The following is a 230,686-nucleotide window of genomic DNA, read 5'->3' as shown; positions in this document are numbered from 1 at the left end:
CGGCGTAAATCCAAATAACGGTATTTTAAGCGTTGTTCTTCCGTATTGTTTTGGTTGAAGTCTAACGGCAACACATCGGAAGCGTTGTAAATTTTCAAGGCTTTTGCCAATACTTCCACTTCACCGGTCGCCATGTTTTTATTGATTTGGTTGTCCGGGCGAGCAATCACTTCACCTTTGATTTGAATACAAAATTCGTTACGCAAACCGGCAGCCGCGGTCAAGGCGTCTTGGTATTTGGGGTCGAAACACACTTGCACGATGCCATCACGATCGCGCATATCAATAAAGATCAACCCACCTAAATCGCGGCGGCGATGAACCCAACCGCTTAATGTCACTTCCTGACCGATATTTGCGCGGTTTAACGCACCGCAATAATGTGAACGCATCATTTTTTATTCCTTATTATATTCTGAATCATTAAAGAGAAATTAACCGTGCGATTATACGGAAATTGCCTGGGCTTTTGAATTGGAAAGCGAAATTTATTTGCGCCATTAAAAACTTTCTCTAAAATAACCGCACTTTTTATTTCAAATTATTGCATCGCAAAAAACATGAAAGATACCCTATTCTCCGCACCCATTGAAAAATTGGGCGATTTTACGTTTGACGAAAGCGTCGCGGAAGTGTTTCCCGACATGATCCAACGCTCTGTGCCGGGTTATTCAAATATCATTACTGCCATTGGTATGCTTGCCGAACGTTTTGTGACGGCAAACAGCCATGTCTATGATTTAGGCTGTTCTCGTGGCGCGGCAACCCTTTCCGCTCGTCGTCATATCAACCAACCCAATGTAAAAATTATCGGGGTGGACAATTCCCAACCGATGGTAGAACGTTGTCGTCAACACATCGCTGCCTACCATAGTGACATTCCGGTCGAGATTCTCTGTGACGATATTCGCCACATTGAGATCAAAAATGCATCCATGGTGATTTTGAATTTCACCCTGCAATTTCTACCGCCACAAGATCGCGTGGCGTTGTTAGAAAAAATTCATCAAGGATTAAATCCAAACGGCGTATTGGTGCTGTCAGAAAAATTTCGCTTTGAAGATGAGCAAACCAACGACTTACTGATTGATCTCCACCATCAATTTAAACGCGCCAACGGTTACAGCGAATTAGAAGTGAGCCAAAAACGTACCGCACTTGAAAATGTGATGCGCACAGACAGCATTGAAACCCACAAAGCGCGATTAAAAAATGTCGGCTTTTCTCATGTGGAGCTTTGGTTCCAATGCTTTAACTTCGGTTCCATGATTGCGATGAAATAAGCGCAAGCTCAAAATAAAGAAGTGCGGTGGATTTTTAAAGCGTTTTGAAATCCACCGCACTTTTCTTTATCCTCGCAAGCGAAATATCGAAAAATTAATACACGCCTTGTGCCAACATGGCATCAGCCACTTTAACGAAACCGGCGACGTTCGCACCCACCACATAGTTGATGTTACCTTGCGCATCACTGCCGTATTTTTTACAGTTCGCATGAATGTCTAACATAATGCGGTGCAATTTGGCATCGACTTCTTCTCTTGTCCAACTTAAGCGTTGTGCGTTTTGCGACATTTCTAAACCGGAAGTGGCGACGCCGCCTGCATTTGCTGCTTTGCCTGGTCCGAAGAGTACGCCGGCGTCAATAAAGGCATTGGTGGCGTCAATGGTCGTTGGCATATTGGCACCTTCCGCCACCACTTGCACGCCATTGGCAATCAAGGCTTGTGCGTCGCTTAATGCCAATTCGTTTTGGGTGGCACATGGGAGTGCAATATCCACTTTTAAATGCCATGGGCGCGCGCCGGCAACATATTTCAAACCAAAGAGAGCGGCATAATCTTTTACACGACCCCGTTTGACGTTTTTGATGTCCATTAACGCGGCTAATTTTTCTTGAGTGAAACCTTCTTCATCCACAACGGTGCCGGATGAGTCGGAACAGCTAATGACTTTTGCGCCTAGTTGCAGGGCTTTTTCAATCACATATTGTGCCACGTTGCCGGAGCCGGAAACCGCAACGGTTTTGCCTTTCAGATCTTGCCCTTTTTCTGCCAACATCGCTTGGACGAAATAGACCAAACCATAACCGGTGGCTTCCGGACGAATTAAACTACCGCCGAAACTCAAGCCTTTGCCGGTAAAAACACAGCCGGTTTGATTGGAGAGTTTTTTCATCATGCCGGTTAAATAACCTACTTCACGGGCGCCGACACCAATATCCCCAGCAGGCACATCGGTATCCGGGCCGATGTGGCGATAAAGTTCAGTCATTAAGGCTTGGCAGAAGCGCATGACTTCCGCATCACTTTTGCCTTTTGGATCAAAGTCGGAACCGCCTTTGGCGCCACCCATTGGCAATGTGGTTAAAGCATTTTTGAAAATTTGCTCAAAGCCTAAGAATTTTAAAATGGATTGGTTGACGGACGGGTGAAAACGCATGCCACCTTTGAAAGGGCCGATAGCGCTGTTGAATTGAATGCGGAAAGCGCGGTTGACTTGTACTTGGCCTTTGTCATCTGTCCATGCGACCCGAAATTGGATGGCTCGTTCAGGCTCAACTAAACGTTCCAACAACGCTTCAGCACGGTATTTTGGGTTTTTCTCAAGGAATGGCCAAATAGACGTAAAGACTTCACGTACCGCTTGTAAAAATTCCGGTTGGTTTCCGTCACGTTGTTCGACTTTGGCTAAAAATGCTTCTAAAGAAGCGACTGCGTTAGACATGGGAAAATCTCCTGTTGATGATGTTTGCATATATTGTTTTTATTAATCGGAATCACTATGCAACAACTCTTCTTATTTTTCCAAAACAACCATTAAAAATAGGAAAAATTTAGAATAAAAGATAGAATAATATAGATAATATCTAATTATTTAATAATTTTGTTAATTTTTATCTAAATAAAGCATTCATTTAGACAAAAAATAAGCCCTGCAAAATACAGGGCTTATTGTGTTTAAACTGATCATAGAAAGCATGATGCTCAAGTGCGGTCAGTTTTGAGATAGTTTTCTCTCTATTATAGATTAACCACCGAAGAATTGTAGCGTGCAACTTGTTGCACGAAATCGTGAATGCCCGAAAGCGTTAAATAACGTTCCCTGTGTAATTTGGTCGTGCATCAAGATGCACGCTACGAGGAGTAAATAATCAGCCTATATGCTGAATTTTGATTGTCATCCTTGTTCATTATATAGCGAAGATTTTTTTCTATTCATCGCTTAAGCTATTTAGCTCCACACGCATAGCGTATGGTTTTTATAGCCAGACTTTGGCTAGCTATAATAAAAATTAAATAAAGCATTCGTTTAGACAAAAAATAAGCCCTGTAAAATACAGGGCTTATTGTGTTTAAACTGATCATGGAAAGCATGATGCTCAAGTGCGGTCAGTTTTGAGATAGTTTTCTCTCTATTATAGATTAACCACCGAAGTCATCTAATAAGATGTTTTCATCTTCAACACCGAGGTCTTTCAACATTTTGATTACCGCTGCATTCATCACCGGAGGTCCGCACATGTAGTATTCACAATCTTCAGGTGCTTCATGATTTTTCAAATAGTTTTCATAAAGCACATTGTGAATAAAGCCGGTGTAGCCCGTCCAGTTATCTTCCGGTAACGGATCTGATAATGCTACGTGCCATGTAAAGTTCGGGTTTTCTGCTTGAAGCTGATCAAAATCTTCTACATAGAACATTTCACGTTTAGAACGCGCACCATACCAGAAAGACATTTTACGTTTAGAGTGCAAACGTTTTAATTGGTCAAAGATATGGGAACGCATTGGCGCCATACCTGCACCACCACCAATAAAGACCATTTCGTTGTCGGTTTCTTTCGCGAAGAATTCACCAAACGGACCGGAAATCGTCACTTTATCACCTGGTTTTAATGACCAAATGTAAGAAGACATTTGTCCCGGAGGCGCATCCGGTTGACGTGGCGGAGGCGTCGCAATACGCACATTCAGCATAATAATGCCTTTTTCTTCCGGATAAGATGCCATGGAGTAAGCACGGATAATATGCTCATCGACTTTGGACACATAACGCCACAGGTCATATTTATCCCAGTCCTCATGGTATTCTTTCGGAATATCGAAATCTTTATAGTAAACCGTATGTGGATCGGCTTCGATTTGGATATAACCACCGGCACGGAATGGTACTTCTTCACCCTCAGGAATCGCTAATTTCAGCTCTTTGATAAAGGTGGCTTTGTTATCATTAGAAATAACGGTACATTCCCATTTTTTCACACCAAAGATTTCTTCCGGCAATTCAATGTCCATATTGCCTTTCACGTTCACTTGGCAAGAAAGACGATAGCCTTCTTTCGCTTCACGTTTGGTGATGTGAGATAACTCTGTCGGTAAAATTTCACCGCCACCGCTTTTCACTTTTACCACACATTGACCACAGGAACCGCCACCGCCACAAGCTGATGACACAAAGATCCCTTTGCTGGCAAGCGCACCAAGCAATTTGCCACCGGCCGGTAACGTAATGGCTTTATTGGGATCATTATTAATTTGAATGGTAATGTCGCCGGAATCGACCAATTTAGATTTGGCAAATAGAATAATGGCGACAAGCACTAAAACGATAGCGGTAAAGGCTGCAACACCGAGTACAAGAATTGTTGTTTCGCTCATTTACGCCCTCCTTATAACTGAATACCGGAAAATGACATAAAACCAAGCGCCATTAAGCCCGCTGAGATAAAGGTAATCCCTAAACCTTTCAAACCGGCCGGCACATCCGCATATTTCATTTTCTCAGTTAAACCGGCTAACGCAACGATTGCCAACATCCACCCCAAGCCTGCACCAATACCGTACACAGCAGATTCTGCGAAGGTATATTCACGTTGAATCGCAAAGGATACGCCACCGAAGATCGCACAGTTTACAGCAATAAGCGGAAGGAAAATCCCCAATGCGTTATAAAGTGCCGGGAAGAATTTATCGAGCGTCATTTCAAGAATTTGAACGATACCCGCGATAATCCCGATAAACGTAATAAAGCTTAAGAAGGATAAATCTACGCCTTCAACTAAAGCACCATCTTTTAGCACGTGTTCAAACACAAATTGGTTCGCCGGTACAGAAATGCCAAGCACAACTGTTACTGCAACCCCTAAGCCGAATGCCGTTGACACTTTTTTCGATACGGCAAGGAAAGTACACATTCCTAAGAAGAAAGAAAGCGCCATATTTTCAATGAAGATCGCCTTCACAAATAGGCTAATATAATGTTCCATTGATTATTTCTCCTGTTGCTCAGGTTTCCACGTTCTTAAGCCCCAAATGATGAAGCCGATAATAAAGAACGCACTTGGTGCAAGAAGGAACAAGCCGTTCGGTTGATACCAACCACCGTCTTGAATGGTTTGGAATACAGGGAAACCAAGTAAACGACCAGAACCAATTAACTCGCGTAACGTTGCAACAATTAATAAAATTGCACCGTAACCTAAACCGTTACCGATACCGTCAACAAAGCTCTCAAGCGGACGAGATTTCATCGCAAAAGCTTCTGCACGACCCATCACGATACAGTTGGTAATAATCAATCCCACGAATACCGAGAGCTGTTTCGATAAACCATAAGCAAAAGCTTTCAATACTTGGTCAACCAAAATTACCAAAGACGCGATAATTGCCAGTTGTACAATGATACGAATACTATTTGGAATGTACTGGCGAATCATTGAAATAAACATACTGGAAAAACCAGTTACTAAACTTACCGCGATTGCCATAACGATTGCGGTTTGTAATTGAGTTGTTACCGCTAATGCAGAACAAATACCCAAAATTTGCAGCGCAATCGGGTTATTTTTTACGATCGGATTAAGCAAAAGTGCTTTTAAATTGCTTTTTGCATCAGCCATTATCTTGCCCCCGCTTTAAATTTTGCTAAGAATGGACCAAAACCATTTTGACTAAACCAATAATCAAAAGAACCTTGCACACCATTTGAGGTTAAGGTTGCACCTGATAAGGCATCAACGCCGTGTTCTTTGTTAGAAGACGCATTTTTAGCAACACGAATAGCCACACGTTGATTATCATCAAACAGTTTCTTATCTACGAAAAGTGCTTGCCAACGCGGATTGGCGATTTCACCACCAAGACCGGCGGTTTCACCTTGATCATAGTAAGTAATGCCTTTGATGGTATTGGCATCTGGGGCAACCGCAACGAAACCGTACATTGTTGACCATAAACCGCGACCGTACATAGGCAATATGACTTGATTGACCCGACCTTGTTCATCTTTTACAAGGTAAACACGCGCTTGATTCGCTCGCACTTTAATCCCGGCTTTGTCTTGCTCCGCAGGAATGGCTTGACTAAGTGCGGTCGATTTTACCGCTGTTTTTGGATCAAATTTTTCCACATCCTCTTTTGAGGCTTGAACAAAATCACCACTTTGCAAATCCACTAAACGAGGTTCAATAAACTTGTTATAAGTGTCTTTAATGACAGAAGCATTATCTTCTTTCATTAGGCCGGCAACCGTTAAAATATTACGTTGAACGTCAAGTGCTTTTTGTTCATCTTGTTTTGATTTCAATGCAACTGCGGCACCGGAAACCACGATAGAACACACCAAACTTAGCAATACAACAACGGTAACTGTACCGCCAACGCTATCTTTATTAAATTTAGCCATTTGTTCTTGCTCTCCGACGTTTGATATTTGCTTGAACCACGATGTAGTCGAAAATTGGTGCAAACAAGTTTGCAAATAAAATCGCTAACATCATCCCTTCTGGGTAAGCCGGGTTCACTGTACGAATTAATACTGCCATCACACCAATTAACGCGCCGTACCACCATTTACCGGTATTGGTAAATGACGCAGATACAGGGTCAGTTGCCATGAAGATCATCCCCAGCGCAAAACCACCTAATACGAAGTGCCAATGCCAAGGCATGGAGAACATTGGGTTAGTATCGGAGCCAATTAAGTTAAATAAGGTTGCTGTACCAATCATACCGATCATCACACCCGCCATAATGCGCCAAGAGGCGATGCGGGTGAACACGATCACTGCACCACCGATTAACAATGCGAGCGTTGAAACCTCACCCATTGAACCGGGAATATTACCAATGAACGCATCCATCCAAGTAATTGGTTCGCCGGTTACCGTATGTTGCAATGCGGCTTGACCACCTTGTGACCATTGTGAAAGTGCGGTTGCGCCTGAGAAACCATCTGCAGCAGTCCATACTAAGTCACCGGAAATTTGTGCCGGATAAGCGAAGAATAAGAATGCACGACCAGCAAGCGCAGGGTTCATAAAGTTACGACCGACACCACCGAAGATTTCTTTTGCTACTACGATACCAAAGGTGATACCAAGTGCGGCTTGCCATAATGGCAATGTTGGCGGAACGATTAAGGCAAACAGAATTGTAGAAACGAACATCCCTTCATTCACTTCGTGGCCACGCACAACGGAGAACAATAATTCCCACATCGTACATACGGTAAACACCACTAAGTAAATTGGTAAGAAGAAAATCGCCCCTAATGCCATTTTGGAGCCCCAAGTTGCATTCGTGGTTAAATCTAAACCTAATGAACTTGCAAGGGCATAGTGCCAATCACTCGCAATTAATTGTTCTAAATTGCCTAATTGATTTAAGGCAGGGATCGCTTGGTTACCCACATTGTACATACCGTAGAAAATCGCCGGAAACAATGCGAGGAAAACCGTAATCATCATACGTTTTGAGTCTAACGCATCGCGAACGTGTGTGTTTTTGTGCGTTACCGTACCCGGTGTATAAAGCAAGGTATAAATCGATTCAAAGATCGGATAAAGCTTGCTGTATTTACCGCCTGGTAAAAACGCGGGTTCCATTTTTTCAAAAAGATTTTTCAAACCCATTTTTAACCTTCCTTCTCAATCTTATCTAATACTTGACGCAAGATTGAACCGTATTCATATTTGCCCGGGCAAACGAAAGAACACAACGCTAAGTCTTCTTCATCTAATTCAAGACAACCTAACGCTTGTGCGCCATCAGTATCGCCCACGATTAAATCACGTAATAATAATGTCGGTAAAATATCCAACGGCATCACGCGCTCATAGCTACCGATTGGTACCATTGCACGTTCACCACCATTTTCTGCGGTAGTGAAGTTAAATAATTTCTTGCCAAAGTGACCAAGCACTGTACGGGTAATCGAATATTTATTCGGTTGTGGTGTAATCCAACCGAAAAATTCTTTCTCGTTACCTTCTTCGATCACAGAAACTTGTAATGCATAACGACCTAAATAATCATGCACACCTTTTGCCGTTTGACCGCAAAGCACTGAACCGGAAATCACGCGATTATTACCGTCTTTTAATTCACCTGCGGTTAATTGAGAGAGGTTAGCACCGATGACTGTACGCACTAAACGTGGCGATTTGACTTGTGGCCCCGCAAGAGAAACCACACGTTCGACATTGAGCTCACCAGTGGTAAATAATTTACCGATAGCAATCACATCTTGATAGTTGATATACCAAACGATTTTATTGATGCCCACCGGATCAATAAAATCGATATGTGTGCCACTTAATCCTGCCGGATGCGGCCCGGCAAATTCATCCACGATCACATTACTCGCGTGTGATGCCGGAATTTTATTATCAGGCGCTTTACATAAGTGAATGTTGCCGTCATGTAAACGACTTAACACGGTTAAGCCATTGACGAAATCATTTTCGGACGCTGCAATAATAACCGCAGGATCTGCAGCGAGGGGATTGGTGTCCATCGCATTAACGAAAATGGATGAAGGCACGCCATCAATCGCAGGCACTTTGCTGAATGGACGGGTACGAAACGCTGTCCATAAACCGGATTCCTGTAAATTTTTACGCACTTGCTCTGCACTTAACGTGTTCAGTTCAGCTGCCTCGTATTTATCGAAAGAAAGCGCTTCATTGCCTTCCACTTTAATTACCACAGACTGTAATACACGTTTCTCGCCACGATGAATAGCGGTGATCGTGCCACTCGCCGGTGCGGTGAAAATCACACCAGGGTTCTTTTTGTCTTCAAAAAGCACCTGACCTTTTTTCACTACATCACCTTCGCGAACCTTCATCGAAGGGCGCATTCCCACATACTCTTCACCCAGCAAAGCAACTTCAGTAACGGTATTCCCGTTATGGATTACCTGCTCCGGTTTTCCTGCAATAGGAAGATCCAAGCCTTTTTTAATCGTAATCATATTGTTTGCACTACTTTTGTTAGATTAAAAATACAGCAATAACCCTGAGGTTATTACCTCGTCTTGAGTGATGGTTGTTGAAATGATTAAAGAAGAAACAACAAGATACCTCTACACCAAATAATCACTCTTCAACCGGTAAAAATAAAACTCAAATTCTGCTATTCATTTGTCAAAGGCACGCAACACCCATGACAAAACGTTAAAATATTGCTAAAAATAAATGCCTTATTTTAACCAAATAATAACGTTCATGCCACTTTGAAACGTGGCTCTTTCTCGATTTTCCAAGAAAAACTGCACATAACTTGCAAAAAATCAATTTTTTATTTTATTGCGTAATAACAAAGAGGTAAGGAACTATAGCCCAACACCGGCACAACGAGGGGATTTCGGGAACTGCTGCCCTAATTCATCCCACTCTTGCTGAGTATAAAGATGCAATGCCAAGGCATGGATGCCATTTTGTAAATCTTGTGAAAGGAATTGATAGATTTTACGATGGCGTGCGACTTTACTCTGCCCTTCAAAGGCGTCACTGACTAATACAATTTTAAAATGCGAATCCGCACCACGCCCGGAGCTGTGCATATGACTTTCGTTTTCAACCGTAATAAAGTGCGGTTGAAATTTCTGACATAATCGTTGTTCTAATGCTTGTTGTTTTGACATACTTCTTCCTTAAGGGATTTATTAAATGAGGAGACTATACAATTACTTGTAACTTTGTAAGAATAGCGCAAATTAATCAAACTGATGAGGATATTATGAAATTTAATCTGAAAACCGTTATTCTCGGCTCTGTTCTGCTTTCCAGTGCGGTATTAACCGGTTGCCAAAGCGAACCCAGCACCTTGAGCTTTACACCGCCATCACCACAAGCCACCATGAATGTGAATCAATCTACGGTTGTTTACGTTACCACTCGCGATATGCGCCAAGCGCCTGAAATTTCCAGTTATGTTGCCGATGGTAAACTCGTCAAATTATCCGCAACGCCAAGTGTTACCGAATTATTCCAACAAGTGGCACAACAAGATCTGGTTAGCAAAGGTTTTCGTATCGGCATGGCGAATAATTCTAATGCTGCTGTCACTGTAGATGTGCAAGAGTTCTTTGCGAAAGTCAACCAAGGCAATCTACGTTACGATATTGATAGCAAAATTCAACTCGCTATCCATGTTCAAGGCATGAAGGGTCAATTCAGCAAAAATATTAATGCGACTCGCAACTACTCCGGTGCTTTCTCGGCAAGAAATGCAGAAATCCAGAAAGTACTAGGCGAAACGCTTAACGAAGTGGTTCAATCTATTTACAAAGATCAAGAAATCACTCAAGCGATTACCCAATACGCAAACTAAAAACGCCGCAAAAAATGACCGCACTTTCTTGCTTATGTCTGAAAAGTGCGGTGAAAATCCCAAGTGTTTTTTAGGGCACAATCCCAAGGATAAAATTAACGCATAAATTTAATTTCAATTTATGCGTTAATTTTTGCTTTGCGGAATACAAAATCAGAATCGTAGCGTGCAACTTGTTGCACGAAATCATGAATGCCCGAAAGCGTTAAATAACGTTCCGTGCGTAATTTAGTCGTGCATCAAGATGCACGCTACGCATGAAATCGTGAATTACACATCGAGGTTAATTATTCGTGCAACAAGTTGCACGCTACGAGGGGTTAAATAATCGTCCTATATGTTGAATTTTGGTTGCCAGCCTTGTTCATTATATAGCGAGGATTTTTTCTATTCATCGCTTAAGCTATTTAGCTCCATACGCATAACGTATGGTTTTTATAGCCAGACTTTGGCTGGCTATAATAAAATTAACGCATAAATTTGGAATCGTAGCGTGCAACTTGTTGCACGAAATCATGAATGCCCGAAAGCGTTAAATAACGTTCCGTGCATAATTTGGTCGTGCATCAAGATGCACGCTACGCATGAAATCGTGAATTACACATAGAGGTTAATTATTCGTGCAACAAGTTGCTCGCTACGAGGGGTTAAATAATCGTCCTATATGTTGAGTTTTGGTTGTTAGCCTTGTTCATTATATAGTGAGGATTTTTTTCTGTTCATCCCTTAAGCTATTTAGCTTCATGCGCATAGCGTATGGTTTTTATAGCCGGACTTTGGCTAGCTATAATAAAATTAACGCATAAATTTGATTTCAATTTATGCGTTAATTTTTGCTTTACGAAATAAAAAAGTTGAAAAAAAAGAAAAGCCGCTAATTACTTAGCGACTTTCTAGAATTTGGCTCCTCCTGCGGGACTCGAACCTGCGACATATGGATTAACAGTCCACCGTTCTACCGACTGAACTAAGGAGGAATAGTGGTGCCTCGAGGCGGAATCGAACCACCGACACGGGGATTTTCAATCCCCTGCTCTACCGACTGAGCTATCGAGGCAACTCATCAGTGGTGCGTATTAAACGTTTTTTTCGATTTCAAGTCAACACCTATTTTAAAAAAACATGAAATAATTCACTCGTTTGCACGTTTAACAAACAAAATGTATATAAATTATACACTTATGTATTTTTTATGACCATAAAAATGCCCACAGTGCATTTATTCTGTGGGCATTAACATTTTATACTCTTGAAAATTCTTTAACGTCTAACACGATAACTTTTTTGCGCTTTATCGACTTTCAATAAATAATTACGCGCCTGCGCAGAGGGGTGACTTGTCGTCAATATGCGATAAACCTGCTCCGGATACAGCTGGTTAATTTGCATAATCGCAGCATCTTTATCATCATTGAATACACGCAATACCGCACCGGCACCGCTGTTATAGGCTGAAATCATGGCAAAGCGTTTTGATGTCGGGTTTGTAATGCCATCTAAATATTTATTTTGTAGCAACCACAAATAAGCCGCGCCGGCATCAATATTCTTCTCAGGATCAAACAAATAGTTTTTACTTGGTTGACCACTCATGCCTTTCATTTGGAACACATCGCGCCCTGCGGTATGCGGTACGACTTGCATTAAGCCCATGGCGTTCGCATAACTAATCGCATATGGGTTAAAACTGGATTCTGTTTGCATAATCCCAAGGATCAAGCTCTCATCCAATCCATAACGACGTGCCACTTTACGTACAATCGGAATATATTTCTGCGCACGCACTTCCACGTGGTTGGCAATCATTGGAATAACAACCAACTGTACTTGGTTACCATTCGCTAAACGGCGGGTTTGTAACTTATTTTGAATCAAATACGTCGCAAAGTTACTCGCCGTTAGCTGATCGGCAATTGGACCACCAAGGTGGTCAATCACCTGCCCCATCAAAAAGGGACGAGAACTGATCGGCACATCACCGGAAGCAAATAAATCAATACCATTCGCATCCGATCCCATCAATAATGTATGCACAATCGCATTATGCAAACGGTTTAAATCCGCCTGCGTTTCAATGGTAATCAAGCCCTCATCAAAGCTTACATGGCTACGCGTGTAGTATCGGTCGGTATATTTCACATAGTCTTTACGACTGGCAACCAACAGCTCATTCACCCCCCAAATGCGGTCGATATTATTGGCAAATTGTCCGGTTAAAATATCTAAACCACGGGTATCCTTTGCAAAGGCCTCATCAAAATTCAATCCGCGATGATGTGAACCTCCGCCGCCACACGCATACAAAAAGGGAATTAATGCCAGAATTAAATACTTCTTCATTTTACTTCGCTTCAGGTGGGGTATAACCTTCAATGTGTACGTCTTTACCTTCAAACAGGAAATTCACCATTTCCTGCTCCAATAACTTACGATGTTCCGCATTCATCATGTTTAATTTTTTCTCATTCACTAACATAGTTTGTTTTTTCATCCACTCGCCCCACGCTTGTTTGCTAATGGAATCAAAAATACGTTTACCCAATTCTCCCGGATATAATTGAAAATCCAAGCCTTCCGCTTCTTGTTTTAAACGTTCACAAAATACCATTCTTGCCATAACGATTCCTTACATACTGAGTTAATAAATTTTTCACCGGCGTCGCAAGGCCGATGGATCCGAGATTTTGCGGATCATACCAATATTTGACCGCACTTAATAGCGCAGATTCATTTGGATTTTTCTTTTCCGCGACTTTTATCCACGAGGAACGATTTGCCTCAGATGACGCAGAGATGTCATCAACTCGTGCATAAATGGGATAAATCTCCAAATGAAAATGGCTGAATGTATGACGAAATGCCGGCCATGGCTGATAGTGCCGAATACCATTTGCGGCCAAATACGCCAGCAATTCTTCTTTATCGGCAAATTGCGGAAAACAATATAATCCGCCCCACAAACCGCTATTTTCCCGTTGCTCTAATGCAACTTTACCGTCTTTTTCCAACAACAAAAAATAACTTTCCCGTACCGGCAATACTTTCTTCGGCTTTTTCCCCGGATACGCCTGCCAATTTTGTTCAGCATTTGCTCGACAATCCTTTTTCAGCGGACAAAGATCGCATTTGGGTTTAGAACGGGTGCATACCAGTGCACCAAGATCCATCATTGCCTGATTAAAATCCGCCACCTGATCATTTGGCGTTACTTCACCCGTCAGCTGCCACAAACGATCTTCCATTTTTTTCTCACCCGGCCAACCGTCCACGGCAAAATAACGGGATAACACCCGCTTCACGTTACCGTCCAAAATGGGATAAGGCGCATTTAAACAAGAGGACAAAATCGCTCCTGCCGTACTTCGCCCTACGCCGGGCAACGCCAACACCTGTTCAAATTCTGTGGGAAATTTGCCTCCATGGTGATCACGCATCACTTGTGCTGCTTTATGTAAATTGCGCGCCCGTGCGTAATAACCTAACCCCGTCCACAAATGCAGCACCTCATCTAACGGCGCATCGGCAAGTGCGGTCAAATTCGGGAACGTTTTAACAAAACGCTCAAAATACGGAATGACCGTCGCCACCTGCGTTTGCTGCAGCATCACTTCTGACAACCAAACGCCGTACAAAGTTTTATTTTGTTGCCACGGCAAATTTTTCCGCCCGAACTTGGCATACCATGTTAATACAGACTGCGCAAAAGGCGCATGGGGAGTGAATTGAGCCAGCATAACGTCCTAATTATTCAATACCGAATTATGTAATATATGTAATAAAAGTGCGGTGGATTTTATGCGTTTTTTCCAAATTACACCAAATGAAAATCACCCAAGTTTAACATAAAGCCAAGGGCTTGTTGATTCCCGGTGCCGAAATTGCCAAGGGTAAGGAAACCGCCTATAATCAGCAACGACTTTTTAGGACATTCTATTTTCGTTATCCCATAAATCACAAAATTTCATGTTAGACACACAATCTCAAGAACAACTTCCAACGACTTTTGCTGATCAAAAACGCAAAACCGTTGAATCCGCCGAATTTACCTCCGATGGTCGTTACAAAAGAAAAGTACGCAGTTTTGTGCTACGCACAGGTCGCTTAAGCGATTATCAAAAAAACGCCATGAACCAAAACTGGGCGGCATTCGGTTTGGATTATCAACCACAGCCATTTGATTTTAAACGTATTTATGGAAATGAGAATCCTGTTATTTTGGAAATCGGCTTTGGTATGGGCAGTTCCCTTGTGGAGATGGCAGCACAAAATCCCGACAAAAACTACCTCGGTATTGAAGTGCATACGCCGGGCGTTGGCGCTTGCATTGCCTATGCGGTGGAAAAAGGCGTAACGAACCTACGCGTCATTTGTCACGATGCCACCGAAATTCTACGTGACAGCATTGCTGACCAAAGCCTTGGCGGTTTGCAATTGTTCTTTCCGGATCCGTGGCACAAAGCGAGACATCACAAACGCCGTATCGTACAACCGCACTTTATTGACCACTTATTAACTAAATTGCAAGCCGGCGCATTCATTCACATGGCAACTGACTGGCAAGATTATGCTGAACAGATGTTGGCGGTGTTGCAGCAATATCCGCAGTTGCGTAACACCTCTGTCAGCAACGACTATATTCCACGTCCTGATTTTCGTCCGTTGACCAAGTTTGAACAACGCGGTCAACGCCTAGGACATGGCGTGTGGGATTTATATTTCATCAAACCGTAACAAAAGGAAACACATCATGGCGATCAAACGTAACCAAAGACAACGCAAAAAAATGCACCTTGCCGAATTCCAAGAATTAGGCTTTTTAGTGAAGTGGCAATTTGCCGAAGGCACCTCTGTAGAACAAATCGACAGCACCGTTGACCGCTTCATCGCTGAAGTTATTCAACCGAATGGATTGGCCTATGAAGGCAGTGGCTATTTACACTGGGAAGGCTTGGTTTGCTTAGAAAAAATCGGTAAATGTGATGCCAAGCATCAAGAATTAGTGAAAAATTGGTTAAGCCAAAATGGTTTACAACAAATTGAAATCAGCGAACTATTCGATATTTGGTGGGATTACCCAACAAACGCATAACTCATCTTAACTCATCTAAAGCGCCCCCGTCCCTCAATGGGGGCGTTTGTTATGCGGAAATGACCATATAGGCAAACACGGAGAAAAGCATGGAAAAACCGGTCATACAAGTTGCTGCCGGCATTATTCGTAACGAATTCGGACAAATTTATCTCACCCGACGATTAGAAGGTCAAGACTTTGCGCAATCGCTGGAGTTTCCCGGCGGAAAAGTCGCACCCAATGAAACGCCGGAACAAGCGTTAAAACGAGAATTAGAGGAAGAAGTCGGTATTTTGGTTTCTCATGCCGTATTGTTTGAACGTTTTACCTTTGAATATCCCACAAAAATTCTGAATTTTTATTTCTACTTAGTGGATGAATGGCTAGGCGAACCTTTTGGCCGTGAAGGACAAGAAGGTTTTTGGCTGGAACAAGAGGAATTGGATATGGAACAATTTCCGCCGGCAAATACAAAACTCATCCAACGCTTGCTCGCTGAATATAAAAATTCGGCATCACACGGCTAATTGCAACAACACCAACACTTCATAATGCGCGGTATGTGGAAACATATCGAACAGTTGGATTTTTTCCAGTTGATAATGGGTCAAAGATCGCAAGTCTTTGCCCAGGGTTTCCGCGTTACAGCTGGAGTACAAAATAAAGTGCGGTCGCATTTCATTGAGAAATTCAGCAAGCGATTGACCAATGCCGCGACGAGGAGGATTGACGATAACCAAATCCGGTTTGTCTGCTTGAGCCAAGGCAAAATTTGCCGCATCTAACGACTGAAAATGAACTTGCTTGTCCAATCCGAGTTGTTGTGCTGATAGTTTCGCAGCAGCAATGGCAGAAGCGGAAATTTCAATGCCGGTGAGGTGAATTTGTTGTTCCGGGTTCTGCATTTGCAACGCTTTCAAGCTATGTAGCCCAAAACCACCCACACCACAGAACAAATCCCAAAGTTGACGAATGGGCAGGTCTTTTATCCATTGTTGCGCCGTGCCGTATAACCCTTCAGCAACCTGCGGGTTAGTTTGAAAGAACCCTTGTGGACGAATAAAAAGCGGAATCTGATTAAACCTTTCGGGTAAGGTGTGTTGTTCCGTCAGGAAAATCTCTTTTTCACCTTCTAAAATCGCGGCATTTTGCGGCTGGATATTCACGCTAATGACGGCAAGTTGCGGCAATTTTTGGCACAATTCGGGCAATTCCCGTTGAATCAACGGCAATTTGGCTTCCGAACGTAACACAAAGCGCAACATGAGTTGGTGACTGTGTTGGCTTTCTGTCAATAAAAGATGTTTCAATTCGCCTTTTTGCTTTGCCACGTTGTAGGGCACAAGCCCGGCGCGCGCTATGAAATCTTTGAGAATGGGAAAGATAGCTTGGAAACGTTGTGGATAAAGTGGGCAATCACATAAATCCACCGCACTTTGTGGCGCCAACGGATTCGGCAAGATGCCGAGGATTGGGCGTTCGACTGCACCACTGACGACCATTTTAGCTTTATTGCGAAACCCTTCTTGGGCAGATTGAAAAGGGGCAAACCAAATCAAGTGAGACGTTTCTAAACCCTGCAACTGCTGTTGCAAATGTACCATTTTCTGTTCCAGTTGAACGGCATAGGGCAATTCCAACCATTGACAAGAACGACAATCACCTCGTTGATAATGTTCACATTGCATCATATTAATTTTTCGCTGCCAGCCATTGCTGTTGAAGTGCGGTCAGTTTTTGACGATTTTCCAACCAACGTGGGGCACATTCCAGTTCCGACCAAGTCAGATTTTTGCGTTTGAATAAGCTTTGTAGGCGCTGTTGGCGTAACAAAAAGTACGATTGTTTTTCCGAGAGTTTTAAATTGTCTAAAACTTGGATCACACCGCCCCGCTCATTACAAAGTAACAACAAATCACAGCCGGCACTCAGCGCTTGTTCGCTACGCGCCACAAAATCGCCCATAAATCCCGCCCCTTTCATGCCGAGATCGTCAGAGAAAATGGCTCCGCTGAAATTCAGCTGAGCACGCAAGATGTCTTGTAACCAAAATTTAGAGCCACTTGCGGGTTGGCTGTCACATTGGGAATAAATCACATGTGCCGGCATGATGGCTTGCAGCAGATTTTGTTCGATAAGTTGTTGGAATGGCTGAATGTCCTGATTGAAAATGTCTTCTTGACTGCGCTCATCATAAGGGGTTTCCAAATGAGAATCGGCAATCACATGACCATGCCCAGGAAAATGTTTTCCCGTTGCAGCCATTCCGGCTTGATGCATACCGCGAATAAAATTAGCCGCCAAATCCACCGCACTTTTTATCTCGCAACCAAAACTGCGATCGCCGATGGCTTTACATTGATGTCCAAGATCCAACACGGGCGCAAAGCTCAAATCGATATCAAGTGCGGTCATTTCTGCCGCCATTTGCCAACCGGCTTCAAACGCCATTCTTTGTTGTTCAATAGGATCATTAATCAACGCAGAAAACGCCTGCATTGCGGGAAGTTGAGTGAAACCGTCACGGAAACGCTGTACCCGACCGCCTTCTTGATCCACCGTAATCAACAAGGGCTTTTTCACCTTTTGTCGCACAGATTGAATCAAGGCTTGTAATTGCGCACGGTCGTGAAAATTACGCGTAAAGAGAATCAACCCAGCCACGAGCGGGTGTTCCAACAATTCAATTTCTTCTTGTTCCAGCTCGTAACCGGCTAAGTCAATGAGTAGTGTAGACATTTTAGTTTAAGCGAAGATATAAGCGGTAATTGGCGCTATTAGCAGTTGGCCGAGCCAATGTGAGCAGTTGTTTTTGTCGAGGTTGTAACGCCAATCTATGCCAAACAACAGGCTCTTCAGCAGTCACTGTCACGCCATGTTTGTCATACCAAAACAGGCGGTAAGCCAAGTTGACCGGCTGTTCAGTTTTATTTTTGACCCAAGCACTGTCACGCTCAACACCGGCTTCCACCCTTTCTGCTGCTGGAGCTTCAATATTTAAAATCGGGCTTTGCGTGTTTAATAAGGTCGGCACCTTTGCGCTACATCCCGCTAAAAGTGCGGTCACAAAAAAAAGAGAAATAGACTTTTTCATTATTTATCCAGCATTTTACCTAAAGATTCACCACCGACAAGATGCATATGTAAATGGAACACTTCTTGTCCGCCATGTCTGTTGCAGTTGACAATTAAACGATAACCGTCTTGCGCAATGCCTTCCTGTGCCGCCAGTTTCGCCGCCACCGTAAACAGACGACCTAAGGTTACTTCATCTTGTTCGGTTACATCGTTGACGGTTGGAATAAGCTTGTTCGGGATAATCAAAATATGGGTTTTCGCTTGCGGTGCAATATCGCGAAAGGCGGTAACAAGGTCATCTTGATAGACGATGTTGGCGGGAATTTCTTTGCGAATAATTTTGCTGAAAATGGTTTCTGCTACCATGGTTTTCTCCTTAATAAATATTGCGTTTTATGACCGCACTTTTTAACAGAAAACAACCCAAATAGCAATTTGGGCGAACCGCGTTGCTGTCATCAAGAAAGGCGTTTTACTACACCGATCTAATTATTGACAAAGAACAAGATTCTCGCATTAAAAGGGAGAAATATTTTTACTTTGCAGGGGAAAGAAAATATAATTAACAAAAATGATAAAAATTCAATTTTTTTTAAGTTTTTTAGGCCTTTCCTTGTAATACCACGCTGTCGTGGACGTATTTACAAGCCAAATAAATTAACAGGGAATTCTGTAATGAATACCGAAACGTCCAAAACAACTTGTATGGCCTCTCCGGCAGAAATAAGCCAAATTGGCGAGGATGCCGGCGTCTATAAGGCATCTAAAAAACAAATTCTCTCTTTTTTCTCTGCCATTCCGGCAGGTGCTTTTATTGCGTTAGCGTTCGTTTTTTATACCACAACACAAACAGGCAATCTCGGGACTTCGTGGGGCTTAACTAAGCTGGTTGGCGGTGTGGTATTTTCTCTTGGTGTGATTATGGTCGTGGTCTGCGGCTCTGAATTATTCACCTCATCAACCATGACAACTATTGCCCGAGCCAGCGGGCGAATTAGTCGTTTTCAGATGCTACGAAATTGGATTGTGGTTTATTTCGGCAATTTCGTTGGCGCGCTTTTCATCGTTTTTCTCATTTGGTTTGCCGGTCAAACAATGTCCGCTAATGGGCAGTGGGGATTCACCATTTTAACGACCGCTCAACATAAGATTCACCATACTTGGTTTGAGGCTTTTTGTTTGGGCATTTTGTGTAACGTAATGGTGTGTCTTGCCATTTGGATGAGCTACGCAGGAAAAACCTTGACAGATAAAGCATTCATTATGATTTTACCCATTGCGTTGTTTGTTGCGTCAGGATTCGAACACAGTGTAGCAAACATGTTTATGATCCCAATGGGGATCCTCACGGCACACTTTAGCGCACCAGAATTTTGGCAAGTCATTAATATGGATTCTCAGCAGTTCGCAGATTTAAATCTTTATCATTTTATCGTGAAAAATTTGATTCCGGTGACATTAGGAAACATTGTCGGCGGTGGTTTTTGTGTTGGATTGGCCTTGTGGTCAATCAACCGGCCGCATTAATCGGTGCATAAAAGGAAGGGAACTTGCAGCGTTTATTTCCTTCCTAGACAGGTTTATTTTTATCAATAATCTAAAAGAGGAATGTTATGACTCAATTAACAGAAGCTCAACAAAAGGCTTGGGAAGGTTTTGTCGGTGGTGATTGGCAACATGAAGTCAACGTGCGTGACTTTATCCAAAAAAACTATACCCCGTATGAAGGTGATGAATCTTTCTTAGCGGATGCAACCCCTGCAACCACGGCGTTGTGGGATAAAGTCATGGAAGGCATCAAAATCGAAAATAAAACGCATGAGCCGTTAGATTTTGATACGGATAACCCGTCAACCATCACCTCTCACAAACCGGGTTACATCAACAAAGAATTGGAAAAAATCGTAGGTCTTCAAACTGATGCACCATTAAAACGCGCCATTATGCCATTCGGTGGTATCAAAATGGTTAAAGGTTCTTGTGAAGTTTACGGTCGTCAATTAGATCCTGAAGTCGAACATATTTTCACTGAATATCGTAAAACCCATAACCAAGGCGTATTTGATGTATATACACCGGATATTCTTCGTTGCCGTAAATCCGGTGTGTTAACCGGTTTGCCGGATGCTTATGGTCGTGGTCGAATTATCGGTGATTATCGTCGTTTAGCCGTTTATGGTATCGACTACTTAATGGCAGATAAGAAAAAACAATTCGACTCACTTCAACCTAAACTAGAACGTGGTGAAGACATTCAAGCCACCATTCAATTACGTGAAGAGATTGCCGAACAACATCGTGCCTTAGGCAAAATTAAAGAAATGGCTGCCTCTTATGGCTATGACGTTTCCAACCCGGCAACTAATGCACACGAAGCCGTTCAATGGACTTACTTCGCTTATTTAGCCGCCGTGAAATCACAAAACGGTGCGGCAATGTCTTTCGGTCGTATTTCTTCCTTCTTAGACATTTATATCGAACGTGATTTGAAAAACGGCAAAATTACCGAACAAGAAGCACAAGAATTAATCGACCACTTAGTGATGAAACTTCGTATGGTGCGTTTCTTACGTACTCCTGAATACGATCAATTGTTCTCCGGTGACCCAATGTGGGCAACCGAAACCCTTGGTGGTATGGGCTTAGACGGTCGTACATTAGTGACCAAAAACAGCTTCCGTATTTTACACACCCTTTACACTATGGGCCCATCTCCGGAACCTAACTTAACTATCCTTTGGTCTGAAAAATTACCTGAAGCATTCAAACGTTACTGTGCCAAAGTGTCTATTGATACTTCCTCCGTACAGTATGAAAACGATGACTTAATGCGTCCGGATTTCAACAGCGATGACTATGCAATTGCTTGCTGTGTATCCCCAATGGTAGTGGGTAAACAAATGCAATTCTTCGGTGCCCGTGCGAACTTGGCAAAAACCTTGCTATACGCAATCAACGGCGGTATCGATGAGAAAAACGGTATGCAAGTTGGTCCGAAAACCGAGCCAATCAAAGATGACGTGCTTGATTTCGACACTGTCATGACCCGCATGGACAGCTTCATGGATTGGTTAGCAACACAATACGTGACTGCATTAAACATCATCCACTTCATGCATGATAAATATGCTTATGAAGCCGCATTAATGGCATTCCATGATCGTGATGTTTACCGCACTATGGCTTGCGGTATCGCAGGACTTTCTGTTGCTGCCGACTCTTTAGCCGCAATCAAATATGCGAAAGTCAAACCAATTCGTGGCGATATCAAAGATAAAGAGGGCAAGGTTGTGGCATCTAATGTCGCTATCGACTTTGAAATCGAAGGCGAATATCCGCAATTTGGTAATAACGATCCGCGTGTAGATGACATTGCTTGTGATCTTGTTGAACGTTTCATGAAGAAAATTCAAACGCACAAAACATATCGCAATGCAACGCCAACACAGTCTGTACTTACTATCACGTCTAACGTGGTCTATGGTAAGAAAACCGGTAACACCCCTGATGGTCGTCGTGCCGGTGCACCATTTGGACCAGGTGCGAACCCAATGCACGGTCGTGACCAAAAAGGTGCGGTAGCCTCCTTAACGTCTGTGGCTAAATTACCATTTGCTTACGCAAAAGACGGTATTTCTTATACCTTCTCTATCGTGCCAAATGCGTTAGGTAAAGAATACGAAGCGCAAAAACGTAACTTGGCAGGTTTGATGGATGGTTACTTCCATCACGAGGCAACAGTTGAAGGCGGTCAACACTTGAACGTCAATGTGTTGAACCGTGAGATGTTATTAGACGCCATGGAAAATCCGGAAAAATATCCGCAATTAACCATTCGCGTTTCCGGTTATGCTGTACGTTTTAACTCATTAACCAAAGAACAACAACAAGACGTAGTAACTCGTACATTTACTGAGTCTTTCTAAATAAATAGAATTATGCTTTAATACAAACCACTCATAGACTAATTTTGTGAGTGGTTTATTTTTATATATAGGAGAGCAAATTATGCTAACAGTTATTGCCCAATTTTCAGTAAAAGCGGACAAAATTAATGATTTTCTAACTCAATGCCAAGAGTTAATTAAGAATACTCGTCAAGAAACAGGATGCGTATCTTATGAATTACAACAAAATAGCGAGCAGGCTAATCATTATGTTTTTATTGAGCAATGGAAAAGCAAAGCCGACTTAGAACAACATTTTGCAACGCCACACTTTACCTCAATTGTACCTGTATTGGTCGAGTATTGTGAACAAGCGCCAGTGGTGCAAACTTTTCAAAAAGTCAGCGAATAATGACCGCACTTTGATAAATATATTTTAATTATGAGCCTGATTTAAATCAGGCTCATTTTTTATAGACTAAATATTTGGTAAAATTTAGCTATATCTAATTTTAGGAAATTTATGTATGTCAGTTCTTGGACGAATTCACTCTTATGAATCCTGTGGTACCGTTGACGGCCCGGGCATTCGTTTTATTCTGTTTTTACAAGGCTGCTTAATGCGCTGTAAGTATTGCCACAACCGCGATACTTGGGATGTCCATGGTGGCAAAGAAATTACGGTGGAAGAACTGATGAAAGAAGTGGTCAGCTATCGTCATTTTATGAATGCGTCAGGCGGCGGTGTCACAGCTTCCGGCGGTGAAGCGATTTTGCAAGCAGAGTTCGTGCGTGATTGGTTTCGCGCCTGCAAACAAGAAGGCATTAGCACCTGCTTGGATACCAACGGTTTTGTGCGTCATTACGATCATGTGATTGATGAACTCATTGATGTAACCGATCTCGTTTTGCTTGATTTAAAAGAACTCAACGATCAAGTGCATCAAAATCTTATTGGCGTACCGAACAAACGCACGCTTGAATTTGCCAAATATTTGCAAAAACGCAACCAACCGGTTTGGATTCGCTACGTGGTCGTGCCGGGCTATACAGATTCTGACCATGACGTACATTTACTCGGTCAATTTATCGAAGGTATGACAAACATTGAAAAAGTAGAACTCCTGCCTTATCACCGCCTTGGCGCACATAAATGGGCAGCAATGGGCGAAAAATATGAATTGGAAGACGTAAAACCCCCAACAAAAGAATCGCTTGAACACATAAAAGCCATTCTTGAAGGCTACGGTCATGTCGTCAAATACTAATGCCCTCTAGGCAGAATCGCTTAAAAATACGCAAAAAACAAACCGCACTTTGAAGAGACTCTCAAGTGCGGTTCATTTTTACCGCGTTTTTAACTCGCTCGCCGAATTAAACGCGGATACACACTGGAAATTAATGTGGTCGCAATAACCGCCAAAATCCCCAACCAAGACAGTGGGCTAATATGCTCGCCTAACAGTAATACCGCCAACAAAATCGCAAATACCGGTTCGAGTGAAACCAAAATGCCTGCTAAATTAGAATCGACGCTATTAATTCCCTTATTCCATAAATAATACGCCAGCCAGCTACAACCAACGCCAATATAAAGTAACCCTGCGATGCCTTGCCAATTCCAATGAATTTGCCAGCTTTCCGTCAGCCAAAGGGTGAAAGGAAGGCAAGTTATCGTGCCAAACACAATGCTACTGGTGGTGTAAACTTGCGCCGTGAGCTGTACGATGACTTTTTGCGTCCAACGCAAACACGAAGCAAAAACAACCCCGGCAATCAGCACCAAGCTACAACCAAACAAGCTGATATTGCCCGTTTCTTCACCGCCATAAATTAACAAGGCGACCCCAAGAAACGCCACTAAACCAAAGATCCAGTGATGGGTTTGGGCTTTGTCGCCAAAGAAAAAATGCCCGATCAGCACCACCAAGAAGGGCTCTAACCCTAACATCGTTGAAGCACTGGATGCCGAAGTGTGGCTTAAACCAATAAATTGCAATAGAAAGATCACCGGATAATTTAATAATCCCAACCACCACACTTGCGGACGTAAACCTTTAGGAATGCGCTTCCAAACACGCATAAACATCGGCAGCACAATGATGGTGGCAATCAACAAACGCAATTGCACCATCAACACCGGATCCAACATGGTGTAGGTGTATTTACCGGCGACAAAAGAACTGCTCCATAAAAATAATGCGATGAGAATGTAACGCATGAGATTCCTTAAAAAAGAAGGGAGATTAAACGATTATTGTAGTGCGCTTTTCACGCAGCGTAAACGAAAGGAGACAGGTTTATTTTTAGGAAGCCTTTACAACACTATTTACCCTCTCTTCATCTTGCATTAGAATGCGACGTTTTTACTCACCTCATTTCATTAGGAAGTCTATTATGGAAGAATCTCAATCCTTAGAAAAATTACCTAAAGTTGTTACCGGTATCCTAAAAATCGTGCTCAGCAGTGCATTAATTGCCTTAGCTGTGGTGTTGATCATCGCGCTAGCCAAAATCACGTATTCACTGGCGATGATGGTGTTAAACACCTCCAGCGTAGTACCTTACGACGTTGCGGAACAAGCGGTTATGTTTTTCCTGTATTTCGGATTTATCGGCTTAATCGTGCAATATTTTAAAAGCGGCTATCATTTCCCACTGCGCTATTTTATTTACGCCGGGATAACAGCAATGTTACGCTTGATTATCGTCAACCATGAAAGCTCAGTGGACACCATCCTATTTGCCGGCGCCATTTTGATTATGGTGATTGCGCTTTGCCTCGTACTCTATTCTAATAAATTGCGGAATCTTTAATGAAAGTGCGGTCATTTTTGACCGTATTTCCTCGATAACAAAAGACCGATAGCGTAAAAACTCTCGGTCTTTGTTTATTAATTGAGCCGTAGCGTGCAACTTGTTGCACGAAATCATGAATTATGCATCGAGGTTAATTATTCTACGAGAATAACACTCTTGACGGTTGATAATACGTTGGTTGAAAAAATACCTTTAAAAATCACCGCACTTTATTTCGTTCTGTGCGTGGCTTGGTCGTGCATCAAGATGCACGCTACCAGAAAATCATAAATCGTAGCGTGCAACTTGTTGCACGAAATGAACAACACTCTTGACGGTTGGTAATACATTGTTTGAAAAAATACAAGCCAAAATCACCGCACTTTATTTCGTTCCGTGCGTGGCTTAGAATCGTAGCGTGCAACTTGTTGCACGAAATCGTGAGTGCCCGAAAGAGGTAAATAATGTTCTGTGCGTAATTTGGTCGTGCATCAAGATGCACGCTACCAGAAAATCATAAATCGTAGCGTGCAACTTGTTGCACGAAATGAACAACATTCTTGACGGTTGATAATACATTGTTTAAAAAAACACACGCAAAAATCACCGCACTTTATTTCGTTCTGTGCATGGCTTGGTCGTGCATCAAGATGCACGCTACACGAAATTGTGAATTACGCATCGAGGTTAATTATTCGTGCAACAAGTTGCACGCTACGAGGTAAATAAAAGACCGATAGCGTGAAAACTATCGGTCTTTGTTTATTGCCAAACTTTCGTTTTGTTGATTAGTTAGCAATGCGTTTTGGTTTGAAGAAAACCATGGTGAAAATTTGCCAGAAGAAAGCAAGCGCACCAAAGATGAATACAACGTCACCCACTAAACGAACCCAACGTAAGGTGTCGAATAACGGTTGTTGCATGAAGTCTTCGCTACGAGCATACCATAAGCCTTCAGAGATACTTGCGTAACCTTGGATGATACCGATTGGCAATAGGCTGGAGACGATCATTAAGATCAAACCGCCGTTAAGCAACCAGAAGCCCCATTTCATCAATTTGTCGTTGAATGGTGTATTTGGACGCAAGTAACGTGCGATTAAGAATACGAAACCTAATGCCAAGAAACCATATACCCCGAACAATGCCGCGTGGGCGTGTACTGCGGTGGTGTTTAACCCTTGGATATAGTAGAGAGAAATTGGTGGATTGATTAAGAAACCGAATACACCTGCACCCAACATATTCCAGAAGGCAACGGCAACGAAGCAGTAGATAGGCCATTTTAAGCGTTCCATCCACGGCGCTTTTTGTTTCATTGCCCAGTGTTCCCACGCTTCGTGGCCAAGTAACACTAATGGTACAACTTCAAGTGCGGAGAAGGAGGCACCTACAGCGATAATTGGCGTTGTCGCACCGGCGAAGTATAAGTGGTGGAAGGTTCCCGGAATACCGCCGATTAAGAACAATGCCGCTTCGGTGATGGTTGCTACAGTCGCTGTTCGGCGAGAAACCAAACCTAAACTTACGAAGATGAAAGAGAGTGCCGCCACGGAGAATACTTCAAAGAAGCCTTCTACCCAAAGGTGAACTACCCACCAACGCCAGTATTCCATCACGGATAAGTGTGTGTGTTCGCCGTAGAATAATGCCGGACCATAGAATAAGCCGATCGCGATAACAGAGGCGAAGAACAAGGCAAGTAGGTTTTTGTCGCCAGGTTGTTTGAACGCATTCACGGTGCCGCGTAGCATTAACACTAACCAGAACAAGATACCGCCAAATTTTACGGCTTGCCAGAAACGACCTAAGTCGATGAATTCATAACCTTGGTGACCGAACAAGAAGCTCCATTCTTCAGGGATGATGTGCGCGATGGCTAAATAGCTACCGGTGAAGGAGCCAACAACCAAGACGACTAATGCCCAGAAGAGAATATCTACGCCAAGTTTTTGGTATTTCGGATCTTTACCACCGTTGATAATCGGTGCAAGGAATAAACCACCGGCCAAGAATGCCATGGCGATCCAGAATAATGCTGCTTGAATGTGCCAAGTACGCACCAAGGAGTATGGAAGATATTGGGAAATATCTAAACCATAGAATTCCTGACCTTCAACCGTGTAGTGCGCCACAATCGCCCCTAAATTCACTTGCACGAAGAAAAGCGCAAGTACGGTAAATAAGTATTTACCTAAGGCTTTTTGTGATGGCGTTAATTGCAATTTAGTTAATGGGTCAACTTCCGGTACAACAGGATCTTTTTCATCTTCACGACGTTTAAATGACCAAATCCACACCACAAAACCGATACCGGCAATGAGGAAAACAACGCTAGCGATAGACCAAATGACGTTTTCCGGTGTTGGCACGTTATTGATTAACGGCTCATGCGGCCAGTTGTTGGTGTAAGTGGCATGGGTATTCGGACGTTCTGCAGAGGCAGTCCATGCTGTCCAGAAGAAGAATTTCGCTAAATCTTTACGCGCTTCCAAGCCTGGCAACGTATTGTCTTTCATGGCGAAGTGTTCACGCGTTACTTTGCTCGCAGGATCATCACCATATAAAGAAATATAGTATTGCGCCGTTTTATCCATGGCGGCTAAACGATTAGCGGAAAGCACAACGGTGCCGTTTTCGTCAACTTTACTGCCGCGATATTCTTTAGTTAAACGGCTTTTTAAGAGGGTTTGTTGGTCATCATTTAAGCCGGCAAAGTTTTTACCATACTCTTGATTTGCAACAATATCTAACCAGTTGGTTAACTCGCGATGTAACCAGTCAGCAGTCCAGTCCGGTGCTTGGTAGGCACCATGGCCCCAAACAGAACCCAATTGCATACCACCGGTTGTTTGCCATGCGGTTTGCCCGTGTAAAATATCGTCATGTGTAATCACCGGTTCGCCTTTTTCCGTCACATATTGTTTTGGAATCGGTGGCGCTTCACGGTAGATTTCAAATCCGTAGTAACCGAGAATAGAGAATGCCCCTATTAATACGGCGACTAACAGGTACCAGAACTTTTTGTACTGTCCCATTTGATCACTCCTTGAGAAAATAAAATATTGATAACTTAATAATTTGTGTCAGACACATTGAGATTTTACGATTTAAGTAAAATACCTGACTAATTATATCGGATTTAAAAAGGCGATATATTACCTAATAGTAGGTAAATGTGAGATATTCAAAGTGATGAAGTAAACACAAGGAGAGAAAGAAACTGACACACTACTCTATTTTAGATTTAAAAATGACCGCACTTTGATCTGAATTTCAAAATTTGGACAGATCGCTTTTATCACCCATTCACTTAATCAAGATAGCCTTTGACTTTATGTAGTGCTGTAAAATAGGTAGAAACAAAAAACTCCCGATAGTGGGAGTTTTTTATTAAGGATGAGACATTATAAGTTGAACACGGCAAATAGCACGATGACGCTATAAAGTGTCGCTAAGCCGTAGAAAATAAATCCGCCGGCCGGTACATGGACTTTGATGTCGTGCATACCGTGGTGGACACGGTGTAAGCCTGCCCACATTGGGAAAATGGTTAGGGCTAAAATAATTAATTTACCCAACCAATGATGTGCAAAGGCGATGATGTTATCGGGGCTGACTAAGCCGAAAGGCAATAGCAAGCCGAGAATAAGAATGAGCACAGGGAAAGCAAGTCCGCTTATCATGCCACCCGCACTGAACATTAACCAGACAGGTGGTTCGTTTGAACGTTTTGGATTTTGATTAACCATAACTACCCCCTAGATAAAGACTAACACTAAAGCCAATACGGTGACGGCGACAAACGCGCCACGTAAAGCATTTTTAATGAATTTTGCCGGCAAACCGGTGGTGCCTGACATCACTTCACCTGTCATATCAAATAAGGTGACGGCATGGAGCAATAAAGCCGCTAATGAAATGATGTTAAGAATCACGACAATTGGATTTTGTAGGAACGGAATGAAATTCATGACAAATCCATCTGCCTTGCCTAAACAAATCACGCCATAAAGCAATACTAAGCTGAACCAAACCGTTGGCACCGCTGTGGCTTCACGTAGCATATAGAATTTGTAGAAATCCCAACTTTTCCACCAAGTCGGCGTAATTTCACGAACGTATTTTTTACGTTTACTTACTGTTGTAGTCATAATCTTTCCCCTTACGCCTTCGGTTTAAGCATAGAAATGAGGTAATCTTTGGCGCTTTCTAATTTGCCTTGGTTAATGGCGGTGGCTGGGCCCACGTGTTTTGGACACACTTCGGAACACGCACCTACAAAGGTACAAGACCAAACGCCATTTTCGCCGTTCATGATTTTCATCCGTTCTGCTTTGCCGTGGTCGCGGTTATCTAAGTTATAACGATGACCTAAAGTTAATACGGCCGGGCCAACAAATTCTGGGTTTAAACCGAATTGTGGGCAGGCGGCATAGCATAAGCCACAGTTGATACACATCGAGAATTGGCGGTATTTTTCCAATTGTGCTGGCGTTTGTTTGGTACGGCTTTTCGCTAATTCTTTAGACGGATGCGGCTTGCCGTCTAACTCAGGCGCTTGGTTGCCGATCACATAAGGTTTGATGGCTTCTAAACTTTCGATGAAATGGCTTAAGTCCACGATCAAGTCACGTTCAATCGGGAAATTAGCTAGGGCTTCAATACGCATGTGGCCACTGTAGTCACGCAAGAAAGTTTTGCACGCCAATTTTGGAATGTTGTTTACCATCATGCCGCAAGAACCGCAGATTGCCATACGGCATGACCAACGATAAGAAAGTTCCGGCTCCAACTTGTCTTTAATGTAACCTAACGCATCGAGTAAAGAGGTTTGGCTGTCATAAGGCACTTGATAAGTTTTCAAGTGTGGCTCTTTGTCAACTTCCGGATTGTAACGTAGAATTTCAACGTTCATGATTGATTGTTCGGCCATATAATTACTCCTTACCCGCTTGTTCTTTTGCCTTCGCGGCGGCTTCTGCTGCTTCGGCTTCTGCACCGTAAACACGTTTTGCCGGTTGTGATTTAGTGATTTTCACTGGGCTGTATTCAATGCGTGGCGCACCGTTTTCGTTATAGAACGCCAAGGTATGTTTCAAGTAGTTCACATCATCACGTTCGGTGTAATCCAAACGTTGGTGCGCGCCACGAGACTCTTTACGTTCAATCGCAGAGTTCGCAATAGACTGTGCCACATCCAAAATGTAACCCAACTCAACGGTGTATAATAAGTTGGTATTAAACACGCTGGAACGGTCAGAAACATGAATGCGTTTATAACGTTCTTTGAGTTCAGCAATTTTATCAACGGCTTGTTGCATACTTTCTTGCGTACGATAGATACCGCAGCCTTCTTCCATGGCTTGACCCATTTCATCACGAATTTCAGACCAAGATTCCGTACCTTCTTGAGCGAATAAGTCATTTAAGCGTTTAACGACATCTTGCGCTTGTGCATCAATCGCATTTTGGTTGCCTGATTTGGCTTCGACGGCACGTTGCGCCGCATATTCACCGGCAACGCGACCTAACACCACTAATTCGGCTAAGGAGTTAGAACCTAAACGGTTCGCACCATGTAAACCGGAAGAAGCACATTCACCTACGGCAAATAAGCCTTTAATTCGGGTTTCGCTGTTGAAATCCACTTCGATACCGCCCATGGTGTAGTGTACGACCGGACGCACAGGAATTGGCGCTTTCACCGGATCCACACCTTCATAGGCTTTCGCGAGTTCGCAAATGAATGGTAAACGTTCATGTAAATATTGTTCACCGAGATGACGTAAGTCCAGGTGCACCACATCCACACCTTTGGCAGTTTTTAAGGTATTGCCTTTGCGCCATTCTTGCCAGAACGCTTGGGATACTTTATCGCGCGGGCCTAATTCCATGTATTTGTTTTGTGGTTTACCGATTGGCGTTTCCGGTCCCAAACCGTAGTCTTGTAAATAGCGATAGCCGTCTTTATTGACTAAAATACCACCCTCACCACGACAACCTTCGGTCATTAAAATACCGGTATTCGGCAAGCCGGTTGGGTGATATTGCACGAATTCCATGTCGCGCAATGGCACACCATGGCGATACGCCATTGATAAACCGTCTCCGGTTACAATGCCACCATTCGTATTGAAACGGAAAGCGCGGCAACCACCACCTGTAGCGATTACAACAGCATTAGCATTAATTTGAACTAAAGAACCTTCCATCATGTTCATGGCAACCATACCGCGAGCATGACCATCATCTACTAAAATATCAAGAACGAAGTGTTCATCGAAACGTACAATTTGCGGGTATTGAATAGAAGTTTGGAAGAGCGTATGCAATAAGTGGAAACCGGTTTTATCGGCAGCGAACCAAGTACGTTCGATTTTCATGCCACCGAAACGGCGTACGTTTACGTCACCATCAGCCTTACGACTCCAAGGACATCCCCAACGTTCAAGCTGGGTCATTTCTACCGGTGAGTGTTCCACGAAATATTCGACAACGTCTTGTTCACAAAGCCAGTCACCACCTGCGACGGTGTCCTGAAAGTGTTTGTCATAAGAGTCTTCCTCTTTAATGACCGCCGCTGCCCCCCCTTCTGCCGCAACCGTGTGGCTACGCATTGGATAAACTTTTGAGACTAACGCAATTTTAAGGTTGGGATTAGCTTGCGCTGCAGCAATCGCCGCCCGTAAACCACCGCCACCGGCGCCAACAATGGCGATATCAACATTCACAGTTTGCACGATATTCCTCCAAGTAAAGAAATGACAATAATAAAAACACCAAATAGCTCTTTGGCGCTGTTAGGGTAAGGTCATTTTGCCATTATTTTTTATGATGAAAATCTTTTTTCTCAACTTTGTTACAATTTTGTGATCTACCTCAAAAAAGTTAACGCACGACGCGAATTGTTCATCTTTTGTCTTTAAAATAACAAGTAATTAACAAAGATTTAACTAAAGACCAATAAAAGTGCGGTGAAAAAAGGATTCGTTTATGCATTTTGATTCACTTGCTTTAAAATGCGCAATCACGCTTTCGCAATTATCTTTAATAAAGGGATACCGATGTTTGAACAAACTCAATGGCAACCTAGCGCCTCCATTAAAAATTTGCTAACTCGCGCAAAATTAATTGAAGAAATTCGCCGATTTTTTACCGATCGTGGTTTATTGGAAGTGGAAACGCCGGTGTTGAGCGAATTTGGGGTGACCGATGTGCATCTCGCCACCTTCAGTACAGAATTTATTTCACCGTTTGGTGAGCAGTCGAAAACTCTGTGGCTTTCTACCAGCCCGGAATATCACATGAAACGCTTGCTGGCGGCAGGCAGCGGTCCGATATTTCAAATCGGCAAAGTGTTCCGCAATGAAGAAGCGGGCAATCGACACAACCCTGAATTTACCATGCTGGAATGGTATCGACCGCACTTTGATATGTATCGCTTAATTAACGAGGTAGATGATTTGCTACAACAAATTTTGGAATGTCCGCCGGCAGAAAGCATGAGTTATCAATTTGCGTTCCAACAATATGTTGGCTTGGATCCGTTGTCAGCTGATCTCGCCGAATTGGTGGAAAAAGCCAAAAAACACCAGTTAATGGGTGCAGAAAATGAAAGTCGCGACACCTTACTGCAATTTTTATTTAGTGCGGTCGTCGAGCCGCAAATTGGGCAGGAAGCGCCTGTCGTGGTGTATCATTTTCCGGCAAGTCAGGCGGCTTTAGCGCAAATCAGTTCGGAAGATTTGCGCGTGGCAGAACGCTTTGAGTTTTACTATAAAGGATTGGAACTCGCTAACGGTTTCCACGAATTGTCTGATGCACGCGAGCAATTAAGACGCTTTCAGCAAGATAATCTGCAACGGGAAAAAATGGGGTTACCTGTGCGCGCCATTGATACGCGCTTATTATCCGCCTTGCAGGCAGGCATTCCGAATTGTTCCGGTGTCGCATTAGGTGTGGATCGCTTATTGATGATTGCCATGAGTGCGGAACACATTAAAGAGGTGATCTCTTTTGCCATTGATAACGCCTAGCTTGATCACGCGTAAAAGTGCGGTCATTTTCTGATCGTTTGTATGGCGCATACAAAATCGCTAGATTAATCAAATCGAAATCAGTACAATCGCACCCTTATTTTTCTATTGTTTAAAATATCACCAAAAATTTCGGTATCCGCCGTAATGTGTAATAACGAGGCTCCATGTCAGAACAAACAGTATCAGTGCAAGCTGTTGCCGAACCGGCAAAAAAAGTCAATTTAATGAATTTAACCCGTGCGCAGATGCGTGAGTTTTTTGCCGAATTGGGCGAAAAACCGTTCCGCGCCGATCAGTTGGTGAAATGGATTTACCATTTTGGTGAAGACAATTTCGACAATATGACCAATTTAAATAAAAAGTTACGGGAAAAATTAAAGTCCGTGGCAGAAATTAAAGCACCGGAAGTGGCGGTGGAACAGCGTTCTGCCGATGGCACGATTAAATGGGCGATGCAGGTCGGTGATCAACAAGTGGAAACCGTGTACATTCCGGAAGCGGATCGCGCCACGTTATGTGTTTCTTCACAGGTTGGCTGCGCATTAGCTTGTACTTTTTGTTCGACCGCGCAACAAGGCTTCAACCGCAATTTAACGGTGTCAGAAATTATTGGGCAAGTATGGCGCGCATCGAAAATCATTGGCAATTTTGGGGTAACAGGCGTGCGTCCGATTACCAATGTGGTGATGATGGGTATGGGCGAGCCGTTGTTGAATGTGGCGAATGTGGTACCGGCGATGGAAATTATGTTGGACGATTTCGCTTATGGTTTATCTAAACGCCGTGTGACATTATCCACATCCGGTGTTGTGCCGGCGCTTGATAATTTAAGCAAAATGATCGATGTAGCATTGGCGATTTCCTTGCATGCACCAAACGATGAATTGCGTGATGAAATCGTGCCACTAAACAAAAAATACAATATCAAAACCTTAATTGATTCGGTGAATCGCTATTTAAGCGTTTCTAACGCCAACCATGGCAAAGTGACCATCGAATATGTCATGTTGGATCATGTGAATGATCATGTGGAACACGCCCATCAATTAGCGGAAGTGTTAAAAAATACGCCATGTAAAATCAATTTGATTCCATGGAACCCGTTCCCGGAAGCGCCTTACGCGAAAAGCTCTAATACGCGTATTGACCGTTTCCAAAAAACCTTGATGGAATACGGTTTAACGGTGATTGTGCGTAAAACCCGTGGCGATGACATTGATGCGGCCTGCGGACAATTAGCCGGCGATGTGATTGACCGGACCAAACGTACTGCACAGAAAAAACGTTTTGGCGAGGCGATTGCCGTTCAAGTTCAATGAGTTGATAAGTAAGAGAGGAAAAATTATGCGCCCTATTCAGTTTATCTTTTACCGTTTTGCGATCTTTATTTTTCCTTTTTTACTTTCTGCCTGCGTCAGCCATTCCGACACATCAGATTTTGATAAACAGGCGGCGGCAAAAGCCCGTGTAGAACTGGCATTAGGTTATTTACAACAACAAAACGGTAGCCAAGCGAAATTAAATTTAGATAAAGCCCTTTCTTATGCCCCAAAATACTATTTGGTACACGCTGCGTTAGCCTATTTTTATCAACAACAAGGGGATATGGAACACGCTAAACAAGCGTATTTAACGGCCATTAAATTGGATGATACACAAGGGGATGTCTTGAATAATTTCGGTGCGTTTTTGTGTGCGCAAGGAGAATATCAGGCGGCCTATAAACAATTCACACAGGCATTAAATAGCCCGCAGTATTATCACCAAGCCGACACTTATGAAAACCTGGCACTCTGCGCCTTATCCGCGAAAGATCAGAAAATTTACCAAGAAAATCTGACCGCACTTGAGAAGATCGCACCAGAACGTGCAAAGAGATTCGCTCAATTCACAAAATAGCCTGATAAATTACCGAAAAAGTGCGGTGAATTTTTCCCCTGTTTTTGTTGCTTGTTCATTCGCTTCTTTTCAAGCGTATTTTCCGCCTTTATTTTTTCGCCCAAAATGCTTAACAAATTCTCTCGTGGCACAGAATCACGCTATATAACAGTTGCAAAAGACGCCTGACAACCTTAAACTTTACCTGTTAAATTTTAGTAAAAAAACTTTCGTTTATGAACACACAAGAATGCCAAACCGATTCACCAGAAATAACGCTCGGTGATAAATTTCGTATTGCGCGAGAAGCGTTACACCTTTCTTTGGAAGAGGTCGCTGAAGCTATCGCATTACGCCCATCAATCTTAAAAACTCTTGAAGAAAATCAATTTGTGAATGCAGCCGTTCCGGCGACATTCATGCGAGGTTATGTGCGAAACTATGCTAAATTTTTACGCATTCCGGAATCTGAATGGACAAATTTAGTACATTTTGGTCATGACCAAGAAAATGATTTAGGCAAAAATGCGAGAGCGACACATGCTGTCAATCAATACACATCACATCATCGTTGGATCGGTTATTTAACTGCGCTGGTAGTGCTTATCGTGATCGGTATGACAGGAATGTGGTGGTGGGAAAATCATCAGCATACCAATGAAGAGCGCGATAATTTAGTCAACGCCTACACCCAAACCATGGCAACCACCTCAACACCTGCTGCAGTATCCAATGACAAACCGCAAGATGCTACCGGTGTTATTACCGCAACAGGTTCTACTACGGGCAGCTCAGTAACAAGCGCCCCGACAACGCCATCGGCGAATGAGTCTAGTACACCGGCACCAACTAATGCATTACAAGCGGAAATGGATAAAATCACCGGTATGAAATCGGCATCAACTGCGGAGGCAACCACAGCGCAACAGCCGCAACAACAAAGTGCGGTGGAAAATGCAAGTGTTTCTGCAGCTGCGACAAAAGAGGCTTTATACATTGAAGTTATCGGTAATTGCTGGATCAGTGTGAAAGACAAGAACCGAAAAGTGTTAGCGCAAAAAGAATATAAGCAAGGCGATGTCCTCAATTTCAGCGAAGGTGAACCTTATTCTTTGATTATCGGTGCGCCGGCAAATGTGAAAATTACATATAAAGGCGAAGCTTTCCCGTTAACGGTAGATGGGCGTGTCGCAAAATTTAAATTACCTCAATAATGGGCGAACAATGTTAGAAAAGCCAAAAATTCAGCGTAGAGAATCCACGAAAATTTATGTAGGAAATGTACCCATCGGGGGTGATGCACCGATTGCGGTGCAGTCGATGACCAACACAAGAACGACCGATGTTGAAGCCACGGTCGCGCAAATCAAATCGTTAGAGCGCGTTGGTGCCGATATTGTACGGGTGTCCGTGCCAACCATGGAAGCGGCGGAAGCGTTCAAATTAATTAAACAGCAAGTGAACGTACCGTTAGTCGCTGATATTCATTTTGATTATCGCATTGCGCTGAAAGTCGCTGAATACGGTGTGGACTGCTTGCGTATCAATCCGGGTAATATCGGACGTGAAGATCGTATTCGCGCCGTAGTGGATTGCGCTAAAGATAAAAATATTCCCATTCGTATTGGGGTGAATGCCGGCTCACTGGAAAAAGATATTCAGGAAAAATACGGTGAACCGACGCCACAGGCATTGTTGGAATCGGCATTGCGCCATGTTGAAATTTTAGATCGTTTGAACTTCGATCAATTTAAAGTGAGCGTTAAAGCCTCCGATGTGTATTTGGCAGTGGAATCTTATCGCTTACTCGCCAAGGCGATTAAACAGCCGTTGCATTTGGGTATTACCGAAGCCGGTGGTGCGCGTGCCGGTGCAGTGAAATCTGCCATCGGATTAGGTATGTTATTGGCTGAAGGGATCGGTGACACCCTGCGAGTGTCTTTAGCCGCCGATCCGGTGGAAGAAATCAAAGTGGGCTTTGATATTTTAAAATCACTGCGTATTCGTTCTCGTGGCATTAACTTTATTGCTTGCCCGACCTGTTCTCGTCAGGAATTTGATGTGATTGGCACCGTAAATGCGCTCGAACAACGTTTAGAAGATATTATTACGCCGATGGATGTGTCAATTATCGGCTGTGTCGTCAATGGCCCGGGGGAAGCGTTAGTGTCTGATTTAGGCGTCACCGGCGGCAATAAGAAAAGCGGCTATTATCTTGACGGCGAACGTCAGAAAGAACGTTTTGATAACGATGATTTAATTAATCAATTAGAAGCAAAAATTCGCGCCCGTGTTGCGCAACAAGATCCTAAAAATCGTATTCTTTAATTTTTTATAAACACAGGAAGTTATTGTGGCAAAAACTATTCAGGCAATTCGTGGTATGAACGATTGCTTACCAACAGAAACCCCGCTATGGCAATGGATTGAGAATAAAGTGCGGTCGGTTTTAAGTGCGTATGGTTACGCGGAAATCCGTATGCCAATTGTGGAAAGCACGCCGTTATTCGCCCGCGCTATCGGTGAAGTCACCGATGTGGTGGAAAAAGAAATGTTTACGTTCGATGACCGTGATGAGGAAAGTTTGACTTTGCGTCCGGAAGGCACGGCAGGTTGTGTTCGCGCCGGTATCGAGCACGGTTTGTTGTACAACCAAGAACAACGTTTATGGTATATGGGGCCGATGTTCCGTTATGAACGTCCGCAAAAAGGTCGTTATCGTCAGTTTCATCAAGTGGGCGTAGAGATTTTTGGTATTCCTAATCCGGAAATTGATGCGGAACTTATCGCCTTAACCGCCCGTTTATGGAAGGATTTAGGCATTTTTGACCATGTTACGCTTCAACTTAACTCCATCGGTTCACTAGAGGCGCGCAAAAATTATCGTCAAGCCTTGGTCGATTTTTTACAAAATCACATTGATATTTTAGATGAAGACAGCAAGCGTCGTTTAACCACCAATCCGTTACGGATTTTGGACAGTAAAGATCAACGTGTTCAAGAAGTGCTAAATGATGCACCGAAATTACACGATTATCTTGATGACGATTCCCGCGAACATTTTGCGCAATTATGCGCCTTGCTGGATAGTTTAGGCATTCAGTACGAAATCAATCAAAAATTGGTGCGCGGCTTAGATTATTACAACAAAACCGTATTTGAATGGGTAACTTCCGCTTTAGGCGCACAAGGTACCGTCTGCGGTGGTGGTCGTTACGATGGGTTGGTTGAACAGCTAGGCGGTCATGCCACAAGTGGTGTTGGCTTTGCTATGGGCTTGGAGCGTTTGGTCCTGTTAGTACAGGAAGTGAATACACAGATTACCTTGCCAAGTGCGGTAGATATTTATATCGTTTATCAAGGCGAAGGCACTACCGTGGCCGCCTTTAATTTGGCAGAAAAACTTCGTTCAGAATTACCGCACTTACGTACCCTTTTACACTGCAGCGGCGGGAATTTCAAAAAGCAATTTAAACGAGCCGATAAAAGTGGTGCGAAGTTAGCCTTAGTTATCGGCGAGGATGAAGTGAAAAATCAACAAGTGGTGGTAAAAAACTTGTTGCAACATAGCGAACAAGCCGTTGTGGCATTCAGCGACATCATCAATCATATTCAAAACACATTCAAATAAGGAAACAACATGGCGTATACCATTGAAGAAGAACAAGAACTCAGTGCGATTAAAGCGTGGTGGCAAGAAAACTATAAGTTTATTATTGCTTGTTTTGTGATTGCCTGTGTTGGCGTATTCGGCTGGAACTATTGGCAATCTTATCAGCTACAAAAAATCCACAATGTTTCTGCTGAATACGAGCAAGTGTTGTTTAACTATAAAAAAGATCCACAAGCACAAGAAGCGCAATTTGCTCAATTCATTAAAAATAATGAGAAAACTGCCTACGCGGTGTTAGCCTTGTTAGATAAAGCCAAAATTGCTGTTGAAAAACAAGATTTTACGCAGGCTGAAGAAGCGTTAAAACAGGCTGTGGCGCAATCAACGGATGACATTTTATCTTCTGTAACGGCGTTGCGTTTGGCGGCGGTACAATTCCAGCTTGGACAATTTGATCCGGCGTTAGACAGTTTGAAATTAGTGAAAGATGAGGCTTGGAATGGGGCTAAAAATATCTTAGTTGGCGATATTCAGTTGGCGAAAGGAGATAAGGAGGCTGCGAAAAGCGCTTATCAACAAGCCCAGCAAAATGCCACTCCGTTAGAGCAACAACTCATTCAAGTGCGGTTAAATAATTTATAGTTTTTAAGGCTTGGGAAAACCAAGCCTTTCTTTTAACAATGAGGAATATCATGGCGAATAATCAACGCAAAATCCCTATTCCACCCCCATTAATTTTTGTCTTCTGTGCTTTGCTAATGAAAATCCTCCCACCTGTTTGGCAATTTCCATCTCCATTGTGGTTGGTGATTGTACTTGGCGGAATGGGTTGCGTGATCGGCATGGCGAGCGTCTTACAATTTTTATTCGCTAAAACCACGATTGATCCACTAAAAATCGAAAAAACCTCACAATTAGTGACGAATGGAATTTATCAATACAGTCGTAATCCAATGTATCTAGGCTTAGCCTTTGTTTTATTGGCGTGGAATGCTTACCTTGGCTCGTTGTCAGCTATATTAGGTGTGATACTATTTGTGTGGTATATCACCGAATTTCAAATTAAGCGGGAAGAGGAAAATTTACGAAATATTTTTGGTGATGCATTTACGGCGTACTGCCAACGTACTCGCAGATGGTTGTAACATCCGCTGTTATAACGCCAAAATTTCTTTAACGAAGGGAATCGTTAGTTTACGTTGCGCCTGCAATGAGGCTTGATCGAGTTTTTCTAACGCATTAAACAAGGTTTTCATATCCCGTTCTAAACGTTTGAAGAGAAAATTAGCCGTTTCGTCAGGCAATTCAATGCCGCGCTGATGTGCTGCCAGTTGTAAGACCGTGATTTTTTGTTGATCATTTAACGGCATTAATTGATACACCTCGCCCCATGTGAGACGAGACGCCAAATCCGGTAAATGGACCGATAAATTGGTCGGCGATTGATCCGCGCCGATCACTAAAAGCGTTTTTCCGGTCTCTCTGATTCGATTGATTAAATCGAAAATAGCCACTTCCCAGTCCGGATTACCAATCACTTCTTGTAAATCATCCAAACACACTAATTCTTGTTGCTCTAGATTTTCCAGTACTGCCGGAGAGAAATATTGTGCTTTGTTCAAAGGCACGTATAAGGCAGGGCGCTGATGCGTTAAGTAATGATGACAAATGGCTTTTAATAGATGGCTTTTTCCACAACCACGCTGCCCCCAAAGATAGAAAAAAGGTTGGCTGAGATGGGAAAAGTTTTTTTGCAAGGAGCTGAGCAGAAGCTGATTGTTTTCCGCGTAAAAATTTTCCAGCGTGTCATTATCAAATTGATGAATGGGGAGAGGAAGTTGGAAATGTGGCTCGCTCAAATCAAATACCGAAAATGCTGAAATAAAGTGCGGTAAGAATAAACGAAATTTTTAAAATTAGAAAGTCATTAGCGGATATTTTTCCTTCCTGCTAATGACTGTTACATATGCGTTTTATGCGGCTTCGTTTTTCGCTTTAGGTAATACCAAGTTCAAAATGATGGCAACCACCGCGCAAAGGCTGATTCCTTTTAAGGACACGCCACCAACATCAACGAACATGTTACCGATACCAAATGTCATGACCACAGCAATGATGCAAAGGTTACGTGCCTCGGTGACATCGACTTTGGCGCGGATCAAGGTGCTCATACCGACAACGGCAATGGAACCGAATACCAGCATCATGATACCGCCCATCACGATAGTTGGTATAGTGGATAAAAAGGCACCGACTTTTCCACAGAAGGAAATAGCAATTGCCCAGACGGCCGCCCAAGTCATGATATTTGGATTGAAATTACGGGTGAGCATGACCGCACCGGTCACTTCTGCATAGGTCGTATTTGGTGGACCGCCTAATAAGGAAGCGGCACTGGTTGCAATACCATCACCTAACAAAGTGCGGTGTAACCCCGGTTTTTTGATGAAGTCTTTGCCGGTCACGGAACTAATCGCCATAATGCCACCAACGTGTTCCACAGCGGGCGCAATGGCAATTGGCAGTAAATATAAAATGGCTTCTAATTTAAATTCCGGCGTGGTGATGTTTGGCAAACTAAACCAAGGCGCATCTAAAACGGGTTGGAAATTAATGAGTCCCATGAAAAGGCAGAGAACATAACCGACGGTGATACCGAACATAATTGGGATAAGTTTCATTAAACCTTTGGAGAAGACGGCTACGCACAAGGTTGTGATGAGGGTTACCATAGACACTAAAACAGCATCATTGTATTGGTAAGCGCTATTTTTACCGAGTGCCATATCGACGGCGACCGGCGCTAAGCCCATACCGATGATAATAATCACGGGACCAACGACCACAGGAGGGAAAATGCGTTCTAATGCCGCGGCACCACGCAATTTGACTAATGTACTCAGCGCTAAATAAACCAAACCGGCACAGGCTAAACCGCCCATTGTGGCAGGAATTCCCCAAGTGGCGACACCATATTGAATCGGGGCAATAAAGGCAAAAGAAGAGGCCAAGAAAATCGGCACTTGTTTGCCGGTACAAAGTTGGAATAATAAAGTACCGATACCTGCGGTGAGCAAGGCGGTATTGGCATCTAATCCGGTAATTAACGGTACTAAAACCAATGCACCAAAGGCAACGAATAGCATTTGTAAACCCACAAATGCTTGTTTAACGGAACTCTGTTGCTCCGTAATTGGAGCTTGTGTTGTATGTGTCATGTAAGTTTCAACTCGCTGTCTGAATTAACTTAAAAAGTGCGGTCATTTTTCGAAATGTTTTTGTTTCTTCTTGCCGCAAAAAGGCGGATAAAAATCCGCCTAACGTGTTAATAAAATTTCCGGTTTCAGGATTATTTCGTACCGAAAATTTTATCTCCTGCATCACCTAAACCCGGAATGATATACCCGTTTTCGTTTAAGTGATCATCAATTGCCGCGGTGTATAATTCAATGTCCGGATGCGCTTTTTCTAATGCAGCAAGGCCTTCCGGGGCGGCAACTAATACTAAAACTTTAATGTGTTTGCACCCTTTTTGTTTTAACAAATCGATGGTTGCAATCATAGAACCACCGGTCGCTAACATCGGGTCAACAACGATAGCTAAACGTTCATCTAAATCGCTGGCTAATTTTTGGAAATAAGGTACCGGCTCAAGGGTTTCTTCATTACGGTACATTCCGACAACACTGATACGCGCACTTGGAACATGCTCTAACACCCCATCCATCATGCCCAGACCGGCACGCAAAATCGGTACGACAGTGACTTTTTTACCTTTGATTTGGTCAATCTCAACCGGACCGCACCAACCGTCAATAATGACTTTTTCTGTTTCTAAATCGGATGTCGCTTCATAAGTTAATAGGCTGCCGACTTCGGTGGCTAATTCACGGAATTTTTTCGTGTTAATTTCTGCAGCACGCATTAAACCCAATTTGTGTTTCACCAATGGATGTTTGACTTCGACTAATTTCATTTTTTATCTCCTTCATGTTAAACGGTTCACCACGAAAAGAATCGGGATGAGTACATTAAAGCATACGGTTTCTTAAATTTAGCTCAAAAATAATGCCTATGACATCATAGGCATTACGCTTGATTATTGCTCTTGGTTAATAAATGCGTCGTTTATCTCAATTTTCGCTTTGGCACGTAGCGCATTTAATAAGCTATTTTGCAAACTGATGCGGTCGGTTTGTTCTAATTGTGCTGCAAATTGTTTTTTCTCTGAGGCAGTTAACTTACCGTCCTCGACACTATCCAACGCCACAATCACTACGCCACCTTCTGCGTTTTTAGCGGCCTTATAAGTCACGCTGCCATCAGCCGGTTTTTTCATTGAGAAAATAACGTCTCCAAGGACAGGATCTTTCGTTTCGGCAAAAACCCATGTTTGTGCTTCACCAAAATTTAATCCATCTACGGCTTTCCCAGCCGTCAAATCTTGTACAAACTTATCCGCCTGTGCTAACACAATGTCTTCAGCTTTTTGGTGTTTTAATGTTGCTGCGATTTCGCCCTTCATATCCTCCAAGGATCGGGTGGACTGAGGTTTATGATCAAGCACTCTAACCACTAAAGAATGTTGCTCGCCTACACTCATCGGCTCAGAATTGCTACCGCCTTGAGAAAGATCAGAATCAAAAATTGCCGACGTGACATTCGGATAATTTAATTCTGACGGCACATCCTTACGAGAAAAATAGCCGGTTTCCTGAACTTTTACGCCAGCCTCATCTGCAGCAGCTTTTAATGAAGACGCATCTTCAAAAGCTTTATCCGCTACGCGTTTTTCAATAGAAAAGAATTGGTTACCCATTAAATTTTGACGAATTTGTGCAGCGATTTCGGCTTTCACCTCGTCTAAAGGTAACACTTTCGCAGGTTTGCGTTCTTTCACTAAAATAATATGGTAATTGCCATCCACTTTTATCGGTTGGCTATATTTTCCAACCTCTAACGCATTTGCTGCCTCTTCAAAAACGGCTGGAAATTCACCCGCACTTACCCAACTTAAATCACCGCCCTTTTCTGAACTGGTTGGATCGATAGAGTGATTTTTCGCTAACTCCTCAAAGACAGCCCCTTGTTGTAATTGATGATATAAATCCTGCGCTTGTTGCTCAGTTTTTACTTGAATATGGGCTAAATGTTGCTGACCTTGTGTCGTAAATTGCGCTTTATTATCTTGATAATACTGTGCAATTTCTACATCAGTCACATTCATATTTTTTTCCATGTTCGCACCGGATAAATCAAGATATTGCACCTTAACCTGTTCCGGAAGGGTAAATTCCGCTTTATGTGCCTCATAGTAAGCTTGGATTTCCTCACCGGTTACGCTTTGTTTCTCAATTTCATCCAAAAGCGATAACTTCGCAAAACGCACTTGACGACGTTGGAAAAATAATTTTTCCAATGCTTCCTGTTGCACCGGAACACTGAACATCGTGGCTGCCAACGCATTTTGAAGCTGTTCTAAACGCAGCGCTTCTCGTACATAGCCGGCATAGGTTTCAGCGGAAATGCCATTACTTTGTAGCATTTGCTGATAGAGGGTATTGTCAAATTTTCCGTTATTTTGGAAAGACGGTGTCGTCACGATCTCTTGTTTAACACGGTCGTCACTGACACCTAATTTAAGATCATTCGCATATTGGCGTAATAATTCTTGGTTAATTAAAGACGCTAAAATTTGTGTTTTGAGCTGAGTGATTTGCGCCGGCGAATCGGCATCTTGCGGGCTTAAATTACGGGAGGCAGCATTATATTGATTTTGAAACGTGTGCTGTGAAATCTCTTCTCCATTGACTTTTGCCGCAGAATTATCAACGCGGGTATAAAGATAGCCTGCCATCGAACTGATAACAAATGTGACAGTAATAAAACCAAAAAGAAACTTAGAAGCCCAGCTGGTTGAAGCTCCGTGTAGTTTTTCCATTACCATGAAATGTATCCTATAAAAATAAAGCAAAAAATCCTTGCGATTATAATCTAAAGCACTATTTCCCGCACTAACAAAAGTAAATTTTTTACCATTTCTCTTGAAACACCTCGGCTTTTACGCTAAAGTTCGCACGATTTTTTAAAGGGAAGATCGTCGTTTCCGGTGAAGCGGCAGGACTTCAAATCCTGTTGAGGCTGCCAGCAGTCTCGGGTAGGTTCAACTCCTACGATCTTCCGCCAATGCCTCTTACCTTTATCTTGCCTTCTTATTAAAAGCGCCGCATTTTACGCTGGATTATCTATATCCTTAAATTCAACATCCAATCCGTATTCTTTCGCTAACCATTCTCCCAAGGCTTTGACCCCATACCGCTCGGTCGCATGATGACCAGCCGCAAAAAAATGGATGCCCTGTTCTCTTGCACTATGGATGGTTTGTTCAGACACTTCACCGGTAATAAAAGCATCACAGCCTTGTTGTACGGCAAGATCGATATAACCTTGTCCGCCACCGGTACAAAGCCCAATTTTATGAATAAAGTGCGGTCCGTTTTCGATACAAATTAACGGCTGACGATGTAATACTTGTGCAATCCGCTCAGCAAATTGTTCGCCTGTTAAAGGATGTTTTAAATTTCCCCATATAGGAATACTGGTTGCCCCTTGTTCTAACGGTTGCAAATTTTCAATGCCTAATAACGCTGCAAGTTGTGCATTGTTACCTAATTCAGGATGAACATCCAAAGGCAAGTGATACGCATATAAATTGATTCCATGGGTTAGCAACGTACGAATCCGATTGCCTTTCATGCCACGAATACAAGGATCTTCGTTTTTCCAAAAATAGCCGTGATGCACCAGCAAGGCATCGGCGTTTTGTGCTACCGCATAGTCAATCAACGCTTGGCTGGCGGTTACTCCTGTGATGATATTCCGAATTTCTGATTTGCCTTCAACTTGAAGTCCATTGGGGCAATAGTCGGCAATCAATCGGCTATTTAATTTTTGATTCAGTTGTTTTTCGAGCGCAAGGTTATGCATAAATGTATCTCTAAAAAGAAGAAAGAAAGCTTTAATAGTAAAGCTTTTGAGGGGGAATAAGAAGAAAAAAATGGCTAGTACAAATATCTTTCAAAAAGACGTGGGGGAGTTTTTGTACTAGCCCTGTGTTTAAGTATGACGACAATCTTAACATTAAACAAACAATTTCATTATATACTTAAATATATAATGATCAAGTTTAATTTCGATTATTTCGTCAAATCAATTTGATATACCGCAAAGCCCACTTCATCCGTACCCACCTGTTTCATTGGGTATTGGGCGTTTTCTTTAATAAATTGTGCCGCCTGTTCACTTGGTGACGTTTCAAAGCGGACATCTAATTTATCGTTGCCTTTAATCGGCACGAAGCGCCAGTTTTTGTCGGCACTTGGATTCACTGCGCCGTCTTTTTCACTGGTAGCTTTGATGTAATCTGCCAACACTTGACGGTTTTCATCCGGCGCGGCGTAAACAATATGCTTGTCGCCGGTGCCCGGGAATTTATTACCATAAGCACGGTAGTTATTGGTCGCGATTAAGAATTCCGCTTTCGGATCCACCGGTTTGCCTTGGTAAGTCAGATTCACCACGCGGTGGGCATCTGGATTGATTAACTTGCACTCGCCGTCATAACGTGGCGGTTGAGTTAAATCGTATTCGTAATTGATACCGTCGATCACATCGAAGTTATAGGTGCGGAAGCCTTCCCAATCCAATAACGATTGTGGTTTATCACTCGCCGGATCGATTTGCTTAAACATCCCCGCGCTGCATTCCAACCATTCTTTCAGCTGTTCGCCGCTGACTTTCACCACGACCAAGGTATTCGGATACAAATACAAATCCGCCGCATTGCGGAACGTTAACTCGCCTTTGTTCACTTCGGTGTAGCCTGTCGGATCATTTTTACGTCCGCCCGCTTTAAACGGTGCGCCCGCACTTAAAATCGGCAAACCCGCCATTGCCGGTACGCTTGGGGCAACTTTTTCTACATAAGCTTTTTGCGCTTGGTTAACAATTTGAATAGTTGGGTCATCTTGCACCAATGCCAAATAGCTATACATATTGTCGGTCGCTTTACCAATCGGCTGTGCCACGAATTTACGGGTCGCTTCATGGGTTTCTTTTAAAAGTGCGGTCATTTCCGGGTCATTTTCTGCCAACGCCTTTTTGTTTTCCGCATCATAAATCGGACGCAATACCGCTTTGCCATCGGTCACAATCCATTTGCCGTTATGCTCGCTCAACACTAAATCTACGACACTGATATTGTTCGCCCAATAGCCCGCCATACTTTCCGGCACGCCTTTTACGGTGCCCTTGGCAATATCCGCATTTGGTGATTTGGCAAATTCTTTATTCGGGAACAAGCGGTGGGAGTGACCGAAAATCACCGCGTCAATGTGCGGCACATCCGCAAGATAGAACGCGGAGTTTTCTGCGCCCTCATGATACGGCTCGTCGGATGGGCCGGTATGCGCCAACGCCACGATAATATCCGCGCCTTTTTTCTTCATTTCCGGTACATACTTTTGCGCACTTTTTACAATGTCGCGGGTTTCCACTTTGCCCGTTAAATTGGCTTTATCCCACACCATAATTTGCGGCGGCACAAAACCGATATAACCGATTTTTAGCTTATGTGACTTGCCTTTATTGTCCACCACTGTTTTTTCCTGAATCACATAAGGCGTGTAATAAGGCTCCTCTGTTCCCACTTTCACTACGTTGGCGTTTACTATCGGGAACTTCGCCTGTTTGATGGCATCAGCCAAATAATCCAAACCGTAGTTAAACTCGTGGTTACCCAATGTTCCCACTTCATAATGCATGGCATTCAAGCAATCCACCGCCGGGTTTGATTTGCCTTCTTTATAGCCTACTGCCGCTTGATAATCGGCAATCGGGTTGCCTTGAATTAAATCGCCGTTATCCACCAACACGCTGTTTTTCACTTCCGCACGGGCTTGACGAATCAAACTTGCCGCACGGGTAAAACCGAATTTCTCTGTCGGTGCGTCTTTGTAATAGTCAAAATCCGTCAAAAAACTATGAATATCGGTAGTACCGATAATGCGTAAATCGACTTGATTATCGCTTTTCGCGAACGCCATGCGATTACAACTGAGCGCCAGCACGCTGGTCGCGCCAATTTGAATAAAACGTCTTCTGTTCATCATAATAAATGCCTCCTGTTAGGTAATTAGTGGGGTTATTGTAAAAGAAATTAAGCGCGGGGTAAAAGGCAAGCGATATATCAATCTCACTCACCTGGTTGTGGTATGAAGATCACCGCTCACCAAGTACAACCGCAAAAAACACCTAACACCGTAAATACTGTTGTAGCTGCGCGACTGAAGTGCGGTCAGTGTTGGATGAATTTTGGGATGAATTGGCAGAAGGAAAAATAAACGTAAAAGGGCATTCAAAATGAAAAACGACTGTGATTGAATCACCAAAATTTGGCTACCCAAAAGGTTGTTACGCTTGAACAAACAACAACGCCCTGTTTTCACATAACAGAGCGTTTTCATGAAGGCATTTAGTTATTTATACTCAACCACGACATCTGCTTCCGTAATGGCATCGCCATAAATAGGCTTTAAAGTTTTTTCGTAGGCTTGCTTTAACACGCCTTGTTTACCTAGTTTTTCAATTTCAGCATTTAACCAGTTCAACAATTCGGTATCCCCTTTTCTCACTGCCGGCGCAATGAAATCTTGATCACCTAAGTTTTTTACGCCTACCGTAAAGCCCGAATTTTCTTTCGCCCACGCGAACAATAATGTGTTGTCATGAGCAAGCGCATCGCCACGACCGTCACGTAAAGCTTCGAAGGTTTCGGTATTTTGCTCAAATTTCAACAGTTTGATATCAGGATAATTTTTAGTGAAATAAGCGTCTGCCGTGGTACCTTTGTTGATTAATAAGGTTTTACCTTTTAATTGATTTACATCGGTAATCACTGCGCCATCTTTCGAGACCACTCCCAATGCCACTTTCATGTAAGGTTTAGCAAAATCAACTACTTCTGCACGCGCTGGGGTGACAGTAAAATTAGCAAGAATAATATCCACTTTATTGGAAGTAAGATATTCCACGCGGTTGGCCGCTTCAACTAACACATATTCCGCTTTATTTTCATCACCCAATAAATCTTTGGTGATAGCTTTGGCAATCTCCACGTCAAATCCTTGGCTTTTGCCTTGACTGTCCACATAGCCGAATGGCAGTTTGTCACTGAATACGCCGATACGCACTTTGCCGGCTTGTTTGAGTTGCTCAATCGTTGATGAAGCCGCCGATTCCGTTTTGCCCTCTTTATCGTTGCAAGCGGTTAGGCCCATTGCCAATAATGCGGTGGCGAAAAGTGCGGTCACTTTTTTAAATGTTTTGTTCATAGTTAACTCCTCTTGGTTCGTAATTTAAAATGTTAAGAAAGGTTTTCGCACGGTCGGTTTGCGGATTAGTGAAGAAATCCGATGGCGAAGCCTGTTCAACGATTTGTCCTTTATCCATAAACACAATGCGATTCGCCACTTGGCGGGCAAAAGACATTTCATGGGTCACGATAAGCATCGTCATGCCGTCTTTCGCTAAGCCTAAAATCACATCCAACACTTCACGCACCATTTCTGGGTCAAGTGCGGCGGTAACTTCGTCAAACAGCATAATGTCAGGATTCATACACAAAGAACGCACAATGGCTATGCGTTGTTTCTGTCCACCCGATAACTCGCGCGGATAGGCATTTTTACGCTCAAACAGCCCAACCCGCTTCAACAACATATCGGCTTGAGCTTCCACCTGGGCACGTTGGCGTTTCTGCACTTTGAGCGGACCAAGCAAAATATTGTCAATGACCGACATATGCGGAAATAATTCATAGCTTTGGAACACCATGCCGATATGTTGACGAACCTTCACCCAAGGCAAGTCTTTACCCAACGCGCCTTCATTTTGCAAAATTAATTGACCGCTTTTTATCTCTTCTAAGCCGTTAATGCAACGTAAGAGCGTACTTTTACCACAGCCTGACGGGCCTAAAATCACCACCACTTCGCCTTTTTTAACGGATAAATTAATATCATTTAATGCGAGGGTGTCGCCGTAATATTTCACTAAATTTTTAATTTCTAATAAGGGCATACACACCTTCTATTTTTCCCAATAGGTTTCTAAATAACGTGAAAATAAGGATAACGGATAGCAAATCACAAAATATAACAAGAAAATCACACCATAAATCCACAAGGCAGCGGAAGGTTCCGCAAACAGAGAGGTTTCAATAATCTGCTGCCCGACTTTAATCACTTCCAATACACCGATTAACATGGCAAGAGAGCTGGTTTTCACCATGCGGGTAAATAAGTTGATCGCACTTGGTGTGACACGTTTTAAACTTTGTGGCAATAAAATATAACGAAAAGTCTGTAGCGACGTTAAACCTAACGCATGGGCGGATTCTACTTGATGTTTTTCAATAGAAGTTAATGCGCCTCGCACCAAATCGCCCATTTCCGCCGTGCCCCAAAAAATGAAGACAAAAATACATACGGTAACGCCATCAATATGCGTATTGAACCATTTCGCCACGCCAAAATAGGTAATAAAAAGTAGGACCAACAAAGGAATAATACGGACAAATTCCAAATAAAAGCGGCAAAGGGCGCGAATGACCCGGTTCTTGTTTGTCATTAATAAACCGAGAATTACACCAAGAACACAAGCGAAAAAAACGGAAACAAAGGCAATTTTGGCCGTCACCCATAATCCGCCCAGTAATCGCTCAAAGTTGCTCCCTTCAAATAACATATTAAGCCCCATATTTTGCTCTCCGTGTACGGCGTTCCAAATATGCAACAAATAAAGACACCGGCAATAAAATCATTAAATAAAATACGACCAATAAAAATAGAGCTTCATTCGTTTTGTAATCCATGCCAATAATTTCCTTTGCCATAAACATCAACTCAGCAATGGCAATCGCACTCACCACGGAAGTTTCTTTCATTAAAAATAAGCAATTGGCCCCAATGGCCGGCATGGCGATAGCAAAGGCTTGAGGGAATAATACGTAACGAAAGGCCTGTACCGGGGTCAATCCTAAACTTAAAGCGGATTCCAACTGTCCACGAGAAATGGCTTCCAAACCACCTCGAATAGCTTCCGCCATATAACTGCCGCCTAAAAAAGCCAAACCGATGATAGCGCAAGTAAAGCCATCCAGTTTGAGCCCGACTTTAGATAAGCCAAAATACAAAAAGAAAACCTGAATTAATAAAGGTGTATTGCGGGAAAGTTCAATATAAAATTTCACAATGGGATTGAGCATACGCACTTTATATGTCGTCACAATGGCGCAGAAAAAACCGATGAACAACGAAAGGACAATCGCCCAAAAAGAAAGCTGCAACGTTATCCAAGTCGCATCAATAAAACGTGGTAATGTGTTCCAGATATATTGCCAATTCATATGTAATTCAAAACGAAACAAGATTTTCGTGCATTATAAAAAAAAGACAATTTTTTAAGGAAAGAACGGTTTTTTATATGTTATAACCAGAAATCATGGCGAACGATGCCTGATGTCGTCATTCTCCATGCCAAGTGCGGTCTGTTTTTGAAATGTTTTACTCAAAGAATCAGGCAGCGTTTTTCTGATAGGCAATGCCATGCATAAAAAGCTGTAACACATCTTTAAAGAGCTGCTGTTCTTTGCCGGCATAATGTTGTTGTAAGACGGAAGAGTGAATCATTTCATCCATTTTTTGGATCAACACATCAATTAAAATCACAGGAAAATCATCACGTACGCTTTTGCGTTGTTGTAACGTGCTGAAAAAATAGTGCATATAGTGATATTTTTCCTGTGCCATTTGCCGAAAAAAAGTCTGTAAGGTTTCATCTTGATCATGATTTAAATCATGTAATACGGCGGTGGAATACAACGTTGCCATGGATTCTTGCTGCATCGTCAAAATCTGCTGGATCACCGTGGCTAAATCTGCCTCTGTGGCTAACAGTCTGTCAAATTCCCGCCGCATATTATTTTTTTGTTCTTCAAAAATACATTTCACTAAATCTTGCTTGGTAGGGAAATATTTATAAAACGTCACTCGACTCACCCCCGCCGCCCGACAAATTTCGGCGACAGAGGTTAATCTCCAGCCTTGTTGATAAAACAGTTCAGTGGCAACCTGTTTCAAAAAAATATCTTTTTTCATGGTTCGCTCCTTAAGGGGCAATAACATAGCCGAAAGCCTTTAATTGTCAAATGTCAAATTTGAGAAAAATTCTTATTTACTTTCCTGTTGTGATTATGTTAGGTTTACATTATTAATCAGTTAATGCAAAAAGTGTAAACTTTAAATCAAAATAAAGCCTAGGAGAACCCATGAACAAGTTATCCCCACGACTCAGCCTCATTAGCCTTTGCCTGATAAGTGCCTATTCTTTTTATAGCCATGCCGAAGAAAGTCATCAGACCACAGTACTAGACGAAATCACTGTGACCGGTGAAAAATTCGAGCGTAGTCAATCTTCGACTGGTTCAAGCACCTCCGTGGTAACCGCCGAACAACTCAAACGAGAAGCCAATTTACTGTCTGCGACCCAATTATTAAAACGCGATGTGAATATTTTAGACACCGGCTTGGGCAATGACTTACCCACTGTGCGTGGCGTTGACGGGTCCGGCCCGGCGGTAGGTGCGGTGGCATTTTTTGCCGGTTCACGCCCAAGACTAAATATGCAAATTGACGGTAGAACGTCCAGCTATAACGAACTGGCATTCGGTACAAAATCCCTCTGGGATATGAAACAGGTGGAAATCTACCGTGGGGCGCAAAGCTATGCCCAAGGGCGTAACGCCATTGCCGGTGCGGTGGTCATGACCAGCAATGACCCAACGCAAGAATGGGAAGGCGCTGCGAAATTGCATATGGGGAATCATCGATTGGCGCAAACAGCAGCCCTGATTTCAGGCCCGGTGGTGAAAGACGAATTGGCGTTTCGTTTAAGCGTAGATCATCAACAACGAGAAACGGCTGTGGATTTACCGCATTATGATCCCGTCGGTAACCCACGTTGGTTTAAAGCCACCAATACCCGCGCCAAATTACTGTGGACGCCGTCTGCCCTGCCGGATCTCTATAGCCGTTTAACATTCAATCATTTAAACGCACGAGCGCCACAAAGCGAAACAGAGTTACAACCTAATTCACCACGTTACACGCCTGAACGCCCGGTATTCCAAACGCGCTCTGCCAGCACTATTTGGGACATTGGTTATCAACTCTCAGAGCATTGGAAATGGGAAAATAAATTGGTTTATACCCACTTTATTCACGATAGAAAAACAACTTCGCCATTCAACACCGCATTGCCGCCAAATCGTCGAGGTGTTCCGGCTCGCGTTGATGGTAATGAATTCCAAATTGAACCCATTGTAAAATACGAAAGCGAAAAATACCGTGGTTTATTCGGTTTGTTCTATTTCAATGCGAAACAAGATGAAAGTGTTACGATGCTCAACGGGCGCATTGCTCGCACGCCGATTACGACAAATTTTAATGATAAAACGAAAACCAAGGCGGCCTTTGGTGAAATTACCTTTACGCCGGATATTCCGTTTGAATTGACGCTTTCTGCTCGCTATGAACAGGAACATCATCAACGTAAAGGCAAGAGTGCGATGTTTTCCATCAATCGGGATAAAAAATACAATGTCTTCCTGCCAAAAGCAGACATTGCATGGAAAGTTAACGACGATCAACGCTTAGGCTTTAAAGTAGGCAAAGGTTACAACCCGGGCGGTGCCGGTGTGACTTTCGGTGTGCCGTACACCAGCTATGAATATGACGCGGAATATGTCTGGAACTACGAACTTTATCATCGTTGGACATCCGCAGATAAACGCCTACGCATTAACAGCAACCTATTCTATAACGACTACAAAGACATGCAGTTACCGTTCACCCTTGGTCCAAATTCCATCGTGATCCGCAATGCCGATAAAGTCATTACCTATGGTGCGGAAATCAATACCGAATGGCAGGCCACGGAGAAACTGGCACTTAACGCAGGCATTGGGATGTTAAAAACCGATATCAAACGTTATCCAAACAGCGGCATTGAAGGGAATAAACTTGCTCGCGCACCAAGTTTTAGTGGAAAAGTGGGAGCCAATTATCGTCTTCTTGACCACCTAGAAATTGGCACTAATTACAGCTATAACAGTAGTTATTATTCCACTGCCGACAACTTAGCCAATGGTAAAGTAGGGCATTATGACCAACTTGATGTTTATTTAGCGTACGACTTTAAGCACGCCAGAATCACGCTTTATGCCGACAACGTGCTTAACTCACGCAAAGATATCTTACTCGTACCGCGCTCTGGCGACATTACTCGTCAGCCGGAACGTCAAATTGGACTATCCACCGAGTTAAGATTTTAAGCAATGAGTCAGCAACACCAACAAATTTGCCAACCTGTTGCCGCGCAATTACGCGCCTCAATGTGGTTGGCAACCTTCGCGCAAGGCTTAAAAATCGGGATTTGGCTTTTGATGGTCCACATTGTGTTCACCGTCAGCCAATCTCTTACGTTTCCTTATTGGCAGATTTTTGCGCTGCTTGCCACGTCCATTTTGTATTACACCTGCAAAATTAAAGCACACGACAAATCTCATTATGCGGCCTTTGAATTGGAAAAAATGCTACGCCAACAGCTTGCGAAAAAAATCAGTCAATTATCGTTAGGCAAAGTCAATGAAATCGGTTCAGGCGGTTTAACCAAAGTGCTGTGCGATGACGTAAACGAATTACACACCTTTGTTGCCGATGCACCGCCCCTTAAAGCAGAGGCTTATTCCACACCGATTTTCGTGTTGGCGGCATTATTTTGGTTAAATTGGCAAATGGCATTGGCTGTGGTGATTTTCCTTGTCGTGTTGTTTACGATTCTGCAACGTTTAATGCAAAAAAGTCGGTTGAATTATCGTGATTACGGTGCTGCCGTGAGCCGAATCAATAGCGCGATTATTGAATATATTCAAGGCATGAGCACGATTCGTACCTTCGATGCGGGACAAAGTTCGTACAGCCGTTTTAGCACCGCATTGGAAAATTTTAATCAGGTTATATTCGCTTTTTTAGCCAAAGTGGGCGCACCAACACGCCTTGCTCGTTCGCTTTTTACACCAATGCCGATTATGCTGTTTTTGATCGTGTTGGGCGTGTATTTACACTCGCTTGCGCTGCTTTCCACCTTTGGCTTTTTTGCCTTTTTAGTATTAGCCGCCTGGTTAATTGAAACCATGCATCCATACATGGGACTGTTTCATTTGTTGGAACGTTCCCGCGCCGCCATTGAACGCATTAACGAAATCAAAACGTTGGAAAATGCCACCGCACTTTTGCCGCTACAAACGCCGAAGGGGTATGCTGTTCAATTTGAACAGGTCAATTTCAGCTATGATGCCGACAAAGCAACAGTGAAAAATATCGACTTCAGCGTACCGCAAAATAGTTTTACTGCCATTATTGGCACTTCAGGCTCCGGAAAAAACCACTTTACTCAATTTGCTGTTGCGTTTTTGGGATGTCGATAGCGTAAAAATCACCTTAGGTGGTGCGGATATTCGTCATATGGAACAGGATCAACTCATGAAATATTGTTCGGTCGTATTTCAGGATAATTTCTTATTTTCTTGCTCTATTGCCGAAAACATCGCTTACGGCATAGAAAATGTGACGGAAGAAGCCATTATCAATGCCGCCAAACAAGCCCGTATTCATGACTTTATTATGACCTTGCCGGAGCAATATCAAACGAAAGTGGGTGAACGCGGACAATTATTGTCAGGCGGACAAAAACAACGTATCAGTATAGCCCGAGCCTTTTTACAAAATCGCCCGATTTTATTGTTAGACGAACCCACTGCCTTTTCCGATGTGAAAAACGAGGCGGATTTAATGCAGGCATTTCATGCGCTGATGCAAAATAAAACAGTGATCATGGTGGCGCATCGCCTGTCTAGCATTACCCAAGCCGATCAAATTATTTATTTAGAGAACGGCAAAATCATTGCTCAAGGAAATCACCAAGCCTTGTTGCAAACCAATGTCGCCTATCAAACCCTTTGGGCAGAATATCAACAGGCAAAATCTTGGACGATACATTAGAGAATGTTATGCAATCTTACTTTAATCCTGAAACTCAACGCGTAAAAAGCCTGTGGCAAACTTATCACGCCTTATTTGCCGCCGCCCAACAGCAACAAAGCGCATTCTTACGCTGTCTCGCTTTTGCAGCACTGTCTGCAACCTTATTCGGCGTGGCTATCGGCTTGCTGTATCCGCTGCTTTTGGCATTAGAACAAACCGAGGCAGGGCAAAGTGCGGTCATTTTTTGGAGTGTTTTATGTGGCGTGCTTTTAATCGTCAGCCTCCTTTTCCGCATTTGGGCGGAATATTATGACACCAAAGGCGATTCATTTTTGGCGACATATCAATTAAGACGTCAACTGGGCGAAAAACTTCGCCGCGTATCTCTTGCCGTCCTCAGTGGATTTCGTGCAGGCGAACTCAGTGCCGTTGCCATCCAAAGTATTAATGAAGCGACGAATTACGCTTTCAGTTTAATCAGTATTCTAATTTACGGCATCGTAACACCGGTGTCTGCCGCCCTTTGTCTTTGTTTCTTTGATTACCGCTTTGGGCTGCTGATCTTCATTATTTTTCCGCTTATCGTGCCACTTTATTTATGGCGGAGAAAAGCTTTCCGTCGTGGATTTAGTACTTTGGCAGAAGCTAATCAGCGACTTAAAGGCGAAACCATTGAGTTTGTGCAAGGTTTGGAAATTCTGAAATCAACAGGGCAGACTGAAAACAAACAACATATTTTCAACCGTGTGATTGAAGATGTGGCAAACATTCAACGCATCGGCACAAAAAAAGGCGAGCGCCCGAATTTGATTATTACCTCAAGCATTCAATTAAGTCTTATTGCGGTATTAATTGTTGGCACATTTTGGGTGATTTCCGGTAGCTCCCATTGGGTATTGTTAGCCACGGTACTGATTTTAATTGCCCGAATTTCAGATGTATTGAACTTCTTTGTGCAAATGTCCTCGCTCTTAGAAATTTTTGTGATCAGCTGTGAAAAATTTGAAAAACTGATGGCATTACCTGAATTGGCGGAAAATAATGGCAGCAGATTACCCACAGATTATCGCATTCGTTATGAGCATATCCGCTTTGGTTACAATGCCGAAAAAAACATCCTAAACAACATTAATCTGGACATAAAACCTAACAGCCTCAATGCTTTTGTGGGTACTAGCGGTTGTGGTAAAACAACATTACTCCGATTGTTGTTGCGTTATGCTGATCCGCAATCAGGACGAATTACGATCGGTGGTATCGATATTCGGGATGTTAGCCAAGAACAGCTCATGAGATTAATTTCTGTGGTGTTTCAAGACGTTTATTTATTCCAAGACAGCGTATTAAATAACATCCGAATGGCAAAACCCAATGCCACCGATGAAGAGGTGATTCACGCCTGTAAACTCGCCCAATGCCATGATTTTATTCAGGCATTACCACAGGGGTATCAAACTCAAGTTAATGAAATTGGGAGTAATTTTTCCGGCGGTGAAAAGCAACGACTTGCGATTGCCCGCGCGATTTTAAAAGACGCACCGATTCTCATTTTAGATGAACCAACAGCATCGTTGGATACTCGTAATGAGCTGGCAGTGCAAAAGGCGTTGGATCAGCTGGTTAAAGACAAAACCGTGTTGATTATTGCTCACCGACTTTCCACCATTGTGGGCGCGCATTGCATTTATGTGTTGGAAAACGGCAACATTGCCGAACAAGGCACGCATCAAACACTCTTAGAACAAAAAGGACGTTATGCAGCGTTTTGGCAATGCCAACAAGGCAACATCACTCACTAAACAGGATTGGGCAATCCTTGCCACGACCGCCGGCTTTAAATTCTGCGTAGTGGCGTTTTATATGATTGGCCTCATCACCATGTTAAAAGAGATGGGGTTCGATCTTAAACAGCTTAGTTGGTTCTATTTGCTTGGTGGAATGGAAATGGCGAAATTCATCGTTTCACCATTAATTGAACGCTATCGTCTCAAGCGTATCGGGCAATTTCGCGGCTGGTTATGCTTTTCCTCGCTAATCATTTTTATTGCTCTGTTTATTTTGCATTTCATCCAGCCACAACGGGATTTTACGCTGCTTATGGTGGCGTGTGTGCTATTGAACCTAAGCAGTCTATTTTTTGGTTGTGCGGCGTTGGGGCTGACGTGTGCCATCCTGCCTTTTGAGCAACGTGGCTTTGGCGGTGTCATTCAGGTGATCGCAGGACGTGTAGGTAAAATGCTTGGCGGTGGTTTAGTGTTATTGATTTATCATCATTACGGCTGGCAAAGTGCGGTGGATTTAATCAGTGTTTTTGCGCTACTGCTGATTCTACAAATCAGCCTATATTCCGAACCTACAGTTGCTGCTGAACCGCAAAATCCGCCATTACGTTTTTTATTCACACGCTTTTTCCACTTTTGGCAACAACCGCACATTTCATTTCGTTGGTTGATTTTATTGTTATTTGTGTTTATTCCCAGCGGCATGGTGGTCAGTAGTTTCATTCCGCGTCTAAATGCCTTGGGTTGGAGCAGCCAACACATTGGGCTATTACTTTCCGTATTCGAACCCCTTTTTGCTATCGCCTTTGCGCCGCTAAGTGGTCTATTACTCAAAAAATATTCTCGGGTTTCTGTCACCCAATGGGTATTATTTAGCCAAATCTTTGCCTTCTGCTTATTTATTTTATTTGAATATGTCGGCACGGATTTTCCTTATCTTATCGCTGCGCCGATTTTATTGTTAAGCATCACATACGCGTTGCTGGTGCCGTGCTTGCTCGCCATGATTATGGATAAATCCAATCAAACTTACGCCACGCTCGACAGCGCATTGCAATTCTCTGTCGCCCTCTTCGGCGCCTACCTAGCAGGCTTTGTCTCCCTCCGTCTCGCGCATGCCTTTGACTATCTCACAGTTTACCTCTCCGCCACCTTCATTGCCGTTGGAATATGGCGATTTTTGGGATGCCGAAAAGAAGCATTCTGAAGTTCATTATAGATTCCGCCCCCTACGGCAGACAAAATACGCATAAAAAAATCTGCACCTTACACAGCTTGTTTCAGTGCCAATATGTAAGGTGCAGATCAAAGTGCGGTCGGTTTATCGCACGTTTTTTACTTAGACATCATACGTGGTGGATGCGGTATTGCCGCCGCGCCCCGTCCAGTTGGTGTGGAAGAATTCGCCGCGTGGTTTGTCGGTGCGTTCGTAAGTGTGCGCGCCGAAGTAGTCACGTTGCGCTTGCAACAGATTTGCCGGCAGGCGGGCGGAAGTGTAACCGTCTAAGAAGGTAATCGCAGACGCCATACATGGCATTGGAATGCCGACTTCGATGGATTTTGCCACCACTTTGCGCCATTCGCCCATGGCGTTTTCTAAAATGCCTTTGAAGTAGCTGTCGGAACCTAAGAAGATTAAATCCGGGTTCGCTTCATACGCATCGCGAATGTTGCCTAAGAAACGGCTGCGAATAATACAGCCTTCGCGCCATAACAAGGCGGTGTTGCCGTAGTTGATGTTCCAGTTGAAGTTTTCAGACGCTTCACGAATCAACATAAAGCCTTGTGCGTAAGAAATGATTTTTGACGCCAACAAGGCTTTGCGCACCGCTTCAATCCATACATTTTTATCGCCTTCCACTTTGCCAATGGTTTTGCCGAATAATTGGCTTGCGGCAACGCGTTGATCTTTAAAAGCAGATACGCAACGGGCGAACACGGATTCGGTGATTAAGGTCAATGGAATACCGAAATCAAGGGCATTGATCCCCGTCCATTTGCCCGTACCTTTTTGCCCTGCCGTATCTAAAATTTTATCCACAAGGCGGTTACCGTCTTCATCTTTATAGCCAAGAATATCGGCGGTGATGTCGATTAAGTAGCTGTCTAATTCGGTGTTGCGCCATGCTTTGAAAGTGGCTTCCAATTCATCGTCAGACAAGCCCACGCCTTCTTTTAAGAATTGGTAGGCTTCGCAAATTAATTGCATATCGCCGTATTCAATGCCGTTATGCACCATTTTTACGAAATGGCCTGCGCCATCTTTGCCCACCCAATCACAGCACGCTTCGCCTTTGTCGGTTTTGGCGGAAATCGCTTGTAATACCGGTTTTACGAATCGCCATGCTTCTTCGTTACCGCCCGGCATAATAGATGGCCCGTGGCGCGCGCCCTCTTCACCACCGGAAACGCCGGTGCCGATAAAGCGAATGCCTTTTTCACGCAACGCCGCCACACGACGGTTGGTGTCCGGATAGTTTGAGTTTCCGCCATCAATAATGATGTCGCCTTCTTCTAAGTGGGGGAGTAATGCATCAATGAATTGATCCACTACATCACCCGCGCGCACCATTAACATTACTTTGCGTGGTTTTTCTAATTTAGAAGCTAAATCTTCTAAAGAGTATGCGCCGATAATGTTCGTGCCTTTTGCCGCACCTTGTAAAAATTCATCCACTTTGGATGTGGTACGGTTATACGCCACCACTTTAAACCCGTGGTCGTTCATATTTAAAATGAGGTTCTGCCCCATCACGGCTAAGCCGATAACACCGATGTCGCCTTTTACTGACATTGTTTTCTCCTGTTTTTATATTAATCCATTGTCTTTGATTTTAAGATTTTTCTAAGTTCTTTTAACGCAATCACTGAATGCTCTCTTCTACTAGATGGATGAACAGTTCTATAACATAAAATATCCTCATCGTAATTATCTGAAAAATAAAACTGTTCTAAATATTTTTTATCTAAACCAGACACCGCACTTTTACCTGCTGGCTTTAAATCATCTTTAAAATAAGCTCTTCTAGCAATGATTGCTTGTCTATCAAGTCCAGATGCAAATATGATGATATTAGGTTGTAAAATTTCAATTTGAGCTTTTAATAAAGATTCTGATATTTTCTTTATATTTGCAAATACTGATTCACTATCTATTTTACTAGGGTTCGATTTTTTATAAGACACACAGAATATATTCGCCCATAAAATACTTGCATTAGGGTTTTCTTGAGATACTTTTCTAAAGAAATTAAAGAAACATTTTCCTTTTTTATTTACTGAGTCAGACCTTTCTAAATTGCGAATAACCCAAGATTTACTCAAACTCATTAATTGATAAACTGAGCTCTGATCATATTTTTCTAGATCCTTTCGCTTCTCTCCCCAACCTCTAGTTTCTCTCCCTACAATTAAAATTCGATGTTTTTTCTGTTTAAAGTCATCAGGCACAAATCCTAAATGAATTTTTGATAAATTAGAGTTGCTTAATAAAGCATCAATTATTTCTTGATTTTCTTTAAAAATATCTTGGTATCTTTTCACCAATAGCATCTCAACATCAAGATTTTTTGCCGCTGCTTTATCCAAATACCATTCCGTCACGCCTTTTCTCCCTCGATGGCGCACCTTTCCCAACGCGTGCCTTTATCTACAAGCACAGGCTATGAAGCATGCGCTATCAGTAATCCATCCCCATGATGGCGCGCGTCTCCCGACGCGTGCCTTACAAATTTAGTAAGTTATCAGCACGCGTCAGGAGACGAGCGCTATCAAAGTAGTCATTTTTCTAAATGTTTTTTTACACCTAAAACAAAATCAGCAGCCATTTTAGAATGCAATTTAGCCGTGTCGAAAAATGGCAATGGCGAGTCGCTTTGATTAACCAACAATCCGATTTCCGTACAACCTAAAATTACGCCTTCTGCCCCCTGATTTTTCAATTCATCAATGATTTTTAAATAAAATGCTTTTGATTGTGGTAAAAATTTACCCACACAAAGTTCATCAAAAATGATGCGATGAATTTCATTTTGAGTGTCCTCGTTTGGCACGATAGGAGTAATGCCTCGGACAATTAAACCATCACCATAAAAATTATCGCTCATAGTAAATTTTGTACCCAGCAAAGCCACTTTATTTAAGCCTCGCGATTTAATAGCATCTGCTGTAGCATCTAAAATATGCAAAAACGGAATTGAAATAGCTTGTTCAATTTGTGGTGCAACTTTATGCATAGTATTGGTGGCAAGCACAATACCTTCTGCACCAATCATCTCTAATTTTTTTCCTGCTTCAGAGAGAATCTCTCCTGCTCGTTGCCATTCACTTTGTTTCTGGCATTGCACAATTTCTTCAAATTCCACACTCACCATGACAATAGGCGCAGAAATATTCCCACCTTTTTTCTGATTAACTAGACGGTTGATCTCAGTGTAATAAGTTGCCGTACTTTCCGGGCTCATTCCACCGATAATACCTAATATTTTCATATCGCTCCTTCCTATGATAGCGCACGTTTCCCAACGTGTGCCTTTATCTATAAGCACAGGCTATGAAGTGCACACTATCAGAAATCTATCTTCTTGCTACGCAAAAGTGCGGTCATTTTTTCAATTATTTTTTATTTACGCTGGCGCGCGTCTCCCGACGCGTGCCTTACAAATTTAGTAAGTTATCAGCACGCGTCAGGAGACGCGCGCTATCTAAGGGTATAAGAAGCTTGTTTCAGATATCCTATAGCAAAACTTCTTTTAAATTTCTCTAATTAAAGAGCTACCTTGCTCTAACGTATCTAGCCACTGCCATTTTTCATGACCGATGAGTTTACTTTCTTCTAAAGAAAATGTTGTATAGCAACGCCCCAAACGATTTTCTAGAGATTGATTTAAATGTTGATACGTAAATTCAATTTGAGTATCGTCAACCCATTTCCCAATTAAAAAGCCTTTTAAAATTTCACCGCCACCATATTCGGCCCAAATCATTTTACCTTGTTGATGGTAATGAAATTCTGTTTGGCTACTCACCTCACCATTTACGGTGTTTTCAACAGCAACAAATTTTTTATTATCTAAATTCAACATTAAAGTCACTCTGCATCTAATTCATCTGTATCTTATTTTTGCATAATGTAATGCATTTCTACATTTTTCGCTTTTGCGGCTTTTTCTAGATCTGCTTTATCACTTTGACTATCTCCAACAAGGTATAAAGATACATCTTTGCCGACCTTTTCTGCATTATTTAGTCCATACATAGCAACTGCTTTATTCACAGATTGACTGTTCCCTGCAATTCCGATGTGTAAATTATCTGTAGCTAAAAGAGATACGAGTCGTTTTCCTGAAGTACCACCTGCGGTTCTAATCGTTGCTACAAGCATTCCATTTGAAACTGGGTTTCCTGCTTCTGGAACTTGAAGCATTACTGAGCGATTATCTTTTGGCATTTGTGCCGCTAACTGATCTAAAGATGGACCAGATGAACAAGCAAATAACAAAGTTGAAGTAAGTAGCACAAACAATTTTTTCATTTTTGTCTCCATACCATTCTAATAAATTAACTCTTCGTCCATGCACTCATGTGCTGCGTAAACCCAATATGCGGATAATAATCTACCGCTTGCGGAGCAGATAAAAGTACAATTTTGGCTTGTGGATGTAACGCCTGTTTGGTGTGTTCGATTAACTGCACGCCGATACCTTGTTTTTGATATTGTTCGTCAACCGCCAAATCAGACAAATAACAGCAGTAGGAAAAATCCGTCACCGAACGAGCGACACCCACCAATAACTCACCATCCCAAGCTGTCACTAACAAATCGGCATGATGTAACATCGCTGCTACACGTTTTTTATCTTCTAACGGACGGCGTGCGCCTAAGGTAGTTTTATTGAGCAATTCAATAAATTGTTCTACTGAAATGGGATAGTTGGTTTTGTATTCGATCATATTGTGAACCCCGTGATGTCTGATATGCAATCTGTTATAGCAATTTTGCCGCCGCTTTATCCAAATACCACTCCGTCACGCCATTTTTTGCTTTGATTTTTGCAGCGGGATAAGGCAAGTTTTCCGCCGGTGTGGTTTGAATTTCTTTGAGAATTTCCGCTTTGCCTTCGCCTGTCACCAAATAGGTAATGCGTTTCGCTTGTTCAATTAATTTGGCGGTTTTGGAAATGCGGAGCTGTCCGCTTTCAGGATGTTTGGCGATAACGGCAAGATTTTCATCCGCGAAATTGGTTTGATTCGGGAACAAGGAAGCTGTGTGCCCGTCTGCGCCCATGCCGAGGATAATCCAATCAAAAACACCGTCAGGAATGACCGCACTTAATTCTTTTTCAAAGCGTTTAAGCTCTAAGTGCGGTTCATTTTCGCCACGAATTCGGTGAATGTTTTCAGCAGGAATGTTGATGTGATCAAACAAGAGTTTTTGCACTTCGCCGTAATTACTTTCAGGATCAGATGGCGGCACCATGCGATCATCGCCCCACCAGAAATGGAGGTTTTTCCAGTTAATGTCATCCGCGTAAGGGGCTTGTGCCAAGGTTTTAAACAATAATTTCGGTGTGGAACCGCCGGACAAGGAAATGTGTACGGGGTGATTTACTTGGCTATAAATCACAAATTCTTGGGCAATTTTTTCCACCGCACTTTGCGCTGTCGGAAAGGTAATATAGTTCATTGTTTTTCCGTAGGGTGGGCTTTAGCCCACCCTTTTATTATGTTAGAGATTAGGAACGGTGGGCTGAAGCCCACCCTACATGAGATTAACTAAATTAAACTTTTTTCTTCATCAAACCACTCGGTTTGCGCCATACTTTGCCTTCTTTGGCAATCAGTTTATCTGCGGCTACCGGGCCCCAACTGCCGGCTTCATAGTCATACACGCGACCACCTTGAGCTTTGTAATCCAAAATCGGTTGCACGAATTTCCAAGCAGCGTGTACAGCATCGGTACGGGCAAATAAGGTGGCATCGCCTTTCATGGCATCAAGCAATAAACGCTCGTATGCGGTCATCACAGTCGCGCCCTCTAAATCCGCATAGCGGAAATCCATGGAAACTTCTTTTGCCTCAAAACCGGCGCCCGGTTTTTTCAAGCCGAAACGCATGGAAATGGCTTCATCCGGCTGAATACGAATAATCAATTTATTTTCCGGTGCATTTTGGCTGAACACCGGGTGCGGTGTGGTTTTGAAGTGAATTACAATTTCGGTAACGCGCGCCGGTAAACGCTTGCCGGTACGCACATAAAACGGCACGCCTGCCCAACGCCAGTTTTCAATTTCACAACGCAATGCCATGTAGGTTTCCGTGCGGGAATCTGCCGGCACGCCTTTTTCTTCCAAATAGCCTTTCACCATTTTGCCGTTAATTTCTGCGGCAGTGTATTGTCCAAGCACCAAATGATGTTCCATGTCTTCATGGGTTAAAGGACGTAAGCAGTGCAGTACTTTCGCCACTTCATCACGCATGGAATCCGCATTGATAATCGCCGGTGGCTCCATTGCCACCATCGCCAACACTTGCAGTAAATGGTTTTGGAACATATCGCGCATTGCGCCGGAACCGTCGTAATAGCCACCGCGATCCTCTACACCAATGGATTCGGCACCGGTGATTTCCACATACTCAATAAAATTGCGGTTCCAAAGCGGCTCAAACCAACCATTAGAAAAACGTAGCACAAGTAGGTTTTGTACGGTTTCTTTACCCAGATAATGGTCGATACGATAGATTTGGTGTTCTTCAAAGAAGCGATGAATTTGAACGTCCAACGCTTCTGCCGTTTTGCGATCATAGCCAAACGGTTTTTCCACAATCAGACGCTTCCAACCTTGTGTTTCTTTGTTTAATCCATGTTCGGCTAAACATTCGGGAATCACGCCGTATAAACTTGGCGGTGTGGATAAATAATATAAGGTGTTGCCGTTGGTTTTATAGTTTTCATGCAAGGCATCAAGGCGTGGAATCAGTTTGGCATAATCCGCTTTATCTGCTGTGTTGACGGCTTGGTAATACAAATGACCACAAAATTTGGCTAAACACTCACTTTCCCCGCCTTCGTGTTCGATCAGCGTTTGATACATTTTTTGACGGAAAGATTCATCGTTTAATTCGGTACGCGCCACACCCAACACGGAGAAATTATCGCCCAGCCGATCAATTTTATAAAGGTCATACAACGCCGGAATCAGTTTACGATAAGTTAAATCTCCGGATGCACCGAAGATAACGATACAACAATTTTCTGCTTTCATTTAGTTACCACATTAATGTTACGATTTAATAAATGCCCGTATGATAAGGAAAATCATCGGACATTTCTAATCACTCTGATAAATCGGAGTGAAAGATATTACCCCATAAAAAATCTCGCGTTACGCCCATGAAAAAGTCCGGATTGACGAAAGATTCTCGTTGATTGTAAGTCAGCGGTTGATAATTTAAGTCAAAAACCACTCCGCCCATTTCCGCCAGCAAAATTTCTGCAGCAGCGGTATCCCATTCACCGGTGCGCCCCAAGCGAATATAGCAATCACAGATTCCCTCGGCGACCAAGGTGCTTTTTAAGCCGCTGGAACCGTAAATATGGAATGCATAGTCAAAATTCGCACTTAAAATCGACCGCACTTTTTCCGCTGCAGCCGCAGAACCAACGGCAATGCGCAAAGGTCGGTCCAACGCAATGTCGCGGAACGCCAATTTGCAGAGTTTTCCCTCTTGCAGCTTATAGGCGCCAAATCCTTTCATGGCGTAATAGGTGTAGCCCAATATCGGTGCATGAATCACGCCCAACACCGGTTGATGATTTTTCACTAGGCTAATGAGCACGGAAAATTGATCGGTGCGATTAATAAATTGTTGCGTGCCATCAAGAGGGTCAATTAACCAATAGGACGCCCACGCCTGCCGCTCCGCAAGGGGAATATTGCAATTTTCTTCTGACAAAATGGGAATGTGTGGTGTAAGTGCGGTCAGTTTTTCCATTAAAAATTGACTGGCAAACAAATCCGCTTCCGTCACCGGAGTGTTATCCGCTTTGATCTGTACCGACACCGAATGTTGATAAAAACGCTGTAAATGCTCACCTGCCTGCTGAGCGATATGAATCACATCCTGTAATAACTGTGTGGTGAGAATAGGCATTGCATTCCCTCTTATTTTTTGTCGATTTATCTCTCTTTTGGCAACAGCAACGGGAGTGTCAACACGGAATAAAGTGCCATACCGCAACTAAATAATAAGGCGACATCTAATGCGCCACTATATAACCAAGTCCCAAAGGTCATCGATGTTTCGAATAAGGTCATGTAAATATATCCGGCAACATTGCTATAACAAAATGCAATAATCGCTGAAATCAGCACAATCGCAAACACATTATAACGGGTATAACGGTAGGCCTTCGCCCATAAGGCAATTAGAAATGCCGGAATGGTAGCTATAAAAAACGTGCTAGAAAAATAAAATACGATTAAATCGGTCACGGTAAACGTTTCATCGATATTATCGTTAAGACAAAACCCGATGATCATGCCCAAAATTTGCAGAATAAACGGAAATACAATGAATGCTTTTAAGTAAGGAAATTTAGACGACATAAGAATTCCTGAGTAAAAAATAGGCTATCAGAAGATAGCCTATTGTAGAGGAATTTTAGCGATTACGCAGATTTTTTTGCACGTAATACACGCAAGGTGAAAAAGGCAATTCCGGCGATAAATACAAGTAAGCCAAGCACTTCACCAATCGTACCCCAGTTTTCCAACTTCAAGGCCAATGGCGCTTCAGATCCACCTGAGGTAACGGAGGCGGCAATGATAAACGCTAGCACAACGCCCATTAGGCTTTCGCCCACGATTAAACCGGCAGAAAATAACGTTGCGAAACGCTCAGCTCGTTTGCTGACCTCTTTATCCCCGCTTCGTGCCGCATATTTTGCGATATGGCGGTTCAGTAACCACGCCAAAACTGCCCCGATAACAACCGGCATATTAATAGAAGGTGGTAAGTAGATACCAATCCCCACTGCCAATACCGGTAAAGCAAAGGCTTTGTTACTCACTTTTTTCAAGAAGCTATCAATAATGATTAACACAGCCCCTAAACCCACACCGGTAAGAATATAAGTCCATTCTAATTTATTGGAAAAAATCCCTTGTGAAATGGTGGTCATCAACGTCGCTTGCGGTGCAGACAAGGCTTGTGATGGATCCATGTCTGGACGTGGTAATGCGCCGGTGAAACCGTAGGCGTGGTAAAGAATTTCCAATACCGGTGCAATCACTAATGCGCCCACGAAACAACCGATAATTAACGCCACCTGTTGACGCCAAGGTGTTGCTTCGACCAATAAACCGGTTTTTAAATCTTGCAGGTTATCGTTAGAAATGGTCGCTGTGGTTAACACGATAGACGCGGTAAACAAGGTCAGTGCAGTCAAGAATTTCTGTCCGTCAGCGGTATCAAATAAACCGGACGCATTGCCGATAGAAACCAACACCAAAGAAATCACGATCACGGAAATAATCCCGATACCGGAAATTGGACTGGAAGATGAACCCACAAGCCCTGCCATGTAACCGGAGGCTGCCGCCACGAAGAAACCGATAAACACCGCTAAGAAGGTACAAACCACCACCAATAATAAGGCTAATTCCGGGGAAATCGGCGCGGTCGCGATAAAGTGATGTAATGAGATCACAATTAATGCCACGGTCGCAATAAGAATATAAATCATGGTTTTTGGTGAAAGGTCGATATCAATACGATGATCCGACGCTTCTTGCGCGCCCTTCAACATACGGAAGGAATGCACCATGCCTTGCACCATCGGTTTCATCAGCATCAATAACGTCCAAATCGCCGCAATCCCGATGGTTCCCACCCCAATAAAACGCACTTTGGTTTTCCACATACTCATGGCATAGCCGGCAAGGGTTGTATCTGTCGGCAAATCACCGGACATAGTAAAGAATGGCACCGCTAAGCCCCAAGCAAAGAAAGTGCCTAATAAAATGGCAATCCCGCCAACAATACCGATCAAATAACCCGCCCCTAATAAGGCTAAAGAAAAGCCCATCGGCAGTTGGAAGATGGCTTTGCCACCCGGGCCGGTAAACCACGCACTGGCGCCATCTGCCATCAAACGCAAACCGTTGGTTAAAAACGCCACAACGCTGGCAAAAATACCGCCATAAGCAATATCTTTCACACCGCTGTCTGCATCAGAATTGTTACCGGCTTTTAAAATTTCTGCCGCCGCAACGCCTTCCGGATAAGGTAAATCGCTATTTACCACCATCGCGCGACGTAATGGAATCGTGAACAACACGCCCAACGTACCACCCGCCGCACAAATCAACATGGTTTGCCAGAACGGAAAGTCTTGCCAGTAGCCCATCATCAATAAGCCCGGCAACACGAAAATCACAGAGGAAAGCGTACCCGCAGAAGACGCTTGGGTTTGCACCATGTTGTTTTCCAAAATACTGGAATCTTTAAAGAATTTCAGTACCGCCATGGAAATAACTGCCGCCGGAATCGACGACGCAAATGTCATCCCCACTTTCAGACCTAAATACACGTTGGAAGCGGTGAATAACACCGTAATCAACGCGCCGAGTAACATGCCTCGGAAGGTCAATTCTTTTAAGTTTGTAGATTGCATATCATTACCTATTTTTTTTAATAAAAACATTGACACCTTGACAAAAAAGCGGCGAATAATCAAGTTTCATTCAATTTATTTTGCTTAAATTGAATTTTATTTAAATATCAGCCATATTTTTAAACTATTTATAATCCCATAACCTATTCAATAGTAAAACTGTCCTCTACCCAACATCGCTATAATCTTAAATCCATCTGATTTAGTCTCAATTATAAAAAATAGCGAGTCTCATCAAGTTATTTATTCTTTATATCCTATATAGTTCGCCGAACCTATTCCATTTAGGTAAATAACCACTAAATTTTGTATCATCCACTGAATGATGAAGTTCTATGAGGCTAAAAAATGAATGCATTAATTGAATTACTCGCAAAAATTGTTGCCCCGATGCAACGCCAATTTATTAACTTTATACGGATCGCCATTTGTATCGTTATGGTATGGATTGGCGGGTTAAAAGTATGTCAATATGAAGCAGATGGTATTGCCCATTTTGTCTCGAACAGTCCATTTTTAAGTTTCCTCTATAAAAACGGACCGAATTTAGTGCAAAACGATAAAGGCGAATTAGTAAAAGAATATACCCTTTATAAAAATCCCGAAGGTAAAATGGTGGCGAAAAATATTGAATGGCACAAAGCTAACGGGACTTACACAGCGTCTTATATTATCGGTGCAATCATTGTGGCCATCGGCTTATTAACGTTAGCCGGAATCTGGTCTCCGACTTTTGGGCTACTCGGCGGTTTGCTGACGTTCGGTATGTCCATTGTCACCCTGTCGTTCCTGATCTTCACGCCGGAAACGTGGGTGCCTAATTTAGGGGGTGATTTGCCTACACCAAATTACGGCTTTCCATATTTATCCGCCGCGGGACGTTTGGTTATTAAAGATATTATTATGATGGCTGGGGGATTAGTTGCCGCTGCCGAATGTGCGAATCGCTACTTAAAATATAAAGCATCCGTCTAATTGAAACACCGGTATGAAGCTTATCACTCTGTGATAGGCTTCTTCATTTGTTAATCAGGAGAAAAGTAGAACATGGACTATTTAGATCAGCTTGTCCGACAGTCAGGCATTGAGGGAGAAATCAATATCCTCTGTCGTTTTCAAGGTGACTGGCTAATCCATCATAAACAGGAACCGAATTTAATTGGCAGATTTCATATTGTGTCACGAGGGGAATGCCAAATTCAGCTGAAAGACCAAACCTGCCAGCTCAAACCGGGCGATGTCATTTTTCTGCCCTACGGAGAAGAGCACGTTATTTATCACGGCACCGACACAGAAACACAAATTACCAAAACCACTCAAGGTGTTTTTACATTACATCGCAACAGCCCAAGCAACGAATCTGCTGATTTTGAAATGTTTTGCGGTTATTTCCGTTATTTAAACGTTGCGCAAAGTTTACTGTTTAATCTACCGCAGTGGCACCTTGCCGGAAATAACGATTCCATCATGGCCTTACTGAAATTGCTGCGCAAAGAAACAGAGGATAACCTCGGCAATGAAGTTGTCGTCAATGCGTTATGCAACATTCTTTTCACTTATTTAATCAGAGATTACCTTCAACACCATCAGGTCAATCAAGGCATCTTCGGCGCATTACAGGACAAGCGTTTAAGAAATGCCGTGAATGCCATCATAGCCAATCCCAAGGAAAGCTGGAGCATGGAGAGCTTAGCAGAAAGTTGCGCCATGTCGCGCGCCAATTTTATTCGTGCATTTAAACAAAAAACGGGCATTTTACCCGGTAAATTTCTCACTATAATGCGAATGAATATGGCAGGAATGTTACTAAAAAACACACAAAAACCGATTAGCGTGATTGCCTCGGAAGTGGGCTACCAATCAGACACCCACTTTACCAAAGTCTTCAAATCCTATTACGGCATTTCTCCGGGGAAATACCGATAAATACAACTACCAATTCATGGGTTAACACAGGCTTTCCGTTGTAAATAATCCCGAAGTAAATAAAGTGCGGTCAGATTTTTCGCTTCATTGAACTCAGGGTCATACAATAATTCGTTAATGTTTGCCAACGGCACGCGTACCACTTGCAACGGTTCCGGCTCGTCACCTTCCAGTTTGCTCGGATAAAAATTCTGCGCCAATAAAATGTGCATTGGATTATTCATGAAGCCAACGGATGAATTAATCGTACGTAAATGCACCCAAGATGTTGCGCCTAAACCAATTTCTTCTTGCAACTCGCGATTGGCACTTTGTTCCGGCGTTTCACCGGCATCCATTCTGCCCTTCACAAATCCTAACTCATAGCGCTCTGTTCCCATGGCATATTCACGCACTAACAACATATCGTCGCCATCAATCGCCACCACCATCACCGAAGCGTACTTGCCGGGGCGAAAACGTTCATAAGTGCGGTGCGTTCCATTGGCGAATTTCAAATCCACCGATTGAATTTCAAATATCGTTGATTTTGCTACAGTTTTTATATTGAGAATAGTTGGTTTTTGTAACATTGTTCTCTTCTTCCCTTGTTTTACAAACTACCGAAATAGCGATACCATACCCCACTATTTTTACAAAGAAAAGGGACCACAACAGGGATGGCGCAACAAAAATTTGACTGGCAAGCAATCGACACCGTGATTCTGGATTTAGACGGCACGCTAATCGATCTGTATTTCGATCATCGTTTCTGGAAAAAGGTGGTGCCGCAGGCATATGCCGACAAATTCAAGCTTTCTGTGGAACAAAGTCGCGAACTGATCCATCGCCGTTATCAGCAGGTGGAATTCAGTATGCAATGGTATTGCATTGATTTTTGGGCGAAGAATTTAGATTTACCGTTGCGCGAATTGTTACAACAACAGCGCGATTACATCAAAGTGCGGTCGGATGTATATCCGTTTTTACAGGCTGCCCGCGAGCGCCGCAAGAAATTGATTTTGCTCACCGACAGCCATCCGTTCAGTTTGGCAGAAAAATTAAAACACTGCGATTTAGCACCGCACTTTGATTTGTTGCTTTCCAGCCATCAGTTTAATGCGCCAAAAGTGGAACAGTCTTTGTGGCAACGTTTGCAACAATTCACGCCATTCGATCCGAGCCGAACCCTTTTTATCGACGACACAGAACCGGTGTTAGATAGCGCTAAAAAATTTGGCATCGCCTACACCATCGGCGTGGAAAATCCGGACAGTACATTGGCGGACAAATCCTTTGAGCGTCATTTCTCCGTCAAAAACTACCGCACTTTACTGTAAGGACGCGGCAACATGGCAAAACATTCTCAAATGGAAGAAGAAAAAGAAGCAGTGCGTTTGGACAAATGGCTGTGGGCAGCGCGTTTTTACAAAACCCGCACACTCGCCAAAGAAATGATTGACGGAGGCAAAGTCCATTACAACGGGCAACGTAGCAAACCAAATAAAATCGTAGAAGTGGGTGCCACCCTAAAAATACGCCAAGGCAGTGACGAAAAGGAAATCGTTGTGTTGGCGCTTTCCACTCAACGACGAGGCGCACCAGAAGCGCAACTGCTTTACCGAGAAACGGAACAAAGCCTTGCCAATCGAGAAAAACTTGCCATGGCGCGCAAAATGAATGCGCTGTCCATGCCGCACCCTGATCGCCGCCCGGACAAAAAAGAACGTCGCGATTTACTTAAATTCAAACATCAAAACCAAGCATAAACGCCACCTTGTAATCGAGGAAAACGGCCTTATATTTGGCGAACAACATTCAATTAGGAACAAAAAAGATGACAACTTATACTAAAGACAACGACCAACTTTATCGTTACTTGTTCAAAGACCGCGCCGTACGTGGCGAATGGGTACGCTTAAATCAAACGTTCAACGACACCTTAAACACCCATCATTACCCGCAAGCCGTGCGCAATTTATTAGGCGAAATGATGGTCGCCACCAGTTTGCTGACCGCCACCTTAAAATTTAACGGCGACATCACCGTGCAAATTCAAGGCGATGGCCCATTAAAACTGGCGTTAGTCAACGGCAACGATCAGCAACAAATCCGTGCGCTTGCCCGTTTGCAAGGCGATATTGATAACAACATGAGCCTACACCAAATGATCGGCAAAGGCGTGTTGGTGATCACCATTGCGCCAAAAGAAGGCGAACGTTATCAAGGTATCGTACCACTGGACAAACCCACCATCAGCGAATGTTTAGAAGACTATTTCATCCGTTCCGAACAACTCCAAACCCAACTGATTATCCGCAGTGGTGAATATGACGGCAAACCGGTCGCTGCCGGCGTGTTATTACAAATCGTCCCGGATGGTTCAGGCTCACCGGACGATTTCGAGCATTTAGCCACCTTAACCGCCACCATTAAAGACGACGAGATTTTTGGTTTAAGCGCAGAAGAATTGTTGTACCGCTTATACCACGAAGAAACCGTTGAACTCTTCGCACCACAATCGGTGACCTTCCACTGTGGCTGTTCGCAAGAACGTTCAGGCGCTGCCTTGTTGTTAATTTCGGAAGAAGAAATTGACCATATCCTTGCTGAACACCAAGGCACCATCGATATGCAATGCGAATGCTGTGGCACGCATTATTTCTTCAATAAAGAAACGATTGAGAAATTAAAAGCATCAACCCACTAACAAAAAATCCCGCAAATCAGTTGCGGGATTTTTTATGTTTCACCTTGCGTTACGGCAATAAGCTTTCTAATTGCCATAATTCGTTTAACGCCTCGCGACGGCGGATAAGATAAGCTTTATCGCCATCCACCATCACTTCCGCTGTTCTTGGGCGAGAGTTATAGTTAGAAGACATACTTGCGCCGTAGGCACCGGCAGATCGTTGGGCTAAATAATCCCCTTCCGCAATGGCAAGTTTGCGTTGTTTGCCGAGGAAATCGGAGGTTTCGCAAATCGGGCCGACCACATCATAGATTTTTTCTTCACGCGCTAAAGTGCGGTCGATTTCTAGAATGTTCATGTAAGCTTGATACAACGCCGGGCGAATCATGTCGTTCATGCCGGCATCCACAATGGCAAAATTACGGCTTTCGTTGGATTTTAAATACTCTACTTTGGTGACCAAAATCCCAGCGTTTGCAGTAATGGCGCGTCCCGGTTCGACGATGATTTCCAGTTCACTAAAGGCACTCAATTTTTCCCACAACGCTTTGGCATAGTCTGTCGGATGTGGCGGCGTTTCGTCCGTATAAGTCACACCCAAGCCGCCGCCTAAGTCTAAGTGTTTTAAATGAATGCCATCTTGTTTTAATTGTTCCATGAGTACAATTAAGCGATCTACCGCATCTAAAAACGGTTGTAATTCCGTGAGTTGTGAGCCGATGTGACAATCCATACCGACAATTTTAATATTTGATAAGGTAGCGGCTAATTTATAGACTTCTCGAGCTTGTTCTACGCTCACGCCGAATTTATTTTCTTTTAACCCTGTGGAAATGTAAGGGTGGGTATGGGCATCCACGTCCGGATTTACGCGCAATGAAATAGGTGCGATTTTGCCCATTTCACCGGCGATTTGGTTAATGCGCAATAATTCTGCTTCCGATTCCACATTAAAACAACGAATGTTGACTTCTAATGCGCGGGCGATTTCTTGGTGAGATTTTGCGACACCGGAAAAGACCACTTTGGCCGCGTCACCGCCGGCGGCAAGGACGCGTTCCAATTCCCCTTGGGACACAATGTCAAAGCCTGATCCTAATTTTGCCATTACGTTTAAAATCGCAATATTCGGGTTGGATTTCACCGCAAAACACACCAAGTGCGGATGCTCGCCAAACGCGTTATTAAATGCGTGCCAATGACGTTCAAGGGTAGCTTTAGAGTAAATATACAAAGGCGTACCAAATTGTTCGGCCAATTGTTTGACTGGCAGATTTTCCGCCATGAGTTGATTGTTTTTATATTGGAAAAAGTCCATAAAGTCGCCTATAAAAAGTTATTTCGTTGTTTGCTGAGTACTATCTTGTTCCGGAAAATATAATGGGCCTTTAACACCGCAACCGCTACTTAGCGCACACAATGTGACGAGTAAAAATACAGAAATCAGTTTTTTCATAGGTTGCTCCTTGCGCTTCACTTCGGCTACTCTTTTTACCACTAAATCCGGCTTTGTGCTATCACAACGCACGGAAAATCTTTATAATCGCCATTTTAGCAGGATTTACGAGGAGTGGTTTTATGAATGTAATGGAATTTCATCAAAATATTGAACAAATTTGGAATCAAATCGAAGAACAATTAGAAGCGCAAGATTGTGATGTGGATTGTGATCGCCAAGGCTCCGTGTTCACGATTACGCTTGGCGATCGCAGTCAAATTGTGATCAACAAACAAGAACCGTTGTTCGAATTATGGTTGGCGAGCCACAATGGCGGTTTCCATTTTGCTTACAAAGACGGCCATTGGGTGAATCATGAGGGCTTGGATTTCTGGCAAGCTTTAACCGAAGCCTGTGCCAAACATGGTGAACAAGTACATTTCGCTTAATGTCCGTTTTAGCCCCATCTTCATCCCTTCAACAAAGTGCGGTGAATTTTTCCGATAAATCGCCGGAAAATCTCACTGCACTTTCTTCCACCGCATTGGATGTTTTACATTCCGTTTTCGGTTATCAATCTTTCCGCAAAGGTCAACAAGAGATTATTCATGCGGCGCTAAATGGGCAAGACTGTTTGGTCATTATGGCGACAGGCACGGGAAAATCGTTGTGCTATCAAATTCCTGCGTTGTGTTTTGACGGAATGACCTTGGTGGTTTCGCCGTTGATTTCTTTAATGAAAGACCAGGTGGATCAGCTTCGTGCCAGCGGCGTAGAAGCGGATTATTTAAACTCCTCGCAAACCTTTGAAGAACAGCAACAGGTGCAAAATAGGGCAATTTCCGGCCAGTTAAAATTATTGTATTTATCTCCGGAAAAAGTCATGACCAACAGCTTTTTCCAATTTATTTCTCATTGCAACGTCAGCTTTATTGCTATCGACGAGGCGCACTGCATTTCCCAATGGGGGCACGATTTTCGCCCTGAATATACCCAACTTGGCGGTTTAAAAGGCAGTTTCCCGAACGTGCCGATTATGGCGCTGACAGCCACGGCAGATCCCACAACGCAACAAGATATTCTGCAAAATCTCCGGCTAAATCGACCGCACTTTCATGTGGGCAGTTTTGATCGCCCAAATATTCGTTACACTTTAGTGGAAAAATTTAAGCCGATGGAACAGCTTTGTCGTTTCGTGCTCGCCCAAAAAGGCAAAAGCGGCATTGTTTATTGCAACAGCCGCAATAAGGTGGAACGCATTGCGGAAACGCTGTGTAACAAAGGCGTGCGGGCGGCGGCGTATCATGCGGGCATGGAAAATAGCTTACGGGAAAAGGTACAACGGGATTTTCAGCGGGACAACATCCAAGTGGTGGTGGCGACGATCGCCTTCGGCATGGGGATCAATAAATCTAACGTGCGTTTTGTGGCACATTTTGATTTACCGCGTAGCATTGAATCCTACTATCAAGAAACCGGCCGTGCAGGGCGTGACGATTTGCCGGCGGAGGCGGTGTTGTTTTACGATCCGGCGGATTATGTGTGGCTGAACAAAATGTTGATGGAAAAGCCGGAAACGCCACAACGCCAAATTGAACAGCATAAATTGCAAGCCATCGGCGAATTTGCCGAAAGCCAAACCTGCCGCCGTTTGGTCTTATTGAATTATTTCGGCGAACATCGTCAAACAGCCTGTCAAAACTGCGATATTTGTCTCGATCCACCGAAAAAATACGATGGGTTGTTGGACGCACAAAAAATCATGTCGACAATTTATCGTACCGGTCAATGTTATGGTGCTCATTATGTCATTGCCGTCTTGCGTGGCATGAATAATCAGAAAATTCGTGATCAGCAACACGACCAACTGAGTGTGTACGGCATTGGCAAAGAACACAGCACGGAATACTGGCAGTCCGTGTTGCGTCAGCTCATTCATTTGGGCTTAGTTCGCCAAATCATTGGCGAGTATGGCAATACGTTACAGCTCACAGAAAACGCCAAGCCGATTTTGCGGGGAGAGATGCCGTTGGAATTGGCAACGCCACGTCTATCGTCTATCGTTACCACTGTGATGATGCACAAAAGTGCGGTCGGTTCTTACGACAAAGATTTATTTGCACGTTTGCGCTTCTTGCGTAAGCAAATTGCCGATAAGGAAAACATTCCCCCGTATATCGTGTTTAACGATGCGACTTTGCAAGAAATGGCGCAGTACCAACCGGTTAGCAATATTGAGATGTTGCAAATTAACGGTGTCGGTACGATTAAATTGGAACGTTTCGGACAAGCGTTTCTGTCTTTAATCCGCGAACATAAAAATGCCCGCGCAACCGAATAAGTCTAAGTACCGTTTAAGTGCAGTTATGTTTAGCTAATTGCGCAAAATTTTGCTATAATCCCGCCCAATTTTTTACGAATTACACAGAGAAGAATTATGTCAACAACTACTCCAGAAACTTATGGTGCAAACAGTATTAAAGTGCTGAAAGGGCTTGATGCGGTGCGTAAACGTCCCGGCATGTATATCGGTGACACAGACGATGGAACGGGTTTACACCATATGGTTTTTGAGGTGGTGGATAACGCCATTGATGAAGCCTTGGCAGGTTATTGCAGTGACATTATCGTGACTATTCATTCCGATAATTCCGTTTCCGTGCAAGATGACGGGCGCGGTATCCCGGTAGATATTCACCCGGAAGAAGGTGTTTCTGCTGCAGAAGTAATTATGACGGTCTTGCACGCGGGCGGTAAATTTGACGATAACTCCTATAAGGTGTCCGGTGGTTTGCACGGTGTAGGTGTGTCTGTGGTTAATGCGTTGTCCGATAAATTGCAACTGACTATTCGTCGTCAAGGCAAAGTGCATGAGCAATTTTATCGCCTTGGCGATCCCGTTGCTCCGTTAGCGGTCATTGGTGAAACCGACCAAACCGGCACGACTGTGCGCTTTTGGCCAAGCCCAACGATTTTTACGAACATTGAATTTGAATACGATATTTTAGCCAAACGCCTAAGAGAGTTATCTTTCTTAAATTCCGGTGTTTCTATCCGTTTAATTGACGAACGTACCGACAAACAAGACCATTTTCATTACGAGGGTGGTATTCAAGCGTTTGTGGAATATATCAATCGTGGCAAAACTCCGATCCATCCGAAACCGTTCTATTTCTCTGCAGAAAAAGACGGCATTGGCGTAGAAATTGCGTTGCAATGGAACGATGGTTATGCAGAAAACATTTACTGCTTTACCAACAACATTCCACAACGCGATGGTGGTACTCACTTGGCAGGTTTCCGCGGGGCGATGACCCGTACGCTGAATAACTACATGGAAAATGAAGGCTATACCAAAAAATCTAAAGTAGCGACTTCCGGTGATGATGCTCGTGAAGGCTTGGTGGCTGTGATTTCCGTGAAAGTGCCGGATCCAAAATTCTCTTCTCAAACAAAAGACAAATTGGTTTCCTCCGAAGTAAAAAGTGCGGTGGAATCTTTGATGAACGAGTATTTGCAAACCTATTTGTTGGAAAATCCAAACGATGTGAAAATCATCGTGACCAAAATTATTGATGCGGCACGTGCGCGTGAAGCCGCACGTAAAGCCCGTGAAATGACCCGTCGTAAAGGCGCATTAGACTTAGGCGGCTTGCCGGGTAAATTGGCGGATTGTCAGGAGCGTGATCCGGCGTTATCTGAACTTTATATCGTGGAGGGTGACTCTGCGGGCGGTTCGGCAAAACAAGGGCGTAATCGTAAAAACCAAGCAATTCTGCCGTTAAAAGGGAAAATTCTGAACGTGGAAAAAGCCCGCTTTGACAAAATGTTATCTTCTGCAGAAGTGGGGACATTGATTACGGCGCTAGGTTGCGGTATCGGTCGTGACGAATATAACCCAGATAAATTGCGTTATCACAGCATTATTATCATGACTGATGCGGACGTGGATGGTTCACACATTCGTACGTTGTTATTAACCTTCTTCTATCGTCAAATGCCGGAGCTGATTGAACGTGGTTATGTGTATATTGCCCAGCCACCGTTGTATAAAGTGAAAAAAGGCAAACAAGAGCAATACATTAAAGACGATGAAGCCATGGCGGAATTTGAATTGGCGATTGCGTTGGAAAATGCGGCGCTTTATGTGAATGACAATGCACCGGGTATGCAAGGTATGGCGTTACAAAATCTCGCTTCCGAATATCTTGCTGTACAAAAAATGACGACCCGCTTGAGTCGTTATTATCCGGAAAGCGTGTTGAAAGAATTGATTTATCAACCGGCGTTGACCACAGCGTTAATGCAACAGGAAAGTGCGGTCAATTCTTGGGCTGATTCTTTGGTTGCTTCTTTAAATGGAAAAGAAACTGACGGCAGACATTATAGCTATCGTTTGCAATTCAATGCTGAACGAAACTTGCATGAAGTGGTATTAACGGTAAGAACACACGGCATTGATACGGATTATTTCTTGAACTTCCAATTTGTGACCGGTAATGAATATGCCCGCTTAATTGCATTGGGTGAAAAATTGGTCGGCTTATTAGAAGAAAATGCTTATGTTATGCGTGGTGAACGTAAAGTTGCAGTAACTTCTTTTGAGCAAGCGATTGAATGGTTAATGAAAGAATCTCGCCGTGGTTTGATGATTCAACGCTATAAAGGGTTAGGTGAAATGAACCCGGAACAGCTTTGGGAAACAACAATGGATCCAAACACTCGCCGCATGTTGAAAGTGTCTATTAAGGATGCTGTGGCGGCAGATAAGCTATTTACCACCTTAATGGGTGATGAAGTAGAGCCTCGCCGTGAGTTCATTGAGAGCAATGCGTTAAGAGCGAATTTGGATATTTAAAACAGCCTATTGCGTTTTATCCTGTTCACACAAGCATAGAAAAGCCGGCAATATCGCCGGCTTTTTTACATTATGAATATTTCCATTAACCTTGCAATGAAACGCGTTTCATATCTTTCATGTAACCACGCAATTCTTGACCGATTAATTCTACTGGGTGATTGCGGATTTCATCGTTCACATCGCGTAAAGTGATGTTGTCGATTTCCACGGTTGGTGTCGGTTCGCCGATATCGCCTTTGCGTAAAGTCGGCACCAATGCTTTTTGCATAATCGGGCCGGCAACGTTAGCAAATAAGTAGTTACCGTATTCTGCCGTGTCGGAAATCACCACATTCATTTCATATAAACGTTTACGCGCAATCGTGTTGGCGATTAACGGCAATTCGTGTAAGGACTCGTAGTAAGCGGATTCTTCGTAAATGCCACTGGCCACCATGGTATCGAATGCCAATTCCACACCGGCTTTCACCATCGCAATCATTAACACGCCATGGTCGAAATATTCTTGCTCGCTGATTTTGCCCTCATATTTCGGTGCGTTTTCAAAAGCGGTTTTGCCGGTTTCTTCACGCCATTTTAAGAGGTTGGCATCGCCGTTTGCCCAGTCTTCCATCATCACACGGGAGAATTCGCCGCTGATGATATCGTCCATGTGTTTGGCAAATAAGAACGCCAATTCTTCTTTGATTTGTTCTGCTAACTCGAACGCACGCAATTTTGCGCTGTTGGATAAGCGATCCATCATCAACGTGATACCGCCTTGTTTTAAGGCTTCGGTGATGGTTTCCCAACCGTATTGCACTAATTTGCCCGCATAAGCCGGATCTTTGCCGTCAGCCACTAATTTGTCGTAGCAAATGAGAGAACCTGCTTGCAACATACCGCAAAGGATGGTTTGTTCACCCATTAAGTCGGATTTGACTTCCGCCACGAAAGAGGATTCCAACACGCCTGCACGATGACCACCGGTTGCCGCCGCCCAAGCTTTAGCAATTTCTAACCCTTCGCCTTGTGGGTCATTTTCCGGGTGCACGGCAATTAATGTAGGCACGCCAAAACCACGTTTGTATTCTTCACGAACTTCTGTACCCGGGCATTTTGGTGCCACCATTACGACGGTGATGTCAGGACGGATTTGCTCGCCCACTTCAACAATGTTTAAACCGTGGGAATAGCCCAATACCGCGCCTTTTTTCATCAACGGCATCACATCAGCAACGACTTTGGAATGTTGTTTGTCTGGGGTGAGGTTAATGACTAGGTCGGCTTTTGGAATCAGTTCTTCATAAGTGCCCACTTTAAAACCATTTTCACTGGCACGTTGGAATGACGCACGTTTTTCTGCGATGGCTTCGGGACGTAATGCGTAGCTGATGTCTAGACCAGAATCACGCATATTTAACCCTTGGTTTAACCCTTGTGCACCGCAACCTACGATCACGATTTTCTTGCCTTTCAAGAAATCTGCTTCAGTTGCGAACTCACTGCGATCCATAAAACGGCAACGACCGAGTTGGTCTAATTGTTGGCGTAAGTTTAACGTGTTGAAATAATTAGCCATGATGTTTTCCTTTTGTGTGGGAGTGTTTGTTTAGGTTTGGGTGATTATAGGGTGTTTTGGTGTTGCGTAAAGTGATATTATTGGGATTTTATGTTGCGATTTTTGCAATTATCTACATTTAGAAGAATCGGTTTCGCCGATGGCGACCTTCTTTCTTTTGCAAAAATCGTCAGAATTTCGCCTGACGGCGACCTACTTTTTCTTTGCTTGTGCAAAGTAAAAGTAGGCAAAAAGAAAGCACACCCCAGCTTCACAGCTGTTCTTCGCTTGATTGTAATTTTTTTAACGGAAATTTTCGAACTCGCCGCAAGCGGCTCAAACAGGCGAAAATTTCCTAAAAATGACAAGTCGCTCAGGCGGTTCAGATGGGGCCCTCAATTTGTCCGAGTATTATTAGCGTTAAAGTGCGGTTAATTTTTTAAGTGTTTTTATTTGAAATAACGATTTTAAAATCGATCGTATTTTTAGAATGATGCTCGGAAAAATGGGTCCCCGTGTAAGACGCTCTTATGGAAAGGCAATTTTTAGCTAAATTTCGCTTTGTTTGAGCGAAGCGAGTTCGAAATTTTGCGTTAAGAAAATTGCATTGAAATAAGGATAAGCGGATTATCCGGGGTGCCTTTTCTTTTGGTTCGTTTTCTTTGGGCAAGCAAAGAAAATGAACTCGTACTCAACGACGTTGAGTACGAAACCCAAATCAAACTTAAATAAAACAAATATCATGACTTTTACCGATCTCAAAATCTTCATCACCCTCACCCAAACTCAAAACTTCGCCAAAACGGCGGCGTTGCACCACATGTCGCCATCAACCTTGTCCCGCCAAATTCAAAAAATCGAAGAGGAATTGGGGCAACAGCTTTTGTGGCGGGATAATCGCCAGGTGTCGTTGACGCCGAATGGTGAGGTGTTTTTGGCCTTTGCACAGCAGCAGTGGCAGAATTGGATGCTGTTTCAACAGCAGTTGCATACCCAAGAGGAAGAGCTTAGCGGGGAGCTCAAGCTGTATTGCTCGGTGACGGCGGCGTATAGCCATTTGCCGGGGATTTTGGAGAAATTCCGTGCGCATTATCCGAAAGTGGAAATTCAACTGACCACAGGCGATCCGGCGCAGGCGGTACATTTGGTGCAGGCGCAGCAGGTGGATTTGGCGTTGGCGGGGAAACCGCCGATATTGCCGAGTGCGGTGACGTTTCATTATATCGATGATATTGCGTTGTCGATGATTGCGCCTCGTGTGGCATGTTCGGCGACGCAGTTATTACAGCAAGAACCTATCAATTGGCAGCAAGTTCCCTTCATTTTGCCGTTAGATGGCATGGCTCGACAGCGGGTCGAAGAATGGTTTAAACAAAAAAGCATTAAACACCCGAAAATCTATGGCACCGTGGCGGGGCACGAAGGCATTGTGTCCATGGTGGCACTCGGGTGTGGTTTAGCCTTATTGCCCGATGTGGTGATTAAAAATAGCCCGTTGAACAGCCAAATTTCTACCTTGCAGTTGGATGTGCCGATTGCGCCTTTTGAACTCGGCGTGTGTGCTTTAAAACCTGCCTTGGAACGCCCTTTAGTGCGTGCATTTTGGCAGTTGTTGGAGTAAAGTGCGGTCATAATTTAAGGAGTTTTTATGCTAAAAGGCGTCGCGTTTTCATTATTTGCCTCTTTGTTGTTCGGCTACATGTATTATTTTTCTACCTTGCTGTTGCCTTTGAGCGGAACGGATATTTTCGGCTATCGCATTGTTTTTACCTTGCCTTTTGTCGCGGCTGCCGTGGTGTTATTTAAGCAGAAAGCAGCACTCATCGCGCATTTAAAACGCATTCAAGAACGACCGCACTTTATCTTGGCGTTTATCTTCACCAGTGCCTTAATGGGCTTTCAAATGTGGCTATTTTTGTGGGCACCTAATAATGGTAGCTCGTTGAGTGTTTCTTTCGGTTATTTATTGCTGCCTTTAGTGATGGTGGCGGCAGCGCGAATTATTTTTAAAGAACGGGTTTCGCGCATTAAGTTTTTAGCCGTATTGATTGCTGCCGTGGGGGTCATTTCCAACATCGCTTTAAAAGGGGAAATTTCTTGGGAAGCATTGGTAATTTGCGTGGGATATACCTCTTATTTTGTGGTACGTCGAATGTGGAAAATCACCGATCTTGCGGCATTCTTCTTAGAAATGTTGACTCTTTTGCCATTTTGTATTTACTTCGCCTGGCAAGTTGATATTGCCCAAGTACAACAAAGTAATCCGAATATTTTGGTTTTATTGCTACTGCTCGGTTTAATTAGCGGCACGGCGCTTAATTCTTATATTCTTGCCAGCAATTATTTGCCGATGAATTTGTTGGGCTTACTTGGTTATGTAGAGCCTTGCTTGATGGTGGGGGTTTCTTTGTTAATCGGTGAAGAAATTGATTCGCAAAGCTATCCGTTGTTTATTTGTTTGGTCCTTGCCATGCTTTTGATTATCACGGATGGCATTCTACAAGCGAAAACGCGCCAATAGCCTTATAACTGCTCAAATAACGGCGTAATGTTTGGCATTACGCCCCGCCATAAATAGAAAGCATGTGCCGCTTGCGCCAATAACATCCCGAAACCATCACATCGATTTTGCACACCTAACGCACGACAGCGCGCCAAAAACGGCGTGTCTTTTTGTCGATCATATTGCATGTCGTAAACCGCTTTTGCTGCACGTAGAATCTCATCGTTAATTTGTATCGTACCGCCATGCAGACCTGAGGAGGTCGCATTGATAATCACATCAAAGGATTGCGCGGGAAGTTGACCAAGTTTTACGGCACGAATATTGCCGTAAGGCGAAAATTTTTCTGCCAGCTGTTGCGCTTTGGCTAAAGTGCGGTTGGCAATCACAATGTTTTGCTGTGCATGTAAAAGCGGTAACAACACGCCTTTTGTGGCACCGCCTGCACCTAAAATGAGTAGGGTTTGATTCGGCTTAAGCCAATTTAACCGTTGTAAATCCGTCACCAATCCTGCGCCGTCAGTATTGTCCGCATACAGCGTGCCATCGTCTAATTTTTTCAACGTATTGCAGGCCTCCGCCATCAGACAACGCTCACTGTGTGCATCTGCCAGCTTGAACGCCCGTTCTTTGAAAGGCGAGGTGATATTACACCCTACTGCACCTTGCGCAAAAAACGCCAATAATTGCCGTTCAAAATCCTGTTCGTCGCCTAACATGGCATCGTATTGCACGTCTTGTGCGGTTTGTTCGGCAAAAATGCGATGAATTTGCGGCGATTTGCTTTGAGCGATAGGGTTGCCCCAAACGGCATATAACATGATTTATCCTTGACGAAAAACTTGGTTGGTGAAAATGTCGCGAATTTCGGATGGGTTTACCGCGCCGCCCACAGGCATATCCAGCACCGGGAAATTCGTGCCGAATTGCTGTGTCACTTCTTGTGCTGTGCGGCAAGGTGGCTGTCCGGTTAAGTTGGCGCTGGTGGAGGTGAGTGCAAAGCCTGCCTGTTCGCATAACAGCTTAACGGCAGGGTGTTGGCTGATGCGCACCGCAATACTGTTAAAATCGCCGGTAAGAAATTTGGGTGTCGTTGTTTTTGCCGGTACGACCCATGTCGTTGGCCGATCATATTTAGAGCTTAAGCGCTGCCAATGTTCTTCCATCAAACGGCTTTCATCTATAAAAGGCAATAAAAAATCCAAGCTCGACGCAATTAAAATTAGCCCTTTTGACATCGGGCGCTGTTTTAAAACCAGTAAATTTTCCACCGCATTTTGGCTGTTTGGATTACAACCTAAGCCGAAAACCGCCTCGGTAGGGTAGGCAACGACTTGCTGATTTTTTAAATGGTTAACAATCTCTTGTAAATTCATGAGGTTACTCGGTCGTAAAAATGTGGCGGCAGGTTTTATTCACACATTGCCAAGTGCGTTGTTCGCCCTGTTGTTTTTTTAATAAGGCTAAATTGCCGTGGCATTGCGGGCAACCCACTAAATAAGGTTTACTTGGTACGGAAAACTTACAATGCGGAAAACGGTTGCAGGCGTAAAATAACTTGCCGGCACGTCCACGCCGCGCCACTAACTGCCCTTCTTTACATTCCGGGCAAGGCAGGCTCTCTTCTTCGCTTTGTGGCGTTTCTTCATGCGCTACAAAATGACATTCCGGATAATTACTACAGCCAATAAACATGCCGAAATGCCCTTGTTTTAACGCCAATAAATGGCCGCATTGGGGGCAGTTTTGTTCCAATATTTTAAGGGTTTTTAGTTCGTTGGAGGCCTGTAACGGTTTTAAATAATCACATTGCGGATAGGCAGAACAGCCGAGAAACAGCCCTTTTTTGCCTTGCTTTATTTGCAACAATGCACCGCACTGCGGGCAGTGCTCCTCGTGTTTGGTATGTTGAAATAAAGGTTGGTTCATAGCATGCCCTAAAAGTGCGGTGATTTTTCTCGACAAATATTAAAACGCTTCAAGCGCCATTCTACCGCAAGTTTTGCGCCTTTTGCCACCCACGAAATGAAAAAGCAAAAGGTCGGCAAAGGCCGCGGATTTCCTTTATACTAACGCCGAATATCAGGAGGGAACATGTTTGCATTGGATATTGATTTAAATCTGTTATTGGGCGTTTGCGTCGCATTGGGCGTGCTTTGCCTTATTTTGCTTTTTGTCAGCGCGCGCCGGAAACGGGATAGCTTGGAATTACAACAGGATTTAAATAAAAACATTGAGGATTTTAATCGGTTATTAGAAAAGTTTGATGCCGTTACTGCCCGTAAAAATCAATTAGAACAAGAGGTAGTGAAAGCGCAAACCACGGCGGATGGGCTACAAATTCGCTTAAACGAACGGGATGAAAAAGTACAGTATTTGCAAACGGAATTAAATGAAGAACAGGCGCGCCATTCTGCCATTGCAGAACAAATAACGACGCTGAAAGAACGTTTTGGTGTGGCATCGGCACAGGCGGACAGCTTGCGCGGACAACTCGCGCAAAGCCAAGCGCAGATTGTCCGCAAAGAAGAATCGCTGACAAATTTAACGGAAAAATACACCGCACTTTCGCAGGAACTGGCGGAACTCAAAACCACGTTAACAGAAAAAGAAAAGCATTTTGCCGAGCAGCAACAACATGTTGAACAAACCAAACAGCAGCTCAATACGGAATTTCAAAACCTCGCCAATCGTATTTTGGAAGAGAAAAGCCAGCGTTTTCAGCAAACGAATCAAGCGTCGATGGACAGTCTGTTAAAGCCTTTCCGTGAGCAAATTGAGAGTTTCCAAAAACGGGTGAATGAAATTCATTCGGAATCCCTCAAAGGCAATGCGGGCTTGGAAGCGGAAATTAAGAAAGTGTTAGAAATCGGTTTGAGTATGTCGCAGCAGGCGAACAACCTCACTTCCGCTCTGAAAGGGGAAAAGAAAACCCTTGGTAACTGGGGGGAAATGCAGTTGGAGCGGGCGTTGCAATCTGCCGGCTTGGTGGAAAATGAACATTACACGGCACAGGCGCATTTCAAAAACGAAGAGGGCAAACGCAATTATCCCGACTTTATTCTTAACCTACCGGATGAGAAACATTTGATTATCGACAGCAAAATGTCGCTTAACGCCTATGAAAGTGCGGTCAATGCTGAAGATGAAATAGAACGTCAGGCGTTTCTGCGCGAGCATATTAAGGCATTGCGTAATCACATCGATGACTTATCCCGTAAAGATTACAGCAACCTTATCGGCGTACGTAGCCCGAATTTCGTGTTGATGTTTATTGCCGTGGAACCCGCTTACATTGAAGCCTTAAAAATGGACCCGAGTTTGTTCGGTTATGGTTATGACAAAAATGTCATTATGGTGTCACATACCACGCTGATGCCGATTTTACGCACGGTGGCGAATCTGTGGCGGGTGGAACGCGGTAATGCGGAAGCGCGTGAAATCAGCGAAAAAGCCGGCGACATTTACAACCAAATCTGCTTACTTGCGGAGCGTTTGGCGAAAGTGGGAAACAGCCTTTCCACCGTCAGTTCGCACTACAACAGTGCTGTCACGGCACTCGTAGGGCAACAGGGCTTGATAGGCAAAGTGGAACGCTTTAAGGCACTTTCTGCCAAAGCCAATAAAACCATGCCCGATATCGAACCGCTGCATCATGATTTTGAAACGGAACGGTTGTTGCTGAATAAAGAAAAAACAGAGAACGAACCTAAAGAAAGCCTAGAAAGCACATAGAAAAATGTACAAAAAAATGCCGCACTTTAATAAATTACATTAAAGTGCGGTTTATTTGCAGAAAATCAAACCCAATCTGACAATCTCATACTTAAAAAACTCGTGCCTGCCAGATTAATTTAAGCTTAGATTCTTTTCTGCTCAAATGCGTTTTCCATCAAGTAATGTTTCCATCGGTGTTCTTACATAACACATTTTACCTTGATAGGTACAATGATAATTATAATACAATACCCATTCGTCTAAGTCTGTTTGTAATGTCTCTAAATCCGTATAAATTCGCTTTCTAAAGGTATCCTGATAAAACTCCTGTAAAATCGTTTTGTGGAAACGCTCGCAGGTACCATTGGGTTATGGGTGTTTGACCTCTTCTTTATTGCACTCTAAGGCTTGTACTTGCGATTCACTTAAAATAATACCTTTTTCAGCAACCAAACTTATTATTGATAACGATAAAAGGTATCACGATTCATGCCATAATTTGGCAGGATTAAGAGATGTTCCCCACTATTCGGCTAAATTAAGTAAATCAGTCTTGTGTTTAATAAGAGGATTGCTCTCATAAAATATGAGATTTTCCTTTTTGTTTAGATTAATTTTGACACTCATATTCTAAACGGGGAAACTCTCACTTTATTGTGATTTATCAGATTAGGTCAGAGCTTCTATACATAAAGTGCGGTCTAAAATGCATCTGTTTTTTCCTTTTCCCTGTTTTTCACCTATAAAATCGTCAACACGCTTTCCGGTGGGCGGCCTATTTTCGCTTTATTACCGTTAATAAGAATCGGGCGTTCCAAAAAGCGCAATATGCTGACTGATCGCCTGCAACAGCGCATCACGACTTAATGCCGGATTATCAAGACCAAGCTCGTGATATAACTCATCCTTCGTTCGCATCATTTGTCGAATATCCGTAATCTCTAGTTACTCCGCAATCGCCTATAACTCAGTACGTAGCGTGCATCTTGATGCACGACCAATCACGCATGGAACATTATTTAACCCTTTCGTGTATTCACGATTTCGTATGTAGCGTGCATCTTGATGCACGAACAAACCACGCACGGAACGTGATTTCACCCTTTCGGATGTTCACGCTACTCTATAGATCCTTATCGTGTTGAAAAACTTTTCATTAATTGACCGCACTTGGTGCAATACCTTTCTTCCGGCGGCTATTTTTCACCGTAGAAATTGGCTCAAGTTTGACAAACTCTACACCGGTCGGTGGATTTTCCAATGCAATGGTTAACACTTCATCAATGGTTTCTACTGCGTGAATGTTCAAATCACGTTTAGCATTTTCCGGAATCTCTTCCAAATCTTTCACATTATCTTTTGGAATAATGACGGTTTTAATACCACCACGGTGCGCAGCCAGTAATTTTTCTTTTAAACCGCCAATTGGTAATACTTTGCCACGTAAGCTGATTTCACCGGTCATCGCTACTTCGGATTTTACCGGATTACCGGTTAAACAAGACACCAATGCGGTACACATAGCAATCCCTGCACTCGGGCCGTCTTTTGGTGTCGCACCGTCCGGAACGTGAATATGAATATCGCGTTTTTCGTGGAATTCCGGATTAATGCCTAATTTATCTGCACGGGCGCGTACGACAGTCATTGCCGCTTGAATGGATTCTTTCATGACATCGCCCAAGGAGCCTGTGTAACTGAGTTTACCTTTCCCTAGCACTGAGGCAGTTTCAATCGTCAGTAAATCGCCGCCGACTTCCGTCCATGCCAAACCAGTGACTTCGCCGACACGATTTTGCGTATCTGCACGACCAAATTCAAAGCGTTTCACGCCAAGGTAATCGTGTAGATTTTTCGCCGTCACTTTGATGGATTTTAATTTCTTATCTAACAGTAAGGTTTTTACAGCTTTACGGCAGATTTTTGATATTTCACGTTCTAAATTACGCACACCGGCTTCACGAGTGTAATAGCGGATAATATCCACGATCGCACTGTCATCAATGGTTAATTCACCGGCTTTTAATCCGTTGCGTTCCATTTGTTTGTTGATCAAATGGCGAGTGGCGATATTCAGTTTTTCATCTTCCGTATAACCGGATAAACGAATCACTTCCATACGATCTAATAATGGCGTTGGAATGTGCATGGAGTTTGAGGTCGCCACAAACATGACATCGGATAAATCGTAGTCCACTTCCAAATAATGATCGTTGAAATGAGCATTTTGTTCAGGATCCAATACCTCTAATAATGCAGAGGCAGGATCGCCACGCATATCAGAAGACATTTTGTCGATTTCATCTAACAAAAAGAGCGGGTTTTTTACACCGACTTTTGCCATTTTTTGAATCAATTTACCCGGCAAAGAACCAATATAGGTTTTACGGTGACCACGAATTTCTGCTTCATCACGTACGCCGCCTAATGCCATGCGCACATATTTACGCCCTGTTGCATTGGCAATAGATTGTCCTAAAGAGGTTTTACCAACACCAGGAGGGCCTACCAAGCAAAGAATTGGCCCTTTTAATTGATTTAAACGGGTTTGCACGGCAAGGTATTCCAAAATACGCTCTTTCACGCGCTCCAAACCATAGTGATCGGCATCTAAAATTTCTTGTGCTTTAGCGAGATCTTTTTTCACTTTGGTGCGTTTATGCCAAGGCACTTGAATCATCCAGTCAATATAACTGCGCACAACGGTGGCTTCAGCCGACATTGGCGACATCATTTTCAGTTTTTGCAATTCAGCTTCGGCTTTTTCACGTGCTTCCAAAGGCATTCTTGCTTCTTCAATTTTCTGACGAAGCTGTTCAATTTCACTTATCGCATTTTCTTCTTCGCCAAGCTCTTTTTGAATGGCTTTAATTTGTTCGTTTAAGTAATAATCGCGCTGACTTTTCTCCATTTGTTTTTTCACGCGACTACGAATGCGTTTTTCCACCTGTAATAGATCCGCTTCGGACTGCATTACCCCCAGCAAATACTCAAAACGTTCCACCACATTGCTCATTTCTAATACGGTTTGTTTTTGAGCAACGGAAACCGGTAAATGGGAGGCTAAGGTGTCACTTAATTGTTCCAAATTTTCAATTTGTTGAAGTGCGGAAAGAATATCCGGCTGTACTTTCTTGTTCAAATTCACATAGTTTTGGAATTCATCTAAGGCTGCTTTGTGAACAACTTGTAATTCTTTTTTATTGCCAAGCGTACTTTCAATCGGCTTAATTTGCGCTTGAAAATGTTCACCGGTATCTTCCAATTGATAGATCTGTGCACGTTGCTGTCCTTCCACTAACACTTTCACCGTGCCGTCCGGCAGTTTGAGCAACTGGATAATATTGGCAATGGTGCCGACATCGTATAAATCATCAATACCGGGTTCTTCCAATTCCGGCTGCTTTTGCGATACCAACAAGAGTTGCTTGCCGTGATTCATTGCTTCATCAAGGCTGTGGATAGATCTTGGTCTCCCTACAAATAACGGCATCACCATATAAGGAAACACAACGACATCGCGCAATGGCAATACCGGTATGGTTTGTAATTCTGATTTTTTTGTTCTCATCGCATACTCTCTTTTCTATTCTGCTAATTTGGCTCTATATGGAGATGATTTCGTTAAATTCAAGATTTAGAAAAAAAATCTACCGCACTTAATTCACGCTTTCACCATATTCTCAATTGCCATGCAACCGTTTAAATGAACGGATTGATTCTAGAGTAAAGCGCAGTATAATTCTATGCTTTCATCATATTTTATAGACTGACCACATGTGTTTTAGCTAAATTAGCGTAACATTCAACCGCACTTATTCAGCACTGAATAAGTGCTTTTTAGTTTTGATAAATTAGTCGGCTTTGTATTCAAAAGCGTTTTCGCTTACACTACACCGCGATTTTTAACGCAAATCACAGGAAATATTATGGGTTTCTTAACAGGTAAACGTATTTTAGTTACAGGTCTCGCCAGCAATCGTTCTATCGCCTACGGCATCGCAAAAGCGATGAAAGAGCAAGGTGCAGAATTGGCTTTCACTTATTTAAATGAAAAATTACAACCGCGTGTTGAAGAATTTTCCAAAGAATTTGGCGCAAACATCGTGCTTCCGTTAGACGTTGCCACCGATGAAAGCATTCAAAACTGCTTCGCAGAATTAAGCAAACATTGGGATAAATTCGATGGTTTTGTGCACGCCATCGCCTTCGCACCGGGCGATCAATTAGACGGCGACTATGTGAATGCGGCAACCCGTGAAGGTTATCGCATTGCCCACGACATCAGCGCATACAGCTTCGTGGCAATGGCGCAAGCGGCACGTCCGTATTTGAATCCGAATGCGGCATTATTAACGCTGTCCTACTTAGGTGCAGAACGTGCCATTCCAAACTACAACGTGATGTGTTTAGCCAAAGCCTCTCTTGAAGCGGCAACCCGTGTGATGGCAGCTGATTTAGGTAAAGACGGCATTCGCGTGAACGCCATTTCTGCTGGCCCGATTCGTACCTTAGCAGCTTCCGGCATTAAAAACTTCAAGAAAATGTTGGCAACCTTCGAGAAAACCGCTGCATTACGCCGTACCGTGACAATCGAAGATGTGGGTAACTCCGCTGCGTTCTTATGTTCTGATTTAGCCTCCGGGATCACCGGTGAAATCGTCCATGTTGATGCCGGTTTCAGCATCACCGCCATGGGCGAACTAGGCGAAGAATAATTTTTTCTTCCTTTATTTATTGGCAGGTTTTTTAACCTGCCTTTTCTATTTGTAAGGCGGAGTTCACTCCGCCATTTTATGATGATTTCGGCAGACTCCACTCTGCCCTACGATAAAAATAATTATGTTCCAAGATAATCCATTACTCGCACAACTCAAACAACAAATTCATGACAGTAAAGAACGTGTAGAAGGCACGGTAAAAGGCTCTGATAAAGCCTATGGCTTTTTAGAATGTGATAAAAAAAGCTACTTTATTGCGCCACCTGCCATGAAAAAAGTCATGCACGGCGACAAAATCAGCGCCACGATCGAAAAACAAGGCGGTAAAGCTCAGCCAGCATTCCTGTTTGGGGCGCCTTAAAAGAACCATTAACTGCCGAACAATTTGCCGAACGCATCGAACAGATGTTAAAGCGCAGACCATTAATTTGCACAGAAAACGGACCGCACTTTATCCGCAAAATCGGCATCTGCACCGGTGGAGGTCAAGGTTACATTGATCTTGCTGCAGCCCAAGGTTTTGACGCCTTTATTACAGGCGAAGTCTCTGAGCAAACCATTCACTCCGCTAGAGAACAAAGAATTCATTTCTTTGCCGCAGGCCACCATGCCACCGAACGTTATGGCGTAAAAGCGTTAGGTGAATGGCTGGCAAACGAACAGGGATTTGAGGTGGAATTTAAGGATATGGATAATCCGGCATAACTGATTTACTCTTGACTTCTCTATAAAATATATGTATAGAATAGTAACCATGTAGGAATAAAAGTATTATTTCTACTGGTATTTTAATTATTACATTTTAACAAGAGGAGAAACACTATGAGTAAAGAATTTGATGCAAAACGCAAAGAACTATTAGAAGAACTGAATGACATTTTAAATAATGCTGAAGAGCTTTTTAATGAAAAAAGTGAAGCAGGCGCAGAAGAACTGAAAAAATTGAAAAAAAATTTAAGTTCTCAAATTAAAACAATTAAAGGACAATTTAGTTCTCTTCAAGAAGAAGCCGTTGAAAAAACCAAAGAGGTGATTAAAAGCACCGATACTCTAGTGCAAGAAAATCCTTACAAAGCCATCGGCACTGCTGGTGTTATTGGATTATTACTGGGCGTACTCATCAGTAAAAAATAGTTTCTATTTACTAAAAGAGTTCTACTGAATAATGGCTGCGTTTACTCATTTTCTACGCAGCCACTTTTTCTTTCAGACAGCTCTTAAGGAGACGGAATGCAAATTATACAAAAAATTAAAAATACATTGATTACAACCCTTGAGTTAACACAAATCCGTTTGCAAATGCTTCGGATTGACTTTATCCAGCTAAAAAATTCTTTATTATCATCTCTCATTATTATATTGTTCTCCTCATTACTTTTATTAGTTTCTTTTATCAGCTTGTTATTTGGTTTAGATTCCTATCTTGCCCCAGAAAATAAAATCACCGTATTTTTCTCTATCAGTGTTATTTCCCTATTCATTGTTTTTATTTTAGCCTTTGGGTTATCGCGTTTTTTAAAAAAACAAAAAACATTTATGATGGATACAGTAATAGAGATACAACAAGATATTAGTGCATTAAAAAATATTATAGGTAAATCCAAACAAGAGTAGGAGAAGTGATAATGCGTTTAGAAGAAGAAAAAGAACTTTTAGTACTCAAGGGCAATATATTGCGACTTAAATTACGTTCACAGGGTAATACAACAAAACGAGAAATTTCATCTCCTCTCCAAAATATAAATTTCTTAGGTTCAGTGTTAAATCAACCCTTAATACGTTCTTTACTATTCACGGCAGTAAGTAAAAAACTGTTTACCACCCGCAGCATTGTTGTTACTGGATTAGGCTTAGTTACGCTCTATGCACTTGGCAAACATAGTCAGCATAACCAATCTGAATAAATTAGCTTTTAATAAATTACCCTAACATATCGGAACACTTACTCTGATAATTGCTCCTATAAGGCAAAACAAGTATAATTTCGCCAATTTTTTCACTAAAACAAACAGGAATAATTATGGGTTTCTTAACAGGTAAACGTATTTTAGTTACAGGTCTCGCCAGCAATCGTTCTATCGCCTACGGCATCGCAAAAGCGATGAAAGAGCAAGGCGCAGAATTAGCCTTCACTTATTTAAATGAAAAATTACAACCGCGTGTTGAAGAATTTGCCAAAGAATTTGGCGCAAACATCGTGCTTCCGTTAGACGTTGCCACCGATGAAAGCATTCAAAACTGCTTCGCAGAATTAAGCAAACATTGGGATAAATTCGATGGTTTCGTACACGCCATCGCATTCGCACCAGGCGATCAATTAGACGGCGACTATGTGAATGCGGCAACCCGCGAAGGTTATCGCATTGCCCACGATATCAGTGCCTACAGCTTCGTGGCAATGGCGCAAGCGGCACGTCCATATTTGAATCCTAACGCGGCTTTATTAACCCTTTCTTACTTGGGTGCAGAACGTGCCATTCCAAACTACAACGTGATGTGTTTAGCCAAAGCCTCTCTTGAAGCGGCAACCCGTGTGATGGCAGCTGATTTAGGTAAAGACGGCATTCGCGTGAACGCCATTTCTGCTGGCCCGATTCGTACCTTAGCGGCTTCCGGCATTAAAAACTTCAAGAAAATGTTGGCAACCTTCGAGAAAACCGCTGCGTTACGTCGTACCGTGACAATCGAAGATGTGGGTAACTCCGCTGCGTTCTTATGTTCTGATTTAGCCTCCGGGATCACCGGTGAAATCGTCCATGTTGATGCCGGTTTCAGCATCACCGCCATGGGCGAATTAGGCGAAGAATAATTTTTTCTTCCTTTATTTATCGGCAGGTTTTTTAACCTGCCTTTTCTTTTGTAAGGTGGACTTCAGTCTGCCGTTATTGTTTTTCACTTTATCTGCGGACAAAAATCCGCCCAACGTAATTATGTTCCAAGATAATCCATTACTCGCACAACTCAAACAACAAATTCATGACAGCAAAGAACGTGTGGAAGGCACGGTGAAAGGTACGGACAAGGCTTACGGCTTTTTGGAATGCGACAAGAAAAGCTATTTCATTTCCCCTATTGCCATGAAAAAAGTCATGCACGGCGACAAAATCAGCGCCACGATCGAAAAACAAGGCGATAAAGAACAAGCGGAACCGGAAGCCTTAATCGAGCCGATGCTTACCCGTTTTATCGCGAAAGTGCGGTTCAATAAAGACAAGAAATTACAGGTGCTTGTTGATCACCCTAACATCAATCAGCCCATTGGCGCCGCGCAAAGCAAAGCTGTCAAAGAAGAATTACAGGAAGGCGATTGGGTTGTAGCAACCTTGAAAACTCACCCGTTGCGCGACGATCGTTTTTTCTATGCGCAAATCACGCAATTTATTTGCCACGCCGATGATGAACTGGCACCTTGGTGGGTGACCCTTGCACGTCACGAACAACCGCGTGAACCGGTGCAAGGACAAGATCACTATGAAATGCAGGATCAAGAAACGCGCGAAAATCTGACCGCACTTCACTTCGTCACCATCGACTCTGAAACCACGCAGGACATGGACGACGCCTTGTATATTGAGCCTATCACCTCAAACGGCGAACAAACCGGCTGGCAATTAGTGGTTGCCATTGCCGATCCGACGGCTTATATCAGTTTAAATTCACAAATCGAAAAAGACGCCAAACAACGTTGTTTCACCAATTATTTGCCCGGCTTCAATATTCCGATGTTGCCACGGGAACTATCTGACGAGCTATGCTCCCTCAAACCGAACGAAATCCGCCCGGCATTAGTGTGTTATATTCAAACAGATTTAGCCGGCAACATCACCGCGCCTTCACGATTTGTATTGGCAGAAGTGCAATCTAAAGCCAAATTAGCCTATAACAATGTTTCCGATTACCTAGAAGGCAAAGACAATGCTTGGCAGCCGGAAAATCCGGAAACAGCACAGCAAATTCACTGGCTACACCAATTTACCCTAACCAGAACGCAATGGCGTAAAACCCACGCCCTACTTTTTAAAGAAAAACCGGATTATTCTTTCGTGCTGGCAGAAAACGGCAAAGTGCTAGAAATTAAGGCGGAATACCGTCGTATTGCCAACCAAATCGTCGAAGAAGCCATGATTATCGCCAATATCTGCGCTGCCCAATTTTTACATGAAAACTTGCAATGCGGCATCTTCAATACGCACAGCGGATTCGATAAAAAGTTCTTGGAAAATGCCCACCATTTCTTGTTAGCCAATTTAGCCAATGAGGAAAACAAAGCGGAATTACAAAGCCGTTATGCGCTTGAAAAGCTGGCAACCTTAAACGGCTATTGCCAAATGCGCCATGATATTGAACCGATTGAAGGAGATTATTTGGAATTCCGTTTGCGCCGTTTTCTCACTTTCGCAGAATTTAAAGCGGAATTGTCACCGCACTTTGGCCTAGGCTTAAATGGCTATGCCACGTGGACCTCGCCAATCCGTAAATATTCGGATATGGTGAACCATCGCTTAATCAAAGCCCATTTAGCCAACCGCGATTTCAGCAAACCGGAAGAAAGCGTACTCGCCCGTTTACAAGAAGCACGTCGCCAAAATCGTTTGGTGGAACGTGATATTGCCGATTGGTTATATTGTCGTTATTTGGCGGATAAAGTCGCTGAAAAACCGGAATTTGACGCAGAAGTACAAGATGTGACCCGTGGCGGTTTACGTGTGATGTTGCTAGAAAATGGTGCTTCCATGTTTATTCCCGCCTCAACCTTACATGACAATAAAGAAGAGGTTGTGATTAATCCTGATGAAATCGCTTTTTATGTGAAAGATCAGCGATTATACAAAATCGGCGACCCAATTCGCGTACAACTCACGGAAGTGCGGGAAACGACCCGAAGTATTGTGGGAACCATCGTCAAATAGGAATAAAAAAAAGCCACACGTCAATATCGCGCGTGGCTTTTTTATGAAAGGGATAAATTAAAGAATCTCTAACAATTCCACTTCAAAGACTAATGGGCTAAATGGTGGGATGGCTGCGCCTGCACCACGTTCGCCATAGGCTAATTCGTGTGGGATTGCCAAACGCCATTTGGAACCGACCGGCATCATGGAAAGCGCTTCGATCCAACCTTTGATTACGCCATTAACCGGGAATTCTGCCGGTTGACCGCGAGCGACGGAACTGTCGAATACGGTACCGTCCGGTAATGTGCCGGTGTAGTGAACGCGTACTTTATCGGTTGTAGATGGCACGTTGCCCTTGCCTTCAACTAACACTTCATATTGCAAGCCAGAATCGGTGACTTTCACGCCGTCTTTTTGTTTGTTCGCCTCTAAGAAAGCTTTACCTGCGGCTTCAATTTCTTTGAATTGCGCTTGTTGGGCTTCCGCAGCTTGTTGTTGCAATTGTTGCAACGCTTGGCTGATTTCATTGAAATCTAATGCCGGCGCATGTTGATTTAATACATCGTAAATCCCTTTTGCTACCGCTTCCGCTTTCACCGCTAATTGGCTATCCAATAATTGTTGACCGATTTGCAAACCGATACCGTAACTGCCTTTGGCTTCGGTATCGTCTAATCTCACTTGATTGAAAAATTCTGCTGTCATGTTGTTTTCCTTTCTGTTGATAAAACTATTTCATTGTGGCTAAGATTTCGCCCATTCTTACCGGAACGTCCACCTCTAAATGTTCTGCTAAGGTCACGGAATTCTCCGGGAATAAGTTAATGACGGTTGAGCCCAATTGGAATGCGCCCATCTCTTGGCCTTTGGTTAATTTGATGGCGCTGTCTCCTTGATATGTCCAGACTTTGACTTCACCGGTGCGTGGCGGATTAATGACGCCTGCCCAAACCGTACTCATGCTGGCTGTAATGGTCGCCCCCACGAGGATTTGTACCATTGGGCCGAACGCTGTATCAAAAACACAAATAACGCGCTCATTGCGAGCGAATAAATTTGGCACGTGTTCTGCTAAGAACGGATTGACCGAGAATAAATCGCCCGGCACATAAATCATTTTGCGCAAGGTCGCATCGCACGGCATGTGGACGCGATGATAATCACGCGGAGATAAATAGATTGTCGCAAATTCGCCGTTTTTAAAGGTGTCAACTAATTCTTCATCGCCGGCTAATAAATCAGATAGGCTGAAAAAATGCCCTTTGGCTTGCAATAAACGTTCATCGTCAATATGCCCGATTTGGCTCACACGACCGTCGGCAGGTAAGCAAAGTGCGGTCGGATTTTCATTGATTTTTCGCGCGTCGTCTTTTAACTCACGAATAAAAAATTGGTTGAAACTTTCATAATCGCTAAAGTTCTCTTTTTTTGCTTCGCTCATGTCCACGTTGTATTTCTTCGCGAAAGCCTTGATCACGAAATGTGTTACTGCACCCCATTTTTGTTGGGCAAACCAACCGGCTAATTGGGTTAAATACAGTTGCGGCATAATGTATTGAAAAGCAACTTTCGCACGTTGCCAATAAGTGAATTTCGTCATAATGTCTATTTCTTGTACAATGTTAAAATGAATAAGGGCGTGATTATATCAACTTTTCTTTGCCTTCCAACCTTAATTTATCCAAACGCACAAATAACGACAGTGCCATTCTCCAATGCGTTTAATCGCAATTCTACTTATTGAAAAAAAAAGAGCGGTGAAATATAAAAGGATTTTTATTTGATAAACCGTCCTAAAATTTCACCGCACTTTATCCATAAAAAAACCTGCTTAATCTCAATCAAGCAGGTTTTTCTTTAAAAAATCGCGCAAATTAGTTTGCACAAGTTTGGCAAGCGGCTTGGAACATCCAAACTAATTTTTCTTGTGCTTTAATGTAATCACTCATTTGTGAAACGGTGCCTTCATCGCCGGCATCTGCCGCCAAAGCAAGAATTTCACGTTGTTGAGCCAGTAACACTTTAAAGCCTTCTAGTGTGCCTCTTAAGCAAGCAACTGCAGTGCTCACAGCAATATCTTCCTTAATACGAGAATGGTTTAAATATTGGCTAAACGCATTGTTTGGGGTGTAGCCCAAGGTCAAAATACGTTCTGCCACTTCGTCCACTTTTTCCACTAAATCGGTGTAAATTTCTTCAAATTTTGCGTGTAATTCAAAGAAGTTCACGTCTTTAATGTTCCAGTGATAACCACGCACGTTGGTGTAGAAGACTTGATAAGTGGCTAATAATTCATTTAATTTTGCAGCTAATTCTTTAGATTTTGTGGTATCTAAACCAATAAATGTTTTTGACATGATATGTTCTCCTATACTTTACTTTGTTAATTTATAAAAAGATGAACGATTGAAAAACCTAACACCGTTCGTTTTTGTTGGCGTAAGTATAGAAAAAAGCACATAATAGCGCCAATTGTTAGACTGAATAGAATTGATAGATTATAAAAATCAAATAACTAATAATCATTTTTAAAAGCTATTAAAAAAGGAACATAAATGACAGACGCAAGCCAACCAACTGCTTCCCCCCAAAAAAATACACGCAAAAAAGCCTTAGGCATTTTCTTTTTTCTTCTTATTCTCATGGCGATCGTCGCCGGATTATATTGGTTCTATTTTATTAAGAATTATCAAACCACTGAAGACGCCTATGTGAGCGGTAACCAAGTGATGATTTCTTCGCAAATTGCCGGAAACGTGCGACAAATTAACGTAGAAAACATGGATTTTGTGCATGCGGGAGATGTGTTACTTGAATTGGATGACACAGATTATCAACTGAGTTTTAACCAAGCACAAAATACCTTGGCAAGTGCAGTACGCCAAATGTCGCAGCTTGGCTACACCGTGAAACAACTGGAAGCAACGGTTCAAGCCAACCAAACGGCGTTGACGAAAGCCCAAGGCGATTTAGCGCGCCGTGAACAGTTAGGGAAAAGCGGAGCGATTGATAAAGAATCGCTACAACACGCCAGAGAAGCGGTAATGACAGCGGAAGCCAACTTAAACGCCGTGAAAAACCAACTTGCTGCCAATAAATCCTTATTAATGAATGTGCCTCTGAAAGAGCAGCCGGAAATTCAAAAAGCCATCAGTTCGGTCAAACAGGCGTGGCTCAATTTGCAACGCACGAAAATCACCAGCCCGGTCGATGGCTATGTGGCACGCCGAAGCACACAAGTGGGACAAAAAGTTGCCGTGGGTAGCGCGCTGATGGCAATTATTTCCAACGAACAAATGTGGGTTGATGCTAATTTCAAAGAAACACAATTAAAAGATATGCGAATCGGACAGCCGGTAAAATTATCCTTTGATTTATACGGTCATGATGTGAAATTTGATGGCAAAGTAGAAGGCATCGAAATGGGAACCGGCAGCGCATTTTCTTTGCTCCCCGCCCAAAATGCCACCGGTAACTGGATCAAAGTGGTGCAACGCGTGCCAGTTCGTATTAGCCTAGATGCACAACAAATCGCTAACTACCCGTTGCGTATGGGCTTATCTACCTTGGTTGAAGTGAATATTTCAGATACCCATGGTGAAATGTTATCGCAACAAAAACGTACTGCGCCGCTCTATTCCACCAATACGTTGAATTATGATCAAAGCGCGGTGGAAAATCTCATCGAAAAAATTATTCGTGATAACACAAACTAAGGCTTGCCCATCATGCAAAAACCCATTGAAGGTGCTGCTCTTGGCATCATTACGTTAGCGCTGTCTCTTGCCACGTTCATGCAAGTATTGGATTCCACCATTGCAAACGTGGCGATCCCCACGATTTCGGGCGATCTCGGCGCATCGTTCAGCCAAGGCACTTGGGTGATTACCTCTTTTGGTGTTGCCAATGCCATTTCTATTCCCATTACCGGCTGGCTTGCCAAACGTTTCGGGGAAGTAAAATTATTCCTCATTTCCACCGCACTTTTTGTGTTGGCCTCTTGGTTATGCGGTATTTCTCATAGCTTAGAAATGTTGATTTTATGCCGAATTTTCCAAGGCTTAGCGGCAGGCCCGATTATTCCATTATCACAAAGTTTGCTACTCAATAACTATCCACCGGAAAAACGGGGTATGGCATTGGCATTTTGGTCAATGACCGTAGTCGTTGCACCGATTTTCGGTCCCATTCTCGGCGGTTGGATCAGTGATAATTTACATTGGGGTTGGATCTTCTTTATTAACGTACCGATTGGGCTTGTCATTATCGGTGCCAGCTGGAAAATTTTAATGCCGAGAGAAAGTAAAATTCAGCACCAACCTATTGATACGGTGGGATTAGTCTTATTGGTGTTAGGCGTAGGTTGCTTGCAATTAATGCTGGATCAAGGACGTGAGCAGGATTGGTTCAACTCCACTGAAATCATTATTCTTGCCGTTATTTCTGCCGTTACTTTAACCGCACTTGTCATTTGGGAACTCACGGACGACAACCCGGTGGTGGATATTTCCCTATTCAAGCAACGTAATTTCACTATGGGCTGTTTGTCCACCAGCTTGGCATTTTTAATTTACCTCGGCTCAGTGGTGTTAATTCCCTTGTTGCTGCAACAGGTTTTTGGCTACACAGCGACTTGGGCAGGTTTAGCATCCGCGCCCGTAGGACTGTTCCCGATTTTGTTATCCCCTCTTATCGGCAAGTTTGGACATAAAATCGATATGCGTATTTTGGTCACCATCAGTTTTGTGGTCTATGCCATTACCTTTTATTGGCGTGCCGTTACCTTTGAACCGGGTATGAGTTTTGCCGATGTAGCACTGCCGCAAATGGTACAAGGCTTAGCCGTCGCCTGTTTTTTCATGCCGCTTACCACCATTACGCTGTCCGATTTACCGGCACACAAAATGGCCTCCGCTTCCAGTTTGTTTAACTTTTTGCGAACCCTCGCCGGTTCTATCGGTACTTCCCTTACGACATTCTTGTGGTATAACCGTGAAGCCGTTCACCACTCACAGCTGACCGAAGCCATTACACCGTATAACCCGAACGCACAACAGTATTACCAGATGATGGAGCATTTTGGCATGGGCGAAGAACAAACCTCCTCCCTACTTGCCCGTAACATTACATCGCAAGGGTTTATCCTCGGCGCCAACGAGATTTTTTGGTTATCCGCCTTGCTGTTTTTGGTGTTATTTATTTTGGTCTGGTTTGCCAAACCGCCTTTTGGAAACCGACACTAAAGTGCGGTTATTTTTGAGACATCACTTTTGCCCAATTCACTGCTGTTTCAATCGCCTTTCTGGCTTGTGGGCTATTTCGCCAACAGGTTGAGCCTGTGATTTCGGCGCCTCTTTGGAGAATAAAATCCGGGTTAGTTGTCGCCAGTATTTTGACGTCATCTAATCCCATTTCTCCCAAACGTTTCAAGATCGTTGCACCGATACCTTTTTCAGCTAAAAGGCTGCGTTTTTCTTCTTCACTCCATGGCATACCAGTTCCTTATAAGAGAAAAAATGCGGTAAAAACCTACCGCACTTTTGTTCAACGTTATGCTTCTGCCTTTGGCTTAATCAATGCATAAATCACACCGGTGACGACGGAACCTATGGCGATAGCCGCAAGATACATCAACGGTTCAGAAACAAACGGCACCACAAATAAACCACCGTGCGGCGCTTGCAAGGCAATGCCTAAGCTCATGGAAATCGCGCCGGCAGTTGCGCCACCAATCACACAGCTGATAATCACACGGAGCGGATCGGCTGCCACGAATGGCAACGCACCTTCAGAAATAAAGCACAAACCAAGCACAAAAGAGGCTTTGCCTGCGTCACGTTGATTTGCAGTGAATTTATTGCGCGCTAACCACGTGGCGATTGCCATACCGATCGGTGGCACCATGCCTGCTGCCATAATGGCAGCCATTGGTGTATAAACCTGTGAAGCAATAAGCCCTGTACCAAAAGTATAAGCTGCTTTATTAATCGGCCCTCCCATATCAACACACATCATTGCACCAACAATCGCCCCAAGAATTAAGGCATTTGTTTGCCCCATGGAATTAAGCCACATAATCAAATTATCCATAATAACTTTAATTGGTGGAATAAAAATATACAGCATTAATAAGCCGACTATTCCGGTCCCCAATAAAGGTAAAATTAAAATTGGCTTTAATGATAAAAATGATACGGGTAATTTAATAATTGTATTTAAAAATTTAACAATATAACCTGATAAAAAACCAGCTAAAATCCCCCCTAAAATACCTGCACCGCCCAAAGAAGTAAGGTTACCATCAACTATTCCTAATTCACCTTTATATGCGAGCATTCCTCCAACAAAACCGACAACTAATCCTGGTCTGTCAGCAATTGAATAAGCAACATAACCAGCAAATGCTGCAATCATTAATCCAAAAGCTGTATCACCAATGTATTTAATGTCAAAGGCTAATGTACCTAAATTCTCTTTATCTCCAGAGTAAATACCACCTAATGCAAAAGCAATTGCAATTAATAAGCCACCTGCGACAACAAACGGTAACATGTGCGATACACCTGTCATTAGGTGCTTATAGACGCCTTTCTTCTCGCCGCGTTCTTCGGCTTTCGTCGCAGACGTTGCGCCGCCTTCGTAAATTTTGGCTTCTTTAAAGGCTTTGTCGAATTCTTGCGCAGTTTTCTTCAGCGCAAGTCCTGTAGAGGTGCGATACATTAATTTACCTTTGAATTTGTCCAACGGCACGTCAATATCCGCTGCCACAAACACCAAATCCGCTGCCGCCACTTCTTCTGCCGTGATTTCATTGCCCGCACCCACTTGTCCGCGGGTTTCCACTTTCACCTGCCAGCCTTGTTGTTTGGCGTAGGTTTCGATGGCTTCGGCAGACATAAACGTATGCGCGACGCCTGTCGGGCAAGCGGTCACCGCCACAATATTTTTCATTTTACCGTTAGAAACGACCGCACTTTCAGCAGGCGGAACATAATCCTGCGCCTGTTGAATGGCCTGGTCTAACAAGTTTTCGGGTGCGTTGAAATGTTCGTCAATTTTTGCCAAAAACACTTTTTTGCCATTGAATTGGGCATTATTGGGTAAAACATTCCCCAAAACGATGATCAAATCCGCCGCCTCGGCACTGTCCACGATTTGATGTTGCGCTTGCGCGGCTTTACTTAGCATTTCACGCAATAAAAAGGCTTTGGCGTTACCCAAATTAGCGGATGGAGTCAAATAAATATGCATAAGATTATCCCTCAATGACAGTGATGTTGACATTGTTTAAAATTGGTTCAAGCAAAGTACGGTCAGAAATACCTACGTTACTTTGTGATACAGCAAAGGCAGACACCGCACTGGCAAAGGCAAGGGTGTCTTTTTGTGGAAGACCGTTAATTAAGCCGTAAATCAAGCCCGCCACCATAGAATCGCCTGCGCCCACAGTACTCACCACATTTTCGCATTTTGGCGGTTGCGCTTGGATCACAGCCTTGTCACTTAACCAAACGGAACCTTGAGCGCCCATGGAAATAATCACATTGGAAATGCCCTGCGCTTTTAATTTCTTGGCGGCAGACACAATTTCTTCCAGTGAATTTAAGGTATAACCCACCCAGGCTTCTAATTCGCGATGATTCGGTTTCACCAACCAAGGGCGTGCGCTCAACCCCGCGACTAGCGCTGCATTACTGCTGTCTAATACGACTTTTATGCCCGCCTGATGGAGTTGTTTTAGCCAATCGGCAAACAAGTCCGGCGTCACGCCTCGCGGTAAGCTACCGCACACGGCAACGATGTCGAAGGATTTGCAATACGCGAGAGAATCCACCACAAATTGTTGCCACGCGCTTTCACTGATTTCATAGCCTAAAAAGTTTAAATCGGTAACATCTGCCTCGGTTTCGGTAATTTTCACATTGATTCGGGTTCTGCCTGGCACGCGCTGGAATTTGTCTTGTAATCCCAGTTTGTTGAAAAGCGTAACAAAGTCCCCTTGGTTATCTTCACCAAGAAAACCACCTACCGTGACATCAACGCCTAAATCTTTTAACACTTTCGCCACGTTAATGCCTTTGCCCGCAGGGAAAAGTCCGAGGGTTTCCACGGTGTTGACTTCGCCCAATTCGATACGTTTTAAACGCCCGACCAAGTCATAAGCAGCGTTTAAGGTGATAGTTGCGACGTTTGCCATCATTATTCCCCTAATCCTGCGTTAATTGCGGCCCCGATACCCTCAATAGCTTGTTGTGCTTGCTCCCCGGTGGCGACAAAACGTAAACGATGGCCTTTCACTACACCTAACGCCACCACTTTCATTAAGCTTTTTGCGCTGACAAATGGCGTATTGCGATCGAGATTTTGTACGGCAACATTGGCGTTATATTTTTTCACTTCACTGACGAGAATCGCCGCTGGGCGCGCATGCAATCCATGTTCATTTTTGACTTCAAAAACCCCTTCTACAGATTCACTCAGATTTTCCACCGCACTTTCACCACTTGGCGCAGAAGTTGTTGGCTCAGAAGTGGTTGGTGCAACTTGCTCCATCACTTCAATAGTGTCCGGTTCGCTTGGTGGCACAGCGGAAATCGTTTCGCCAAGCCCTGATGCAATCACTTTACCAATAGCTTCTAGTGCAGCTTGCGCATCCTCGCCCTCTGCCACAAAACGTAAACGATGACCTTGCGTCACGCCCAAGGCGACAATTTTCATCAAGCTCTTAGCACTCACCGGCGCACTGCCGCGCGTGAGATTTTCTACGGTCATTTGAGAAGTAAATTTTTTCACTTCGTTCACTAAAATGGCACTAGGACGGGCGTGTAAGCCGTGTTCGTTACGAATGGTAAAGGTGCCGACAACACGACTTCCCGTGACAGATGGCGTGACAGAAATGGTTGATGTTGTCTGTGTCATCGCTTGCGGAATCGCCTTGCCGTTTAATGCCGCAGCAATCTGTGTACTGTCACCGTTGAGTAACACTTGTTGCACCTGCGGATCCAACAAACGGGCAAGGGTGTCGTTTATTTGATCGTTCACATAGGCGACGGTCACTACGCCATGTACGGCCTTATTATTTAATTGGAAGGGTTGAACTGCACGGCTGAAAGCCAGCGCATTCTTTTGATTGCCAACGGCGGCATCAGTCACCCATAAGCCTTGCGACAACGGCAATGCCGGATTGGCAATGACTTCCGAAACGTACTGATTATTGACCGCACTTTGTTGTTCCAATTTGCCGGCGTTAATGGCGATTAAGGTCAACAGGCTTTGCGTATCCACGTTTAAACTTAGGTTATCGGCATTCACGCTAAAATCGTCCGCTTCGCCCATTAAAATGGCGCGGAATTTTTTTACATCAGTCAATGTGGCCAATTTTGCAGCCGTGTCTTCATCGCCGAGAACATGAGTAAGTTGACGCAATAATGCCAAATGCTCGTCAGAACGCGCCGCAATCCCGATCACCACATAAGCAATATTGCCTTCGCCCCATTCAATCCCTTGTGGAAACTGGAAAATCTGTACGCCGGTATCTTTCACCATGCCACGGGTTTCCAAGGTGCCGTGCGGAATGGCGATGCCATTGCCTAAAAACGTCGATGTTTGTTGTTCGCGCCCTAACATGCCTTGTAAATAACCGCTTTCCACATAACCAGACTGTTCAAGGGCATTTGCCGCCAGCGTAATGGCTTGCTGTTTATTATCGGCACTCGCCGCCAAATGAATGTTACTTTCGGGTAAATTAAACATTCTGTCTCCTTGTTTCTACGAGGGTATCAATGGGGTGCTGAATATTGCAAAAACCTTTCAGCTTAGTTTTAAAATACAAAAAACTGCCGGTAAAAACCGACAGTTTTTTTGATTATTTGCCCGCGCAAAGTTTGAGCAATTCTTCTGAACCTTGCACGATATATTCGTCATTTTCAGACCGCACTTTGCCACGCTGTAAATCTAACATGGCATCATAAATACCTTGGGTCACGCTTGGCGTATCAATATAGCTCCAGCATTTTGCATTTAACTTACCAAAATTGGTTTGTAACGCTGCGGCGTGGATTACGCCACTGTAATACGCATAGATATTCGAGTCATGTCCGCCTTTATGTAATTTTTCTTTGATTTGTTCCACCGGCACAAGAATTCGACCTAAATACCAGTCGTTCGCACCGCTGGCAAAAGAATTCACATAATAATCACGATCAACACGACCTTCATATGTTTCAACCGTTGCCGCATAGGCAGTCGCATAAGATTTTTTATCGATTTTTGATTGTTCTAAATTAATCACCGTTTTTTTATGCGCGGAAGAAAAAGGCAAATAAGAGGAAAACGAACACGCACTCAGCGTGCCAATTAAAAAACAAACAGAAAGTTTTTTTAACATGAGAAACCTTTAAATTTCACTTAACCATAAATAAAAATAAGCCGTTATTCTATAACGCAGCTCCCCTATTTAGCAATAAACCCCGAAAAATCCTTCTGCTGATTAAAATACGTTAAATCCGCTAATGTATTGATGTTGGTGAATGCCTGTTTATTTTCGGAAAAGTCCACACTCACTGCCCCGTTTTGACGCATAAACTGCAACATTCTGCGCTCGCCGGAAGCTAAATAAGCCGCCAACTTGTCTTTTAGGCTGCGCGCCATTAAACAAAACGTAGGATGTTCACGTTCGCCATCATGCACATAAGCAATAGAAACGCCGTGAAAATCCACCGCACTTTTGAGTTTTTCCAGTAAATTGTCCGGGAAGAATGGGCTATCACAAGGAACAAATAAAACAAAATCGGAATCAGCGCGTTCCAACGCGGTCAAAATCCCACTTAACGGCCCGTGAAAGCCTTCAAGATTATCGCCAAACACCGGCAACCCGGCCGTCGCATAAATCGCCTGATTTCGATTGGCGTTAACAGAAATCTGTTCCACCTGCAAACGTAGGCGGTCGTAAATAAATTGAAACAGCGGATTACCGTGCAATAATTGCAATCCCTTATCCGCCCCCTCCATTCGCTTGGCTTGTCCGCCGGCTAAAATGACGGCACTAATTGACATTGTCATATTTTCTTCCGAGGTTAATTACAGTATGATCTTGCTTAATTTTTTTCAATAATAAGGAAATGCGTATGAAATGTCATCGCCTGAATGAAGTGTTGGAACTTTTACAACCTTATTGGTCTAAAGACGCCGATCTCTCATTAATGCAGATTTTACAAAAAATCGCTGATGAAGCCGGGTTTGACAAACCGCTTGCGGAACTGCCTGACGAAGTCGTTATTTATCACTTAAAAATGGCCGGCAAAGACAAATTCGAGCCGATTCCCGGCATTAAAAAAGATTACGAAGAAGACTTTAAAACTGCGTTATTAAAAGCGCGCGGTATTATTAAATAAATCAATTAGTTGAGGATGACACATGAAAAAATGGTTCTTTTTAGCAATGGCTGCTGCCTTTTCGCTTTCTACACACGCGTTGGATTTAACGGAAGGTAAACAATATCTTGTCATTGAAGGACAACAGCGCACTGCACAACCTGAAGTGATCGAATTTTTCTCTTTCTATTGCCCACATTGCTATGCTTTTGAAACGCAATATCACATTCCGCAAAAAATTGCCGAGGCATTACCTGAAGGCACATCATTCAAACAATACCACGTGGACTTCTTAGGCCGTCAATCGGAAAACCTCACTCGCGCATGGGCACTAGCCTTAGCCATTAACGCCGAAGAAAAAGTCAGAATGCCATTATTTAAAGCGGCACAGGCTAACGCATTAAAATCCATGGATGACATTCGTCAAATCTTCATTGATAACGGCATTTCAGCTGAGCAATTCGATGGTGGCATTAATAGCTTTGCCGTCAACGGTTTGGTCAGCAAACAGCAAAACTTAGTAGCAAAATACCAAGTGCGCGGCGTACCGGATTTTTATGTTAACGGCAAATATCGCGTGAATATGGAAGGCCTAGCCCATAATGAAAACAGTTTTGTGGATGAATATGTACAAACCGTAAAAGGTTTATTGCAAAAATAACGAAAAATTGGTTTAATGCCTGCCGATTTTATTTTTGATACGTATTTTAGGGGATTATATGGCTGAGAGTTTTAGCGTAACCCGTCGTTTTTTTGACGACAAAAATTATCCGCGCGGTTTTGCCCGCCACGGTGATTACACCATCAAAGAAGCACAAGCCTTAGAGCAACACGGTCAGGCTTTCCGTGCATTAGATGCCGGCGAACGCAAACCGGAAACGCAAGAAGAAAAAGACTTCGTGGCGTTCTGTCGTGGTGAACGTGCCGCAGAAACCTTCTTTGAAAAAACTTGGCAGAAATATCGCAGCCGTATTTCCACCAACAAACGCCTTTATACCTTATCCGGCGTGGTTGGCGTAGATAATCTAGACGATTACGCCGCAGACTAAACCACCGACATAACAACCAGAAGGCTTGGGATTCCGAGCCTTTTGTTTTTACGACCGCCAACCGAATCATTGCTATGCTGAATTTACCCGTTGATCGTTACGCCGAATTGCTCGCAGAAAAGCAGCAAAAACTGACCACACTTTTATCACCATTTGATGCCCCAGATTTACAGGTGTTCGCCTCGCCAACGCAGCATTTCCGTATGCGTGCGGAATTTCGCATTTGGCATGACGGCGATGATTTCTACCACATTATGTTTGACCAACAGAGCAAACAACGTTATCGGGTATATAATTATCCTATCGCAAGCGAACTCATCAATCGCATGATGACGGCGTTGTTGCCGTTGTTAAAACAGCAAACAGTATTACACCACCGCCTGTTTCAAATTGATTATTTAAGCACCCAAAGCCAACAGATTATCGTCAGTTTGTTGTATCACAAAGCCTTGGATGAAAATTGGCAAACCGCTACGCAAACCTTGCGTTCACAACTCCAACAGCAAGGTTTTAATGTGCAAATTGTTGGACGTGCCAGCAAGCAGAAAATTTGTCTGGAACAGGATTATGTAGATGAAATCCTAAACGTTCACGGTAAAGACTACATTTATCGCCAAGTGGAAAACAGCTTCACACAACCAAACGCGGCAGTAAACAGCAAAATGTTGGAATGGGCGGTGGATTGCACGCGTAACAGCCATGGGGATTTATTAGAGCTTTATTGCGGCAACGGTAACTTTTCTATCGCGCTAGCGCAAAACTTCCGCAAAGTCTTGGCGACAGAAATTGCCAAGCCTTCAGTAGCCGCCGCGCAATTTAACATCGCAGCGAATCAGATAAACAATTTACAAATCATCCGAATGTCAGCGGAAGAATTCACCCAAGCCATGCAAGGCGTGCGCGAATTTAATCGCTTAAAAGGCATTGATTTGAAAGCCTATGAATGCAACACCATTTTCGTTGATCCGCCACGTGCCGGCTTAGATGCAGAGACCATTAAACTGGTGCAACAATATGAGCGCATTTTGTATATTTCCTGCAATCCGCATACGCTATGCGACAACCTGCAAACGCTCAGCCAAACCCACCGTATTGAAAAAGCCGCCTTGTTCGATCAGTTTCCTTACACGGAACACATGGAAGCGGGCGTTTGGTTAGTGAGAAAGGGATAAATATGAACATCCAACTCCTCTGTGAAACCCAAACACCACAAAATCCCACCGCACTTTTTGCGGAAGCCGGCTTAACGCATGATCCGAACAGCTCGTTGGCGTTAGTATGGACAGAAGCGGAAGGCACAGAACGCTTGGAATTACGCAAATTAGACGAGCCTAAATTAGGCGCGGTATTTGTGGATTTTGTCGGCGGCACCATGGCACACCGCCGTAAATTTGGCGGTGGACGCGGTGAAGCGGTGGCAAAAGCGGTAGGCATTAAACAAGATAATCTGCCGACGGTGATTGACGCCACGGCAGGTTTAGGGCGTGATGCCTTTGTATTGGCGGCACTCGGTTGCCAAGTGAAACTGGTTGAACGCCACCCGGTTGTTCGTTTGTTGTTACAAGATGGCTTACAACGCGCTTATGCTGACGAAGAAATCGGTTCATGGATGCAAAAAAATATGCAACTGTTGCCTTATCAACACATCAATCAACTGAATCCTGACACGGATTTCGCTGACGTGGTGTATCTCGACCCCATGTACCCACACAAAGCCAAAAGCGCCTTAGTGAAGAAAGAAATGCGCGTGTTTCAACATTTGGTCGGTGCCGATTTAGATGCGGACGAACTGCTTGCGCCCGCACTCCAACTCGCCCGTCAGCGCGTCGTGGTCAAACGCCCCGACTACGCGGATTTTCTCGCGCAAAAAGCACCGCACTTTTCGCGCGAAACGAAGAATCATCGCTTCGACGTGTATGTAAACCATCACATTCATGATCGCTAAATACACAAAATAGCATCCAGATCACAACCCAGATAGGTCTTTGCGTTATAATCTACTTCTATTTATTTGCAATAACAGGAGTCTTCATAATGAACGCAAAGCACCTCGCTCACTACATTGATCACACCGCACTAACCGCAGAAAAAACAGAAGCGGATATCTTAACATTATGCGATGAGGCCATTGAATATCAGTTTTTTTCAGTTTGCATTAACACTTGTCATATTCCTTTGGCCAAACAAAAATTGGCCGGTACACCGGTAAAAATTTGTACTGTTGTCGGCTTTCCATTGGGCGCGAATTTAACTTCAGCTAAAGTGTTTGAAACGCAAGCCGCCATTGCTGCCGGTGCAGATGAAATTGATATGGTCATCAATGTGGGCTGGATTAAATCAAATCAATGGGCCGCTGTAAAAGAAGATATTCAAGCCGTCTTAGTCGCTTGTCAGGGCAAGCCGTTAAAAGTTATTTTAGAAACCTGTTTGCTCACAAAAGAAGAAATTGTAAAAGCCTGTGAAATCAGTAAAGCCTTGGGCGTTGCCTTCGTTAAAACATCCACCGGTTTTAATCGGAGCGGTGCGACCGTCGAAGATGTGGCACTAATGAAACAGGTGGTTGGAGACATGGGTGTAAAAGCCTCCGGAGGGATTCGAGATACGCAAACAGCGCTTGCGATGATTGAAGCCGGCGCAACACGCATTGGTGCCAGTGCCGGTATTGCTATTGTGAAAGGGATTAAAGACAATAATAGCGATTATTAATCCGTCTCATTTAAGATGGGAAATCAGCGTCTGTTGATGTTCCCATCTGCTGGGCTCATCTATTCGTCCAAAATCACTTTGCCAATGTAACCCAAATTACGGTGGCGTTGTGCGTAATCAATACCATAACCGACAACAAACTCATCAGGAATGGTGAAGCCCACCCAATCAACCGGCACATCCACTTCACGGCGTGAAGGTTTATCCAATAACGTGCAAATGGTCAACGAACTCGGCTCGCGTAGATTTAAAATATCGCGCACTTTTTGTAAGGTGTAGCCGGTATCGATAATATCTTCCACGATCAGCACATGTTTACCTTTAATGTCTCCATCAAGATCCTTGCTGATACGCACATCATGATTGGAATTCATGGCATTACCGTAACTGGATGTGGTCATAAAATCGATTTCCACAGGCAAGTGAATTTCGCGCACCAAATCAGCCATAAACATGAAAGAACCACGTAACAAGCCGACAACAACCAATGGCGTATAGATATTTTTATGTTGATAAAAATTGGTAATTTCTTGGCCTAATTCCGCAATGCGACTGCGCACATCCTGTTCGGAAATCAGAATATCAACATGGTGTTTTTTCATAGAACAACTGCCTTTAAATGGGAATAATGTGTAGGTATTTTAGCAAAAAAAAGACTGAAGTCTAAACTTCAGTCTTTTGAATACCCTAACGAATTTACTTTTTACTCTACCTGTTATGGAGCATGATGCAAACTTTAAAATGAAACCAATCACCTTAACTGCAATACTTAACAGATGGAATGCATTGTATCAGAGATCTCATTCTTGTCAATAAGAATTATTATCATTTAATAAAATAGGATCTAATTCCCGGAAATTTTCAGATTTTCCAACAGGATCGAACCGGTCTGGATATTTGAACGATGTTCAATATCATCCCCAACGGCCACAATATTACGTAACATATCCTGCAATCTGCCAGCAATGGTGATTTCAGCCACCGGATATTGAATTTCACCGTTTTCCACCCAGAATCCGGCGGCGCCACGTGAGTAGTCACCGGTAACCAAATTTACCCCTTGCCCCATCACTTCTGTTACCAATAACCCGTGTCCCATTTCACGTAAAAGTGCGGTCAGTTTTCCAGATGAATTGGGCTGGACCAACCAGTTGTGAATGCCACCGGCGTGTCCCGTGCTTTGCATACCCAACTTACGACCGCTATAACTGGTGAGCAAATAGGTTTGCAAAATCCCTTGACGAATAATCTCCAAATCCTGTGTTCTAACGCCTTCGCTATCAAATGGCGTTGAGGCAAGGCGGCCAATTAAATGCGGTTTTTCACTAATATGAAACCAATCCGGCAAAACTTGCTTGCCAAGATGATCTAGCAAGAAACTGGCTTTACGATATAAACTGCCACCACTAATAGCCGCAGCTAAATGGCTGATTAAGCCGGTCGCCACATCATTTAGGAAAATTACCGGCGCTTGCTGCGTGGCGATTTTTTGCGGTTGTAAACGGGCAAGGGTTTTTCGTGCGGCATTTTCACCCACCCATTGTGCCTTTTCCAAGGCATTCATATCTCGAGAAACCGTGTATTCATAATCCCGTTCCAATTGATCATCATGTGCAGCGATAACTGAGCAAGACAACGAATAGCGGCTAGACAAATAGCTTTGCAACATACCATGGCTATTGCCATACACTCGCACGCCGGTATGTGCATTGAAAGACGCGCCTTCGCTGTTAACAATGCGTTTGTCAAATGCTAGCGCCGCATTTTCTGTTTCTAATGCCAACTGCGCAGCACGATCCACATCAATATCCGCCGCGTAATACAAATCTAGATCCGGTGCATCAAACGCCATTAATGCTTTGTCGGCTAAACCGGCACAATCATCGGGTGAGGTATATTTCGCAATCGCTAATGCGGCTTCTACGGTATTTTTAATGGCTTCAGGGCTTAAATCGGAAGTGGAGGCATTGCCTTTTTGTTGGCCCAAATAAACTGAAATGCCTAATGCGCCATCATTATTAAATTCAACGTTTTCAATGTCTTTTAAACGGGTAGAAACCGATAACCCTCCGGATTTCGTCACCCCCACTTCAGCCGCCGCACCGGCTTTTTGGGCGATTTCAAGGGCAAGACTGACCGCATCGCGTAATTGTTGTTCTTGTTGCTGTAAAAGTGCGGTCTGATTTTCAAGAGTTTTTACTGACATAAAGGAATTTCTCGTGATTAAAAATGCCCTAATTTTAGCCTATTTTTCTTTTTAAGGCTAACCGCAAAAAAATACGCCTCCGGTTGTCACACAATCCCGAGGCGTATTTTTATCAGTCAGAAAAACTAATCGATTTTAAAACTAATCGGCACAGAAATCGATGCACCCATGCCTGCCGGTCGAGGCCCAATCGATCTGGCGCTATTTACCGCACTTAACGCTGCATTATCCAAATCTTCAACCCCTGAACTCTTCGCAATCGCTACGCCGGTGATAGAACCATCTGCACCAATAGTAAAGGAAACCGTCACCACGCCCTGCTTACGCATCATTTTCGCACGAGCAGGATAACGTTTGTGTCGTTCAATTTCACGGCGCAACGCAGAACGATAAGCATCAAGCTCACTGCCGCTGGCGCCATTTCCCACTAAGTTAGGATTCGTCGTCGTTGCCGGACCGGTTGTCGTTGCCTTTGAATTCACAGAAGCGTTAGATTCAACCGTTCTGTCACCTATCGGCACATCAGGGCTTGGTTTAACTTTCGGTTTTTCTTTTGGCTTTTGTTTAGGTTTTTCTTTTGGCTTCTCTTTCGGCTCTTGCGGTTTTTCCGGTTCTTTTGGTTTTTCAACCTTTGGCGGTTCCGGTTTAACGGTTGGATCTTCAACGGTTTCCTGTTTTTCCGGCTCCGGGGCTTTTTCTTCCACCGGCGGCGGATCAGCCTCTACCATGGCCATCATCATTTCCATGGAAATACTGGTTGAAATTTCACCGGTCGCACTGTTAGCACTCGTATCCGTGGTATTCACATGGCTACCAAAAAGCCAAACTATTATCGCAATATGAATCGCAGCAGATAAGAGAAAACTCAAGAGTGAACGTTTTGCATTCTGCATTCACATTCTCCTACTTGCCGACACTGACGGCTTGTTCTGCAGGTTTTGTCCCTTGAGATTCCACTGATTTGAGCGCCTGCGGATTCGTGTTTTTGGGTTTCTCTCCACCTTTATCTTTCGTTGCCACAATGGCGACATCTTTAATATCATTTTTCGCCAATAAATCCGTGACAGACACAAAATCTTGGAATGTGGCATCCGCATCAATCTTAAAGGTCACTTTTTGGGTTTTATCCCAACCGACAATTTCAGTCTCCAGCGCTTCAAGCGTGGTCGGTTTGTCATTAAAAAACAGCTCACCCTTGGCCGTAACGGTTAATAATTTTGCCAGCTCACTAGATTTAAACGCCACAGAAGCACTTGCTTTCGGTACATTCACTTGGATTTTTCCTTGTGAAATAAAAGAAGCAGTAATCAACACGATAGCAAGCAACACCAACATAATATCAATAAACGGAATAATGTTGATTTCATCAAACTTTTTCACAGGAATTCCTTATGCTTCGGTTTCTTCTTTATATTTTTGAGAATTTAAGACTTTCCACTTCAAACGGTTAACTTCAACCTTACGTCCTAATGCGTTATAGAAAATCATGGACGGAATTGCCACCAAGATACCAAGTGCGGTCGCTTTTAGCGCTAAAGATAGATGCATCATAATTTCACCGGCATTCACTTCGCCACCGGCTTGACCGATTTGGTAAAAGGTTAAAAGAATACCGATAACGGTTCCCAACAAACCAACATAAGGTGCATTCGCGCCGATGGTGGAAATTACAGTGAGATTGCGGTTTAAATCAATTTCAAGTGCATGAATGGTGGAATATTGACTGACTTTAACGCGGGCTAAGAAAATAAAACGCTCAATCACCATGGCGAGCATTAAGACGCTCATAAAAAGCAATAAACCGATAATAATGTAATCACTGTACTTTTGTAAAAAGTCAAAAATCTGCGGCATTTGTTTTTCCTTTGAATAGGCTCGAAAAAATAAGTAAAAGAAAACTGTGAATAGGAACTTTCTTTAACTGATAATAAGTCGCATTTATTATAACCCTCTTCAACGATTTGTAAATCAAAACTTATCAATAGGTTAAAAGCATTAATGACGTGATTTAAGGAGAAAACAAGTAAGAGAATAGGAAGAAAAGAGAGAAAGAAAAAGGAAAAAATTGATAGAAAACCCTGTGGCTGAGGCGATAGTCGGACGCTAACAAATAAAAAAATCTGCACCTTAGTCCGTTACTTATGTTATCTAACGTTTCGCGTGCAGATTCTTCTAAATATACGAAATTATTCGCCTAAACGCTCTTTAATACGAGCTGCTTTACCGGAAAGTGCGCGTAAGTAGTAAAGTTTCGCTTTACGTACCGCACCTTTACGTTTCACTACGATGCTATCCACTGCCGGAGAGTGAGTTTGGAATACACGCTCAACACCAACACCGTTAGAGATTTTGCGTAGGGTGAATGCAGAATGCAAGCCACGGTTACGAATTGCAATAACCACGCCTTCGAATGCTTGCAAACGACGCTTACTACCTTCAACAACCCATACTTTCACTTCTAATGTGTCACCTGGACGGAAGCTTGGTACGTTTTGTTTTAATTGTTCTTGTTCAAGTTGTTTAATGATGTTAGACATTTTTGATCCTTTTTGATCCTAGAATTAACTGAGTTTACTGTTATATTCGGCTTTCACCTGTTTTAACAGCTTACGTTGTTCGTCAGTCAGAGCTAGGCCTTCCAGTAGCTCAGGGCGTCGTAACCATGTTCTCAATAACGATTGTTTTAATCGCCATTTACGAATTTCTTCATGGTGTCCCGACATCAGCACGGGGGGCACAGTTAATCCGTCAAGCACTTCAGGGCGCGTATAATGCGGGCAATCCAGTAATCCGTCGGCAAACGAATCTTCCTCGGCGGAAGCTTGTTTACCAAGCACACCTGGGATAAATCGGGCAACTGCATCAATTAACGTCATTGCCGGCAATTCACCACCAGTGAGGACATAATCACCTACCGACCATTCTTCATCAACAACCGTTTCAATCAAACGCTCGTCAATGCCTTCGTAGCGGCCGCATAACAAAATCAACTTCTGATTCTGCGCTAATTCCTCTACGCCTTGTTGATCGAGTTTACGACCTTGCGGCGAGAGATAAATCACTTTCACACCTTCACCTGCGACTTCTTTTGCCGAATCAATAGCATCCTTTAACGGTTGCACCATCATCAGCATACCTGGACCTCCGCCATAAGGACGATCATCCACGGTTTTATGCTTATCGTGCGTAAAATCTCTTGGATTCCAGCACCGCACTTGTAACAGGTTTTGCTTAACAGCCCTGCCGGTTACCCCGTATTCCGTAATTGCTTTAAACATTTCAGGGAACAGACTTATTACCCCAATCCACATAATTTAGCCTTAACTTTTGAGCCTTATGTTAATGTTACCGCAAAGCGCTACGGCATACCTGAGATTAGAAACCAGCGTCCCAATCCACTGTAATTGTTTTAGTGGCGAGATCGACTCTTTTAACTACTTGTTCATACAAGAACGGAATTAACCGCTCTTGTTTTCCGAAAGCATCTTTTACGTTGGCTTTTACCACCAATACATCATTGGAACCGGTTTCCATCATTTCGGTTACGGTTCCCATGGCATAACCTTCCAAATTCACCACCGCACAACCGATTAAATCGTGCCAGTAGTAATCTCCTTCTTCTAGTTGCGGAAATACCGATAAATCGACACCGATTTCCACATTAGACAGAATTTGCGCCGCTTCACGATCATCCACGCCTTTTAATTTAACGATCAGTTCGTGATTATGATGACGCCAGTTTTCCAGTTCGATTGGCTGCCACTGCCCTTTGATTTTCAAAAACCAAGGTTGATAATCAAAGATACTTTCAGCTTGTTCTGTGGATGAGTAAATACGTAACCAACCGCGAATACCATAAGTCGAACCTAATTTGCCGACAGTTTCGATTCTTTGTTGTTGCATATTCACCACCTCAAAAAAGTAAAATTACGCAGCTTTTTGCGCTTCTTTTACTAAAGTCGCAACGCGATCAGACAATGAAGCACCTTGGCTAACCCAGTGGTTAACACGGTCTAAATTGATACGAACACGTTCTGCATTGCCTTGTGCGATTGGATTGAAGAAACCCACACGCTCAATGAAACGACCGTCACGTGGTGAACGGCTGTCAGCAACTACGATTTGGTAAAATGGGCGTTTTTTAGCTCCGCCACGAGATAAACGAATGGTTACCATAACCTTCCTCTAATAATTTAATTACAAAAAGAAAACCCTCAAATATCGAAAGTTAAATGAGAGTTAAACTTACTTTTTTCTCTGTATATATAGACAAAAAGCCTGTGGATTTTACTCTTTTCCCGGCAAAAAGCAAGCCGGAAATACGATGTCGGCTTTTCTTAAATAATCCGCGAGAATTGCTGTTGCTTGGCTTGTACGCGAGAGTAAGTGTCAAAACACAAACAAATATTACGAATCAACAAACGGCCTTTCGGAGAAACGACAATTTGTTCATCGCCAATCTCTAATAAACCGTCGGCTGCCAAAGGCGCTAGCAACGCTAAATCTTCTGCAAAGTGTTGTTTAAAGTTAATGTTGTACTGTTTTTCTAATGGCGCATACGCTAATTTAAAGTTACAAATTAATTGTTTAATCACATCACGACGCAGGCAATCTTCTTCTGTCATCGCCAAGCCTTTGTGTAAGGCAATGCCATTTTCCTCCACATGGGCATAATAAGTTTTCAGATCTTTTTGGTTTTGTGCGTAGGTGTCGCCTAACAAGCTAATAGCCGACACACCCAATCCCAGCAAATCGCATTCTTCCTGTGTGGTGTAACCTTGGAAATTACGATGCAAAATGCCTTTTTGCTGTGCAATGGCAAGCTCATCATCCGGTTTCGCAAAGTGATCCATACCGATAAATTTATAGCCGGCATTGCCCAAGGTTTCGATGGTTTTTTGCAAAATTTCCAGCTTGGTTTCCGGCTTAGGTAATTGCCATTCTTTAATTTTCGCCTGACCGGCAAAACGACTAGGCAGGTGGGCATAGTTAAACACACTGAGACGATCAGGATTGAGCTCAATCACTTTTTGCAATGTGAACATAAAACTTTCTACGGTTTGCAACGGAAGACCGTAAATTAAATCCAAATTAGTCGATTGGAAACCCAACTCACGGGCGCGCACCAATAAAGCATTGACAAATGCCTCATCTTGCTCGCGATTCACCGCTTTTTGCACGTCTTTATTGAAATCTTGCACGCCCATACTAATACGGTTGAAACCAATGTTGCGCAAATGGTCCAGCATAGAAAGCTCAATTTCACGCGGATCCATTTCAATACTCACTTCTGCATTGTCAGCGATCTTGAAGTGTTCACGTAGCATATTCATTAAACGTGCCGATTGAGCTTCCGTTAAATAGGTCGGTGTGCCACCACCCCAATGCACTTGGGTTGCCACTCGGTTTGTAAATAATTTCGACCGCGCTTTAATCTCTTTTTCAAGAAAATCTAAATAGATATCCGCTTTATGTTGATGGCGGGTAATGACCTTATTACAACCACAGAAATAACAAAGTTTATGACAAAACGGAATGTGTACATATAAAGACAGCGGGCGGTCAGGATAACGCTGTGTAGCCGCGATAAAATCCTCGTTCGTATAATGTTCATTAAACTCCAATGCTGTCGGATAAGACGTATAACGCGGACCGGATTGATTATATTTCTGAATTAATGCCAAATCCCAAATAATCTCAGACATTAAATTTCTCCCAATATTTTTTATAATTTTTCAATATCAGCCAATAGCTGATGTAACTCCAACTTAATGTTTTTTTCAAGTGCCGCTTCAGCACTTTCACGTTGCAAATCTAAACGCATACGTTCGTTCTTTTTTAATGCTTTGCGCGCCTCATGTGTCGGCATCGTTTCAACCACTTCATATAACTGCAGCATGGTAACATGGTTTTTAATGCTCATTCCCACCGGCTCTAATAGCATTTTCAGACGCAACACGCCCTCGGAAAGATTGCAATCGCCATTCAGCATGGCTTTGGCAATGATTTCGATGCTTTCCTTAATACGATTGATTCGGTTTCGACGAGCTTGTTGCAACGCCTTTTTTTGCTTTTGCAAGGCAAGCAGTAAATAGGTGGCATAGCCTATCATCCCCACAATGATACAAACTGCCACAAGCAATAACACTGTCTTCCACATAATAACTAACGGGTTTATTTGAATTGGTTAATGTTGATTGTCTCAAAAGTGCGGTATAAATCTTCGGCGTTTTCCTCGTCTTCCACAATACCTAATTCTTCCATTAATTGCGCGACTCGCGCCAAGCACTCATCCACAAATTGCTGATCTTTAAGAGCCAATTGCTTGCCTTCTTCCAGTTGATCCAATAAGTGATTTAAGCATTCATTATTTTCCAATTGCGTCAATTCTATCATTGGATCCAATGGCGCTTTTGATTCGGTTTGTGGTATTGGAATACGTTGCCCTTTTTCCGGTTTATTGACGAATTCCACGATCAACGGTACTTTTTTACGACTACCAATGCGCGGATCTTTCATCTCCAATGCTTGATTTTCGGCTTTCGCATTCACCGCACTATGGCGGGAACCTGAGGCTAATCCTTTGTGTTTACGTTTTTTCTTCTCTTCACGCGCCTTTGCATCAAGTTCATAACGCGTTGACTGACGACCTGAACGTGGTGCGGTCGGTTTTTTATCGGTTTTGCGGGTCGGCATAATATCCGTCACGCGACGGGTCTTTTTCTGACGGGACATAACGTATCTCTTAGCGAATAAAATTAAGCGGCGATTGTACCACCGTGTAAGAAATTTAACGAGAGGAACGCCAAATCTTCTACCGATTTTATCATGCCATTCATTGAAATTTTCTTAAAAAGCAGTAAACTAGCGCACAATTTTTTGGCCTTGTTTTCTGCAAGCTAAAAAATCACATCTTTATAAACTTTAAATGTTACCTGTGAGTAACAGAAGGACAATTCAACATGACTACAAAAGTAAATAGCTATGGCTGGAAAGCCTTGCTAGGCTCTGCCGTCGGCTATGCGATGGACGGTTTCGATCTTCTTATCCTCGGTTTTATGTTAAGTGCCATATCTGCCGATTTGGGGTTAACCCCAGCGCAAGGCGGTTCTTTAGTAACTTGGACATTGGTTGGTGCTGTTTTCGGTGGCATAGTTTTCGGTGCATTAAGTGATAAATATGGCCGTGTGCGCGTGTTAACGTGGACGATCATTCTTTTTGCGGTATTCACCGGTTTATGTGCATTGGCGCAAGGTTATTGGGATTTACTGATTTATCGCACCATTGCCGGTATCGGTTTAGGCGGTGAGTTCGGGATTGGTATGGCGTTGGCGGCAGAAGCTTGGCCAGCACGTCACCGCGCCAAAGCGGCTTCTTATGTGGCGCTTGGCTGGCAGGTTGGTGTGTTAGGCGCGGCATTGTTAACCCCATTATTATTGCCACAAATCGGTTGGCGTGGCATGTTTGTGGTAGGCATCTTCCCTGCATTTGTCGCGTGGTATTTACGTGCCCGTTTGCATGAGCCTGAAATTTTTGTGCAAAAACAGACCGCACTTCCAAAGCCAACAAACCGTTGGGCATCTAAATTGGAGTCATTCAAGTTATTAGTGAAAGATAAAGCCACCGCCAAAGTCAGTTTGGGCGTGGTCATCCTTACCTCCGTACAAAACTTCGGTTATTACGGCATTATGATTTGGATGCCAAATTTTCTCTCCAAACAACTTGGCTTCAGCTTGACGAAATCCGGTGTATGGACGGCAGTGACTGTTTGCGGCATGATGGCGGGCATTTGGATTTTCGGGCGTTTGGCCGATCATATTGGGCGTAAACCAAGTTTTCTATTGTTCCAAGCCGGGGCGGTCGTCAGTATCATCGCCTATTCTCAATTAACGGATCCGAATACCATGTTAATTGCCGGAGCATTCTTAGGGATGTTTGTTAACGGCATGATGGGTGGCTACGGCGCTTTAATGGCAGAAGCCTATCCGACACAAGCACGCGCCACCGCACAAAACGTGTTGTTTAACTTAGGACGTGCTGTGGGCGGCTTTGGCCCGGTAGCGGTGGGCGCAGTGGTTTCCGCATATTCCTTCCAAACCGCTATTGCCTTTTTAGCCGTAATTTATGTCATTGATATGTTAGCCACGGTGTGTTTAGTGCCGGAATTAAAAGGCAAAGAGTTACATTAATGTGATGAAAGTGCGGTTGAAAAATGACGTGTTTTTTCACCGCACTTTACTTCTCGTCCTATCCAAAAAGTAAAACAAAAAACCGCTCAAATGAGCGGTTTTTCTTTAATCATAAAAAGGCAAAAATTAAGCTAATTTTTTGATTTGTGCAACTAATTTAGATTTGTGGTTTGCTGCTTTGTTAGCGTGAATTAAGCCTTTAGAAGCCATGCGGTCAACAACTTTTTGCATTTCAACGAATGCGGCTTCAGCTGCTGCTTTTTCGCCCGCTGCGACTTGCGCATAAACTTTTTTGATGTAAGTACGCATCATAGAGCGTTGGCTTGCGTTGTGTTGACGGCGTTTTTCAGATTGAACCGCGCGTTTTTTTGCTGACTTGATATTAGCCAAGGTCAAACTCCTAAAAATTTCTGTTAGTTAATAGTGACAAAATAGGGGCGTAAATATGCCGATTTCTTGTACTTTTGTCAACGGGGATTTTGTTTTGATTTCGGTGAGACACAACCGAAAGTAAGCATCGTTATTCTTAACAAGTGCTTCCTAAATGGGCTCACACAAACGATGTGCGCGGGATTTTAACAGTTTTTTCCCTTAGAATATAGCGTAAAAACGAAATTTCTATACAATTAGGCAAATTTTATCATTCAGAGTAATTCGTTTTGAGTAAAAGATTATTAAAATCCGGCATTATCGTGAGTGGGATGACGCTTGTTTCGCGCGTATTAGGCTTGGTTCGCGATGTAGTGATTGCTAATTTAATCGGTGCCGGTGCAGCGGCGGATGTGTTTTTGTTCGCCAATCGTATTCCTAATTTTCTCCGTCGATTATTCGCCGAAGGGGCGTTTTCACAAGCGTTTGTGCCGGTGTTGGCGGAATATCAAAAATCCGGTGATTTATCCAAAACCCGCGAATTTATTGGCAAAGTGTCCGGCACGTTGGGCGGTTTGGTCACGGTCGTTACGTTATTGGCGATGATCGGCTCGCCAGTGGTCGCGGCCATTTTTGGCACGGGTTGGTTTGTGGATTGGCTGAATGACGGGCCAAATGCGGAAAAATTCACGCAAGCCTCGTTATTGCTCAAAATCACCTTTCCTTATTTATGGTTTGTGACCTTTGTTGCGCTGTCCGGCGCAATTCTGAATACCATCGGCAAATTCGGCGTGATGTCGTTCTCGCCGGTGTTGCTCAATATTGCCATGATTGCCACCGCACTTTGGTTGGCACCGCAGTTGGAAAATCCGGATTTAGGCTTGGCTATCGGGATCTTTCTCGGCGGTTTATTACAATTTTTGTTTCAACTGCCTTTCTTATATCAAGCCAAATTATTAGTGAAGCCCAAATGGGCGTGGCATGACGAAGGCGTGAAGAAAATCCGCATGCTGATGATCCCCGCCTTATTCGGTGTTTCCGTGAGCCAAATCAACTTGCTCCTTGATACCTTTATCGCCAGTTTTTTAATGACAGGCTCCATCAGCTGGCTGTATTATTCCGACCGCTTGTTAGAGTTTCCTCTTGGGTTGTTCGGTATCGCCATTTCTACGGTGATTTTGCCGACCCTTGCCCGCCACCATGTGAATCGTGACGATAATGCCAAAAGTGCGGTGGATTTTCGCAACACAGTGGACTGGGGCGTTCGCATGATTTTATTGCTCGGCGTGCCTGCCATGATCGGCATTGCCGTGTTGGCGCAACCGATGTTGCTCGTGCTGTTTATGCGCGGTAGCTTTACCTTTAACGATGTTCAGGCCGCCTCTTATTCCCTGTGGGGCTTTAACGCAGGGCTTCTGAGCTTCATGTTAATCAAGATTTTGGCCAACGGTTATTACGCCCGCCAAGATACCAAAACGCCGGTGAAAATCGGCATCATCGCCATGGTGAGCAACATGGCATTCAATGTCTTAGCCATTCCGTTTAGCTATGTGGGTTTGGCCATTGCCTCTGCTATGTCGGCAACCTTAAATGCCTATCTGCTTTATCGTGGCTTGGCGAAAGCAAACATCTATCATTTCAGCCGTCAAAGTGCGGTGTTTTTTCTGAAAGTTTTGTGCGCTGCCGCCATGATGGGACTGTTAGTTTGGTATAACAGCCCAAGCTTGATCGAATGGAATGCTATGACTTTTCTTACCCGTGTGCATTGGCTCGCCTGGCTGATTGTTTTAGCGGCGATTGTTTATGGAGGCATGTTGCTGGTCTTGGGGCTGCGTAAACAACACCTCTTAGTAAAAGAGCTAAATCAGTGAGAAAACACCGCTAAATCCAATGAAAAGAGGAGAAAATGACATCTCATCTTCTCCCCTTTAACCACATCAAACAGACGTGAGTTTTTTCCAACGGAGACCGCAAAGTGCGGTCATTTTTTCATACGTTTTACTCAAACAAAGAGCGATGTAAGACTCGAACAATATTATCGGCCTTATCGCTGTCAGCTAATAAGCAAATGTTGTTGGTGCTGGCACCATAGCTGATCATGCGGATATTATACGCATCTAAGGTTTCCAAAATCCGTTTGGCAACACCAGAGGCTGTATGTAACTCATTGCCAATTAACGCAATTAAAGATAAACCCACATCCACTTTCACGGTGCAAAATTCACTTAATTCACGGAGTAATTCTTCTGATAACAAGCTTGCACCGGAAGATGCCGATCCGGTTTTATCCAAGGTTAATGCGACACTGACTTCCGATGTGGTAATGGTATCTACGGAAATTTTGTGTTTTGCTAAAATGGTAAAGATATTCGCTAAGAAACCTTGGGCGTGCAACATATTTAAGCTGGAGAGTGTGAGCAGGGTTTGGTCACGACGTAGGGCAATTGCACGGAATATCGGACGAGGTTGCGGATTGCGAGTTACCCAAGTACCGCCGTCTTGTGGCGCTTTGCTGGAACCGACATAGACCGGGATATTGCTACGCACTGCCGGTAGTAAGGTTGCCGGGTGCAACACTTTCGCACCGAAGGTTGCCATTTCGGCAGCTTCGGAAAAACTCATGGTATCAATGCGTTGTGCAGTTTGCACGATGCGAGGATCGGTGGTGTAAATGCCGGCAACATCCGTCCAAATTAACACATCTTGCGCATTGAGCACTTCAGCAAGTAGGGCAGCAGAATAGTCGCTACCGCCACGTCCTAAGGTGGTCGTTTTACCTTGTTCATCACGCCCGATAAAACCTTGGGTAATGACTAACTCACCGCGTTCGATTAACGGTTTCAAGAGGTTATCGCAGTTTTGACGCGTTTGTTCATCGTTTGGTGCGGCTTTGCCGAAATGGCTGTTGGTGGCAACAATAGTACGCACATCCAACCAAGTGGCTTCAATTTGTAATTCACGCAACACTTCCACAAAAATCAAGGAAGACATCATTTCACCATGACTGATTAATTCATCGGTTAATGCCAAGGAGGTGGCTAAATTCGCGGCTTCCGCCAATGAGGTGATATTGGCTAATAAGGCTTCGATTTTTGGACGCACGCGACTGTCGTCTTTTAATTCTGTCAAAATGTTTTCTTGAATTTGACGGACTTCATTCAGCAATTTATTGCGTTCCGGTTCTTCACAACCGTTTGCTAAGGCGACCAATAAGTTGGTGATACCGGCGGAAGCAGACAGGACAACAACGCGAGTATTGGGATCTGCAATCACGATGTTGGCGCAAGATTGCATGGCGGGGTAGTTGGCGACGCTGGTGCCACCGAATTTAGCGACTGAAAGATGAGACATAAAAAAACTCCGATAAATAAGTATAATTTGTGTGTTTACTCTACAAATACTGATTTACTGGAGTTTTGTCAAACAATTAATTTTAATTTTTAAATAATATTTAAAAAATGCCCTCTTTTTTAAGAACGGATCGAATAGTCACCTACGCAAACCCATTTATAGGTGGTTAACGCATCTAATCCCATTGGGCCGCGTGCGTGTAATTTTTGTGTGCTTACCGCCACTTCTGCGCCTAAACCAAATTGTCCTCCGTCAGTAAAACGGGTGCTGGCATTGACATAGACCGCCGCCGAATCCACTTGCGCAATAAATTGCTGTGCCTGCTTTTGCGAAGAGGTCAAAATACTGTCGGAGTGTTGACTGCCATATTGACGAATATGGGCGATGGCTTGTGTTAAATCTTCCACGACAACCACATTTAAATCCAATGACAGCCATTCTTGTTTCAGTTCGGCTTCCACTAATGGCACCACATTGGCACCGGCTTTTTGCAATAAGAAAAGTGCGGTCGGATCTGCGTGTAATTTTACGTTTTTCTCTTTCAACGTTTCTGCCAGTTTAGGTAAAAAGTCATTTGCAATGCTGCGTTGTACCAACAGCGTTTCCAAGGTGTTACAGGTGCTCGGACGCTGTGTTTTTGCATTGAAAATCACCGGCAGGGCTTTTTCCAAATCGGCGGTTTCCTCAATGAACATATGGCAAACGCCGATACCGCCGACAATCACCGGAATGGTGGAATGTTCTTTTGCTAATTGATGCAATGCTGCTCCGCCACGAGGGATGATCATGTCCACATATTGGTCTAATTTCAGTAATTCCATGACCAACGCACGATCGGGATCGGTAATGGCTTGAACCGCCGCTTTGGGCAAACCTGCACGCGCTAAGGCAGTTTGCACCACGTCCACCAAAATTTTATTGGAATGTTGTGTTTCTTTGCCGCCGCGTAGAATGACAGCGTTGCCGGTTTTTAAACAAAGACTTGCTACATCAATCGTCACATTCGGACGCGCTTCGTAGATCGTACCGATAACCCCTAAAGGCACGCGAACACGTTTAATTTTGACACCACTATCCAATACGCCTCCGTCAATAATCCGTCCAACGGGATCAGCAAGGGAAATCACATGACGCACGTCATTAGCGATGCCCTGTAAACGCTCAGGTGTTAACAATAAACGATCAATAATGGCGTCGGACAAACCGTTTTGTTTGGCACTTTCGATGTCTTGCGCATTGGCGGCTAAGATACGAGCTTGTTCTTGTTCTAATTGCTCGGCGATTAATGCTAAGGCTTGATTTTTTTCGCGTTGGGAAAGCTGGGAAAGTACGAAAGCAGCCTCTTTCGCCTGTTTTCCCATTTCAATTAAATTGACGGACATCTTTTCTCCTATTTCGCTTTTTGCGGTAATTTGTCGTCTTTATGATGCGTTGAAATATCTTGTTCCTGATAATCAAAAATCGGCAGGCCCCATTCAAAGTAAATTGCTAGTAAGCGGGTAATAAAGCCGACAATCAAGGTAATGATAATGACGATGTTTTGATCTACCTGTAGATGTTGTAGGCCGATGTAAATAGCCGTCGCCAATAATGCCACGCTGGCGTATAACTCTTTTTGGAACACGAGAGGAATGCGATTACACAATAAATCACGCAACACCCCGCCGAATGCGCCGGTAATAATGGCGGCAATTACAGCTATTGTCGTGCCGTGCCCCATATCTAACGCGATTTGGGCACCAATAATGGAAAACACGATAAGCCCAACGGCATCCAGTACCAAGAAAATGGTGTGAAAATAACGCATGAAATGGCGAATAAAAGGCGCGATAAATACGGTTAACACCGCAGCCGAGGCGACGATAATAAAATATTCGGGATGTTTTACCCACCCAAGCGGATAATGCCCTAAGAGCACATCGCGCACGGAACCGCCACCGATAGCGGTCATGCTGGCAATAATAACGACGCCGAAAATATCCATTTTCTCTCGACCTGCAGCAAGGGCGCCGGTAATGGCTTCTGCGGTGATACCAATGATGTAAAGAATGCTGAGCAGCATAAGGTTCCTTAAAGTGCGGTGAATTTTTGCGTTATTTTAGAGAGAGAAGGGGCAAAATGCCATGTTTTAGATCATAACTTTATTTTGTGTTGTGAGGATTGAAAAAACGTTGCTTTTTTTAACCGCACTTTTGCCCTAACTTTTGACCGTTTTTGGGAATTCTTGCATAATGCACGGCAATTTTTGTCTTTGTTTATCACAAGGAAATCGTATGTCCGAAGAACAACCCAAATTTTTAACCGCACTTTCGTCTTTCTTCCCCATTTTTTTGTTACTCGTTATTGATTTTTTTGCTTTCGGGTTGCAGCTACAGCCTAACGTGATGTCGCATTTGGCGCTTGGTGTATTAACGGCACAGCTGATTTGTCTGATTGCTTTTATTAAAGGCAAAATTTGTAATGGGCAACGTTCCCGTTTAGGGCTGGCAAACCTTTATTTTGGACTGTTTTGGATGGTGTGGCTGTTGTTCAGTTTAGGGACAAGCTATCACAATGTTCTCATGGACTTGGTTTGCCTTTGTGGTTTGGCAATGACTATCATCACATGGAAGCAACCGGTTGAGATTAGACGACGTCATGTTTTATTAAGAACTGCCACCTTCATCGGTATGTTAGGTGTCATTGGCTATGGCTTGATGCTGGTTGGCGAAGTAAACCTGATTCAATTTAACCCCGTGGCACAAATTCTGTTGGGCATCATTTTAGCGAATTTAGCTTTAGTGATTTCTCGCAATCGTCTGAAAGGATTTATTGCGTTGTTGATGCTAGCGGCGATTGCGTTCCTGGCACTGAATGCGCTTTTTGTGTTAGCGAATTTACTCATGCTTTCTCAACAAAGTGCGGTGGTTTTTAGCAACGAATTTGCTTTGTTGCTTTATCTCTTATTGCATTTCGTGATGGCGGCCATGTTGGCAATCCATGTTTTCAAAAAATGGACGTTGTCTTATCACAGTCTGCTTATTCTTTTGTTCATGACGGCCAGTTTGCCGTTGTGGGCAACTTTTGCGTATTTGCCGTAATCGCATTATTTTGGTAAGAAAAAACCTCCTCAGAATTGAGGAGGTTTTTTTATGAACGTTTTTTTAAATGAAATGCGTCATTTTCTGACCGCACTTAATGGATTACTCTTTAAAATCACGCATTAATTGTTCGGCTTTTTTCACCATTTCTCTGGAACCAATGAAAAGTGGAACGCGTTGGTGTAATGCAGTCGGTTGAATATCCAAAATGCGGTTATAACCGTCACTTGCCACACCGCCGGCTTGTTCTGCCAAGAATGCCATTGGGTTGCCTTCATAAAGTAAACGCAATTTGCCGTTCGGGTAGTTTGTGGCACTTGGATAAATATAGATACCGCCTTTAAGCATGTTGCGGTGGAAGTCGGACACCAAAGAACCGATATAACGAGAAGTGTAAGGACGTTGAGTTTCTTTATCTTCTTCTTGGCAATATTTCAGGTATTTTTTCACGCCTACCGGGAATTTGAGGTATTGCCCTTCGTTAATGGAATAAATTTTACCGGTTTTTGGAATTTGAATGTTTTCATGAGAGAGGCAGAACACACCGAGTGATGGATCGTAAGTAAAGCCGTTGACGCCATGTCCTGTGGTATAAACCAACATAGTGGAGGAACCATACACGATATAGCCTGCTGCCACTTGGCGATTACCCGGTTGCATAAAGTCTTCTAAGGTGACCGGCGTGCCTACCGGTGAAATGCGGCGATAAATGGAGAAAATGGTACCGACGGCAACGTTAACATCAATATTGGAGGAACCGTCCAATGGGTCGGTTAAAATGACGTATTTCGCGTTGCGACCACGCTCCGTATCAAAAGCAATGAAATTTTCTTCTTCTTCGGAAGCAAAACCAGCCACTTCTTCGCGGCTCATGAGGGCTTGTTTCATCGTGTTGTGAGCGAACAAGTCTAATTTCATTTGCGCTTCGCCTTGCACATTTTCTACACCGGAGTTGCCGATAATATTGTTAGTTAAGCCGGCTTTGTTAATATCGCGGTGAATCACTTTTGCCACTAAGCGAATTGAGGACAAAATGCCACTTAATTCCCCTTTAGCATTTGGGTATTCCGCTTGTTTTTCTACAATAAATTCGCCTAACGTTTTCATACTTTTTCCTTATTTGATGAATAAATTTACTCAAATCGTAACTTGTCTTATTATAACAGCTCCGTTTTCAGATGATTAAAAAGATTCCTATTTCTGTGATTCACAACACATTTTTCGCCTTTACATCAGAAATTGGAAGGAATAAGGACTCCAAATGACAACCAAACATCTTCATATTTTAGGTATTTGCGGCACGTTTATGGGCGGTATTGCCATGATTGCCAAACAAATGGGCTACCATGTTACCGGTTCTGACACCAACGTTTACCCACCGATGAGCACGTTCCTTGCGGAAAATAACATTGAAATCATACCGCACTTTGACCCAAGCCAACTGCAACCTGCACCGGATATGGTGATTGTGGGCAATGCCATGAAACGCGGTAATCCTTGTATTGAATATATGTTGGCAAATAACCTGCCTTATACCTCAGGGCCACAGTGGTTGCATGATCATTTATTACGTGATCGTTGGGTTCTGGCGGTATCAGGAACCCATGGAAAAACCACCACCACCGGGATGCTGACGTGGATTTTGGAACAAAACGGTTTGCAACCGGGCTTTTTAATCGGTGGTATTGCAGGCAATTTCGGGATTTCCGCCCGTTTAGGTAAGAGCCCGTATTTCGTGATTGAAGCGGATGAATATGACACGGCATTTTTTGATAAACGCTCAAAATTTGTGCATTACAACCCGCGCACGTTGATTATTAATAATATTGGTTTTGATCATGCGGATATTTTTGATGATTTGAAAGCCATTCAACGTCAGTTCCACCACATGATTCGTACCATTCCAAACAATGGACGGATTCTCTCTTTTGCTCATGAAGAAAGCGTTCAACAAACTTTATCAATGGGTTGTTGGTCTGAATGCCAATATGTCGGTCGCGATCAAGAATGGTATGCGGAACGCATTAAACACGATTGCACGGAATTTGCCGTGTTCCATAACGGTGAAAAAGTGGCAGAGGTGCATTGGAATATTGTAGGCGAGCACAATATGCGTAACGGCTTAATGGCGATTGCGGCGGCGCATCATGCGGGCGTAAGTATTGAAAATGCCTGTGCGGCGCTGGGGACATTTATTAACGCAAAACGCCGCTTGGAAGTGAAGGGAAATGTTCAGGGCGTGACAGTTTACGATGATTTCGCCCATCATCCAACAGAAATACAAGCTACATTGACCGCACTTCGCGATAAAGTGGGGCAAAATGAACGTATTTTGGCGGTATTGGAACCGCGTTCTAACACCATGAAAATGGGCGTACATAAAGAGGACATCGCGCCAGCTTTAGAAAAAGCAGATGCGGTATTTTTATTTCAACCGGACACCATTCCGTGGAAAGTGGCGGAAATCGCTGCGCATTTAACTCAGCCAGCGTATGACAGCGATAATTTGGATGACTTTGTTCATCTCATTGCAGCTGAAGCCAAACCAACGGATCATATTTTGGTGATGTCGAACGGCAGCTTTGGCGGTATTCATCAGAAGCTGTTAGACGCATTGGAAAAGAAAACGGCGTAATCGTTAACACAACGTTGGAGGTGTGTATGCAAACGCAGGATCAAATCACCCAAGCCATTATGGCGGATCCGGAAAATCGTTCTTTCACCGACAGAGGTATTGCGCCCTTGTTCGCAGCGCCTGTTACCGCTCGCATTAACATTGTGGGGCAGGCGCCGGGGTTAAAAGCACAAAATAGTCGCTTGTATTGGAACGATCAAAGTGGCGATCGACTTCGTCATTGGCTCGGTGTAGATCGCGATCTGTTCTATCATTCCGGCTTATTTGCCGTGATTCCCATGGATTTTTATTATCCGGGCAAAGGAAAATCCGGTGATTTACCACCACGTAAAGGTTTTGCCGCAAAATGGCATCCTCAAATTTTGGCACAACTCCCTCAACTTGAATTGACCATTCTCATCGGGCAATATGCGCAACGTTATTACCTGCCGGGCAATACGCTGAACGTGACGGACACAGTAAAAAACTACCGTGAATTTCTACCGCACTTTTTGCCCTTAGTGCATCCCTCTCCACGAAATCAACTCTGGCAGGCGAAAAACCCTTGGTTTGCACAGGAAGTCATTCCGACGTTACAAACCTTGGTTAAGCAGATTATTGAAAAATAATCTCGCGTATTCTGCGGCTGATGACATGCCATATTGATTTAAAAAAACAAAAATCCGCACCTTGTCTTCTCTGTTAAGAGACTTTCAGGTACGGATTTGTCTTCATCAAGGCGCGCTATAATTTCACGACTTTTGCCTGTTTAATCATATTTTCACCCACTTCTAAAATAGTAATGCGTAAGCCATTAATTTCACAGACAGTGCCTTCTTCAGGGATTTCTTCTAAGTGTTCCAAAATCAAACCGTTAAATGTGCGGGCATCTTCAGTGTCCAAATTCCAATGAAACATTTTATTTAAATCGCGCAAATTGGCAGAACCTTCAATAATCATTGAACCATCAGATTGTGGCATCACTTCTTCATCAATGGTCGGCGTGTTAGAGGTGGTGAAATCGCCCACGATTTCTTCCAAAATGTCTTCCAAGGTAACCAAACCTTTAATATCGCCATATTCATCCACCACCAAGCCGATACGCTCTTTTTTATTACGGAAATTAGCTAATTGCGTCTTTAAAGCCGTGCCTTCAGGAATGAAATACACTTCATCGGCAGCACGAATCAAGGTTTCTTTGGTAAATTCATTTTTTTCCAGCAACAAACGGAACGCTTCACGCACGCGTAAAATACCCAGTACGTTTTCGTCCATACTGCCTTTATACAACACCACGCGGTTATGTGCCGCATGATTGAGCTGTCGCATGATAGATTTCCAGTCATCATCAATATCAATGCCGCCGATTTCATTGCGCGGCACCATGATGTCATCCACGGTAACGGTTTCCATATCCAAAATAGACAGCAACATTTGCGGATGTTGCTCATCCGGTGTCGCTTCTCCCGCTTCGGAAACGATGCTGCGCAATTCTTCGCGGCTAATGACTTGTTTCTTCAGATCCGGTTTTAAGCCCACTAAACGCATTAAAAATTTGGTGAACACATTCATCACCCAAACTAAAGGAGCAAAAACCTTGAGTAATGGGGTTAATAGATGGCTCGAGGTCAATCCCACTTTTTCCGGGTGCATCGCTGCCACAGTTTTGGGGAAAATTTCAGAGAAAATCAACATCACGAACGTTAATGCACCGGTGGCAATCGCCACACCGGCATCGCCATATAATCGCATCCCAATCACGGTCGCAATTGCGGAGGCACTAATATTCACAAGGTTATTAAAGATAAGAATAAAACTCAGTAGTTTGTCCGGTTTAGCAAGCAACATCTCCGCTTTTTTGGCGCCTTTATTGCCCTGCTCTGCTAAAAAACGCAGGCGATATTTATTTAAAGAAAGCAAACCTGTTTCGGAGCCGGAAAAATAGGCAGAAAGGACCAAACAGGCAATTAAAATGATAAATAACGTACTAAGGGGAATACTGTCCAAAGTGAAATCCTTACATTGACTTAAAAATAAAAAAGGCGGGAAAAACTCACCGCACTTTTTTCTCATTTACTGATATTACACAATCAGACGACTACCGAAATAAGCAATCGTGAGCAAAATCATACCTGAAATTGCATAAATAATCATCTTTTTTCCACGCCAGCGGTAGTGCTTATAGCCCAAAATCGCAATGCCGAATACAATCCAGCCGAACAACGAAAATAAACCTTTATGAATATTATCCGGCGTCATAGCATTAACCAAATGAAAGGTGCCGGAGATGAGGGTGAATGTCATCAATACTTCGCCACTGACCAATAAACGGAAAAAATGACGTTCTACTGTCATAAGCGGCGGCACCATTGGTGAAAAAGTCATCTTTTTGCTTTTCAAACGACGATCAAGCCAGACCAACTGAATCGCATACAGGGTCGCGATACAGCACACGGCATAGGCAAAAATCGACAAGCCGATGTGAAAAAGCATTGATGTATTTTGATTCAACAATTGAATGATGTGGCTTGGTAGAAAAGTGGCATAAATCAAATTAATAATGGAAAAACAATAAACAATCGGTAACACAAACCACATGGTGTTAACGCGCAACATGGCTAACGTGGCAAGTATGGCGATCATGACGCTCATCAATGAAGCCACTTCCATAATGCTAAAATTCTGCCCTTCCGCTAAGTTTCCCAATAGTGGGAAAGTGCTAATAAGGTGAAAAACCACCGCCAAAAGTGCGGTCAAAAAAAACTGTGTTTTTTTAGTTTTAACATCGGCTCCCGCCACTTGCGAGGTTAATAAAATCGGCGCAATGCGTAACACACTGATGAGGTAAAAAAGAATTGATAAAACAGCAAACCACATAATTATTCTTCCTTTGTTTTGTTGGCGTTTTATTCTAACGAGATCAAGCTAAAATCGCCACGACTTTATTTGACGTGAAAATGCGCGGAATTTCAGTATAATGAACGGCATTTTATCGATGATACCTTTCCGATTTAACCACAGGAAATATTATGTTTGAGAATTTATCCGATCGTCTTTCCAAAACCTTACGCAATATCAGCGGTCGAGGTCGTTTAACCGAAGATAACATTAAAGAAACTTTGCGAGAAGTTCGCATGGCATTGTTAGAAGCCGATGTGGCATTGCCGGTCGTGCGCGATTTTATTAACAATGTAAAAGAACGTGCCATTGGAGTAGAAGTCAATAAAAGCCTCACCCCGGGACAAGAATTCGTCAAAATCGTCCAAGCCGAATTAGAAGCGGCGATGGGTGAAGCCAACGAAAGTTTAAATCTGGCTACCCAACCGCCTGCCGTGATTTTAATGGCGGGTCTGCAAGGGGCGGGAAAAACCACCAGCGTGGGTAAACTGGCCAAATTTCTGCGTGAACGTCATAAGAAAAAAGTGCTTGTTGTTTCTGCCGACGTTTACCGTCCTGCAGCGATCAAACAATTAGAAACCCTCGCACAAGGGGTTAATGTTGATTTTTTCCCGTCTGATGTGAAACAAAAGCCGGTAGATATTGCGAAAGCCGCGTTGGCAGACGCGAAATTAAAATTCTACGATGTGCTGATCGTGGATACTGCAGGTCGTTTGCACGTTGATAGTGAAATGATGGATGAAATCAAGCAGGTTCATGCGGCATTAAATCCAATCGAAACGCTCTTCACCGTGGATGCTATGACCGGTCAGGATGCAGCGAATACGGCAAAAGCCTTTAATGAGGCTTTGCCACTTACCGGAGTCATCCTCACCAAAGTGGACGGCGATGCCCGCGGTGGTGCAGCGTTGTCTATTCGCCAAATCACCGGCAAGCCGATTAAATTCCTCGGGGTGGGTGAAAAAACCGATGCCTTAGAACCTTTCCATCCGGATCGGGTGGCGTCACGCATTCTCGGCATGGGTGATGTACTTTCTTTGATTGAAGATTTAGAACGTTCCGTTGACCGTGAAAAAGCGGAAAAAATGGCGCAAAAATTTAAAAAAGGCGACGATTTCACCTTAGAAGATTTCCGCGAACAATTACGCGAAATGAAAAAAATGGGTGGTATGATGTCCATGTTAGAAAAATTACCGGGCGCGAAAAACCTGCCGGATCATGTGAAAAATCAGGTGGATGACAAAATGTTCAACAAACTCGAAGCCATCATTAATTCCATGACCTTAAAAGAACGCGCGAATCCGGACATCATCAAAGGTTCTCGCCGTCGTCGCATTGCTCTTGGTTCCGGCACGCAGGTGCAAGATGTAAACAAGCTGCTCAAACAATTTGACGAAATGCAACGTATGATGAAGAAAATGCGTAAAGGCGGCATGGCAAAAATGATGCGCGGCATGCAAGGCTTAATGGGCGGCGGGCTCGGCGGATTAGGCGGAATGTTTAGACGCTAAACGCCCCCCTCTCCCCACATAAAAAGTGCGGTGGTTTTTAAAAACGTTTTTAAAATTCACCGCACAATGACACGCCCAACGCTTATTCACTTTCGTTATAACTAAAACGCCGTATATATATTTAACAATTCTTTCGTTTTTTCTTTTGCTTTGCTAGATTTTTACCATCTTATTTCATTAGAGGAAAAACTATGCAACACCGTGATCTTTACCCCCATGAAATCTTACAAGATGTCATTGAAAAAAGTTATGCGAAATCAGAAGGACGCTTAAAAACGCTAGCGATTTTAAGCTTTTTAGGCGGTGGCTATGTCAGTTTTGGTTATATGGCCTATTTAAAAGTGGTGAGTGGCATTCCACCAGAATGGAGTGGATTAGCCACCCTGCTAGGCGCGGCAGTCTTCCCAATTTGTTTAATTTGTATTTTAATCGGCGGCGGTGAACTGGCCACCGGCAACATGATGATGGCATTAGGCCGTTTAACCAGAAGAGTGAGCTTTAAGAAACTCTTTCGTAACTGGATTGTCGTCAGCTTAGGAAATTTAGCCGGTGCGCTTTTTATGGCCTATTTCTTAGGACATTATGTCGGGCTTTCAGAAGGTGCAGCTGCCGCAAAAACTATCGCCATTGCCGAAGCCAAAGTGCAAATGGATTTTGGTCGAGCCTTTCTTTCCGCCATCGCCTGTAACTGGATGGTCTGTATGGGCATTTGGTTCTATTTCGGCGCGAAACAAACCTCCGGCCGAATCCTTGCCATGTGGTTCCCGGTGATGATTTTCGTTCTTGTTGGATTACAACACTTTGTCGCTAATATGTTTATTATTCCGGCAGGCATTTTTGCCGGCGCGAATGTCACTTGGCACCAATTTTTCTTTAACATGATTCCGGTCTTTCTAGGCAATGTCACCGACGGTGCAGCATTTGTCGGCGCCTCTTACCTTTATGCCTATCGTCATCTGTTAAAAGAAGATTATTGCATTTAGCCATAAAAAATCTGCACCTCAATGGTTGGATGTTGAGTCCAACGTTTGGGATGCAGATCATTTTTTATTTACATAATTAAATAAGAAATGTATAAAATAGGGCGGAAATTCCGCCCTATTTTACATTTAAAAATGACCGCACTTTTTTAGCGTCGTGCTTCAAATTCAGCTAAAGCGGCATCAAATTGTTCCATCACTTTCGGATGTACCGGTGCGAAAACGGAAGAGGTAATGGTGATGAAAGAACACACCAAGAAGCCAGGGACGATTTCATAGAGGTGAGACAAATCTTCCCAGCCCAAGTATTTCATTAATGGGCTCCAAGCAACCACCGTGATAGCGCCGGATAACATTCCCCATAATGCCGCTTTGGAGCTAATATTGCGGTTGAACAGGGAAAGAATCACCACTGGACCGAATGCGGCACCAAAACCTGCCCATGCATAGGAAACTAAGCCCATTACTTTAGAGTTTGGATCTTGTGCGATAGCGATGGCAACCACAGAGATTAACAATACCATTAAACGACCGACCCAGACCAATTCAAGGCTTGAGGCTCCTTTACGGAAGAAACCTTTATAGAAATCCTCCGTAATTGCGGCAGAGCACATTAATAATTGGGCGGACAGGGTACTCATGACCGCCGCTAAGATTGCGGATAAGACGATACCGACAATCCAAGGGTTAAACATGGCTTTGCTTAACTCAATGAAAACTGCTTCTGCATTGTATAGTTCAATATTTTGGGTGGTGAAATAGGCCAATCCAAAATAGCCCACTGCAACGGCGCCGCCAAGGCAGAGGAACATCCAAGAAATTCCGATTCGACGGGCTTTTTCGAGAGAAGCCACAGAGTCTGCTGCCATGAAACGGGCAAGAATGTGTGGTTGTCCGAAATAACCCAAGCCCCAAGCCAATGCAGAGATAACACCGATACCGGAAACATTGTGCAGCCAGTTGCTGTAAGGAATGCCGGTGACGGCAGATTTAGCTTCCAAAGACATTGTGATTTCATCCCAGCTGATGTTGAGCAATACCATAACCGGCGCAAGAATCAGGGCGAAAATCATTAATGAGGCTTGGATAGTATCACTCCATGAAACCGCTAAATAGCCACCAATAAAGGTGTAAGTAATGGTCGCTAATGCCCCTAACCAAAGTGCGGTGGAGTATTCCAAGCCCAATAAGCTTTGGAATAACTTCGCTCCCGCAACCACGCCGGAAGCGCAGTAAATGGTAAAGAAGAAGAGAATAATGCCTGAAGAAATAATTTTTAATGCTTTTTTCTGACGAGGAAAACGCTGTGCAAAAAACTCAGGCAGGGTCAGCGCATTGCTATATTTCTCAGTGAAAATCCGCAAACGACCTGCCACAACGCGATAGTTCAAATAGGCACCAACGGTTAAGCCGACAGCAATCCATGCTTCGGAAAGACCTGATAAGAAAATTGCGCCGGGTAACCCCATTAATAGCCAGCCGGACATGTCGGAAGCACCGGCAGACATGGCGGTCACGAAACTTCCCATTTTTCGTCCACCCAAAATGTAATCATCAAAATTTTTGGTGGAACGATAGGCGTATAACCCAATGCCTAAAATAATTGCCAAATAGAGGCCAAAAGTGATGTAGATTTGCATAAAACACTCCTTTTATTCTTCTTGAGAGGACATTAATGAGGTGTTTCCACCAGCCGCAGTGGTGTTATAACTGCGGGAAAACTCATCATACAATGGCAGTAAATCTTGGGTATCTTGCCAGTCGTAACATTTGAAAATAGCTTTACTGTTTTCAGCCAACCATTGACGTTTGGCTTTATCAAGTGCGGTCAAATAAATGCCTTTTTGACAATGACCTAACTTCGTATCAACACGAATGCCCGGTTTGGCTTTGGCGGCTAATGGATGCTGCGGTTCCACCAAAATGCTAAAACCTTTGGCAAGCAATTTTTCTGCCGCTTTTTCTGCTGCCGCTAAGTCGCCGTTGAGAATCGCCACTTCACAAGGCAGATAAGCTAAGGAGTTGTGTTCACCAGTGATACTTTCTAATACCGGTTTGGTTGTGCCTAGCGTATTTTCATCGCCAAATTGGCTGTAATAGCAAGGTGTACGGGTTAAGCATTGCAAATAGAACTCACCGCCGGCTTTCGGCCCTGTGCCGGATAATCCGTGTCCACCGAACGGTTGAACACCAACCACCGCACCTACAATATTACGGTTGATATAGAAGTTGCCGCAGTTTAAGTGGCGCTCCACAATATCCATGTGTTTACGAATGCGGGTATGGCAACCACCGGTCAGCGCATAACCTTTTTCATTTACCGCTTTGAGGACATTGAGTAAGTTATCTTTTTTATAACGTACGATGTGTAGAATCGGACCGAAGACTTCACGCTGTACTTGATCGAGGTTATCCAACAAATACACACTCGGTGCCACAAAATGCCCTTGAGTCGGCGTGTCGATTTCCGCATAAGCGCGGGCGACTTTGCGCATGGTTGCTTTGTGGTTTTCAAGATTTTGTTTGGCTTCTTCATCAATCACTGGGCCGATGTCGGTAGCCAATAGACGTGGGTCGCCTAAACTTAATTCTTTAATGGTTTCCGTGATCATCTTGTAATAGTGATCTGCCACATCTTCTTGTAATAATAAGATGCGTAATGCGGAACAACGCTGACCTGCCGAGTCAAAGGCTGAGCTGAGAACATCAGCAACGACTTGTTCCGGTAAGGCTGAAGAATCAACAACAAGCACGTTTTGACCGCCGGTTTCCGCAATCAACACAGGATCGTTATCTGCCAATGACAGGCGTTGCTCAATGAGTTTGGCTACTTCGGTTGAGCCGGTAAATACGACGCCATCAAAAGCTTGTTGGACTAACGCAGCCCCCAAATCCCCTGCACCTAACACCAGTTGTAGGGTTTCTTTCGGGATGCCGGCTTGGTGTAAGAGTTTCACGGCGGCATACGCAATTAATGAGGTTTGTTCAGCCGGTTTTGCAATCACTGCATTGCCCGCCGCTAAAGAGGCGGCAATTTGGCCGGTAAAGATGGCTAATGGGAAGTTCCATGGAGAAATACAAAGCACTTTTCCACGAGGCTCGGCAAGGTGATTTTGTGTTGCGAGCTGTTCTAATTGAACGGCGTAATAGCGTAAGAAATCCACGGCTTCACGCAATTCGGCGATGGCGTTTGGCAAGGTTTTTCCCGCTTCAACTACAGCGAGTTTCATCAATAAGCCGAAATGTTCTTCATATAAGTCGGCAGCATTACGTAAAACATTGGCTTTTTCCACCGCACTTTTAGCTTTCCATTGGGTATTGTCGGCAGCGATAAACGCTTTTTCCGCCTGATTTACGGATAAAAAGGCGACTTCTGCAACCGTTTCATTGAGATTGGCCGGATTGGTGACTTGATGTGCCGGTGCATTTTCAGCATTTTCAAATGCGACTAAAGACACCGCATTTTCAATGATTGCCGCATTCAGCGCTTGTTCTAATCTTGCTAATTCCAGTTCATTGCTCAGATCGAAACCGGCGGAGTTTTTACGGTTTTTAAATAATTCTAACGGTTTGAGAACAGATTTATTCGGCTCGCCATGAGATTTGGCATAAAGTTTCCATGGTGGTGTCACAAGTTGTTCGACCGGAATGCTTTCATCAACCAGCTGGTGAACGAAAGAGGAGTTTGCACCGTTTTCTAAGAGACGGCGGACTAAATAGGCTAACAAGGTGGCGTGAGTCCCCACCGGTGCATAGACACGAACTTGTCGGTTCAGATTTTCTTTCCCCACAATATTGTCATAAAGAGATTCCCCCATGCCGTGTAGGCATTGGAATTCAAAGTTTTTACCTTGTCCTAATTCGTGAATCGTGCACATGGTTTGCACGTTATGGGTGGCAAATTGCGGATAAATGACATCTTGTGCAGCAAACAATTTTTTCGCACAAGCAATATAAGAAATATCGGTGTGATTTTTACGTGTGTAAAGTGGGAAACCGTCCAAACCGTCTGCTTGTGCCCATTTAATTTCGCTGTCCCAATAAGCGCCTTTAACAAGACGAATCATCAAATAGCCTTGTTTTTCTCGGGCTAAATTAATTAAATAATCCAATACAAATGGACAACGTTTGGAGTAAGCCTGTACTACGAAACCAATGCCTTTGTAGCCTTGTAATTCCGGTTCATCTAATAATTTTTCCACAAGATCGAGGGAAAGCTCTAAACGGTTGGCTTCTTCCGCATCAATATTGATACTGATGTTGTATTTTTTCGCTAATAAGAAGAGTTCTTTTAAGCGAGGGTAAAGCTCATTGATGGTACGATCATATTTGGAACGGCTATATTTCGGGTGAATCGCAGAAAGTTTAACGGAAACACTGTTGCCGTTATAAATGGTACGCCCGGCTGCGTCTTTGCCCACTTCTTCAATAGCATGTAAATAATCATTGAAATAGCGTTGCGCATCGGCTTCAGTCATTGCAGCTTCGCCCAACATATCAAAAGAGAAGGTAAAGCCTTTTTCGTAGCGTGGTTTGATGTTTTGTAGGGCCTCTTGCATAGTCACGCCGGTAACGAACTGTTTACCCAAAATCTGCATAGATTTGATAATTGCCATACGCATAATGGGCGCAGACAAACGGGAGAAACTACGGGTGAGTGCATTCGATAAACTATTTTCATCAAGCGTTTCGCTGATTTTTTTACCAAAGAGTAGGCCATAACTTGCGGCGTTGATGAAGAACGAATTGGAATTGCCGATGTGAGATTTCCAGTTCCCTTCTTGCAATTTCTCATAAATTAAGTCATCGCGGGTTTGTGCATCAGGAATACGTAACAAGGCTTCAGCCAAGCACATTAACGCAACCCCTTCTTCACTGCTTAATGAAAACTCTTGCATTAAGGCATCCGCGCCATATTGTTTTTGTTTAAGTTGGCGTAATTTTTTAATTAACTTAATAGCATTGTCTGTGATGCGTTGTTCTTGTTCTGGAGAAAAATCTAATGTTTTCACTAAAGAATCGACCGCACTTTTCTCATCTAAACGATAGTTTGCAGTGATCGCTTGGCGAATAGGGCTATATTGTTTTGATAGTGTGAATTGCATGAGAAAACCTCCTTTTGTTATATAATTGTTAACAAAATATAGATGGTCTGTTTATTAGTAAACGACTTTTTTGGTGATCTGTGATTGAAGTCACATAAAAAATGAGGTTTTTAGGCTCCTCTATAAGAGCCTAGACTTCACAAGCCCCTCAAGGAGCTTGTGAAAACCGGTAACCGTGTTTATTTTCATATCACTATTTTAGTGAATCGTAGCGTGCAACTTGTTGCACGAAATCATGAATGCCCGAAAGCGTTAAATAACGTTCCGTGCGTAATTTGGTCGTGCATCAAGATGCACGCTATGCATGAAATCGTGAATTACGCATCGAGGTTAATAATTATTCGTGCAACAAGTTGCACGAAATCATAAATGCCCGAAAGCGTTAAATAACGTTCCGTGCGTAATTTGGTCGTGCATCAAGATGCACGCTACGCATGAAATCGTGAATTACGCATCGAGGTTAATTATTCGTGCAACGAGTTGCACGCTACGAGGAATGACTCCATACGCATAGCGTATGGTTTTTATAGCCAGACTTTGGCTGGCTATAATAAAAAGAAAAAGTGCGGTCGATTTTAAAAACGTTCGGTATTATGTAGCAGTTGCACAAAGTCCGAAAATTGACTAATTTACCGCATAAATTTTCCATTTTTTCAAACTCAAGGTGTAGCTATTCCTCCCAACCTTCATTCAGGTAACCCAAAGTATGAGTCGCCAAGGTAACTGTTGGGATAATGCCCCAATGGAGCGTTGGTTCCGCAGCTTTAAATATGAATGGATGCAAGAGGGCGACTATCTAACCTTGGGGCAAGCGATGGACGATGTGAGAGCTTATGTGATGTATTACAATTTTGTTCGCCCACATCGTTACAATCAAGGTTTGGCGCCTGTTTTAACAAAAAAAAACCTATCGGGGACTGTTGAATTAGCTGATCACTACATTAATCAGTAAAAGATAAAAGGGCAAAGATTATTAGAATCTCTGCCCTTAATGTTATCTGCATTTTTACAAAAAATAATATTTTCAATTTTTTGAAAAAAAAGTGTAAGAAAAAAGGCTTATCTCCGACTAATAGAATAACTAGGAAGCATTTCCTACCATAATGAACTAAATAGTTTCATAAAATAGGTAATCAATCAGAGGAAAAAATGAAAGATTGTAAGATGCAAGGTATCAGCAGCAGCGTGAGTTTATTGATTTTACGCTTTTTTCTTGCGTGGGAATTTTTAGAGGCAGGGTTAGAAAAATGGAATGGTCAAAATTGGTTTACTGAAATACAAGATCGTTTTCCTTTTCCATTTAATCTTATTCCAGCCGATATTAATTGGCACGTTGCAATGGGATCTGAATTAATTTTCCCATTCTTGCTGATATTTGGGGTGCTAACACGTTTTAGTGCATTAAGTTTAACGATTTTAATCTCTGTCGCGTGGTATAGCATTCACGCCGATTCAGGTTATAACGTTTGTGATAATGGTTATAAATTACCCTTAATTTATGTGGTAACTTTATTAATCTTAATTACGCAGGGAGCGGGGAAACTCTCTTTAGACACGCTTATTAAGAAGGTTTATCCAACTAAAAGCTGGTTGAAATTCCTCTAACTATATATTCAATATCAAACTCTAGGAGATTTAAATGAAAAAATTATCCACTTTAGCCGCATTAGCAGGAGCATTAACGATGACAGTAGCTACTGTTGCACACGCTGAGCCAAAATCAAGCAGTACAGATAAAGCAGCAACACCTTGTATGGGTGATAAATGTGTGAAAACAAAAGCCGCAGAAGGTAAATGTGGTGAAGGTAAATGTGGTGCGAGCAAACCAAAAGCTGCAGAAGGTAAATGTGGTGAAGGTAAATGTGGCTCTAAATAATCGTATTTTAATCTAGATGCCATCATGACACTGGTGTAAATTTACGCCAGTGTTGTTTTAAAAGGAGTAAATAATTATGTTACAAGGTGCAGGATTAGGATATCGTCGAGATTTAGCGGATGATTTTTTGAATTTATCATCAAATAATGCGATTCAGTTTATGGAAGTTGCTCCAGAAAATTGGGTAAAAATGGGAGGAGCTGCTCGTTATAAATTTGATCAAGCCGCTGAAAGATATCCACTTGCGGTACACGGACTATCACTTTCATTAGGCGGGCAAGCACCACTTGATCGCGAGTTATTAAAAAATACTAAAGCATTAATGACTCAATATAATTCGACATTTTTTTCTGAACATTTGAGTTATTGTGAATGTGAAGGGCATTTATATGATTTATTACCTATGCCATTTACTGAAGAAGCTGTAAAACACGTAGCACAGAGAATCCGCTATGTGCAAGATTTTTTAGGATTACAAATTTCATTAGAAAACACCTCTTATTATTTACACTCTCCCACCAGCACAATGAATGAAGTAGAATTTTTAAATGCTATTGCACAAGAAGCGGATTGTGGTATTCATTTAGATGTGAATAATATTTATGTAAATGGCGTCAATCACGGTTTACTTGATCCTTATGTTTTTTTAGATCAAGTAGATGTGAAACGTGTCAATTACATTCATATTGCAGGACACGACGAAGAACATTCTGCGGCACAAGTTGTGGAGGATTTAGAAGGAGAATCATTTAATAAAATAAAAGGGGCATATCGCTATTTACCAGAGTTATTAATTGATACGCACGGTGAGGCAGTAAAAGGTACTGTGTGGGATTTATTAGAATATGCCTATCAACGACTACCTGCCATTCCGCCAACATTATTAGAGCGTGATTTCAATTTCCCTCCATTTGCAGAACTTTATGCTGAAGTTGAACATATTGCACAACTACAGCAAAAATATGCTCAAAAAGAGGTAATATCCTATGCAGCCTAAACCTTCGCTTATTGAAACACAAAAAGCACTTGCCACAGCAGTTCGATTGGCTAATGCTCAACCTCTAAATGGTTATGCTCCGAATCGCCTTGCTGTTTATGCTCGTTTAGTTCGAAATAACATCTTTGGTTTTATTGACCGTTGTTTTGTTGAAGCACCTAAACACGTTTCTGCTGAGAGTTGGTCTCAGACAAAAGAAACGTTTGTATTAACAGGAAAATCACATTCGCCTTATTTTCAAGATATTGCAGGAGAATTTCTTTTATTTTGTCAAGAAAAAGAGAGTTTTGATGCCAATATACTGGCATTGATGGATTTTGAAAATACACAATTACTTGCAGAAGTTTCTTTAGCAAAAGTACCTGAAAAATTTGAGTGGAATAAGCATAGCGTAATGCAGTTATCTGATGCAGCTTATTTAAAAAGCTATGAAGTCGATTTTTTATCAAGCGATTTTAAACAATTTGATGAAAACCCTATGCAAGCTGTTATATGGCGGGATAGCGATTTTAATATTCTGCAACAACGCTTATCTGAACTTGACTTTTGGCTATTAAGTTATATACAAGAACAACCTTCGTCTTTAGAAGAGGTATTATCTGCCTTAAATACTGTAGTTGAAGATAGCACCCCCTTAATTCCATTATTGGAAAACACTTGGGTGAATTGGATTAATGCTGAAGTGCTTTATCCCAAAGTATGAGTCGCCGAGGTAACTGTTGGGATAATGCCCCAATGGAGCGTTGGTTTCGCAGCTTTAAATATGAATGGATGCAAGAGGGCGACTATATAACCTTGGGGCAAGCGATGGACGATGTGAGAGTTTATGTAATGTATTACAATTTTGTTCGCCCACATCGTTACAATCAAGGTTTGCCACCTGTTTTAACAAAAACAACCTATCGGGAACTGTTGAATTAGCTGATCACTACATCCCTATTGAGTTAAAATTTCAATAGGAATTTTAAGGTTTTTAATCGATTAAACCTTTGTGCAACTGCTACATAATACCGAAAACGTTTTTAAAACCGACCGCACTTTTTTCGTTCAAGGCAATTATTTATTCAACATTTCTCTCAACGCTGAACCGATTTCCGCCAAACTTCTCACGGTTTTCACACCGGCGGCTTCCAGTGCTGCGAATTTTTCATCGGCAGTCCCTTTTCCGCCACTGATAATGGCACCGGCATGCCCCATGCGTTTGCCTTTCGGCGCCGTCACGCCGGCAATGTAGCTCACCACCGGTTTGGTTACATGCTCTTTAATGAACGCTGCTGCTTCTTCCTCCGCGGAACCGCCAATTTCGCCGATCATGACAATCGCTTCCGTTTGCGGATCCTCTTGGAATAATTTCAAAATATCCACAAAATTGGAACCGGGGATTGGATCGCCGCCGATACCCACACAAGTCGATTGACCAAAACCTTCGTCTGTGGTTTGTTTCACGGCTTCATATGTCAATGTGCCAGAGCGGGAAACAATGCCGATTTTTCCTTTTTTATGAATGTTGCCCGGCATAATGCCGATTTTGCATTCTTCCGGTGTAATCACGCCCGGACAATTTGGCCCAATCATGCGCACACCGGTTTGATTCAAGCGTTGTTTCACCACCAGCATATCCAAGGTTGGGATGCCTTCGGTGATACAAATAATCAATTTAATCCCGGCATCAATCGCCTCTAAAATCGCATCTTTACAGCCCGGCGCCGGCACATAAATCACCGTGGCTGTGGCACCGGTTGCCTCGACTGCATCGCGTACGGTGTCGAACACCGGTAATCCTAAATGGGTCGTGCCGCCTTTATTCGGTGAAACGCCTCCCACCAGTTTAGTGCCATAAGCTAATGCTTGTTCGGAGTGGAATGTACCTTGGCCGCCGGTGAAACCTTGGCAAATCACTTTTGTATCTTTATTAATTAAAATTGACATGCTATTGCTCCTTATGCGTTAGCCTTTGCCGCTTTCACCGATTCTACCGCCGCATCAGTCAACGTTTGGGCAGCAATAATATTCAAACCGCTCTTCGCTAAAATTTCACGGCCTAACGGGGCATTATTACCTTCTAAACGCACCACCACAGGTACGTTGACACCCACTTCGTTCACAGCCGCCACAATCCCTTCTGCAATCAGATCGCAGCGTACAATGCCACCGAAAATATTGACGAGTACCGCTTTTACATTTTTATCAGAAAGGATGATTTTAAAGGCTTCTGCAACGCGCTCTTTGGTTGCACCACCGCCCACATCCAAGAAGTTCGCCGGTTGACCGCCGTGTAACTTCACAATATCCATAGTACCCATGGCAAGCCCTGCGCCATTCACCATGCAACCGATATTGCCGTCTAATGCCACGTAGTTAAGTTGGAAACTTTCCGCTAAGGCTTCGCGTGGGTCTTCTTGGCTTGGATCTTGCATTGCCGCTAAAGCCGGTTGACGATATAACGCATTGCCATCCACCACAATTTTTGCATCTAAACAAAGAAGATTGCCCTCTTTTGTGACCACCAGCGGGTTCACTTCTAATAAGGACAAATCTCTTTCTACAAACATTTTTGCCATTTGGGTAAAAATATGGGCAAATTGTTTCACTTGGTCGCCTTTTAAACCCAATTTAAACGCCAGCTCACGCCCTTGATATGGCATACCACCGGTCAGCGGGTCAATCGCCATTTTGTGTAATAAGTGCGGTGTTTTTGCCGCGACTTCTTCGATATTCATTCCACCCTCAGTGGACATCATGAACACCACACGTTGAGAAGCACGATCGAGCACCGCGCCTAGATACAATTCACGTTCAATTTGTGAACCTTCTTCTACATAAATCGTGTTTACCGGCTGACCATTGGCATCCGTTTGGAAAGTGACCAAACGTTGCCCTAACCATTTATTCGCAAACTCTCTGACTTCCGCTTCGTTGCGTACAAGTTTCACACCACCCGCTTTACCACGTCCACCGGCATGCACTTGACATTTCGCCACCCAAACATCACCGTCTAACTGTTTAATCGCCTCTGCCGCTTCGTCTGCGGTTTTACAGGCAATGCCTTTACCCACCGGCAATTTGTATTCGGCAAAAACTTGCTTACTTTGATATTCATGTAGATTCATAGAAAATCCTCTGTTAAATGCCCTAATTTTTATCGTCTGTTGAAACAAAGAACCGCCTGCCTTACGCACACGCGGTTCTTCTTTCTTTAGATTTCTAGCAATAATCTTGTTGGGTCTTCCAACAATTCTTTCACGGTGACCAAGAAACCGACAGACTCACGACCGTCAATTAAACGGTGGTCATAACTTAATGCCAAATACATCATCGGGCGAATCACCACTTGACCATCCACAGCAACCGGACGCTCTTTAATGGCATGCATACCCAAAATCGCGCTTTGCGGTGGGTTGATAATTGGAGTGGACATTAAAGAACCAAACACACCGCCATTGGTAATCGTAAAGTTACCGCCGGTTAAATCTTCTACGGTTAACTTACCATCACGTCCTTTTTCCGCTAAGGCTTTAATCGATTTTTCAATGTCTGCCATAGAAAGGTTGTCGCAATCACGCAATACCGGGGTCACCAAACCACGTGGCGTGGAAACGGCAATGCTCACGTCAAAATAATTGTGATAAACCACATCGTCACCGTCAATGGAGGCATTCACTTCCGGATAACGTTTCAAGGCTTCCACCACGGCTTTGATGTAGAAAGACATAAAGCCTAAACGTACACCGTGTTGTTTTTCAAATTTTTCACCGTATTGTTTACGCAAATTCATGATCGGTTGCATATCCACTTCATTGAATGTGGTTAACATCGCTGTATTATTTTTCGCTTCTAACAAGCGCTCTGCAATTCGTTTACGTAAACGGGTCATCGGAACGCGTTTTTCACTGCGTGCGGAATATGCCATCGTGCTGACTGTTGTTTCTGCCGGTTTAGGCGCAGCTACACGTTTTGCGATAACCGCTTCAACGTCTTCGCGGGTAATACGGCCACCAACACCAGTACCTTTCACCTCAGAAGCTTGAATATCGTGTTCCGCCAATAAACGACGAACTCCCGGGCTTAACGCATCCGTAGTATGAGGTTCATCCGGCACTTCAGTACGACGATCCGCCGGTGTCGGTTCTGCCGTTTTTTCCATGGCTGCTGCAGCGGCTGTTGCGGAAGCTTCCAATTTACCCAACAACTGTTTGCTCACGACTGTGGCACCTTCATCCTGCACAATTTCACTGATCACGCCGTCAGCTTGCGCCGGCACTTCAAGCACCACTTTGTCTGTTTCAATTTCTACAATCACTTCATCGCGTTTCACCGCATCGCCTGCTTTTTTATGCCAAGTGGCGACTGTTGCATCAGCAACTGACTCAGGCAAATCCGGGACAAGAATTTCAATAGTCATAATTTCATTCCTTTTTTTCTATTCATTTAGCTAAGTATCAATGTTGTTAAGCATAAAGTGCGGTCATTTTTTTGGGTGTTTTTAAAATACACGAAAAATACACCGCACTTTAACGGATTAAAGGGTTAAGGCATCTTCCACCAATTGTTTTTGCTGTTTAGCGTGCAATGACAAATAACCTACCGCCGGTGAAGCAGAAGCTGGGCGGCCGGCATAAGACAATTTGGCATTGTCCGGAATCACTGCCTCAAAGTTATGTTTACTGCAATACCAAGCCCCTTGGTTCAGTGGCTCTTCTTGGCACCATACAAAATCCGTTACATGTGAATAAGGCGCTAAAGCAGCTTTCACATCGTCATGCGGGAATGGATAAAGTTGCTCAATACGAATGATAGCCACGTTATCCTGTTTATTTTTACGGCGTTGCTCCAATAAATCGTAATATACTTTACCGGCACACATCACCACACGTTTCACATTTTTCGGATCGATATTGTCAATTTCACCAATGACCGTTTGGAATGTGCCGTTAAGCAATTCATCCATACTGGATACGGCTAACGGATGACGTAACAAGGATTTCGGTGAAATACCAATTAACGGACGGCGCATTTTACGAATCGCTTGGCGACGTAACATGTGATACACCTGCGCCGGCGTTGAAGGCACACAAACTTGCATATTTTGTTGTGCACAAAGTTGCAAATAACGCTCCAAACGGGCAGATGAGTGTTCCGGGCCTTGTCCTTCGTAACCGTGTGGTAGCAACATCACTAAGCCACACATTCTGCCCCATTTTTGCTCGCCGGAGCTGATGAATTGGTCAATCACGATTTGCGCCCCGTTGGCGAAATCACCAAACTGCGCTTCCCAAATGGTTAAAGTTTTCGGATCCGTGGTGGCATAACCATATTCAAAGGCAAGCACCCCTTCTTCGGTTAAAACGGAATCCCATACTTCAAAGCGACCTTGATTGGCGTGTAATTGGGTCAATGGCACATAGCCGGTACCGTCTTTTTGATTATGTACAACAGCATGACGATGGAAGAACGTACCACGACCGGCATCTTCACCGGATAAACGCACATGAATGCCCTCATCCAACAAGGTGGCGTACGCCATGGTTTCCGCCATCCCCCAGTCTAATAATTTTTCGCCTCGTCCCATTTCTTGGCGGTCGGCATAGATTTTTTCAACACGAGGGTGCGGTTGCACATAATCCGGATAATGAGAGACACGTTTTGCTAAGGTTTTAAACCGTTCTTCCGGGAATTTGCTTTCATACGGCGCCGTCCAGTCATAGTTGAGATACTGCAACCAGTCCACTTTTGCCATATCCATCGCACGCCATTCCGGCACGACACATTCGCCGTTATCCAAGGCATCACGGTATAAATTGGAAATTTCAGTGGCATCTTCTTCCGTAATGACGCCTTCTTGAATTAAACGGTTGGCATACACTTTCGGCGGTGTCGGGTGTTTTTTGATAATGCCATACATCATCGGCTGAGTCGCCAACGGCTCGTCAGCTTCGTTATGACCATGGCGACGGTAGGAAATCAAATCAATGAAAATATCCCGTTTAAAGACCGCGCGATATTCCACTGCCATACGGGCAGCAAAAGCAACCGCTTCCGGATCATCGCCGTTCACATGAATAATCGGCGCTTGAATCATTTTGGCGATGTCGGTACAAAACTCGGTAGAACGGGTATCATTCGGGTTAGAGGTGGTAAAACCAATTTGGTTATTGATCACAATACGAATCGTACCGCCGACTTTATAACCGCGGGCATTGGACATATTCAAGGTTTCTTGCACGATGCCTTGTCCCGTTACAGCGGAGTCACCGTGCACCGTTACCGCCAACACTTTGTTATGTTCGGTGTCTTGTTTACGGGTTTGTCTTGCGCGGACGGAACCAATCACAACCGGACTCACAATTTCTAAGTGAGACGGGTTAAAGGCAAGTGTCAAATGCACTTTCTTATCATCTACCGCAAAATCGGAGGAGAAACCTTGGTGATATTTCACATCACCGGTGCGGTTATCTTCAGCATGTTTACCGGCAAATTCATCAAATAAGTCGCTCGGGCGTTTACCAAATACATTGACTAACATATTGAGACGACCACGATGCGCCATGCCCAATACGACATCGTCCATCCCATGACGGCTGGCATGACGAATAATCTCTTTCATCATCGGAATAAACGCATCGCTTCCTTCCAAAGAGAAACGTTTCGCGCCCGGGAATTTTGCCCCTAAATAACGTTCTAAACCGTCAGCGGCCGTTAATTCTTTCAGTAAATTGACTTTTTCGTCTTTACTGAAAAGTGGCTGTTGAATCCATTTTTCTTGTTTACTTTGCAACCAATTACGTTGTTCCATATCATGAATGTGCATAAACTCAAGCCCAATATTGCCACAATAGGTAGCTTTCAAGTCGCGGGCCAAATCACGGAGCTTCATGCTTTCCTTGCCATAAACGGCATAGTCGATATTGAAACTTTCGTCTAAATCGGCGTCGGTTAATCCATGTTGGTGATAGTCTAATTCAGGCACCGAGGAGGTTTTCCAGCGGTAATAATTGAGGGGGTCGAGAGTAGCTTCAATGTAGCCACGGGAACGATATGCGTTGATGAATTGTAAAACTTTAACTAATTTCGCGCTCGCTTCCGGATCAATCACGCTCACGCTCTGTCCATGATTCTCTCGCGCTAAACGGCGGAAATAATCGCGCACCGTTGAATGCGCCTGCTCAAGTGCGGTGGATTTTGGCAGCGTTTTAAAAATTTCTTGCCAACTGGCATCCACACTGTTCGGATCTTCAAGATAGCTTTCATAAAGATCTTCAATATAAGACTGATTTGCCCCACCTAACGCACTGGAGGAGAGCCATTCATTTAAAGAATGCTGCATACATACCACCTTAAGATTTTTAAATACGCTAACAAACAACATGATAATAAACAAAGAACAATCTTGTCCTAAGGGATACATTATGCCTGATAAATAAAATACATTCTGTGATCTGGATTGAAATTTTACAAAAAATTAACGAAAAAATAAAAGCAATAAAAATACACACGGGCTTATTTATTCGCAATTGCCTGCGCACAGGCATAGGCAGAACTCCATGCCCACTGGAAATTATAACCGCCAAGCCAGCCGGCAACATCTAATACTTCGCCGATAAAATACAAGCCTTGCACGTGATTGCTTTCCATGGTTTTGGAGGAAATTTCATGAGTATCCACGCCACCCATGGTCACTTCTGCAGTGCGATAGCCTTCCGTGCCATTCGGCACAAACTGCCAGTGGTGGATTAAATTCACCAAATTTTCTAACCGCACTTTGCTTAATTGGGCAATGGCTTCGTCTTGTATAAAACCTTGAGCAAGCCATAATTCCACCAATTTTTTGGGTAATAAACGACTTAATACGGTTTTTAACTGTAATTTCGGTGAAGATTGGCGAAGTTCGTTTAAATGATGACGGATATCTTGTCCCGGCAATAAATCAAGATGAATGCTTTCACCCGGTTGCCAATAGTTAGAAATTTGCAAAATCGCCGGTCCGGATAAACCACGATGAGTAAAAAGCATTTGATGGGTAAAGGTTTTTTGTTGATTGGTCGCGGCAACATCTAAGGAAATACCGGATAACGTCGCATAAAACTTATCGCATTCGCGCCAAGTAAAAGGCACTAAACTTGCCCGCGGCGCAATCACGCGCATGCCGAATTGCTCGGCGATTTGATAACCAAAAGGCGTTGCACCCAAGCCCGGCATAGACAAACCGCCGGTAGCGACGACTAAATGCGTGCAATGCAAGGTTTCGCCGTTTGCCACGACAGAAAATCCGTTTTCCGTTTTTGCCACAGCAGAAATACTTTGCCGTAAGGCAATCTCCACGCCGTATTTTTGACATTCCGCCAGCAACATATTAACGATATCTTCTGCGCCGTTATCACAAAACAGCTGACCGAGCTCTTTTTCATGATAAGGAATGCCATACTCAGCCACTAAACCAATAAAATCCCATTGGGTAAAACGTTTTAAGGCAGATTTCACAAAATGCGGATTTTGGCTGAGATAACGATCTGAAGAAAGCTCCATATTGGTGAAATTACAAAAACCACCGCCGGACATTAAAATTTTTCGCCCAACTTTTTTACCGTTATCTAAAATTCTGACTTTGCCACCGCACTTTGCTAATTGCGCCGCACAAAACAAGCCTGCCGCCCCCGCACCGATAATCAGCGTTTCAATGGCATGGTAGCTCACTGCAACTCTCCTTTTTGCATGAAATCAACCATTTTCATTTTCTGAATGGTGGCTCGACGATCCACTGCAGAATTGCCGGAATCCAAAATTTGCTGCCAATAATCAAGTGCGGTGGAATAATCGCGCGTTTTGAACGCCTCTGCTGCCAACAACGATAAGGCAGAAACTTCTTTTGGATCTTGTGCTAACGCCTCATCCAAGAATTGTTGAACTTGTGGTGTAATCTGTTGATTCGCTTGAAGATATAATGCTGTCGCCATCAGCCCTCGCGTAGTCGGCTTACGACCATCAATTTTTTCGGCATTGTCATAACAAACAAGGGCGCTATCAAAATCGTTATTCTGCATATACGCATCACCCAGCTTCACCCAGTTTTCTGCACTATTCGGATCTTGGCGTAATTTATCCTGAATTTTGCCGATAATCGCCTCAGTTTTATTTTCTTCCGTCGTTTCAAGTTGCTGATTATGTTGTGCAATTTGTTCCTGCTCACCTTGCTGTACGCGAGAAAAACGTTCCAGAGAAAAATAATATGCGAAAGGGATGGCAAGTAATAAAGCGAAAACCAGGAGCGTCGATTTAAGCTCAAATTTGACCGCACTTTTCTCTTTTAAGGATTGAAAGTGCGGTAGATTTTCCGCCTGTTTTTCTGATTCAATCGATGATGAACTGCGACTGGAAACCCAAATCAACCCAAACGCCGCCAACAACAAGCCTATCGGTAATAACCAAAGCAATGCGGTATTCCATTGGAACGGCGGCTTATAATTGACAAAGTTACCAAAACGCGATGTCATGGAATCAATAATTTGCTGATTGGTTTTACCTTCATTCACCATGTTATACACCTCAATACGCAAGTCGTAGGCAATAGGTGAATTAGACTCGACTAAATTCTGATTTTGACATTGTGGGCAACGTAAAGATTTCGCCAATTCCACGGCGCGGGTACGATCCGCCTGGTTATGAAATTCAAAGGTATCCACCATTTCAGCAATGGCATTGACACTGATCAATAAAAAAATTAACGCGAAAAATCGTTTCATGGTTATAATAGCTGGTTAAGTTGAGGCACGAAAGTTTTTTGCCAAGTTTCCCGATCTAATAAGCCGGAATGACGATAACGAATAATACCGTTGGCATCCACTAAATAGGTTTCCGGCGCGCCATCTACACCGAGTTTTAACGCCAATTCGCCACGGCTGTCATCAATCACTAAAGTGTAAGGATTACCCATATGTTGCAACATCGCAATACCATTTTGTGGTTTGTCGCGATAGTCCACACCCACGATAGGAATCTCTTTTGCTAACTCAAGCAATAATGGGTGCTCTTGCTGACAATAACCGCACCAGCTTCCCCAAATATTGATCAAAAATGGGCGTTTCGGAAAATCTTTTGGACTGAGCGTTTGACGATTATCCAATAAATTTGCCTGATAAAACTCAGGCACAGGCTTATCAATTAACGCAGAAGCGATTTTTTTAGGATCTTGATTCAATCCCGCCAACAATAAAACGCATACGCCAAGTAACAATGCTAATGGCAGGAAGAAAATCACTTTTCTATTCATCACGCTTTCCTCTTCGCTTCGTCGTCAATACAGAACACAATGCACCAAATGCCATCAATATACCACCGAACCACAACCAACGAATCAACGGTTTATAATGAAGTCGGAACGTAAACTCCCCCTTGCCAAGCGGATCGCCCATAACAATATATAAATCGCCCCACAAACCGCCAGACAGCCCAACCTCACTCATGGTCATAGTGCGCACATCATAATAACAGCGTTCCGGCTGTAATTCGGCATACGGCTTGCCCTTTTCTGTCACGCTAAACGTTGCCACTTCAGCCGTAAAATTCGGGCCGATTTCATTGGAAAATCGTTCATAGTGAAAATTAAATGCACCAAGCTGTTGGCTTTGTTGCGGCGATAAACGTACACCGATTTCACTACCAAAATAACTACTCATCACAGCGCCCATTGTTGCAATGGCAACACCGCTATGCGCAAAAATCATCGCATAGTGAGAAAGGCCTAACTTACGCCAGTTTTGCCATAATGTCGCCAATAACAACCAAATCGCTAAGGTTAGCAGGAAATAGGCTGTCCATTTAAACTGTAACGCACTGTCATTTTGCATGAAGTGGTGAATGGCTACATAGGAAAGCAACAAAGACGGCAACAATAACACGGCACGGTTTAATAAAATGCGTTTATCCGCTTTTGCCCAATGCAAGCCGAGGGAAATCACCATGGCAACTAACACTAACGCAATCAGTGGAAGGAAAATACTGTTGAAATAAGGAGCACCAACAGAAATAGAACCCCAATTCATGGCTTGGAATAACATTGGATAGAAAGTGCCGAGAAACGTGCTGACGGTCGCGATGCTCAATAAAACATTCAAAAAAAGCACCGCACTTTCTTTAGAAAGCAACTTTAATTTCACAGATTGTTGCTGCATATTCGCTTTGAAAGCAAACAAACCGAGCGCCCCAACAGTCAATAGGAAGAAAATCACAAGCAATGCCGTACCACGCTGGCTATCGACTGCGAAAGCATGTACAGACGTCAATGCTCCTGAGCGCACAATAAAGGTGCCGAGCACACTGAAAGCGAATGCTAGCAGTGAGAAAAGCGTTGTCCAATAATTAAAGATGCCCCGTTTTTCACTGACAATTAAACTATGTAACAGCGCTAAGCCTAATAACCAAGGCATTAATGACGCGTTTTCTACCGGGTCCCAGAACCACCAACCGCCCCAGCCAAGTTCGTAATATGCCCACCACGCCCCTAGCACAATGCCTAAGGTTAAAAACAACCAAGAGACCAATACCCAAACACGCATCACACGAGCAATTTGGCTTTCTAAATGTTGATGCAACAATGCAGTAATACTCAACGCAAAATTCACTGCAAAGCCAACATAACCGAGATACAACAACGGCGGATGGAAAATCAATCCTACATCCTGCAACATCGGGTTCAAATCGCGACCTTCCAATGGTGCAGGGAATAGGCGTCCATACGGATTAGAAAAAAAGACGATAAAGACGGCAAAGCTAAAACAAATTAAGCCTAGGATGACCAAACTCTGCGCCACAAAAGTGCGGTCATTTTTTCGATTAAATAATGCAAACAGCACAACCCAAACCGAAAGTGAAAACAACCAGAACAACATGGAGCCTTCATGTCCTCCCCAAGTCGCCGCAATTTTAAAGAATGTCGGCAATTGGGAATTCGAATGGGCGGCGACATATTCCAAGGTAAAATCATCAGCCGCAAAGGAATACGCCAAAATAGAAATAGCGACTAACGTAAATAAGCCGAAACAATAGCTTAATCCCCAAGCTAATTGGGTAAGTGCAGGCTTACGCAGCCAAAGCCCGAGTTGTGGAACAACGGCAAGCAGCAACGCACTCATCGTAGCAAGAAGAAGAGAAAGAAAGCCTAGTTCAGGGATCATAAAATAATCTCGTGTTTTAGATTGTCATGTTGGTTTTGTGGATGCTCACTTCAGGTTTCGCCTGCATTTTATACCGTCTCTTTAACAAAGAAGAGGTTGGGAGAAGATTTTGACGATATTGAACAACCTATAAGGTTGAAATCACTTCTGCCAAATCTCCCCTTCCCCTCTTAGCTAAAGAGGGGAAAGTGAGATAAAAATGTTTAAAATTTTAACCGCACTTTACTCGTAGAAAAAACAAATCAGATTTCCTTCTTTGAGCCGTCTTTCTTTTTTATTTTTCTTTGCCAAAGAAAATAACGCCAAACAAAAAGGCGTATTTTACTACGCCTTTTGATACAAACAAAAACCTTATCATGCGGTTGTAAGCTGTCCTGCGTACAGAATAAAGTAACGCAAGCATAACACCCCAATCAAGTCGAAAATCGACACAAGGATGATAAAATTCTTGTTGAATTTCAAACGATCGCTAACAAACATATTGGCAATCAACGGAATTAAGATACCGATAAAGAATACCCCAATCCAGAAGACTGCGCCCCAGAAGCCGGATAATGCATTATGTAATGCCACCACTTTTTGTCCGCCACCGAAGTGTAATCCCACGAAGAAACAGATTAATAGACCGAGCTCGGTTACCATAATCGGCACTTCAAATTTATGAATGAAGTGTGATTCGTGGGAATCGCCTTTTAATTTACCAGCAATCAGGATAAATAAGAAGGTCGCAGCGATACCGGAAGAGGTACCAGAAGCCAAGAATAACGCTGGTAGAACAGGGTTATTTAACATCGGATAGCTAATCAACGCAGAAAGTAAGAAGCCGGTATAAGCCCCTAGCACTGCGGCTAAGATGAAGAGAATAACTTCAACAGGGGAGGTTACGCGTTCTAATACATTGATAATGTTACCGATAAAACGGAGTTTTGGCATAAAACGTTGGATCAATGCCATAATATCTTCTTTGAAGATAACGACACACCAACAAACCAAAAACAGCATATACACTTGGAATAACATAACCCCCATAGACATCACGGAGTTAAATTGATAGTTAAACATCAATTTCCAGAATGTCCAAGGACGCGCCAAGTGGAAAATCAACAAGGTTAAACCGATTAATGTCGGCACACTCCCCAATACGGCAGCGGCACGAATAATCCAGTTTTTGTTTGGATTTTCAAGTTTGTTACTACGTTTATACGCAATCGCTAATTGTACCGCACCGGAAGAAATACCAAGTAAGAACAAGTAGATAGCGATTGTTGAATCCCACACCAAGTTAGGTGTGTGAAACGGAACAGGATAATCTAATGTCATCTTCTTGGTTCTCCGTGTTGGAATGGAATATGGTAAAGATTCGGTTGTGTACCTAATTCCACTTTCGTGCGGTAAACAGGACTTTGTTTTACCTTGCGTGCCACTGCGCTTGTCGGATCATTCATATCACCAAAGGTTAATGCTTTGGTTGGACAGGCTTCTACACAAGCCGGTTGTTTACCAGCTGCTAAGTTTGTATCACGACAGAAGTTACATTTATCTGCAGTACGGTGTACCGGATGAATGAAACGTACGCGATATGGACAGACGGCAATGCAATATTGGCAACCGACGCAAAGATCTTTATTCACATCCACGATACCGGTTTCAGGATCGATGAATGATGCCCCGGTTGGACAAACTGCCACACAAGGTGCATTCGTACAATGTTGGCAAGATTGACGGAAAAACTCGTACTCTTGATTCGGGAATTCCCCATAAGGTTCGCTACGTAGGATTTCCAAACGTGAAACGCCTTCAGGCACGTGGTTAGTTTCACGACAAGCATCCATACACGCAGTACAGCCAATACACGCGGTTTCATCGTGCACCATCGCGTAGCGTTTCGGTTTATCCGCCTTTTCCTCTTTCGCTAAAGAGGTCACTGATGTTCCCGTCATAAGGATCAACGCCCCCATGCCGGAAACAAAGTTTCGGCGTGAGCAAGTTGTCATTGTTTATCCTTTTGTTCGGTTGATTGAGTTTGTTCTTTTTGCGCTTTACGTTTTTGTTGTTCACCGTGGCAATCCACACAAAGTTTCACACGATTTTTTGGTTGAATACCTTTCATCGCATCATCTTTCGGGTGTAATGTGTGACAACTTGCACAAGGCAATTTCATTGCATGAACATCATGCGCCCAAAGTTTTTCACGAAGTTTATCCGGTTGGTGACAAGAGAAACAGACTTGGTTTTGTTCTTGTGCGCTATACATCGGTTTTTTCTCACCGAAAATATCGCCGTCAAAACGCATCACGTCTTTTGCACCACGACGGTGATCTTCAGAAATATTGCCATGACAGTTCACACAATTAATCGGTTTACCGTTATTCGGATTTTTCTGATTTAAGTGCGCACCATGAAACTTACCGAAGTGTAATTCACCACCGGATTGATCCAAGGTTTGATTTTTATCGACTTTGTCGAATTTATGGCATTTAGCACAATATTGGTTTGGATCGCGTTGATTATCCAATTGCGGTTCGTAAGTAAACTTGTCCGCTGCAGACGGCTGACCTTCTGCTTGTACAAGCATTGGTGCGGCGACCAATACTGCAAGCAATGCAAGGGCTTTTGCCGGTTTGCGGAGTAGAGACGTTAAATTCATTCTGATTACCTCAAATTTGTTTTTGAAAATGACCGCACTTTTATAAAGTGCACAAAAGTGCGGTACGTTTTTCTATTGTTTTGTTGCGGAATCTTCAGCTAATTTGCCATTGGCTTTAGCTTCTTTGACCCATTGAGGTACAACAGTTTCTAAGAATTCTTTTTTCGCTTTACGTTCTTTCTCGATATCAATACCCATTACTTTCCATGCTTTATCAGCTGTAGAAATATCTGGTACTTCAACCGGAGTTTTCACGCCATGTTTAGTTAAGATTGCTGCAAGTTTAGCACGTGCATCCGCTGCTTTATCGATACCAGAACCTAATACGCGAAGCATTACATCAGGTGCGTGCATGTGACCACCGTGACTTGCTGCTGCGTAGTCCCAACGCCATTGAGCGTGACGGATATCCATTAAAGCAGGTTCCATTTCTTCTTTAGTTGCACCAGCATCCCATGCCGCTTTCGCTTCAAAGTGAGCACGAACAACTTGATCTTCTAAACGACCCATTACATCTTTCACTTCTTTTTTACGTGAAGCAACGATGTCTTTAAGTTTTTCTTTGCTTTGATCGTGACAGTTTGCACATGTGGTATCAAATGCATCGAATGGGTTTTGGATTTGGTGGTCGGTGTAAACTTTACCGTCTTTACCTTGTACTTTAGGCATGTGACAGTCGATACAAGTTACGCCGTTTTTACCGTGCATACCTAAAGACCAAATTTCAAAGTCAGGGTGTTGCGCTTTTAACATTGGTGCTTTAGAAAGAGAGTGAGTCCAGTCACTGAAGCCGATATCATCATAGTATTTTTCGATGTCATCAACAGTTTGACCGTTATCCCAAGGGAAGGTTACTTGTTTTAAGTCGCCCGCGAAGTAGTATTCAACATGACAGTTTGCACAGATTTCAGCACGTTTTTCAGTGCGAGCAGCTGTGTTAAAGCTTAAGTTAGCTTGTTCTTTACCTTCAGCTTTTGCTTTTGCTTGAAGTGCATTATTTAAGTGATCTAATGCACGAAGAACGTGTGGACGAGCAATACGTAATGCTGGTTTGCCTTCGGCAAAGTCTTTTGATGTAGTATCGTGACAGTCTGCACAACCGATTGAGTTGACCACTTCAGGTCCACCTTTAGCCCATTTTGCACCAAAGTAACCATCTTCACCCCATTCTGCAATTAAACGAGGAACGTCTGGACCTTTACAAGTCCAACATGCCATTGGTTGTGGGCCATCATTTGCATTTTTGGGCGCACCAGTACGTAAAATATTACGTACATCTTCTACTGCATAAACGTGACCACGAGGTGCGTTATATTCTTTTGCGAAAGAATAGCCCCCCCATAACACGATTAAACGAGGATCTTGTTCATTAGCATAGATGATTTTGTCGCCTTTTTCAGTCGCTTTCCACGAATTGAATTGGCTAGGATATTTCTCAGCAAATTTTTCATTCACCGCTTCAATTTTTAGATTTGGGTTAGGCGCTTCAACCGGCTGCTCAACCGGTTTATACACCAATTCCGCCATCGCCGAATTACATACACCGAAAGCTGCGAAAGAAGCTGCTACGAGTAAGCTTTTTCTCAATGCGTTCACGATAATCACTCCAATAAGGTTATAAATATGGCTTCTATTAGCGTTAATAGAAGGTGGTAAAATATCTATTATCATTTGTTAGTAATGAGAATTTTTATTATTAATAACAATATGATAGAAGACATAAAGACTTTAAATCGTCGCTAACATAACCAAATGCACATATTTTTTCTATGGATATTTAGCATTTTCTTGTTTTTGATCAATTTTTTAAATTCAACTGATTATTTTGTGGCTTTTACCACTTAAGAGTGATGGATGAAAATACGGTGAGTGCCTCTTTACCGAGGCCAATTAGAGAGAGATTGACGCCTAAAAAAAGCGAAGCTCCTCCAAGAAACTTCGCTCTTCTTTAAAGCAAGTGCGGTGAAAAATAACCGCGTTTTATGTTGAAGCTACCAACCGTGATAATACCCCACTGACGGCATCACCATAATCGATGGGTGGCGCTCGCGATAAATCACCTGTTTTGGTGCGTTATCACTGGCATTTAAAACATTCTCTGCCGGTTTTTCTGCCTTTACTTTATATTGCGCCGGAACGGTATTACCGCTGTAAACCTTTGCTTGGTAATCGGCAACCGCTTGTGTATCCAAAGGCGCATTCCCTTGAGAAGAGGAAGAAGAACAAGCAGCTAAAAGAACACTTGCACCTACGATTAAAATCACGTTTTTCATTATATTACCTCAATTTTTCGGTGTTTCTGTCGGCGTTTGTACCGGCATCATTTGTTGATGTTTTTCCTGCTCTTGCGCATCTAGCGCATCACGCGCAGAACGAATACTACGTTCAATAACGGAAACACGCTGATCGTCTTTTGGCAACAATTTTAACATCATCGCCCAAGTCACAATCGCCATTTTATAATCTTCCGTTTCAAAATAACTGAACGCCAATAAACTTAACGCATCGATGTTCGTATGATCTTCACGAATCACTTCACGCAGTAAATTGTTTCCTTTTAATTTATCTGTCGGATCTTCAGAGAACATTAAAATACGTGCATAAGCCAGCTTATACAAATTATTTTTCGGATCTAATTTATTGGCACGTGCAAAACTCTCTAAGGACATTTGCGGTTTATCCAAATTTAAACCAATTTGTCCGAGTAGCCACCAGTTTTTTGCATTCGTCGGATCTTTTTGTAAATCCAAACGTAATGCCGTGGCAAACTGTTGCATTTCACTTTCACTTAATGGGTTCGTTTCTTCCGTTTTCATTCGTTCAAAAAAGTGCGGTAACTTTTCAACAGATTTCTCTAACATAATTTCTGTCTGCCAAGCTCCCACTGAGAAATAGGCGGAAACCGCAATAATACCCAAGGCTAAGACACCAGAAATAAACCACAATTTACCGTAATTTTTGCCCTCCTCTAGTTTATTAGAGGCGTGTTGCGGAATATCTTCTAATAAAGCTTGTTGCAATTCCACTTTAAGCTGTTCGGTATTTTCCAATAGCCCTTGTTTTTCATCACGTTCAATTTCTTTTAAACGTTCAAAATAAAAGGCTTTATTTAACGTATCGCGTTGTACTGATGGTTTTTGTATGCTTTTTTTCAAGAGTGGAAAGAAACAAACCAAGGCAGCGATCAGCGTTAGTGCAAGAATGCTTAACCATAACGTCATTTGTTATTCTCCTTGTTTAATAGCTCATTTAAGCGCTGTTGCTCCTCTTCACTTAAAGCGGTTGTCGTGGCAGTCTCGCATTTTGTTGCCACGGAAAGCGTTTGTGACTGTTTACGACGAAAAACAAACAATACGCCAAACAAAATTAAGATAATCGGTGCTCCCCAAAGAACCACGGTTGCCGGCGTAAGTGGCGGATCATAAGTCACAAAATTACCGTAGCGATCCACCATGTACTTCACCACCTCTTCTCTGGATTTGCCTTCTTGTAACAACTCAAAAACTTTACCACGCATATCAACTGCAATAGTCGCATTAGAATCGGCAATATTATTATTTTGACATTGTGGACAACGCAATTCTTGGGTTAAAGAATGATAGTCATCTTCTTGCTGTGACGAACTGAAATTCAGTGCATCGATGGCACCAAATGCCGTTACACTAAAGAAAAGTGCGGTAGAAAATAAAAGTGTTTTTCTCATCACTCCTTCCCTCCGCCTAATTTTTGATAAATCGGCAGTAACGTTTCCTGCCAAACTTTTTCATTCACATCACCGGCATAGCGATAATGAATCACGCCATTGCCATCTACAATGAAGGTTTCCGGTGCACCGTACACGCCGAGATCTAAGGCGAAAGATCCTTTTTCATCTTTCAATACCACTTGATACGGATTGCCTAAATCATTGAGCCATTTTATTGCTTTCGCACTGCTGTCTTTATAATCGAGACCGATAATCGGCACCCCCTGTTTTGCGAGCTGATTCAAGTACTGATGCTCGGCATAACAGGTCGGACACCACGTTGCCCACACATTTAACAAAAGCGGTTTGCCTTGTTTGAACAGCGATTCGTCATAGCTTTTATCTGCGGCAAATAAATCCTGCAAGGTTTTTGCCGGCACCGGTTTCCCGACTAACGCTGACTCTAAGGCTTTCGGATCATCCCCTTGTGCATTGCGTTGCAGTTGCACCAAAAACGCCGCCACCAAAGCAAGAAAAATAATTAAAGGTAAATATAATTTCTTATTCATTAACAATACTCTACTATTTCAATTCAGATTTATTGCACATTGTCTTTAGCTAAAATCTGACTAAACCGATAGCGACGGTCGAACATACACAATACACCACCCAGCGCCATAAACAATCCGCCGAGCCAAATCCAGCGAATAAACGGTTTGTAATATAAACGTAGCGCCCAAGCATTATTGTCTAATTTTTCACCTAACGCAGCATATAAATCGCGACTAAAGCCCCAATCGATCGCCGCTTCGGTCATCGGCATTTTACTGACCGTATAAAGCCGTTTTTCCGCATAAAGTGTGGTTTCGTGTTTTCCATCACGGCTAATATCAATTTGTGCTTTTCCGCCCACATAGTTTGGGCCATTAGCATCGCTGATCCCTTTAAAAGTGAAATCGTAACCGGCGATTTGTACCGTATCACCGACATTCATACGAACATCACGTTCAATGCTGTAATTTTGGCTAAACGCAATCCCCCAAACCGTCATGGCGACACCCAAGTGTGCCAAAATCATGCCCCAGTGCGAGCGAGATAACTTGGTAATACCATGCCAGAAAGTGTCACGATACGTTGCCCGTTGATGCATTTCATAGAGACTTAGCAGCACGATAATGACTGTCATCATGGTGCCGAGCACAGCGCTGACCGTAAGCTTATCTTGTAATAAATACGGCAAGGCAAACCCGGCAATAAGCATGATAATCACACTGGCAATCACCGGCGTGCGAATGGCGGAGAATTGGTCGCGGCGCCATTTCACCAAAGGCCCAATGCCGAGTAGCAAGGCAAATGGCGTCATAATAATCAGGAACATTTGATCAAAGAACGGCGCACCAATAGAAATTGACCCTAAGCCTAATTGTTTGTGTACAAGTGGCAACAAAGTGCCCAACAACACGACACAAAGTGCGGTCATTAATAAAATATTATTTAACAACAACAAGCTTTCACGAGAGTAACGCTCTGCATTGTCACGTGAACGAATTTGACTTCCTTTGTAAGCATACAAGGTCAGTGAGCCACCAATCACCACGATTAAATAGGCCAACACATATAACCCACGCGTCGGATCAGAGGCAAAGGCGTGAACAGAGACCAAAATGCCGGAACGCACCAAGAACGTGCCAAGCAAACATAAAGAGAAGGCTAAAATCGCCAGCAATACCGTCCATGCTTTAAAGGATCCGCGCTTTTCCGTAACCGCCAAAGAATGCAAGAGTGCTGTACCCGCTAACCACGGCATGAAAGAGGCATTTTCTACCGGGTCCCAGAACCACCAGCCGCCCCAGCCTAATTCGTAATACGCCCACCAAGAACCAAGCACAATACCAAGTGTCAAGAATACCCAAGCTGCCATCGTCCAAGGACGAGACCACCGTGCCCATGCCGTATCTAATTTACCGGTCATTAAAGAGGCAATGGAGAAAGCAAATGCCACGGAAAATCCAACATAGCCCATGTATAATAATGGTGGGTGGAAAATTAAACCGATATCTTGTAATAATGGATTTAACTCTTTGCCGTCCACCGGAAAGTCAGGGAATGTACGGGTAAACGGATTGGAGGTAAATAATACAAAAAGCAGGAAGCCAATACTGATAATCCCCATGATGCCCAGTACACGGGCAACTGCCTCTTGCGGTAAACGTTTACTAAACAAGGCAACCGCGGCACTCCACAAAGATAACAACCAAATCCACAACAGCAAGGAACCTTCATGCGATCCCCATACCGCGGATAAACGGTAATAAATCGGCAATGTCGTATTCGAGTTGTTAACGACATATTGCACGCTGAAATCATTGATGGCGAACACATAAAATAGCGCACCAAAAGACACGCTTAAGATGAGAAATAAACCGTACGTCATCGGACGAGCCAATGCCATAAACTGCACATTGCCTTTTTCAGCGCCCCATAACGGAAAAATCGCTAACAACACCGCGATGGCTAAACTCAACGCAAGCGCATAATTTCCTAATTCTGCAATCATTACCGACCTTCTTGTCCTTTCGCTTGACGATCACGTTCACTCTCGCCTTTCAGATCAGAAATCCCCATGGGTTTATGGACTTTTTGCATTTGTTTTTCTAAATCTGGCGGCACATAGTTTTCATCATGTTTCGCTAATACTTCGCTGGCAACCAATAAGGTTGGTTCTTTTAAGATACCTTGCGCCACAATGCCCTGCCCTTCACGGAATAAATCGGGAAGAATTCCTTCGTATTCAACGCTGATAGATGGGCCAATATCATTTAAATCAAACCGCACTTTTAAACTTTTCGGATCACGTTCTACCGTACCGGCAACAACCATGCCACCGACACGAATACGCTGCCCTACTTCCGGTTTTAAATCGGCATCATCATTTTTACCGTAAATGACTTCTGACGGTGTATAGAATAGGTCGATATTTTGGCGCAAGGCATATAACACTAATGTTGTTGCAACCGCCACACCTGCTAACACTAAAATCAGAATAGACAAGCGGGATTTACGTCTTGGATTCATAACGTTTCTCCTTTTTGCTGCATTTTTTGTAAGCGTGCTTCACGTTGTTGTTCATATTTAACGGATTTTAACACCGCACTTTTCCCCATTAGGCTTTGAATCACTAATGCCATAATCAGCAACACACTCAATCCATAAGACAGCCAAACATAAAATCCGTAGCCGCCCATGTTAAGTAAATCACTCCAACTTTGAAAGAACATACTCTCCCCCCAATAAATTAACTCTTTTCTGCCAATGCCTTAACCCAAGGACGTTTGCTATCCTCTTTTAACAGCTCCGTACGATAACGCACTAAAGTTAGCCAAATAGATAACGTTAGAAAACCAAAGATACATAAAATCAGCGGAATCAACATCGGTGTTGCAATAGACGGACGTTCCAATTTCGTAATACTTGCGCCTTGATGCAGGGTATTCCACCATTCCACCGAGAAATGGATAATTGGCAAATTCACGACACCCACGACACATAACACGCTCGCTGCTTTTGCCCCCACATTACGATCTTGAAAAGCAGAATAAATCGCTAATACGCCTAAGTATAAGAAAAATAAAATCAATTCGGCAGTTAAGCGCGCATCCCAGACCCACCAAGTTCCCCACATGGGTTTTCCCCAGATTGCACCGGTAATCAAGGCTAAAAGGGTAAATAATGCGCCAATCGGTGCCATCGCAATCATGGCTAACTGCGCTTGTTTAATCTGCCATACTAATGCCACTAATGCCGCCACCGCCATAGAGCCATAAACGCCCATAGACCAAATGGCCATCGGTACATGCACGTACATAATACGGAAGCTATTGCCTTGTTGATAATCCGCCGGCGCAAATGCAACCCCCCAAACAATGCCAACCGTTAATAAAAGTGCGGTTAAAATCGCAAAGAAAGGGCTAAATTTGCCACATAAATGATATTGTGTTTCCGGTTTTGCATAAGGATGTAACCATTTCCACATAAATAATCCCCTATTGATCCAAACTGATGCGTAATGCCGCAGCGATAGCGAATGGCGATAATGTCATCACGCCGGCTAAAATGGCACCTAAAATAGCTAATTGTCCGTTATAAGGCAGGCTCAATCCTGCGGCATCCAACACGGAAGCAGAAAAAATAAGCACAGGAATAAATAGCGGTACAACCAACAAACTGAGTAACACACCGCCTTTACGCAAACCGACTGTTAACGCGACACCAATAGCACCAAGACAACTCAATACCGGTGTGCCTAATAATAATGTCAGTACCAACGCCCACCAAATTGGTATTTCCAATGACAACAATAATGCGGCGATAGGTGACAACAAAATCAGCGGCAACCCTGTCAATAACCAATGTGCCAAGACTTTAGCAAGTGCGGTTAAAACCAAAGGTTGCGAGGTGAGCATTAACTGCTCTAAAGAACCATCGATATAATCGTCACGAAAGAGGCGTTCAAAGGACAACAAAGCGGATAACAACGCCGCCACCCATGCCACGCCCGGTGCGATGCGTGACAATAATTCCGGATCCGGTCCGATCACCAAAGGGAACAACGTAATTACAATCAGGAAAAACCACAACGGATTAAGAATCTCCGCCTGTTTGCGCATGGCAATTTGTAATTCGCGTTTAATAATATGCCAAAAGATCATGCCGTTACTCTGTACACTTAAACTGTTCTAAATTGATTTTTTTCAAATGCGCACTCGGCACTTCCTGATGACTGGTTAAGATCACGATACCGCCATTTTGCGCGTGTTGTTCAAAAAGTGCGGTCAACACCGCCACGCCTTTTTTATCGATCGCATTAAATGGCTCATCTAAAATCCATAACGGTGCTTTTGATAACCACAAACGCGCCAATGCAATGCGTTTTTGCTGCCCGGCTGAAAGCTGTGCCGCGGGAATGTCTTCACGCCCCAGTAGTCCCACTGTTTGCAACACATCCCACAGTATTTCATCACCTTGGCGACAAGAGGTAATTTGTTGATAAAAACGCAAATTCTCCCACGCATTCAATTCTGGTTTAATGCCACTCTGATGTCCTAAATACAACAAATCAGAATGAAAAGCTTCGCGCTGTTTAGCAATTGCGTCAGAATTCCACCGCACTTCGCCTTCTAGAGGAGAGGCAAGCCCGGCAATAATGCGTAACAAACTGGTTTTCCCAATACCGTTGTGCCCTTCAATTTGCACAAAATCACCTGCCTGAATGTGTAAATTCACGCGATGAAAAAGGACTTTATCTCCCCGTTGGCAAGCGAGATTCTCAAGAATTAATTGATTGACCATAACAGATTGTTTCACAGACTTATTTTTGCGGGGCATTCTATCATAAGGAAATAAAATCGCAGGTTAAATCACATAACCATTTAGAGGTAGTTTAACCACTTTTTGACTTAGAACAAATTTCGTTCTTTGTTACAAATACGAATACCTCTCATAATGTGCGAAACCCTTGATATAACTGAGTTAATTCGTGGGTTATTCCCGATGTTTAACCGTTAACGTCACGTAGCAAACGACCGCAATCACAGAACAAAGCACCATGGCGAATAACATTGGCGCCGCCGAATTGGTCGGCAATAAAGACACCAAAGATCCCATGCAGGCGCCAATGCCAAACCGTACGCTCCCGACCATAGAATTCGCCGATCCTGCCGAATTGGGGAACTTTTCTAAAATAGAGGCCATCGCATTAGAGGAAATCAATGGATTTTGTCCAACAAACACTGCTACGCCCAGCGCCATTGACCAAAAACCCAAATCTAATAACGCCACAAGCAACAACCAGATGCCCGCCAAACCTTGTATCCCAAGCCCCAAACGGAACATGGTCTCCGCCCCCCATTTAGCCACTAAACGCCCATTTAAGAATGAACTAAAGGTCATCACGCCAATGTTCAACATAAAGAAATAGCCGAAATTTTCAGGTTTGATGCCGTAAATCCCGATATACACAATCGATCCTGCCGTTAAAAACGCAAATAAGCCGGCAAAGGCAAAGGACGTTGAGAACATATAACCTAACACCGGTTTTTGTTTCCATAACGCCATAAAATTACGGGCAATAATATTCAAGCGTAACGGAATCCGATTTTCTTTATGATGCGTTTCCGGCACCACAAAAAAGACCAGCAAAATACTCAATAGTCCCATGAAAGCAGTCACATAAAAAATGGCGTGCCAATGGAAAAAATAGACAATATAACCGCCGACAACCGGTGCGATCAACGGCGCAATCATAAACACCAGCGTAATTGTCGACATCATTTTGGAAAGTGCATTCTTGTCAAACAAATCACGCAACAATGCGCCCACCAATACCACCGGCGCCGCACCAAAAAAGCCCTGAACAAAACGAAGTGCGGTGAAATTTCCGATAGAATGGATTTGCGTTAAAATCAATGCCGCTATCGCAGAAACCGTTACGCCTAACAAAATAATTGGCTTGCGTCCGAAACTGTCACCGAACGGCCCCCAGAATAATTGCCCCAGTGCCAAACCATAAGCAAAAGCGGTTAGCGTATGTTGCACCTGATCGTTTGTGACCTGTAAATCCTGCGCAATATTCAAAAACGCCGGCAGGTACATATCCACACCCAATGGCGGCAACATGGACAAAATACCCAACGCCACCACAAAAATAAAATTTGTTTTGACTGTTTTATTTGAACTCAAACTAGGATTCTCCACCTAAGTATGCGATTTCTTCCTCTGTTAGAGGACGAAATTCTCCTTCTGCCAAATGTTCATCTAACACCACACCACCGATCTTCCAACGATGTAATGCGACAACTTTATTCCCCAACGAGGCAAACATCCGTTTAACTTGATGATAACGCCCTTCGCTCAGGGTTAAATTCACGTTGTAATCATCTAAAATTTCTAGTGTAGCAGGTTTGGTCAGTTCTTTCTCGCCACGCAACAAAATGCCGTCAGCACAAGCCTGCACATAATCCGCTTCAACAGGATCGGCCAAGGTGACCAAATACGTCTTCTCACAATGAAATTTGGGTGAAGTAATTCGGTGCGACCACTGACCGTCATCTGTCAGCAACACCAAGCCTGTGGTATCCACATCCAACCGCCCAGCACTGTGCAAACGGGCAGATAACGGATAATCAAAAAATTGATAAATGGTCGGATAATCGCCATCTTCATGGGAGCAAATGTAACCTTGCGGTTTGTGCAACATAATGTATTGCCCGTTTTCTACCCACGTCAAGCGCTCACCATCATAACAAACTTCATCATCAGGGCTCACTTTCACCGCCCCGCTCTTTTCAATTTTACCGTTAACGGTGACCGCACTTTGACGTAATACTTTTGCTGCCTGTGAACGGGTTAAACCGGTTGTTTCCGCTAAAAATTTATCTAAACGCATAAAAATTCCTTGTTTATTTTCACCGCTATTATAGCTTCAATTTCATTTCAGTGCCTGAGAAAACAAAATAAAAAAGACTAAGCACAATGCAGTACAGTGCTTAGTCTTTAAATAAAAATAAACCGAATGTTAACGGCAAATCATCCGATTGCCCTCACATTAGCAGGAAGAAAATTACGCAAAGGCTTGTAATTCCGGATTAATTGGCGTATCCGCAAGGTTATTCACATAGTTACACAATGTTGCCAGACTTACCCCTAACACGACATCAATGGCGTTTTCTTGGGTATAACCTGCCGCATAAAATGCTTGTTGTTGCGCAGCTGTGAGTTTTGCTTTTTGTAAAATCACTGCCAAGGTAAAGCGCGCTAGTGCATCAAGCTTATCGTCTTGTTCAATGCGTGCTGTGGCGCGAATTTGATTCACCAGTGTTTCTTCAAGTTTCAACACTTTCAACGCAATTTTAGTGTGCCCAGCAACGCAAAAGCCACACCCATTCACCACCGCCGCCGTAATTTGAACCACTTCACGTTCTGCCGCCGTTAAACTATTACGACCATTAATCGCGCCCACTGTGCGATAGGTTTCCAATGCTGTTGGCGCATTGGCTAACACGCCAATTAAATTCGGAATGAAGCCATTGGCATTTTGTACGGCTTTTAACGCCTCTTTCGCGGCTTCCGGCGCGCTTTCAATCGTATGAATAGGAAATGCTGACATAATAAACTCCTTACATAAATCACATAATGTCACCTTTGACATACTACAGGAGAGTGCAAGCATTAAAAAAGAAATAAAGGCTATGCCATAGATTCAAAAGTTATAAAGTGCGGTCAAAAATCCCTTGATTTTTTTCACTTCGGTTCGACATTCCGCTTTGTATCTTGAATAACCTTGTGGATAACTTGGTGAAAACAGGAAACAATCTGCTTTTAAATTTTGCTGCTCTCAGATTTTACCTAGGCATAGTCGCTGTGAATTAAATTTTTAGCATCCAATGGGATGATGTGCTCATGACGCTATTCACGTTATTTTTTTCATCAATGCCACCGAAAAAATTCCCCTGTTCACCCATATTTTCACCAAGTTCAGACAGTGATTCAGCCGCCTGTGAGTTATTCAGTATTTCTGTGGATAAAATTGTGTTTTCACCAAGGAATAACTCAAAATAACATTTCAAAACCGAAGTTACGCTTTAAAAATTTTTAAATTTATCTTTATTTATCAATAAATTAACAACAAATTAACCTCTATTCACAAATGCCACATCAATGTCATTTTTTGCTGTCTATTTATTGTTCAATACTAATTTTGTGTAAGACTAAAGAGCCTGTAAATATCTTGTCCAATCAAAATATTGTCCCGGATCGATTTTTCTCCCCGGCGAAACATCACAATGGCCGACAATGCGTTCCTTGGTAATTAACGGATAAGCCTGCATAATCACCTGTGTTAAATGCTGTAAAGACGCATATTGTTGCGTGGTAAACGGTTGCTCATTGCTTCCTTCCAATTCAATCCCGATGGCAAAATCATTGCATTTTTCCCGTCCCTCAAAACAGGAAACGCCTGCGTGCCAAGCGCGATCATTAAAATTCACATACTGGGTTATCTCGCCTGCTCGATTAATCAAGCAATGTGCCGACACCCGAAGTGTGCTGATCTCGGCAAAATAAGGATGACGATGAGGATCCAATTTGCCTTGAAAAAAATCATCAATATCACTGCTGCCAAACTGCTCCGGCGGCAGGCTGATGTAATGAATAATCAATAAAGAAATATCTTGCGGATCAGGACGCAGATCAAAATGGGGGGATATTACTTTGCGGGTATTGGTCAACCAGCCGTTATCAATTTTGAGTGTTTTTTCTGTCATATGAATCTTATTTTTGCGATCAGAATCCCACAAAAGTGCGGTCAACTTTCGCTGTGTTTCTTCCTTTATCACAAAATACCAAAACAAAATAATCCCAAATTTTATTTTACAAAGGTAGGTTTTATGAAAAGTCAGTCCGCATTTTTCTCCGTGAAATCCATGAAAAAAGGGTTTACATTAATTGAATTAATGATCGTCATTGCGATCGTGGCAATTTTAGCCACTATCGCCATTCCATCTTATCAAAACTACACCAAAAAAGCGGCAGTTTCCGAACTGTTGCAAGCCTCTGCGCCACTTCGTGCTGAAGTGGAATTGTGCATTTATAACACCGGCAAAACAGAAGGCTGTAGTGGCGGACAAAATGGCATTCAACCCGACATCACAAATGCCACACAAAAATATGTCAAATCCACGGCGGTTAAAAACGGTGCCATCACAGTGGTCGGAAAAAGCACATTAGACAATGTTACTTATACCCTAACGGCATCCGGTGGCACCTCAAATGGCGTTACATGGACGGCCTCTTGCGGCACTAACGCCGACATCTTCCCGGCAGGTTTTTGTTCATAATCACGGGGCGGTGGCTTGATGCAGCATTTGGTGGAATCTTCCTATACGATCCGTAGCCAACAAGGCGATCTCTTTACGATTACGCCCGAGTTATGGCAACAAAACCAACAGCAACAAAGCGTTCTTTTGCGTTATTTGGCGCTACCATTAAAAGAAGAACCACAAAAATTATGGCTAGGGTTGGATTCCTTAGCCAACCTTGCCGCTTGTGAAGCGTTTTCCTTTTTAACCGGGAAAAATATTGAGCCGGTACTCATTGAACCTGCCGTGTTAAAAAAGGCCTTGCAGGATTTAGTGCCACATCAAGAAAAACTCGATGAAAATCAACCGCTCTTTTATTCCGTCACGCCTCAGGAGCAACAAGAACAATTCTCCGATGAGCCAACGATTCAGTTGCTTAACCAAATTTTTGAAAACGCCACCACCAAAAAAGCCTCCGATATTCATTTAGAACCGCAAGCGGATTTTTTACAAGTCCGTTTTCGTATTGACGGCGTATTGCAAGTGCAAAATACCATTGCGCAGGCGCTCGCCAACCGACTAATTTCCCGTTTGAAATTACTGGCGAAATTGGACATCAGCGAAACCCGCCTGCCGCAAGACGGACGGTTTCAGTTTAAAACGACGTTTTCCGATATTTTGGATTTTCGGCTCTCCACACTCGCGACGCATTTTGGTGAAAAAGCCGTCTTGCGTTTACAACAAAACCGCCCCGTACAGCTGGCTTTTAGTGAACTGGGCATGACGGAACAACAGCAACACACCTTTCGTCATGCGCTCAGCCAACCGCAAGGGCTGATTTTAGTCACTGGTCCGACAGGAAGTGGCAAAAGTATTTCGTTATATACGGCATTACAATGGCTCAATACGCCCGAGAAACACATTATGACGGCGGAAGATCCCATTGAAATTCAATTGCCGGGCATTATCCAAACCCAAGTCAATCCTCAAATCGGCTTAGATTTCAGTCGCTTGTTGCGTACCTTTTTGCGTCAAGATCCCGACATTATTATGTTGGGTGAAATTCGTGACGAAGAAAGTGCCGCCATGGCTTTACGGGCGGCGCAAACCGGCCATTTGGTATTATCGACGCTACATACCAATGATGCCCCTTCAGCTATCTCACGTTTACAACAACTTGGCATTCAACAACACGAAATCGATAGCAGTTTATTATTGGTGATCGCCCAACGCTTGGTGCGTAAACGATGCCAAAAGTGCGGTGGAAATGCCACGCGTTTTTGCGATTGTCATCAAGGCTACCAAGGTCGAATCGGTGTTTATCAATTCCTTCAGCCTGATGTATCACAAACCTCAGGTTATCAATTGGATTTTCAGAATTTATATGCCAGCGCATTAGAAAAAGTGAAGTCGCAAGTGACGGATTTAGCCGAAGTGCAACGGGTATTGGGGCAACCAAATGCGTAAACTGAAATTATTCAAGTGGCGTGGAATCAACCGTTTACAACAAAAGCAGAAAGGCACGATTGTGGCAGAAAGCGCCATGATAGCGCAACAACAGCTAATGTCACGCGGTTTACAACACATTAAACTGCAACAAAATTGGCAATTAAACAGCAAGCCTAAAAACGCCGAAGTCTGTGCGTTGCTTTCTCAGTTGGCGACCTTATTACAAGCGGCGGTTCCGTTAAAAAATAGTCTGCAAATTTTGTTACAACATTGCACCAATATTGCGCTAAACAGTTGGTTGCGCCAACTTTTAAAGGATATTGAAAGCGGTTTGGCATTTTCCCAAGCCTTAGAAAAACAACACTTAGAAAAACAACATGCCTATTTAACCTATCAAGATCGCCAATTGATTAAAGTCGGTGAAATGACGGGCAAGTTACCCACCGTATGCCATGAAATCGCGCAACACAAACAGCAGGCATTGGCGTTGCAACGCAAGATTCGAAAAATTCTGCTTTACCCAGTGTTGGTACTTGGCATATCGCTGATTTTAACCGCACTTTTACTGCTGTTTATCGTGCCGCAATTCGCTGAAATGTATGACAGCAGTAGTGCGCAACTCCCGACTTTCACCCAAGTGCTACTCACACTGTCGCAAGGATTACAGGATTATTGGCTGCATCTGTTAATTTGTATGACGTTGACTATTCTGTTTATTCGCGCCCGCTTGAAACATTCCCCTTGGTTTAATCGGCAAAAAATCCGAATAATCAATGCCATGCCTGTACTGAATCGCATCGTGCAACTTTCTCGTTTGGTGGGATTTAGTCGCAGTTTATTTTTAATGTTACAGGCGGGCGTGCCGCTGAATCAGGCTTTGCAGTCGTTTTTACCACAAAATCCAAGTTGGCAAAGATCGCCAAACGTGCAAGGCGATTGGCTGTTAATCGAAGAAGTGCAATCCATTTTACACTGGCTACAACAAGGTTATGCCTTCTCCGCCAGTGTGAGTAGCCAGATTTTTCCGTTGGCGGCACAACAAATGTTACAGGTGGGCGAACAAAGTGGTCAGCTCCCTAAAATGTTGCAATTTATTGCCAACGATCATCAACAACAATTGGACTATCAGATCGATCTGCTGTCACAAATGCTGGAGCCGCTGTTGATGGTCATTATCGGTGGGCTGATCGGCTTAATTATGCTCGGGATGTATTTGCCGATTTTCAATATGGGCGCGTTGGTGCAATGATAGGCGTGGCATTTGTATTGGCAGGTTGGTTTGTTGGGCGCGTGATTTATGGCTATGTACATCACTTTGCCTTCCGTTTAAGTCAAGAAATTCATGCAGCCTATGTTGAAATTTACCCTGAAAATCCACCGCACTTTGCGCCGGAGAAATCCATATTGACGCCCATTCAAACCAAGATTTCCCAACCTTATTACTGCCTCTTTTTCGCCTTATTATTTGCCCTTTGCAATTGGCTAAACGAAGACATCTTCACGGCAATATGTTGGGCGTGTTTTTGTAGTTTATTATTCGCCATCTCGGTGGTGGATGGGTATTACCGCTTAATTTCTCCCGCCCTATGCCAAAACCTGTTTGCCCTCGGATTAGGCGCAGCCTATTGGCAAATTACGCCCCTTACACTGGAACAAAGCCTGCAAAGTGCGGTCATTTTTTTCGGTGTTTTTTCTCTTATCTACTACGGCGCCAAAGGGTATTACAAACAAGAAGCCTTCGGGCGTGGCGATTGCTGGCTTGCCTTGGGATTAGGCGCGTTTTTCTCTTATGAGCAATTACCCGCCTTTTTATTACTTGCTTGCCTCTTGGGCTTGGTTTATGCACTTTACGGCAAGCTAAACCAACGTCACTTAACCGCCATTCCTTTCGGCCCGTTTCTTTGCTTGTCCGGCGTACTGTGTCAGTTGCTTAATTGAAGCCATGGTCTTATGATCTACACATTCTCAATAGGCTTTTCAGGAAATCAACATGACTTATGTGGTAGGTCTCACAGGGGGAATCGGTAGCGGCAAAAGCACCATCGCCAAATTATTTACCGAACTCGGTGTACCGGTTATTGACGCCGATATCGTGGCGCGTCAAGTAGTCGAAAAAGGCTCTCCTTTGTTACAACAAATCGTGGCACACTTTGGCACGGAAATGCTGTTAGAAAACGGCGAACTCAATCGCGCCGCCTTGCGGGAAAAGGTGTTTCATCACGAAACCGAAAAGCAATGGCTGAATCAATTATTACACCCCGCCATTCGCACCGAAATGCTTAACCAACTGGCACAACAACGTGCGCCTTATTGCATTTTTATGGTGCCTCTATTAATAGAAAATAAACTGACCGCACTTTGCCAACGGGTGTTGGTAGTGGATGTGAGCGAACAAACCCAACTGACGCGGGCAAGTCAACGCGATAACAATTCGTTGGCATTAATCAAAAATATCATGCAATCGCAAGTCAGTCGCTCGGAACGCCTACAACACGCCGATGATGTCATCAATAACGATGCGGATTTAAGCGAAAGCCTGCTGCAGTTAAAGCAAAAAGTGTTAGACTTACACCATCATTATTTACAACTTGCGGAGAAATTTAATGACTGACGAGACCTTTAGCGTGCCTTGCCCGATTTGTCATAAACAGGTTGAATGGTCGGAACAAAGCCTCTACCGACCATTTTGTAGTAAACGCTGCCAGTTAATTGATTTGGGCGAATGGGCGGCGGAAGAAAAAGCGATTCCTTGTGATACCGCCGATTTTGCCGAAAACGGTTTATTAAATGAAGACAGCGATTGGGTGAAACACTAATGCAAATTCAACATGAAGAAAATCACGGGCAAGGCGCCTTTTTTATTTTAGATGATCAACAACAACGCGTTGCGGAGCTAACCTATTATTTTATCGATGAAAAAACGATTAATGCCAATCATACTTATGTGTCCGAAACCTTGCGCGGACAAGGTGTGGCGGATAAGTTATATCAAGCGTTGGTCGCTTTTATTCAAGAAAATCAACTGAAATTAGTGCCAAGCTGCAGTTATATTGCAAAAAAATGGCAGTGGGATAACCCGTAAGATTGAGATTCTAATACTATCTTGTTAAAATCTACCGCACTTTATGTGCAAACATAAATTGTTCGGATGAAGGTAGCTGGAGAGCGGGGAATTGACCCCACGCCGACGAGGTAAAATCTTTCAGGCGCGATGGCAGGGACTGTTACTGGACGAACCCTTGGAGAGATCCGTGTGCAACATTTAGCACTCACGGACGCCGAAGGCGCAAAGAAGCCGTAAAACAAGGCTTTTCAAACGCTCAGGCAAAAGGACAGGGGCAGAAGATTTCGGTTGGTATAGCGCAATTTCATTGTGTTATTTTCTATTTTATCTATCCGCAAAATTCTTTTCGCCTCCTTGTAATCAGGTTATTTACGAGGAATTTCAAATGTCATTAGAAGACGTTTTATCTGCAATCAACACATTCGTGTGGGGTCCCCCCCTTCTTATTTTATTAGCCGGCACAGGATTATATTTAACGCTGCGGCTGGGTTTCATTCAAATCACACAGTTACCGCGCGCATTGCGTTATTTATTCAAGCGAGATTCCGGTCTTCAGCAAAAAGGGGATGTGTCTTCTTTTGCTGCCTTGTGCACTGCTCTCGCCGCCACTATCGGCACGGGGAACATCGTAGGTGTTGCCACCGCCGTGCAGGCCGGTGGTCCGGGTGCCATTTTCTGGATGTGGTTGGTTGCATTACTCGGCATGGCAACCAAATATGCGGAATGTTTACTGGCGGTGAAATATCGTGTGCGTGACAAAAACGGCTTTATGGCGGGCGGTCCGATGTATTACATCGAACGCGGTCTCGGCTTAGGCTGGTTAGCCAAATTATTTGCCATCTTCGGTGTATTGGTGGCGTTTTTCGGCATCGGCACCTTCCCGCAAGTAAATGCGATTACGCAAGCCATGAACGACACCTTCAGCGTGCCGATCGAAATCACCGCCGCTATCATTACTTTGCTTGTTGGGCTCATCATTCTTGGTGGTGTGAAGCGCATTGCGCTGGTGTCCTCTTACATCGTACCCTTTATGGCGGTATTTTATGTGGCGACATCCATCATCATCATTTTATTAAATTTAGATAAAATTCCGACCGCACTTGGCCTGATTTTACACAGTGCCTTTAACCCTGAGGCCGCATTGGGCGGTGCGCTGGGTTTCACGGTCATGAAAGCGATTCAATCAGGCGTGGCGCGGGGGATTTTCTCCAATGAATCCGGCTTGGGAAGCGCACCCATCGCCGCTGCCGCCGCGCAAACTAAAGAGCCGGTGCGTCAAGGGCTAATTTCCATGACAGGGACATTCCTTGATACCATCATCGTCTGCACCATGACGGGAATCGTATTAGTACTCACCGGCGCATGGCAAGCACCGGGCATGGCGGGCGCTGCGGTGACAAACTACGCTTTCTCACAAGGGTTAGGATCCTCTGTCGGTGCGACTATTGTCACCGTCGGCTTATTGTTCTTCGCCTTTACCACAATTCTAGGCTGGTGTTATTACGGTGAACGCTGTTTTGTATATTTAGTCGGCATCAAAGGCATTAAGCTCTATCGTTTAGCCTTTATTATTTTGGTCGGCTGTGGTTCATTCATTCACTTAAACTTAATTTGGATTTTGGCGGACATTGTGAACGGCTTAATGGCGATTCCTAACTTAATCGCCTTAATTGGGTTGCGAAACGTGATTATTGAAGAAACCAAAGATTACTTTGCTCGTTTGAATACCCATAAATCCGATCTTGACGGTATGGCGTAAAAATAACAATCCGCACGTAAAACGTGCTGTTTTTAGGCTCCCCTATAAGGATCTATACTTCACAAGCCCCTCAAGGAGCTTGTGAAAACCGGTAACCGTGTTTATTTTCATATCTCTATTTTAGTGAATTGTAGCGTGCAACTTGTTGCACGAAATCGTGAATGCCAGAAAGAGTTAAATAACGTTCCGTGCGTGATTTGGTCGTGCATCAAGATGCACGCTACGCATGAAATCGTGAATTACGTATCGAGGTTAATTATTCGTGCAACAAGTTGCACGCTACGAGAGGTTAAATTTGGCTCCATATGCATAGCGTATGGTTTTTATAGCCAGACTTTGGCTGGCTATAATAAAAAAAGCGGGGCTAAAAAGCCCCGTTTTTTATGATACCTTGCGGTGTCTTATTTAGACTTGCGTTTAGCCGCCTCTGTCGCCGCTTTGGTTTTTTCATCCATTTTGACGCTGATATTATGATCCACCACCACATTCATATTAATGGTGATGCCCTCTTTAGGAGTTTCTAATTGAATGGTTGGTTTACAACCGGAAAGCAGGAGAGAAACGGCAAGCAAACCCCAAAAGTGCGGTGATTTTTTCAGATGTTTTTTCATTGTTCTAAATGTCGATAAAGTTGATATTGTAAATTTTGTTCAAATTGCGAGCCGTAGTCAACCATATCCCAAAGCTCAAACATATTCTCTTGATGGGTGTAATTCAAAGTAATTGGATGGTGAGGCCGTCTAGTAGGATTAAGCCCCGTGATCGTAGCCCCCAATGTCATGTTTCCGTCAGGCGTCAAATTCAAGTTAGCGTGAGATTTTTCCAATTCCATTTCTTTTAATAAATCCACTAACATCCGCTCTGTTAAACCGCCTTTTTTCAAACTACTCACCATATTATCGTGAAGTTTAATCTTCAATTTTCCGGCTTGTTCAAGACGCCCGTTACAAATTAAACAGGCATTATGCCCTAACCAGAACGGCAAGGAGGCATTAACCCGTCCGCTGACGCTCACTTGGTTATATTGTGCCAATTCCATCACTTGCGCTAAATCAATGTTGTCAAAATGCAACACGGCTATTTTGTGTTGAGGGAAACTCAAACTGGGCACGCTAAGCAAACCGTCAAACACGCCGACCTTCACTTTTTGCAAAGTTAGTGGTTGCTTGGCGGAGTTAGGGTAAGTACCAAATACATCAAAAGCCGCTTCACGTATGGCAAGCGCACCCACGCGGATATTTTTCGCCGCGACCTGAATCGGTTTTGTGCGTGCGGTTCGTAGGGCAAGTTTTTGATAATTTATTGGAAAACGAATCGTCAACGCTTGAATTTCTCCATCAGGGAAGGTGATGCCAACATTGCGCAAATTAAATTCTCCCTGTAACGCCACGCCATCCTCGTTAATCACAAAATCACTGCCCCCTTGAATGCTGCCATGGCGAATAATCCATGACCATTGTTGTGGGAATAAGGATTGGAACACTTTCGCCGATTGCCCTTGCCAGCGAATGTTGCCATTCAGTGCCTGATTTTCATAACGGGCGGTAACGTCAATCGGACCAAGCGCACCGGCTTTTAAATCCCCTGCCAAATTGAAATTATCGATACTTTTTCCTTCAATCCCCACGCCAAATACCGGACGAACAAAGCGTCCGCCATACGCAAATTCAATCCACTCCGTTTGGGCCTGGAGTAGCCCGCGAAGATGCGCTGCTTCATAATCCCAACGTAGGCGATCTTTCAATTCCAATGTCAAAGGTGCCATTTTCACTCCACTGGTATGCACATTGCCGGAATGGGCAGAAAGTTGATTTAATTCAATATGATCCGCTTCCCAAAAGCCCACACCTTTTATGTTCACCGGCGTATTCAAAGAGGTCCAGTGCGCCTCACCGTCAATCGTCCAATCCCAACGGTTCGCTGCACGCATTTCTGCTGCGCGTAAATTTTGCTTTTCATCACGCAAATCAAACACGGTTTTAATTCCGGCAATAAACTCATGTGCCTGTCCATCAAGCTTTAAATTTAACTGCTTAAACTGTGGGGTGAATCCTTGTAAAGTGGCTTGCAGACGCCCCTCTAAACCATAGCGTCCCACTTGTATGTTATCCAACGGCAGGCGTGCATGGATTTTAGTATCAGGTTGTACATTATCCATTTTGAACACGGAACCAGGGCGGAACAGCAGCGTAGGTGCCTCAAAAACACCGCTAATATGGTAGTCTAAATTAGTTTGTGCCACAGTGTTGTTATAGCGTAAGTCACCACGCGTTTTGAGATCAAAGTTCAGTTGGTTTTTATCTGCACCGCCACCAATTTCACCTTTTTTACCCGATATCACAATTTCGCCTTTGCCGAGTTCACCAAAGGTTTGCACGATCACATCCACATCGGTTTCCAAGGGTAACCAACCCTCTTGCGGTTTATGCAAGGCTAAACCGAAGAAGCCTTTGATCGGCTGATAACCGTCAAACGTCCAATAAAATGTTCCCCAGTTAATGGCTAAACCATCGGCAGTAAACGTAAAAGGCACATCTAATAACGGTTTATCACGGCTTAAATCCTGTGCGTTGATTTGTCCTTTCTCACCGTTCCAGCTCAATTGAAGCGCGCCTTTGTTCACACTAAAATCGGCATTTTGCCAATCCACGCGTAGTTCGCCTTGCTGCGGTAATTGAGACAATTCCTCTTGTAACTGAGTAGAAAAATGCAAATGATAGGTTTGTCCGTTAAGCGGTTGGTAATCGGTTTGTCCCTGCCATTGGAACGAATGGTTTAGGCGAGCGAGCGTCGATTGATGATGTAAAATCACATGATCATCATGAGTCTTCGCATTGGCAGTTAATTGCAAACGATGACCGTCATAATTTGCGGTTGCTGCAATATCAGCATCCAACAGCGCACGTAGCCTAGGTGGTATATCCAGTGCCTGGCTATTCTCCAATCGAAAATGCTGAACATTTACCTCTACAGACGGGAGAACGGAAAAAAGTGCGGTCAAATTTGGCGATGTTTTTGTCTCATCAGAGGAAGGCAATCGATTGAGGCAGTCATAATCCACCCCGGCATGCGCCACGTCAAGTTGACGAAGCTCCCACCAATGAAGACGCACATCACTGAATGTCGCCAAAGTACATTGCCCTGCCCGAATATCCAGTTCGGGCAGTTGCAAACCGGTGATGTGTAAATGCCATCGTTCAGGCAGTTGCAAGTCATAATCTGGTGCGAGAAAGCGGTTAACCCATGTTTCGACTTGTTTCGGCGTGATCCACCACGGTAACGCGCAAATGATCGCCACCGTTAATACTATCAATCCAAGTAAGCAACCGCACCATCGCTTCATACTATTTACCGTTCATCGCTAATGCTAATTTTTCTTTATCCAAGGCATTTTCCCAGCGCGCCACAACAATGGTCGCACAGGCGTTACCCACCAAATTCGTTAACGCACGGCATTCGGACATAAAACGATCAATCCCCAAAATTAACGCCATGCCCTCAACCGGCAGCCCCGGAACCACGGAAAGTGTGGCGGCTAATGTAATAAAACCGGCACCGGTTACGCCGGCAGCACCTTTTGAACTTAACATCGCAACAAACAACAAGGTAAATTGCTCGCTAATGGAAAGATCCGTATTGGTGGCTTGCGCAATAAATAATGCGGCCATTGTCATATAGATATTTGTACCGTCCAAATTAAAAGAATAACCGGTCGGCACCACTAATCCCACCACTGATTTTTTACAACCGGCCGCCTCCATTTTTTGCATTAAGGTCGGCAACGCGGCTTCTGAGGAGGATGTTCCTAAGACTAACCACAATTCTTGCTTAATATAGCGCACCATTTTCAAAATAGAGAAACCGTTATAACGTGCGACCGCGCCTAAGATAAAAATAATAAATAATAAGGACGTAATATAAAACGTCACAATTAAAAGCATCAAATGGCTAATGGAACTTAACCCGTATTTTCCCACGGTGAACGCCATCGCGCCCAATGCGCCTAAAGGGGCAACTTTCATCAAAATTGACACCACCTTAAACATCGGCGCTGTCGCCAGTCGTAGGAGTTCCGTAATAGGCTGTGCTTTGTCGCCCACCGAAGCCAATGCTACCCCAAACAACACGGAAATAAACAAGACTTGCAGAATATTACCCTCTACTAATGGGCTTAATACGGTGGTAGGAATGATGTTCATTAAGAAAGCCGTTAGCGTGCTATCCTTCGCTTTCGCAACATATTCTGACACTTTTTCGGAGGTTAATGACGCCGGATCAATATTTAATCCTGCTCCGGGTTCAATAATATTGGCCACAACCATTCCGATCACAAGCGCCAACGTCGAAAAGGTCACAAAATACAGCATCGCCTTTCCGGCAACCCGCCCAACCGCTTTCATGTCGTTCATACCGGCAATACCGGTAACAACGGTCAGAAAAATCACCGGTGCGATAATCATTTTAACCAGCTTAATAAATGCTTCACCTAACGGTTTTAACCCGGCACCGAAATCAGGGAAAAAATTCCCTAATAAAATACCGATAATAATCGCAATAATGACTTGCACGTATAAGCTTTGATAGAACTTCGGTTTACGCGGTAGCATCGCCTGAGATGGGGTATCAACGCTTAACATAGACTATCCTCGTTTTGTGAAAGTGATGGGCGCATTTTGCCCGCAAAAAAAGCAGGTAATTTATCTGCTAATTAAATTAAACACAATCTTTATTTGTTTACGTTACGATGATTTACACATTTCGCTGATTTTCATTGAAAAACGTCAAAATAGGCGATAAAAAATGCGCTTAACATTAAGCGCATTCTAATGATGAATTGTCGTCCTTTACTGGATTAACTCAACCGGCACTTTAACCACTAACTTTTTAATTTTGGCAGATTGTCCGTTCACGTTACAACAAGGTTTATGGGGTTCATAAGGATAGAACACCGCAAACATATTCGGCACTAAAGTAATCGTGCTTTTGTTATCGATGTCTTGAGTGAGTTGGTAATCATCATCTTCGTGATAGGCTTCGTATTTATTTAAGTCGGGATAGGTTGCGCCGATTTCAATATTTTCCACACCACAAATCAGGACTTGAATATCCAAATAGTTATGGTGCAATTCTGCTTTTTTGCTCGCAGCGTCAGCCAGTTCAGGTTCCATCACGTTCATGTAAATGCGATTGGTGATGTCATGACGGCCAACCTCTAATTTTGCTAAATCCAACCCTTTTAAATACTCACAGGTTTCGGCAATGACTTTTGGTAAGCCGAGTTTAAAATCGGTACGGGTTAAATCTCCAATTAACATGTTTCCTCCTTTTTTACTTTGAAAACTGGAGTGATTTTATCATCAACATTATTTTTCAGATAGTCATAAATGGGAATTGCGTAAATAAAGTTACCCATCAAGGCAAAAGCTCTGTATAATGCCTGCGTTTTATTTTCTAAATTAGCGTGCGGCTAACAAAAATGATTTTGTGTCGTAGCCGGTAAAAGTGCGGTGGTTTTTAAGATTATTTTTGCTAGTCGCAAATTGGAAAATAAAACATTGTGATTACTCATTTAAAAAGGAAAACATAGTGAATCCAATTGTTAAACAATTTAAATACGGTCAACATACCGTCACTTTAGAAACCGGCGCCATTGCTCGCCAAGCCACTGCTGCTGTGATGGCAAGCATGGACGACACCACTGTATTTGTGACTGTGGTCGCCAAAAAAGAGGTGAAAGAAGGTCAAGATTTCTTTCCATTAACCGTTAACTATCAAGAACGTACTTATGCTGCCGGCCGTATTCCGGGCGGTTTCTTCAAACGCGAAGGTCGTCCGTCTGAAGGCGAAACCTTAATTGCCCGTTTAATCGATCGTCCAATTCGTCCGTTATTCCCGGAAGGCTTCTTCAATGAAATCCAAGTGATTGCCACCGTGGTTTCAGTTAATCCGCAAATCAGTCCGGATTTAGTCGCCATGATTGGTGCGTCTGCGGCATTAACCTTATCCGGTGTGCCGTTTAATGGCCCGATTGGTGCGGCGCGTGTTGGTTTCATCAACGATCAATTCGTATTAAACCCAACCATCAACGAACAAAAACAAAGCCGTTTGGATTTAGTGGTTGCAGGTACTGATAAAGCCGTATTAATGGTGGAATCCGAAGCGGATATTCTCACTGAAGAGCAAATGTTAGCCGCTGTCGTATTCGGTCATCAGCAACAACAAGTGGTGGTGGAAGCCATTAAAGAATTTGCCAAAGAAGCCGGTAAACCACGTTGGGATTGGGTTGCACCTGAACCAAACACTGATTTAATCAATAAAGTGAAAGCATTAGCTGAAGCACGTTTAGGCGATGCGTATCGTATCACTGAAAAACAAGCGCGTTATGAGCAAATTGATGCGATTAAAGCCGATGTCATCGCACAAATTACCGCTGAAGATGAAGAAGTCAGTGAAGGAAAAATTATTGATATTTTCACCGCACTTGAAAGCCAAATCGTGCGTGGACGTATTATTGCCGGTGAACCACGTATTGACGGACGTACCGTGGATACCGTGCGTGCATTAGATATTTGCACCGGTGTGTTACCGCGTACTCATGGTTCGGCAATCTTTACCCGTGGTGAAACGCAAGCATTAGCCGTTGCCACGTTAGGGACTGAACGCGATGCGCAAATCATTGATGAATTAACCGGTGAGCGTTCTGATCACTTCTTATTCCACTATAACTTCCCTCCGTATTCCGTGGGCGAAACCGGTATGATCGGTTCACCAAAACGTCGTGAAATCGGTCACGGTCGTTTGGCGAAACGTGGTGTGGCAGCGGTGATGCCAACCTTAGCCGAATTCCCATATGTGGTACGTGTGGTATCTGAAATTACCGAATCCAACGGTTCTTCTTCTATGGCTTCCGTGTGTGGTGCTTCTCTTGCCTTAATGGATGCCGGTGTACCGATTAAAGCAGCGGTTGCCGGTATTGCGATGGGCTTGGTGAAAGAAGATGACAAATTTGTCGTGCTTTCCGATATTCTTGGCGATGAAGACCACTTAGGTGATATGGACTTTAAAGTGGCGGGTACGCGTCAAGGTGTAACTGCACTGCAAATGGATATCAAAATTGAAGGTATCACCGCTGAAATCATGCAAATTGCATTAAACCAAGCGAAAAGCGCACGTATGCACATTCTTGGTGTGATGGAGCAAGCGATTCCGGCGCCACGTGCAGATATTTCTGATTTTGCACCACGAATCTACACCATGAAAATTGATCCGAAGAAAATCAAAGATGTGATCGGTAAAGGTGGTGCAGTGATTCGTGCATTGACCGAAGAAACCGGTACTTCCATTGATATTGATGATGACGGTACAGTGAAAATTGCTGCGGTAGATAAGAATGCCGTACAAGATGTGATGGCACGTATCGAAGACATCACTGCCGAAGTAGAAGCGGGTGCCATTTACAAAGGTAAAGTGACTCGTTTAGCCGATTTCGGTGCATTCGTTTCTATCGTAGGTAATAAAGAAGGCTTGGTTCACATTTCTCAAATTGCGGAAGAACGTGTGGAAAAAGTCAGCGACTATCTACAAGTAGGACAAGAAGTGATGGTTAAAGTGGTGGAAATCGATCGTCAAGGTCGTATTCGTTTAACCATGAAAGAGCTTGCTCCGAAAGCAGAAACTGCTCAACACGTATCCGATGATATTGTAGAGCAGGCATAATTTAAATTTTTTCAAAATGTTACGGTACATTATGTGCCGTAACATTTGTTTTTCAACAAGCAATACTCTGCTTTAAGGCTTATAAAGAAATGACGCAACGTAATGGGTTGTCTAATTTCGCGATTTTCCTAACTATTTTATTTTCAGTCTTTGTATTATCAGGCTGTATCGGCTTGAGCAATACCTTTGTGTCTAAAAATAAAGTCGTGTTAGCTGAGCAAAATCCAAGCCAGCATTTTGAACAGGAAGTCATGATTGTTCGAATTAGTCAGGTGTTGCTCGTTGGAAAAATGAGTAATGAAGAACGTGCTTCTCTCCATTTTGAACGGGGCGTGCTTTACGATAGTTTGGGGCTTTGGGCTTTAGCGCGTTATGACTTTACTCAAGCTCTTGCATTGCAACCTAAAATGGCGGCAGTGTATAACTATCTAGGGCTTTATTTATTACTTGATGAAGACTATGACGGCGCATTAGAGGCCTTTAATACGGTTTTCAGCCTCGATCCTGATTATGAATATACCTTCCTTAATCGAGCATTAGACTTCTATTATGTGGGGCGGTATAACCTCGCCGAGCAGGATTTTTTGGCATTTTATCAACGTAATAAATCAGATCCTTACCGTGTTTTATGGCTGTATTTGAATGAATTAAAATTCAAACCGGCCGAGGCACAAAAAAATCTGGCTCAACGTGCTGTTGGGCTTTCTCAGGATTATTGGGGTACCTACATTGTCCAATATTATTTGGGCAAATTGTCAGTTCAGGATCTACAGGCTAAAGCGCAGCAGTTTGCAACAAAAACCGCGACGCAATACGCAGAGATTCTAACTGAAACCTACTTCTATCTAGCAAAACAAAAACTCAATATGGGACAGGTTGATGAGGCTGAGACCTTATTCAAACTGGCTGTTGCAAATCAGGTGTATAACTTTGTGGAGTATCGTTTTGCGGTGTTTGAGCTTTCAAAATTAGGACAACAGGCTCAAGCAGAATAACGGTGAGCATAACTCAACCGGCGGATGCGTTGTAAGGCGCAAAACGACACATGGTAATTAACCTGAAAGCTTTCGTTGAGCTTTCCTTTTATACATTCGAGTATTTTTAATGACTGAAACTAAAATGACTTTCAAGGATTTAGGCTTGCCTGAATTCATTCTTAATGCTGTTGCCGATCTTGGCTTTGAAACACCCTCTCCAATTCAACAAATTTGCATACCGCACTTATTAGAAGGCCGTGATGTACTGGGCATGGCGCAAACCGGTAGTGGGAAAACCGCCGCCTTTTCTTTGCCAATTTTGGCGAAAATCGATCCGACAGAAAAACACCCGCAATTATTAGTGATGGCACCGACCCGTGAATTAGCTATTCAAGTTGCAGATGCATGTGAGCAATTCGTGAAATATGCCAAAGGTATTAATATTGTGACTTTATATGGTGGCCAACGTTATGACATCCAATTACGCGCGTTAAAACAAGGGGCGCAAGTTGTGGTGGGGACACCGGGACGTATTTTGGATCACCTACGCCGTGGCACCCTAAGCCTTGCAGAGCTTAAAGCCATTGTATTAGATGAAGCGGATGAAATGTTGCGCATGGGCTTTATTGATGATGTGGAAACCGTGATGGCGGAATTACCGGAACATCACCAGACCGCACTTTTCTCTGCCACCATGCCGGAGCCGATTCGTCGAATCACCAAACGCTTTATGAACGATCCACAAGAAGTCAAAATTAAAGCGACTCAACAAAGTGCGCCGGATATTGCGCAAAGTTGTTGGTATGTTCATGGCTTCCGCAAAAATGATGCCTTGTTGCGTTTCTTGGAAGTGGAAGATTTTGATGCGGCCATTATTTTCACCCGTACCAAAACCGGCACATTAGACGTGACCGAATTATTAGAAAAACACGGTTTCCGTGCGGCGGCATTGAATGGCGATATGACTCAACAGTTACGAGAACAAACCTTAGATCGCTTGCGTAGTGGTAGCTTAGACATCGTTGTGGCGACAGACGTTGCGGCGCGTGGTATTGATATTGAACGTATTAGCCTTGTGGTGAACTATGACATTCCACTGGATGCGGAATCTTATGTACACCGTATCGGTCGTACCGGCCGTGCAGGACGTTCTGGTCGTGCGTTATTGTTCGTGGAACCGCGCGAACGTCGTTTGTTGCGCAATGTTGAACACCTTATCAAGAAAAATATTGAAGAGGTGGAATTACCGAACCATGAAGTGTTACAAGCTTGTCGCCGTAAAAAATTCAAAGATAAAATTACCGCGCAGTTGGAACATCATGATTTAGATCTTTACCGTGAATTGTTGGAAGATATGTTTACTGCCGACCAATCACAAGAAGACATTGCTGCCGCTATGATGATGTTGTTACAAGGTAAACAAAAACTGATTCTTCCGCCGGATCCGGTGGTGGATAAAAAAGCACGTCGTGATCGTAATGAGCGTGGTGACCGTCGTGAAAATCCACGTTCAGCAGAACGTCGTGGTGAACGTAAAGGCTATGGCAATCCACAACCAATGGATTTATATCGTATTGAAGTGGGTCGCGGAGATGGCGTGGAAGTTCGCCATATTGTTGGCGCGATTGCCAATGAAGGCGATATTAATAGTCGCTACATCGGTCACATCAAGTTGTATGATGATTATTCCACCATTGAGTTGCCACAAGGTATGCCGAAAGAATTGTTACAACAATTTGCGAAAACGCGAGTGTTGAATAAACAAATGCGTATGTCTTTTATCGGCGAAGCCAAAGGCGAGCGTGGTGGTGATAATTTTGGCGGGAAACGTCGTGGCGGTCGTTTTGAAGACAAAGGTTTCAAGGGCGATCGTAAATTTAAAGAAAAATCTCACCGCACTTTTAAAGAGAAACGTGAGTTTAGAAAATAAAAAAGAAGACCGCACTTAAAGTGCGGTCGTTTTTTTAGATAAATTAACAGTCTATGGTAAGAAAGCGCGTTTACTATGGATTACGCTTAAACTTACTAAAATCAGGCGCACGTTTTTCATTAAATGCGTTGCGACCTTCTTGCCCTTCTTCCGTCATGTAGAACAACATGGTGGCATTACCGGCAAGTTCTTGAAGACCGGCTTGTCCATCGCAGTCCGCATTGAGTGCCGCTTTCAAGCAACGTAAAGCAATCGGGCTGTTACGAAGCATTTCGCGACACCAACGCACGGTTTCTTTTTCTAAATCCGCATAAGGCACTACCGTGTTCACCAAGCCCATCTCTAAAGCCTCTTGTGCGTTATATTGACGGCATAAGAACCAAATTTCGCGCGCTTTTTTCTGACCAACGATTCGCGCCATGTAGCTTGCGCCCCAGCCGCCATCAAAGGAACCCACTTTCGGGCCGGTTTGACCATAAATGGCGTTGTCTGCGGAAATAGTGAGATCACATAACATATGCAATACATGACCGCCACCAATGGCGTAACCTGCCACCATCGCCACCACCGGTTTCGGGCAGCTACGAATATCCCGTTGGAAATCCAAGACGTTGAGATGATGCACGCCGCTGTCGTCTTTGTAGCCGCCGTAATCGCCGCGTACTTTTTGGTCACCTCCGGAACAGAAGGCTTTTTCGCCTTCACCGGTCAACACGATGACACCGATTTTTTCATCAAAACGGGCATCAGCAAAAGCGGTGATCATTTCTTTCACGGTTTGCGGACGGAACGCGTTGCGCACTTCCGGACGATTAATGGTGATTTTAGCAATACCGTCAGTGGATTTGTGATAACGAATGTCGGTGTAACCCGCACTGTGATCCACCCACTCAACCGGTGCATATAAAACATCATCTTTTGAATTTTGCATGATAAATTCCTTGAATTTAAGGTTAAAAAAGTGCGGTCATTATAGCGGAAGTTTTCTGAATCTGAAAATGCTCCGCACGGCGATCAACAACACGAACCAGGCACAATAAAAAAGCTGACTTCCCACGAGGAGAAATCAGCTTTTGACATCACTTATTCAGTTATTTAATACGTAGATTAGCGACGTAAACCTAAACGAGCGATTAAGCTGCTGTAAAGTTCAAGATTAGTACGTTTTAAGTAATCTAAAAGTTTACGACGACGGGAAACCATGCGTAATAAACCGCGGCGACCGTGGTGGTCTTTTTTGTGTTCAGCAAAGTGTGCTTGTAAGTGGTTGATTTGTGCGGTTAATAAAGCGATTTGAACTTCGGAAGAACCGGTGTCTTTACCATCGCGACCAAATTCAGCAACGATTTTTGCTTTTTGTTCAGTACTTAGAGACATAATAACTCCTAATATGAAGTGGTTAACGATACATCGTTCGCCGATCTCTAATTCAGCGACGACAAAGGAGTGCAGATTTTAGCCATTGCGCGGCAAAAAAGCAATGAATTTATCTTGGAATAACGTATTTAATTGGGCTGCAAATGCCGTTGGATTTTCTTGATGCGCATTATGTCCTGCCTGTGGAATCAGTCTCAGGTTCAACTGATTTTCTAACGCCATTTGTTTGAATTTATGATCCCGTTCGCCGCAGAAATAATAGATCGGATAAGGGTTGTTTTTGACGTAAGGGCGTAAATCCGGTTGTTTGGCAAGAGACGTTGCTAACAGCATTTTGGCAATATTGTCGCCACAGTTGGCTTGGCGTTTTTCGATCAACGCCTTGCGTTGGTCTGCCGTTAAATGGGCGAAGACAGGTTGTTGATACCAATCATTCAGCACGGAAGTCGCGGTTTCATGGTGAAAACGTTGCGCCCAAAACACATCATTTTCCCACCGCACTTTTTTGTCTGCCTCATTCGTCAATCCAAGATTGCCGCCTTCAATAATCAGTCCTTGTAGGTTGTATTTGTCCTGTGGACTGCAAAGGGCGTAATAAAGCGCGATTCTGCCACCGAGGGAGTAGCCCACTAAAAAATACGGGTGATTTCCTGCCGTACTTTGGATGCGTTGTGCTACGTAAGCACTGGTGTCATCAAAATCCTGTACGGGGTGATTTTTTGCGCTGCCGTGGAAAGGCAAATCCAAGGCAACGCAATGAAAGTGCGGTAGATTTTCCGTGAGTTTTTGCCAGTCGGCTTGAGTGCCGAGTAAGCCGTGTAAAAAAATGAGGTAAGGTTTCATCACATGAAAAAAGCAAACTAACGTGCGATAGTTTGCTTTTGATCTTTCTGTTTATTCACCGACAACCGCATAGCTGATTTGGTCGATGAGGCGTTTGTAAATGGTGCTGCCGTCATTCGGTGCGACTTTAATTTCGATGATAGTGGCTTCGCGACGTGAATAGGCTTGTTTCAGCACGGAGCTTAAATCCGCCCAGGTGTAAGGACGGGCATATTTTAAATCGAACATGGACGCTACTTGGGAAAACTCGGTGTGGTGCGGCATACGATAGAACTTGTCTTTGACTTCGGCATCCACCGGCAACATATCAAAAATTGCTCCGCCGTTGTTATTGATAATAAACAAAATAGTCGGTTGGGTAAGTTTTTTGAACAATGCCAGCGAGTTTAAATCATAAAGCGCAGAGGTATCACCCACTAAGGCAACGACCGGTTGATTAGAACCAATACCAATGCCGGCAACGGTAGCAAGTAAACCGTCAATACCGCTCGCCCCACGATTGGTGTGAATCGGGTAGCCTTCCGGCAATTTGGTGAGCGCATCCACTAGACGCACAAATAAGCTATTGCCAAGGAAAAGGGTGCCATTGTTCGGCAGTAAACGTTCAATGTGGTGTGCTAAGGAAGCTTCATTTAAATTGCCACCCACTTGCTGCTCTATAAAGGTGGCACAGAATTTGGATAACGCTAACGCTTCTAATAACCATGGTTTTTGTCTTAACGGCGGATGGGCGCGCAACCAATGATGAATTTTGGCAACAAAACGGGTGTGGGAATGGTGGTAAGGATCCACCGCTTGCGGGTTTTCATCCACAATCCAATATTCGTTTTTAAATTCGGCTAAAAACTGGTTAATGCGTTTGCTAATAAAACGGTTGCCAAGCTGAATGACAATATCTGCCTGCAACATTTTTTGCTTCACCGTTTGATTCGCAAGCCAAATATCCGCATAAGGCAAACTGGCTTCCACGCCGGATTGAATATCGGTCAGTAACACCCAGCCCATGGTATTTGCCCAGGAAGCAATGCCCATGGCTTGTTCTGCCGGCATTCTGCCTGCCACAATAATCCCGCGTTTGGTGCGCCACTGATCCCAGTGTTCGTGAATTAACACTTCTTGATGTGGTGCTGGGTAGGATGTCCAACTTTTATTTTGGCTTAACCAACGCTGAACGGGCGCTAACCAAGGATGAACGTCAATTTCTTCTGCGTTGGCATCATATAACGGCTCGGCGAAAGGCACATTAATATGAATTACACCGGCTTCATCCGCTTGTTTATGACAGGCGTGCTCAATTTTTGAAATCAACCAGCTTGCTGCGTAATCTTGGCTTGGGCGCGGAAGATTCAAATTGGCAAGCGGATAATCGGCAAACATATTTTCTTGTAAAATCGCCTGATTCGCACCGCACTCTAAGAGTTCAGGTGGGCGATCTGCAGTGAGTACAATCAGATTGACATGGCTTTGACGGGCTTCAATGATTGCCGGGTATAAATTGGCGGCAGCCGTGCCGGAAGTGACAATAACGGCAACGGGTTTTTTGGTGGATTTTGCGATGCCAAGGGCAAAGAAACCTAAACCGCGTTCATCAAAATGCGTATGGCAAAGGGCACGGTTGGCATTTTGTAAACGTACGGCTTCCAATGTCAGTGGGGTCGAACGCGAACCGGGCGCGATACAAAAGTGGGTTACACCTTGACGCACAAGGGTTTCCAAGATCACTTTCGACCAACAACGATTAAAGACGCTTACTGACATTTTTGCTCTCCGTTTTCAGATTTCGTTATTTTTAATAATGAGATTAATCCCGCAGCTTTGCGCTCGATTTCTTGCCATTCTAGCAAGGGAACTGAGCCCTCAACAATACCGGCGCCGGCAAACACATGAATTTTGTCTGCTTCAACAAAGGCCGAACGAATCGCCACACAAAACTCCGCTTGTTGTTGATTAAAAAAGCCTAATGTGCCTGCGTACCAACTGCGATCGTAATGTTCAATTTGCTGTAACAATGCTTTCGCTTTTTGTTGTGGCAAACCGGCAACCGCAGCCGTTGGATGAATGGCTTGCAAACAGTTTAAGTCGGTACAGTTATCGGTTAAAAGTGCGGTGATTTCTCGGCGTAAATGTTGTACTTGACGCAGCTGTTTGATGCCGAGGTTGCCGACTTCAATGTGTTGAGTAAAAGGGGCTAAATTGGCGCAAATCCCATCCGCCACCAATTGGTTTTCATGGATGTTTTTCTTATCGCTAAGTAACCAATCGGCTTGTTTACGATTGCTTTCATGATCCTCGTTCATGGGTGAGGTGCCTGCGAGAGCCTCTGTTGTTAAATGACGCTCATGACGTGCATACAACCGTTCCGGCGAAGAGCCAAGGAAACTGGTTTTATCATCTTGCGCGAAAAGAAAGTGGTAGCAGCCTTTATTGTAAATTTCACTTTGCGCTAAAAAATCCTTGGCATTGAGCGGTTGATTGAGGGCAAAGGTGCTTTTATTAGCTAACACCAATTTGGTCACCGTTTTTTCATGAATTTGCGCCAGAGCCTTTTCTACCCAATTTTCCCATTGTGTTGGATTTGCTTGTTGTTTAATCAAATCCGCTTGGCTTTGAAGCGGTAAAAGTGCGGTTGTTTTTTCAAATGTTTTTAAAACCTGTAATGCTTTGTCTTTACTTTGGATAAGATCATTTTTGTCAATAAAAACCGTGACGTGAATTTGATTATCACGCTGTTCTAACACTAACTGCGGCAGAAAAAAGGTGGTTTGCCCGTAAAATTGAATGCCGCCGAAAAGAGGCAAATTGTGTTGATTCACGAAATCTTGCGCTGCATCTAATTGTTGAAATGTACGAATGGCGCCAAGCGTGGCAAAACATTGTGTTGTTTGCTGTAATTGAAAATAGAATTGCGGATAGTGCGGTTGTGCTTTTAGCCAACCTAATAAATCAACATCGCATTCGGCTTGTGCTGAACAAACCGCAATGTAATGAGGTTGATTTAATTGTAATGCATTAATTTGATTGATTAATTGCGTTTTAAGTGATTGCAAACTATCCATTTTGAAAAAGCATTGTCTTTAACGGGAAAATAAGTTAAAAATGAACCGCAATTCTACCGCACTTTACGGGAATTTTTCACAAAATATTTCATTTCTTAATTACTCAAGGTCAAAACTATGGAACGCTTTCCCAAATCAGATAAATTAGAGCACGTTTGTTACGATATTCGCGGACCCGTGCATAAAGAGGCACTACGCCTTGAAGAAGAAGGGCATAAAATTTTAAAACTGAATATCGGTAATCCCGCGCCTTTTGGTTTTGAAGCGCCTGATGAAATTCTCGTTGATGTCTTACGCAATCTTCCTTCAGCCCAAGGTTATTGCGATTCCAAAGGGCTTTATTCTGCCCGCAAAGCCATTGTGCAATATTATCAATCGAAAGATATTCGTAGCGTCACAGTGAACGATGTTTACATCGGAAATGGTGTATCAGAGTTGATTACGATGGCGATGCAAGCATTGTTGAATGACGGTGATGAAGTGTTAATTCCTATGCCGGATTACCCATTATGGACCGCTGCGGCAACATTGGCGGGCGGTAAAGCGGTACATTATTTGTGTGATGAACAGGCGGATTGGTTCCCTGATGTGGAAGACATTAAAAGTAAAGTCACCTCACGCACGAAAGCCATTGTGATTATTAATCCGAATAACCCGACCGGTGCGGTTTACAGCAAAGAATTGTTGTTAGACATCGTTGAAGTGGCACGTCAGAATAATTTAATCATTTTTGCCGATGAGATTTACGACAAAATTTTATACGATGGTGCGGTACATCACCATATTGCCGCATTAGCACCGGATTTATTGACGGTCACGTTTAACGGCTTATCCAAAGCTTATCGTGTTGCCGGTTTCCGCCAAGGTTGGATGATTTTAAATGGACCAAAAAAACACGCCAAAGGGTACATCGAAGGTTTGGATATGTTGGCATCTATGCGTTTATGTGCCAATGTGCCAATGCAACATGCGATTCAGACCGCACTTGGCGGCTATCAAAGCATTAACGAATTCATTTTGCCGGGCGGACGCTTGTTAGAACAACGCAACAAAGCCTATGAATTGCTCAATCAAATTCCGGGAATTAGTTGTACGAAGCCGATGGGGGCGTTGTATATGTTCCCGAAAATCGACATCAAAAAATTTAATATGTATGACGATGAAAAAATGGTGTTTGATTTATTAGCGCAGGAAAAAGTCTTATTGGTGCATGGTCGTGGTTTTAACTGGCATTCACCGGATCACTTCCGCATCGTAACATTGCCGTATGTTCATCAAATTGAAGAAGCTTTAGGCAAATTTGCGCGGTTCTTGTCGCATTATCATCAATAATGTCTTCCCAAAGAAAAAGCCTCGAATATCCATTCGGGGGTCTTTGTTTGGCATAAAGTGCGGTCATTTTTTCGGAAGATTTTTAGAATCGTAGCGTGCAACGTGTTGCACGAAATCGTGAATCTCCGAAAGGGGTAAATAACGCTCCGTGCGTGGTTTGGTCGTGCATCAAGATGCACGCTACGCACGAAATCATAAATTACGCATCGAGGTTAATCATTCGTGCAACAAGTTGCACGCTACGTACGAAATCGTGAATTACGCATCGAGGTTAATCATTCGTGCAACAAGTTGCACGCTACGTACGAAATCGTGAATTACACATCGAGGTCAACCATTCGTGCATCAAGATGCACGCTACGCACGAAATCGTGAGTGACGCATCGAAGTTAATAACAATGTCTTATTTTTTCGCCATTTTATTATCTAATGCGAAAGCGCCTGCACCGGCAAAAACAAAATAGAAGAAGATAAAACAATACAATACTGCTGCTTCACCACCATTCATTAGCGGGAAAAGCACACCTTTCGGTGCGTGGAACATGAAATACGCCACGGCCATTTGACCACTCAAAATAAAGGCTGAAAGGCGGGTCAATAAGCCTAAGATAAATAAAATACCAAAGACCAATTCAATCACACCCCCCACGCCCATTAACGAGGCAAGTTCTACAGAACCGTTTCCACCGGTCATGGACATCGGGAATTCCCAAAACTTCGCGGTGCCGTGTAAAACAAAAGCATAGCCCAAAACGATGCGTAATAAACCTAAAACATAATGACGATATTTGTCTAAAAACATAAATTTTCCTTCTATAAATTGGAGTGTGTTAGTGAGGTGGCGTATGCTAACACAACGGAAAATGAAAAAAATACTTCAAATAGAAAAGGATTATTTCCAATTTGTTAATAATTTATACTTTTCGCGGTGTTTAACGTTGCCATAAAGGCTTCCGCAGGTAAAAAACCGGTAATCCGTTGCGCTTGAATTTCTTCGCCCTGTTGATTAAAGAAAATAATCGTAGGCAAACCCGTTACCGCAAGTGCTTTCATTAAAGTGCGGTTAGATTCGCTGTTATTTGTCATATCCACTCTTAACAACAAAACATCACTCAACGCGCTTTGCACTTGCGGATCTGCAAAGGTTTTATGTTCAAATTCCTTACAGGCAACGCACCAATCGGCATATAAATCCAACATCGCCATTTTATTCGGATGCTGTTTTAGCACCGCTTGCAATTCGTCATAATTGGAAATTTGTTGAAAAACGAGCGAATTTTTGACCGCACTTTGGGCATTCGCGGCTTGTGAAGTTGCGGCGTTATCTTGCCACACCCAATTTTGTAATGGTTGTGCCGAAACCATGGCGGCGACAAAGAACACAATACGGAAGAATAAACCAATACCGTTTGAACGCATCTGTGTGGCCAACCAAATGAAGAAACTCACGCCAAGTAATGCCCATAAACGCGGTTCCCACATGCTTGGAATAATGCGCGAAATCAGGAAAATCGGTAACGCCAACATGACAAAACCAAACGCGGTTTTCACGTTTTCCATCCAAGCCCCGGATTTCGGTAGGATTTTATTGCCGAATACGGTAATTAATATGAGCGGCAAGCCCATGCCTAGCGCCAATAAATAAAGGGTCAATGCGCCGATGACGAAATCACCGGATTGCGCCACATAAAGCAATGCACCGGATAAGGGCGCGGAGGTGCAAGGAGATGCCACTAAGCCGGCAATCGCTCCCATGACAAACACCCCGAAAAAGGCGCCGCTTTTTTGTTGTTGGCTAAATTGCGTAAGTTTAGTTTGCAAAGACGAGGGCAGCTGTAATGTGAATACGCCAAACATGGACAACGCCAATAATACGAAGACGACGGAAAGCCCAATCAGGACATAAGGACTTTGCAGGGCAATTTGGAACGGCAAGCCAATCAGCACGACCACCAAACCGAGTAAAGTATAGGTTAATGCCATGCCTTGTACATACACAAAACTAAGCGCAAGTGCGCGCCAGTTGCCGGTCTCTTCTTTCCGACCGCCGATGACAATGGCAGAAAGCAACGGCAACATCGGCAGCACGCAAGGCGTAAAGGCCAATCCGATACCTAAGACAAAAAACCACAACATGGCGTATTTACTTTGCGACAGACTCTCTGCCAGTTGATTTTGTTGTGATGAAAAAACGTTGGCATTTTCCACCGCACTTTGCGATGTCTGATGCGTCTCTGCACCATTTTGTACCTCGTGACTGGCAGAAACATTTGACGAAAGATCACCGATTTGGAATTGTTTGGTTTCCGGCGGATAGCAAAACCCTTTCGCACAACCTTGATAAGTCACCTCCAGCAGATCCTGTGGCTGAGGATCTTTTAACGGCAACGTCAAATTAAGGTCATGTTTGAAAATAGTGACTAATCCAAAGTAAGGATCTTCATATTGTTCTGCAGAAGAAAGAAATTGCGGTGCATTTTCAACGGGCTTGCCATTGAGGGAAAATGCCAATTTATCTTGATATAAATAGTAATTTTCCGCAATTTGCCACTGCATCGACACGCCAGCGTCAGACCGTTGCACATCCAGCTGGAAAGCCTGATCTACCGGTAAGAATTTAGTCTTATTATTAAATAAATCTGCTTGCGCGGCCATGGCAGTCAAGCAACAGACTAAGAAAATAAACAGTTTTTTCATCATAAAATCGCACGTTATCCTAAATAAAAATGGGCTTCATTCTAGCATTACAACAAGGATTTTGTTGTAAAATATTCTCTCTAAAATCAATTACTACAAACGGTAAAATAGATTGTCAGGATCGACATCAAGCAAAAAATAGGATGAAAAAATGCACATTACAGTTTATTGCGGCGCAAGTTTAGGTAATCAGCCCGAATACCAACAAGCAACGATAGCCATGGGACAATGGATTGCACAAAAACAACACACCTTGGTTTATGGTGGTGGGAAAATCGGTTTGATGGGATTGTTGGCCGATACGGTATTATCCCACGGTGGCAGAGTCATCGGCATTATGCCCACCTTTTTACAGGCTCGAGAGCCGATACACACCGGTTGCACGGAGCTCATGGTGGTGGATTCGATGGCAGAAAGAAAAGCCAATATGCTCAAATTAGCCGATGCCTGTATTGCCTTACCCGGTGGTGCCGGTACATTAGAAGAAATCGCCGAAGTTTATTCTTGGGCAAGAATCGGAAAAAATCCCCATCCTTGCATTTTATTCAATAAAAATGGCTTCTATGATCCTTTAAAAGCCCTGTACCAACGTATGGTCGAAACCGGTTTTCTCACCGAGGACGCATTCCAAAAATTGTTGTTTAGTGAGGATTTTGCAGAAATTGAACAATTTATTGCTGACTATCAACCGCCCGAATTTCGTCATTATTAAGTGCGGTCAAAAAAATTTCCATTTTTCGATAAAAATTAAGTGATTGAAAATTTCTGATGAAAAGCTCGAATTTTAGCTAAATTGATACAGTACATCTCAGTTTTTGCCTCTTATTTTTTTATTAAAAATAAGTTTGCGTGAAAAAATGTTTTGGTGTAGGATAGCGCACATTGTTATTTTTCACTAAAAAATAAGGTTTTAAGCAAATGAAAAAAGGTATCCATCCTGAAAATTATCGCACTGTGCTTTTTTATGACTCCAACGCCAAACAAGGCTTTTTAATTCGTTCTTGTGCACGTACCACCACGACCATGAAATGGGAAGACGGTAACGAATATCCAGTGTTTATGTGCGATACATCCTCCGCCTCACACCCATTTTACACCGGCAAAACAAGACAAATTGCCAGCGAAGGCCGTGCTAGCGAATTTGCTAGTCGTTACGGCAAATTCGGTTCATTAAAATCAAAATAAGGACGCTAAAATGCAAGTATTATCTTCATTAAAAACCGCTAAAACACGTCATCCTGGTTGTAAAGTTGTGCGTCGTCATGGCGTGGTGTATGTGATTTGTAAAGAAAATCCTCGTTTCAAAGCACGCCAAGGCGGGAAAAAGAAACGTTAAAAAATCATTATTATTTTGTGTGTAAATATTGAGCAAATGCTCACTTTATCCTCCGAGGGTATTCAGGCTATCGGAGGATTTTTTATTTTAGTAGAAAGCCGATTAAGCCTTGCCAATTTCATGACGTAGATCATAGAATTAAACGCTAATACTGATTATGTTGTATTTTTCATTGTTACGATAATGTTGCAACTATAAAATAAAATTGGATTTATTTTTCATCGCCTCATGATAAAACTCTCATCAGGCAAATAAAGGATTTGCCCATGCAAACACCACAAATTTTAATTGTTGAAGACGAAACGATTACCCGAAATACATTAAAAAGCATTTTTCAAGCGGAAGGGTATGATGTTTTTGAAGCCTCTGATGGGCTTCAGATGCACCAAATTTTAGAAACGGAAATCATTCATTTGGTGATTATGGATATTAATCTGCCGGGGAAAAACGGATTAATGTTGGCGCGTGAATTACGTGAAAATGCCGATATTGCCTTAATGTTTTTAACGGGGCGTGATAATGAAGTGGATAAAATTCTCGGGTTAGAAATCGGTGCTGATGATTACATCACTAAGCCATTCAATCCGCGTGAACTCACTATTCGTGCGCGTAATCTATTGCAACGCACCATGCAAGAAAATCAACGTGCGCATCATGTTGAACAGTATAAATTTAACGGTTGGACGTTGGATTTAAACAGTCGTACTTTGATTACACCGGAAGGTGAAGAACGTAAACTGCCTCGTAGTGAATTTCGTGCCATGTTACATTTCTGCGAAAATCCGGGCAAAATTCAGACCCGTGAAGAGTTATTGAAAAAAATGACCGGTCGTGAACTCAAACCGCAAGATCGGACTGTCGATGTGACGATTCGCCGTATTCGTAAGCATTTCGAGGATCATCACGACACACCGGAAATTATCGCCACCATCCATGGTGAAGGTTACCGTTTTTGTGGAACCTTAGAATAAAATGCAAATTGCGCTGGCGATAATAAGATAATCAGCGAGGCACGCACTGTTCCGCCAGCACTTCCCCAAGGCTAGTCTTAAGTGTATTAGTCTCTTTACGTTCCAGCCAAACCCAATGAATATTGGAATAATTTCTGCCGTTCTCAGCGATACTTGGCGTAAGTTTTTGCGTCACACCATCAAATGTCACCGCAATTGATGTTTGAGTGCCTTTTTTATTCTTTCGGGAATGTTTAGTCACACGAACGACTTTATTATCTTTACATAAATACTCTACTGCCGTTCCCTTTTGAGTCGATTTTTGTAATGCCGTTGGCGTCGGTTTTTTATCTGTTTTCGTGGCAACTACCGGTTTTGTTACGCATCCGATTAATCCCAAAATAGTCAATAACATCAAGCCCGCTTTTAGCATGATCTTCTCCTTTTAAAAAGCAGATAGGCATAATGCCATGACTATGCCTATCAAGTTTTATGGATCTATTTCTTAAAAGTATAGCTACCGTCTGCCTGTCGAATAAAATGTCCGCCATTGGATAAACGTAACTCCGTCACACGACCTTGCGCATTCAGTAATACCTGAACTTGATCGCCAGGTTTGAAGCTACTGAGCACATTGCCCGCACCGTTTGCTTTCGTCATAGCATTAACATCGGCAATTTGTAAATTGTTATCACGGAACACCTGCATGAGTGATACGCCTTGAGGCACAACAAGATTCTTGCCGGTAACCGCTGTTGCAGCAGCCGGACGCACTGCCGATTTTGCCTCGACAACTTCAATAACACGTTTCGGTGCCTGTGGTTTGACTTGCGGTTTATTTTGAACGACAGGTTGCGGCTTAGCCGGTGCTTTTTCTTCGCGAACACTTTCCGTTTCAACCTTTTTCGCTACATGTTGAGCCACATGAGGTTTAACTGCCTCAGTACGCACAGGGGTTTCCGCTTTTGGCGTATTGGTTTCAGCACCTTTGTTCTCCGCAACCGCTGCCTCACTGTTTGTATTTGTTGTAATATTCGGCTGGGTAATTTCTAATGAACTTGGCGATGAGGCGGTCTGTGCATCTAACACGGTGGCTTCATTTTCCTGCGTTTGATCTAACTGCTGGAACTGAATGGGAATATTATTGCTATTTTGTTGTTCGAAAGATTGCACGGTTTCAGAACTTGGCTTCATTAAAAGGATAAAAAGAAGCAGAAGCAACAATATACAAAGTGCGACAAAAATACGACGATGTTTTTGTGGCAATATGCTCAAAATCTTCCAATTTTCAGGTGAAGCTAATGTTGCTTTAGGCGCAGAAACCGCTTGAGAAGCCGTTGCTTTGACACTATTTTCTTCGGTCACCGAGGATTCCGTTGTAGCAGATAACACCTCTTCGGCCACTATCGGATCTGCCGCCACATGATGTTCTTCCGGTGCAGTTGAGGGAACAAAGGCTTCCTCACTCGTATTCGGTGCGGTGGAAAAATCCCGTAATGTGGGTTCTTTACGTTCTACTGCGGTTTGAGGCTTTTTATTAAAAAGTGTTTTTGCTCTTTCCAGTAAAGATGGCTCGTTGCCGATGGCTTTCTTCGGTGTAATAGGTTCCATTTTGTTTAATCCTAAATCTAATTCATTTTGAGCCGAATCGGCTAAGTTATTTTGATTTCCAAGGTTTCTTTGTTCAGAATCCACGATATACCTCTAATTAAATAATACAATAACCCGTAAAGTGCGGTTATTTTTGAGCGTGTTTTTCATCTTATGAAAAACCACCTAACCGAATCTGTTACGTCATAATTTATCCATAAAAAATCTTGCCTATTTTAAAGCATCTTTTCCTTTTTTGATACCGTCTTCTCAAGACGAATATAAAGTTTTATTCGGTTCTCCACCGATTTCACGGGCAAGTTTCGGCACCAAATAGCCGGAGCTAATGCGTTGTAGCTCTTTATAAATTTTCAGTGCTTGGGCGTCATTAAGATAAAAATGCGTTGCGCCTTCCACTTTATCTAACAAATGCAAATAATAAGGCAAAATGCCCACTGAAAATAAGCAGTCACTCAATGTTTTTAGAATTAGCGCGTCATCATTCACATTTTTGAGTAAAACCGATTGGTTTAATAAAACGACGCCGCAATCTTTTAATTTCGCCATGGCATGGGCAAAGTCTGCATCAATTTCATTGGCATGATTGACGTGGGTGACTAAAATTTTTTGCAACCGGGTTTGCGTTAAAAGGCGACAAAATTCATCGGTTATCCGTTGCGGAATGACGACCGGTAAACGGGAATGAATACGCAGACGCTTTAAGTGCGGTATGTTTTCTAAGTGTTTTATCAGCCACTCGAGCTCATGATCTTTTGCCATCAACGGATCGCCACCGGAAAAAATCACTTCCTCAATTTCAGGACGTTCTGCAATATATTGCAACGCTTTTTGCCAATTTTGCTTGGTGCCTTTGTTGTCTTCATAAGGAAAATGACGGCGGAAACAATAGCGACAATTTACCGCACAACCGCCTTTTACCATAAATAACAAGCGATTATGGTATTTGTGCAAAATGTTGGGGACGACGTTTTTATCTTTTTGTTCTTCCAACGGATCTTTGCTAAATCCTTCGGCTTGTAAAAACTCATCCGCAGAAGACATGACTTGTAAAAACAACGGATCCTTTGGATTGCCCTTTTCCATTTTTTCTACAAAAGGCAGCGGCACGCGCATGGCAAATAATTTGCGCGCTTCAATGTCTTGTTTGAAGGATTCGAGAGGGAGTTCGAGGTGTTGCAATAAGATTTTCGGGTCAGAAACGCCATTTGCCAAATGGGTTAACCAACTTTGTTCTTCTCTAATCGGGATGTTTTGATGTAGAATAGCCACTTTTAAAAAACAATCTTTTTTGAGGATAATATGGCTACATATACTACCAGTGATTTCAAACCAGGTCTAAAATTTATGCAAGACGGCGAGCCTTGCGTGATCGTTGAAAATGAGTTCGTTAAACCCGGCAAAGGTCAAGCATTCACCCGCACCCGTATTCGTAAATTAATTTCCGGCAAAGTATTGGACGTAAACTTCAAATCCGGTACTTCTGTTGAAGCCGCTGATGTTATGGATCTTAACTTAACTTATTCATACAAAGACGATGCCTTCTGGTATTTCATGCACCCGGAAACATTTGAACAATATTCTGCGGATGCGAAAGCCGTAGGCGATGCAGAAAAATGGTTGTTAGACCAAGCCGATTGTATCGTGACATTATGGAATGGTGCACCAATTACGGTAACACCACCAAACTTCGTTGAATTAGAAATCGTTGACACCGACCCGGGTCTTAAAGGCGACACCGCAGGTACCGGCGGTAAACCGGCAACCTTAAGCACCGGTGCTGTGGTGAAAGTACCATTATTCGTACAAATCGGTGAAGTAATTCGCGTTGATACCCGTTCCGGCGAATACGTTTCTCGCGTGAAATAATCCGCAATTAATCTGACGTAATTGCACAATATTACAACAATGCAAAACGGAGAAAATGCCATTCGCCTTTTCTCCGTTTCCATTTTATGCGGTGTTCTCCGTAACATTCTCCCCTAAAAAATACGATAAAAAAACACCGCACTTGAGATTCACATCAAGTGCGGTGATTTTTTTCAACGTTTTTTTGCAAGGAACTTATTTACCGCTCCACGCTTTAATCGCGTCTAAACGGGTTTTCACTTTGCTTTGGGAATCACCTTTGAAATAATCTTTGGCTAAACCACCTTCCCAACCACCGTAGTTCGGGTTAGGAAGCACAATGTAGCTTTTACCAAATTTCGCTTGGTTTTTCGCCACAAAATCACGACGTTCTACATTTAGTTTACCATGTGTTTCGTCACCGAAGTCGTCTAAGTTATCACCGACATACAGTACAATTTCATAACCTTGACTTTCAATTTCAGCAAAACGGGCAGATTTAGCAGACTTATCTTTTTTGAGGTAAAGAGAAGATTCATCAACACCGGTAAAGCCCAAACGTTTCATGTCGTCAATAGTGCCGGCTTTTTCATTTTTGTCTTTGCGATTAGACACATAGAACATTTTGCCTTTGTGTGCATTCACGTAATTGTTAAATTCCACCGCACCGGCAATAGCACCAGATTCTCTGGCATCAACCCAGCGTGTCCAATCTTTGCCATCAAACGGTTTGTTATTTTTAACTTGCCAACCGGCGTATGCGCTGTTATCAATCATGGTTTCATCTAAATCCACGACAACGGCTTTTTTCTTGCCTTTTTTCACTTTTGCCTGATCAAAGGCAACTTTAGCGGTGTTAAATGCTTGATAAGCCAACGCATTATATTCACCGGATTCTTGCATCCAGTTAATTCCCAATACAGCTTGTTGCTGTAATTGCGCGTCTCCTTTTGACGTATTTTGTGCACAACCCACTAATACAAAGGCTGACATTGCAGCAACTGCAGTCAGTTTTAGTGTATTTTTCATTGTTTTTTCCTCTTGATTTATGTAATAAATGCCTAAAAATTATAGCAAGCATCATGTATAATTAATAGCACTCTCTTACCCATTCTCTTTCTTTTTTCATAAGGTTTTACAATGACTGAATTATCCAATCCTGAGCTCGTCAAAACGGTCGTTTTATTAGCCACCAGTGTCACCATCGTACCGCTTTTTAAACGTATTGGATTGGGAAGCGTACTCGGTTATTTAGTCGCCGGCTGTTTAATCGGGCCATCCGGTTTTGGTTTGTTTCAAGATCCTTCCAATATTGTTCACATGGCCGAGCTAGGCGTGGTAATGTTCCTATTTATCATCGGTTTAGAAATGCACCCTGAACGCTTGTGGGCAATGCGTAAAGCGATTTTTGGACGAGGGTTGCTGCAAGTCGCTGTTTCCGGTGTATTGTTAACATTAATCGGAATTAACCTGTTAAACCTGAGTTTTCCTGTTGCCTTTATTGCGGCAATGGGTTTTACACTTTCTTCTACCGCAATCGTCATGCAAGTTTTAGAAGAACGGGGGATTAGTTCCACGCCCAAAGGTCAACGCGTGGTTTCTACGTTATTATTTGAAGATCTTTCCATCGTTCCTCTCTTGGCATTTGTCGCCTTTCTTTCACCAGAAAGTAATAATTCCGCCCATTCTACCAACTGGGCCGGCATTGGCGTCGCGTTGGCTGCCGTATTGGGTTTAGTCGCTGCCGGTAAATGGCTGATGAATCCGATTTTCCGAATGATTTCTAAAGCGCATATTCGAGAAATGATGACTGCCGCAGCATTATTAGTGGTGCTTGGTGCGGCATTAGCTATGGAAATTAGCGGATTATCCATGGCGATGGGCGCATTTGTCGCCGGTGTGATGTTATCGGAATCCGCTTTCCGACATCAATTAGAAGCGGACATTGAACCATTCCGTGGATTATTACTGGGCTTATTTTTCATGGGCGTCGGGATGTCATTAGATTTCGCTTTAGTTTGGCATAATGCATTATGGTTGCTTGGCATTGTTTTTCTTTATATTTTAGGTAAGGCAATCAGTGTGTATAGTGTGGCTCGCCTCACGTTATTAAATCATAACGAAGCCATTGGCCGCATGGCGATCATGGCGCATGGTGGGGAATTTGCCTTCGTTTTATTTTCCGCAGCCACCACTGCCGGCGTGTTATCTGCCGACTTAAATGCCACCTTTACGGCAGCCGTGATCATTTCTATGCTGTTCTCACCGCTAATTGTGTTATTGCTCCGCCGATTATCAAAACCGAATACGCCGGTGAATACCAATAACGATCAGGTAGATAGCATCGATTTAATTGAAAGTGTCGAAAATAACGTTGTGGTGTTGGGATTCGGGCGTTTTAGTCAAATTGTGTGCCAAACATTATTGGCAAGAGGCATTCAAGTAACGGTGATTGACGCGAATATTGATCGTATTCGCTCTGCCGCAAAATTTGGTTTTAAAGTGTACTATGGTGATGGTTCCCGCTTAGATGTTTTGCGTGCCAGTGGCCTAGAAAAAGCCTCTTGTTTAATCTTGGGGATTAGTGATACCCATAGTATCGAATTGATTGTCGAGCAGATTAAGCAAGAATATCCGTTATTGCCGGTGCTGGCGAGAACTTACGATCGGCAAAGTGCGGTCAATTTAATGAAACTTAATATTGATTTTCAAATTCGTGAGACTTTTGAATCTGCCTTACTTTTAGGACGTGAAGCGCTAATGCGTTTAGGGGTTGCGCAAGTTGAAGCAGATGAAGTGGTGACAGCCATTCGTCAATTAGACCAAGAGCGTTTAAATGAGGAAGTATTACATGGCTTCTCAGCGGAATTGGTTAAAAAATATTGGACGCCAAAACCGTTTGTTCGTCCGACACAACACGCGGAAGCGTTAAATGAAGGGGCAGCCGATATTCTTTCTCAAAAGGAAGAAACCGGTTCAGAAGAACTCAACGGCGGAAAATAAAAATGAGAAATGAGGGTTGGAAGAAATGAAATCGCAATACCCTCATATCGCGGCACTTTTTAGCCAAAAGCCATATAAAGTGCGAGAAAATCGAATAAAAATAAATTTTTTATTGATTTTTAAAATAAAATCAGTATCATAAGTCTCCGTTCTAACACACGAGATGGGTCGTTAGCTCAGTCGGTAGAGCAGCGGACTTTTAATCCGTTGGTCGAAGGTTCGAATCCTTCACGACCCACCACTTCGCCATTAGAAAAGCTGTATATCCTAACGGGTCGTTAGCTTAGTCCGGTAGAGCAGTGGACTCTTAATCCATTGGTCATAGGTTCGAATCCTATACGACCCACCACCTTTCTCTACTTTATTCTCCTATACCTATCAAATATAACGAATTCCTAGCTCACAAGCTGGCTTTTTAATTTTCCTCTCTTCTTATCGTTAACGACCACACTGTGTTATCATTTTGCTTTCTGAAGTAACGGGTTTTGATAAAATGAGCATTCCCTGTTATAGAGAATAAAAGACAACTTAACGGTATAACGTTTATGATGAAAAAGAAAAATCAAATTTTAGTGACATTATCCGTGGTCGCGCTGTTGGGCGGCTGCTCGGAAGATGAAGTGCAGCGGGATGTGTACAACAGTCTAGACGATTGCATTGCGGACTGGATTAGACCGGAATTATGCGAACAGGATAAATCTCAAAGCGCAAACACGAACCCTGTGGCACATAACAATGGCAGTGTGGCGAGTAGCGAAAATAATACGGTTGCCGGCGACAATAATGCCACGTCAACTACCACAGCCAGCGGCGATGAAGGCCCTTCTATCGGCAGCGCCATTGCCGGGGCAGCAGCAGGTTATATGATCGCCAAAGCCATGAGTGGTTTTCTAGGCCCGAGTTACAATCCCAATAATCGCGCCGTTTCGACACCAACCGGGCAAATTATTCGACCACAAGGCAACCATTCTGTGGGCAAGCCGGTGTTAGTTAAGGGTGGCGCCGGTAGCGCAAACAGTAAACCTGTTTCACGCGGTGGGTTTAGTAGCAGTAACACTAGTAAAAGTGGCGGTGGTTAATCATGAAACGTATCACCGGTATTCCAACCCGTCCCGACATGGAGCAACAGCTTCTTGAGGTGGGATTTGATTATTATAATCTGCCTTCTACTGATGGCTCGCATTATTGGTCGGACAATGTTGCCTACGAATTTTCATTGGCAGAAATCGACAAAATCGAAGATGCCACTAACGAATTGCATGCCATGTGTATGGATTTTGTCGCCGATGAAGTAAAACAAGGCGATTACGAGCATTATCGCTTTACCGATTTACAAAAAAATCTAATCGAACAATCTTGGCGTGAAAACGCACCGCACTTATATGGCCGTTTTGATTTTGGCTATGACGGTGACAATCTTAAAATGTTTGAATATAACGCCGATACGCCTACCTCTTTGCTGGAAGCCGCAGTGGTGCAATGGCAGTGGTTGGAGCAAGTGGAAGGTTTACCGAATCGCGATCAATTCAACTGGATTCATGAAGAATTGATTACCCGTTTTTCCGTGTTGCAACAGCAAAGCGGCAAAACCGATTTCCATTTTGCGGCGATGGCGGATGCCGGACGGGAAGATTGGGGCAATTTGGATTATCTTGCCGATGTAGCCTATAACGCCGGTTGGCATATTCACCGCTTGACCATTGAAGACATCGGCTACGATAGCGATACGCAACAATTTGTCGATCTCAATAACCAACCCATTGAAGCGCTGTTCAAATTGTATCCGTTAGAATGGATGACGACCACAGAATACGCACCGCACATGTTAAACAGTGCAACGCAATTTTTTGAACCGGCATGGAAATTGTTACTGAGCAATAAAGCGCTGCTTGGAAAACTGTGGCAAAAACACCCGAACCATCCGTATTTATTGCCAACCTATTTCAATCGACACGACATTACGGATCGCAATGCTATTTGGGTGAAAAAGCCGTTATTAGGCCGCGAAGGTGCCAACGTGTTTTATTATGAAAAAAGCAACGGCTTGGAGTTTGCCGCCAAAGGCAGTGAACATTCAAATTTCTATGCTAATGCCGGTTATATTTATCAACAGAAATTTGAGTTACCAAATTTTGATGGGATGTATCCGGTCATCGGTTCTTGGGTGGTGGGCGATGTGGCATGCGGCATGGGCTTGCGGGAAGATTTCACCGCCGTCACCGGTAATGACAGCCATTTTATCCCCCATTATTTCATAGAATAAATTAACCCTTCATCCACTCCTTCAAAAGCCCCAAAGCACGAGGGAGTTATATAGGGAGTTAAAAACGACAACAAAGACAAACATTCACGAACAAAAACAACAAATAGAAAAATGATAGTATGCTGTTTTTGCTATGATTTTTGACAAGAAAGACGTTATTTGACAAGTGAAGTGGCGGTGAGAGGGGGATTCGAACCCCCGATGCAGTTTCCCACATACACGCTTTCCAGGCGTGCTCCTTCAACCACTCGGACATCTCACCGTGATTAGGACGTGCGAACTATAAGGACTTCATTGAGTTTCGTCAAGTATTTTTGTAATTTTGTCGTTCATAAGATAAAAATTTCACCAATAATCGGGTAAAATAAGCGTCCATTCAGGATTATCCCACTCAATTTTTCATCCGCTATTATTCATTATGTTAAAAAAATGGTTTCTTACTAAAAATGCCTTTCTGTCAGTTAAACCTTTCAGCGCATTAAAAGACAGTTTCAGAAACGGCTATACTTCCCGTCATTTGACCAAAGATATTATTGCCGGGTTAACCGTTGGCATTATCGCCATTCCGCTTTCCATGGCGCTTGCCATTGCTAGTGGCGTACCACCGCAGCACGGGTTATACACCGCCATTGTTGCGGGGATTATCATCGCGTTAACGGGAGGTTCACGCTTTAATATTTCCGGCCCAACAGCCGCCTTTGTGGTGATTTTATTCCCTGTTACTCAGCAATTCGGTTTAAGCGGTCTGCTGATGGCTACATTGCTTTCCGGTATTATTTTGGTGCTGATGGCGCTGTTCCGTTTAGGGCGACTTATTGAATATATTCCGCTCCCGGTCACGCTCGGCTTTACATCGGGTATCGGCATCGTGATTGCTACCTTACAAATTAAAGATTTCCTTGGCTTGAGTATTGAACAGATGCCGTCTCATTATCTTGAAAAAGTGCAAGTTATTTTGACCGCACTTCCAAGTATCAACTGGGCTGATGCCGGTGTGGGTATCATTACCCTCATTATCTTAACCCAATGGCATAAATTACGTCTGCCCATTCCCGGTCATTTGCCTGCAGTGATTGTCGCAACATTATTATCCTTATTGCTGACCCACTTCGGCTATGCTGTCGCAACCATTGGCACCCAATTCCAGTACACGCTTTCTGACGGTACGACCGGCTACGGTATTCCCAGTGTCTTGCCTGAATTTTCCTTGCCATGGAACATTCCTGATCCGCAAGGAAACTTAATTAACTGGAATCTTGACACTATTCAACGTCTATTGCCGGCGGCATTTTCTATGGCAGTTTTGGGCGCGATCGAATCGTTATTGTGCGCCGTCATTTTAGACAATATGACCGACACCAAGCACCATTCCAATAACGAATTATTAGCGCAAGGTCTTGGCAACATCGCCTCTCCATTTTTCGGTGGAATCACGGCCACCGCCGCCATCGCACGTTCTGCGGTAAATGTTAAATCCGGTGGTGTATCACCGATTTCAAGTGTCGTGCACGCTTTATTAGTGTTATTTGCCTTATTGTTTTTTGCGCCTGCACTGTCTTATTTACCACTATCTTCGATGGCGGCGCTCTTGTTGGTTGTGGCTTGGCATATGGCGGATTTACCGCAAATTATTCAGCTTATCCGTCGTTCCGGACGTAACGAAATTGCCGTATTGCTGGTTTGCTTACTTCTCACGGTGTTATTCGATATGGTCATCGCCATTTCCGTGGGCGTGTTATTGGCAAGTCTGCTGTTTATCCGCACCATCGCCGAAATGACCAAATCCATCAACATCGCGGTGCCGGAAGATTTAGATGATGTATTAATTTATCGTATTAGCGGACCACTCTTTTTCGCTGCGGCGGATAACCTCTTCGCCGACTTGCATGACAAAACCGTTCACACCGATCACGAAATCAAACACATTGTTTTACAATGCGATGCGGTGACCGTACTGGATGCTGGGGGAATTCATGCACTCACCCGTTTCGTGCAACATATGTTGCCTCATCAACAGCTTTATATGTGTAATATGCAGTTCCAGCCACTACGCACGATTGTTAAATCCGGTTCATTGCCTGAAATCAAAAAAATTACGTTCACAGCTGATTTAACCGAAGCATTGAATAAAATTCGAGAATTTGAGGGAATTGAGGTGAAATAATTTGTGATATTTACGGGCAAAAAGGAGAAATTATGCTAAATCTCGCGACAATCACCACTCAACTTCAGCAACTTAAAGTCGTTCCGGTTATCGCATTGGATCATGCTGAAGCTATTTTTCCGTTGGCAGATATTCTGGCGCAAAATGGCTTACCGGTGGCAGAAATTACGTTTCGTTCTCCGGCGGCTGGAGAGGCAATTCGCTTGTTGCGCCAACAGCGACCTGATTTTCTGATTGCAGCGGGGACGGTTTTAACCGCCGACCAAGTTTTTCAAGCGAAAAATGCCGGTGCGGATTTTGTCGTGACGCCGGGGTTTAACCCTAAAATTGTGCAATTATGCCAAGATCTGGGTTTACCGATTATACCGGGCGTGAATAATCCGATGGCGATTGAAGCAACCTTAGAATTAGGCATTGATACAGTGAAATTCTTTCCGGCGGAAGCCTCCGGTGGCGTAAAAATGATTAAAGCGCTATTAGGTCCTTACGCGCAATTGAAAATCATGCCAACGGGTGGGATTGGGTTGCAAAATATTCAAGATTATTTGGCCATTCCAAATGTGGTGGCCTGTGGTGGATCTTGGTTTGTTGAAAAAACACTAATTAACGCGAAAAATTGGTCAGAAATCAATCGATTAACCCAAGAGGTCGTTACGCTGATAAAATAATAAAGTGCGGTTAAAAAACATTAAATTTTCACCGCACTTAGAAAAAGTTAATGACACTCGCCCATCGGTATCAAACATCCCCCATCTCCTCACATCGAATCCCTATGCAAGAACAGAGGGAAGTGAACTACATTTCTTGTACCACAAATTGCAAGGCATGACGGGCAAATAATTTGGCTTTGCGCTGCTTTAAATGTTTTAAGCGTAAAGCACGTGCTTGTTGTTGGTGGAAAAATTTCTTTTTACTCAGTTTTAAGTGTTTTCTCTTGTTCATGATCATTTTCCTCTGCAGGTGAATCGGTGCTTGAATTGTTATTTACGTCTTCGTTTTTATCACTTTGATTTTGTTGCACACGGTAATAATTCATAATGCTATTCATATAGCGACGAATATTTTCGACATATTGAACGGCTTCATAACCTCGAGCATAGCCATATTTTAGGTTGGTATAGTAACGCTTTTCCGCCAATAGCGGTAAGTTCTTTTTCACATCCAGCCAATTGTCTGCATTCCCTCCTAAACTTTTGGTTAAGCGGCGTGCATCCAATAAATGCCCTAGACCCATATTATAAGCCGCTAAAGCAAACCAAATACGATCGTCATTGTTGATACTGTCGGGGATCTGTTCAATCAACCAATGTAAATATTCAGAACCGGCTTTGATGCTTTGTTCGGGATCGGTACGATCAGTGATTTTCATGCGTTCGGCAGTATCTTTGGTCAGCATCATCATACCACGTACGCCTGTGGGTGACGTGGCATCAGGGTTCCAGTGAGATTCTTGATAGGCGATAGCGGCCAATAAACGCCAATCTAAATTGCCTTTATGTTTCGTAAAGAGCGGTTCAAATTTCGGAAGAATCGCTTCAATAGAATTCAAATAGGATTTGGTATCCACGTAATCAAACTGGCGAAAATGATTAAAATATTTCTCTTCAATATTGGCAATTAATCCTGAATCAATCGCGGTATTCATGAAATCCAGCAAGGCTGATTGCAATTCGTTAGACGAATTATTGGATAAATACCAATGTACGCTCATTTCATCTGTTAAATCAAATGCCACCGCAATTTGCGGTTTGATTTGTTGGGTCGCAGAAATATCCAAAGAATTGGCAAGGGTGTACGCAATTTTACCTTCTGCCACTTGTAATAATAATTCTTCCTGTGTGAGTTTTTTATCTACCCGCCAACGGAGTTTCGGATGCTTAAGTTGGGCATCTTTTAAAATTTGCACTAATTCGGAGCTTTCAGGAATCACCAATGTGTCATTAATTTGCGCCAAAGAACGAGGTCGATTTTCGCCTTTGCGATACGCCAGTTGCCAAGAGGCGGAATAATAAGAAGGGCCTAGCTGGAAATGCTCCGCCTTATCTGTTTGATAGAAAAGATTCGCCGCGGCAATATCAATTTTATGTTCATCTAACGCATCAAACAGCGTGTCAGTACTCTCCATTGACCGCATTTCAAGTTCTACGTTTAAATAGCTAGCAAAGGCTTTGCTTAATTCATATTCCAAGCCGGATTCCCCCTCTCCATTAATAAAATAAGAGATGGGGTGATTAATCGTACCAACCACTAATTTGCCGCGTTCTTGAATTGCTTGATAAGGGTTTTCTTCTGAGTGCATGATATGTTGCCACGGAAATACCATATCAATCGCCCAAAGTAATAAGCATAAGCCTGCAACAATACGTAAAAATAAACCTTTCAAATGATATTTCTCTTGATCTTGTTTGTTATAAACGTCGTTCAATGATCACGCCAACGTTATTTGCTTGTGCTACCGCTTTCGGTTTGCTTAATTTAAGCCGAAGCCACGTTATTCTAAATCGTTGTTGTAATTGCTCTGCTACCTCATTGGCCACCCGTTCAATCAATAGAAAGGGTTTAGACGTTACATAATCAATAATAAATTCACTGATTTGCGCATAATTAAGCGTTAATTGTACATCATCCGCCGCTGCGGCTTGGCGGGTATCCCACGCCATTTCGACATCAAAAATCAGCTTTTGTTTGATTTGCTGTTCCCAGTCATATACACCAATTTGTGCAAATACCGTCAAACCTTCAATAAAAATTAAATCTTGCATGGGTTTTCTATACCGTGAGTAACCAAAATTTTTGTGGGCTTATACTACCAACTTTGGGTACAATAGACGAACTCTTTTTACTACGCCATAGGAAATTCCATGAGCCTTTTTGCCTTATTTTATATGCTATTGAGCTACTTACTCGGCTCCATTTCCAGTGCAATTTTATTATGCCGACTTGCCGGCTTACCCGATCCTCGCACATCAGGCTCAAATAATCCGGGTGCAACAAATGTATTACGCATCGGTGGTCGCTGGGTGGCGTTAGCCGTATTACTTTGCGATATGTTAAAAGGAACATTGCCTGTTTGGCTTGGTTATTATCTTGGCTTAACCCAATTTGAATTAGGCATGGTGGCACTCGGTGCTTGCCTTGGTCACATCTTCCCCATTTTCTTCAAGTTTAAAGGTGGCAAAGGCGTTGCCACAGCCTTCGGTGCTATCGCGCCCATTGCTTGGGGCGTTCTCTTTTCCATGTTAGGCACATGGCTGGTAGTGTTCTTGATCAGCGGCTACTCTTCTCTCAGTGCCGTTATCACTGCACTATTTGTGCCGTTTTATGTTTGGTGGTTCAAACCCGAGTTCACTTTCCCTGTGGCATTAGTCTGCTGCCTACTCATCTATCGCCATCATGAAAACATCCAACGCCTCTGGCGCGGACAGGAAGATAAAATGTGGCGTAAATTAAAAAAATAATCTACCTAAAACACGGCAAAAAACGACCGCACTTCAAAATATGGCATAAGCAAAAGGAAGATAATCATGAAACAACAACCTGTCGTGGGCCTTCTCTTCGCATTAATCACCGCAATAGCCTGGGGAACGTTGCCTATTGCGTTGAAACAAGTGCTCGCCAACATGAACACGCAGACCATTGTATGGTATCGATTTATCACAGCGAGCGTGGTTTTATTTATTATTCTTTGGCATAAAAATAAACTACCGACAACCGCTAAGCTTGGCTATTATGGCTGGTTAGCTGTCATTGGTATTGTAGGTTTAGCTGGCAACTTCTTCTTATTCAATAACGCGTTGAATTATATTGAACCATCCATTGCGCAAATTTTTATCCCTTTATCTTCTTTCGGAATGTTAATCTGTGGTGTGTTTGTTTTTAAAGAAAAGCTTGGCGTGCACCAAAAAATTGGCTTGGTCTTATTACTGATTGGATTAGGCTTATTTTTCAATGACCGTTTAGCTATTTTCACTGAACTAAACACCTACTCCACTGGAGTTTTTATCAGTATTAGTGCTGCTTTAGTTTGGGTCGTCTATGGCATGGCACAAAAATTAATGCTTCGTAAATTTAGCTCACAGCAAATTTTATTCATGATTTACTTGGGTTGCGTTTTTGTATTTATGCCCTTTGCTGAATTTTCTCAAGTTGAAAACCTTACACCATTTACATTTGGATGTTTTATTTATTGCTGCCTCAACACGCTCTTCGGTTATGGCGCCTATGCCGAAGCGCTCAACCGGTGGGAAGTATCGAAAGTTAGCGTAGTTATCACTTTGGTGCCGTTATTCACCATTTTATTTTCCCACTTAGCTCACTACATTGATCCCTCAGATTTTATTGCCCCTGAACTCAATACTATTAGCTATATTGGTGCATTAATTGTTGTTTGTGGCGCGGTTTTGTCGGCTATAGGACATAAATTATTTGCTTATCGAGCATAAATTAATTATTCACTGAAATATAGATTTATCTTAAGCCTCCTCAAATTAAACTAATATTAAACCAACAAAAAAGGCTACGTTTAAAAAACGCAGCCTTTTATTTAACGATAACAATTTAATTCTTGAAAATTAAATTATTCCCTATAATTACTTGATAATTTTAGCTACCACGCCAGCGCCTACTGTACGGCCACCTTCACGGATAGCGAAACGTAAACCTTGGTCCATCGCGATAGGGTGGATTAAGGATACAGTCATTTTGATGTTGTCGCCAGGCATTACCATTTCCACGCCTTCCGGTAATTCAATAGTACCGGTTACGTCAGTTGTACGGAAATAGAATTGTGGGCGGTAACCTTTGAAGAATGGAGTATGACGACCACCTTCTTCTTTGGATAATACGTACACTTCAGATTCGAAATCTGTGTGTGGAGTAATTGAACCCGGTTTCGCTAATACTTGACCACGTTCGATTTCTTCACGTTTGGTACCACGTAATAATGCACCGATGTTTTCACCTGCACGACCTTCGTCAAGTAATTTACGGAACATTTCAACACCGGTTACGGTTGTTTTCGCAGTTGGTTTGATACCTACGATTTCAACTTCATCACCGGTACGGATGATACCACGCTCTACACGACCGGTTACTACTGTACCACGACCGGAAATAGAGAACACGTCTTCAATTGGAAGAAGGAACGGTTGGTCGATTGCACGCTCAGGTTCAGGAATGTAAGTATCTAATGCTTGAGCTAATTCAAGGATTTTTTCTTCCCATTCTGCTACGCCGTTTAACGCTTGTAATGCAGAACCACGAATGATTGGAGTATCATCACCTGGGAAGTCATATTGAGAAAGAAGTTCACGAACTTCCATTTCAACTAATTCTAATAACTCTTCGTCATCTACCATGTCGCATTTGTTTAAGAATACGATGATGTAAGGTACACCTACTTGGCGACCTAATAAGATGTGCTCACGAGTTTGTGGCATAGGACCATCAGTTGCTGCTACTACTAAGATAGCACCATCCATTTGCGCCGCACCGGTAATCATGTTTTTAACATAGTCGGCGTGTCCCGGACAGTCAACGTGTGCATAGTGACGGGTTGGTGTGTCGTATTCAACGTGGGACGTGTTGATGGTGATACCACGCGCTTTTTCTTCCGGCGCGTTATCGATTTGGTCGAATGCACGAGCTGCACCACCGTAGTGTTTTGCTAATACGGTGGTGATTGCTGCTGTTAAAGTGGTTTTACCATGGTCAACGTGGCCGATTGTACCCACGTTAACGTGCGGTTTTGTACGTTCAAATTTTTCTTTAGACACGATTAAGTTTCCTCAGTGTATAAGTCCACAAGCCGGAATGGCTTGTGGATTTAGTTAAACAAAATTATTTTTTACGAGCTTCAATAACTGCTTCAGCCACGTTTTTCGGTGCTTCAGCATATTTCAATGGTTCCATTGAGTAGGAAGCACGACCTTGAGTTTGGGAACGTAAGTCGGTTGCATAACCAAACATTTCAGAAAGCGGCACTTCAGCGTCGATTTTAACAACGAATTCATTTGCTTCTTGACCGTTCACCATTGCGCGACGACGGCTCAAGTCACCGATTACGTCACCCACATACTCAGGTGGGGTTTCTACTTCAACTTTCATGATTGGCTCAAGTAAAACTGGGTTTGCTTTTGCGAATGCCGCTTTAAATGCTAAAGATGCTGCAAGTTTAAACGCCAATTCAGAGGAGTCCACATCATGGTATGAACCGAAGTGTAAACGAACACCGATATCAACTACTGGATAACCTGCTAATGGACCAGATTTAAGTTGCTCTTGAATACCTTTGTCAACAGCAGGGATGTATTCACCAGGGATGACACCACCTTTAATTTCGTTAACAAATTCATAACCCGGACCTTCCGGCTCTAATGGATATAAGTCGATAACAACGTGACCATATTGACCGCGACCACCAGATTGTTTTGCGTGTTTACCTTCTACATCGTTAACACGAGTACGAATTGTTTCACGGTAAGATACTTGTGGTTTACCAATGTTAGCTTCCACTTTGAATTCACGTTTCATACGGTCAACGATGATATCCAAGTGTAACTCACCCATACCGGAAATAATAGTTTCACCAGATTCTTCATCAGTGTGAACACGGAATGAAGGGTCTTCTTGTGCAAGACGACCTAATGCAAGACCCATTTTTTCTTGGTCTGCTTTTGTTTTTGGTTCTACTGCAACAGAGATTACCGGCTCAGGGAATTCCATACGTTCAAGGATGATTGGTGCTTCGATTGCACATAATGTATCACCTGTTGTTACATCTTTTAAGCCGATTGCCGCAGCGATATCGCCCGCGCGAACTTCTTTAATTTCTTCACGTTTATTTGCGTGCATCTGTACGATACGACCAAAACGTTCACGTTTTTGACGTACAGAGTTTAATACGGTATCACCAGAATTAATTACACCGGAATACACACGGAAGAAGGTTAAGTTACCTACGAATGGGTCAGTTGCAATTTTGAACGCTAATGAAGAGAATGGCTCTTCATCGCTTGCATGACGCTCACCTTCAGTTTCATCAGGGTTGATACCTTTGATTGCTGGAATATCTGTTGGTGCCGGTAAGTATTCAACAACCGCATCAAGCATAGCTTGAACACCTTTGTTTTTGAATGCTGAACCACAAGTTACCAAGATGATTTCGTTTGCTAATACGCGTTGACGAAGACCTGCTTTAATCTCTTCTTCGCTTAACTCTTCACCACCAAGATATTTTTCCATTAACTCTTCGGAAGCTTCTGCTGCTGCTTCAACAAGGTTTTGACGCCATTCTTCGCAAGCGGCTTGCATATCTGCAGGCACATCTTCATAAGTGAAAGTCATCCCTTGGTCAGCTTCATTCCAGTTAATTGATTTCATTTTGATCAAATCAACAACACCGGTAAAGTTTTCTTCTGAACCCACAGGTAATTGAAGAGGAACCGCATTTGCACCTAAACGGGTTTTTAATTGATCAACCACGCGTAGGAAGTTAGCTCCGGTACGGTCCATTTTGTTTACGAACGCGATACGTGGAACTTGATATTTGTTTGCTTGACGCCATACAGTTTCAGACTGAGGTTGAACACCGCCAACCGCGCAGTAAACCATTACCGCACCATCAAGAACACGCATTGAACGTTCTACTTCAACAGTAAAGTCTACGTGTCCCGGAGTATCGATAACGTTGATACGGTGTTGTGGAAACTGTTGGGACATACCAGACCAGAATGCAGTTGTTGCCGCAGAGGTAATGGTAATACCACGTTCTTGTTCCTGTTCCATCCAGTCCATGGTTGCTGCACCATCGTGTACTTCACCAATTTTGTGACTTACACCGGTGTAGAATAAGATACGTTCAGTGGTAGTAGTTTTACCTGCATCAATATGAGCACTAATACCAATATTACGATATCTTTCGATAGGGGTTGTACGAGCCATTATTATAACCTTGTTTAATTTAATATCAGTTTATATAAGGGTAAGGCTTCATCTAAGATGAAGCCCTTAAATCTTAAAAGCGAATTACCAACGATAATGAGCAAATGCTTTATTAGCTTCAGCCATACGGTGAACATCTTCACGTTTCTTAACTGCCGCACCTTTATTTTCAGACGCATCAGATAATTCGTTCGCTAAGCGTAAAGCCATGGATTTATCACCGCGTTTACGTGCTGCTTCAACGATCCAACGCATACCTAATGCGTTACGACGAACCGGACGTACTTCAACCGGCACTTGGTAAGTAGAACCACCTACACGGCGGGATTTTACTTCCACAGTCGGACGTACGTTTTCTAATGCCGCTTCAAAAGCTTCTAAAGCTTCTTTACCGGTACGTTGAGCTAATGTATCTAACGCGTTATAAACGATAGATTCTGCGATAGATTTTTTACCATCTACCATGATGACATTGATAAATTTAGCAAGCAATTCTGAACCGAACTTCGGATCCGGTAAAATCTTGCGTTGTTCAATACTACGACGACGTGGCATTGCGAATTTCTCCGTTTTATTATCTTCAGGATTACCCAAAACTCGTTTACAAGCCCCTCATTTTAATGAGAAATCTTGCTGTGCAAATGCACCTTTACTGGAGTCGTGGTTAATTAAATTTATGATTAATTAGCGTTTGGCCTTACTTAACGGAGAACCATTAAGCTTTAGGACGTTTAACGCCGTATTTAGAGCGACTTTGTTTACGATCTTTCACGCCTGCGCAGTCTAATGCGCCACGTACGGTGTGATAACGCACACCCGGTAAGTCTTTAACACGACCGCCACGGATAAGCACAACACTGTGCTCTTGAAGGTTATGACCTTCACCGCCGATGTATGAGGTTACTTCGAAACCATTGGTTAAACGAATACGGCATACTTTACGTAATGCTGAGTTCGGTTTTTTAGGTGTAGTTGTGTATACACGTGTGCATACACCACGTTTCTGCGGGCAAGCCTCTAATGCAGGAACGTTACTTTTTACAACCTTTTTCACACGCGGTTTGCGTACTAGCTGGTTGATTGTTGCCATTAAAAAACTCCAGTTTAATAAAAATTCATTAAAGAATGTTGTTTTACGAATCTGTTCAGACAAGAACAGACAGGGAATTTTAGTCTTCAAATCGGAAACTGTCAATAGATTCTGCCATTTCAATCCGTCACTGCCGTTCTTAACAAAGGAAAGAAATGACCGCACGTTGAGTAGCACTACGAACCCAAAGTGCGGTCATATTTGGAAATGTTTTTAAACAGCTGGAATAAATTAAGCTACGCTAGCCAAGTATTCCTGTTCCGTATGATCGTTGAAGATCTCTTGTTTATCCGTTAACACGAAACCGCCAAGTTCATCAGCTAAATTGCGTGCAGCACGAATCATGGTTTTTAGGTTCACGATATCATTGCCTGGAGAAGGCAGTTCCATAAACAATACAATGCCAACAGTAGAAAAGTTTTCCATATCATAAGGATTAAAGGTATTCGGTTGGCGTAAGTTTGCTAAGCTGAAAAGTACTGGACTAGACGACGTTAAATCTAAATGGCGATGATAAATATGACGATCACCAAAAATAAACCCGAGCCCCTCTAAGGCTTGCGCTAAGCGCGCACCATGAAATTCACGATTTTCCGGTGCAACCACATACAACATAACAAATGGCGGTTTACTACCCTTCGGTGAGTTATTTTCCACCGTTTCTGCAACATGGTTTTGTGATATTTCCTCATGAGGCCGTTCTGTTTCAACCGACGTGAGCGATACCGTCGGTGTTTGATACTCTTCTTCCATTTGCGTCACAGAGACACGGTTTGTATCTGCATAAGATTGAAATTGCACACTGCTTTGCGTCATTGCATTTAACGTATCAGGCTGTTGCTCCGGCGAGTTAAAAACGGCAGATTGCGTTGGCTGGGAAGCTTGATATTGAGGTTCAACACTATTATTAGACATGCCGCTTGGCAACGTAATTTTGATTTCATCGACCGCCCGTTCAATAGATTGCGTTCCTGTGCTATTTGGTACGGTTGTATCAAAATCTAAGTTTTGCTGTTGTGGTAAATTTTCTTCTACAAAGCTATTCACGGGCTTATTGGCAATTGGCGGTTCTGCAGACGGTCTGGCGGCTTGATTCGGTGCTGTAAACCGATTAGGTTGGTGATTTTGCGAGAACGTATTGGCATTTTGGAAGTATTGCGATTTCTCTCGGCGATTTGACCAAATGCCATGGGCAACTAAGGCCAGCAGGGCAATTATCCCTAAAATAATCAAAATTGTATTTAAATCCATTACCGATTCTCCAATCATACAAAATTAACGCAACTTACATAAGTCTATCATGTTTTTATGAAATTGATGATAGGGTCTGCTTATTTATTGATTTTTTCTACCGCACTTTGTATTCTGAACCTCTTTTCTGTGAGGGAAATGTATGTTAAATCAACAGGAAATCAAACTCGGTTTTGAATATTTTGTGACCGGTTGGCATTTGATTCAACAAAAAGGTTTACGCCGTTTTGCCGTTATGCCGGTGTTATTAAATATCCTATTGCTGGGCGGCTTGTTTATTGCCTTTGTGTTTCAAATCAAAAATGTTGTCAGCCATCTGATGGATTATATGCCTTCTTGGTTAAGTTGGTTGGGCGGTATTTTGCCGATACTCATTATCGGCATGATTTTAGTGCTGTATTATTTCATTTTTGCTACGTTATCAGGTTTTATTGCCGCGCCATTTAACGGTTTATTAGCCGAAAAAGTGGAAAAAATGATGACAGGCGAAGAGATTTCTAATGATTCTTTATGGGCGTTTATCAAAGATACACCGCGTATGTTGGCGCGGGAATGGCAAAAGTTGATTTATAGCCTCCCTAAAATTATCGCCTTGTTTTTATTAAGTTTTGTTCCTTTAATCGGACAAACCGTGATTCCGCTGATCACGTTTTTATTTTCTGCTTGGATGATGGCTATTCAATATTGTGACTATCCTTTCGATAACCATAAAGTTCCTTTTGAACTAATGAAAAATGAGTTAGCAACGAAACGCAACATGACAGTAACATTTGGTGGATTGGTGTCTTTATGTATGCTCGTGCCAATTGTGAACCTGGTGGTTATTCCGGTGGCGGCGTGCGGCGCAACCGCCATGTGGGTAAAAGAATATCGTCATCGCTTTAAATCCACGTCAGAATCGTCAAACGGTGCAAGTGCCAATGTGTCCTTGGGCAAACCGTCAACAAGTGATGGGCAACTGGTGCCTAAATAGCTTTTAGTTATCAAATAGAAGAATTGGCTATTTTTGGAGAAGAACATCTTGTGATAAAAATAGCACCACTTTTTCGGCGTGACACGCTATTCAGTCAGTTCATTAGGAGAACTTAACATGACTATTTATAACGATAATTCTTATTCCATCGGCAATACCCCATTAGTGCGTTTAAACCATTTCGGTAACGGCAATATCGTCGTTAAAATCGAAGGCCGTAACCCAAGTTACAGCGTAAAATGCCGTATCGGCGCCAACATGGTTTGGCAAGCAGAAAAAGATGGCATTTTAACCAAAGATAAAGAAATCGTGGATGCTACCAGCGGCAACACCGGAATCGCCTTAGCGTATGTGGCGGCTGCACGTGGATATAAAATCACCTTAACCATGCCGGAAACCATGAGTACCGAACGTAAACGTTTATTACGCGGCTTAGGTGTCAATTTAGTGCTAACTGAAGGCGCGAAAGGCATGAAAGGTGCAATCGCCAAAGCAGAAGAAATTGTGGCATCCAACCCAAATCATTATGTGATGTTAAAACAATTTGAAAATCCGGCAAACCCTGAAATTCACCGTAAAACCACCGGTGAAGAAATTTGGAAAGATACCGAAGGTAAGGTTGATGTTGTGGTTGCCGGTGTTGGCACAGGCGGGACGATTACCGGTATTTCTCGCGCCATCAAATTAGATCACGGTAAACCAATTATCTCCGTTGCGGTTGAACCGACCGAATCTCCGGTGATCACCCAAACCCTTGCCGGACAAGAACTGAAACCAGGTCCGCATAAAATTCAAGGAATTGGCGCCGGCTTTATTCCGAAAAACCTTGATCTTTCATTAATTGATCGCGTAGAAACGGTGGATAGCGACACCGCCATTGCAACAGCTCGTCGTTTAATGGCGGAAGAAGGTATTTTAGCAGGAATTTCCTCCGGTGCTGCTGTTGCCGCTGCGGATCGTCTAGCCAAATTACCTGAGTTCAAGGACAAGTTAATTGTCGTCATTTTACCGTCTGCATCAGAACGGTATTTGAGTACTGCACTCTTTGACGGTATTGAGATTTAATGACGATCCAATAACATAGAAAAGATCAACGCGTCTGGTAAGCTTATTAAATAGCAGTTTTGCCAGACGCTTTTATTCTTATGCATTTCCTTGTCGCTATTTTCCTCCAAAAGGCAACCACACAATGGTTCTCATCCTAAAGCTAAGCCCTCTCTATTGACCTTTGGAATAATCTTTAAACAGACGTGTCATTAGCAATGATTAACATTGAAAAATGTGGCCTTTTTCGACCGCACTTTACAATGAATCGCTCGACACGCCATTAAAAAAGCTGCTTTGCCATGGGGCAAAACAGCTTTCTTTTTTATCTTTAGCGCTTCGACTTATTTCGCCGCAATAAACCCGATGGCATCATACACTTTCGCTAACGTTTCTTGTGCACGTGCTTTGGCTTTTTGCGCACCGTCTTTAGCAATTTGGAGGAGTAATTCCTCGTTATTGCGGAAATGATGGTAGCGTTCTTGCAACGTGGTCAACATGGCAGAAACTTCGTCGGCAACAGCGCCTTTTAAGTGACCATACATTTTGCCTTCAAATTCTTGTTCAAGTTCTGCGATGGTTTTGCCGCTCACGCCGGAGAGAATGTCGAGAAGATTGGACACACCCGCTTTATTTTTCACGTCATAACGAATCACCGGCGGCTCGTCGGAGTCGGTTACCGCGCGTTTAATTTTCTTCGCGACCGCTTTCGGATCTTCTAATAAACCAATAACGTTGTTGCGGTTTTCGTCCGATTTAGACATTTTCTTTTCCGGCTCCAACAAGGACATAACGCGTGCACCCGCTTTCGGGATGAACACTTCCGGCACTGCAAAGTGCGGTCCGTATAAGGCATTAAAACGTTGCGCGATGTCGCGAGTGATTTCCAAATGTTGTTTTTGGTCTTCACCTACCGGCACTTGGTTGGCTTGGTAAAGCAAAATGTCTGCCGCCATTAACACAGGATAAGTGAACAAACCGACGTTGATATTTTCTGCGTAACGGGCGGATTTATCTTTAAATTGGGTCATACGACTCATTTCGCCAAAATACGTGTAGCAGTTTAATACCCAAGCCAACTGTGCGTGTTCCGGCACATGAGATTGAATGAAAATCGTGGATTTTGCCGGATCGATGCCACAGGCTAAATATAACGCCAACACGTCCAAAGTGGCTTTGCGTAATGCCGCCGGATCTTGGCGCACAGTGATAGCGTGTTGATCCACGATACAGAACAGGCATTCGTAGTCATCCTGCATTTTCACCCACTGACGCAACGCACCAAGGTAGTTACCGATAGTCAATTCACCTGATGGCTGTACGCCGCTGAACACGATAGGTTTGGTCATTTTTACATCCTTAATTTTTAAATCTTATTATTGATAGCGCAAGCGTCCACGCTTGTGCTGTAGCCAAAATTAAATAAAGGCACAAACGTGGGCGTTTGCGCCATCCATTCAGAAGAATCAATCAAACAAGCGTCAATAACTCCGCGAAATCCTCAAACACCCAATCCGGATGGGATTCAGAGATTGGAATGTTGTAGTTGTAACCGTAAGTCAACCCCACCACCGGGCAGCCGGCATTATGGGCGGCAATAATATCGTTGCGGGAATCGCCGACAAACAGCACTTGTTTCGGGTATAAGCCGAATTTGCCGCATAAATAGAATAGCGGACCCGGGTGCGGTTTGATGGCCGGTAAAGATTGTCCACCCAACACTTCATCGAATAACTCTTCAATGCCGAAAGCCTTCAACACCGGGCGGGTGTGTTGGGTCGGTTTGTTAGTGACCACAGCCAAACGGTAGCCTTTGGCTTTAAGTTTCTGCAAAGTCTCTTTCACGTGAGGGAATAAACGGCTGCGATTGCAGATGTTTTCGCCGTAAAAGACATTAAAACGTTCCTTTAATGTGGCAATTTGAGCGTCCGTCAAGGTTTTGCCTGATTGTGCCGTTGCCCATCCTAACGCGCGGGCAATTAAAATCTGCGCACCGTTACCAATCCAAGTAAGCACCAACGCTTCAGGCGCTTGTGGCAAATCGAATTCTGCTAACGCTGAATTTACGGATAGCGCCAAATCAGGCAGGCTATCCACCAAGGTGCCATCCAAATCAAAACCAATTAATTTAAACTGTCCTGTCATGCTTATTTTCCTACTGCGGCTAACTGTTGACGCATTTCATCAATAACTTTTTTGTAATCCGGTTGATCGAAAATCGCCGAACCGGCAACGAACATATCCGCACCGGCGCGGGCAATTTCTGCAATATTGCTCGCTTTCACGCCGCCATCCACTTCTAAACGAATATCTAATCCGCTCTCATCAATGCGTTTTCTTGCCTGTTTCAGTTTATCTAAGGTTGCCGGAATGAAAGATTGTCCGCCAAAGCCCGGATTCACCGACATCAGTAAAATGATATCTACTTTGTCCATCACATAATCTAAATAACTTAACGGCGTTGCCGGGTTAAATACTAAACCGGATTTACAACCGTTATCACGGATAAGTTGCAAAGTGCGGTCGATATGTTCAGAGGATTCCGGGTGGAAGGTAATGTAGCTGGCGCCTGCCTTGGCAAAATCCGGAATAATGCGATCTACCGGTTTTACCATCAAATGCACGTCAATCGGCGCAGTAATACCATAATCGCGTAAGGCTTTGCACACGGCAGGACCAAAAGTTAAGTTCGGGACATAATGGTTATCCATCACATCAAAATGAACGACATCACCACCGCACTTTAAGACATTTTCCACATCTTCACCCAAACGCGCTAAGTCAGCAGAAAGAATGGAAGGAGCAATTAAATAGGGTTTCATGAGGCACCTCGCAGGCTATTAAAAATTGCCTTATCTTACTACGATACACCTCAATTTTTAAGAAATTATTCGGCGCAGGGCGGGCAATATCGCATTTTGGTGCAATTCAAGGTAAACTAGGCGCAATTTTTTTCGATTCGATTTACCGGTTTTTTATGCGCTTATTTCTCTCTTTATTATTTGCGGTTTTGGTGCTGTTCCAATACGATTTTTGGTTCGGCAAAAACGGCTATTGGGATTATAAAAACACAACCAAAGAAATCGCTGTCCATCAACAGGAAAATGAAAAACTTTCCCAACGAAATCAAATCATTGCTGCAGAAATCAAAGACTTAAAAGAAGGGGTGGATGCCATTGAAGAGCGTGCCCGTTTACAGCATGAAATGGTGAAACCAAACGAAACTTTCTATCACATCGTCAAAGAACACAAATAATGACCTCAAATCGCAAGATTATCGCCGTTGTACCGGCGGCTGGCATTGGCAGTCGGATGCAAGCAGACAAACCGAAACAATACCTTCTTATTCACGGACAACCCATTTTGCAGCATACTTTAAACGTGTTGCTTTCTTATCCACACATCAGCCAAATCGTATTGGCAGTGGCTGCCGACGATCCTTACATTGCTCAACTTAACCTGACACAAAACCCGAAAATTACTTTGGTAAAAGGCGGTGAAACCCGTGCGGATTCTGTGTTGAACGGGTTAAAGGCGATACAAAATGCCGGCACGGATGTTTGGGTGATGGTGCATGATGCGGCACGTCCTTGCTTAACGCATGGCGATTTAGACAAATTACTTGAAATTGATGATGACAACGGCGCGATTTTGGCGATTCCGGCGACAGATACCATCAAGCGTGCGCTGCCTTCACAACAAATTGCCCACACCGAAGATCGCAGCCAACTTTGGTTGGCGCAAACGCCACAATTTTTCCGTGCAGAGTTATTACGAAATGCGTTAATCCAGGCACAACAGCAGCAGCTTGCCGTGACCGATGAGGCCTCTGCTATGGAACTCGCGGGATTTCGACCGCACTTGGTGGCAGGGCGTAGCGATAATATTAAAGTCACCCGCCCGGAAGATTTGGCGTTGGCAGAATTTTATTTAATGAGGAAGACAAAATGATACGAATCGGCCATGGTTTTGACGTTCACGCTTTCGGCACCGACAATCCGCTCATTATCGGCGGCGTCACCATTCCCTTTGACAAAGGCTTTATCGCCCATTCCGACGGCGATGTGGCGCTCCATGCGCTAACCGATGCCTTACTCGGCGCTGTGGCCTTAGGCGATATCGGCAAGTTGTTCCCCGACACGGATATGCAATACAAAGGCGCAGACAGCCGCGTGTTATTACGGGAAGCGTACCGCCAAGTACAGGAAAAAGGGTATGTCGTAGGCAACGTGGATGTGACCATCATTGCGCAAGCACCGAAAATGCGCCCGCATATTGACGCCATGCGCGCCCTGATCGCACAGGATTTGTCTGTCGACATTGAACAAGTCAACGTCAAAGCCACCACCTCAGAAAAACTGGGCTTTACCGGTCGCGGTGAAGGCATTGCCTGCGAAGCAGTCGCCTTATTGGTACGCAAACCATGATGGATTTAGCCTATTTGCAAAAAACACCGCCAAAACAGACCGCACTTTTAAAA

At 43.3% G+C, this 230,686-nt stretch carries 223 protein-coding genes, 6 tRNA genes, 6 pseudogenes and 1 riboswitch (2 of these 236 cut by a window edge); of the genes and pseudogenes, 96 read left to right on the top strand and 139 right to left on the bottom strand.

Annotation, left to right across the window (positions count from 1 at the left end):
- Positions 1 to 395 carry the 5' portion of an aspartate--tRNA ligase gene (gene aspS, locus J5X96_RS03840; protein ID WP_209364442.1) on the bottom strand. It extends 1,372 nt beyond the left edge of the window, so 395 of the gene's 1,767 nt are visible here — the first part of the coding sequence; it begins with the start codon at positions 393 to 395; its stop codon lies off the left edge, out of view.
- 165 nt (positions 396 to 560) lie between these two features.
- Between aspS and cmoA the strand changes: the two genes are divergently transcribed.
- Positions 561 to 1,283 (top strand): carboxy-S-adenosyl-L-methionine synthase CmoA, encoded by a 723-nt coding sequence (gene cmoA / locus J5X96_RS03835; protein WP_021615180.1) that lies wholly within the window; start codon positions 561 to 563, stop codon positions 1,281 to 1,283.
- A 94-nt stretch (positions 1,284 to 1,377) separates the two neighbouring features.
- On the opposite strand, the gene gdhA is transcribed toward cmoA, so the two are convergent.
- From gdhA to J5X96_RS03795, 8 genes are all read right to left on the bottom strand, one after another.
- Positions 1,378 to 2,727: an NADP-specific glutamate dehydrogenase gene (gene gdhA / locus J5X96_RS03830; RefSeq protein ID WP_209364441.1), complete on the bottom strand. Its 1,350-nt coding sequence runs from the start codon at positions 2,725 to 2,727 to the stop codon at positions 1,378 to 1,380.
- A 698-nt stretch (positions 2,728 to 3,425) separates the two neighbouring features.
- Positions 3,426 to 4,661, bottom strand: a complete 1,236-nt coding sequence (nqrF, locus tag J5X96_RS03825; protein WP_209364440.1) for an NADH:ubiquinone reductase (Na(+)-transporting) subunit F — start codon at positions 4,659 to 4,661, stop codon at positions 3,426 to 3,428.
- A gap of 11 nt (positions 4,662 to 4,672) precedes the next feature.
- The gene (nqrE, locus tag J5X96_RS03820; RefSeq protein WP_005633378.1) at positions 4,673 to 5,269 is read right to left on the bottom strand and encodes an NADH:ubiquinone reductase (Na(+)-transporting) subunit E; all 597 of its coding nucleotides are present in this window, start codon (positions 5,267 to 5,269) and stop codon (positions 4,673 to 4,675) included.
- A 3-nt stretch (positions 5,270 to 5,272) separates the two neighbouring features.
- Positions 5,273 to 5,902 (bottom strand): NADH:ubiquinone reductase (Na(+)-transporting) subunit D, encoded by a 630-nt coding sequence (locus tag J5X96_RS03815; RefSeq protein ID WP_209364439.1) that lies wholly within the window; start codon positions 5,900 to 5,902, stop codon positions 5,273 to 5,275.
- Entirely contained in the window at positions 5,902 to 6,687 is a 786-nt protein-coding gene (locus tag J5X96_RS03810; protein WP_209364438.1) for a Na(+)-translocating NADH-quinone reductase subunit C, read from the bottom strand. Before J5X96_RS03810 ends, J5X96_RS03815 begins: the two co-directional genes overlap by 1 nt.
- A complete protein-coding gene (locus J5X96_RS03805) occupies positions 6,680 to 7,915 on the bottom strand; it encodes an NADH:ubiquinone reductase (Na(+)-transporting) subunit B (RefSeq protein ID WP_209364437.1) in 1,236 nt (411 codons plus the stop codon). The genes J5X96_RS03810 and J5X96_RS03805 overlap by 8 nt, the downstream gene beginning before the upstream one ends.
- Before the next feature lie 2 nt (positions 7,916 to 7,917).
- On the bottom strand, positions 7,918 to 9,258 hold the full coding sequence (locus J5X96_RS03800) for a Na(+)-translocating NADH-quinone reductase subunit A (RefSeq protein WP_209364436.1): 1,341 nt from the start codon (positions 9,256 to 9,258) through the stop codon (positions 7,918 to 7,920).
- Between the two features lie 360 nt (positions 9,259 to 9,618).
- Positions 9,619 to 9,930, bottom strand: a complete 312-nt coding sequence (locus tag J5X96_RS03795) for a BolA family transcriptional regulator (RefSeq protein WP_209364435.1) — start codon at positions 9,928 to 9,930, stop codon at positions 9,619 to 9,621.
- 95 nt (positions 9,931 to 10,025) lie between these two features.
- On the opposite strand from J5X96_RS03795, the gene J5X96_RS03790 reads away from it, so the two are divergent.
- Positions 10,026 to 10,619 (top strand): YajG family lipoprotein, encoded by a 594-nt coding sequence (locus J5X96_RS03790; RefSeq protein WP_209364434.1) that lies wholly within the window; start codon positions 10,026 to 10,028, stop codon positions 10,617 to 10,619.
- 901 nt (positions 10,620 to 11,520) lie between these two features.
- On the opposite strand, the gene J5X96_RS03785 is transcribed toward J5X96_RS03790, so the two are convergent.
- The 5 genes from J5X96_RS03785 to mutY all read right to left on the bottom strand — a co-directional run bounded on the left by J5X96_RS03785 (position 11,521) and on the right by mutY (position 14,353).
- Positions 11,521 to 11,596: transfer RNA gene (locus tag J5X96_RS03785), tRNA-Asn, on the bottom strand.
- A 4-nt stretch (positions 11,597 to 11,600) separates the two neighbouring features.
- Positions 11,601 to 11,676, bottom strand: a tRNA-Phe gene (locus tag J5X96_RS03780).
- Positions 11,677 to 11,879: 203 nt separating this feature from the next.
- Positions 11,880 to 12,959, bottom strand: coding sequence for a membrane-bound lytic murein transglycosylase MltC (mltC, locus tag J5X96_RS03775; RefSeq protein ID WP_209364433.1), 1,080 nt, complete (start codon positions 12,957 to 12,959; stop codon positions 11,880 to 11,882).
- A 1-nt stretch (position 12,960) separates the two neighbouring features.
- Entirely contained in the window at positions 12,961 to 13,236 is a 276-nt protein-coding gene (locus tag J5X96_RS03770; protein WP_033002507.1) for an oxidative damage protection protein, read from the bottom strand.
- The gene (gene mutY, locus J5X96_RS03765; RefSeq protein ID WP_209364432.1) at positions 13,214 to 14,353 is read right to left on the bottom strand and encodes an A/G-specific adenine glycosylase; all 1,140 of its coding nucleotides are present in this window, start codon (positions 14,351 to 14,353) and stop codon (positions 13,214 to 13,216) included. The genes J5X96_RS03770 and mutY overlap by 23 nt, the downstream gene beginning before the upstream one ends.
- Positions 14,354 to 14,582: 229 nt before the next feature.
- Here mutY and trmB point away from each other — a divergent pair, with 229 nt between their 5' ends.
- From trmB to mutT, 3 genes are all read left to right on the top strand, one after another.
- The gene (gene trmB, locus J5X96_RS03760; protein ID WP_209364431.1) at positions 14,583 to 15,350 is read left to right on the top strand and encodes a tRNA (guanosine(46)-N7)-methyltransferase TrmB; all 768 of its coding nucleotides are present in this window, start codon (positions 14,583 to 14,585) and stop codon (positions 15,348 to 15,350) included.
- A 16-nt stretch (positions 15,351 to 15,366) separates the two neighbouring features.
- Positions 15,367 to 15,708: a YggL family protein gene (locus J5X96_RS03755; protein ID WP_021616006.1), complete on the top strand. Its 342-nt coding sequence runs from the start codon at positions 15,367 to 15,369 to the stop codon at positions 15,706 to 15,708.
- Between the two features lie 89 nt (positions 15,709 to 15,797).
- Positions 15,798 to 16,217, top strand: coding sequence for an 8-oxo-dGTP diphosphatase MutT (gene mutT / locus J5X96_RS03750; RefSeq protein WP_209364430.1), 420 nt, complete (start codon positions 15,798 to 15,800; stop codon positions 16,215 to 16,217).
- Here the strand turns inward: mutT and rlmC are convergent.
- Genes rlmC through hinT form a run of 4 tightly spaced genes read right to left on the bottom strand, consistent with a single transcriptional unit; the run spans position 16,206 to position 19,134 of the window.
- On the bottom strand, positions 16,206 to 17,381 hold the full coding sequence (rlmC, locus tag J5X96_RS03745; protein WP_209364429.1) for a 23S rRNA (uracil(747)-C(5))-methyltransferase RlmC: 1,176 nt from the start codon (positions 17,379 to 17,381) through the stop codon (positions 16,206 to 16,208). The two genes, mutT and rlmC, sit on opposite strands and share 12 nt — an antisense overlap.
- A gap of 1 nt (position 17,382) precedes the next feature.
- Positions 17,383 to 18,429, bottom strand: a complete 1,047-nt coding sequence (gene nagZ / locus J5X96_RS03740; protein WP_209364428.1) for a beta-N-acetylhexosaminidase — start codon at positions 18,427 to 18,429, stop codon at positions 17,383 to 17,385.
- A 1-nt stretch (position 18,430) separates the two neighbouring features.
- Entirely contained in the window at positions 18,431 to 18,784 is a 354-nt protein-coding gene (locus tag J5X96_RS03735; protein WP_209364427.1) for a YcfL family protein, read from the bottom strand.
- Positions 18,784 to 19,134, bottom strand: coding sequence for a purine nucleoside phosphoramidase (gene hinT / locus J5X96_RS03730; protein ID WP_209364426.1), 351 nt, complete (start codon positions 19,132 to 19,134; stop codon positions 18,784 to 18,786). Before hinT ends, J5X96_RS03735 begins: the two co-directional genes overlap by 1 nt.
- 309 nt (positions 19,135 to 19,443) lie before the next feature.
- Here hinT and focA point away from each other — a divergent pair, with 309 nt between their 5' ends.
- The 4 genes from focA (at position 19,444) to pflA (ending at position 23,923) form a co-directional block, all read left to right on the top strand.
- Positions 19,444 to 20,295 carry a formate transporter FocA gene (focA, locus tag J5X96_RS03725; protein WP_209364425.1) on the top strand — a complete coding sequence of 284 codons (852 nt, stop codon included), beginning with the start codon at positions 19,444 to 19,446 and terminating at the stop codon, positions 20,293 to 20,295.
- Positions 20,296 to 20,381: 86 nt separating this feature from the next.
- Positions 20,382 to 22,694: a formate C-acetyltransferase gene (pflB, locus tag J5X96_RS03720; RefSeq protein ID WP_209364424.1), complete on the top strand. Its 2,313-nt coding sequence runs from the start codon at positions 20,382 to 20,384 to the stop codon at positions 22,692 to 22,694.
- An 82-nt stretch (positions 22,695 to 22,776) separates the two neighbouring features.
- Positions 22,777 to 23,067: a putative quinol monooxygenase gene (locus J5X96_RS03715; RefSeq protein WP_209364423.1), complete on the top strand. Its 291-nt coding sequence runs from the start codon at positions 22,777 to 22,779 to the stop codon at positions 23,065 to 23,067.
- Between the two features lie 115 nt (positions 23,068 to 23,182).
- On the top strand, positions 23,183 to 23,923 hold the full coding sequence (pflA, locus tag J5X96_RS03710; RefSeq protein WP_209364422.1) for a pyruvate formate lyase 1-activating protein: 741 nt from the start codon (positions 23,183 to 23,185) through the stop codon (positions 23,921 to 23,923).
- A gap of 89 nt (positions 23,924 to 24,012) precedes the next feature.
- Here the strand turns inward: pflA and J5X96_RS03705 are convergent, their stop codons facing one another.
- Entirely contained in the window at positions 24,013 to 24,876 is an 864-nt protein-coding gene (locus tag J5X96_RS03705; RefSeq protein ID WP_209364421.1) for a DMT family transporter, read from the bottom strand.
- A gap of 176 nt (positions 24,877 to 25,052) precedes the next feature.
- Here J5X96_RS03705 and psiE point away from each other — a divergent pair, with 176 nt between their 5' ends.
- On the top strand, positions 25,053 to 25,472 hold the full coding sequence (psiE, locus tag J5X96_RS03700) for a phosphate-starvation-inducible protein PsiE (RefSeq protein WP_209364420.1): 420 nt from the start codon (positions 25,053 to 25,055) through the stop codon (positions 25,470 to 25,472).
- Between the two features lie 770 nt (positions 25,473 to 26,242).
- Here the strand turns inward: psiE and J5X96_RS03695 are convergent.
- The 5 genes from J5X96_RS03695 to frdA all read right to left on the bottom strand — a co-directional run bounded on the left by J5X96_RS03695 (position 26,243) and on the right by frdA (position 32,197).
- Positions 26,243 to 28,492 (bottom strand): nitric-oxide reductase large subunit, encoded by a 2,250-nt coding sequence (locus J5X96_RS03695; RefSeq protein WP_209364419.1) that lies wholly within the window; start codon positions 28,490 to 28,492, stop codon positions 26,243 to 26,245.
- A 369-nt stretch (positions 28,493 to 28,861) separates the two neighbouring features.
- Positions 28,862 to 29,206: a fumarate reductase subunit FrdD gene (gene frdD, locus J5X96_RS03690; protein ID WP_209364418.1), complete on the bottom strand. Its 345-nt coding sequence runs from the start codon at positions 29,204 to 29,206 to the stop codon at positions 28,862 to 28,864.
- A gap of 9 nt (positions 29,207 to 29,215) precedes the next feature.
- The gene (gene frdC, locus J5X96_RS03685; RefSeq protein WP_209364417.1) at positions 29,216 to 29,608 is read right to left on the bottom strand and encodes a fumarate reductase subunit FrdC; all 393 of its coding nucleotides are present in this window, start codon (positions 29,606 to 29,608) and stop codon (positions 29,216 to 29,218) included.
- A gap of 11 nt (positions 29,609 to 29,619) precedes the next feature.
- Complete coding sequence (locus tag J5X96_RS03680) at positions 29,620 to 30,390, bottom strand: succinate dehydrogenase/fumarate reductase iron-sulfur subunit (RefSeq protein WP_065295345.1); 771 nt, start codon at positions 30,388 to 30,390, stop codon at positions 29,620 to 29,622.
- Positions 30,391 to 30,394: 4 nt separating this feature from the next.
- Positions 30,395 to 32,197, bottom strand: a complete 1,803-nt coding sequence (frdA, locus tag J5X96_RS03675) for a fumarate reductase (quinol) flavoprotein subunit (RefSeq protein ID WP_209364416.1) — start codon at positions 32,195 to 32,197, stop codon at positions 30,395 to 30,397.
- Between the two features lie 324 nt (positions 32,198 to 32,521).
- Between frdA and epmA the strand changes: the two genes are divergently transcribed.
- The 8 genes from epmA (at position 32,522) to J5X96_RS03635 (ending at position 40,132) form a co-directional block, all read left to right on the top strand.
- Entirely contained in the window at positions 32,522 to 33,493 is a 972-nt protein-coding gene (gene epmA, locus J5X96_RS03670; RefSeq protein ID WP_209364415.1) for an elongation factor P--(R)-beta-lysine ligase, read from the top strand.
- Between the two features lie 167 nt (positions 33,494 to 33,660).
- Entirely contained in the window at positions 33,661 to 34,815 is a 1,155-nt protein-coding gene (locus tag J5X96_RS03665) for a bifunctional tRNA (adenosine(37)-C2)-methyltransferase TrmG/ribosomal RNA large subunit methyltransferase RlmN (RefSeq protein WP_209364414.1), read from the top strand.
- Positions 34,816 to 34,840: 25 nt separating this feature from the next.
- Positions 34,841 to 35,395, top strand: coding sequence for a type IV pilus biogenesis/stability protein PilW (gene pilW / locus J5X96_RS03660; RefSeq protein ID WP_209364413.1), 555 nt, complete (start codon positions 34,841 to 34,843; stop codon positions 35,393 to 35,395).
- A 215-nt stretch (positions 35,396 to 35,610) separates the two neighbouring features.
- Positions 35,611 to 36,588 (top strand): RodZ family helix-turn-helix domain-containing protein, encoded by a 978-nt coding sequence (locus tag J5X96_RS03655; RefSeq protein WP_209364412.1) that lies wholly within the window; start codon positions 35,611 to 35,613, stop codon positions 36,586 to 36,588.
- 10 nt (positions 36,589 to 36,598) lie between these two features.
- The gene (gene ispG, locus J5X96_RS03650; RefSeq protein WP_209364411.1) at positions 36,599 to 37,702 is read left to right on the top strand and encodes a flavodoxin-dependent (E)-4-hydroxy-3-methylbut-2-enyl-diphosphate synthase; all 1,104 of its coding nucleotides are present in this window, start codon (positions 36,599 to 36,601) and stop codon (positions 37,700 to 37,702) included.
- Positions 37,703 to 37,727: 25 nt separating this feature from the next.
- A complete protein-coding gene (gene hisS, locus J5X96_RS03645; protein ID WP_209364410.1) occupies positions 37,728 to 39,005 on the top strand; it encodes a histidine--tRNA ligase in 1,278 nt (425 codons plus the stop codon).
- Positions 39,006 to 39,014: 9 nt separating this feature from the next.
- Positions 39,015 to 39,629, top strand: a complete 615-nt coding sequence (locus J5X96_RS03640) for a YfgM family protein (RefSeq protein ID WP_021615980.1) — start codon at positions 39,015 to 39,017, stop codon at positions 39,627 to 39,629.
- A 50-nt stretch (positions 39,630 to 39,679) separates the two neighbouring features.
- Positions 39,680 to 40,132 carry an isoprenylcysteine carboxylmethyltransferase family protein gene (locus J5X96_RS03635; RefSeq protein ID WP_209364409.1) on the top strand — a complete coding sequence of 151 codons (453 nt, stop codon included), beginning with the start codon at positions 39,680 to 39,682 and terminating at the stop codon, positions 40,130 to 40,132.
- Between the two features lie 9 nt (positions 40,133 to 40,141).
- On the opposite strand, the gene hda is transcribed toward J5X96_RS03635, so the two are convergent.
- The 4 genes from hda to ppiD all read right to left on the bottom strand — a co-directional run bounded on the left by hda (position 40,142) and on the right by ppiD (position 44,934).
- Positions 40,142 to 40,846 (bottom strand): DnaA inactivator Hda, encoded by a 705-nt coding sequence (hda, locus tag J5X96_RS03630; RefSeq protein ID WP_209364408.1) that lies wholly within the window; start codon positions 40,844 to 40,846, stop codon positions 40,142 to 40,144.
- Between the two features lie 114 nt (positions 40,847 to 40,960).
- Positions 40,961 to 42,205 (bottom strand): NCS2 family protein, encoded by a 1,245-nt coding sequence (locus J5X96_RS03625; protein WP_111295384.1) that lies wholly within the window; start codon positions 42,203 to 42,205, stop codon positions 40,961 to 40,963.
- 131 nt (positions 42,206 to 42,336) lie between these two features.
- Positions 42,337 to 42,963 carry a uracil phosphoribosyltransferase gene (upp, locus tag J5X96_RS03620; protein ID WP_006719274.1) on the bottom strand — a complete coding sequence of 209 codons (627 nt, stop codon included), beginning with the start codon at positions 42,961 to 42,963 and terminating at the stop codon, positions 42,337 to 42,339.
- Between the two features lie 123 nt (positions 42,964 to 43,086).
- Positions 43,087 to 44,934, bottom strand: a complete 1,848-nt coding sequence (ppiD, locus tag J5X96_RS03615) for a peptidylprolyl isomerase (RefSeq protein ID WP_209364407.1) — start codon at positions 44,932 to 44,934, stop codon at positions 43,087 to 43,089.
- A gap of 144 nt (positions 44,935 to 45,078) precedes the next feature.
- Here ppiD and J5X96_RS03610 point away from each other — a divergent pair.
- Positions 45,079 to 45,173: transfer RNA gene (locus J5X96_RS03610), tRNA-Sec, on the top strand.
- A 45-nt stretch (positions 45,174 to 45,218) separates the two neighbouring features.
- Here the strand turns inward: J5X96_RS03610 and J5X96_RS03605 are convergent.
- From J5X96_RS03605 to J5X96_RS03575, 7 genes are all read right to left on the bottom strand, one after another.
- Positions 45,219 to 45,974, bottom strand: coding sequence for a Nif3-like dinuclear metal center hexameric protein (locus J5X96_RS03605; RefSeq protein ID WP_209364406.1), 756 nt, complete (start codon positions 45,972 to 45,974; stop codon positions 45,219 to 45,221).
- A gap of 209 nt (positions 45,975 to 46,183) precedes the next feature.
- Entirely contained in the window at positions 46,184 to 48,157 is a 1,974-nt protein-coding gene (gene cpdB, locus J5X96_RS03600) for a 2',3'-cyclic-nucleotide 2'-phosphodiesterase (protein ID WP_209364405.1), read from the bottom strand.
- Positions 48,158 to 48,523: 366 nt separating this feature from the next.
- On the bottom strand, positions 48,524 to 49,378 hold the full coding sequence (locus J5X96_RS03595) for a cysteine ABC transporter substrate-binding protein (RefSeq protein ID WP_209364404.1): 855 nt from the start codon (positions 49,376 to 49,378) through the stop codon (positions 48,524 to 48,526).
- Positions 49,362 to 50,126 (bottom strand): amino acid ABC transporter ATP-binding protein, encoded by a 765-nt coding sequence (locus J5X96_RS03590; protein ID WP_209364403.1) that lies wholly within the window; start codon positions 50,124 to 50,126, stop codon positions 49,362 to 49,364. Before J5X96_RS03590 ends, J5X96_RS03595 begins: the two co-directional genes overlap by 17 nt.
- Before the next feature lie 9 nt (positions 50,127 to 50,135).
- Positions 50,136 to 50,804: an amino acid ABC transporter permease gene (locus tag J5X96_RS03585; protein WP_209364759.1), complete on the bottom strand. Its 669-nt coding sequence runs from the start codon at positions 50,802 to 50,804 to the stop codon at positions 50,136 to 50,138.
- Positions 50,794 to 51,453, bottom strand: coding sequence for an amino acid ABC transporter permease (locus J5X96_RS03580; protein ID WP_209364402.1), 660 nt, complete (start codon positions 51,451 to 51,453; stop codon positions 50,794 to 50,796). Before J5X96_RS03580 ends, J5X96_RS03585 begins: the two co-directional genes overlap by 11 nt.
- A gap of 169 nt (positions 51,454 to 51,622) precedes the next feature.
- On the bottom strand, positions 51,623 to 52,204 hold the full coding sequence (locus J5X96_RS03575; RefSeq protein WP_209364401.1) for a TetR/AcrR family transcriptional regulator: 582 nt from the start codon (positions 52,202 to 52,204) through the stop codon (positions 51,623 to 51,625).
- A gap of 170 nt (positions 52,205 to 52,374) precedes the next feature.
- Here J5X96_RS03575 and J5X96_RS03570 point away from each other — a divergent pair, with 170 nt between their 5' ends.
- Genes J5X96_RS03570 through J5X96_RS03555 form a run of 5 tightly spaced genes read left to right on the top strand, consistent with a single transcriptional unit; the run spans position 52,375 to position 59,137 of the window.
- Entirely contained in the window at positions 52,375 to 54,438 is a 2,064-nt protein-coding gene (locus tag J5X96_RS03570; RefSeq protein ID WP_209364400.1) for a TonB-dependent receptor, read from the top strand.
- Positions 54,439 to 54,441: 3 nt separating this feature from the next.
- Positions 54,442 to 55,593 carry an ABC transporter ATP-binding protein gene (locus J5X96_RS03565; protein ID WP_245193477.1) on the top strand — a complete coding sequence of 384 codons (1,152 nt, stop codon included), beginning with the start codon at positions 54,442 to 54,444 and terminating at the stop codon, positions 55,591 to 55,593.
- Entirely contained in the window at positions 55,526 to 56,167 is a 642-nt protein-coding gene (locus J5X96_RS09720; protein WP_245193476.1) for an ABC transporter ATP-binding protein, read from the top strand. The genes J5X96_RS03565 and J5X96_RS09720 overlap by 68 nt, the downstream gene beginning before the upstream one ends.
- Before the next feature lie 8 nt (positions 56,168 to 56,175).
- Complete coding sequence (locus J5X96_RS03560; protein ID WP_209364399.1) at positions 56,176 to 57,948, top strand: ABC transporter ATP-binding protein; 1,773 nt, start codon at positions 56,176 to 56,178, stop codon at positions 57,946 to 57,948.
- Positions 57,905 to 59,137: an MFS transporter gene (locus tag J5X96_RS03555; RefSeq protein WP_209364398.1), complete on the top strand. Its 1,233-nt coding sequence runs from the start codon at positions 57,905 to 57,907 to the stop codon at positions 59,135 to 59,137. The genes J5X96_RS03560 and J5X96_RS03555 overlap by 44 nt, the downstream gene beginning before the upstream one ends.
- A gap of 132 nt (positions 59,138 to 59,269) precedes the next feature.
- Here the strand turns inward: J5X96_RS03555 and gnd are convergent, their stop codons facing one another.
- The 11 genes from gnd to J5X96_RS03500 form a co-directional block, all read right to left on the bottom strand.
- Positions 59,270 to 60,724 (bottom strand): decarboxylating NADP(+)-dependent phosphogluconate dehydrogenase, encoded by a 1,455-nt coding sequence (gene gnd, locus J5X96_RS03550; protein ID WP_209364397.1) that lies wholly within the window; start codon positions 60,722 to 60,724, stop codon positions 59,270 to 59,272.
- A 20-nt stretch (positions 60,725 to 60,744) separates the two neighbouring features.
- Entirely contained in the window at positions 60,745 to 61,533 is a 789-nt protein-coding gene (locus J5X96_RS03545; protein ID WP_209364396.1) for a hypothetical protein, read from the bottom strand.
- 176 nt (positions 61,534 to 61,709) lie between these two features.
- A complete protein-coding gene (locus J5X96_RS03540) occupies positions 61,710 to 62,420 on the bottom strand; it encodes an aspartate/glutamate racemase family protein (protein ID WP_209364758.1) in 711 nt (236 codons plus the stop codon).
- Positions 62,421 to 62,681: 261 nt separating this feature from the next.
- A complete protein-coding gene (locus tag J5X96_RS03535; protein ID WP_005695120.1) occupies positions 62,682 to 63,014 on the bottom strand; it encodes a hypothetical protein in 333 nt (110 codons plus the stop codon).
- A 32-nt stretch (positions 63,015 to 63,046) separates the two neighbouring features.
- Positions 63,047 to 63,463, bottom strand: coding sequence for a hypothetical protein (locus tag J5X96_RS03530; RefSeq protein ID WP_032822542.1), 417 nt, complete (start codon positions 63,461 to 63,463; stop codon positions 63,047 to 63,049).
- A 26-nt stretch (positions 63,464 to 63,489) separates the two neighbouring features.
- A complete protein-coding gene (locus J5X96_RS03525; protein ID WP_209364395.1) occupies positions 63,490 to 63,882 on the bottom strand; it encodes a GNAT family N-acetyltransferase in 393 nt (130 codons plus the stop codon).
- A 34-nt stretch (positions 63,883 to 63,916) separates the two neighbouring features.
- Positions 63,917 to 64,615 (bottom strand): 6-phosphogluconolactonase, encoded by a 699-nt coding sequence (gene pgl / locus J5X96_RS03520; protein ID WP_209364394.1) that lies wholly within the window; start codon positions 64,613 to 64,615, stop codon positions 63,917 to 63,919.
- A 94-nt stretch (positions 64,616 to 64,709) separates the two neighbouring features.
- Positions 64,710 to 66,194 carry a glucose-6-phosphate dehydrogenase gene (gene zwf, locus J5X96_RS03515; protein ID WP_209364393.1) on the bottom strand — a complete coding sequence of 495 codons (1,485 nt, stop codon included), beginning with the start codon at positions 66,192 to 66,194 and terminating at the stop codon, positions 64,710 to 64,712.
- A 70-nt stretch (positions 66,195 to 66,264) separates the two neighbouring features.
- Entirely contained in the window at positions 66,265 to 67,083 is an 819-nt protein-coding gene (gene cysQ, locus J5X96_RS03510; RefSeq protein WP_209364392.1) for a 3'(2'),5'-bisphosphate nucleotidase CysQ, read from the bottom strand.
- Positions 67,084 to 67,109: 26 nt separating this feature from the next.
- Positions 67,110 to 67,538, bottom strand: coding sequence for a hypothetical protein (locus tag J5X96_RS03505; protein WP_209364391.1), 429 nt, complete (start codon positions 67,536 to 67,538; stop codon positions 67,110 to 67,112).
- 62 nt (positions 67,539 to 67,600) lie between these two features.
- Positions 67,601 to 69,607 (bottom strand): OPT family oligopeptide transporter, encoded by a 2,007-nt coding sequence (locus tag J5X96_RS03500; RefSeq protein ID WP_209364390.1) that lies wholly within the window; start codon positions 69,605 to 69,607, stop codon positions 67,601 to 67,603.
- A 348-nt stretch (positions 69,608 to 69,955) separates the two neighbouring features.
- Between J5X96_RS03500 and J5X96_RS03495 the strand changes: the two genes are divergently transcribed.
- On the top strand, positions 69,956 to 70,582 hold the full coding sequence (locus J5X96_RS03495; protein WP_209364389.1) for a YkgB family protein: 627 nt from the start codon (positions 69,956 to 69,958) through the stop codon (positions 70,580 to 70,582).
- Between the two features lie 72 nt (positions 70,583 to 70,654).
- The gene (locus J5X96_RS03490; protein WP_209364388.1) at positions 70,655 to 71,533 is read left to right on the top strand and encodes an AraC family transcriptional regulator; all 879 of its coding nucleotides are present in this window, start codon (positions 70,655 to 70,657) and stop codon (positions 71,531 to 71,533) included.
- A gap of 14 nt (positions 71,534 to 71,547) precedes the next feature.
- Here the strand turns inward: J5X96_RS03490 and nudE are convergent, their stop codons facing one another.
- Entirely contained in the window at positions 71,548 to 72,105 is a 558-nt protein-coding gene (nudE, locus tag J5X96_RS03485) for an ADP compounds hydrolase NudE (protein WP_209364387.1), read from the bottom strand.
- Positions 72,106 to 72,192: 87 nt separating this feature from the next.
- Between nudE and yrfG the strand changes: the two genes are divergently transcribed.
- The 3 genes from yrfG (at position 72,193) to hslO (ending at position 74,222) form a co-directional block, all read left to right on the top strand.
- Positions 72,193 to 72,852, top strand: coding sequence for a GMP/IMP nucleotidase (gene yrfG, locus J5X96_RS03480; RefSeq protein ID WP_109859940.1), 660 nt, complete (start codon positions 72,193 to 72,195; stop codon positions 72,850 to 72,852).
- 12 nt (positions 72,853 to 72,864) lie between these two features.
- Positions 72,865 to 73,281 carry a ribosome-associated heat shock protein Hsp15 gene (gene hslR, locus J5X96_RS03475; RefSeq protein WP_209364386.1) on the top strand — a complete coding sequence of 139 codons (417 nt, stop codon included), beginning with the start codon at positions 72,865 to 72,867 and terminating at the stop codon, positions 73,279 to 73,281.
- Positions 73,282 to 73,349: 68 nt separating this feature from the next.
- Entirely contained in the window at positions 73,350 to 74,222 is an 873-nt protein-coding gene (hslO, locus tag J5X96_RS03470; RefSeq protein WP_209364385.1) for an Hsp33 family molecular chaperone HslO, read from the top strand.
- Between the two features lie 49 nt (positions 74,223 to 74,271).
- On the opposite strand, the gene lysA is transcribed toward hslO, so the two are convergent.
- Positions 74,272 to 75,522 carry a diaminopimelate decarboxylase gene (gene lysA, locus J5X96_RS03465; protein WP_209364384.1) on the bottom strand — a complete coding sequence of 417 codons (1,251 nt, stop codon included), beginning with the start codon at positions 75,520 to 75,522 and terminating at the stop codon, positions 74,272 to 74,274.
- An 18-nt stretch (positions 75,523 to 75,540) separates the two neighbouring features.
- Positions 75,541 to 75,660 (bottom strand): lipoprotein, encoded by a 120-nt coding sequence (locus tag J5X96_RS09715; RefSeq protein WP_245193475.1) that lies wholly within the window; start codon positions 75,658 to 75,660, stop codon positions 75,541 to 75,543.
- Between the two features lie 122 nt (positions 75,661 to 75,782).
- Here J5X96_RS09715 and cyaY point away from each other — a divergent pair, with 122 nt between their 5' ends.
- The 3 genes from cyaY (at position 75,783) to gyrB (ending at position 80,500) form a co-directional block, all read left to right on the top strand.
- Positions 75,783 to 76,091 carry an iron donor protein CyaY gene (cyaY, locus tag J5X96_RS03460; protein WP_209364383.1) on the top strand — a complete coding sequence of 103 codons (309 nt, stop codon included), beginning with the start codon at positions 75,783 to 75,785 and terminating at the stop codon, positions 76,089 to 76,091.
- Positions 76,091 to 77,983: a DNA helicase RecQ gene (gene recQ, locus J5X96_RS03455; RefSeq protein ID WP_209364382.1), complete on the top strand. Its 1,893-nt coding sequence runs from the start codon at positions 76,091 to 76,093 to the stop codon at positions 77,981 to 77,983. The genes cyaY and recQ overlap by 1 nt, the downstream gene beginning before the upstream one ends.
- A gap of 96 nt (positions 77,984 to 78,079) precedes the next feature.
- Positions 78,080 to 80,500 carry a DNA topoisomerase (ATP-hydrolyzing) subunit B gene (gene gyrB, locus J5X96_RS03450; protein ID WP_209364381.1) on the top strand — a complete coding sequence of 807 codons (2,421 nt, stop codon included), beginning with the start codon at positions 78,080 to 78,082 and terminating at the stop codon, positions 80,498 to 80,500.
- Positions 80,501 to 80,585: 85 nt separating this feature from the next.
- Here the strand turns inward: gyrB and ilvC are convergent, their stop codons facing one another.
- Positions 80,586 to 82,064, bottom strand: a complete 1,479-nt coding sequence (ilvC, locus tag J5X96_RS03445; RefSeq protein WP_209364380.1) for a ketol-acid reductoisomerase — start codon at positions 82,062 to 82,064, stop codon at positions 80,586 to 80,588.
- A 721-nt stretch (positions 82,065 to 82,785) separates the two neighbouring features.
- Between ilvC and ilvY the strand changes: the two genes are divergently transcribed.
- Both ilvY and rarD read left to right on the top strand, forming a co-directional pair.
- Positions 82,786 to 83,664, top strand: coding sequence for an HTH-type transcriptional activator IlvY (gene ilvY, locus J5X96_RS03440; protein WP_209364379.1), 879 nt, complete (start codon positions 82,786 to 82,788; stop codon positions 83,662 to 83,664).
- A gap of 27 nt (positions 83,665 to 83,691) precedes the next feature.
- On the top strand, positions 83,692 to 84,564 hold the full coding sequence (gene rarD, locus J5X96_RS03435) for an EamA family transporter RarD (RefSeq protein WP_209364378.1): 873 nt from the start codon (positions 83,692 to 83,694) through the stop codon (positions 84,562 to 84,564).
- Positions 84,565 to 84,566: 2 nt separating this feature from the next.
- Here rarD and aroE read toward each other — a convergent pair whose 3' ends face one another.
- The 3 genes from aroE to J5X96_RS03420 are packed head-to-tail and all read right to left on the bottom strand — an operon-like array spanning position 84,567 to position 86,475.
- Entirely contained in the window at positions 84,567 to 85,367 is an 801-nt protein-coding gene (aroE, locus tag J5X96_RS03430; RefSeq protein WP_371812558.1) for a shikimate dehydrogenase, read from the bottom strand.
- 3 nt (positions 85,368 to 85,370) lie between these two features.
- Positions 85,371 to 85,922 carry a Sua5/YciO/YrdC/YwlC family protein gene (locus J5X96_RS03425; RefSeq protein WP_209364377.1) on the bottom strand — a complete coding sequence of 184 codons (552 nt, stop codon included), beginning with the start codon at positions 85,920 to 85,922 and terminating at the stop codon, positions 85,371 to 85,373.
- Positions 85,923 to 85,926: 4 nt separating this feature from the next.
- Complete coding sequence (locus J5X96_RS03420; RefSeq protein ID WP_209364376.1) at positions 85,927 to 86,475, bottom strand: type I DNA topoisomerase; 549 nt, start codon at positions 86,473 to 86,475, stop codon at positions 85,927 to 85,929.
- A gap of 165 nt (positions 86,476 to 86,640) precedes the next feature.
- Here J5X96_RS03420 and rmuC point away from each other — a divergent pair, with 165 nt between their 5' ends.
- Positions 86,641 to 88,281 (top strand): DNA recombination protein RmuC, encoded by a 1,641-nt coding sequence (gene rmuC / locus J5X96_RS03415; RefSeq protein WP_209364375.1) that lies wholly within the window; start codon positions 86,641 to 86,643, stop codon positions 88,279 to 88,281.
- 141 nt (positions 88,282 to 88,422) lie between these two features.
- Here rmuC and J5X96_RS03410 read toward each other — a convergent pair.
- The 3 genes and pseudogenes from J5X96_RS03410 to lon form a co-directional block, all read right to left on the bottom strand.
- Positions 88,423 to 88,629, bottom strand: a pseudogene (locus tag J5X96_RS03410) (IS481 family transposase); the annotation flags it as partial.
- Between the two features lie 374 nt (positions 88,630 to 89,003).
- A pseudogene (locus tag J5X96_RS03405) lies at positions 89,004 to 89,208 on the bottom strand (ArsC/Spx/MgsR family protein); the annotation flags it as partial.
- A gap of 211 nt (positions 89,209 to 89,419) precedes the next feature.
- Positions 89,420 to 91,834, bottom strand: coding sequence for an endopeptidase La (gene lon / locus J5X96_RS03400; protein ID WP_209364374.1), 2,415 nt, complete (start codon positions 91,832 to 91,834; stop codon positions 89,420 to 89,422).
- Positions 91,835 to 92,192: 358 nt separating this feature from the next.
- Here lon and J5X96_RS03395 point away from each other — a divergent pair, with 358 nt between their 5' ends.
- The 8 genes and pseudogenes from J5X96_RS03395 to rnb all read left to right on the top strand — a co-directional run bounded on the left by J5X96_RS03395 (position 92,193) and on the right by rnb (position 97,894).
- Positions 92,193 to 92,981, top strand: a complete 789-nt coding sequence (locus J5X96_RS03395) for an enoyl-ACP reductase (RefSeq protein WP_209364373.1) — start codon at positions 92,193 to 92,195, stop codon at positions 92,979 to 92,981.
- 124 nt (positions 92,982 to 93,105) lie between these two features.
- A pseudogene (locus tag J5X96_RS09830) lies at positions 93,106 to 93,318 on the top strand (exoribonuclease II); the annotation flags it as partial.
- Positions 93,315 to 93,689, top strand: a pseudogene (locus tag J5X96_RS03385) (Nif3-like dinuclear metal center hexameric protein); the annotation flags it as partial. The pseudogenes J5X96_RS09830 and J5X96_RS03385, both read left to right, overlap by 4 nt.
- Positions 93,690 to 93,806: 117 nt before the next feature.
- Positions 93,807 to 94,118 (top strand): YqjD family protein, encoded by a 312-nt coding sequence (locus J5X96_RS03380; RefSeq protein WP_021615926.1) that lies wholly within the window; start codon positions 93,807 to 93,809, stop codon positions 94,116 to 94,118.
- Between the two features lie 96 nt (positions 94,119 to 94,214).
- Positions 94,215 to 94,598, top strand: a complete 384-nt coding sequence (locus tag J5X96_RS03375) for a phage holin family protein (protein WP_209364372.1) — start codon at positions 94,215 to 94,217, stop codon at positions 94,596 to 94,598.
- Between the two features lie 11 nt (positions 94,599 to 94,609).
- Complete coding sequence (locus tag J5X96_RS03370; RefSeq protein WP_209364371.1) at positions 94,610 to 94,888, top strand: hypothetical protein; 279 nt, start codon at positions 94,610 to 94,612, stop codon at positions 94,886 to 94,888.
- 116 nt (positions 94,889 to 95,004) lie between these two features.
- Positions 95,005 to 95,793, top strand: a complete 789-nt coding sequence (locus J5X96_RS03365; RefSeq protein ID WP_005703676.1) for an enoyl-ACP reductase — start codon at positions 95,005 to 95,007, stop codon at positions 95,791 to 95,793.
- 121 nt (positions 95,794 to 95,914) lie between these two features.
- Positions 95,915 to 97,894, top strand: coding sequence for an exoribonuclease II (gene rnb / locus J5X96_RS03360; RefSeq protein WP_209364370.1), 1,980 nt, complete (start codon positions 95,915 to 95,917; stop codon positions 97,892 to 97,894).
- A 57-nt stretch (positions 97,895 to 97,951) separates the two neighbouring features.
- On the opposite strand, the gene J5X96_RS03355 is transcribed toward rnb, so the two are convergent.
- From J5X96_RS03355 to J5X96_RS03345, 3 genes are all read right to left on the bottom strand, one after another.
- A complete protein-coding gene (locus J5X96_RS03355) occupies positions 97,952 to 98,584 on the bottom strand; it encodes an FKBP-type peptidyl-prolyl cis-trans isomerase (protein ID WP_209364369.1) in 633 nt (210 codons plus the stop codon).
- A 25-nt stretch (positions 98,585 to 98,609) separates the two neighbouring features.
- Positions 98,610 to 99,479, bottom strand: a complete 870-nt coding sequence (gene asd, locus J5X96_RS03350; RefSeq protein ID WP_209364368.1) for an archaetidylserine decarboxylase — start codon at positions 99,477 to 99,479, stop codon at positions 98,610 to 98,612.
- A gap of 274 nt (positions 99,480 to 99,753) precedes the next feature.
- Positions 99,754 to 100,236, bottom strand: coding sequence for a Dps family protein (locus J5X96_RS03345; protein ID WP_209364367.1), 483 nt, complete (start codon positions 100,234 to 100,236; stop codon positions 99,754 to 99,756).
- Positions 100,237 to 100,434: 198 nt separating this feature from the next.
- On the opposite strand from J5X96_RS03345, the gene J5X96_RS03340 reads away from it, so the two are divergent.
- Positions 100,435 to 101,595: an EmrA/EmrK family multidrug efflux transporter periplasmic adaptor subunit gene (locus tag J5X96_RS03340; protein WP_209364366.1), complete on the top strand. Its 1,161-nt coding sequence runs from the start codon at positions 100,435 to 100,437 to the stop codon at positions 101,593 to 101,595.
- Positions 101,596 to 101,604: 9 nt separating this feature from the next.
- Positions 101,605 to 103,122 carry a DHA2 family efflux MFS transporter permease subunit gene (locus J5X96_RS03335; protein WP_305852108.1) on the top strand — a complete coding sequence of 506 codons (1,518 nt, stop codon included), beginning with the start codon at positions 101,605 to 101,607 and terminating at the stop codon, positions 103,120 to 103,122.
- A gap of 7 nt (positions 103,123 to 103,129) precedes the next feature.
- Here J5X96_RS03335 and J5X96_RS03330 read toward each other — a convergent pair whose 3' ends face one another.
- The 6 genes from J5X96_RS03330 to mobA all read right to left on the bottom strand — a co-directional run bounded on the left by J5X96_RS03330 (position 103,130) and on the right by mobA (position 108,940).
- Complete coding sequence (locus tag J5X96_RS03330) at positions 103,130 to 103,372, bottom strand: recombinase RecA (RefSeq protein ID WP_209364364.1); 243 nt, start codon at positions 103,370 to 103,372, stop codon at positions 103,130 to 103,132.
- A 57-nt stretch (positions 103,373 to 103,429) separates the two neighbouring features.
- Positions 103,430 to 105,130, bottom strand: a complete 1,701-nt coding sequence (locus J5X96_RS03325) for a fructose-specific PTS transporter subunit EIIC (RefSeq protein ID WP_209364363.1) — start codon at positions 105,128 to 105,130, stop codon at positions 103,430 to 103,432.
- Between the two features lie 4 nt (positions 105,131 to 105,134).
- On the bottom strand, positions 105,135 to 106,076 hold the full coding sequence (gene fruK, locus J5X96_RS03320) for a 1-phosphofructokinase (protein ID WP_209364362.1): 942 nt from the start codon (positions 106,074 to 106,076) through the stop codon (positions 105,135 to 105,137).
- A gap of 2 nt (positions 106,077 to 106,078) precedes the next feature.
- A complete protein-coding gene (gene fruB / locus J5X96_RS03315) occupies positions 106,079 to 107,632 on the bottom strand; it encodes a fused PTS fructose transporter subunit IIA/HPr protein (protein WP_209364361.1) in 1,554 nt (517 codons plus the stop codon).
- Positions 107,633 to 107,744: 112 nt separating this feature from the next.
- Entirely contained in the window at positions 107,745 to 108,266 is a 522-nt protein-coding gene (locus tag J5X96_RS03310) for a hypothetical protein (protein WP_209364360.1), read from the bottom strand.
- A 65-nt stretch (positions 108,267 to 108,331) separates the two neighbouring features.
- Positions 108,332 to 108,940, bottom strand: coding sequence for a molybdenum cofactor guanylyltransferase MobA (gene mobA, locus J5X96_RS03305; protein ID WP_209364359.1), 609 nt, complete (start codon positions 108,938 to 108,940; stop codon positions 108,332 to 108,334).
- A 65-nt stretch (positions 108,941 to 109,005) separates the two neighbouring features.
- On the opposite strand from mobA, the gene J5X96_RS03300 reads away from it, so the two are divergent.
- From J5X96_RS03300 to deoC, 6 genes are all read left to right on the top strand, one after another.
- Positions 109,006 to 109,272, top strand: a complete 267-nt coding sequence (locus tag J5X96_RS03300) for a YihD family protein (RefSeq protein WP_033002488.1) — start codon at positions 109,006 to 109,008, stop codon at positions 109,270 to 109,272.
- A 22-nt stretch (positions 109,273 to 109,294) separates the two neighbouring features.
- Positions 109,295 to 109,912 (top strand): DsbA family protein, encoded by a 618-nt coding sequence (locus tag J5X96_RS03295; protein WP_209364358.1) that lies wholly within the window; start codon positions 109,295 to 109,297, stop codon positions 109,910 to 109,912.
- A 58-nt stretch (positions 109,913 to 109,970) separates the two neighbouring features.
- Positions 109,971 to 110,300: a DUF413 domain-containing protein gene (locus tag J5X96_RS03290; RefSeq protein ID WP_209364357.1), complete on the top strand. Its 330-nt coding sequence runs from the start codon at positions 109,971 to 109,973 to the stop codon at positions 110,298 to 110,300.
- Positions 110,301 to 110,374: 74 nt separating this feature from the next.
- Positions 110,375 to 111,472, top strand: coding sequence for a tRNA (uridine(54)-C5)-methyltransferase TrmA (trmA, locus tag J5X96_RS03285; RefSeq protein WP_209364356.1), 1,098 nt, complete (start codon positions 110,375 to 110,377; stop codon positions 111,470 to 111,472).
- Positions 111,473 to 111,474: 2 nt separating this feature from the next.
- Positions 111,475 to 112,245 (top strand): class I SAM-dependent methyltransferase, encoded by a 771-nt coding sequence (locus J5X96_RS03280; RefSeq protein ID WP_209364355.1) that lies wholly within the window; start codon positions 111,475 to 111,477, stop codon positions 112,243 to 112,245.
- 89 nt (positions 112,246 to 112,334) lie between these two features.
- On the top strand, positions 112,335 to 113,006 hold the full coding sequence (gene deoC / locus J5X96_RS03275; protein ID WP_209364354.1) for a deoxyribose-phosphate aldolase: 672 nt from the start codon (positions 112,335 to 112,337) through the stop codon (positions 113,004 to 113,006).
- A gap of 59 nt (positions 113,007 to 113,065) precedes the next feature.
- Here deoC and hpt read toward each other — a convergent pair whose 3' ends face one another.
- The 12 genes from hpt to yihI form a co-directional block, all read right to left on the bottom strand.
- Positions 113,066 to 113,608: a hypoxanthine phosphoribosyltransferase gene (hpt, locus tag J5X96_RS03270; RefSeq protein ID WP_209364353.1), complete on the bottom strand. Its 543-nt coding sequence runs from the start codon at positions 113,606 to 113,608 to the stop codon at positions 113,066 to 113,068.
- 242 nt (positions 113,609 to 113,850) lie between these two features.
- On the bottom strand, positions 113,851 to 115,212 hold the full coding sequence (gene pmbA, locus J5X96_RS03265; protein WP_209364352.1) for a metalloprotease PmbA: 1,362 nt from the start codon (positions 115,210 to 115,212) through the stop codon (positions 113,851 to 113,853).
- A gap of 125 nt (positions 115,213 to 115,337) precedes the next feature.
- A complete protein-coding gene (locus J5X96_RS03260; RefSeq protein WP_209364351.1) occupies positions 115,338 to 116,105 on the bottom strand; it encodes an energy transducer TonB in 768 nt (255 codons plus the stop codon).
- Positions 116,106 to 116,115: 10 nt separating this feature from the next.
- A complete protein-coding gene (gene exbD / locus J5X96_RS03255) occupies positions 116,116 to 116,592 on the bottom strand; it encodes a TonB system transport protein ExbD (RefSeq protein ID WP_209364350.1) in 477 nt (158 codons plus the stop codon).
- 9 nt (positions 116,593 to 116,601) lie between these two features.
- Positions 116,602 to 117,066 (bottom strand): TonB-system energizer ExbB, encoded by a 465-nt coding sequence (gene exbB / locus J5X96_RS03250; protein ID WP_209364349.1) that lies wholly within the window; start codon positions 117,064 to 117,066, stop codon positions 116,602 to 116,604.
- 332 nt (positions 117,067 to 117,398) lie between these two features.
- Complete coding sequence (gene rplS, locus J5X96_RS03245) at positions 117,399 to 117,749, bottom strand: 50S ribosomal protein L19 (protein ID WP_021615897.1); 351 nt, start codon at positions 117,747 to 117,749, stop codon at positions 117,399 to 117,401.
- A 24-nt stretch (positions 117,750 to 117,773) separates the two neighbouring features.
- On the bottom strand, positions 117,774 to 118,523 hold the full coding sequence (trmD, locus tag J5X96_RS03240; protein ID WP_021615896.1) for a tRNA (guanosine(37)-N1)-methyltransferase TrmD: 750 nt from the start codon (positions 118,521 to 118,523) through the stop codon (positions 117,774 to 117,776).
- Positions 118,524 to 118,587: 64 nt separating this feature from the next.
- The gene (rimM, locus tag J5X96_RS03235) at positions 118,588 to 119,115 is read right to left on the bottom strand and encodes a ribosome maturation factor RimM (protein WP_209364348.1); all 528 of its coding nucleotides are present in this window, start codon (positions 119,113 to 119,115) and stop codon (positions 118,588 to 118,590) included.
- 24 nt (positions 119,116 to 119,139) lie between these two features.
- On the bottom strand, positions 119,140 to 119,388 hold the full coding sequence (gene rpsP / locus J5X96_RS03230) for a 30S ribosomal protein S16 (RefSeq protein WP_006719370.1): 249 nt from the start codon (positions 119,386 to 119,388) through the stop codon (positions 119,140 to 119,142).
- 161 nt (positions 119,389 to 119,549) lie between these two features.
- Complete coding sequence (gene hemN, locus J5X96_RS03225; protein WP_209364347.1) at positions 119,550 to 120,917, bottom strand: oxygen-independent coproporphyrinogen III oxidase; 1,368 nt, start codon at positions 120,915 to 120,917, stop codon at positions 119,550 to 119,552.
- 20 nt (positions 120,918 to 120,937) lie between these two features.
- On the bottom strand, positions 120,938 to 121,372 hold the full coding sequence (locus tag J5X96_RS03220; RefSeq protein WP_021615893.1) for a DUF2489 domain-containing protein: 435 nt from the start codon (positions 121,370 to 121,372) through the stop codon (positions 120,938 to 120,940).
- Between the two features lie 14 nt (positions 121,373 to 121,386).
- Entirely contained in the window at positions 121,387 to 121,947 is a 561-nt protein-coding gene (yihI, locus tag J5X96_RS03215) for a Der GTPase-activating protein YihI (protein ID WP_209364346.1), read from the bottom strand.
- Positions 121,948 to 122,174: 227 nt separating this feature from the next.
- Between yihI and J5X96_RS03210 the strand changes: the two genes are divergently transcribed.
- The gene (locus tag J5X96_RS03210; RefSeq protein WP_111295747.1) at positions 122,175 to 123,401 is read left to right on the top strand and encodes an MFS transporter; all 1,227 of its coding nucleotides are present in this window, start codon (positions 122,175 to 122,177) and stop codon (positions 123,399 to 123,401) included.
- Between the two features lie 126 nt (positions 123,402 to 123,527).
- Here the strand turns inward: J5X96_RS03210 and rpsT are convergent, their stop codons facing one another.
- Positions 123,528 to 123,791, bottom strand: coding sequence for a 30S ribosomal protein S20 (gene rpsT / locus J5X96_RS03205; RefSeq protein WP_209364345.1), 264 nt, complete (start codon positions 123,789 to 123,791; stop codon positions 123,528 to 123,530).
- A 269-nt stretch (positions 123,792 to 124,060) separates the two neighbouring features.
- Here rpsT and murJ point away from each other — a divergent pair, with 269 nt between their 5' ends.
- Complete coding sequence (gene murJ / locus J5X96_RS03200) at positions 124,061 to 125,641, top strand: murein biosynthesis integral membrane protein MurJ (RefSeq protein ID WP_209364344.1); 1,581 nt, start codon at positions 124,061 to 124,063, stop codon at positions 125,639 to 125,641.
- Between the two features lie 127 nt (positions 125,642 to 125,768).
- Here the strand turns inward: murJ and lysC are convergent, their stop codons facing one another.
- From lysC to J5X96_RS03185, 3 genes are all read right to left on the bottom strand, one after another.
- The gene (lysC, locus tag J5X96_RS03195) at positions 125,769 to 127,121 is read right to left on the bottom strand and encodes a lysine-sensitive aspartokinase 3 (RefSeq protein WP_209364343.1); all 1,353 of its coding nucleotides are present in this window, start codon (positions 127,119 to 127,121) and stop codon (positions 125,769 to 125,771) included.
- Between the two features lie 119 nt (positions 127,122 to 127,240).
- Positions 127,241 to 128,503, bottom strand: coding sequence for a glutamate-5-semialdehyde dehydrogenase (gene proA, locus J5X96_RS03190; RefSeq protein ID WP_209364342.1), 1,263 nt, complete (start codon positions 128,501 to 128,503; stop codon positions 127,241 to 127,243).
- A gap of 8 nt (positions 128,504 to 128,511) precedes the next feature.
- Positions 128,512 to 129,183, bottom strand: a complete 672-nt coding sequence (locus tag J5X96_RS03185) for a trimeric intracellular cation channel family protein (protein ID WP_209364341.1) — start codon at positions 129,181 to 129,183, stop codon at positions 128,512 to 128,514.
- 211 nt (positions 129,184 to 129,394) lie between these two features.
- On the opposite strand from J5X96_RS03185, the gene J5X96_RS03180 reads away from it, so the two are divergent.
- Positions 129,395 to 130,201 carry a hypothetical protein gene (locus tag J5X96_RS03180; RefSeq protein ID WP_209364340.1) on the top strand — a complete coding sequence of 269 codons (807 nt, stop codon included), beginning with the start codon at positions 129,395 to 129,397 and terminating at the stop codon, positions 130,199 to 130,201.
- A 102-nt stretch (positions 130,202 to 130,303) separates the two neighbouring features.
- Here the strand turns inward: J5X96_RS03180 and fbp are convergent, their stop codons facing one another.
- The gene (fbp, locus tag J5X96_RS03175) at positions 130,304 to 131,308 is read right to left on the bottom strand and encodes a class 1 fructose-bisphosphatase (RefSeq protein WP_209364339.1); all 1,005 of its coding nucleotides are present in this window, start codon (positions 131,306 to 131,308) and stop codon (positions 130,304 to 130,306) included.
- 154 nt (positions 131,309 to 131,462) lie between these two features.
- Between fbp and mpl the strand changes: the two genes are divergently transcribed.
- On the top strand, positions 131,463 to 132,836 hold the full coding sequence (gene mpl / locus J5X96_RS03170) for a UDP-N-acetylmuramate:L-alanyl-gamma-D-glutamyl-meso-diaminopimelate ligase (RefSeq protein WP_209364338.1): 1,374 nt from the start codon (positions 131,463 to 131,465) through the stop codon (positions 132,834 to 132,836).
- A gap of 26 nt (positions 132,837 to 132,862) precedes the next feature.
- Positions 132,863 to 133,444, top strand: a complete 582-nt coding sequence (locus J5X96_RS03165) for a uracil-DNA glycosylase family protein (RefSeq protein ID WP_209364337.1) — start codon at positions 132,863 to 132,865, stop codon at positions 133,442 to 133,444.
- Between the two features lie 115 nt (positions 133,445 to 133,559).
- On the opposite strand, the gene J5X96_RS03160 is transcribed toward J5X96_RS03165, so the two are convergent.
- Both J5X96_RS03160 and J5X96_RS03155 read right to left on the bottom strand, forming a co-directional pair.
- Positions 133,560 to 134,822, bottom strand: coding sequence for an HlyC/CorC family transporter (locus tag J5X96_RS03160; protein WP_209364336.1), 1,263 nt, complete (start codon positions 134,820 to 134,822; stop codon positions 133,560 to 133,562).
- Positions 134,823 to 134,897: 75 nt separating this feature from the next.
- Positions 134,898 to 135,692 carry an inner membrane protein YpjD gene (locus J5X96_RS03155; protein ID WP_048750000.1) on the bottom strand — a complete coding sequence of 265 codons (795 nt, stop codon included), beginning with the start codon at positions 135,690 to 135,692 and terminating at the stop codon, positions 134,898 to 134,900.
- A 152-nt stretch (positions 135,693 to 135,844) separates the two neighbouring features.
- On the opposite strand from J5X96_RS03155, the gene ffh reads away from it, so the two are divergent.
- Together ffh and J5X96_RS03145 are read left to right on the top strand one after the other, a co-directional pair.
- Positions 135,845 to 137,224, top strand: coding sequence for a signal recognition particle protein (gene ffh / locus J5X96_RS03150; RefSeq protein ID WP_111295664.1), 1,380 nt, complete (start codon positions 135,845 to 135,847; stop codon positions 137,222 to 137,224).
- A 191-nt stretch (positions 137,225 to 137,415) separates the two neighbouring features.
- A complete protein-coding gene (locus tag J5X96_RS03145; protein ID WP_209364335.1) occupies positions 137,416 to 138,207 on the top strand; it encodes a formate/nitrite transporter family protein in 792 nt (263 codons plus the stop codon).
- Positions 138,208 to 138,353: 146 nt separating this feature from the next.
- Here the strand turns inward: J5X96_RS03145 and putP are convergent, their stop codons facing one another.
- On the bottom strand, positions 138,354 to 139,844 hold the full coding sequence (putP, locus tag J5X96_RS03140) for a sodium/proline symporter PutP (RefSeq protein WP_209364334.1): 1,491 nt from the start codon (positions 139,842 to 139,844) through the stop codon (positions 138,354 to 138,356).
- A gap of 12 nt (positions 139,845 to 139,856) precedes the next feature.
- Positions 139,857 to 143,309 (bottom strand): bifunctional proline dehydrogenase/L-glutamate gamma-semialdehyde dehydrogenase PutA, encoded by a 3,453-nt coding sequence (putA, locus tag J5X96_RS03135; protein ID WP_209364333.1) that lies wholly within the window; start codon positions 143,307 to 143,309, stop codon positions 139,857 to 139,859.
- 691 nt (positions 143,310 to 144,000) lie between these two features.
- Between putA and J5X96_RS03130 the strand changes: the two are divergent.
- The 6 genes and pseudogenes from J5X96_RS03130 to J5X96_RS03105 form a co-directional block, all read left to right on the top strand.
- A pseudogene (locus J5X96_RS03130) lies at positions 144,001 to 144,261 on the top strand (integrase core domain-containing protein); the annotation flags it as partial.
- A 212-nt stretch (positions 144,262 to 144,473) separates the two neighbouring features.
- Positions 144,474 to 144,914, top strand: a complete 441-nt coding sequence (locus tag J5X96_RS03125) for a DoxX family protein (RefSeq protein WP_111328601.1) — start codon at positions 144,474 to 144,476, stop codon at positions 144,912 to 144,914.
- Positions 144,915 to 144,948: 34 nt separating this feature from the next.
- Entirely contained in the window at positions 144,949 to 145,185 is a 237-nt protein-coding gene (locus J5X96_RS03120; RefSeq protein WP_209364332.1) for a hypothetical protein, read from the top strand.
- A 76-nt stretch (positions 145,186 to 145,261) separates the two neighbouring features.
- Positions 145,262 to 146,182: a DUF692 domain-containing protein gene (locus J5X96_RS03115; protein WP_109427031.1), complete on the top strand. Its 921-nt coding sequence runs from the start codon at positions 145,262 to 145,264 to the stop codon at positions 146,180 to 146,182.
- Entirely contained in the window at positions 146,172 to 146,885 is a 714-nt protein-coding gene (locus J5X96_RS03110) for a DUF2063 domain-containing protein (protein ID WP_209364331.1), read from the top strand. Before J5X96_RS03115 ends, J5X96_RS03110 begins: the two co-directional genes overlap by 11 nt.
- A pseudogene (locus J5X96_RS03105) lies at positions 146,870 to 147,103 on the top strand (integrase core domain-containing protein); the annotation flags it as partial. The gene J5X96_RS03110 and the pseudogene J5X96_RS03105, both read left to right, overlap by 16 nt.
- 135 nt (positions 147,104 to 147,238) lie before the next feature.
- On the opposite strand, the gene sucD reads toward J5X96_RS03105, so the two are convergent.
- The 26 genes from sucD to ampD form a co-directional block, all read right to left on the bottom strand.
- Positions 147,239 to 148,111: a succinate--CoA ligase subunit alpha gene (sucD, locus tag J5X96_RS03100; RefSeq protein WP_109432890.1), complete on the bottom strand. Its 873-nt coding sequence runs from the start codon at positions 148,109 to 148,111 to the stop codon at positions 147,239 to 147,241.
- A gap of 11 nt (positions 148,112 to 148,122) precedes the next feature.
- The gene (sucC, locus tag J5X96_RS03095; protein WP_209364330.1) at positions 148,123 to 149,292 is read right to left on the bottom strand and encodes an ADP-forming succinate--CoA ligase subunit beta; all 1,170 of its coding nucleotides are present in this window, start codon (positions 149,290 to 149,292) and stop codon (positions 148,123 to 148,125) included.
- Between the two features lie 86 nt (positions 149,293 to 149,378).
- Positions 149,379 to 150,584 (bottom strand): 2-oxoglutarate dehydrogenase complex dihydrolipoyllysine-residue succinyltransferase, encoded by a 1,206-nt coding sequence (odhB, locus tag J5X96_RS03090; protein WP_111305560.1) that lies wholly within the window; start codon positions 150,582 to 150,584, stop codon positions 149,379 to 149,381.
- Between the two features lie 117 nt (positions 150,585 to 150,701).
- The gene (sucA, locus tag J5X96_RS03085; RefSeq protein WP_209364329.1) at positions 150,702 to 153,506 is read right to left on the bottom strand and encodes a 2-oxoglutarate dehydrogenase E1 component; all 2,805 of its coding nucleotides are present in this window, start codon (positions 153,504 to 153,506) and stop codon (positions 150,702 to 150,704) included.
- Between the two features lie 173 nt (positions 153,507 to 153,679).
- Positions 153,680 to 154,873 carry an NAD(P)/FAD-dependent oxidoreductase gene (locus tag J5X96_RS03080; RefSeq protein ID WP_209364328.1) on the bottom strand — a complete coding sequence of 398 codons (1,194 nt, stop codon included), beginning with the start codon at positions 154,871 to 154,873 and terminating at the stop codon, positions 153,680 to 153,682.
- Positions 154,870 to 155,919 (bottom strand): heme lyase NrfEFG subunit NrfF, encoded by a 1,050-nt coding sequence (gene nrfF / locus J5X96_RS03075; protein ID WP_209364327.1) that lies wholly within the window; start codon positions 155,917 to 155,919, stop codon positions 154,870 to 154,872. The genes J5X96_RS03080 and nrfF overlap by 4 nt, the downstream gene beginning before the upstream one ends.
- Before the next feature lie 2 nt (positions 155,920 to 155,921).
- Positions 155,922 to 156,446, bottom strand: a complete 525-nt coding sequence (locus J5X96_RS03070; protein ID WP_209364326.1) for a DsbE family thiol:disulfide interchange protein — start codon at positions 156,444 to 156,446, stop codon at positions 155,922 to 155,924.
- Positions 156,439 to 158,349 carry a heme lyase NrfEFG subunit NrfE gene (nrfE, locus tag J5X96_RS03065; protein ID WP_209364325.1) on the bottom strand — a complete coding sequence of 637 codons (1,911 nt, stop codon included), beginning with the start codon at positions 158,347 to 158,349 and terminating at the stop codon, positions 156,439 to 156,441. The genes J5X96_RS03070 and nrfE overlap by 8 nt, the downstream gene beginning before the upstream one ends.
- 354 nt (positions 158,350 to 158,703) lie before the next feature.
- Positions 158,704 to 159,669: a cytochrome c nitrite reductase subunit NrfD gene (gene nrfD, locus J5X96_RS03060; protein WP_209364324.1), complete on the bottom strand. Its 966-nt coding sequence runs from the start codon at positions 159,667 to 159,669 to the stop codon at positions 158,704 to 158,706.
- Positions 159,666 to 160,343 (bottom strand): cytochrome c nitrite reductase Fe-S protein, encoded by a 678-nt coding sequence (nrfC, locus tag J5X96_RS03055; protein WP_033002482.1) that lies wholly within the window; start codon positions 160,341 to 160,343, stop codon positions 159,666 to 159,668. The genes nrfD and nrfC overlap by 4 nt, the downstream gene beginning before the upstream one ends.
- A complete protein-coding gene (nrfB, locus tag J5X96_RS03050; RefSeq protein WP_209364323.1) occupies positions 160,340 to 160,996 on the bottom strand; it encodes a cytochrome c nitrite reductase pentaheme subunit in 657 nt (218 codons plus the stop codon). The genes nrfC and nrfB overlap by 4 nt, the downstream gene beginning before the upstream one ends.
- Before the next feature lie 72 nt (positions 160,997 to 161,068).
- Complete coding sequence (gene nrfA / locus J5X96_RS03045; RefSeq protein WP_209364756.1) at positions 161,069 to 162,592, bottom strand: ammonia-forming nitrite reductase cytochrome c552 subunit; 1,524 nt, start codon at positions 162,590 to 162,592, stop codon at positions 161,069 to 161,071.
- A gap of 395 nt (positions 162,593 to 162,987) precedes the next feature.
- Positions 162,988 to 163,269, bottom strand: a complete 282-nt coding sequence (locus J5X96_RS03040; protein WP_033002480.1) for a hypothetical protein — start codon at positions 163,267 to 163,269, stop codon at positions 162,988 to 162,990.
- Positions 163,270 to 163,278: 9 nt separating this feature from the next.
- Entirely contained in the window at positions 163,279 to 164,217 is a 939-nt protein-coding gene (gene ccmI, locus J5X96_RS03035; RefSeq protein WP_209364322.1) for a c-type cytochrome biogenesis protein CcmI, read from the bottom strand.
- Positions 164,214 to 164,699: a cytochrome c-type biogenesis protein gene (locus tag J5X96_RS03030; RefSeq protein ID WP_209364321.1), complete on the bottom strand. Its 486-nt coding sequence runs from the start codon at positions 164,697 to 164,699 to the stop codon at positions 164,214 to 164,216. Before J5X96_RS03030 ends, ccmI begins: the two co-directional genes overlap by 4 nt.
- Positions 164,699 to 165,250 carry a DsbE family thiol:disulfide interchange protein gene (locus J5X96_RS03025; protein ID WP_209364320.1) on the bottom strand — a complete coding sequence of 184 codons (552 nt, stop codon included), beginning with the start codon at positions 165,248 to 165,250 and terminating at the stop codon, positions 164,699 to 164,701. Before J5X96_RS03025 ends, J5X96_RS03030 begins: the two co-directional genes overlap by 1 nt.
- Positions 165,251 to 165,279: 29 nt before the next feature.
- The gene (locus tag J5X96_RS03020; RefSeq protein WP_209364319.1) at positions 165,280 to 167,238 is read right to left on the bottom strand and encodes a heme lyase CcmF/NrfE family subunit; all 1,959 of its coding nucleotides are present in this window, start codon (positions 167,236 to 167,238) and stop codon (positions 165,280 to 165,282) included.
- Positions 167,238 to 167,756 (bottom strand): cytochrome c maturation protein CcmE, encoded by a 519-nt coding sequence (gene ccmE / locus J5X96_RS03015; RefSeq protein WP_209364318.1) that lies wholly within the window; start codon positions 167,754 to 167,756, stop codon positions 167,238 to 167,240. Before ccmE ends, J5X96_RS03020 begins: the two co-directional genes overlap by 1 nt.
- The gene (gene ccmD / locus J5X96_RS03010; protein ID WP_209364317.1) at positions 167,753 to 167,959 is read right to left on the bottom strand and encodes a heme exporter protein CcmD; all 207 of its coding nucleotides are present in this window, start codon (positions 167,957 to 167,959) and stop codon (positions 167,753 to 167,755) included. The genes ccmE and ccmD overlap by 4 nt, the downstream gene beginning before the upstream one ends.
- Before the next feature lie 17 nt (positions 167,960 to 167,976).
- Entirely contained in the window at positions 167,977 to 168,714 is a 738-nt protein-coding gene (locus J5X96_RS03005; protein WP_021615848.1) for a heme ABC transporter permease, read from the bottom strand.
- A 10-nt stretch (positions 168,715 to 168,724) separates the two neighbouring features.
- The gene (ccmB, locus tag J5X96_RS03000) at positions 168,725 to 169,390 is read right to left on the bottom strand and encodes a heme exporter protein CcmB (RefSeq protein WP_021615847.1); all 666 of its coding nucleotides are present in this window, start codon (positions 169,388 to 169,390) and stop codon (positions 168,725 to 168,727) included.
- 4 nt (positions 169,391 to 169,394) lie between these two features.
- Positions 169,395 to 170,030 carry a cytochrome c biogenesis heme-transporting ATPase CcmA gene (gene ccmA, locus J5X96_RS02995; RefSeq protein WP_209364755.1) on the bottom strand — a complete coding sequence of 212 codons (636 nt, stop codon included), beginning with the start codon at positions 170,028 to 170,030 and terminating at the stop codon, positions 169,395 to 169,397.
- Between the two features lie 192 nt (positions 170,031 to 170,222).
- Positions 170,223 to 171,419 (bottom strand): Bcr/CflA family multidrug efflux MFS transporter, encoded by a 1,197-nt coding sequence (locus J5X96_RS02990; RefSeq protein ID WP_033002479.1) that lies wholly within the window; start codon positions 171,417 to 171,419, stop codon positions 170,223 to 170,225.
- A 1-nt stretch (position 171,420) separates the two neighbouring features.
- Positions 171,421 to 172,125, bottom strand: a complete 705-nt coding sequence (gene rsuA / locus J5X96_RS02985; RefSeq protein WP_209364316.1) for a 16S rRNA pseudouridine(516) synthase RsuA — start codon at positions 172,123 to 172,125, stop codon at positions 171,421 to 171,423.
- Positions 172,126 to 172,299: 174 nt separating this feature from the next.
- A complete protein-coding gene (locus J5X96_RS02980) occupies positions 172,300 to 172,845 on the bottom strand; it encodes a carboxymuconolactone decarboxylase family protein (RefSeq protein WP_033002478.1) in 546 nt (181 codons plus the stop codon).
- Between the two features lie 601 nt (positions 172,846 to 173,446).
- Entirely contained in the window at positions 173,447 to 174,001 is a 555-nt protein-coding gene (gene ampD, locus J5X96_RS02975; protein WP_209364315.1) for a 1,6-anhydro-N-acetylmuramyl-L-alanine amidase AmpD, read from the bottom strand.
- A gap of 123 nt (positions 174,002 to 174,124) precedes the next feature.
- Between ampD and J5X96_RS02970 the strand changes: the two genes are divergently transcribed.
- The 8 genes from J5X96_RS02970 (at position 174,125) to J5X96_RS02935 (ending at position 180,807) form a co-directional block, all read left to right on the top strand.
- Positions 174,125 to 174,574: a prepilin-type N-terminal cleavage/methylation domain-containing protein gene (locus J5X96_RS02970; RefSeq protein WP_209364314.1), complete on the top strand. Its 450-nt coding sequence runs from the start codon at positions 174,125 to 174,127 to the stop codon at positions 174,572 to 174,574.
- An 18-nt stretch (positions 174,575 to 174,592) separates the two neighbouring features.
- A complete protein-coding gene (locus J5X96_RS02965; RefSeq protein WP_209364313.1) occupies positions 174,593 to 176,002 on the top strand; it encodes a GspE/PulE family protein in 1,410 nt (469 codons plus the stop codon).
- A complete protein-coding gene (locus J5X96_RS02960) occupies positions 175,995 to 177,233 on the top strand; it encodes a type II secretion system F family protein (protein WP_209364312.1) in 1,239 nt (412 codons plus the stop codon). The genes J5X96_RS02965 and J5X96_RS02960 overlap by 8 nt, the downstream gene beginning before the upstream one ends.
- On the top strand, positions 177,230 to 177,922 hold the full coding sequence (locus J5X96_RS02955) for an A24 family peptidase (RefSeq protein WP_209364311.1): 693 nt from the start codon (positions 177,230 to 177,232) through the stop codon (positions 177,920 to 177,922). Before J5X96_RS02960 ends, J5X96_RS02955 begins: the two co-directional genes overlap by 4 nt.
- Positions 177,923 to 177,974: 52 nt before the next feature.
- Complete coding sequence (gene coaE, locus J5X96_RS02950; protein WP_209364310.1) at positions 177,975 to 178,595, top strand: dephospho-CoA kinase; 621 nt, start codon at positions 177,975 to 177,977, stop codon at positions 178,593 to 178,595.
- Complete coding sequence (gene yacG, locus J5X96_RS02945; protein ID WP_005701268.1) at positions 178,588 to 178,800, top strand: DNA gyrase inhibitor YacG; 213 nt, start codon at positions 178,588 to 178,590, stop codon at positions 178,798 to 178,800. Before coaE ends, yacG begins: the two co-directional genes overlap by 8 nt.
- Entirely contained in the window at positions 178,800 to 179,066 is a 267-nt protein-coding gene (locus tag J5X96_RS02940) for a GNAT family N-acetyltransferase (protein WP_209364309.1), read from the top strand. Before yacG ends, J5X96_RS02940 begins: the two co-directional genes overlap by 1 nt.
- A gap of 147 nt (positions 179,067 to 179,213) precedes the next feature.
- Positions 179,214 to 179,330, top strand: a riboswitch (glycine riboswitch).
- A gap of 103 nt (positions 179,331 to 179,433) precedes the next feature.
- Complete coding sequence (locus tag J5X96_RS02935) at positions 179,434 to 180,807, top strand: sodium:alanine symporter family protein (protein ID WP_209364308.1); 1,374 nt, start codon at positions 179,434 to 179,436, stop codon at positions 180,805 to 180,807.
- A 401-nt stretch (positions 180,808 to 181,208) separates the two neighbouring features.
- Here J5X96_RS02935 and J5X96_RS02930 read toward each other — a convergent pair whose 3' ends face one another.
- The 4 genes from J5X96_RS02930 to nanQ all read right to left on the bottom strand — a co-directional run bounded on the left by J5X96_RS02930 (position 181,209) and on the right by nanQ (position 186,122).
- On the bottom strand, positions 181,209 to 181,418 hold the full coding sequence (locus J5X96_RS02930) for a YnbE family lipoprotein (RefSeq protein ID WP_209364307.1): 210 nt from the start codon (positions 181,416 to 181,418) through the stop codon (positions 181,209 to 181,211).
- Entirely contained in the window at positions 181,415 to 184,150 is a 2,736-nt protein-coding gene (locus tag J5X96_RS02925) for a YdbH family protein (RefSeq protein WP_209364306.1), read from the bottom strand. The genes J5X96_RS02930 and J5X96_RS02925 overlap by 4 nt, the downstream gene beginning before the upstream one ends.
- 1 nt (position 184,151) lies before the next feature.
- On the bottom strand, positions 184,152 to 185,444 hold the full coding sequence (locus J5X96_RS02920; RefSeq protein WP_209364305.1) for a dicarboxylate/amino acid:cation symporter: 1,293 nt from the start codon (positions 185,442 to 185,444) through the stop codon (positions 184,152 to 184,154).
- A 207-nt stretch (positions 185,445 to 185,651) separates the two neighbouring features.
- Entirely contained in the window at positions 185,652 to 186,122 is a 471-nt protein-coding gene (gene nanQ / locus J5X96_RS02915; RefSeq protein ID WP_209364304.1) for an N-acetylneuraminate anomerase, read from the bottom strand.
- Between the two features lie 271 nt (positions 186,123 to 186,393).
- Between nanQ and pnp the strand changes: the two genes are divergently transcribed.
- The 3 genes from pnp to J5X96_RS02900 all read left to right on the top strand — a co-directional run bounded on the left by pnp (position 186,394) and on the right by J5X96_RS02900 (position 191,430).
- Entirely contained in the window at positions 186,394 to 188,523 is a 2,130-nt protein-coding gene (gene pnp, locus J5X96_RS02910) for a polyribonucleotide nucleotidyltransferase (RefSeq protein ID WP_209364303.1), read from the top strand.
- Between the two features lie 89 nt (positions 188,524 to 188,612).
- A complete protein-coding gene (gene nlpI, locus J5X96_RS02905) occupies positions 188,613 to 189,518 on the top strand; it encodes a lipoprotein NlpI (RefSeq protein WP_209364302.1) in 906 nt (301 codons plus the stop codon).
- A gap of 109 nt (positions 189,519 to 189,627) precedes the next feature.
- Positions 189,628 to 191,430: a DEAD/DEAH box helicase gene (locus tag J5X96_RS02900; protein WP_209364301.1), complete on the top strand. Its 1,803-nt coding sequence runs from the start codon at positions 189,628 to 189,630 to the stop codon at positions 191,428 to 191,430.
- A gap of 73 nt (positions 191,431 to 191,503) precedes the next feature.
- Here J5X96_RS02900 and menB read toward each other — a convergent pair whose 3' ends face one another.
- From menB to J5X96_RS02875, 5 genes are all read right to left on the bottom strand, one after another.
- On the bottom strand, positions 191,504 to 192,361 hold the full coding sequence (menB, locus tag J5X96_RS02895; protein ID WP_209364300.1) for a 1,4-dihydroxy-2-naphthoyl-CoA synthase: 858 nt from the start codon (positions 192,359 to 192,361) through the stop codon (positions 191,504 to 191,506).
- A gap of 176 nt (positions 192,362 to 192,537) precedes the next feature.
- Positions 192,538 to 192,807 carry a 30S ribosomal protein S15 gene (gene rpsO / locus J5X96_RS02890; protein WP_021615823.1) on the bottom strand — a complete coding sequence of 90 codons (270 nt, stop codon included), beginning with the start codon at positions 192,805 to 192,807 and terminating at the stop codon, positions 192,538 to 192,540.
- Between the two features lie 78 nt (positions 192,808 to 192,885).
- Entirely contained in the window at positions 192,886 to 193,650 is a 765-nt protein-coding gene (menH, locus tag J5X96_RS02885; RefSeq protein ID WP_209364299.1) for a 2-succinyl-6-hydroxy-2,4-cyclohexadiene-1-carboxylate synthase, read from the bottom strand.
- A 51-nt stretch (positions 193,651 to 193,701) separates the two neighbouring features.
- Complete coding sequence (menD, locus tag J5X96_RS02880) at positions 193,702 to 195,408, bottom strand: 2-succinyl-5-enolpyruvyl-6-hydroxy-3-cyclohexene-1-carboxylic-acid synthase (RefSeq protein WP_209364298.1); 1,707 nt, start codon at positions 195,406 to 195,408, stop codon at positions 193,702 to 193,704.
- Positions 195,399 to 196,706: an isochorismate synthase MenF gene (locus J5X96_RS02875; protein WP_209364296.1), complete on the bottom strand. Its 1,308-nt coding sequence runs from the start codon at positions 196,704 to 196,706 to the stop codon at positions 195,399 to 195,401. The genes menD and J5X96_RS02875 overlap by 10 nt, the downstream gene beginning before the upstream one ends.
- A gap of 117 nt (positions 196,707 to 196,823) precedes the next feature.
- Between J5X96_RS02875 and J5X96_RS02870 the strand changes: the two genes are divergently transcribed.
- On the top strand, positions 196,824 to 198,038 hold the full coding sequence (locus J5X96_RS02870) for a pyridoxal phosphate-dependent aminotransferase (RefSeq protein WP_109432745.1): 1,215 nt from the start codon (positions 196,824 to 196,826) through the stop codon (positions 198,036 to 198,038).
- A 403-nt stretch (positions 198,039 to 198,441) separates the two neighbouring features.
- Here J5X96_RS02870 and J5X96_RS02865 read toward each other — a convergent pair whose 3' ends face one another.
- Positions 198,442 to 198,840, bottom strand: coding sequence for a DoxX family protein (locus J5X96_RS02865; RefSeq protein WP_209364294.1), 399 nt, complete (start codon positions 198,838 to 198,840; stop codon positions 198,442 to 198,444).
- A 104-nt stretch (positions 198,841 to 198,944) separates the two neighbouring features.
- Entirely contained in the window at positions 198,945 to 200,735 is a 1,791-nt protein-coding gene (locus J5X96_RS02860; protein ID WP_305852107.1) for a protein-disulfide reductase DsbD, read from the bottom strand.
- Positions 200,736 to 200,886: 151 nt separating this feature from the next.
- Between J5X96_RS02860 and J5X96_RS02855 the strand changes: the two genes are divergently transcribed.
- The 4 genes from J5X96_RS02855 (at position 200,887) to arcA (ending at position 203,042) form a co-directional block, all read left to right on the top strand.
- The gene (locus J5X96_RS02855) at positions 200,887 to 201,447 is read left to right on the top strand and encodes a TIGR00730 family Rossman fold protein (RefSeq protein WP_209364290.1); all 561 of its coding nucleotides are present in this window, start codon (positions 200,887 to 200,889) and stop codon (positions 201,445 to 201,447) included.
- Positions 201,448 to 201,653: 206 nt separating this feature from the next.
- Positions 201,654 to 201,920, top strand: a complete 267-nt coding sequence (locus J5X96_RS02850) for a type B 50S ribosomal protein L31 (RefSeq protein ID WP_209364289.1) — start codon at positions 201,654 to 201,656, stop codon at positions 201,918 to 201,920.
- Between the two features lie 10 nt (positions 201,921 to 201,930).
- Positions 201,931 to 202,071, top strand: coding sequence for a type B 50S ribosomal protein L36 (gene ykgO, locus J5X96_RS02845; RefSeq protein ID WP_006719061.1), 141 nt, complete (start codon positions 201,931 to 201,933; stop codon positions 202,069 to 202,071).
- 266 nt (positions 202,072 to 202,337) lie between these two features.
- Complete coding sequence (gene arcA, locus J5X96_RS02840; protein ID WP_021615813.1) at positions 202,338 to 203,042, top strand: two-component system response regulator ArcA; 705 nt, start codon at positions 202,338 to 202,340, stop codon at positions 203,040 to 203,042.
- A 31-nt stretch (positions 203,043 to 203,073) separates the two neighbouring features.
- Here the strand turns inward: arcA and J5X96_RS02835 are convergent, their stop codons facing one another.
- From J5X96_RS02835 to epmB, 3 genes are all read right to left on the bottom strand, one after another.
- Positions 203,074 to 203,454 (bottom strand): MliC family protein, encoded by a 381-nt coding sequence (locus J5X96_RS02835; protein WP_209364287.1) that lies wholly within the window; start codon positions 203,452 to 203,454, stop codon positions 203,074 to 203,076.
- A 65-nt stretch (positions 203,455 to 203,519) separates the two neighbouring features.
- A complete protein-coding gene (locus tag J5X96_RS02830) occupies positions 203,520 to 204,716 on the bottom strand; it encodes a LysM-like peptidoglycan-binding domain-containing protein (protein WP_209364285.1) in 1,197 nt (398 codons plus the stop codon).
- Between the two features lie 165 nt (positions 204,717 to 204,881).
- Positions 204,882 to 205,901 (bottom strand): EF-P beta-lysylation protein EpmB, encoded by a 1,020-nt coding sequence (gene epmB / locus J5X96_RS02825; RefSeq protein ID WP_209364283.1) that lies wholly within the window; start codon positions 205,899 to 205,901, stop codon positions 204,882 to 204,884.
- Between the two features lie 30 nt (positions 205,902 to 205,931).
- Between epmB and efp the strand changes: the two genes are divergently transcribed.
- A complete protein-coding gene (efp, locus tag J5X96_RS02820; protein ID WP_005544066.1) occupies positions 205,932 to 206,498 on the top strand; it encodes an elongation factor P in 567 nt (188 codons plus the stop codon).
- Positions 206,499 to 206,693: 195 nt separating this feature from the next.
- Here the strand turns inward: efp and J5X96_RS02815 are convergent, their stop codons facing one another.
- On the bottom strand, positions 206,694 to 207,506 hold the full coding sequence (locus tag J5X96_RS02815; RefSeq protein WP_209364281.1) for a 5'-nucleotidase, lipoprotein e(P4) family: 813 nt from the start codon (positions 207,504 to 207,506) through the stop codon (positions 206,694 to 206,696).
- A 111-nt stretch (positions 207,507 to 207,617) separates the two neighbouring features.
- On the opposite strand from J5X96_RS02815, the gene J5X96_RS02810 reads away from it, so the two are divergent.
- The 5 genes from J5X96_RS02810 (at position 207,618) to J5X96_RS02790 (ending at position 211,743) form a co-directional block, all read left to right on the top strand.
- Positions 207,618 to 209,480: a monovalent cation:proton antiporter-2 (CPA2) family protein gene (locus tag J5X96_RS02810; protein ID WP_209364279.1), complete on the top strand. Its 1,863-nt coding sequence runs from the start codon at positions 207,618 to 207,620 to the stop codon at positions 209,478 to 209,480.
- A 165-nt stretch (positions 209,481 to 209,645) separates the two neighbouring features.
- A tRNA-Lys gene (locus J5X96_RS02805) sits at positions 209,646 to 209,721 on the top strand.
- A gap of 31 nt (positions 209,722 to 209,752) precedes the next feature.
- A tRNA-Lys gene (locus J5X96_RS02800) sits at positions 209,753 to 209,829 on the top strand.
- A gap of 199 nt (positions 209,830 to 210,028) precedes the next feature.
- Positions 210,029 to 210,559, top strand: coding sequence for a DUF1190 domain-containing protein (locus tag J5X96_RS02795; RefSeq protein WP_209364754.1), 531 nt, complete (start codon positions 210,029 to 210,031; stop codon positions 210,557 to 210,559).
- Between the two features lie 2 nt (positions 210,560 to 210,561).
- Positions 210,562 to 211,743: a glutathionylspermidine synthase family protein gene (locus J5X96_RS02790; protein ID WP_209364277.1), complete on the top strand. Its 1,182-nt coding sequence runs from the start codon at positions 210,562 to 210,564 to the stop codon at positions 211,741 to 211,743.
- Between the two features lie 172 nt (positions 211,744 to 211,915).
- On the opposite strand, the gene J5X96_RS02785 is transcribed toward J5X96_RS02790, so the two are convergent.
- Positions 211,916 to 212,005, bottom strand: a tRNA-Ser gene (locus tag J5X96_RS02785).
- A 156-nt stretch (positions 212,006 to 212,161) separates the two neighbouring features.
- Here J5X96_RS02785 and dauA point away from each other — a divergent pair.
- On the top strand, positions 212,162 to 213,907 hold the full coding sequence (gene dauA, locus J5X96_RS02780; protein ID WP_209364275.1) for a C4-dicarboxylic acid transporter DauA: 1,746 nt from the start codon (positions 212,162 to 212,164) through the stop codon (positions 213,905 to 213,907).
- 32 nt (positions 213,908 to 213,939) lie between these two features.
- The gene (locus J5X96_RS02775; RefSeq protein ID WP_209364273.1) at positions 213,940 to 214,575 is read left to right on the top strand and encodes a bifunctional 4-hydroxy-2-oxoglutarate aldolase/2-dehydro-3-deoxy-phosphogluconate aldolase; all 636 of its coding nucleotides are present in this window, start codon (positions 213,940 to 213,942) and stop codon (positions 214,573 to 214,575) included.
- 127 nt (positions 214,576 to 214,702) lie between these two features.
- Here J5X96_RS02775 and J5X96_RS02770 read toward each other — a convergent pair whose 3' ends face one another.
- Genes J5X96_RS02770 through folB form a run of 3 tightly spaced genes read right to left on the bottom strand, consistent with a single transcriptional unit; the run spans position 214,703 to position 216,669 of the window.
- On the bottom strand, positions 214,703 to 214,849 hold the full coding sequence (locus tag J5X96_RS02770; RefSeq protein WP_209364272.1) for a hypothetical protein: 147 nt from the start codon (positions 214,847 to 214,849) through the stop codon (positions 214,703 to 214,705).
- Entirely contained in the window at positions 214,818 to 216,290 is a 1,473-nt protein-coding gene (gene mltF, locus J5X96_RS02765; RefSeq protein ID WP_209364753.1) for a membrane-bound lytic murein transglycosylase MltF, read from the bottom strand. The genes J5X96_RS02770 and mltF overlap by 32 nt, the downstream gene beginning before the upstream one ends.
- Positions 216,291 to 216,315: 25 nt before the next feature.
- Positions 216,316 to 216,669, bottom strand: coding sequence for a dihydroneopterin aldolase (folB, locus tag J5X96_RS02760; RefSeq protein WP_209364270.1), 354 nt, complete (start codon positions 216,667 to 216,669; stop codon positions 216,316 to 216,318).
- A gap of 99 nt (positions 216,670 to 216,768) precedes the next feature.
- Here folB and plsY point away from each other — a divergent pair, with 99 nt between their 5' ends.
- Both plsY and J5X96_RS02750 read left to right on the top strand, forming a co-directional pair.
- Positions 216,769 to 217,365: a glycerol-3-phosphate 1-O-acyltransferase PlsY gene (gene plsY / locus J5X96_RS02755; protein WP_209364268.1), complete on the top strand. Its 597-nt coding sequence runs from the start codon at positions 216,769 to 216,771 to the stop codon at positions 217,363 to 217,365.
- Between the two features lie 66 nt (positions 217,366 to 217,431).
- Complete coding sequence (locus J5X96_RS02750; RefSeq protein WP_209364266.1) at positions 217,432 to 218,349, top strand: DMT family transporter; 918 nt, start codon at positions 217,432 to 217,434, stop codon at positions 218,347 to 218,349.
- Positions 218,350 to 218,496: 147 nt separating this feature from the next.
- On the opposite strand, the gene tuf is transcribed toward J5X96_RS02750, so the two are convergent.
- The 5 genes from tuf to zipA all read right to left on the bottom strand — a co-directional run bounded on the left by tuf (position 218,497) and on the right by zipA (position 224,189).
- A complete protein-coding gene (gene tuf, locus J5X96_RS02745; protein ID WP_109092123.1) occupies positions 218,497 to 219,681 on the bottom strand; it encodes an elongation factor Tu in 1,185 nt (394 codons plus the stop codon).
- A gap of 64 nt (positions 219,682 to 219,745) precedes the next feature.
- Entirely contained in the window at positions 219,746 to 221,848 is a 2,103-nt protein-coding gene (gene fusA / locus J5X96_RS02740) for an elongation factor G (RefSeq protein ID WP_021617120.1), read from the bottom strand.
- A gap of 84 nt (positions 221,849 to 221,932) precedes the next feature.
- Positions 221,933 to 222,403, bottom strand: coding sequence for a 30S ribosomal protein S7 (gene rpsG, locus J5X96_RS02735; protein WP_005555497.1), 471 nt, complete (start codon positions 222,401 to 222,403; stop codon positions 221,933 to 221,935).
- Between the two features lie 160 nt (positions 222,404 to 222,563).
- Positions 222,564 to 222,938 (bottom strand): 30S ribosomal protein S12, encoded by a 375-nt coding sequence (gene rpsL, locus J5X96_RS02730; RefSeq protein WP_033002815.1) that lies wholly within the window; start codon positions 222,936 to 222,938, stop codon positions 222,564 to 222,566.
- A 231-nt stretch (positions 222,939 to 223,169) separates the two neighbouring features.
- Entirely contained in the window at positions 223,170 to 224,189 is a 1,020-nt protein-coding gene (gene zipA / locus J5X96_RS02725) for a cell division protein ZipA (protein ID WP_209364264.1), read from the bottom strand.
- Between the two features lie 142 nt (positions 224,190 to 224,331).
- Between zipA and cysZ the strand changes: the two genes are divergently transcribed.
- Positions 224,332 to 225,162, top strand: coding sequence for a sulfate transporter CysZ (gene cysZ, locus J5X96_RS02720; RefSeq protein ID WP_209364262.1), 831 nt, complete (start codon positions 224,332 to 224,334; stop codon positions 225,160 to 225,162).
- 117 nt (positions 225,163 to 225,279) lie between these two features.
- Positions 225,280 to 226,227 carry a cysteine synthase A gene (gene cysK, locus J5X96_RS02715; protein ID WP_209364260.1) on the top strand — a complete coding sequence of 316 codons (948 nt, stop codon included), beginning with the start codon at positions 225,280 to 225,282 and terminating at the stop codon, positions 226,225 to 226,227.
- Positions 226,228 to 226,550: 323 nt separating this feature from the next.
- Here the strand turns inward: cysK and trpS are convergent, their stop codons facing one another.
- From trpS to rpe, 3 genes are all read right to left on the bottom strand, one after another.
- Positions 226,551 to 227,555, bottom strand: a complete 1,005-nt coding sequence (trpS, locus tag J5X96_RS02710) for a tryptophan--tRNA ligase (protein WP_209364258.1) — start codon at positions 227,553 to 227,555, stop codon at positions 226,551 to 226,553.
- Between the two features lie 121 nt (positions 227,556 to 227,676).
- Positions 227,677 to 228,351, bottom strand: coding sequence for a phosphoglycolate phosphatase (locus J5X96_RS02705; RefSeq protein WP_209364256.1), 675 nt, complete (start codon positions 228,349 to 228,351; stop codon positions 227,677 to 227,679).
- A gap of 2 nt (positions 228,352 to 228,353) precedes the next feature.
- Positions 228,354 to 229,028: a ribulose-phosphate 3-epimerase gene (gene rpe, locus J5X96_RS02700; protein ID WP_109128930.1), complete on the bottom strand. Its 675-nt coding sequence runs from the start codon at positions 229,026 to 229,028 to the stop codon at positions 228,354 to 228,356.
- 155 nt (positions 229,029 to 229,183) lie between these two features.
- Here rpe and ftsB point away from each other — a divergent pair, with 155 nt between their 5' ends.
- The 4 genes in view from ftsB to truD are tightly spaced (each overlapping or abutting the next) and all read left to right on the top strand, a layout consistent with a single transcriptional unit that may run on beyond the window.
- Positions 229,184 to 229,462, top strand: a complete 279-nt coding sequence (gene ftsB, locus J5X96_RS02695; protein ID WP_032998222.1) for a cell division protein FtsB — start codon at positions 229,184 to 229,186, stop codon at positions 229,460 to 229,462.
- Positions 229,462 to 230,157, top strand: coding sequence for a 2-C-methyl-D-erythritol 4-phosphate cytidylyltransferase (gene ispD / locus J5X96_RS02690; RefSeq protein WP_209364254.1), 696 nt, complete (start codon positions 229,462 to 229,464; stop codon positions 230,155 to 230,157). The genes ftsB and ispD overlap by 1 nt, the downstream gene beginning before the upstream one ends.
- Positions 230,154 to 230,633, top strand: coding sequence for a 2-C-methyl-D-erythritol 2,4-cyclodiphosphate synthase (gene ispF / locus J5X96_RS02685; protein WP_050692798.1), 480 nt, complete (start codon positions 230,154 to 230,156; stop codon positions 230,631 to 230,633). The genes ispD and ispF overlap by 4 nt, the downstream gene beginning before the upstream one ends.
- Positions 230,630 to 230,686: the 5' portion of a tRNA pseudouridine(13) synthase TruD gene (truD, locus tag J5X96_RS02680; protein ID WP_209364252.1), read on the top strand. Its footprint extends 954 nt past the window's final position; only the first 57 of its 1,011 coding nucleotides appear in the window; it begins with the start codon at positions 230,630 to 230,632; its stop codon lies beyond the right edge, outside the window. The genes ispF and truD overlap by 4 nt, the downstream gene beginning before the upstream one ends.

Source organism: Aggregatibacter sp. 2125159857, from assembly GCF_017798005.1.
Lineage (GTDB): Bacteria > Pseudomonadota > Gammaproteobacteria > Enterobacterales > Pasteurellaceae > Aggregatibacter.
The sequence above is the reverse complement of the archived record's forward strand: the minus strand, read 5'-3'. Positions and strand labels throughout refer to the sequence as shown.

Excerpts from the sequence above, each read along its gene's own strand:
- focA (WP_209364425.1), top strand. The coding sequence starts at position 19,444 with ATGAATACCGAAACGTCCAAAACAACTTGTATGGCCTCTCCGGCAGAA.
- mobA (WP_209364359.1), bottom strand. The coding sequence starts at position 108,940 with ATGACAATGTCAATTAGTGCCGTCATTTTAGCCGGCGGACAAGCCAAG.
- J5X96_RS03800 (WP_209364436.1), bottom strand. The coding sequence starts at position 9,258 with ATGATTACGATTAAAAAAGGCTTGGATCTTCCTATTGCAGGAAAACCG.
- J5X96_RS03555 (WP_209364398.1), top strand. The coding sequence starts at position 57,905 with ATGCAGCGTTTTGGCAATGCCAACAAGGCAACATCACTCACTAAACAG.
- J5X96_RS03345 (WP_209364367.1), bottom strand. The coding sequence starts at position 100,236 with ATGTCAAAAACATTTATTGGTTTAGATACCACAAAATCTAAAGAATTA.
- J5X96_RS03020 (WP_209364319.1), bottom strand. The coding sequence starts at position 167,238 with ATGATTGCAGAATTAGGAAATTATGCGCTTGCGTTGAGTTTAGCCATC.
- J5X96_RS02790 (WP_209364277.1), top strand. The coding sequence starts at position 210,562 with ATGAAACGTATCACCGGTATTCCAACCCGTCCCGACATGGAGCAACAG.
- fbp (WP_209364339.1), bottom strand. The coding sequence starts at position 131,308 with ATGAAAACGTTAGGCGAATTTATTGTAGAAAAACAAGCGGAATACCCA.
- exbB (WP_209364349.1), bottom strand. The coding sequence starts at position 117,066 with ATGCCGCAGATTTTTGACTTTTTACAAAAGTACAGTGATTACATTATT.
- cysK (WP_209364260.1), top strand. The coding sequence starts at position 225,280 with ATGACTATTTATAACGATAATTCTTATTCCATCGGCAATACCCCATTA.
- J5X96_RS02960 (WP_209364312.1), top strand. The coding sequence starts at position 175,995 with ATGCGTAAACTGAAATTATTCAAGTGGCGTGGAATCAACCGTTTACAA.
- J5X96_RS02810 (WP_209364279.1), top strand. The coding sequence starts at position 207,618 with ATGACTGAATTATCCAATCCTGAGCTCGTCAAAACGGTCGTTTTATTA.
- J5X96_RS03290 (WP_209364357.1), top strand. The coding sequence starts at position 109,971 with ATGGCTGAGAGTTTTAGCGTAACCCGTCGTTTTTTTGACGACAAAAAT.
- epmA (WP_209364415.1), top strand. The coding sequence starts at position 32,522 with ATGTTTGAACAAACTCAATGGCAACCTAGCGCCTCCATTAAAAATTTG.
- ilvY (WP_209364379.1), top strand. The coding sequence starts at position 82,786 with ATGACTTTTACCGATCTCAAAATCTTCATCACCCTCACCCAAACTCAA.
- J5X96_RS03770 (WP_033002507.1), bottom strand. The coding sequence starts at position 13,236 with ATGGCAAGAATGGTATTTTGTGAACGTTTAAAACAAGAAGCGGAAGGC.
- J5X96_RS03395 (WP_209364373.1), top strand. The coding sequence starts at position 92,193 with ATGGGTTTCTTAACAGGTAAACGTATTTTAGTTACAGGTCTCGCCAGC.
- J5X96_RS03755 (WP_021616006.1), top strand. The coding sequence starts at position 15,367 with ATGGCGATCAAACGTAACCAAAGACAACGCAAAAAAATGCACCTTGCC.
- J5X96_RS03640 (WP_021615980.1), top strand. The coding sequence starts at position 39,015 with ATGGCGTATACCATTGAAGAAGAACAAGAACTCAGTGCGATTAAAGCG.
- J5X96_RS03040 (WP_033002480.1), bottom strand. The coding sequence starts at position 163,269 with ATGAAAAACGTGATTTTAATCGTAGGTGCAAGTGTTCTTTTAGCTGCT.
- J5X96_RS03585 (WP_209364759.1), bottom strand. The coding sequence starts at position 50,804 with ATGGGGCTTAATATGTTATTTGAAGGGAGCAACTTTGAGCGATTACTG.
- J5X96_RS03495 (WP_209364389.1), top strand. The coding sequence starts at position 69,956 with ATGAATGCATTAATTGAATTACTCGCAAAAATTGTTGCCCCGATGCAA.
- J5X96_RS03540 (WP_209364758.1), bottom strand. The coding sequence starts at position 62,420 with ATGAAAATATTAGGTATTATCGGTGGAATGAGCCCGGAAAGTACGGCA.
- J5X96_RS03030 (WP_209364321.1), bottom strand. The coding sequence starts at position 164,699 with ATGAGAAAAACACTTTTATTTTCTACCGCACTTTTCTTTAGTGTAACG.
- J5X96_RS02795 (WP_209364754.1), top strand. The coding sequence starts at position 210,029 with ATGAAAAAGAAAAATCAAATTTTAGTGACATTATCCGTGGTCGCGCTG.
- trmA (WP_209364356.1), top strand. The coding sequence starts at position 110,375 with ATGCTGAATTTACCCGTTGATCGTTACGCCGAATTGCTCGCAGAAAAG.
- yrfG (WP_109859940.1), top strand. The coding sequence starts at position 72,193 with ATGGCGCAACAAAAATTTGACTGGCAAGCAATCGACACCGTGATTCTG.
- J5X96_RS03815 (WP_209364439.1), bottom strand. The coding sequence starts at position 5,902 with ATGGCTGATGCAAAAAGCAATTTAAAAGCACTTTTGCTTAATCCGATC.
- hemN (WP_209364347.1), bottom strand. The coding sequence starts at position 120,917 with ATGTCTGAGATTATTTGGGATTTGGCATTAATTCAGAAATATAATCAA.
- J5X96_RS02775 (WP_209364273.1), top strand. The coding sequence starts at position 213,940 with ATGCTAAATCTCGCGACAATCACCACTCAACTTCAGCAACTTAAAGTC.
- J5X96_RS03705 (WP_209364421.1), bottom strand. The coding sequence starts at position 24,876 with ATGCGTTACATTCTCATCGCATTATTTTTATGGAGCAGTTCTTTTGTC.
- J5X96_RS03810 (WP_209364438.1), bottom strand. The coding sequence starts at position 6,687 with ATGGCTAAATTTAATAAAGATAGCGTTGGCGGTACAGTTACCGTTGTT.
- ilvC (WP_209364380.1), bottom strand. The coding sequence starts at position 82,064 with ATGGCTAATTATTTCAACACGTTAAACTTACGCCAACAATTAGACCAA.
- nrfF (WP_209364327.1), bottom strand. The coding sequence starts at position 155,919 with ATGAAACGATTTTTCGCGTTAATTTTTTTATTGATCAGTGTCAATGCC.
- J5X96_RS03110 (WP_209364331.1), top strand. The coding sequence starts at position 146,172 with ATGCAGCCTAAACCTTCGCTTATTGAAACACAAAAAGCACTTGCCACA.
- J5X96_RS03795 (WP_209364435.1), bottom strand. The coding sequence starts at position 9,930 with ATGTCAAAACAACAAGCATTAGAACAACGATTATGTCAGAAATTTCAA.
- J5X96_RS02930 (WP_209364307.1), bottom strand. The coding sequence starts at position 181,418 with ATGAAAAAACATCTGAAAAAATCACCGCACTTTTGGGGTTTGCTTGCC.
- lysC (WP_209364343.1), bottom strand. The coding sequence starts at position 127,121 with ATGTCTCATCTTTCAGTCGCTAAATTCGGTGGCACCAGCGTCGCCAAC.
- rmuC (WP_209364375.1), top strand. The coding sequence starts at position 86,641 with ATGTTTGCATTGGATATTGATTTAAATCTGTTATTGGGCGTTTGCGTC.
- J5X96_RS03625 (WP_111295384.1), bottom strand. The coding sequence starts at position 42,205 with ATGACACATACAACACAAGCTCCAATTACGGAGCAACAGAGTTCCGTT.
- J5X96_RS02770 (WP_209364272.1), bottom strand. The coding sequence starts at position 214,849 with ATGAACAAGAGAAAACACTTAAAACTGAGTAAAAAGAAATTTTTCCAC.
- mltC (WP_209364433.1), bottom strand. The coding sequence starts at position 12,959 with ATGAAGAAGTATTTAATTCTGGCATTAATTCCCTTTTTGTATGCGTGT.
- J5X96_RS03210 (WP_111295747.1), top strand. The coding sequence starts at position 122,175 with ATGACTACAAAAGTAAATAGCTATGGCTGGAAAGCCTTGCTAGGCTCT.
- frdC (WP_209364417.1), bottom strand. The coding sequence starts at position 29,608 with ATGACTACAACAGTAAGTAAACGTAAAAAATACGTTCGTGAAATTACG.
- ccmA (WP_209364755.1), bottom strand. The coding sequence starts at position 170,030 with ATGGTCAATCAATTAATTCTTGAGAATCTCGCTTGCCAACGGGGAGAT.
- putP (WP_209364334.1), bottom strand. The coding sequence starts at position 139,844 with ATGCAAATCTACATCACTTTTGGCCTCTATTTGGCAATTATTTTAGGC.
- J5X96_RS03185 (WP_209364341.1), bottom strand. The coding sequence starts at position 129,183 with ATGCTGCTCAGCATTCTTTACATCATTGGTATCACCGCAGAAGCCATT.
- J5X96_RS02970 (WP_209364314.1), top strand. The coding sequence starts at position 174,125 with ATGAAAAGTCAGTCCGCATTTTTCTCCGTGAAATCCATGAAAAAAGGG.
- lon (WP_209364374.1), bottom strand. The coding sequence starts at position 91,834 with ATGAGAACAAAAAAATCAGAATTACAAACCATACCGGTATTGCCATTG.
- coaE (WP_209364310.1), top strand. The coding sequence starts at position 177,975 with ATGACTTATGTGGTAGGTCTCACAGGGGGAATCGGTAGCGGCAAAAGC.
- sucD (WP_109432890.1), bottom strand. The coding sequence starts at position 148,111 with ATGTCAATTTTAATTAATAAAGATACAAAAGTGATTTGCCAAGGTTTC.
- cmoA (WP_021615180.1), top strand. The coding sequence starts at position 561 with ATGAAAGATACCCTATTCTCCGCACCCATTGAAAAATTGGGCGATTTT.
- putA (WP_209364333.1), bottom strand. The coding sequence starts at position 143,309 with ATGCAATTCACACTATCAAAACAATATAGCCCTATTCGCCAAGCGATC.
- J5X96_RS03300 (WP_033002488.1), top strand. The coding sequence starts at position 109,006 with ATGAAATGTCATCGCCTGAATGAAGTGTTGGAACTTTTACAACCTTAT.
- fusA (WP_021617120.1), bottom strand. The coding sequence starts at position 221,848 with ATGGCTCGTACAACCCCTATCGAAAGATATCGTAATATTGGTATTAGT.
- ispG (WP_209364411.1), top strand. The coding sequence starts at position 36,599 with ATGTTAGAAAAGCCAAAAATTCAGCGTAGAGAATCCACGAAAATTTAT.
- J5X96_RS03120 (WP_209364332.1), top strand. The coding sequence starts at position 144,949 with ATGAAAAAATTATCCACTTTAGCCGCATTAGCAGGAGCATTAACGATG.
- ftsB (WP_032998222.1), top strand. The coding sequence starts at position 229,184 with ATGCGCTTATTTCTCTCTTTATTATTTGCGGTTTTGGTGCTGTTCCAA.
- fruK (WP_209364362.1), bottom strand. The coding sequence starts at position 106,076 with ATGGCAAACGTCGCAACTATCACCTTAAACGCTGCTTATGACTTGGTC.
- J5X96_RS03070 (WP_209364326.1), bottom strand. The coding sequence starts at position 156,446 with ATGAATAGAAAAGTGATTTTCTTCCTGCCATTAGCATTGTTACTTGGC.
- J5X96_RS03715 (WP_209364423.1), top strand. The coding sequence starts at position 22,777 with ATGCTAACAGTTATTGCCCAATTTTCAGTAAAAGCGGACAAAATTAAT.
- nrfD (WP_209364324.1), bottom strand. The coding sequence starts at position 159,669 with ATGACATTAGATTATCCTGTTCCGTTTCACACACCTAACTTGGTGTGG.
- zwf (WP_209364393.1), bottom strand. The coding sequence starts at position 66,194 with ATGAAAGCAGAAAATTGTTGTATCGTTATCTTCGGTGCATCCGGAGAT.
- nrfB (WP_209364323.1), bottom strand. The coding sequence starts at position 160,996 with ATGAATTTAACGTCTCTACTCCGCAAACCGGCAAAAGCCCTTGCATTG.
- ccmE (WP_209364318.1), bottom strand. The coding sequence starts at position 167,756 with ATGAATCCAAGACGTAAATCCCGCTTGTCTATTCTGATTTTAGTGTTA.
- rpsP (WP_006719370.1), bottom strand. The coding sequence starts at position 119,388 with ATGGTAACCATTCGTTTATCTCGTGGCGGAGCTAAAAAACGCCCATTT.
- lysA (WP_209364384.1), bottom strand. The coding sequence starts at position 75,522 with ATGGACTTTTTCCAATATAAAAACAATCAACTCATGGCGGAAAATCTG.
- ppiD (WP_209364407.1), bottom strand. The coding sequence starts at position 44,934 with ATGGTAATGGAAAAACTACACGGAGCTTCAACCAGCTGGGCTTCTAAG.
- rpsG (WP_005555497.1), bottom strand. The coding sequence starts at position 222,403 with ATGCCACGTCGTCGTAGTATTGAACAACGCAAGATTTTACCGGATCCG.
- J5X96_RS03565 (WP_245193477.1), top strand. The coding sequence starts at position 54,442 with ATGAGTCAGCAACACCAACAAATTTGCCAACCTGTTGCCGCGCAATTA.
- J5X96_RS02705 (WP_209364256.1), bottom strand. The coding sequence starts at position 228,351 with ATGACAGGACAGTTTAAATTAATTGGTTTTGATTTGGATGGCACCTTG.
- J5X96_RS03005 (WP_021615848.1), bottom strand. The coding sequence starts at position 168,714 with ATGTGGAAATGGTTACATCCTTATGCAAAACCGGAAACACAATATCAT.
- mpl (WP_209364338.1), top strand. The coding sequence starts at position 131,463 with ATGACAACCAAACATCTTCATATTTTAGGTATTTGCGGCACGTTTATG.
- trmD (WP_021615896.1), bottom strand. The coding sequence starts at position 118,523 with ATGTGGATTGGGGTAATAAGTCTGTTCCCTGAAATGTTTAAAGCAATT.
- rlmC (WP_209364429.1), bottom strand. The coding sequence starts at position 17,381 with ATGATGCAATGTGAACATTATCAACGAGGTGATTGTCGTTCTTGTCAA.
- J5X96_RS03145 (WP_209364335.1), top strand. The coding sequence starts at position 137,416 with ATGCAACACCGTGATCTTTACCCCCATGAAATCTTACAAGATGTCATT.
- rnb (WP_209364370.1), top strand. The coding sequence starts at position 95,915 with ATGTTCCAAGATAATCCATTACTCGCACAACTCAAACAACAAATTCAT.
- fruB (WP_209364361.1), bottom strand. The coding sequence starts at position 107,632 with ATGTTTAATTTACCCGAAAGTAACATTCATTTGGCGGCGAGTGCCGAT.
- J5X96_RS02920 (WP_209364305.1), bottom strand. The coding sequence starts at position 185,444 with ATGTTAAGCGTTGATACCCCATCTCAGGCGATGCTACCGCGTAAACCG.
- J5X96_RS03025 (WP_209364320.1), bottom strand. The coding sequence starts at position 165,250 with ATGAATAAGAAATTATATTTACCTTTAATTATTTTTCTTGCTTTGGTG.
- J5X96_RS02850 (WP_209364289.1), top strand. The coding sequence starts at position 201,654 with ATGAAAAAAGGTATCCATCCTGAAAATTATCGCACTGTGCTTTTTTAT.
- rpsO (WP_021615823.1), bottom strand. The coding sequence starts at position 192,807 with ATGTCTCTAAGTACTGAACAAAAAGCAAAAATCGTTGCTGAATTTGGT.
- pflB (WP_209364424.1), top strand. The coding sequence starts at position 20,382 with ATGACTCAATTAACAGAAGCTCAACAAAAGGCTTGGGAAGGTTTTGTC.
- zipA (WP_209364264.1), bottom strand. The coding sequence starts at position 224,189 with ATGGATTTAAATACAATTTTGATTATTTTAGGGATAATTGCCCTGCTG.
- mutY (WP_209364432.1), bottom strand. The coding sequence starts at position 14,353 with ATGCTGGCTCAATTCACTCCCCATGCGCCTTTTGCGCAGTCTGTATTA.
- rplS (WP_021615897.1), bottom strand. The coding sequence starts at position 117,749 with ATGTCTAACATCATTAAACAACTTGAACAAGAACAATTAAAACAAAAC.
- J5X96_RS03735 (WP_209364427.1), bottom strand. The coding sequence starts at position 18,784 with ATGAAAAAGTCTATTTCTCTTTTTTTTGTGACCGCACTTTTAGCGGGA.
- J5X96_RS03355 (WP_209364369.1), bottom strand. The coding sequence starts at position 98,584 with ATGACAGCAGAATTTTTCAATCAAGTGAGATTAGACGATACCGAAGCC.
- J5X96_RS03505 (WP_209364391.1), bottom strand. The coding sequence starts at position 67,538 with ATGTCGTCTAAATTTCCTTACTTAAAAGCATTCATTGTATTTCCGTTT.
- sucA (WP_209364329.1), bottom strand. The coding sequence starts at position 153,506 with ATGCAGCATTCTTTAAATGAATGGCTCTCCTCCAGTGCGTTAGGTGGG.
- J5X96_RS03340 (WP_209364366.1), top strand. The coding sequence starts at position 100,435 with ATGACAGACGCAAGCCAACCAACTGCTTCCCCCCAAAAAAATACACGC.
- nqrF (WP_209364440.1), bottom strand. The coding sequence starts at position 4,661 with ATGAGCGAAACAACAATTCTTGTACTCGGTGTTGCAGCCTTTACCGCT.
- nanQ (WP_209364304.1), bottom strand. The coding sequence starts at position 186,122 with ATGTTAATTGGAGATTTAACCCGTACCGATTTTAAACTCGGCTTACCA.
- J5X96_RS02835 (WP_209364287.1), bottom strand. The coding sequence starts at position 203,454 with ATGCTAAAAGCGGGCTTGATGTTATTGACTATTTTGGGATTAATCGGA.
- J5X96_RS02750 (WP_209364266.1), top strand. The coding sequence starts at position 217,432 with ATGAAACAACAACCTGTCGTGGGCCTTCTCTTCGCATTAATCACCGCA.
- rpe (WP_109128930.1), bottom strand. The coding sequence starts at position 229,028 with ATGAAACCCTATTTAATTGCTCCTTCCATTCTTTCTGCTGACTTAGCG.
- rpsL (WP_033002815.1), bottom strand. The coding sequence starts at position 222,938 with ATGGCAACAATCAACCAGCTAGTACGCAAACCGCGTGTGAAAAAGGTT.
- J5X96_RS03365 (WP_005703676.1), top strand. The coding sequence starts at position 95,005 with ATGGGTTTCTTAACAGGTAAACGTATTTTAGTTACAGGTCTCGCCAGC.
- cysZ (WP_209364262.1), top strand. The coding sequence starts at position 224,332 with ATGTTAAATCAACAGGAAATCAAACTCGGTTTTGAATATTTTGTGACC.
- pilW (WP_209364413.1), top strand. The coding sequence starts at position 34,841 with ATGCGCCCTATTCAGTTTATCTTTTACCGTTTTGCGATCTTTATTTTT.
- proA (WP_209364342.1), bottom strand. The coding sequence starts at position 128,503 with ATGTCCGTCAATTTAATTGAAATGGGAAAACAGGCGAAAGAGGCTGCT.
- efp (WP_005544066.1), top strand. The coding sequence starts at position 205,932 with ATGGCTACATATACTACCAGTGATTTCAAACCAGGTCTAAAATTTATG.
- yacG (WP_005701268.1), top strand. The coding sequence starts at position 178,588 with ATGACTGACGAGACCTTTAGCGTGCCTTGCCCGATTTGTCATAAACAG.
- J5X96_RS03605 (WP_209364406.1), bottom strand. The coding sequence starts at position 45,974 with ATGCATAACCTTGCGCTCGAAAAACAACTGAATCAAAAATTAAATAGC.
- J5X96_RS03790 (WP_209364434.1), top strand. The coding sequence starts at position 10,026 with ATGAAATTTAATCTGAAAACCGTTATTCTCGGCTCTGTTCTGCTTTCC.
- aroE (WP_371812558.1), bottom strand. The coding sequence starts at position 85,367 with ATGTTATATGCCGTTTGGGGCAACCCTATCGCTCAAAGCAAATCGCCG.
- J5X96_RS03490 (WP_209364388.1), top strand. The coding sequence starts at position 70,655 with ATGGACTATTTAGATCAGCTTGTCCGACAGTCAGGCATTGAGGGAGAA.
- J5X96_RS03575 (WP_209364401.1), bottom strand. The coding sequence starts at position 52,204 with ATGAAAAAAGATATTTTTTTGAAACAGGTTGCCACTGAACTGTTTTAT.
- recQ (WP_209364382.1), top strand. The coding sequence starts at position 76,091 with ATGTCCGTTTTAGCCCCATCTTCATCCCTTCAACAAAGTGCGGTGAAT.
- J5X96_RS03580 (WP_209364402.1), bottom strand. The coding sequence starts at position 51,453 with ATGAATTGGCAATATATCTGGAACACATTACCACGTTTTATTGATGCG.
- cpdB (WP_209364405.1), bottom strand. The coding sequence starts at position 48,157 with ATGATGAACAGAAGACGTTTTATTCAAATTGGCGCGACCAGCGTGCTG.
- J5X96_RS03165 (WP_209364337.1), top strand. The coding sequence starts at position 132,863 with ATGCAAACGCAGGATCAAATCACCCAAGCCATTATGGCGGATCCGGAA.
- J5X96_RS03635 (WP_209364409.1), top strand. The coding sequence starts at position 39,680 with ATGGCGAATAATCAACGCAAAATCCCTATTCCACCCCCATTAATTTTT.
- trpS (WP_209364258.1), bottom strand. The coding sequence starts at position 227,555 with ATGACCAAACCTATCGTGTTCAGCGGCGTACAGCCATCAGGTGAATTG.
- hpt (WP_209364353.1), bottom strand. The coding sequence starts at position 113,608 with ATGAAAAAACACCATGTTGATATTCTGATTTCCGAACAGGATGTGCGC.
- J5X96_RS03595 (WP_209364404.1), bottom strand. The coding sequence starts at position 49,378 with ATGAACAAAACATTTAAAAAAGTGACCGCACTTTTCGCCACCGCATTA.
- J5X96_RS03590 (WP_209364403.1), bottom strand. The coding sequence starts at position 50,126 with ATGCCCTTATTAGAAATTAAAAATTTAGTGAAATATTACGGCGACACC.
- J5X96_RS02900 (WP_209364301.1), top strand. The coding sequence starts at position 189,628 with ATGACTGAAACTAAAATGACTTTCAAGGATTTAGGCTTGCCTGAATTC.
- gdhA (WP_209364441.1), bottom strand. The coding sequence starts at position 2,727 with ATGTCTAACGCAGTCGCTTCTTTAGAAGCATTTTTAGCCAAAGTCGAA.
- mutT (WP_209364430.1), top strand. The coding sequence starts at position 15,798 with ATGGAAAAACCGGTCATACAAGTTGCTGCCGGCATTATTCGTAACGAA.
- J5X96_RS03260 (WP_209364351.1), bottom strand. The coding sequence starts at position 116,105 with ATGCAGAATGCAAAACGTTCACTCTTGAGTTTTCTCTTATCTGCTGCG.
- J5X96_RS03535 (WP_005695120.1), bottom strand. The coding sequence starts at position 63,014 with ATGTTGAATTTAGATAATAAAAAATTTGTTGCTGTTGAAAACACCGTA.
- J5X96_RS03325 (WP_209364363.1), bottom strand. The coding sequence starts at position 105,130 with ATGCATATTTATTTGACTCCATCCGCTAATTTGGGTAACGCCAAAGCC.
- J5X96_RS03695 (WP_209364419.1), bottom strand. The coding sequence starts at position 28,492 with ATGGGACAGTACAAAAAGTTCTGGTACCTGTTAGTCGCCGTATTAATA.
- J5X96_RS03310 (WP_209364360.1), bottom strand. The coding sequence starts at position 108,266 with ATGTTAAAAAAACTTTCTGTTTGTTTTTTAATTGGCACGCTGAGTGCG.
- J5X96_RS03425 (WP_209364377.1), bottom strand. The coding sequence starts at position 85,922 with ATGAATTTACAAGAGATTGTTAACCATTTAAAAAATCAGCAAGTCGTT.
- J5X96_RS09715 (WP_245193475.1), bottom strand. The coding sequence starts at position 75,660 with ATGAAAAAACTGATTTCTGTATTTTTACTCGTCACATTGTGTGCGCTA.
- nqrE (WP_005633378.1), bottom strand. The coding sequence starts at position 5,269 with ATGGAACATTATATTAGCCTATTTGTGAAGGCGATCTTCATTGAAAAT.
- J5X96_RS03655 (WP_209364412.1), top strand. The coding sequence starts at position 35,611 with ATGAACACACAAGAATGCCAAACCGATTCACCAGAAATAACGCTCGGT.
- J5X96_RS02815 (WP_209364281.1), bottom strand. The coding sequence starts at position 207,506 with ATGAAAAATACACTAAAACTGACTGCAGTTGCTGCAATGTCAGCCTTT.
- dauA (WP_209364275.1), top strand. The coding sequence starts at position 212,162 with ATGTTAAAAAAATGGTTTCTTACTAAAAATGCCTTTCTGTCAGTTAAA.
- arcA (WP_021615813.1), top strand. The coding sequence starts at position 202,338 with ATGCAAACACCACAAATTTTAATTGTTGAAGACGAAACGATTACCCGA.
- gnd (WP_209364397.1), bottom strand. The coding sequence starts at position 60,724 with ATGTCAGTAAAAGGCGACATCGGTGTTATCGGCTTAGCCGTGATGGGG.
- J5X96_RS02955 (WP_209364311.1), top strand. The coding sequence starts at position 177,230 with ATGATAGGCGTGGCATTTGTATTGGCAGGTTGGTTTGTTGGGCGCGTG.
- J5X96_RS03530 (WP_032822542.1), bottom strand. The coding sequence starts at position 63,463 with ATGAAAAAATTGTTTGTGCTACTTACTTCAACTTTGTTATTTGCTTGT.
- J5X96_RS03180 (WP_209364340.1), top strand. The coding sequence starts at position 129,395 with ATGTCCGAAGAACAACCCAAATTTTTAACCGCACTTTCGTCTTTCTTC.
- J5X96_RS03115 (WP_109427031.1), top strand. The coding sequence starts at position 145,262 with ATGTTACAAGGTGCAGGATTAGGATATCGTCGAGATTTAGCGGATGAT.
- ispF (WP_050692798.1), top strand. The coding sequence starts at position 230,154 with ATGATACGAATCGGCCATGGTTTTGACGTTCACGCTTTCGGCACCGAC.
- nudE (WP_209364387.1), bottom strand. The coding sequence starts at position 72,105 with ATGTTACAAAAACCAACTATTCTCAATATAAAAACTGTAGCAAAATCA.
- cyaY (WP_209364383.1), top strand. The coding sequence starts at position 75,783 with ATGAATGTAATGGAATTTCATCAAAATATTGAACAAATTTGGAATCAA.
- J5X96_RS03375 (WP_209364372.1), top strand. The coding sequence starts at position 94,215 with ATGCAAATTATACAAAAAATTAAAAATACATTGATTACAACCCTTGAG.
- rsuA (WP_209364316.1), bottom strand. The coding sequence starts at position 172,125 with ATGCGTTTAGATAAATTTTTAGCGGAAACAACCGGTTTAACCCGTTCA.
- nrfE (WP_209364325.1), bottom strand. The coding sequence starts at position 158,349 with ATGATCCCTGAACTAGGCTTTCTTTCTCTTCTTCTTGCTACGATGAGT.
- J5X96_RS03665 (WP_209364414.1), top strand. The coding sequence starts at position 33,661 with ATGTCAGAACAAACAGTATCAGTGCAAGCTGTTGCCGAACCGGCAAAA.
- J5X96_RS03330 (WP_209364364.1), bottom strand. The coding sequence starts at position 103,372 with ATGCCATGGAGTGAAGAAGAAAAACGCAGCCTTTTAGCTGAAAAAGGT.
- ffh (WP_111295664.1), top strand. The coding sequence starts at position 135,845 with ATGTTTGAGAATTTATCCGATCGTCTTTCCAAAACCTTACGCAATATC.
- pmbA (WP_209364352.1), bottom strand. The coding sequence starts at position 115,212 with ATGTCAGTAAAAACTCTTGAAAATCAGACCGCACTTTTACAGCAACAA.
- J5X96_RS03380 (WP_021615926.1), top strand. The coding sequence starts at position 93,807 with ATGAGTAAAGAATTTGATGCAAAACGCAAAGAACTATTAGAAGAACTG.
- J5X96_RS03525 (WP_209364395.1), bottom strand. The coding sequence starts at position 63,882 with ATGATCGAATACAAAACCAACTATCCCATTTCAGTAGAACAATTTATT.
- hslO (WP_209364385.1), top strand. The coding sequence starts at position 73,350 with ATGACAACTTATACTAAAGACAACGACCAACTTTATCGTTACTTGTTC.
- J5X96_RS03155 (WP_048750000.1), bottom strand. The coding sequence starts at position 135,692 with ATGTGGTTTGCTGTTTTATCAATTCTTTTTTACCTCATCAGTGTGTTA.
- trmB (WP_209364431.1), top strand. The coding sequence starts at position 14,583 with ATGTTAGACACACAATCTCAAGAACAACTTCCAACGACTTTTGCTGAT.
- hslR (WP_209364386.1), top strand. The coding sequence starts at position 72,865 with ATGGCAAAACATTCTCAAATGGAAGAAGAAAAAGAAGCAGTGCGTTTG.
- J5X96_RS03295 (WP_209364358.1), top strand. The coding sequence starts at position 109,295 with ATGAAAAAATGGTTCTTTTTAGCAATGGCTGCTGCCTTTTCGCTTTCT.
- menH (WP_209364299.1), bottom strand. The coding sequence starts at position 193,650 with ATGAAACCTTACCTCATTTTTTTACACGGCTTACTCGGCACTCAAGCC.
- J5X96_RS03125 (WP_111328601.1), top strand. The coding sequence starts at position 144,474 with ATGCAAGGTATCAGCAGCAGCGTGAGTTTATTGATTTTACGCTTTTTT.
- J5X96_RS03280 (WP_209364355.1), top strand. The coding sequence starts at position 111,475 with ATGAACATCCAACTCCTCTGTGAAACCCAAACACCACAAAATCCCACC.
- J5X96_RS02870 (WP_109432745.1), top strand. The coding sequence starts at position 196,824 with ATGGAACGCTTTCCCAAATCAGATAAATTAGAGCACGTTTGTTACGAT.
- ispD (WP_209364254.1), top strand. The coding sequence starts at position 229,462 with ATGACCTCAAATCGCAAGATTATCGCCGTTGTACCGGCGGCTGGCATT.
- ccmD (WP_209364317.1), bottom strand. The coding sequence starts at position 167,959 with ATGTTCTTTCAAAGTTGGAGTGATTTACTTAACATGGGCGGCTACGGA.
- nagZ (WP_209364428.1), bottom strand. The coding sequence starts at position 18,429 with ATGTCTACACTACTCATTGACTTAGCCGGTTACGAGCTGGAACAAGAA.
- cysQ (WP_209364392.1), bottom strand. The coding sequence starts at position 67,083 with ATGCCTATTCTCACCACACAGTTATTACAGGATGTGATTCATATCGCT.
- menB (WP_209364300.1), bottom strand. The coding sequence starts at position 192,361 with ATGCAAAATTCAAAAGATGATGTTTTATATGCACCGGTTGAGTGGGTG.
- sucC (WP_209364330.1), bottom strand. The coding sequence starts at position 149,292 with ATGAATCTACATGAATATCAAAGTAAGCAAGTTTTTGCCGAATACAAA.
- pgl (WP_209364394.1), bottom strand. The coding sequence starts at position 64,615 with ATGAACTATATTACCTTTCCGACAGCGCAAAGTGCGGTGGAAAAAATT.
- J5X96_RS02965 (WP_209364313.1), top strand. The coding sequence starts at position 174,593 with ATGCAGCATTTGGTGGAATCTTCCTATACGATCCGTAGCCAACAAGGC.
- J5X96_RS02935 (WP_209364308.1), top strand. The coding sequence starts at position 179,434 with ATGTCATTAGAAGACGTTTTATCTGCAATCAACACATTCGTGTGGGGT.
- frdD (WP_209364418.1), bottom strand. The coding sequence starts at position 29,206 with ATGGTTAATCAAAATCCAAAACGTTCAAACGAACCACCTGTCTGGTTA.
- nlpI (WP_209364302.1), top strand. The coding sequence starts at position 188,613 with ATGACGCAACGTAATGGGTTGTCTAATTTCGCGATTTTCCTAACTATT.
- pflA (WP_209364422.1), top strand. The coding sequence starts at position 23,183 with ATGTCAGTTCTTGGACGAATTCACTCTTATGAATCCTGTGGTACCGTT.
- J5X96_RS03680 (WP_065295345.1), bottom strand. The coding sequence starts at position 30,390 with ATGGCCGAACAATCAATCATGAACGTTGAAATTCTACGTTACAATCCG.
- odhB (WP_111305560.1), bottom strand. The coding sequence starts at position 150,584 with ATGACTATTGAAATTCTTGTCCCGGATTTGCCTGAGTCAGTTGCTGAT.
- folB (WP_209364270.1), bottom strand. The coding sequence starts at position 216,669 with ATGCAAGATTTAATTTTTATTGAAGGTTTGACGGTATTTGCACAAATT.
- psiE (WP_209364420.1), top strand. The coding sequence starts at position 25,053 with ATGGAAGAATCTCAATCCTTAGAAAAATTACCTAAAGTTGTTACCGGT.
- J5X96_RS02940 (WP_209364309.1), top strand. The coding sequence starts at position 178,800 with ATGCAAATTCAACATGAAGAAAATCACGGGCAAGGCGCCTTTTTTATT.
- J5X96_RS02875 (WP_209364296.1), bottom strand. The coding sequence starts at position 196,706 with ATGGATAGTTTGCAATCACTTAAAACGCAATTAATCAATCAAATTAAT.
- ccmB (WP_021615847.1), bottom strand. The coding sequence starts at position 169,390 with ATGATCTTTTGGCATATTATTAAACGCGAATTACAAATTGCCATGCGC.
- yihI (WP_209364346.1), bottom strand. The coding sequence starts at position 121,947 with ATGTCCCGTCAGAAAAAGACCCGTCGCGTGACGGATATTATGCCGACC.
- J5X96_RS03805 (WP_209364437.1), bottom strand. The coding sequence starts at position 7,915 with ATGGGTTTGAAAAATCTTTTTGAAAAAATGGAACCCGCGTTTTTACCA.
- hinT (WP_209364426.1), bottom strand. The coding sequence starts at position 19,134 with ATGGTAGCAGAAACCATTTTCAGCAAAATTATTCGCAAAGAAATTCCC.
- asd (WP_209364368.1), bottom strand. The coding sequence starts at position 99,479 with ATGACGAAATTCACTTATTGGCAACGTGCGAAAGTTGCTTTTCAATAC.
- J5X96_RS02860 (WP_305852107.1), bottom strand. The coding sequence starts at position 200,735 with ATGAAAAAACTGTTTATTTTCTTAGTCTGTTGCTTGACTGCCATGGCC.
- ampD (WP_209364315.1), bottom strand. The coding sequence starts at position 174,001 with ATGACAGAAAAAACACTCAAAATTGATAACGGCTGGTTGACCAATACC.
- deoC (WP_209364354.1), top strand. The coding sequence starts at position 112,335 with ATGAACGCAAAGCACCTCGCTCACTACATTGATCACACCGCACTAACC.
- J5X96_RS02925 (WP_209364306.1), bottom strand. The coding sequence starts at position 184,150 with ATGAAGCGATGGTGCGGTTGCTTACTTGGATTGATAGTATTAACGGTG.
- J5X96_RS03220 (WP_021615893.1), bottom strand. The coding sequence starts at position 121,372 with ATGTGGAAGACAGTGTTATTGCTTGTGGCAGTTTGTATCATTGTGGGG.
- rimM (WP_209364348.1), bottom strand. The coding sequence starts at position 119,115 with ATGCAACAACAAAGAATCGAAACTGTCGGCAAATTAGGTTCGACTTAT.
- J5X96_RS03500 (WP_209364390.1), bottom strand. The coding sequence starts at position 69,607 with ATGCAATCTACAAACTTAAAAGAATTGACCTTCCGAGGCATGTTACTC.
- plsY (WP_209364268.1), top strand. The coding sequence starts at position 216,769 with ATGAGCCTTTTTGCCTTATTTTATATGCTATTGAGCTACTTACTCGGC.
- ykgO (WP_006719061.1), top strand. The coding sequence starts at position 201,931 with ATGCAAGTATTATCTTCATTAAAAACCGCTAAAACACGTCATCCTGGT.
- J5X96_RS02855 (WP_209364290.1), top strand. The coding sequence starts at position 200,887 with ATGCACATTACAGTTTATTGCGGCGCAAGTTTAGGTAATCAGCCCGAA.
- upp (WP_006719274.1), bottom strand. The coding sequence starts at position 42,963 with ATGAAATTAGTCGAAGTCAAACATCCATTGGTGAAACACAAATTGGGT.
- J5X96_RS02865 (WP_209364294.1), bottom strand. The coding sequence starts at position 198,840 with ATGTTTTTAGACAAATATCGTCATTATGTTTTAGGTTTATTACGCATC.
- ccmI (WP_209364322.1), bottom strand. The coding sequence starts at position 164,217 with ATGACGTTATGGTTAAGCATTCTTGCACTAACGCTGATCGCTGCCTTG.
- J5X96_RS03370 (WP_209364371.1), top strand. The coding sequence starts at position 94,610 with ATGCGTTTAGAAGAAGAAAAAGAACTTTTAGTACTCAAGGGCAATATA.
- J5X96_RS02980 (WP_033002478.1), bottom strand. The coding sequence starts at position 172,845 with ATGTCAGCATTTCCTATTCATACGATTGAAAGCGCGCCGGAAGCCGCG.
- J5X96_RS03560 (WP_209364399.1), top strand. The coding sequence starts at position 56,176 with ATGCAATCTTACTTTAATCCTGAAACTCAACGCGTAAAAAGCCTGTGG.
- rarD (WP_209364378.1), top strand. The coding sequence starts at position 83,692 with ATGCTAAAAGGCGTCGCGTTTTCATTATTTGCCTCTTTGTTGTTCGGC.
- J5X96_RS03420 (WP_209364376.1), bottom strand. The coding sequence starts at position 86,475 with ATGAACCAACCTTTATTTCAACATACCAAACACGAGGAGCACTGCCCG.
- gyrB (WP_209364381.1), top strand. The coding sequence starts at position 78,080 with ATGTCAACAACTACTCCAGAAACTTATGGTGCAAACAGTATTAAAGTG.
- nrfC (WP_033002482.1), bottom strand. The coding sequence starts at position 160,343 with ATGACAACTTGCTCACGCCGAAACTTTGTTTCCGGCATGGGGGCGTTG.
- menD (WP_209364298.1), bottom strand. The coding sequence starts at position 195,408 with ATGTCAGTAAGCGTCTTTAATCGTTGTTGGTCGAAAGTGATCTTGGAA.
- J5X96_RS03570 (WP_209364400.1), top strand. The coding sequence starts at position 52,375 with ATGAACAAGTTATCCCCACGACTCAGCCTCATTAGCCTTTGCCTGATA.